The sequence below is a fragment of the Rhodococcus sp. DN22 genome, assembly GCF_036669995.1.
GTDB classification, from domain to species: Bacteria; Actinomycetota; Actinomycetes; order Mycobacteriales; family Mycobacteriaceae; genus Rhodococcus_F; species Rhodococcus_F erythropolis.
The window spans coordinates 6035973-6266658 of record NZ_CP133326.1 but is presented as its reverse complement, the minus strand read 5'-3'; the positions used below and the strand labels follow the sequence as shown (position 1 = coordinate 6266658).

Genomic DNA, 230686 nt, shown 5'->3' with positions numbered 1-230686 from the left:
CCTCGGACGGACGCGAGATCTGCCGCGCCGGGGACGCCGCGGAGCGCAAGCATCTGTCTGCCTGTCCCGCCGTCGATTCCACCGGTCGTCTGCGGACCGACACCGTCGAGGGCGGGTTGGGTCTGCACGAGTTCGACGGTCAATTCATCGCGGTGTCCGCGATTTCCGCCAATCACATCGACCACGGGCGTCTCGCGTTGTTCACCGGTGAGCGCGTGATGACGAGTTACGACCAGTACCTGGTCGAGCGAGCGGCGTCGGTGTGCGCGTTGGTCATCACCCGTGAGCAGGCCGTGGCGTCGGTGGAAGAACGCCATCGCGCCAACTTCGTTCACGACCTGCTCCTCGGCCGGGCCGGGGACCACGATCACGTTGTCTCCCACGCCAAGACGTTCGGTTGGGACTTCGATCGCCCGCTGGTGATCGTCTCGATCGAGCCTGACCCGATCGACGAACCGGCCTCGGCGGCGCCCGCTCGGCTGCCCGTCGTCGATCGCCAGGCGATGGCGTTCTCCGGGGCGATCGCCCACCGCGATCCCGGTGCGGCGGTGACCGCGCTGACGGGCGAGACGGTGATCGTCATGGGCGTCGGCACCGACACGATGGCATTGGTGCGGGACCTCGTCACGGTCGTTCGCGGTGAAGGTGGCGGCGGGAGAAGGCCGTTCAGTGTCGGGGTGTCCCGGCCGACAGCGGCGATCGACGCCGTCCCCGCGCTCTACAGTCAGGCGCGCACCGCACTGACCGTCGGGCGACGGATCTCCGGTCCGTGGACGGTGACTCAGTTCGACGATCTCGGTGTGTACAGACTGCTCAGTCTGGTCGAGGACGAAAACGAGCTGGAGACGTTCGCGCGGGAGACACTGCGGGAACTGACGGAGGAAACTGCCGAAGCGCAGGACATGCGCAAGACATTGGAAGTCTTGCTCGCGACCAACATCAACATCGCCGAGACAGCGCGCAAGCTCCACTTCCATTACAACACACTGCGTTACAGGGTCGTTAAGCTGGAGAAAATGCTGGGACCCTTCACGGCGCAACCCGAGCTACGGCTGGATCTGTCTCTAGCACTGAAGATAACCGCGATGCGCGGCATCAATCACTAATATTGCCAATCCGAGTCCGTGGGTTCTGGCAGATTGTCATCACGTCGATACCCCTGCGCTGTAATAGCGTTTCACTCCAGTCACGGTGTTTTGTGAGCTGGAGCACACTCAGCGTTCGGACACCTTCCTCTGCACGAAAGGTCCCATCATGCCGATTTGGACGTTGCACGGAGATGGAAAGAACATCAAACCGGGTGAAGTGGTCGCTCCCGGCGAGCGGCTCAGCTGGGGAAGAACCATCGGGCTGGGTAGCCAGCACGTGGTGTCGATGTTCGGCGCGACGTTCGTGTTCCCGATCATCATGGGCCTCAATCCTCAACTTGCCGTGATGATGTCGGGTTTCTGTACGCTCTTCTTCCTGTTGGTGGTCAAGGGACGCATTCCCAGCTACCTCGGTACGTCGGCGGCTTTTGTCGGTGGTATCGCCGCCATTCGCGCCCAGGGCGGAACGTCCGCAGAGGTGACCGGCGCGATCCTGGTGTCCGGACTGGTCCTGGCGGCCATCGGTATCGCGATCCACTTCCTCGGCGGCCGGGTCGTGTTCAAGGTTCTTCCGCCAGTGGTGACCGGCGCGGTGGTGATGTTGATCGGATTCAACCTGGCACCCGTCGTCGCGGGGCTGTACTGGCCGCAGGACCAGTGGGTGGCTCTGATCGTCATGGTGGCCCTGATCGTCATGAGTATCGCGCTACGCGGCTTCATGGCGCGCATCGCCATCTTCCTGGCGCTGATCTTCGGTTACGTCCTCTCCTGGATCCTCGACCGGGTCTCGGGGACGATCACCTCCTACGACGCAGGCACCGGTCAGATCACCGAGCACTTCCGCGTCAACTGGGATTCGGTGCAGTCGGCGTCGTGGTTCGGCCTTCCCCCGTTCTCGGACGAGGCCAACGGAATCGTCGGCATCCACGCTCCGTCGTTCAGCCTCACGTTCATCATCCTGGTCCTTCCGGGTGTCATCGCGTTGATCGCGGAGAACGCGGGCCACGTCAAGGCCGTGGCCGAGATGACCGGGGACGACCTCGACCCGTACATGGGACGTGCGCTCGCCGGTGACGGTTTCGCCACCGCTATCGCCAGCAGCGTCGGCGGTTCGCCCACCACGACGTACGCCGAGAACATTGGTGTCATGGCAGCGACCCGTGTGTACTCCACCGCCGCCTACGCGGTTGCCGGCATCGTCGCCATGATGCTCGGCTTCTCCCCCAAGTTCGGTGCCGTCATCTCGGCGACGCCCGGCGGTGTTCTCGGCGGAATCACCGTGGTGCTCTACGGCATGATCGGTCTGCTCGGCGCGAAGATCTGGAAGGAGAACGGCGTCGACTTCGGCAATCCGCTCAACCTCATGCCGATCGCGGCCGGCCTCATCATCGGTATCGGCGACACGGCTCTGAAGTTCAGTGACACGTTCTCGCTCAGCGGGATCGCGCTCGGCACCATCGTCGTGATCGGGATGTACCACCTGTGCCAGTTCATCGGTTCGAAGAACCCGGAACTGAATGCGAAGAATCCGGAACCGAACAAGCCGGATTCGAAGACTCCCGGCGGCGATCGGGAGGAACCCGCCAAGCAACTCACGTGACGCTTGGCTGAGTGTGCTCGATCGACGAAGGCCGGACATCCTCCGCGGAGGATGTCCGGCCTTTCCGGTGTTCTGGGTACTGATCGATCAGACGGAGGTACTGGCTTCGACCAGGCCGATACGGTCGATGCGTTCGGTGCGGGTGTTGAGCCGTTCAGTCGCATCGGTAGTACTGAGCACGCTCAGCTCGTAGTGCAGTACCGCTCCGACGCGAGTGCAGAAGGCGGCGGATTCGTCCGCGGCATCGGGAAATTCGGGGATGACCCGATCGACGATGCCGCCCGCGAGCAGATCGAAGGACCTGATCCCTTGACTGGCTGCCATGTCCGGCGCGTGCGTGACGTCGTGGAACATGATCGCGCTCGCACCTTCGGGAGGTAAGGGCGAGAGCCAACCGTGGCGGGCCGCCAGCACTCGATCGGCCGGAATCAGTGCCAGGGCGCCGCCGCCCGTGCCCTGCCCGAGCAGGAGGGAAATGGTGGGGACCTCGAGTGAAATCATGTCGGCTATGCACCGAGCGATCTCGCCCGCCAGTCCGCCTTCTTCGGCCTCCTTCGACAGTGCCGCGCCCGCTGTGTCGATGATCGTCACCAGCGGCAGGTCGAGTTCTGCGGCCAACCGCATACCTCGCCGAGCCTCCCGCAGAGCGCCGGGGCCGAGTGGGGAGTGAGCAGTCTGTCCGCGCCGGTCCTGTCCGAGAAGGACGCAGGGCATGTCGCCGAAGCGAACGAGCGCGAGCATGATGCCGGGATCGTTCTCGCCTTGGCCGGTTCCGTTGAGCGGGAGCATGTCCGAGGCGGAATTGAGCAACACTTCCCGTATCCCCGGTCGGTCTTCGCGCCGGGATGCGACGACGGATTCCCACGCCGACGTATCGGGTGGGCAATCGTACGAGCACGGGTCACTGGGCAATAAGTACCCACGATGCGCCCCGGTGATGATGCGCAATGCGCGTTCGACGATTTCGGCGAGCTGGTCTGGCGGCCTCACTGCATCGATGAGTCCGTGCTCGTGAAGGTTCTCCGCTGTCTGGACACCGGCGGGGAAAGGTGAGTTGTACAAGGCCTCGAACACTCGAGGGCCGAGGAATCCGACGAGGGCCCCCGGTTCCGCGATCGTCACGTGACCGAGTGATCCCCAGGACGCGAATACGCCTCCGGTGGTGGGGTTTCGGAGATAGACGATGTAGGGCAGGTGCGCTTCTTTGTGCTTGATGAGCGCCGCGGTGATCTTGACCATCTGCAAAAACGCCGTCGTCCCCTCCTGCATACGCGTTCCCCCGGACGTGGGAAGCGCAAGAAGGGGCAGCTGCTCTTGCGTGGCTCGACGGATGGCGACGACGAGGCGTTCTCCCGCCGCCACGCCGATCGAACCACCGAGAAAACCGAACTCGCAGACGATGATTGCCACACGGCGGCCTCGGACGGAGGCGCTTCCGGTCAGGACGGACTCGTCGAGCCCGGTCTTCTCCTGGGCCCGCAGAAGTGCTTCGGCGTAGTCGGAGTCGGTCGCGACGGGAATCGGAGGGGTATCCCACGATTCCCAGGTGCCGGCATCGATCACCAGGTCGAGCAAGTCGCGAGCCGTCAGGCGGTTCATCGGGTGAATCCTTGTAGCCACGACATGATTTCGTCAGTGTCTTCACCGAGAACCGGAGGTGCAGTGTGGCGGGTCTCCGTCACCTCGGTTCCGTCCGGATCGAAAAATCGTAGCGGTGGACCGGGCAGTGTGATGTTTCCGAGCGTGCTGTGGTCGACGTCGACGAGCAATCCCTGTGATCGGGTCTGCTCCCATTCGTACACTTCGGAGATCGTCCGAACCCGTCCTGCCGGTACTCCGATGCGGTCGAGTTCGGTCAGAAGCTCGTCACGCGAGTACGGCTTGAAGGTACGTTCGATCAATTCGACGACCTGGAAATGATTTTCGACGCGTTCGGCGTTTGTTGCCATACCCGGGGCGTCAGGGTCGAGGTCGAATCCTTCGCAGAATCTTCTCCACAGGCTTTCGCTGCCGACCGAGATCTGCACTGCGCCATCGCCGGTACGAAAGAGTCCGTACGGTGCGATGGAGGGATGGTGGTTGCCCTGCGCTGTGCCTACCTCGCCGGCGACGGTCCACTTCGTTCCTTGAAACGCGTGAACACCGACCACGCTGGCCAAGAGCGACGTTCGGACAACGCGGCCTCTCCCCGTCTGCTCGCGTTCCTTCAAAGCCGCGACGACACCGAACGCCCCGTACATTCCGGCGAGAAGATCGGCGATCGGAACTCCGACTCGTTGAACGTCGTCCGGACTCGAGCCGGTCAGCGACATGAGTCCGGCTTCCCCCTGGGCGATCTGGTCGTAGCCGGCGCGACCGCCTTCCGGGCCGTCGTGGCCGAAACCGCTGATGGACAGAACGATCAGTCGAGGATTGAGTTCGGCCAGCCGCTCGGTCGAGAATCCGAGTCGATCGAGAACTCCGGTGCGGAAGTTCTCCATGAGAACATCGGCGCGGCAGACGAGATCTTCGAGGGTCGCGCGCCCACTGTCGGATTTCAGATCGAGCGTGATCGACTTCTTGTTCCGGTTCGTGGACAGAAAATACGTCGATTCCCGTTGCGTGTTCGGTGGTTCCAACGTGGGCTCCACAAAAGGCGGCCCCCACCCACGGGTGTCGTCGCCGCCGTGAGGTGATTCGACCTTGATCACGTCGGCACCCAGATCGCCGAGCATCATTGCCGCGTGAGGACCCGCGAGTGCGCGCGTGAGGTCGACGACTATCACGTCGTGTAACGGACCACTACGAGCACTTGTGTTGTGAGGCTTCGAAGTCGAGTTCATGTCGCACCGCCGTGTTCTGGTGTAATTGGCTGAGCCAGTTGGTGGTTGAGGCCTCCGTAGTTCGGTCGACTCCGGTCCGCTGGACCGAGAAACCGGCCAGGGCCACTGAAGGAGGTATGTGCGGCCCGTCTTTCGAACCGTAAGCGGGCACCGGTGAACGGCACATGGGTAACCTTGCCGACGACGGGTGTCAGTGGTGGGTAAGAAGTGACGAACGCTCACCGGGCGGCGCGATTGCGGTTGTATCGAACCGTTATCGGGACGTTCTGTCAGCTCATATCGTGCGAAGTCATGACATTTCGTGCATCTTCATGACCTGCAGGGCGAGTGAGACGTTCAATCGAAGGACGGGGTCGTCGGTGAACGATCCGACGACGCTCTCCAGCTTTCCGATTCTGTATCGCAAAGTGTTGTAGTGCATGTGCAGCGCCCGGGAGGCCTCGGCGACATTGCAATTGCAGTCGAGCAGGGTCTGGAGTGTCAGACGCAGGTCAGCGGCTTCGGCGTTGTCCGCCGACAAGGACTTCAGAACGTCATCGGTGAACGAACGCAGTTCGCTCTTGTCCGTCTGGAGCGAGAGGAGTCGGTGTACACCGAGTTCGTCGAAGTGTGCGATCTGCCCCGGCCCGTTGATACGTCGGCCGACGACCACGGCTGTACAGGCTTGGTCGTAGGCCGCGGGTAGATCGGCCAGGGAGTAGATCACCCGGCTCACTCCCGTGCTGAAGGATCGGCGGCCGCTGGTGCGATCGCCGGCAACCTTGCGCACCAACCCTTCGATGTCCCGAACCGCACGGTCGGTGCTGGTCGGGAAAAGCGTGACCACCTCGTGTCGAAACCCGACGGACGGCGCCGTCCGCTCGTGTGTTCGTACCACTTGTTGCCAGCCGTCGCTGAGTCGATCTTGGTCCGTGCGAGTGGAATTCGCGTGCTGGGATTCCGGGTGATCGACGTCGAGTTCTGCAACCACAACGGCAAGTGGACGAGTGACATCCCACCCCAACTGGGTGAAGTGCGCGCTCACTTCCGCAGGCGAGCCGGCTTCGCCTATCAGTGCGTCGCGGAGGAAGTCGCCGCGGAACTTGGATTCCACTGCCGCAACTGCCAGCTGTTTGGTGACGGCCAGCGCGGCAACGGTGGCCGCTCGCTCCAGCGCTTGAACGACAACTGCGCCGAGTTCGTGGGTGCCGGCGTACGCCACCATCCGGCCGTGGTCGGTGCCGCCGGCCACCACTCGGGTGAGCGCCAACTGGCCGGGAAATCCCTTGGGCGCGTTCTGTAAACCGACGGCGACCCGCTCGGTCAGGAACCGACCGGTGCTTTCGAACAACGGAAGCGCATTCAGCGCGGCTGAATCCCCGGCCTCGGTCAATACCCTTCCGTCCGGCGAGCAGATCAGAACGCTGACGTCGAAAAGCGCGGCGAATTCTGCGGCAATCTGAGGTAGATCGCCACCTTCCAAGACGATCGACGTCAACGAGCGGTGAAGTCGATCGGCAATGTCGAGTGCCGCGGACTGCTTCGCCACCAACTTGGTGAAGACCTCCGAGATCACCTCGTCGAATCCCGCGGTGACGGGAAGAACCAACAGCGGAATCCCTCGCTGCTCTGCCATGTGCAGCATCGCCTCGGGCAGCTCGTCGAGATAACGGCCCGTTTTCACGGCAAGTGCCGCGACTCCTCGACGTGCAAGACCGTCGACGAGGTCACTGAGATCTGTGTCGTCGAGAAGCTCGCCGGTTCGCCCGTAGCGCAGCGGGAACCCGGTTGTCACCAACAACTCGTTCGGCTTCACCCAAGCGAGGATGTCCGGTACTTCCATCACGTTCACCGATTGAACGAGGTGGCGTAAGCCCCCGTGCCCGGCAAGGACTTCGGCTCCACGCAGACTGGGCAGCTCGAGGACATCCCGAACTGTGAGTCTGTAGTCGCCACCTTCTGGCAAATGTTGAAGCTCTTCGCTCGAATATTTGGCAGATCTATCCATGTCGCGAGACTACGCTCGATCACGCGACGAACATTGTCAACAGTTGACGAAAATAGCCTCTCGGAATGAGCGGTTCTCCGTATGTCTGCCAACTACCGCGGCCCGAATTGGCGATCGCCCGCGTCTCCGAGTCCAGGTATCAGGAAAGCATTTTCGTTCAGGCCGTCGTCGATGCTCGCTGTGAGGAGCCGGACCGGATGTCCGGAGTTCTTCAGTGCTTCGATCCCTTCCGGAGCCACGACGACACATATTGCAGTCACATCGGTGGCTCCGCGTGCAATGAGCAGATCGATTGTGCGGACGATGGATCCACCGGTCGCCAACATCGGATCGAGGACGTAGACGGGGGTGCTCGACAGATCAGCTGGCAGGGACTCCAGATACGGAACCGGCTGGTGTGTCTTCTCGTCTCGTGCCATTCCCACGAAACCGACGCCTGCCTGCGGAATAAGGGCACTCGCCTGTTCGACCATGCCGAGGCCCGCTCGCAAGACCGGGACCAGGAGCGGTGGATTCGCCAGCCGCACCCCCAGCGTCGGAGCAACTGGCGTCTCGATGTCGAACTGTTCCAGTTCTGCGCCGCGCATGGCCTCGTAGACCAACATATGGGTCAGTCTGCGCAAGGCGGACCGGAACGTTGCGTTGTCGCTGCGAGCGTCGCGCATGGTCGTGAGCAGCGATGCCGCCAGCGGATGGTCGACAACAGTGGTGTCCATGGTCGAATCGTAAGTGAGAACCGATGGGGCGGCGCACAACCGGTGAATCGGAGTCGAAATAACCAATCGCGGTTTTCGTTTGGGCAAGTATTGACGATGCCGATGGGTTCGAGTCGTCATAGCGTGGTCGACACGGCAGTTCCGAACCGCTCGGCTGGACTGAGCGCCCGGAGCTGTCAAGGCTCAATTTTGCCTCCACGATTCCCTATACAAGGAGATGCCAATGCCCGAAGCAATCGAGGTCCGTAAGGTTCCGCTACACAGCGTCTCCGACGCCAGTGAGCTCGCCAAGCTGATCGACGACGGTGTCCTCGAGGCCGACCGCGTCATTGCAGTCATCGGCAAAACCGAGGGTAACGGCGGCGTCAACGACTACACGCGCATCATCGCGGACCGAGCGTTCCGAGAGGTTCTCTCCGCCAAGGGTAATCGCAGCCCCGAAGAAGTGGCGGAGGTGCCGATCGTCTGGTCCGGCGGCACGGACGGCGTGATCAGCCCGCACGCGACGATCTTCGCGACCGTGCCGGCAGACAAGGTCACCAAGACCGACGAGCCGCGACTGACCGTGGGTGTCGCCATGAGTGAGCAACTGCTGCCCGAGGACATCGGCCGTACGGCCATGATCACCAAAGTTGCTGCGGCAGTGAAAGACGCGATGGCCAATGCCGGCATCACCGATCCCGCCGACGTGCACTACGTACAGACCAAGACTCCGTTGCTGACAATTCACACCATCCGTGACGCCAAGAGCCGCGGCAAGACTGTGTGGACCGAACAGACTCATGAGTCGATGGACCTGTCCAACGGCGGAACGGCTCTGGGGATCGCGGTTGCGCTCGGCGAAATCGACATGCCGACCGACGAGGATGTCATGCACAGCCGCGAACTCTTCTCCTCTGTCGCATCCTGCTCGTCCGGCGTCGAGTTGGACCGCGCGCAGATCGTCGTCGTCGGTAACGCACGCGGCGTCGGCGGACGCTACCGGATCGGCCACAGCGTGATGAAGGATCCGCTCGACCAGGACGGCATCTGGGCGGCGATCCGTGACGCCGGACTCGAACTTCCGGAGCGGCCGCACTCGAGCGACCTGGACGGTCAACTCGTCAACGTGTTCTTGAAGTGCGAGGCCAGTCAAGACGGAACGGTCCGTGGCCGTCGTAATGCGATGCTCGACGACTCCGACGTGCACTGGCACCGCCAGATCAAGTCGTGTGTCGGCGGAGTCACGGCAGCTGTCACCGGCGATCCGGCAGTGTTCGTCTCGGTATCGGCAGCGCACCAGGGTCCCGAGGGCGGCGGCCCAGTCGCTGCCATCGTCGATCTCGGTCAGTAGTAGGCAAGAACCTCGCTGGAAACCTCGACAGTCGCGCCGCCACCGGCAATTCGTCCTCGAATCAGTTGCCGGTGTCGGCGAGTCCGCCGCGGCGTACCCCACTTCACTGCTTGAAAGGATTCACGATGGTTCATGCTGCTGACCCTGTCGACGAGAGCGTTTCCGGTGCGCCCGAGAATCGCGAACTCGTCATGGCCGATGCGGTCACGCTCAGTGGTCTGATACGCAGGCGTGAAGTGTCGTGTGTCGAGGTGATGGACAGCTTCCTCGATCAGATCGAATTACATAACCCGGCGGTGAACGCGATCGTCGCATTGCGGGATCGGGAAGCGTTGACGGCGGAGGCGCGCGAGCGTGATTCGCAGTTGGCGAGTGGGGAGTATCTCGGTTGGATGCACGGGTTTCCGCATGCGGTGAAGGATCTTTCGGCAGCCAAGGGTCTGCCGTTCACGTCCGGGTCGCCGATGTTCGCGGATCGAATCGCCGAAGATGACGAACTGTTCGTCAAGCGGATCAGGTCTGCCGGTGCCATCGTGATCGGCAAGACGAACACACCGGAGTTCGGGCTCGGATCCCAGACGTACAACCCGGTGTGGGGTACGACGGTGTCGCCGTACGACAATTCGCGCACTGCCGGCGGTAGCAGCGGTGGCGCCGCAGCGTCGTTGGCGCTCCGCATGTTGCCGGTGGCTGATGGAAGCGATTACATGGGTTCGCTCCGAAACCCGTCGGCATTCAACAACGTTGTTGGGTTTCGACCATCCTGGGGTCGGATACCGGAGACGGGATTCATCGCTCAGGGCGCCGTTGTGGGCCCGATGGGCCGAACCGTCACCGACGTGGCTCACCTGCTTTCCACGATGGCGGGGCCGGATGCTTATGCACCGTTGGGGATTCGTGAGGATCCCGCGGTATTCACCGAAAGCCTCGCACGTGATCTGAAGGGCTCTCGGATCGCATGGGTCGGTGACTGGAACGGTTACCTGGCAACCGAACCTGGAGTTCTCGAGTTGTGCGAATCCTCGTTCGAGGTCTTCGAACAGTTGGGGTGCCGCGTCGAGGCGGCGCTTCCCGACTTCAAACCCGAGGACATCTGGCAACTGTTCTTGCGGTGGCGTTGGTGGGCACAGCTCGGCTTGATCGATCAGTACAACGATCCGAGCTTGCGCGAGTTGATGAAGCCCGAACTGTTGTGGGAACTCGAGCACGCGGTCACACTGTCGGCTCTCGACGTGACCAAGGCCGCGGAGGCCCGCAACGGCTGGCTGTCGGCCATTACCAAGATGTTCGAAACCTACGACTACATTCTTGCGCCCAGTGCCCAGGTGTTTCCTTTCGACAAGAACACTCACTGGCCCGAGACCGTCGACGGCCGGTCGATGGACACGTATCACCGGTGGATGGAGACGGTTGTTCCCTGGACGATGGCCGGGGTTCCGGTTGCGGGGATGCCGGTCGGCTTCGACGATCGTTCGCTTCCCATGGGTATCCAGATCATCGGTCGGCACGGAGCCGACTTGGACGTACTCCAACTCGCCTACGCATTCGAGCAGGCAACCCAGTGGGTCGAGCGGGTTCTTCCGCCCGCACTCCGCGTGAACTGACCGATCTATTTCGAACGTATCCAGTTGGGAGAGAAAGACGATGGCTTCGGCATTGTGGCACGGGTTCGCGGACATGGGCGCTGTGGAGAAGAACGGCGCGTTTGTCGTCTCTCGCGGTGAGGGCGCGTACATCTGGGACCGCGAGGGCACTCGGTATCTGGATGCGACGGCGGGTCTGTGGTTCACCAATGTCGGGCACGGGCGCACGGAGATCGCGGATGCGGTGGCGGCTCAGTTGTCGAAGATCGCTCATTTCTCGAATTTCGGTGATTTTGTTCCCGAGACCACGCAGGTGTTGGCGGAGCGGTTGGCGGCCATTGCGCCGGTTGCCGGGAGCAAGATCTTCTTCACTTCGGGTGGTTCGGATTCGGTGGACACTGCGGCGAAGCTTGCTCGTCGGTACTGGCACGAGGTGGGGCAGCCGGAGAAGGCGATTATCGTCGGTCGTCAGAAGGCGTATCACGGAATGCACGTTGCCGGAACGGCTCTCGCTGGTATTCCGGTGAACCGTGAGGGGTACGGCGAGCTGATGGCGGATGCGGCGACGGTCGGCTGGGATGATGCGAAGAGTCTGCTCGAGTTGATCGAGAGGGTCGGTGCGAACAAGATCGCTGCGTTCTTCGCGGAGCCGATCATCGGTGCGGGTGGGGTGTATCTGCCGCCGGAGGGGTATCTGGCGGAGGTGCGTGACATCTGCCGCGAGCACGACATTCTGTTTGTCGTCGACGAGGTGGTGACCGGTTTCGGCCGGATCGGTGGTGAGTGGTTCGCGTCTACTCGTTTCGATTTGCAGCCGGACATGATGACCACGGCAAAGGGTTTGACGTCGGGTTATGTTCCGATGGGTGCGGTGTTCATCGCGCCGCGGGTGGCGGAGCCGTTCTATGCGGGTTCGTGGTGGCGTCATGGGTACACGTACGGCGGGCATGCCGGTGCTGCTGCTGCGGCGATGGCGAACCTCGACATTCTCGAGCGTGAGAATCTGCTCGCGGAGTCGAAGCGTTTGGAGGCGTCGTTGCATACGCATCTGCAGCCGTTGGCGGAGCATCCGCGGGTGGCGGAGGTTCGTAGTGGGCTCGGTGCGGTTGCTGCTGTGCAGTTGGCTGATCCGGCGGAGGCGTTGCCGTTCGTGAAGACGCTTCGCGAGCACGGTATTTCGGGTCGCGCGGCGGGTCAGGGTGCGATGCAGATTTCGCCGACGTTTGTGATGACCGATGATCAGGTCGCGGAGATGGCAGCGGGAATCCTCGCAGCCCTCGGCTAGGACTGTCGTTTTCCGTTGACAGACATCGTGTTACGGAATCATTAAGCCGAAGAAAATGTTTGGGCCCTTCGTGGCGTGGTCCTCATTTCGGTCGAAACTGCCTCCAACACTGACGATGACCCCTGCCCGCATCATCTGCCACCATTGTTGCCAATCTCGGTGAGTGGGTTCTGGCAGATTGTCATCACGTCCAAATCTCGGTCCTGCATTAGCGTTTCACTCCAGACACGGTGTTTGTGAGCTGGGGCACAAAGCATTTCGAACACCTTCCTCCTTTGCGAAAGGTCTCGTCATGCCGATCTGGACGTTGCACGGAGACGGAAAGAACATCGGAGCCGGCGAAGTGGTCGCTCCCGGCGAGCGACTCAGTTGGGCGAGAACCATCGGGTTGGGCGGCCAGCATGTCGTGTCGATGTTCGGCGCGACGTTCGTCTTCCCGATCATCATGGGCCTCAATCCTCAACTTGCCGTGATGATGTCAGGCTTTTGTACGCTCTTCTTCCTGCTGGTGGTCAAGGGGCACGTCCCCAGCTACCTCGGAACATCCGCAGCTTTTGTCGGTGGCGTTGCCGCCATTCGTGCCCAAGGTGGAACGACGGCCGAAGTGACCGGTGCGATTCTGGTGTCGGGGTTGGTTCTGGGATTCGTCGGCATCGCCATCCACTTTCTCGGCGGTGGCGTCATCAGTAAAGCGCTACCGCCGGTGGTCACCGGCGCTGTGGTGATGTTGATCGGCTTCAACCTGGCGCCTGTGGTCGCGGGGTTGTACTGGCCGCAGGATCAGTGGGTGGCACTGATCGTGATGGTTGCACTGATCGTGATGAGCGTTGCGCTACGCGGCTTCCTGGGACGTATCGCCATTCTCGTCGCGCTGGTTTTCGGCTACATCTTCTCGTGGGTCCTCGACCGGCTCTCCGGTCCGATCACGTCCGCCAGTGGTAGCGGCGCACCCACCGAGCACTTTCGTGTCAACTGGGATTCGGTGCACTCGGCGTCCTGGTTCGGGTTGCCGCCGTTCTCGGACGAAGCCAACGGGATCGTCGGTATCCACGCTCCCTCGTTCAGCCTCACGTTCATCGTTCTGGTGCTTCCCGGTGTCATCGCACTGGTCGCGGAAAACGCCGGACACGTCAAGGCGGTCGCCGAAATCACGGGCGACGATCTCGACCCGTACATCGGACGCGCCATTGCCGGTGACGGTTTTGCCACCGCCATCGCCAGCGCAGTAGGCGGCTCCCCTACGACGACTCATGCCGAGAACATCGGTGTCATGGCTGCCACGCGGGTGTACTCGACCGCCGCGTACGTGATTGCGGGTTTCATCGCGATCCTGCTCGGCTTCTCGCCTAAGTTCGGAGCAGTCATGGCGGCGACGCCCGGCGGCGTCCTGGGCGGAATTCTTGTGGTTCTGTTCGGCATGATCGGTCTGCTCGGCGCCAAGATCTGGAAAGAGAACGGCGTCGACTTCGGGAACCCGCTGAATCTGATGCCGATTGCCGCCGGTCTGATCATCGGTATCGGCGACACGGCGCTGAAGTTCAGTGACACGTTCTCGCTCGGAGGTATCGCGCTCGGCACCATCGTCTTGATCGTGATGTACCACCTCTGCCGGCTCGTAGGGTCCTGGAACCCTGAACTGAACAGGCCGAAGTCCGGCAGGCGGCCGGGCGCAACGCCGGGGGCGAATGCGTCAGATGACGAACGCGAAGAGCCCGTGGCGCAGCTCACGTGATGCCAAGTTGAATGTATGCCAGGTATGACCCGTGACCGTTGTCACATCTGCACAAAACGTGAAGTGACTCATAGAGGCAGGATTGAGTAATGAAACCGTCGCCGCTGACTTATCACCGACCGTCCTCGGTCGAGGACGCGTGCCGAATCCTCTCCGAGGTCTCTCACGAGGGGAAGGTGCTCGCCGGTGGGCAATCGCTTGTGCCGCTGCTGTCCATGCGCCTCGCCGCGCCCGCCCACATCGTCGACATCGGATCGATCCCGAACCTCGCCTCGGTGACCTCGTCCGAAGACGAAGGAGTGCGGTTCCAGGCCCTGGCCACGCACTCGGTGCTGGCGGCCGACGAAGGTGCTCGTCGAGTCCAGCCTCTGCTGAACCGTGCTCTGCAGTTGGTAGCGCACCCCACGATCCGTAACCGCGGGACGAGCGTCGGCTCCATCGTCCATGCCGATCCGTCGGCGGAGATGCCGGCAGTCCTGACGCTGCTCGGGGGCAGCGTGACCGTCCAGTCGGTGCGTGGCACCCGCGAGATCGCGTCGACGGATCTCTTCGCCGGCCCTCTCGAGTCGAGCCTGGAATCAGACGAGATCGCGGTGTCGGTGTCGGTGCCCGCCGCCGAACCCGGCGTGGGAACCGCCATCGACGAGATCGCGCGTCGTCACGGTGACTATGCACTGGTCGGCGTCGTCGCCCGGATTCGCGTGGTCGACGGTCTGGTGACCGAAGCGCACATGACGTACGTGTCCGCCGGAGAGCTGGGGCAGGTCGTGGACTACACGGACGTACTGGCGGGGGCGTCCGCGACGGATCAGCGGGACCCGCGGTGGCGCACCCTCGGGGAATGCGCCCGCGCGCAGATAGATACCGAGGCAGACATTCACGGGACGGCGGCGTACCGCTCGCAGTTGGTGTCCGCGCTCACGGCGCGGGTCGGCTTCGCGGCGGCAACGGATGCTCTCAGTGAGAACGCAGTACTGGCAGGAAAGTGGTGACAATGTCCAAAAACGATCGCTCCATCGATGATCAACTTGCCGAGCTGGCAGCAGATACCGGTGAGCACCATGTAGCTGTCACGTTCACGCTCAACGAGGTGACGAACACCGTCGTTCTTCCCTCCCGCACTCTGGCTTCGGATGCCATTCGTCACCACCTCCGTAAGACGGGCACGCACGTGGGTTGTGAACACGGCGTGTGTGGTGCGTGCACCGTGCTGCTCGACGGAAAGCCTGTTCGATCCTGCCTTGTCCTCGCGGCCAGCCTCGAAGGTCGATCGATCACCACCGTCGAAGGCCTCGTCGAGCCGGACGGCACTTTGCATCCGGTTCAGCAGGCGTTCAAGGATTGTCACGGTCTGCAGTGCGGATTCTGCACTCCGGGATTCGTGACGACCATCGCGGCATTTCTCGAGGAGAACCCCAACCCCACGCGGGAGGAAGCTACCGACGCGATAGCGGGAAACCTCTGCCGTTGTACGGGGTACCAGAACATCAGGGCGTCGGTTCTGCGCGCAGCCGAGATCAAGCGTGAACGGGCCGGGCAGTTCCCGCTCGGAATCGACGACGCGTCCACTCGGGAGGCGTTGGATCGCAAGGTGCGGGGAACAACGAATCCTGTCGGAGGACGGGCGGGTAAGGCATGAGTACTCCGGTCAAACCAGCAAAGCGCAACGGGGCGAAGCACCCCGCTTCCGATCATTCGACGGCCGATCATTCGGTTGCCGACGACGGCAAGTTCTTCGGTAAACCGATTCCGCGCGAAGAAGATACGCGTCTGCTCAGCGGGCAGGGGCGATACCTCGACGATCTGGGCCACAACGCGCTGATCGCGGCATTCGTCAGGTCGCCGCACGCCCATGCGCGAATCATCGACATCGACATCGACCAGGCGCTGGAAGTGCCTGGCGTACATGCCATCTACACCTACGAAGATCTCCTCGCGGACACGCCGGAAATGGCGGAGAACCTGCCACTGCTCATTCCTCATCCGGGAATCATCGCTCCGCGCAACGGGTATCCCCTCGCGAAGGACGAGGTGAAGCATGTCGGAGAAGCCATCGCCATGGTGGTCGCCGACAACCGGTACATCGCCGAGGACGCTTGCGCGAAGATCGACGTCACCTACGAGGCGCTGAAGCCTGTAGTGGGGATCGACGTCGCTCGCACCGCCGCGAACGCCGTCCACGCCGACGTTCCGGACAACGTCGCCGCTCACCTGCAGCACGGGTTCGGAGATCTGGATGCCGAACTGGCCGCCGCGCCGCACCGACTGACGCTGGATCTCGAAATCGAGCGTTCGGCTTCCATGCCGATGGAGGGCAAGGGCGTCTACGCACGTTGGGACGGTGACGAGAACACCCTCACGTTCTGGACCTCCACCCAGACGTCCACGTCCGCCCGCGCCGCAATCGCCGCGCGATTGGGGATGGCGCTGAACAAGGTTCACTGCATCGCTCCTGACGTCGGCGGCGGATTCGGCGTCAAGATCGTTCACCCGTGGCCCGAAGAAGTCATGATCACGTGGGCCGCTCGACGCCTCGGCCAGGCCGGTATCTCCTGCGAGGTGAAGTGGGTCGAGGATCGCCGTGAGCACTTCATCTCGAGCGCACACGAGCGCGGGCAGATCCAGAAGGTCGACATCGGATTCGACGACGAGGGTCGTCTGTTGGCGTTCGACTTCACGTTCTGGCACGACAACGGTGCCTACCTGCCGTACGGGATCATCGTCATGATCAACACCGCGACGCAGGTTCTCGGGCCGTACAAGCCGAAGTCGTTCCGGGTCAACGCCTATTCGCTGTACACCAACACCGTGATCGTGACCCCGTACCGCGGCGCCGGACGTCCGCAGGCCGTGTTCGCGATGGAGCGATCCATGGACGCCATCGCCAAGTACCTGAACAAGGACAAGATCGCGGTGCGGGAGGCGAACTTCATTCGCCCCGAGGACATGCCGTACGACTTCGGCCTGATGTTCCAGGACGGACGCCCGTTGATCTACGACACGGGCGACTATCAGGCAGGCATCGAAAAGCTCAAGAAGCTCATCGACTGGGACGGATTTCCCGAGTACCAGAGGAAGGCTCGCGCCGAAGGTCGGTCGGTCGGAATCGGTATCGGTGCGTACGTCGAGGGAACCGGACCCGGACCCTACGAGGGTGCGCACGTCGTGGTCGAGACGTCCGGAAAGGTCAAGGCCGCAACAGGCCTGACGACGCAGGGTCAGGGCCACCAGACCGCGTTCGCCCAGATCGTTGCGGACGACCTCGGAGTCAAGGTCTCCGACGTCGAGATCGTCACGGGTGATACCCGCCGGTTCGGTTATGCCGTCGGCACTTTCGCCTCGCGTGGTGCGGTCATGTCAGGTTCGGCCTTCCACGTCGCAGCGCAGATGGTCGCGGAGAAGGCGAAGAAGATCGCGTCCGGAATCCTGGATCTGCCGGAAACCGAACTGGAACTCCGGGAAGGCCACGTGTGCAAGATCGGCACCGAAGCCGGCGTGGAAGGTACGTCCGTACCGCTGAGTGTTGTTGCCGTGCTGTCAAACCCGCTACGATATGCGTTCGACCGTGAGTCGAAGCTGGCCACCGGTTTCGCCAAGACCGACACGGACATGTCGAAGCCGCCGATTCCCGAGGGCGAGCAGCCCGGTCTGGAAGCAACCGGCTACTACTCGCCGCCCAGTTCCACCTTCGCTTCGGGAGTGCACGCGGCGATCGTCGAAACCGATCCCGTGACAGCGGAAATAACGGTGCGTCGTTACGTTGTCATCCACGACTGCGGAAACGTGATCAACCCCCGCATCGTCGAAGGTCAGGTCATGGGCGCCGTTGCGCAAGGTATCGGCGGCGCACTCTACGAGCGGATCGTCTACGACGAGCACGGGCAGATGCTCAACGCGTCGTACATGGACTTCTTGATGCCGTTCGTCACCGAGATGCCGGATTCGCTCGAGATGGATCACACCGTCACGCCGTCGGGACTCAACCCACTCGGAATGAAGGGTGCCGGTGAGGCGGGTGTGATCCCCACCAGCGCCGTCATCGCGGCTGCCATCGAGGACGCCGAAGGAATCTCGATCACGTCCATGCCCATTTCACCGTCCGAACTGTTCGAACTTCGACTCGCACACGCGGGTTCGTCATCAGAGGAGAATGCATGAGAATCGCCGGCACCGCGCAGCTGACGGCACCTCGCGAAGAGGTCTACGACAAGCTCCAGGACGGTCGTGTACTGGCCGCGACCATTCCCGGTGTGCAGTCGCTCGAGCAGCTCACGGACAATCACTACAAGCTCTCCATCATGGCGGGAGTTGCGTCGATCAAGGGCGTCTACGACGGCGAGGTTGTTCTGTCGCAACAGAATCGGCCCAATTCGTTTGTCATGACGGCATCGGGGGCGGGTGCTCCCGGCACGGTGAAGGCGGACGTCACGGTCACCTTGACGGAGAACGAGGGTGGCACGCTGCTTTCGTATGACGCCGACGCCGTGGTCGGCGGGATGGTCGGCGGCGTCGGGCAGCGCATGATCACCGGTGTAGCCAAGAAGATGGCCGGGGTGTTCTTCAAGAGCATCGACGGCGTCATTGCCAACGGCATTCCCGAGAAGGTCACTGCCGCCGTGGCGGCGGCGGTACCGGCAGTGGCGGTCGAAGGCGCGCCGGTAGTTTCCGGAGCTGTCGCGGCACCGGCGGTTCTTCCGGCCGCTGCACCGACAGCGGGCGGCACAGATGCTCGCACGGTGATGGTCAGCGCCGTCGTCGGCGCAGCCATTGCTTTGTCAGGTGTTGCTATAGGCGGATTCCTGGCGCGTTCTGGTTGTCGCGAGTAGTTCGCGTAGGTGTCAACAGCTGATTCACGATGAGGTAAACGCCCCGAACCGACCAGGTTCGGGGCGTTTTTCACGTCCGCGTAACCCACTGGGGCGCCGGCGAAGATCCGCTCGTGATCGTGCGCCGAACCTTGGTCCCCCGATTCGGCGAATTGTGACAAAGAATCCGCTCTTCCGAACCTGTGGAATAGCTCTACACGTCAGGTACGAGCCACTTACCGGCTAGGCCGCAACCGTCGATCGGTACCAGACGAGACGAGCCAAAGATCTCAGGAGGAAGCGTGGAACCTAGGAAGATTCGGGTCGGTATCGATACCGGCGGAACGTTCACCGACATCGTGGCAGTGGACGACGAAACCGGCGCCATCGTCACCACCAAGACCCCGTCCACCCCGGCGGACCCCGCCGAGGGCTTTCTCGCCGGTATCGAGAAAGTGCTCGCCAAGCTCGGTGAGAGTGGCGACTCGATCGGTGCGGTCAGCCACGGCACGACCGTAGCGACGAACAAGCTGCTCGAAGGCAAGGTCGAGAACCTCGGCTTCATCACCACTGAGGGCTACGAGCACGTTCTCGAAATCGCTCGTCAGTCGGTGCCGGACGGTTACGGCAACTCGTACTTCTGGGTCAAGCCCGAACGCATCGTCCCCGCCGATCGTGTACGCACCGTCGGTGGACGCCTTTCCTTCGACGGCAGCGAGATTCGTCCGCTCGACGAAGAGAGCGTTCGCAGCGCAGCGCAGTTCTTCAAGGACCGCGGGATCCGGACCATCGGCGTCTGCCTCATGCACTCGTACGCCGATCCGACGCACGAGGAGCGCGTACGCGACATCCTCTTCGAAGTTTTCCCCGATGCGACGGTGAGCATCTCGAGCCAGGTGCTGCGTGAGTACCGCGAATACGAGCGGTCCATCACCACACTCGTGGACGCCGCGGTCAAGCCGAATATCCGCAACTACGTGAACAACATCGCGAATCGTCTGCGTGAGTTCTCGACCACCGACGGTGAACCCCGCGACATCCCGTTCTACGTCATGAAGTCCAACGGCGGTGTCCTGTCGGCCAAAGAGGTTGTTCACCAGCCTATTACGACAGTCCTGTCGGGACCGGCCGCCGGAGCCCTCGGTGCTGCGCTGATCGCCGACGCCGCCGGCGTCGAGCAGGTGTTGACCTGTGACGGCGGCGGAACGTCGACGGATGTCACCGTCGTGGTTCGCGGCGAGCCCGCGCTGACCACCGAAGGGCGAGTAGGCAACTACCCGTCGAAGATCCCGATGATCGACGTCGTGACCGTCGGCGCCGGTGGTGGGTCGATCGCGTGGATGACGCCGGAACACACCCTCCGAGTCGGCCCTCAGTCGGCCGGCGCCGATCCCGGACCGTTGTGCTACGGCAAGGGCGGCAGCGAACCGACCATCACCGACGCGCACGTCCTGCTCGGTCGCATCCCACCCCACCTACTCGGTGGCGAGATTCCTCTCGACACGGAATTGGCACGCAAGGGCCTCGAAGAGCTTGCAACACAGCTCAGTCTGGGCTTCGAAGAGTGCGCGGTCGGCGTCCTCGAGGTCTCGGCATGGAACCAGGCCAACGCCCTGCGTCAGATCACCGTCAAGCGTGGCCTCGACGTTCGCGACTTCACCCTCGTGACGTTCGGCGGCTCCGGCTCCCTGCTCGCCTGCCGTCTCGTCGACATCCTGGGTCTGAAAGACGTTCTCGTCCCGCTCAATCCGGGTAACGTCTCCGCGTTCGGTCTGCTGACGGTCGATGTCCGCAACGACTACGTCCAGACGCACGTCAGTCGTCACGACCGGTTGAAGGCTGAAGACCTGCAGAGCCAGTTCGACGCGCTGGCCGGCGAAGCCGAGATCGCGCTTGCCGAAGAGGGTTTCGACGAGACGCAGCGCAAGTACTCTCGCACTGCGGATCTGCGTTACCTCGGTCAGGCCTTCGAGGTACGCGTCCCGGTGGCGGAAGGTACCGTCACGACGCAGATCATGGACGACGCGGCCGAGGCGTTCCACCAGGCGCACCGCGAGCTGTACGGCTACGACTTCCGGGGAGACCCGTCGCAGCACGTGGAATGGGTCAACCTGCGCGTGAGTGGCATCGGCCCGATCAAGCGTCCGACGCTCAAGGAGATCCCGGCCGGCACCGGCGCCGACACCGCTCGAACCGGTTCGCGTCAATCGTATTTCGACAGCTGGGTCGAAACGGCCACCTACGATCGCACACTGCTCGGTGCGGGTGACGTCATCGAAGGACCGGCCGTGATCGAGGAGTTCAGCTCGACTGTCCCGATCCATCCCGGATTCTCGGCACGTATCGACACCTTCGGGAACATTCGTATCTCGAAGTCTTCCGACTCGAACGGAGTGAAGTGATGACCGCCATTCTCGATGCTGCTGCTGCCACCGCGGCCAAGCCGTACCGACTCACCGCTACCGACGGCGCGTCACCTGATCCGATTTTGGTCGAGATCGTCGCCGGTTACCTCGCCAGCGTGGAAATGGAGGTCGAGACCTCCATTTCGCGCACCTCGCGCTCACCGATGATCCGTGACGCTCACGATTTCCGCGCCGGTATTCACGACCGGAACCTCCGCAAGCTCACGGGCCGTTCGTATTCCGCGCTGGTGCATCCGATCGCCCGGGACTTCCCACTCGAGACGATGAAGCCGGGAGACGTGTACTTCCACAACGACGTCTACCTGTCCGAAGGTGGCATCGGCCATCTCCCCGACCTCTGCGTCACGGTGCCTGTCTTCGCCCGCGTCACTCCCGATGCCGAGCCGAAGGTTGTTGCGTTCGTTCAGGCATTCGGTCACCACGACGACATCGGCGGTTGCTGCCCCGGCTCCATGCCGTCCGGCGCCACCACGGTGTACGAAGAGGGACTGATGGTTCCGCCGATCAAACTGTGGGACCAGGGAGTTCCCAACGAGGCGGCACTGCGCATCATGACGCGTAACTCCCGTATGCCGGATGCGTTGGCAGCTGACCTCGACGCCGAGTGCTCGGCGTGCCTGATGGGTGCGCGTCGACTCACCGAATTGTTCGAGCGCTACGGCGTCGACACCGTCGAGTCGTGCTTCGACGCGATGATGGACGCGACCACCGAGACGTACCGTCGCGAGATCCTCAGCAAGATCCCGGTCGGTGAGTACACGTGGGAGGACTACGCCGAGCACGACGGCGTCGACGAGCCGATGCTCCACATCCAGCGCATCACGCTCACGAAGACGCGGCCGGAGGACGAGGGCGGCGAGCGACTCATCCTGGACTTCAACGGAACCGGACCGCAGGCAAAGGGTCCGATCAACCACTGCGGTGACTACGCGGACGGAAACTTCCTCATCAAGTGGTTGGCCCCGATTCTGCGTAACCTCGCGGACACCCCGGAGCGCATGGCCGAACTGGATGTCAACGAGGGCGTCGTACCGCTGATCGAGATGAAGTTCCCCGAGAAGGGAACACTGATCACCCCGATCTTCCCCGCTCCCACCAACGCGCGCACGTTTGTCATCCTCCGTCTGCTCGGAGTGCTGGCCGGCGTCGTGGCCAAGGCTGTGGACGGCAACATGCCCGCCGATCAGGAGACCATCAGGTACACCGGTGTTTACGGTGAGGACTTCGAGGGTCACTCGTACCTCATGCGTGAGGTGCTCGGCGGAGGTTCCGGCGGACGCTACTACGCCGACGGCGAGGACACGATTCACGTCGTTCCCGATTCACGGAACCTGCCGACCGAATTCACCGAGAGCCGTTTCCCCTTCATCGTCGAAAAGCTCGGTCTGGCCATGGATTCGGGCGGAGCCGGACGCTACCGCGGCGGTCTGGGATACGAGAAGCACATCCGCATGCTCAAGGATGCTCACTTCATGTCCATCGCGGACCGTTCGATCCTCGCCTGCTGGGGAGTCAAGGGCGGCAAGGCCGGTCGGCCGTTCTCCGTCGTCCTGGATCCGGGTGGACCGAACGAGCGTGAGTTCGACGCGCTGACCGATGCCGAGCCGATCAAGGCCGGCGAGGTCGTACGGATTCGCACCACCGGTGGTGGCGGTTGGGGAGATCCACTGGAGCGCCCGACCGAAGAGGTCTTGCGAGACATTCAGTGGCGCAAGGTTTCCGTAGAGGGTGCACGCGACGACTACGGCGTTGTCGTCGTGATCGAGGGTGACGAGCCGACCGTCGACGAGGCTGCTACCACGGAGCTACGGGATCAGTTGCGCTCGGAACGCGGTGAGAACGAACCCTTCTTCGATCGGGGTCCGGGCTACGCGCAGCTTTCCGGTGGCGCCACCTCAGCGGTCTACGACTACGTCTAGGACGGAAAACTCTCATGGAGAACGGAATTGCTCGCGGCGCCGACATCGCGGTGATCGGCGCCGCGGGTAAGACCGGTGAGGCAGTCGTCGCTGCACTGCCGCCGAGCGTGACAGTTCGGCGACTGGTGCGAAAGGCGCGTGTCGACGGGGACTTCGAGGTAGAACTGGAAACCGGAAGCGGACTGCGCAAGGCGCTCGCCGGGTGCCGAGGCGTGTACTTCATTGCCCCGAACGTCCATCCCGACGAGCCCGCACTGCTTCGCAATGCGCTGACGGCAGCGGCATCGGCGGGAGTGGAGCACTTTGTCTATCACTCCGTCGCGTGGCCGTTCAGCCCGTCCATGCCGCATCACCTGGACAAAGCCAGGTGTGAGGACGAGCTGCATCGTTCACCCTTGAAATGGACTGTGCTGCAACCGTGTGCGTACGCGCAGAATTTCGAGGCGGTACTCACTGGTCGGTCTGACACCATCGTCCTGCCGTACAGCGCGGAAACGAAGTTCTCGTTCGTGAGTTTGGCGGACGTGGCGGCTGTTGCCGCGGTCGTACTGAGCGAGGGCTCGGGTGAACATCACGGAGCGACGTACGAGGTGGGCGGCCCGCAAGCTCTGAGCGTCATGGAGGTGGCACAGATGGTGGAAAAGCAGACGTCACGGACCGTCGCGATAGATCAGATCAGCGTGGATCAATGGCGCGAACAGATCGGCAGCAGCCTTGACGTCAACGCCAGCTCGCGTCTGGCGGCGATGTTCGAGTTCTACAACCACCATGATTTTCTTGCCGGCAGCGCGGCCGTCGAACTGCTTCTGGGTCGCCGACCGATGGGCGTCGAGAGCCTGATTCGCTGAATCCGGCTACGAAATGCCTCCTGCCGCCCAGACCACCAGTGGGGGCAGGGCGGCCAGGATCAGGCAGACCGTTCCGTTGAGCCACTTGTGCTCCACCGTGACGGCGGCGAACTCGCGCAGAATGGCGCTCGGCAGGTAGTACCGGGCGGTGTGGGAACCGATGACTTCCGCATCCAGATCGAGGCTTCGGGCAAACGTCGCGGTTCGGAGGATGTGGAAGTTGCTGGTGACCAGCACCATTCGAGGCTTCGTGGTGTTGGCACGGAGAAGGTCCCTGGTGTACTCGAGGTTCTCGAGCGTGGTGGTCGAGCGGTCCTCGAGAATCACGCTCTCGCGCGGTATCCCGTGATCGACGAGGTAGACGCACATTGCCTCCGCCTCGCTGACCACCTCGTCCGAACCCTTCCCGCCGCTCACGACCAACAGTGGTGAACGTCCTTCGCGGACCTCGGCGCGAAAGACGTCGGCCGCCTTGTCCAGACGGCTGGCAAGCAGGGGCGTCACGTCGGCGCCCGAAAGCCCGGCGCCGTGAACCACTATCGCGTCCATCCCGGGCTGGTACTTCTGGCGTCCGTAGACGTAGGAGTAGAGCAGAAAGCTCGTGAACAGAAACCCCAGGTACGACGCGACCAGGCTGAACGAACCGAGAACGACTGCGAGCCAATATCTCTGCGTCAGCAGCGCTGATGCGAGCAACAAGTAGGGAACGAGCAGGCCGAGTCCGGCGACGAGTGAGAGCAGATTCGCGACGCTGAATCCCTCGCGCCGCAGCATCGTGATTCCGTTGACGATCAGGAATCCTGCAAGCAGGAGCACCAGCAACGGCGAGAGCAGAGCGATCGTCGCGATGACGAACGACGGGACCTCGGTGCCTGGCGCACCCGACTGCAACATCCACAGACCGGTGAAGATCAGTCCGAGAAGTAGATAGACGCCGTTGCTCAGCCTCCGTCGATCCTGCCTGAACCGGTAGCCGCAGAATCCGAGCAGCGCGAGGCCGATGAGGAGAAGGATCACGGAGCCAGCCTAGGCGAGGCGCTTACGACACGGGCGCCACCACCTTCGACTGCTGGATCGCGGACAGGACCCTGGTACGGCACTCGATGAACAGTGGGTCTGCCTTGGTGGTCAGTTGATCTCGAGCTCCGGTCAACGGGACGTCGACGATGTCCTGCATCAATGCCGGAGTTCCGCCGAGGACGACCACTCGATCGGACAGGTACACCGATTCGTCGACGTCGTGGGTGACGAGGAGGACGGTGATGCCAAGATCACGCTGAAGCGTCAGCAGCAGGTCTTCGAGTTCCGCGCGGGTCTGCGCATCGACCGACGCGAAGGGTTCGTCCATGAGGAGTACCTGCGGCCGATAGGCGAGAGCGCGAGCTATCGCCACTCTCTGCTGCATTCCGCCGGACAACTGCCAGGGGTAGGAACGCGCAGCACCGCCTAGACCGACAACGGCAAGTGCATCGCTAACCCTCTCGTTCTGAACCTTCCGCGCCAGACCGTTGCCCCGTAGCGGCAGGCGAACGTTCTCGCCCACTCGAAGCCACGGCATCAGTGTGCGTCCGTAGTCCTGTGACACGAGAGCCAGCGTGGCCGGCGGTGCATCGATCGCGATCCCGGCGATGCGGACCTCACCGGTGGTCGGCTTCTGCAGACCGGCGATGCAACGAATCAGCGTGCTCTTGCCGATGCCGGAATGGCCGACGATGCAGACGATTTCTCCGGGTGCAACGGACAGATCGATGCCGCGGAGCACTTCGCGGCCGGTGGGACCGCCGTAGGTCACCCCGAGGCCGCTCAGTTCGACTGCGGGTTTCGATGCCGCAGATTCTGTGGATGACATCAGTTTCCTTTCACTGCGAGAGCGTCGTGGGTCCGCGGCTGCCATCTGAGCAACCATCGTTCGATCACGCCGTATCCGAGGTTGAGCACGTATCCGATGATTCCCAGCAGGAGAATTCCGGACCACATGTCGGCGATCGCGAAGGTCTGTTGCGCGACGATCACGAAGTGACCGATTCCTGCAGTGGAGACGTACATTTCGCTTCCGACCATGATGACGACACCGATCGCGAGACTGGTGCGGATACCGACTGTTATCTGCGGCATCGCTCCGGGGAGGAGTACCTGCGTCACCAGGAGGGGTGTACGGATCCGGTAGCTGCGCGCCACCAATCGGATACTCGGGTCGATGGAGCGAATGCCGTCGAGGGTGTTGAGGAGTATCGGCCAGACCGCGCCGAAGGCGATGGCGGCAACGTTACCCGTCGAACCGGTTCCGAAAACGATGAAAAGAGCGGGTAATACGGCCAGCGCCGGAATAGCGCGGAAGAACTGGAGAAACGGATCGGCAATGTCGGCAGCCAGCGGGAACAGTGCCAGCAGGAGACCGGCGCCGACGCCGACCACCAGTGCCACGGCGAGACCGAAGGCAAGGTTGGTCAAGCTCGGTACGACATCGTGGGCGAATCCCGGACCGAACCAGTTGTCCACAAACGCTTTCCAGATACGCGACAGCGGCGGGAAGTAAGGCGACTTGCTCGACTCCGAACCGAAGTACCATACGACGACGATCAAGATCGGCAGCCACAACTCCCACGCGAGGAGTCGAAGTCCTGACATCATCTTCACGTCGTCATCCTCCTCGGGATGTAATGCCAGGCAAGTAAACGATTCTCGATCGCCATCACGGCGAAGGCGAGCAGCATTCCGAGTAGTCCGGCGACGATGATCAGTGCGAACATTCGATCGGGGACGGATTGGCTCAGCAGGATCTCCTTACCGAGTCCCGGCACGCCGGCGATCAATTCTGCACCGATGGTCAGCAGCAAGCTCAGTGTTGCCGAGATGCGAATCCCGGTGAAGATGTAGGGCATCGATGCCGGTGCGACGACGAGAGCGAGCCTGCGCCACAGTGGAAGTCGGAAGGATCGTGCGGTGGCCAGCAGTTCCGGGTCGACGTTGCGCACACCGTGAATCGTCTGGAGCAGAATCGGCCACACACTTACTGCCACGATCAGTGCCACCGCCATCCGTTGCGTCGGGCCCATGATCAGCAGAAAGAGCGGAATGATTGCGAGCGGCGGAACGGTTCGGCAGAAGTCGATGACGAAGCGGGAGGAGACCGTCAGGAACGGGTGCGCGGCGAGCAGCAGCCCTGCCGGGATTCCGATCACCAGGCACAGTGCCAATCCGATCGCCGTGGTGGTCACCGTTTGTCCCAGTGATGTCCACAACGAGGACGTGCCGAGTTCGTTCACAAAGGCCACTGCCACGTCGCTGAACTTCGGAATACCTTTGACGTCCTCGTCGCCGAGCATTCCGAAGATCTGCCAGGCGGCTGCCAACGCGAAGAGCGTCAGCAGCCGACCGAGCAGAACCTGCCTGCGGCGAGTCTGCAGGGTTGTCAAGGCGGACAACTCAGTTGGCCGGGGTCAGCAGGGATTCGGCCTCGACCGAATCCGTCAGTACCCCGTACTTGACCAGCAGTTCGATCTCCGTGCCGAGAGCACCCGGTTCCACTACTGCGACGAACTGAGGATTCTTGCTGTTGGCCAGCATTTCTAGCGGAATCTTGGCTTGTGTCGAGAGTGCAGCCTTGACCGCGCCCGGATTCTGATTGGCGTAGTCAACTGATTTGGCAAGCGCGGTAAGGAATTTCGCGAGTGAGTCAGGGTTCGCATTGACAAACGATTCCGAAGCGACCAGCGAGGTCCCTGGCACACCGGGTGCGGCCAAGGGGAAGGGGTGGCCGAGGATCTTCAGCCCCGAGTCGGTTGCTTTACTCAGGAACGGATCGATGAGGAATGCCGCGTCGGCCCCGCCGGTGGAAACCAGGTCGCCGAGGTTGGGCATGGGCGCCTGAATGAACGAGATCTTGTCCGCTGCGCCACCGGACTTCTCCACCGCGGCAGAGATGACTGCTTCGCTGACGGACTTCAAACCGCTGATCGCGACGGTCTTGCCTTCGAGGTCACGGAAGCCGCTGATGGAACTGTCCTTGGCGACCACGAGACCGGACTGGTCGACGCTGTCATTTGCGGCAAAATTCGTGAGCCCGCCGACAATGGTGACGGGCATGTTCTGGCTCCGTGCCTGAATTGCGGCAGCGGCAGTCGTGGCTGCCATATCTGCATTTCCGCTGAGCAACAACGGAATTTGAGCCGAGGAACTAGCGCCGCCCTCCACGAGTTGGATGTCGAGTCCCTCATCGGTGAAGTACCCCTGCTCCATGCCGAGCCAAATCGGTGTGAAGTCCGCGATCGGCTGAGGTGCGATTCGAATCGTGGTGGTCTGGGTGCCCCCGTCGTCGGAGGCCGTGGCGTCGCTCGAACAGCCTGTCAGTGCCAATGCCGCGGTCGCGACCGCGGCTAGGGCAACAACTCTGAACCGTGGTGTCGACCGAAGGGTAAGTCCAACCGTCATGTCCGAAAACCTCTCGCTGGGAAAGATATGACTTCCTTGCCGGTAATCCGGTGGGAAGGTGAAGACGCTCAAAGAATTCCGTACGCCGGAACGATTGTTGTGACTATAGTAATTTCCTAGGCGAATGCCAAGGGTTTTCCAAGAACACGAGATTTCGGATCGCCGGGTACATCCACGGCACCGGGAGGGGATCGGATGACGAAGGGTTCTGCGTCCGCCGTCGACAAAGCGCTGGATCTACTCGAGGCCATCGCGCGCTCGACTACGCCGATGAAGCTCAGCGAACTGGCAGAAGAAGTCGGGATGCTCCGCCCGACTGCGCACCGAGTGCTCGGAGAACTCGCGAACCGTGGTTGGGTCTTCCGCTACGACGGTCGCTATCTCCCCGGCCCGGCTGCACTGCAGGTTTCCCACGAAGCGGCAGCGCATTCGTTGGCGGCCTTGTGCGATCCGACCATGCGGGTGCTGTCCGAGAGCACGGACATGATGGTGAATCTGCAGGTTCTCGAGAGCGGCGGGACGCGGATCATCGCGGCGCTGCGTCCCGAGCGACTCAAGATGATCACTCGGATGCTCGGGGATCTGCTTCCGCCGCACCGGTTCGCGGGTCCGCTCGCGTTGGTGGCGGCACTCGAGGACAACACCCGGGCGCCCTACCTGGCGATGGTGGAGAAGAGTGGCTATCCGCTGGAAGGACCCACCGGCTTTCTCGCCGACATCGCCGAGACGCAGAAAACCGGATTCGCCGTTGTCCACAAACGATCTCAGGACATCATCGGTTCGGTCTCGCGTGCAGTGTCTTCCCGTAAGGGGGCTCCGCTCTGTGCGTTGACGGTGATCGGTTTCGATACCGACTTCGATGCGAAAACGACGCGAATGGTCGAAGAACACCTGCTGCGGGCCACCGATGAAGTGCAGCAACTCCTCACTGACCACACTTCGGGCAAGCGCCCGTCCGACACAGGAGAACAAGGATGATTTCACGGACCGAGGGCTTCATCACCGTCGCAGACGGCGAACGGGTCTGGTACGAGACTGCCGGCGAGGGCCCGGATCTGATTCTCACGCACGGTCTCGGCGGAAATGCGGCCGTCTGGTACCAACAGGTACCGTACTTCGCTCAGCACTATCGGGTGATCAGCTGGGATCAGCGAGGATTCGGCCGCTCTACCAACGAGAACGGCAACCACGGCCCGGTAGCGGCAGTCTCTGATCTGATCGAAATCATGGACCTGTTGGCGGTTGATCGAGCGCACGTGGTCGGCCAGTCGATGGGCGGTTGGGCCGCATTGGGGGCCGCGATCGCTGCTCCGGACAGGGTGGAGTCGGTAGTCCTGGCCTGCACGACCGCCGGCATTCCCGTCGGCTTCGGTCCGGACAGCGCACCGCCCCTCACCGCGGCGCCCGTCACGGCGCGGCCCCTGGGGGAACATCCCGCTGTGGGCGGACGGTTGCCGAGCTTGGATATGGCGAGGGCATACCTGTACCAAGCTCTCGGCACCTTCGGCCATCGCCCACCTGACACCGAGTTCTTCCGAATTCTCAAGGCCCACAACTATTCGGTGGCCGAACTCGCGGCGGTGGCGGCGCCGGTTCTGCTGATCGCGGGTGAGCTGGACGATTTGATGACACCCGAGCGGATTCGCAGCGCCGCCGAGTTCCTGCCCCACGCCGAAGTGGTCGAACTTGCCGACCGCGGCCACTCCCCCTATTTCGAGGACCCACACGCGTGGAACGAGTTGGTGGCGCACTTCCTGGCCGATGTTCGTGCGCGCCCAGTGCGCTGAAACGCCAACTCGTCACGCATATTCCAACTCCGAGGAGATCTAATGGATTCATCTCAGACCGTCGAGTTCATACCACCCGCTTTCGATACGCCGTTCTCCACCGGAGTGCGCGTCGGAGACGTTCTGTATCTGTCGGGTCAGATCGGCATGCTTCCCGACGGGACCTTGGCAGACGGCTTCGAAGCGCAGGCTCGCCAGACGATGGAGAATATCGTGGCTTCGCTGATCGCCTACGGTTCCGGTGTCGAAGCGATCTTCAAATGTACTGTCATGCTTGACGACATGTCACGTTGGCAGGAGTTCAACAAGGTCTACCTCGAGTACTTCCCGGCGTCGAGACTGCCGGCCCGCAGTGCGTTCGGAACAGACGGACTGGCGCTGGGTGCGCACATGGAAGTCGAATGCATGGCCTACACCCCGCGGGTCTGACTGCTCGCGGGCACTAACCGTCCCAATCCACACGTTCAGCCAGGCGCAGCAATGTGCGTCGGCGTGTAGTGCTGGTTTCGCCGATGTGCGCGATCCGGCCGTAGATGTGGGCGCGGAAGTTCTCCACGCCATCCCGATTCTGTTCCTGCGCAGAAGTACTGGCGGCGTTGTGCAGCAGGGCACGCAAGCGATCGTAGTCGTCGCGCGGATACGAGGGTTGGTCGTTGATCACCAACCCGGTGAGGTGTTGGCGTCGATGAGGGCGCATTACCTTGGTCTTTCGTGGATGGATGGCAAACCCTTCGTCCCCGGCGATCTGCTCGACCGTCCAGAGGAGGGTGCCGACGTCGGCTACTTCGATTCCAGAGAACGCGAGGTCGTCGGCGTATCGGGTGTAGGTGAGCCAGTTCGCTTGTGCGAGTCCACTCAAGTGGATGTCGAGTTTGCGTGCGACGAGATTCGCCAGTGCAGGCGAAGTTGGCGCGCCTTGCGGAAGATGCGCGGTGCGTAGCTGTGATGCCTGTGCATACGGAAGGCCGCGCAGGGTATCGGCAGGTGTTGCAACAGTGCACAATCCGGTGAGAACACCTGCCACTGCGGGTGGATAGCCGAGGGCTGTGAAGACGGCGTGAACGCGGCTGCCGCTGATCGAGGGGAAGAACTGCGCGAGGTCGACGCCGATCACGATTTCCGACTGTGCGTGCGGCGCTGCAAAAGTCAGAGGGCTTCGACCACGGACAAATCCGTGTGCCGCGTCGTGCGGGGGCACCAGGTCGAGGATGCGGCGCAGGATCTTCCGCTGAATTTCGCGCAATCGGGGTTTCGGTACCTCGAGGAGGCGAGCGCCGGCCTTCTTGCTGATCTGCATCGGCCGGTAGTGGCGTAGCGGTCGGGGTTTCGTGCGGAGCCATTCCCCTCGGTCGGCGAACCACTCGAGTTCGGAGATCGTCAGATCCAGTGAACGAGCCAGGTCCACACTGGTGTTGTAGCGGGGAACGTCGAACCGCCACAACGAGGTTTCATTGGTGTCCAGTGAGAGAGGAACAGGCCGCAGGCGAGGTAGTTCGCGAAGCAATCGATACAGAGTCTGCGGTTCGAACGGTGGAGCGGGCATGAGGTCGAGAACGCGCACGGCCAGGAGCGTCGGGGAAACGCCGAAGACGGTTCCGAATGCCTCCTCGAGGCCGCTGAGGGTCCACGGAGCGTCAGCGGCCGCAACGGCCAGACGACGCGCCAACTCGGGATCGAGCTCGAAGTCACGCATGATTCGACTCCGGGATGCGACGGGGCGGGGTGACCAAATCCTTTGTCCGGTGCGGCGGCAAGCACGCGGAGCGTGCCGAACGCCGGTGGACGCAGTATCCAATTCTTCTGGCCGACCCAGGGGTTACCCCTGAGACTGGTCGCGTGGACCAACTCTCACCCACGCGCCGCCGCATTCCTTCACAATGGCAGACCGTTCGGTATCTGTCACGTGTGAAGCGGATCTGTCAGGAGTGGGTCCTCAGATCGACGAACGATCCGAACCGACGAACTCGCTGATCCACGGCACGACTGCTTCGCGGACGGTGACCGCCTTCGGTAGTAGTCCGTTGCTCAGCAGGAGATCGGCCGCGCGCTGCTGCTCGTCCAGGAACTCGTCGGTGACAGGGTTGACACCGAAAGGACGTCCGCGCAGTGCAGCTTCCCAGGCATCGAGGCTCGCGGACCCGCCACGCTTCTCGACGTCGTCGACGAAGACCTGGGCGGCTTCGCGGGGGTTGGCTTCGATCCAGGCGTCGGATTCCTGCAGGGCCTCGATGATCGCCTGGAGGGCCTCCGGGTTGGTATCCGCGAAATCGCGCCGGGTGAACCACAGTGAGGGGTGGCTGAAGAGTCCGTCGGTGGCGATCAGCGTGCGCAGTTCGTGGTTCGCTTCGATGTCCGTCAGCCCCGGGTACGCGCCAACCCAGGCATCGATGGTGCCGTCGACGAGGTCCGCTCCACCACCGCGTACGTCGGTGTCGACGGGGACGATGTCGGACCAGGTCAGCCCCGCCTGATCCAAGGCGAACAACAAAAGTGTGGTCTGCCACGATCCGTGCGCGATGCCGACGCGCTTGCCGCGCAGGTCCTCAACCGTGTTGATCTCGGACTCTGCCTTGACTACCAGGCGCCCGTTCTCCACACGTGGGCCGGAGATTCCGATGTAGACGAGATCGCGGCCCTGAGCCAATCCGGTGACGGGCGGCGTGAATCCGGTTCCGATCACGTCGTATCCGCCCTCCTCGAACAGCCAGTCCGAGTGCAGGGTCGGCAAGGCGTTTTCCGGGTTCACTGCAGGCTTGGCGGGAAGCTCACGCAGGTCCACCCACTCGACATCGGGGAGACGGCGTTCGAGGATTCCGGTGTGGCGCAGTACGAACAGCGAATTGTTGTGTGGGAAGTATCCGACGCGAACGGTCATGAGATCTACGGTTTCCTGTTCTGAATCAGTGATGGGGGTGGCTAGATGAGGCCGCGTCGACGCGCCTCGTCGGCGAGTCCGCTACGGCCCCACTGCACGGCGAGGTTGGACGGATCGAATTCGACCGAACCGCCGAGGGATTCGGCGATCGCCTGGAACTGGGCGCCCTCCTCGAGGAGGACGACGAACTTCGCGAGGTCGAGCAACCCGCTGCGGCCGATGACGTTGACCCCGCCGTTGGCTTCGAAGATCGCCACCAGATCGGGATCGTGTTCGAGACGCTCGAGAATGAAATCGCCTGCAGAACGGGACCGATCGATGTGCGGCGGAATCTCTCGGGAGAGCGTCAGCCTCTGCGAAGCCGCATAGCGGATGGGTAGCGTCCGATGTGTCTGTGCCCAACCGCCGAGCCACGGTGTGTGGATGTGGACAACGCTGGTGATTTCCGGATGCTGACGGAAGACCGATGCGTAGCCGGTGACAAATCCGGCCGATCCGTTGCCGGACAGCACCTCTCCATCGAAGGTGGCGACAACCGGTGACACCGACGGATCGTTCGCCCACGGTCCCGGATCGTTCAGGGCGACCGCGATTTCGGTGCCGGGTACTCGTTCGACGAAGTTGACGGTCCCGTTGGCTGCAACGGTTCCGGTCTTGCGGAAGACGTCGAATGCTTTGTCTGCTGCTTTGCGAGCTTCTTCGACGAATGCTGCGGTATCGGTATCGGTGTCGAGTCGAGTTTCGGTGGTGGTCATCGAGTCTCCAGTCCAGAAGGTGTGATCGGGGTGCGCTGCAGGAGGGGAAGAACTTCTTCGCCGACGCGGTATGCCTCTTCGAGATGCGGGTTACCGGCGAGGATGAAGGCGTCGACGCCCAGTTCGCGCAGCTCGTCGAGTCTTTCGGCGACCTGCTCGTAACTGCCGACCAGTCCGAACGCCGGTCCGCCGCGGATGAGGCTGAAGCCGCACCACACGTTGGGTTGCACTTCCAGATCTCGGTAGCCGGTGATGTGTTCGGGTACCCAGCCTTTGATGCGGGCGGCGCCCACCGAGTCACCCTGGGCTGCACGGTCGGCGGCCCCCTTGTCGACGAAGGCCCAGCCTTTCTCGATCTCGGCCCACGCGGCTTCTTCGGTGTGCCGGGCTACGACGTCGATGCGTACGGCGAATTTCGGCGTGCGTCCCAGTTTGGCCGAGTTCTCCCGCACTCCGTCGATCTTGGCTCTGAGATCGGCGTACGGCTCCAGCCAGGAAAGGTAGTAATCGGAGTGCAGTCCGGCGGCGGCGACGGCTGCGGCCGAAGATCCGGAGAAGTACACCTCGGGAAACGGTTGGCCGGCAAGCCCGGGTGGCAGTGCGGCGCCGTGGGTTTGGAAGAAGCGACCGTCGAAGTCGAAAGGTTCGCCGTCCCACACACCCTTGAGGACATCGAGGAACTCGGACGTTCTGGTGTAGCGATCGTCGTGGTCGACTTTGTCGCCCCACCACAGCTGAGGCGCTCCGCCTCCACCACTGATGATGTTGTAAACCAGACGTCCGCCGGTTGCTCGCTGCAGACTGGCCGACATCCGCGCTGCCTGTACCGGGTGAAGGAACCCCGGTTGGAACGCAACCATGAAACGGTAGGTGGTGGTCTCGGCGGCCAACGCTGCTGCGGTCGCCCACGGATCCTCGGTCATCGGGAAAGACGGCAGAAGTCCACCGAGGAACCCTGCGGACTCGGAAGCCTTTGCCACCGCTGCCATGTGGTCGATGTAGCTGTATCCGTCCAATTCGCCGCCGCGGATCGCGGGAGCAATGTTGCCCGGCCCGTATCCACCGGCATCGCCGCGGTTGTAGCGACGCGGAGTACGCAGCGACGCGTGGTCGCCTTCCATCCCGATCCGCCAATAGAAATCGATGCTCATGCGGTGGCCTTCTCTTCTGTGGTGGCCTTCTCTTCCTTGCGAATCCGACCCTCGGGATCGACCAGGTGCAGGAGATGCTCGCCCGCCCGGTGCAGCTCTTCGATGTGTGGCCGACCGGACAAGACGAAACCGTCCACGCCGATATCGCGATACGACGACAATCGCTGCGCCACCTCCTCGTAGCTTCCGACGAGGCCGATACTGTGCTCGTAGCCGATGCGGTCGAATCCGGACCACAGGATGCCGCCCCGATCGATCTCGAGTGCAGCGGAATCGGCTTCTCTCAGTTGCCGTTCGACGCGAGCCCAGGCTTCGTCCGCTGTTTCCCTCGCGATGATCGGGATGCGCAGGACCTTCTCGACGGTCCTGCCGAGTTCGGATGCTCGGTCGTCGAGGGTGGTGATCCGTGTCGACAACTCGCCGCCGGCAAGGGTGAACTGATGGACATCGGCATGGTGGGCCGAGAGTTCCAGAGCTTCCGGTGAGTCCCCGGTCAGATGCACTCGGGGAAAGCGGAGTCCCGACAAGATGCCTCGGAATCCGCCGCCGAGTACGTCGTAGTACTCGCCGTCGAAGTCGTAACCCGTGCCGCCGAATCCGCCAGGGAGAATCTGCTCCTCGTTCCATACGCCACGGGCGACGGTCAGGAACTCCGCGGCGCGCGCGTAGCGGTCGGCTCCTCGAACCACGTCGCCGCGAGCAGCGGCGTCTTCGGGGTCCGTCTCTACCTTCACTCGCCATTCGAGACGACCTGCCGACAGGCGCTGAAGTGTCGCCGACATTTTGGCGGCGTAGACGGGGGTGCCGAAAGTGGGGTGAAACTCCACGACCACTCGCGAATGACGCGTCTGACGTAGGGCGGCGGCAGCAACGATCCAGGATTCTTCGCCATTCGGATCGTACGGTGCGACAACGCCGTCGACGCCCGACAGTTCGGCTGCGAGAACGATCTGTGCCAATTCGTCGAAGGGCCCGAAGTTTCCGGGACGAACATCGGTCGCAACGGTAGTCGGTCGCTGCGGCCCGAAGCCGCCGCGACTGTTCAGTGCGGCCACCGCCCGGCGTCCGTCACCGCGAGACGGTAGCTCCCAGTAGACGTCCGTCATTCTGCTGTGCCCTTCTGCGCAACAAGGTTGCGTGCCTGTTCCAGTGGTTCGTGCGCCACCCAGGACTGCAGGTCGAAGTCGGCGGCAAGGAAGCCGTGCGCATACAGGAATTGCTTCTGCACCCCGAGCAGGTCCACACGCTCGTCAGACAGGCTCAAATGCAGTCCGGTGTGGAAGTTCTCGCCGTACGCTGCCACCACACCTTCGGGCCCCGACTGTGTTTCGGTCTGCAGAACGGCTCGGACCTCGTCGATGTTGGCTGCGGCCCAGTCCGCCGCTCTCAGGCTCTCGGCGAGGAAACCCACGACGATGTCCGGGCGTTGTTCGAGTAGGTCGGCATGAACTGTGATCGGTCGTGGGGTGCCGTTGTTGACGCGATCACGTAGCGATGCAGTGGAATCGAGATCGACGGCCACGGCGAGGCCATGTTCGCGGGCAACTTCCTGGGCGCGGGCACCCTTGACGTAGATGGCGTCGACGTCGCCGCGTAGCAGGGATTCGACGCCCCACGTCGTGTTGCGGGTGGACGAGGCGGTGCGGACCTCGGGGGCTGCCGTCGTCGCAACCTCGACGAGAGTGACGTCGGCAAAACTCAACTCGCCGAGTCGAAGTGCGGAGGCGAAGCCGTGCAGGGCCATGGCACGGGGGAAGCTCCTGGCCTGATCTGCCGCCCAGGCCGGGATGCCGATCCGAGCGCCTGCCAGAAGACCGGCTTCTCGGATGTCGGAGTCTCCGCGCACCAGGATTGCCTGGGCCTCGTCGATCCAGGTGAGCCCGATGAGCCTCGTCGGAGAACCACTGGCACGCGCGGCCAGTGCGGGGACGTTGCCGCCTTCGCGAATGAGTCCGGAGAGGTGGTGATCGAAATGGCGCACTGCCAATTCCGGTCCGGCATCTTGCAGTACGCCGAAACGCACTCCGGATTCGTTTGCCGTCCGGTCGAGCCAACCGAGACTGTTGGCGAGGCCGCTGGCGGTGGGAACGGGGCAGCGGGTGTACCAGAGTGTGTCGATTGCGGAATCAGCGATCAATGTCATGACTGTCCTGTCCGTCGGGGAAGGTGCGACCGACGCCGAGTTCCTTCAGGAAACTCGCTCGGTAGCGCAGAGATTCGGGATCGTTCCGATCGCGGGGGCGTGGCAGGTCGATGTCGACGTCCACGGCAAACCCGCCCTTGTCGAGGATGAGCACACGGTCGGCAAGTCGTACGGCTTCGTCGACGTCGTGCGTGACGAGCAGTACTGCCGGACGGTGGCGGGCGACCAGATCGCCTACCAGGTCTTGCATTTGGAGCCGTGTCAGAGCGTCGAGGGCTGCGAACGGTTCGTCGAGTAGCAGCAGTTCAGGTTCACGGACGAGAGCGCGCGCCAATGCGACGCGTTGGGCCTCGCCGCCGGAGAGGGTGGCCGGCCAGGCGCGGTGCTTGTCCGCGAGGTTGACCTCGGCGAGTGCGTTGCGTGCATTGTCGGTCACCTGACGTGACCGTTTCTGTCCGACTGTGACATTGGCCAGAACTCGCTTCGACGGTATCAATCGCGGTTCCTGGTAGACGACCGTGCGGTCGCGTGGGACCAGCACATCACCGCTGTCCGGTGCTTCCAAACCGGAAAGCACTCGCAGCAGGGTCGTCTTGCCGGTACCGCTGGGGCCGAGGAGAACGACGAACTCGCCGCGCGTGATCTCGAGGTCGATACCACCTAGAACAGTCTTGTCACCGAACGACTTACGCACTCCGGTGAGCGAGACCGCTACCGGTGATCCGGCACGTCGCTCGGCCGCGGTGGTGCCGGTCCGCTCACGGGCTGCCAACGGCGGCAGAGGTGCTTCGGTGGATGGCAGCGAGCCGATGGTTGTATTCGTCATCGCGCCACCGACAATCTCCGCCACGGCATGGAGTACCGCTCGATCAGTCTGACGATTGCGTCGAAGATGAGTCCCAGTGCCGCGTACATGACGATGCACAGAACCATGTAGTCGGTGCGGTTGTACTCCTGCGCCAGGGTGACCAGATATCCGATGCCCTCACGTGTGCCGACCTGCTCGGCGGCGATCAATCCGGTGATGCTGAGCGACAGGCAGATTCGAAGCCCCATCAGAACACCGGGGAGGGCGGTCGGAAGAATTGCTCCGAACACCAGTCGCCAACCCGTCAGGCCGAAACCTTGTGCCGCTTCCACCATCTTGCGATCGACTCCGCGCACTCCCAGGTAGGTGTACGCGTACATGGGGGCGACGGTCGCGACGGCGATCAGGACTACCTTGAAGGTTTCGTCGATACCGAACCAGGCGATGAACAACGGAACGAGCGCGAGGAACGGAACCGCGCGGTTGATCTGCATGGTCGAGTCGATCAGTTCTTCGCCGAGCGAGGAGAGACCGGACAGAACCCCGAGCACCAATCCGACGATCACACCGACCGAAACACCGAGTGCGGCACGTTGAAGCGACGCGAGACCGAAGTCGACCAACTGACCCGACTGGTACAGCTCGGCGAATGCCGTCCACACCGCCGGAGGTCCGGCCAGGATCTCTTCGCGGATCAGTCCGGTAGCGGATCCGATCCACCATCCGGCAACCAGCAGCGCGGGCACGAGGAAGCGGAGTGGGATCGAGACCCACTTGGGCCTGCTGCGATTGCGGCGGTAGCGGGGCGTTTCGAGTTGCGGATGCTCCACTGACGGCGACGCAGTTCGTGCGGGCCGGGTCAGCGTCACCATCGGGTCACTTCCCCTCGGTGGTGGGTGCTGCCGCTGCCGAACCTGCCACAGCACCCTGGAGGTCGAAGATCACGTCACTGCCCTTGATCGGCTGCTGGATCACCTTGTTGTCGGCGAACAACGTGGAGATCGATTCGAGGTCGGTAGCGTCGGCTGCAGTCGGGTAGCGGAAGTTGGTGATCTGGCCGCCTAGGGTGATCGCGTCGTCGAGTCGCTGTCCGGAGAGTGCGCGCGGACCGGTCTGTTCGAAGACGTTCTCGAATGCTGCCGGGTCGGCCTGCTGCTTCGCGGTGAGTTCCTGGGTGACCTCGAGGAACTTCTGGACCACTTCGGGATGCTCTTCGAGTACTACGGTGCGGCCGGCGATGATGGTGCTGTCCACGGAGTCGATGCTCGCCTCGGTTGCGATCTCGATCGCGCCCTTGGCCTTGGCCTCCTGATACGGAATCAGGAACGATGCCCACGCGTCGACCTGCCCGGTGGAGAACGCCGACGCCGCGTCAGCCTGTTGCAGCGGAACACGTTCGACGGAATCGATCGGCACTCCGGCCTGCGTCAGAGCCTTGAGCGTGATGTACTCGCCCTTGCCTGCAGGGTTGACGGCAATGCGCTTGCCGGCCAGATCTGCGACGGTCTTGATGCCGGACTCCGGAGTGGCGATGATGCCGGCCTGGTCCTTGTTGTACGGGTCGGACGTGGCGAAGATGCGGACACCCACGTCCTTGGACAGTGCGCCGACGACGGGACTGTATGCGCCGGTTTGGATGTCGAGTTCACCGCTGTTGAAGAGTTTGAGGTTGGAGCTGAATCCCGGTGTGGTCTTGACCCATTCGATCTTTGCGCCCAGCGGTGCCAGCGCCTCGTCGTAGGTTCCGTCACGCTTGCCGACGGCGATGGCACCGGAGTTTCCGGGATCGAAGACCTTGAGCGTGAAGTCTGCGCTGGAATTGCCTGCGGCGCTGTCGGAATCGGAAGACCCACACGCCACCGCCAACCCGGCCAGCGGGATCATGGCGAGCGCAGCGGCAGCTCGTGGCAGTCGGCGGAAGCGGGACATGTATGTGGCTCCTTCAGGCGTTGAATCGTCAGAACTGACGACGATGACGCTATTGGGTGCCTGTCCGTTTTACCCCCGTTTGTTTTCTGGAGATTGGAAATCTTGACAACATCGGAAGTCTGTTCATCTGGGCTTTTGTAGGTCCACGTTCGGTTCCTTTCCATCTGATGGAAAGGATGGCCGGACTGCTGGGTCCGTGTTAGCGTCCGATTCTCAGGTCGATCAGGCCACAGCGAAAGGATCGTTCGTGACGGACGCACGCGGCGCGGGAGTTCAGACGGTAACCCGTGCCCTGACCATGCTCACATGTTTTCGCAGTGGCGAAGAACTGGGAGTCTCGGAAGTTGCGCGGCGACAAGAGCTTGCGGTCAGCACCACGCATCGATTGCTGCAGTCGCTCGTCGACGCGGGATTTCTCGAGAAGGACGACGCAACCAGTCGGTATCGCATCGGCGCGGCGCTGGCGGCTTACGGACAGGTCTCCTACCGGCAGCATCGGATCTATCTGTCCGAGCCCTATTTGGAGCAATTGGCCGCGACGACAGGAGCATCCGCTTCCCTGGCAGTGCGAAGCGGAAGTGAGGTGGTGTTGCTCGGATTCAGTCGGTGGCGCGAGGCCGACGGGCACGTGCTGCAGGGTGTCCGCCTTCCCTTGCATGCGAGCGCACTGGGTAAAGCCTTTCTGGCTTGGTCCGATGTCGACGATTCCGAGCTGGCTGCGCTGCCACGTGAAGCGACCACTCAGCGTGCGATCACCGATGTCGCCGGTATCCGCCGGGAACTGGAACTGACTCGTGAGCGAGGATACGGATTCAACGACGAGGAGTTGACCCCGGATTTCCGAACGATCGGAATTCCGATCATCGATGGATCCGGCACTGTGCGTTACGCTCTCGGGCTTCGTGGTCCGGTCGAGCTGATGATCGACGAACGGATTCCGTTTCTCGCCGACCTTGCCAAGGTGACTGCACGACAGATCGGTGAGGTCCTTCTCTGACGTGATGTGAAAGCGCTTGTGGCAGATCCGGCCGAGCGTGATTACCGTTGAAGTCGAGGGCGCGATCGCACAATGGCTACGCGACGTGACCGCGTCCTCGCGAGCGTGGAGACGAGTGATGACGACGATCGGTGTCGTTGCCCTGTTGCTGGGCGTCCTGTTGATCGTGGTCGAGGCGCATGCCCCAACCGCGGGGGTGCTCGGTGCGCTTGGAGCACTCATGATCGGTGCCGGCGTCTGGATGCTCTTCACATCCGACGGTATCGGCCAATTGATCGCGATCCCGGTGACGGCGGGGGTCGCGGTAGTCGGCCTGGGCGTGGTGGCGGTAGCGAGTCGAAAAGCGCTTACCGCGCGCCGCGCTCCCGTGCGTACGGGGACGGAATCTCTTGTCGGCTCGGACGCGACCGTTCGCAGTTGGACCGGTGCGCAGGGTCAGGTCGAGCTCGACGGCGGATTATGGCGTGCTCGAATGGAATTCGGGTACGACGATTCTGTGCCTGCCGTGGGCGAATCCGTCGTCGTAGAGCAGGTTCGAGGCCTGACTCTGAAAGTGCGCCGTCGTGAACCGTGGGAGCTGCCGCTATGACCACCGTGCTTGTCGTGTTGTCCGTGGTTGTCGTGCTGATTGCAGTCCTTGTGGGCATGTCGGTGAGAGTTCTGCGCGAGTACGAGCGCGCGGTGGTGTTCCGCCTCGGTCGACTGATCACCTTGAAGGGTCCTGGTCTGGTGATTTTGGTGCCGGCGATCGATCGCATGGAGCGGGTCAGTCTGCGAACCGTCACGCTGAAGATACCGGTCCAAGAAGTGATCACTCGCGACAACGTCCCCGTGAAGGTCACCGCCGTCACGTACTTTCGGGTCGTCGACGCTGACCGTTCGATAGTCGAGGTCGAGGATTTTCTGGCCGCCACCTCACAGATCGCCCAGACCACACTGCGCTCCATTCTCGGTAAAGCTGAGTTGGACTCGCTGCTCTCCGAACGTGAACGGCTCAACGAGGACTTGCAGAAGGTAATCGATCAGCAGACCGAGCCGTGGGGAGTCAAGGTCACGACCGTCGAGATCAAGGACGTCGAGATTCCGGCCAACATGCAGCGCGCCATCGCCAGGCAAGCAGAGGCCGAACGAGAGCGGCGAGCCAAGATCATCAACGCCGACGCCGAGTTTCAGGCTTCGGCCAAGCTCGCCGAGGCGGCCGAGGTGATCAGCCGCAATCCGACCACCCTGCAGTTGCGTTATCTACAGACGCTTCACGAGATCGGTAGTGAGAACAACTCCACCGTTGTCTTCCCCTTGCCGCTGGATCTTGTCCGGCCCTTTATCGGTGGCGGAGTTGCGGCAACTCCCGCGACCCAAGAACCTGCCCGTTTCGTCTGGAATGCGAAAGTTGTTGATTAGCATCTAGTTTCGGTTACCATCCCTTGTATTCGAAACTTTGTTCGATTAAACTTTGAGCATGGACAGTCGGGATGCGTGGCAACTGGATGGTGAGGGCCTCAAGGGGGAGGTTCTGGATCTGGTGCGTGTCCGGCACGAGTTGCAGTCGCGGATGGTGTTGCTGATCGTGGAGATGTTTTCCCGGGAGGTTCTCGGTGGGAAGGGTTTTCGGGCGATCGCGCAGTGGTTGCATGGTTCGACGAATCTGGAGATCGGTGAGTGCAGTCTGCTGGTCGGGTTGGCGCGGTTGTTGATGCTCGAACCCGTTGTGGGCGATGCGTTTCATCGCGGTGACGTGGATGCGTTGAAAGCCCGTCAGGTGGCGTCGTTTTGTCAGCATCCGCCCAAGAACATGACCCTGGCGGATGTGGACAAGGCCCGCGGGATCTTGCTTGGCCTGGCGTCGAAGAACATCGCGGATTGTGATGCGGTGCGGGCGGCGATCCGGCGGATCGAGAAGCAGTACGGAAAACGCGAGGACGGCGTTCCGGTTGGTGAGGATTCGGAGCGTAACGAGTTCTACGCCTCGAAAGGCTTGTTCGGGCGAGTGTCGGTGAAGGGTGATTTGGATGCGATCAACGGGGCCCGTCTGATCACGTTGCTGTCGAGTCTGTCTGCGCCGACGCCGGAGAAGGACGGCGTCAAGGACACTCGCACGCCGGCGCTACGGCGCGCGGACGGGTTTTGCGAACTACTGCGGCGGTACGAGCGGGCGGGGTTGGGTCCGATCGAGGGCGGAGTGAAACCACACATCACCGTTACCGCGTCGGCGAAAGACATGACAGACCTCAAGGCGTTGAAGGACCTCTTGCCGTCGACTCAGGAACTGGGGTTCGCGTGGGCGGATTGGGTGGGCCCGATCAGTATCGATACTGCCCGGATGCTGGCGTGCGACTGCACCGTCACCCGGATCCTCCTGGACGAGAACGGTGTTCCGCTCGACTGCGGCAAAGAAGCAAGGACCGCGACGGTACCCCAGCGGCGGGCGTTGGCGGTTCGTGATGGTGGGTGTGCGTTTCCGGGATGCGGGACACCATCGGGGTGGTGCGATGCCCATCATATTGTTCACTGGAACGATGGTGGCCCAACAGATCTCGACAACCTGATCTTGTTGTGCGGTCATCACCACCGGACGCTGCACCACACGGAGTGGCGGGTGGAGATCGGCCCGGATCGCAAATCGGTGTTCTACCCACCGATGTCGATCGATCCGTATCAACAGCCGATCGGCGGGAACAGCCCACCTACAGCAGCCTGAACGGGCGCAACTGAATACGTACACACCGGGGCATAGCCATGCCCCGGTGTGTACGGCGTGTGCGGTCAGAGCATCGTCGAGATATGGTCCGGAAGCGCGACACCTGAGTCGAGATCCTCGGACGGGATCGGTTCACCGAAGTGCGTAGCTGCGGGAACTACTCCAGCCCAAACGGTTTCGACACCGATGTCGGCGGCATCGTCGCCGGGGCCGCCGGTGCGAGCCTTGACGGAAGCCTCGTACAACGGCAGTGCAAGAACGATGGTTGCCGCCATTTCCTTGCGCGTGTGATCCCGAAGGTGTTGGGAACGTCCGGGAACCACCTGGTCGACGATCAGATTCAAAGCCTTCACGCGCTCGTCGCCGTCGGTCACGACTCGAGGTGATCCGATGATGACGCCGCTGCGGTAGTTCATCGAGTGGTGGAAGCCCGACCGAGCCAACACGAGCCCGTCGAGGATCGTGATGGTGATGCAGATTTCGCTGTCGGGAGCCAAACTCCGTGAAGCGACTGAACCGTGAACATAAATAGATCCGCCGCGGTCGGGGCCGTCGAGGTCGAACCCGTAGGCGGTGGGAAACACCATGGGAACTCCGCCGACGGTCACACCCATGTGGCACAGCTTCGCGGACTGCAAGACGTCGACGAGTGCCGCGCGTTCTGCGACGCCGTGGTGGCGGGCGCGCTTGTGCGTCGTACGTGCTGTCGGGGACAGCGGAATAGGTGCAGTGGGGGCAGGAGCAGGGGCAGCAAAGACAACGGAATCTGTCATGCAGACAATGCTGGTGGCAAAGTGGCTTCAAGTCATGGTCCAATCAGTGGAGACTTCGATAGGCCACTTCGATTTGCCACTTCCGGGAGGGTTCTGAATGTTTCTGCCTTCGGCGGTAGCCGTCGTCCTCGACCGGACAGATCGGCGGGCGCTCCCGGTCCAGATTGCCGACCACCTCAGAGCTGATATCCGCAGTGGTAAGGCGGCAGTGGGTCTGAGGTTACCCAGTTCCCGGAAGCTGGCGGCGGAGCTCGAGGTGGCGCGGGGCGTCGTGGAACGGGCGTATGAGCAGTTGATCGCCGAGGGTTGGCTTGTCGCTGTGCACGGCTCAGGCACCTTCGTTGCCGAGGCGCCCTCCCCCATGGTCACTCCCACGACTACACCGAAGAAGGCCGCCGACAAGATGTCACCCAGGGTGCAGCTCCGGCCGGGCGTGCCGTGGACGCCACCGCGTGCATCGGCAGCGTGGCGGCGGGCGTGGCGTGACGTCGGGTCCAAACCACCACCTTTCGAGGATCCCGATCCTGCGGGTGACTACGAATTGCGTTCGGCACTATCGGAATTACTGGCAAGAGCCCGCGGAATGTCGGTTGAACCCGAGAGAATCCTGATCACCTCAGGTGCCACGCATGGTCTCGGCCTCGCCCTGTCGGCTCTGCGTACCCGTGGTGCTGTTCTGGCGATGGAAGATCCCGGATACCGGTATGCGTCCTCGGCCGCTACAGCCTGTGGATGGTCGCTGCTCGACGTGCCCGTCGACGCTCATGGTCTCTGTGTCGACCAACTCGAAACTGCGTCGGAGAGCGTCCGTGGCGTGTATGTGACACCGTCCCATCAGTATCCGACGGGTGGGCTGCTTCCGGTAGGTCGGCGCAACCAGTTGATCGAGTTCGCCCGCGTCCGCGACGTCGTCCTGTTCGAGGACGACTACGACTCCGAATTCCGTTACGACGTAGCGCCTTTGCCTGCGCTTGCCCAGTTGGCTCCTGATCGGGTGGTGTATCTCGGAACAGTTGCAAAGACGCTCGGCGCCGGAATTCGATTGGGCTGGTTGGTAGCTCCCCTCGACCTGGTCGACCGCATAGCAGTACACCGCCAGCGAATCGGCGACTTCCCGTCGGTTCCGCTGCAGCAAGCACTCCTGTCCCTGCTCCGTGACGGCGAATGGGATCGAGCGGTGCGTACCGCCCGGCGCAGATACCGGGAGCGTGATCGGGCGGTCGAGGAAGCGCTGTCATCGTTCGGTGAACTGCGGGGTCTCGGCGCCGGCATGCACACGACGCTCATGCTCGACGCGGATCTGGCAGCGACCGTCGCTCGCGAGGCGCTCCTGCACGGCGTCGAAGTGCCCACCCTGGTCGAGTCCACCCGAACGCACGGAGACCCCGGCGGATTGGTCATCGGCTACGGGCGAGTGGAATCCGCGGACCTCGAATATGCGCTCGAGGTGATAGCCGAGTGCCTCGCACGTCACAGCGCGTGAAGTCTCGTTGATCGGGAGTGCGGCAACGGATGGGCGTGGTCCAGTTCTAGCGTCTGCTCGTGACGATCCGAAGCCAGACCTTTCCGCACCTGCTCGCACCAGGCACCATCGGCCCGATGACCGTGCCCAATCGCGTGGTTCTCCCTGCGATGGACATGAACCTGTGTGAAGACGGGGAAATCGAAAAGGGCGACATCGACCACTTCGTGGCGCGTGCAGCTGGTGGAACGGGTCTGATCATCACCGGTTGCTGCGCTGTTGCGTATCCGCTGGGCTGCACCAGCCGCAAGGAACCGGGGCTTTCGGAAGACCGGTTCATCCCCGGTCTCAAGGCGTTGGCCGACGCAGTCCACGACGCAGGCAGCAAGCTCTGTGTGCAGATGACACACCACGGCAAGGTGGCGCGCATCGATACCCTCGACGGCCGACCGCAGTTGGTCCCGTCCACGCCGAAGCCGCCGGGTGACATGAGCGCGATGGCCGATTGCACGCCAGAAGAACTGGGCAAGATGGCTGCCATCAACGAGGGCAAGAGGGCTACGTACCACGAGGCAACCAAGGAAGATCTTGATTGGCTGGTTCGCATGTTCGCCGAGGCTGCCGGACGGGTGAAGGCGGCGGGCGGCGACGCCGTCGAGATTCACTGTGCCCACAACTACGTCCTCGGAGCGTTCCTGAGTCGGTACACGAATCAGCGCAGCGACGAGTACGGAGGTTCCATGGAGAACCGTGCTCGCCTCGCTTGTGAGGTCATTCGGGCGGTCAAGGAGGAGGTCGGTGGTGCGCTTGCCGTCATCGTGCGTCTGGCCGGTCAAGAGTACGGCGAAACCGACGGGCTGACGGTCGACGAGGCTGCTGCGGCCGCGAAGATGTTCGAAGAGGCCGGAGCTGACGCCATTCATGTCACCGGTACCGCGCTGAATGCTTTTGCCAACTTCACCGACGGACCACTGCCCGACAAGGTCGGCTACTACACCGACAATGCAACGCGAATCAAGCAGGCGATATCGATCCCCGTGATCACCGTCGGACGTATGCTCCCCGAGGTCGGCGAGAAGATGATCGCGGAAGGTCGCACGGACTTCGCCGCAATGGGCCGCCAGCTCCTGGCCGATCCACAGTTGGTGAACAAACTCAAAGACGGTGTACCCGAGCGGGTTCGGCCTTGCATCAATTGCTACGTCTGCGTGCAGGAGAACTTCTGGGACGAGACCCCGCTGTGCGCTGTCAATCCCGCGCTCGGCAACGAAGCGCTTCTCCCCTTCGTTCGGACCAGCACTCCGAAACACGTTGTTGTGGTCGGAGCGGGCCCCGGTGGTCTCGAGACGGCCCGCGTGGCCGCTGAACGTGGGCACCGAGTCACGGTGTTGGACAAGTCCGATCGCCTCGGTGGCACCCTGTGGTTCTCGAGCCTCACTACCCCGGACAACGGGCGTCTGCTCAGCTGGTTGAAAGTGGAAATCGAGCGTCTCGGTGTCGATGTTCGACTGAAGACCGAAGCCTCGGTTGCTTCGATCCGGGCACTGAACCCCGACGCCGTAGTCGTGGCCACCGGTGCAGTCCGTGAGCGGCCTAGCGTTCCGGGCGGCGACTTGCCGCACGTGCACACCGGTGATTCGTTGCGCGCGTTGATGACCGGAGCGGGAGACGTCTCACAGGTACCGCCGTTCCTGCGGACGATGGCCAAGTTGGGCAAGCTGTCCGGTATCACCAAGAGCCCCGCGGCGATCCGAGCTGTGACCCGCAAGTTCCTGCCCATGGGTAAAGACGTTGTCGTGATCGGTGGTTCGCTTGTCGGACTCGAGCTTGCGGAGTTCCTGGCCGAGCGAGGTCGCAATGTGACGCTGATCGAAGAAGGCCAGCAGTTGGGTATTCCGATGGCGATGCCGCGCCGCTGGACGGCGGTGCGCCACGCCAAGCATGTCGGTGTGGACATTCACCGCAATTCAACGGTGCAGCGAATCACCAAGGAGCACGTCGAATTCCGTTCCGGTGACAAGACACGGACCGCTCCAGCCGACATGGTTGTCGTCGCGTCGGGAGTGTCGGCGCAGGCGCCACTGGCCGATTCTCTGATCGGTGTCGTGTCCGACGTACATGTGGTCGGTGACGCGGTGAACGTCGACTACATCGAGGGCGCGATGCACACGGCGTGGAAAGTCGCGATGGATCTGTAGTTCAGCATCAGGTAGCGCTTTGTGCCGCAACGATGTCCGGCCACCAGCGGGCCGCGACATCGGGGTGCGCACGTAGTCGACTCTTGAGGGCATTCGCCCCGTAGGAATCGTGGATCGGGTTGTTCGCGTCCACGGTGACGCCGGTGGCGCGCGCCGCCAGCTCGGGAGGTAGGTCGAACTCCGGGATCTGCGCTGCGTAGTTCGGGTTGAAGAAGAACGGCACCGAGATACGTTCACCGTCGCCCTCGGGTGAAACTACCCGGTGCACAGTCGCTTTCAAGTAGCCGCCGGTAGCGACCTCGAGCAGTTCGCCGATGTTGACCACCAGCGCCCCGTCGATCGGCGGCGCGTCGATCCAGTCGCCGTCGTGCTCGACCTGCAGACCGCCTTTGCCCGGTTCGACATAGAGCAGAGTCAGCACACCCGCGTCCTTGTGTCCGCCGACGCCCTGGGAGCCGGCACCTTTCGGGCGGCCCGGGTAACGCACCACCTTGATGAGGATCGACGGATCGTGAGCGAACGCGTCGTCGAAGATGTTCGCATCCTGGCCCAGGGCTACCGCCCATTCGCGTAAGAGGCTCAATGCGATCGAGGTGAGTGTGTCGTTCCACTCGGTGATGACGTCGCGAAGTTCGGGAAGGGCGTCTGGCCACTGGTTGGGGCCCTGCAGAATCTCCCAGGCCGGTGAGGTGTCGGTGCGCTCGGCCGCGGGCTGTTCGGCGCCGATGTCGATCTGCTCGCGCCAGTCCTGCTTGCCTTCGGTCAGTTCGCCGCCGAGCCGGGTGTACCCACGGAAGTGCGGGCTGCGGACGTTCTCGATCGCGAGCTTCTCGGCAGTCGGCAGCGCGAAGAACTCGCGGGCGACGGCGAGGAGGCGGCGCTGCAGTTCGTCGGGAATTCCGTGGCCGACCAGGTAGAAGAATCCGACCTCGTGGGTGGCCTCGCGGAGCTGAGTGCGGAACTGCTCGGCGGTGTCGGGGTTCTGCGCAAGCGATAGATCGAGCACTGGCAGCGACGTAATCGACATGGGGTCCTCGATCCGTGTGATGGTTCTGATGTCCATCATTCCACGCTGAGCGGCACCCGGACCCGCACGGCAATTCGGCAGCCGCAGGCGTGATTACCCGCGCGGATGCGGAAACACCCTGCGGATAACAGAATCGGGGCCTTGCGCCATTGGCGCAAGACCCCGAATCAGTGTGAGTCGAATTAAGCTTCGTCAGCGCCGATGATGAACGCTTCGAGCTCGATGCGAGCCTTGTCGTCGGCCATCTGGACCGGCGGGGACTTCATCAGGTAAGCGGAAGCCGGGTAAACCGGTCCACCGATGCCGCGGTCCTTGGCGATCTTGGCTGCGCGGACGGCGTCGATGATGATGCCGGCAGAGTTGGGCGAATCCCAGACCTCGAGCTTGTACTCCAGGTTCAGGGGAGCGTCACCGAAGGCGCGGCCTTCGAGGCGGACGTATGCCCACTTGCGGTCGTCGAGCCACTCCACGTAGTCCGAGGGACCGATGTGGACGTTGCGGTCGTGAACCTTGCCGGCAAGTGCGCCGGTCAGGTTGGACGTCACGGCCTGGGTCTTGGAAACCTTCTTGGACTCCAGGCGATCACGCTCGAGCATGTTCTTGAAGTCCATGTTTCCACCGACGTTGAGCTGGTAGGTGCGGTCCAGCACGACGCCGCGGTCTTCGAACAGCTTCGCCATCACGCGGTGTGTGATGGTGGCGCCGACCTGGCTCTTGATGTCGTCGCCGACGATCGGGACGCCGGCGTCCTTGAACTTGGCAGCCCACTCCGGGTCGGAAGCGATGAAGACGGGCAGAGCGTTGACGAATGCAACGCCTGCGTCGATCGCGCACTGTGCGTAGAACTTGTCAGCGTCGTCGGAACCGACGGGCAGGTAGGAGACGAGGACGTCGACCTGAGCGTCCTTGAGTGCCTTGACGACGTCGACGGGCTCGGCGTCGGACAGCTCGATGGTCTCGGCGTAGTACTTGCCGATGCCGTCGAGGGTCGGGCCACGCTGAACGGGAACGTCCAGGGGCGGGACGTCGGCGATCTTGATGGTGTTGTTCTCGCTCGCGAGGATCGCCTCGGAGAGGTCGAAGCCGACCTTCTTGGCGTCGACGTCGAACGCAGCGACGAACTGCACGTCGCGGACGTGGTACTTACCGAACTTGACGTGCATGAGGCCGGGGACCGTCTGGGTCTCGTCGGCATCCTTGTAGTAGTGGACGCCCTGAACCAGGGACGAGGCGCAGTTACCCACGCCCACAATGGCTACGCGCACCGCGGTGCTGTTCTCACCCATGGTCGGGTTCTCCTTCTTTCCGGGATGTTCCTGTTGTCGATTGCTCGGCTGCGATCAATTCGTTGAGCCAACGCACTTCGCGTTCACTCGATTCGAGTCCGAGCTGATGGAGCTGACGGGTATAGCGGTCCAGCGATCCGCTGGCCCGACCGACGGCCTCGCGGAGCCCCTCACGGCGCTCCTCGACCTGGCGTCGCCTGCCTTCGAGGATCCGCATCCGCGCTTCTGCGGGGGTGCGGCTGAAGAAGGCGAGGTGAACGCCGAAACCGTCGTCGGTGTAGTTCTGCGGCCCGGTGTCGGCGACCAGTTCGGTGAACCGTTGCCGACCTTCCGGAGTGAGCTGGTAGACGCGACGCGCCCGACGCTTGAGCGTGCCGGTGGCAGTGTCGACGTCTTCCGAGATCAATCCGTCGGCTTGCATGCGCCGCAGTGCCGGGTACAGCGATCCGTACGAGAACGCGCGGAATGCGCCGAGCAGACCAGTGAGCCGCTTACGCAGCTCGTATCCGTGCATCGGTGACTCGAGGAGCAGCCCGAGGATTGCGAGTTCGAGCAACTGACAAACCTCCCGAGTCGTTGAACCTAACCGCTTGATGCGATAACCAACTATATCGCGCCGATATATAAAACCACACTGCGGCCCGATACGTGTACCAAGGTGTCACGGCTAGATCAGGGGGTGAACGGGTAGATCGACATGATTTCCCCGTCGAGGCCAGCGGTCAGGTACCCGCTTTCGTCGAGGTCGTTGCCGACGTGGATCTCGATGGTCGGCACGGTTTCGGTGCTTCCGACAGAGACGTACCGAGTGGTCGGATTTTGCACCGACGTTGTGGTTCCGGCGCCGTCGAGCAGGGCGATCACGATGCGAGGATCGAGCTGTGTGACGTCGATCTGTGTCACGTCGGGTTCGCGCGATCCTCCCGAAGTCGTGTCCTCGAGGTCGCCTCGGTAGTAACTGTCGAGGCTCTTGCGCTGCGCAGCAGGATCGGCGCGCGTTACGCGTGCATAAGTGGGATAGATGGTCATCTCGTCGACCAGTCCGCTGCCGTACTCCGTTTCGATGGCATGGAACATCGCCCCCAGGCCGTCGACGGTGTGTAACTGTGGCTCGGGGCTCGAGAAGATCGTGACGTCGGACGCGGCGTATTTGATTCCGAAACCGACAGCCGAGACCAGTGACAGCGCGATGATCACAACGGCAATCCAACGCGTGTCGAGCGAAGGTTCTTTCCGAAGAATGGGTAGGGACGCCTCAGTCTGCAGATCGAACGTCAAATCTTCGAGATCGCCGAGAGTGACTGCCACCGCGGCGAGTTCGGTCAATTCGTCGTGCTCGGTCGCCGTGAGTTGTCCGTCGGCGAAGGCGGAGTCCAGCACTGCGCAGGTAGCCTCGCGATCGGCATTGCGAGCGCGGGTGGTCCTGGTTAGATCGTTCGGCATGTCCGGGGCCTATCGAGGAGTGAAGGGAGACAAGCGGATCGGGCGTCCGTCAGGCGTCAGATCCATCCACCCGCTCGCGCCGAGGTTGTTGCTGGCGTAGATGGAGACGCGTGGATCGTCGCTCGACGAACTCATGCTGATGTGTGTGATCTCGGCGTCGGGGACGTTGAGATTTGCGGACACTCCTGCCAGATATCCGGCGAGTTTGTCGATGTCGACGGCAGCGAGGTCGAAGGTGACGGTGCTGGCTGCTCGAGTCGACGTGCTGTCGCGTGGTGTGAAACCGCCTCGAAAGTCGATGTCTTCCTCCAGGTTCGGCGAGACAGCGGCGGCGCGAGTGACGCTTGCATAGCCGTCGTAGAAGTTGGCGGAATCGATTATCGTCGTGCCGTACTTGGCGCTGTATCTGGTGATGAATTCCCCGATCCCGCTTGCGGTGACCGTGTTCAACGTCGAACTCACAATGGGGGCAAGCGGTTCGACGTTTTCGGCTGCCGCCGGTGGAGGCGGTGGGGGTGAATCGTCGGCGGACAAGGTGAGGTACCCGATCAGGCCGGCGAAGATAGTCGATGCGGCTGCGAGGTACCAGATCTTGTCGATACGGCGAACTTTGGCGACGGCGTTGCGCAGCGTTGCTTTCTGCAGATCGCGGACCAGCAGATCGAGCTGTCCGAGCGTGGTCGCGGTCATGGCCGCAGCCGTCCGGTTCGCGTGCTCGTCGACCGTGATCTGGCCGTCGGACAGAGCCGTATCGAGAACGGCGCAGGTATCGGAACGGTCGACGTCGCGCGCACGGGTGCGCGTAGAGGTAGTAGTCGGGGACCCACTCACCGGCTCACCCTAGCTCCCGTACGGGTAGGAACGAGAGATCTCGCCCCACGGCGTGACCTCGATGCGTCCTTGGTGGCCGAGTCCGTTCTCTGCATAGATCGCGATCTCCGGGACGCCGTAGTTCGCGTCCACGATCAAGTGGGTGATCGCGGCGTCCGAAACATTGACATAGTCGCCGATGTTCACCATGTACGGCGCGAGCTTGTCGATCTGGATGGAACCGAGGTCGAAGGGCGTCTGGCCAGTTCGCCGCGGAGTGGACGTCACTTCCCTCTCGAAGCCGTCGCGAAAACTGATGGACTCGGTGAGAGCGGGAGCATCGGGGACGGCCCGGCTCACTGCGGAGTAGTCGCCGTGGAAGCTGGCGTCGTCTACGAACATGTCGCCGTACTCGTCGCGATACCTCTCGATGAATGCGCCGATTCCTTCCGGCGTCAACGTGTCGATGTGTGCGATCAGGATCGGTTCGACGGTCGGCTCCGGCACCGGGGTGGTGGTCGGCAACGGCGGAGCGAGGGAAGTAGTGCTGGCATAACTGGCTGTGATGTCTTCCGAGGGCGTCAACGGTGACCGACTCCACGCCACTGCGGCGATCGCGCCGACGACGATCAGAGCAGCAGCACCGACGAACACGGCCTTTCGTGCCGTCGACGTCCGAGGCACCGTTTTGGTCTCGATCTTCGGCACCTGCAGATCGTTGACCAGGCGTGCGAGTGCGAGCAGGGTCTTCGCGGACTTCGCCTTCTCGGTCCGGTCGAAGTAGTCCTCCGCGCTCAACTGCCCTTCGGCGTACGCGGCGTCCAACACATTGCACGTTTCGACGCGATCAAGATCACGAGCACGCGTCATCGGAGAACGAGAAGACTTCACAGGAAGTGATCGTAATGGCTGGTCGCCATGCCCCCAGCCCCCGAAATGTGTTCATCGTGACCCTCCCGAACCGTCCGTCGCGGCACGGACGCACGTACGCTGGTCAGGTGCGGATACAGCGGCAAGTTGTGGACTACGCGCTCGCGCGTCGGTCTGTGCTGGCCGAAGTGTCTGCGGGTCGGACCGACGTCAAGCAGGTGTGTGACGCCGATCCGTACCTACTCAGAGCCGCGAAGTTCCACGGCCGGGGCAGCGACGTCGTCTGCCCCATTTGCCGCAAGGAACAGTTGACGCTCGTGTCCTGGGTGTTCGGCGACAAGCTCGGTCAGGTTTCGGGATCGGCCCGAACCTCGGACGAGCTCGCTCGGCTTGCGGAAACAGCAGAGGAGTTCACGGTGCACGTTGTAGAGGTGTGCCGTACCTGCAGTTGGAACCACTTGGTGCAGTCCTATGTGCTCGGCGCAGTACCTGCGCCGCCGCGACCGCGGCGAGCACGCCCACCAAGCCGGCGCACCGCCAGCGAGTAACGCCACACCCGAAGAAGGGCCCGATCGAAGTCTGCACGTGATCGGTCCGTGACCACTGGAGATTTGATTCGTGAGTTCCCCCAGCAACAACAACCCGGGCGGCAACAACCCGGGTGGCCGTCCCGTCGGTCCCAACCGTCCCGCCGGACCTCCTCAGGGTCGTCCGCCGCAGGGACGTCCCATGGGCCCACCACCGCAGGGACGCCCTCCGATGGGTCCGCCCCCTCAGGGTCGTCCGCCGCAAGGTCGTCCGATGGGACCCCCGCCCCAGGGTCGCCCGCCGCAAGCCCGACCTTCGGGCCCGCCTCCTCAGGGCCGCCCCGCCGGTCCCCCTCCTCAGGGTCGTCCGCCGCAAGGCCGACCTGCCGGCCCGCCGCCTCGAGATCGCGCCGTAGGCGCTCAGGCGAACGAACCGACCCAGCGCGTCGCGGCAGCAGCAGCGACCACCCGTAGCAACGCGGGCACCCGCCCGCCGGTCGGACCTCCGCCGACGAAGCCGCCGACAGGTGGCTCCGGTGGCGGTGGCAACGACGGACAACCCCCGAAGGGAAGAAAGAGCACCGTGAAGAAGAAGTCCAAGTGGCGCACAGTTCGCCGCTCGGCCTACGTCTTGGTGGCGCTCGGTCTTGTTCTGCCCGTCCTTGCCTTCATGGCCGCGTACATCGTGCAGGACGTCCCCAAACCCGGTGACCTCAAGACCAATCAGGTGGCGACGGTCTTTGCCGCCGACGGCACCACGGTGATCAGCACTGTCGTCCCGCCAGATGGCAACCGCGTCGAGGTCTCGCTCGATCAGGTACCGCCGCACGTTCGCAACGCTGTTCTGGCCGCAGAGGACCGCGATTTCTACTCGAATCCGGGCTTCTCGATCTCCGGTTTCGCACGCGCAGCCCGTGACAACGTCCTCGGTCGCGACAGCGCCGGTGGTGGCTCGACCATCACGCAGCAGTACGTCAAGAAGGCGCTTGTCGGCTCGGAGCGTTCGCTGACGCGAAAGATGAAGGAACTCGTCATCTCCTCGAAGATGGCCAACGAGTGGTCCAAGGACGACATCCTCGCCGCGTATCTGAACACCATTTACTTCGGTCGCGGTGCGTACGGCATCGGCGCAGCATCCAAGGCTTACTTCGGTAAGCCCGTTGACCAGCTGTCCATCGAAGAAGGCGCCGTCCTGGCGTCGTCGATCCAGCTTCCGTCGCTCCTCGATCCCGAGACCAACCCGACAGGCGCGAAGTCCCGCTGGGATTACGTGCTCGACGGCATGGTGTCTGCAGGCACGCTGGATCAGGCCGCGCGCACGCCGATGCAGTACCCCGCTTACATCCCGCTCGCCCAGGTCGACAACAGCAGCCAGGGCTCGACCGGCCCCGAGGGCCTGATCAAGCGTCAGGTGCTCAAGGAGATCGGCGACGCTGGAATCAGCGAGCAGTTGCTCAACACCGAGGGCTTGCAGATCACCACGACCATCGACCCGCAGGCTCAAGCCGCAGCGGTCGAAGCAGCCCGTTCCAATATGGAGGGCGAGCCGGAGAATCTGCGTACCGCAGTTGTCTCGGTCGATCCGAAGACCGGAGCCGTCAAGGCGTACTACGGCGGTGAGGACGGCGCGGGATACGACTTCGCGAATGCCGGACTTCAGACCGGTTCCTCGTTCAAGGTGTTCGGCCTCGCAGCCGCCCTGGATCAGGGAATCCCGCTCTCGCAGATGTACGACAGCTCACCGCTGACCGTCAACGGCATCTCCATCGGCAACGTCGAAGGTGAAAGCTGCGGCACCTGCACCATCGCAGAGGCGCTCAAGCGTTCGCTGAACACCAGCTTCTACCGCCAGATGCTCAGCCTCGACGGCAACGGCCCGCAGGAAATCGCGGACATCGCTCACAAGGCAGGCATCCCGAAGGACATCCCGGGCGTCGGCCCGTCGCTCACCGAGGCCGACGGTTCCGGCCCCAACAACGGCATCGTGCTCGGCCAGTACCAGGCCCGCGTGCTCGACATGGCGTCGTCGTACGCGACACTCGCCGCGTCCGGTACGTATCACGCACCGCACTTCGTGCAGAAGGTCGTCGCGGCCGACGGCACCGTGCTGCTGGACCGCGGCGCGCCCGCCGGTGAAGACCGCATCGACGCTGCCGTGGCGGACAACGTGACGGCTGCGATGCAGCCGATCGCGGCGTACTCGCGCGGTCACAACCTGGCCGGCGGACGTCTGTCGGCGTCGAAGACAGGTACCGCGCAGCTCGGTGACACCGGAGCCAACAAGGACGCGTGGATGGTCGGCTACACGCCGTCGCTTTCGACCGCGGTCTGGGTCGGAACTCCCGACGGTGAAGCGATCACCAATTCCGGTGGCGCGATGATCTACGGCTCAGGTCTGCCTTCGGACATCTGGAAGGACACGATGGACGGCGCCCTCGAGGGCACCGACAACGAGAAGTTCCCGACGCCGGGCAAGATCAACGGTCAAGCCGGTGGTGTTCCGGAGTACACGGCTCCCGCACCGCCCAAGACGTCGGCGCCGCCGACCACCGCACCGACGACGACGGAAACCACTCCGCCGCCCGTGGTGACAACGACGCAGGTCGAGGTTCTGCCGGGCATCACGATCCCGATTCCGGGCATCTCCCGGCCGACGACAACCACGCCACAGGTACCAGGGGCAGGCGAGACCACCGAGGAAGAACCGGCAGGTGTGAGCCCCGGCCAGTAGTTGGAGGGTGGTCGGTTCGAAAGACGGTAACCTCGCGGAGTGGCCGCGAATGCTGATGATGCCGAACCGACCTCCCCCGCTCCGCTGGCCGAAGATCTTCGTTCGGCGGATTGGCGGGACGTTCCCAGTCGCAACGACGCGATGGTGTCTGCGCTGTCGGGAACCGTCGGCGGTCCGGTAGGTCGTCACGCACTGATCGGGCGCACTCGCTTCTTCACACCGATGCGAGTGATCCTTCTGCTCGCCGTGGTGTTCTTGGCTTTCGGCTGGTTCGCCAAGGCGGGCTGTATTCAGCAGGCGCCGGTCGGCGAGAGCGGGCAGGTCGGCCTCGACTGGAGTGGCAGCCGTCAGTACGTGGCGATGTGTTACTCCGATACCGTTCCGCTGTACGGAGCCGAGCGCCTCGATCAGGGAGCATTCCCGTACAAGACGTCGTGGGAAGAAGTACGCGGCGACGGTTCGATCCAGATGCGGTACATGGAGTATCCGGTCATCTCGGGGCTCTACCAGTACGGCGCAATGAAAGTCGCGAAGGCGTGGGATTCGATCACCTGGCTGCCGGGCGCGATTCAGGTGGCGCTCTATTTCAACGTCGTGGCGTTCGGGTTGGCGTTGGCGTGGCTGGTCACCGTGTGGGCGAGCACCCTGCTGGCCGGACGACGAGTGTGGGACGGCGCTCTGATCGCGTGCTCCCCTTTGGTGATCGTGCACGTGTTCACGAACTTCGATCCTCTGGCGACGGCGTTCGCGGCGGGTGGGTTGTTGGCGTGGGCACGCAAGCGGCCCGTGCTCGCGGGAATCCTGCTCGGCCTGGGCGGCGCCGCAAAGCTCTACCCGCTGCTCCTACTGGGACCGCTCTTGGTCCTGTGTCTGCGCGCGGGCAAGACGAGGGACTGGCTGGTGACCGCTCTCAGCGCGGTCGCGGCATGGCTTGCGGTGAACCTGCCCATTGCCGCGCTGTACCCCCATGGTTGGTACGAGTTCTTCCGGCTCAACTCCGAACGCGGGGCCGATCCGGATTCGCTCTACAACGTGATCGCGTCGTTCACGTCGTGGAAGGGCCTCGACGGTCCTCTCGCACAGGGTGAGTCGCCGTCGAATCTCAACGCCGTCTCTCTGCTTTTGTTCGTGGCCGTCTGCATCGGTGTCGGATACGTCGCCCTGACGGCGCAGCGTCGTCCGCGAGTTGCGCAGCTGTGCTTCCTGTTGGTGGCGGGCTTCCTGCTCACGAACAAGGTGTGGAGCCCGCAGTATTCTCTGTGGCTGGTGCCGCTGGCCGTGTTGGCCTTGCCGCACCGCAGACTCCTGCTCGCGTGGATGACCATCGACGCCCTGGTCTGGGTTCCACGAATGATGTATTACCTCGGGGTGTCCAACAAGGGGCTGCCCGAGCAGTGGTTCACCGGAACGGTCGTGATCCGGGACATCGCGGTACTCGTTCTGTGCGCGCTGGTGCTCCGGCAGATCTACCGGCCGTCGGAGGATCTCGTGCGGTACGGGTTCATCGACGATCCGGCGGGCGGTGTTCTCGATCAAGCACCGGACAAACAACCTGCCTGGCTACCCGGTTGGCTGAAGCCGTCCAAGGCGAAGGAACCGGAACCCGTCACGGTCTGAGGTCACCACTCGTCGAGGGTGGTGTACCCGTCCTGGACCGCGCGGGCAAACAATGCTGCCTTCGTGGGAGCCGGCCGCCCGACGTCGCTGTACTTCGTGCGGATCCGAGTGATGTGTGTGTTGACGGTGCAGACGCGTAGGCCGAGTGTCTCGGCGACCTCGGACTTGGAATCCGAACGTAGCCAGGCAAGAAGTACTTCGATCTCACGGACGCTCAGCTTCGGCTTGTGCTTGCCGTGCTTGGGGTTGCCGACTCGGGACACGTTTGCCTCGATCTTCGGAGAAATGCCGATTGAAGACATGCGAGTAGCGCCTTTCGACGGAGGGGATGGGCGTCGACTGCCGTATTTGCAGAAGGGCTGCTGGCTCAGGGTGCGACTGAGACGAGTATTTCGATCGAGGTGTCTCAGTGGAACGGGTGCAACTCTCTCGATACAGAGTCCATACAACGGACAAATCCCCTACCTGCTCCGATAGAGTGCGTCGCTATGAACTCGAAGGCGGAAGCCGGTACGCACAATCAGGTCGATCCCGCCCGGATCGAGTCGCGTGGGCAGTTTGCTGAGACGCTCACTGCACTGCGGAACGCAGCCGGACTGACGGTCCGCGAAGCCGTCGAGCGTTCGGGTGGTTTGCACGGAACCGTCAGCGGATGGTTTGCCGGCCAACACCTGCCGACGCCGGCGAGTACCCCGATGTTTTTCGCGCTCCTCGAGGCCTGCGGCGTCGATTCCGAGGATGAGCGGCAGCGCTGGATCAGTGCGGTGCAACGAGTGAGACAGCTGACGGCCAGACGACGCGGCGACGCCACCGTTCCGTATCGAGGTCTCGAGTCGTTCCGGCAAGAGGACGCCGAGTGGTTCTTCGGTCGAGACGAACTCACTGCCAACTTGGTTGAGCGGGTGGCGTCGGCGATACGAGGTGTCGGTCGCCGTCAGTTCATGGTGATCGGTGCCTCCGGATCGGGTAAGTCGTCGTTGCTGCGGGCCGGGCTCGCCCCCAAGATCGCCGGGGACGATCCACGGTTCGACGGTTGGCGGGTGGAAACCCTGCAGCCGGGTACGGGAGGAATTCCGTCGTCGATCTCCGACGAACCAACCGTCTTGATCCTCGACCAGTTCGAGGAACTGTGGACGCAGTGCGACGGTGATCGGCGCGAGGAAATACTGCGGACCCTCGCGGAACTCGGTGAGAACACGATCGCAATCATCGGAATGCGCGCCGACTTCTACGGGCTCGCGGCGGAGGAACCACTTTTGGTGCCGCTGCTCGACGATTCGCCGATGGTGGTCGGGCCGCTGACCGACGAACAATTGCGCGAGGTGATCGTCGAGCCGGCGGTCAAGGCCGGGATGACCGTGCAGAGCGAATTGGTTCAGGTTCTGGTCTCCGAGCTGACACCACGCGGCTCGCGCACGGCGAGCGACCCCGGAGCTTTGCCCTTGCTGTCACACGCACTGTTGGGGACCTGGCAACGGTCGACGCGTAAAACTCTGACCGTCTCGGATTACTACGCCACCGACGGGATCGCCGGAGCTGTCCAGCAAAGCGCGGAGGAAGTGTACGGCGAGCTCACAGAGAGGCAGCAGCAGTTGGCGCGCAGGATCTTCCTGCGATTGGTCAACGTCGACGAAGTGACGCAGACGCGTCGGCGGGCACCGCGCACCGAACTTTTCCTCGGTGACGACGTCGACGACGTGAATACCGTCATCGACCGGTTCGCCTTACGCCGCCTTCTCACCGTCGACGAGGAGACCGTCGAGGTTTCGCACGAGGTCTTACTGTCAGCGTGGAGTCGGCTTCGCGATTGGATCGACTCGGACCGCGCCGGCCTGGCGGTTCATCGCCGGTTCACGTACGCGGCGCAGGTGTGGGAAGACAGTGGACGCGACCCCGGCGCGCTGCTCGGACCCGCACGTCTTCACCTGACGGAAGAATGGCTGAACTCGGGTGAACTCGGTCTCCCACTGGAACCGAGTCGGACCCGCGCCGCCGACCTCAACGCCACCGAGCGGGAGTACCTCGCCGCGAGTATCGAGCATCGTGATCAGCAGGAATTTGCCGATCGCCGACGTACACGCGTGCTACGACGGCTCGTGACTGCGCTGGCAGCCGCGTCGGTGATCGCTCTGGTGTTGGCGGTGGTTGCCACCGTCGCCGGTATCGGCGCCAATCGTCAACGTGTCCAAGCAGATACTGCGCGCGACGAGGCGATGTCGCGTCAGGTGGCCACCGAGTCGATCAGGATGCGTGAGCGGGATCCGTCGCTGGCGTCGCAGCTTGCTCTGGCGGCATTTGCGGTCAACGAAACGACCGAAGCCCGCTCGGCATTGCTGGATGCGTCGGGCGTTCATTCGGCTACTCGCATCATCGGACCGCCCGGCGCGATGAAGGCCCGGATCAACCCAGCTGGAACTGTTGTGGCGGTGGGTGGTTCGGACGGGAAGGTCAGGCTTTATCCGATGGTGGACGGTGTTGCCTCAGCCGTTCCGCAGGCGGAGTTCCTCGGAGTCTCGGAGGGCACGGCCCTCTTTGCCGTCGCCTACAGCCCGGACGGACGGCTCCTTGCGACCGGTGGTGCCGGCGGCGCTGCACTCTGGGATGTGTCGGACCCGAAGAATCCGGTCCGTGGAACACTTCCCGTCGACGGTGAACGCGTAGTGCAGGACATGGAGTTCAGCCCAGACGGAACCAAGCTGGTCGCCGGTACCTCGACGCCCGACGTCCTGCGATGGAACATCGACACCTCCACGAATGCCGTTGCTTTGCCTGCTCTTCCGCATCCAGCTGACGGCATTGTCACCGCGACGTTCAGCCCCGACGGACGTTTCCTCGTGACGGGCGGGCGTCAAGCGACTCTGCGCGTGTGGGACGTCGCGAAGTGGGGTGAGGAATCGGCGCCGATCTTCGCGACCGAGCCCAACGGCACCACCGTCCACTACCTCGGCGTCGCCTTCAGCCCGGACGGACGTGAGCTCGCGGCGGGAACGACTGGCAGGGAGGTGGTTCGGTGGGACATGAGCGATCCGGCGCGCCCTGCTCCCCTCCCGGCGCTGACGGGATTCTCCAGTTACGTCAACGAACTCAACTACGGTAAAGATGGAACACGCCTTGCTGCAGGGAGTTCCGACAACTCCGTGCGCGTGTGGGACCCCCGAACCGGGGCATTGATCGAGACACTTCCGGACAGTGGGGCGGTGACCACAGTCGACTACAGCGATGACGGCCGCAATCTGGTCACCGGGGGACTCAACGGTGTGACTCGCGTGTGGGCTCTTCCGGGTCCGGTCTGGGCGGGAGCTCGGGACACGATCTTCACCAGTCCCTTTGCCGCGGACGGCTCGCGTCTGGTGGCCGGCGTCGGTGCCAGGGGTGGCGCGATGTTGGCGTGGAACACCGAGGATCTCGATCGCCCCGCGGTGATGCCGGAGTTGAAACCGCAAGGGGACGACTCTTTCAGCGGTGCGTCGGCGGTGTCGGCAGACGGGAACCTGGCTGTGAGCGGCACCGGCGGCGGCGGTGCATATCTTTGGGACCTGAGTGATCCGGCGTCGCCACGTATCTACGGCGAGCCTGCGGTATATGTGAAGGGCATCGTGGCGGTTGTCGCGCTGAATCCCGCCGGAGATCTGCTGGCGGTGTCCTCGCAGGACGACAACAGTATTGCGTTGGTCGACGTTTCCGACCCGTCGGCTCCGAAACTGTTGTCGTCGACCGATGTCGGCTCCTACCCGCAGATGATGGCCTTTCAGCCAGGTACCGACATCTTGGCGATCGCGAACGCCAAGAACGAAGTGGATCTGTGGGACGTGTCGAACGCAGCGTCGCCCCGGGTGGCGGCGACGGTGGGTGGATTCGAAAGCTACGCATTAGCAGTGTCTTTCAGCGCCGACGGAACGCTGTTGGCCGCTGGAAGTGCGGATCACGGTGTCGCCGTGTGGGACGTACGCACACCGTCGGCACCCGAGGAACTCGCTCGTCTCGTCGGCCCCGAGGGCGCAATCTATTCGATCTCGTTCAACCGCGCCGGTGATCGGCTCGCTGCCGGTGTCGGCGACGGAACCGTCTGGCTCTGGGACATCGAGACTCCCTCGCAGGCAACACGATTTGCGACGCTGTCCGCCTACCCGGGTCGCGTCAACGACGCTCAGTTCGCCGGCGAGAGTGACATGATCGCGGGTAGCGGGTCGGACAAGACCGTTCGCTTGTGGGGAATCGACCCCGACGGCGTCGTTGATCGATTGTGCCGCACCGCAGGATCTCCCATCACGGAAGCCGAATGGGAGCGGTACCTGCCCGGTGTTCCCTATCAGGATCCGTGTGCCGGCTGACGTGGGTCAGTTCATCCAGAACTCGAGCGCCGGTTCCCGACCCAGCTCGCCTCCGCTGCCGGTGATCACCAGTCCGGCGGAGGTGAGCTTGTACGTCACGTCCTTGTTGGTGACGGTGAATCCGTTGCCGGTGGGCGTCGGATCGTCGAGTTCGATGGTGGCGCCGTCGCTCAGCCGTTGACCCTTGTAGTAGTAACGCCCGACTCCGGTTTCGCAGATGACGATTCGTGATCCGGTCGTGACGGCGATGGCGACGGCAGGATTGGTGGAGTTGCAACTGGGGCCGCCGGAGATGAAGCCCTGACGGTTGGTGCCCGAGACGGTCGGCGCTGGTCCGATCGAGGTTGTGACGCGTGGGGGCGTCGTCGTTTTCGGCGCTGTGGTGGGTGCACTCGGCGCCCGAGTCGTGGTCGTGGAGTACGAGTACGGCGTCGTATAGGTGAGACTCCGCGAACTCGCTTCATTGGCGGCGTTGCCGAAAGCGGCGGCGAGCAGCCCGAAGAACGCGATCCACACGATCACGGCCAGGATGCCGAGTGCGGTGAAGATGTAGCCGATGATCAGTCCGGCAAGGGCGAGTCCGTCGCCTTCTTCGCCGGTCCGTTTGATCTGGCCGCGAGCGATGTGCCCGAAGACGATCCCCAACGGCGCGATGAGGAACGCGAAGACGAGGGCGAGTACCGCGAGTGTGTTCGTCGGCCGCCTGCCGTACGGATCGGGCTGCCCGTACGGAGCCGGTTGCCAATTCTGATTGCCCTGGTACCCGTACCCACCCTGATCGCTCATGAGGTGAATCTTGGCATGGACTTCGTCGAAGAGTGCAGGTGATGGCTAGTTTCGGGTACGTGTCTCGAGCTGAGGTGCGATGGTCGGCCAATCGTCGTCGGTCATCGCGAACAGCGCTGTTGTACGCCAACTGCCGTCGACACGGCGTCGGTGCTTGCGCAGCAGGCCCTCGAACTGAGCGCCGAGCTTTGCGATCGCGGCCCTGGATTGATCGTTGAACTCGTCCGTGTGCCACTCGACGCGTACGGCTTCGAGCTGGTCGAAGGCGTGACGAAGCAGGAGCAGCTTCGATTCGGGATTGATCCCGGTTCCCTGAACCGATCGCGACAACCACGTGTATCCGATTGCAAGACTGCGGTTTACCGGGTCGATCTGGTACATGGACGTGGTGCCGACCACGGCGTTCGTCACGATGTTCACCTGCGCAAAGGCGATCCGATTAGGGTCGTCGGTTGCTGCAGCGATGTACTTCTGTGCCTGTTCCCGATCGGTGATGGGCGATGCGGTCCAACGAAAGATCGCCGGGTCGTCGGCAGCAGCGAGCAGAGCGTCGGTGTGCGCGACGCCCAGGGGTTCGAGTCGGACACGATCACCGGTCAGCGTCGGTGATTCGAACCATGATGCAGTCATCAGGCGTGCTCCCGTGAGTGAGTCGGAAGGTTGTTGTCGGAGTTGGCAATCTGATCGGTCCCACCGGCAAGCGGATACCGCAACGGGACTCGCAGGAACAAGAAGAAGAACACGGCGAGCAGGATGACGTGGCCCCACACGCTCGCCTGGACGACGGCCTCGTACTTGCTCGGATCGAGATTCATGTCCAGTTGGTAGAAGTACCGGAAGATGCCGATACCCAACGCTGCGTCGGCGATCAGATAGGCGACGATCCAGAACCACCGGATCTTGAACAGTACGAGGAAAGGCAGGATCCACAGTGTGTACTGCGGTGAATTGACCTTGTGCAGCAACACGAATCCGCACAGCATCGCGGCACTGACTGCAATCCACGGAAAGTAGCCGTCGCGGACGTAGCGGCGCCAACCCAGATACATCGCGAGCGCGAACGACAACAGGATCATCACCGGAGACAGGATGCTCACCAGTGCGTCGTAGTCGGCGTTGAGTTCGCGAACTCCGAAACCGTAGAAGGGGCGCAAACCCCAGAACCACACCGAGTTGGTGGTGATGTCCGCGCTTCGCTTCTCCTGGAAGCTGAACGACGCGCGCCAGCCTTCGTAGGAAATGAGGGCGAACGGCAGGTTGACGAGGACGACGGTGACGATCGCCGCGCCCGCCGTCATCAGCGCTCCACGAACGTCGTAGCGCTTGCCTTCGGTGCCGCGTAGAAGCACGTAGGCCATGAGCGGCAGCACGAACATTCCCGGGTACAGCTTCAAACAGAAACCGATCGCCAGGATGACGGCCGCCAGAACCGCGCGAGTTCGCAGCGGGATCCGCTCGAACGTCATCAGGAAGATCGCGCCGACGCTGGTGGCCACCACCGGGAGCTCCCAGTTGTGGAATGCGTACAGAACCAGGGGCGGAGTCGCCGACCACACGAGCGCGTACGCGCCGCTCATCTTGCCGAGCATCCACGCCGTGAGCAGTCCGAAAGGAGCCAGGATCAGGGCCGAGTGCAGAAGGAAATCGGTGTCGGTGTGTGAGCCGATACCGCCCAGCCACATCAGAATTCCGCTGAGCACCGGGTATTCGACGGTTCCGCCGGTCAGGAATCCTTCGGGCGTTATCCCTCCGGTGACGAAGGGGAACAGATGCTGATCGATACCTCGTCCGAGCCAGAGCAACTGAATGTCGGAGTAGCAGACGTCGATGTTCTTGTTGACGTCGAAGTTCAGGCTTCGTCCGTCGGGCGCGAACGGTGCACCGCCGCATCTGGCCTTGTTGAAATAGCCCAGCGCCATCGTCAGCCCGCACAATCCGACGACCAACGCCAGGATCGACGCCGGGGTCTTGCGGTCTGTTCGCATGATTCTCACCCTAAGGGGGCGCAGTGGCTCGCGGGGTGATGCGTCTGCGCCACGCGTCGCGCATCGACCTGGCGGTCTTCCCGGAGGGCCGGGACGATTTCCCTGGTCAAGGCCCCTCGTGTAACCTACGAGGGTTGCTGACGCAACGACCCTCCTGCCACGGATAGTCCGTGGCCGTTTTCACTTAGTCCACAGGAGGTGATGAGGTCTTATGCGTCATTACGAATTGATGGTCATCCTTGACCCCAGCCTGGACGAGCGCACTGTCGCTCCTTCACTGGATACGTTCCTCAATGTTGTGCGCCAGCACGGCGGCACGATCGACAAGGTCGATGTCTGGGGTAAGCGTCGTCTCGCCTACGAGATCCTGAAGCATGCTGAAGGTATCTACGCGGTGATCGACATCAACGCCACTCCCGCCACCGTCGCTGAGCTCGATCGTCAGCTCGGTCTGAACGAGTCGGTTCTGCGCACGAAGGTTCTGCGCCACAACAAGTAATTACTGTCGGTAGCGAGCTCTACTCTCGCGCCCAACGGTCTTACATCAATGCAGGAGGAACCACATGGCTGGCGACACCATCATCACCGTCATCGGAAACCTGACGGCTGATCCTGAACTTCGTTTCACCCCGGCGGGTGCCGCGGTTGCAAACTTCACGGTTGCTTCCACGCCCCGCACCTTCGACCGTAATTCCAATGAATGGAAAGACGGCGATGCGCTGTTCATGCGTTGCAACATCTGGCGCGAAGCAGCCGAGAACGTCGCGGAGAGCTTGACCCGTGGTTCACGAGTAATCGTGAGCGGCCGGCTCAAGCAGCGTTCGTACGAAACTCGCGAGGGCGAAAAGCGAACTGTCGTCGAGCTCGAAGTCGATGAAATCGGTCCTTCACTGAAGTACGCCACGGCAAAGGTCAACAAGGCCAACCGTGGTGGCGGCGGTGGAGGCGGCAACTTCGGCGGTTCCTCCGGCGGATCGGGTGGCGGACGTCCGAGCGCTGCACCTTCGGGTGGAGACGATCCTTGGGGCAGTGCGCCTCAGGCTTCGGGCTCCTTCGGTGGTGCGGGCAGCGACGAACCGCCCTTCTGATCCGTACCTGATCAGGAACATCCAGAAAAGAGCAAAGACATGCCGAAGCCGCCCTTGCGCGACAAGGTTATGAAGAAGAAGGTCTGCACCTTCTGCAAAGAGAAGAACACGCAGATCAACTACAAGGACACGACGTTGCTTCGTAAGTACGTCAGCGATCGCGGAAAGATCCGTGCTCGCCGTGTCACCGGCAATTGCGTCCAGCACCAGCGCGACGTTGCCATTGCCGTCAAGAACTCACGTGAGGTAGCACTGCTGCCTTACGCCACCGTGGCTCGCTAAGGAAAGGGAGGAAAGAACATGAAGCTCATCCTCACCGCTGACGTGGACAACCTCGGTGCGCCTGGCGACACCGTGGAGGTCAAGGACGGCTACGGCCGTAACTACCTGCTCCCCCGCGGACTGGCAATCGTCGCCACCCGTGGCGCCGAGAAGCAGGTCGAGGGCATCCGTCGTGCACAGGAAGCGCGCGCTGTGCGCGGCCTGGATCACGCCAAGGAGCTCAAGGCAGCTATCGAGGGCCTCGAGTCCGTAACGCTGACGGTCAAGACCGCCGGTGGCTCGGGCAAGCTCTTCGGTTCGGTTACCGTCGCTGACGTCGCTGCTGCGATCAAGGCTGCCGGTGGACCGGTTGTCGACAAGCGCTCCATCGTGTTGCCGAAGGCTCACATCAAGAACACGGGCAAGCACGCCGTGGTCGTGAACCTGCACCCCGATGTGGTTGCCAAGTTCAACCTGAACGTAGTCGGCGCATAGTCGACTGTTCGTCTCGCCGGGCCCCGCACACTTCGGTGTGCGGGGCCCGACGTTTTGTTTCGGGGTGCGGTGTGCCGCCTGACAGCGTCCCGAATCGGACCTGGGGATAACTCTCACACTGTGATGTTCGACTTGGTGATCAGTGACGAATCGGGCGAGGCAACACGCCCGACACGCCGACGCGCCGACTGTGGAAAAACTATTTTCATCAACAGGCCTGTGAAATTGTGGATAGTCATCTACCTGGTCTTTTGTGGTTGCTAGGCAAAGTAGTCCCCAAATGCTCCACAGGCGGTGCACACCGTGGGGCGGGAGTTTCCACAAAGCATCCACAGGTTTATCCACAGTCCGGTTTGTATGCGGACCTACTAGTCCCTAACGTCATCTCGGCGTCTATCTACAGCCCGGCCGAATGCGGCTAGGGGATGTCGGTGGGGGCAGGTACAAATGATGAGGGCGCTGCGGTTTCTGGCAGTGTCGTCGAGTGTTTTACGGGAAGGTCTCGCGTGTGGCTGTTGTAGATGATCGAGGACCTTCCGACTTCTCGGGGCCGGACTACCCGGGCCCTCCCGAGGCCGAGCCCGACCAGGAGTTCGGACGCCAGCCACCTCAGGACATGACTGCCGAGCAGTCGGTGCTCGGCGGCATGCTGCTGAGCAAGGACGCCATCGCTGACGTCCTCGAGGTACTGCGTCCGGGTGACTTCTACCGGCCCGCTCACCAGTCCGTCTACGACGTGATCCTGGACCTCTACAGCCGTGGCGAGCCCGCCGACCCGGTGACGGTCTCCGCCGAGCTCGACCGTCGAGGTGAGCTCCGCCGTATCGGTGGTGCTGCCTACCTGGTGACGCTGACCCAGACAGTGCCCACAGCCGCCAACGCCGCCTTCTATGCCGAGATCGTGGCCGAGAAGTCCGTGCTGCGTCGTCTGGTCGACGCCGGTACTCGCATCGTCCAGTACGGCTACGCCGGCACCGAGGGTCAGGACGTGGCCGAGGTTGTCGACCGCGCGCAGGCCGAGATCTTCGAGGTCACCGAGCGTCGAACCACCGAGGACTTCGTACCCCTCACCGAGCTCCTCCAGCCCACGATGGACGAGATCGACTCCATCGCCAGCCGCGGTGGAATTTCCCTCGGTGTGCCCACCGGATTCAAGGATCTCGACGAGATCACCAACGGTCTTCACGCTGGTCAGATGATTATCGTCGCGGCTAGACCTGGTGTGGGCAAGGCTCTTGCCCTCGACACTCCCCTCGCGACCCCCAGTGGCTGGACCACGATGGGTGACGTTGCTGTCGGCGATCTGTTGATCGACAACCACGGCAAGCCGACGCGGGTTGTTGCCGCTACCGACGTGATGGTTGACCGTCCTTGCTACGAGGTCGAGTTTTCCGATGGAACAGTGTTGGTGGCCGACGAGCAGCATCAGTGGTTGACGGAGACGCGTGCTTCGCGCCGTTCAGCGCAGAACGCCAAGACAGGTTACAACCGCTATAAGAATCAAAAGACATTCGCCGAGGTCCGAACCACGGCGGAGATCGCATCGACGGTGCGATGCGCAACGGCGGATGGCCGCGTTAATCACTCTGTCGTGAATGCCAAGCCGCTCGACCTACCAACGCAGGATCTCCTTGTCCCGCCCTACACACTTGGCGCTTGGCTAGGTGACGGTTCTACTGCCTGCGCACAATTCACCACTGCTGATCCCGAGATCATCATGTTGATCGAGGCCGAAGGCCTGGTTGCAGTTCCGTCCAAGTCGGCGCATTTGCGCTACAGCCTTAAATTAGCCCCGGAAGATCCCGTCGCTCCGCGCGATTGCGTTGTGTGCGGAAAGAGCTTCGTGCCGTTCACCAGTCAGGTGCGAACATGCGGTCAATCATGCGGCGGCAAAGCACGTTTCATGTCTGACCCTGTACCTGCGCCAACCTGTTCACACTGTGGTGGACCTTCGATCGGGCTGCGACTGTGCCAGAAGTGCCGCAATGAGTACGGCACGGTTCAAGGACGCCTACGTACGATCGGTGTTCTGGGCAACAAGCACATCCCTGTCCAGTATCTCCGTGGGTCCGAGGCGCAGCGTCGTGCGGTTCTTGCGGGGCTTCTCGACACTGATGGAACTGTGACTGCCGGTGGCTCCGTTCAGTTTTCGGTAACCAACGAGCGCCTCGTCCGCGATGCCCAGGAATTAGTGGTCAGTCTTGGCTATCGCTGCCAAATGAGCACAAAGCGAGTCAACGGTCGCACCGAGGCTTCGTCGACTGCATTCACCTTGACCTTCTCGACTGATGACGAAGTGTTCGGTCTTACGCGGAAAGCGATGCTGCACAAGGAGCGTCGAGCGAGTAAAAGCACTGCGAGCAGCGGATCGCGCTACATTGTCGATGTTCGACCAATTGCGAGTGTTCCGGTTCGCTGCGTCGAGGTCGACAACGCCGACCACATGTACCTGGCCGGTCATTCGATGGTCCCGACGCACAATTCCACGCTCGGAATGGATTTCCTGCGTTCCTGCTCCATCACGCACGGCATGGCCAGCGTCATGTTCTCGTTGGAAATGAGCAAAACCGAGATCGTCATGCGTCTGCTGTCCGCAGAGGCAAAGATCAAGCTCGGCGACATGCGCTCCGGAAAGATGACCGACGACGACTGGACCAAGCTCGCGCGTCGCATGAGTGAGATCAGTGAGGCGCCGCTATTCATCGATGACTCCCCCAACCTCACCATGATGGAAATCCGCGCAAAAGCGCGGCGGCTCAAGCAGAAACACGACATTCGCCTGATCGTCATCGACTACCTCCAGCTGATGAGCTCGGGTAAAAAGGTCGAGTCCCGTCAGCAGGAAGTCTCCGAATTCTCCCGTAGCCTAAAGCTTTTGGCGAAGGAGCTCGAAGTTCCGGTTGTCGCGATCTGTCAGCTCAACCGTGGTCCCGAGCAGCGAACCGACAAGCGTCCCCAGGTCGCCGACCTTCGTGAGTCCGGTTCACTCGAGCAGGACGCCGACATGGTGATTCTGCTGTACCGCCCCGACGCGACCGAGCGAGACGATCCCCGTGGCGGTGAAGCCGACCTGATTCTGGGTAAGCACCGTAACGGCCCGACCGCGACAATCACTGTGGCGCACCAACTTCACCTCTCGAAATTCGTCGATATGGCGCGGGGATAGTGGCTGCCGCCATCGCCTGAAGGTGGGACGGATTTCAGATCTTGTGAGATCCTGCTACAAGCACCAATTCGATTCCACTAGTGCAAAATTCGGTTTTTCTACAGGTGGGGTAGTGCTGCAGTGAGGAAGACGGCGCCGAAGGCGATTCCGGCAATGCCGGTGAGGATCCCGACCACGCCGGCGGTGTTGTCGCCCAGATCGCGTCCGGGGGTGTCGGGTCGGCGCGCTGCCAGGGCGGTTCCGATGGCGGCGGCACCGAGGAGGATTCCGAGGCCGAACATCCAGAACGTCAGTATCGAGAGTGCACCGAGCATCAACGCCATGTCGCTGTATTCATCGCTGGTGATCGGACGGTGGTGATCCCACCAATCGGGTGGAGTTTGCGCGCGGGATTCGGTGTTGTCGGTGTTGTCGGATTGTTCGTGCGGGGGGATAGTGGATGCAGTCATGGCAGCTAAAGGGTTCTCGCGCTGATTCTTTCGTGTGGTGGATGTACCGGTATGCGCCACGGGTGTGCAGTGGGAGATCGAAACGATGGTGGGTGAGGCCCGAGAACCCATCGCGTGTCCTCGGGAGTCACCCCACCATCAAGCGGTGTTCGGGCCAGGCGGATCAGGCTTCGATCTGCACCTGTGTTGTCGATCCGGCGTTATCGGTTCGGGAGGGTGGTCCGGAGGAGACCTCGATCCGCCGCGGTTTCGCCTTCTCTGCGATCGGCAACGTCACCGTCAACACGCCGTTGTCGTACGAGGCCTCGATCTGTTCGGCGTCGATGTCGTCGCTGATGGACAGCTGCCGTTTGTATGTTCCAGCGAAACGCTCACTCGCCAGCCAGCTCACACCCTCTTCGGAGAGGGCCGTGCGATGCGCGGTCAACGTCAGAGTCGAGCCGTCGATGTGAACGTCCACCGAGCCGGGATCGACGCCGGGAAGATCGGCGTGCAGGACGTACTGGTCCTCGACCTTGTAGAGGTCCATCGGCATGAACCGTGGACTGCGTCCGTTGCCGGTTCCCGCGGCGAGGACGGACTTGGTGATCGCATCGATGTCGGTGAAAGGATCGAAACGAAGCACAGCAACACACCTCCCATGTCGTGAAAAGAAAGGTCACCGCCACTGTGGCGGTTGACCGAACTTACTGTGCGAGAACATGATAACCACACGAATTAGCACTCTGCAACCGAGAGTGCCAGAAGCTTTGGGGAAGTGTTCCGGTCCCTGAAGATCGCTGCTTTGCCTGGTCCCGACAAAAGCGGTGGCCGCCTTCGGCCTCGATTCGAAGCGGGCGGCGCGGTACGGCACTTCGTCAGTAGCGGCGGTGCGGCAACGGATCCGCCGGAGCCCCGACTCTGCGTGTGCGAGTCGGGGCGTATGACCGACGTCGGCATTGAGCACACAACACCGATGACCCACTATCCGTGCGAAGTGGACGTTCATGTCGTCCGCACATCTTCAACCATAAACAGTGCGATCGGTATAAATCATGTTCAGTCGCCTTCGATGCCAAGAAGTGACATGGCCGTTTGCATGGCAAGGTGAACATCTTGGTCGTCACGCTAGCGGCGCAGTAGCCGCGGTGCCTGGAAAGGTGGCCCGTAACTGGTATTTGGTTTGCAGACGTCTGTTCCGAATGCTTTTGCAAAATAGGTCTTTTCCCGATGTTTGCGGGTGGATCGGGCATCGAACATCGCGGGTGCTCGTTCGTCGGAGTCGCTGCGAACGATGTCGGTGTTCGTGCACACACCGAACCGGCTGTAAGGGAGAACACTTCGGCTACCGTCAAAGCTTGCTCATCACAATGGAACTGGGACTTTCGACCCTGTCGTCTACAAGCAGTGCGCAATAACCTTCGTCGGGTCGGGGGCACCCGTTCCGTTCGAGGGGGCAAACAATCGGGCGGGTGTTCGTCAAGGCAAGGCCATACCACCCTCACTGGTCTCCTTGCCGGGCCTTGAGCTGTGCGCGCCCAGAAGTGCTCAGGGCCCGCCCGATGCGGGGATCGAGAAAGTGAAGACGAAAGGTTCTCAGATGAGCCGAAGGAGTGATCGGCGATCGACAAGTTCTGCTCGCCGCCTGGCCACGCGGACTACCGGTGTCAGAGGTTCGGCGTGTAAGCCGAACTCGCTCACGGCAGAAGATCTGAGGGCTGTAATCGAGTCCCTCACTGGAGTTCTCGCTGCTCGAGAATCGAGCGCGGAAACCGCACCTCTCGCCGGAAATCCTCCGTCGTCGACGCCAACTGACAGGCAGTTCTGAATCGCACCGGTATTTTCGCAGCCGGACAGCATATTCGAACTCCGACGCGCTGTCAGCCGGGACGGGTGGTAATCACAGAAGTAGGTGGAAGATGTCGAAGGCGACTGTCCATTGGGCTGTGCCGGGGTTCTTGCGGTCCGGTTCGACCGTGGCGAAGGTTTGCGCCAGCGCTACGCTCAACCCTCCTGCGATCAGCGGCAGTCGTTGCTCTGTCTCCTCTGAGAGGGCCACGTCCAAGGGCGGGCGGGCCGTGAGCTGATCGAGCAGCGGTTGAAGTTCGATCTCCTCGTCGAGTTTTTCGAACCGGTGGATGCTCTCCTGTAATCCCTTGGTGATCGGCAGGTCCCACGGTTCGATCACGTCGCGCAAGTTTGCTTTCGCGGAGGCTTTCCCGATCAGGATCACGTCGTAGATCTTGTCGTCGATGAAATCGGTATAGCGCTTGAGATCGTTCCGGTCGACCTGCAGTCCGGCCGCTGCCCTGAAGAACCGCTGGAATTTCACGGTGCCCATTACTGGCATGTCGTCAGCTCCTTTCGAAGTATTCATGGATTTGGCGTACGGCCATCGCTCCTTCACCGACGGCGGATGCGACTCGTTTCACCGAACCGCGGCGGATGTCGCCCGCCGCGAACAGGCCGGGCAGGCTGGTTTCGAGCGTCCTGGACAGGCCGCCGTTGATTGGCAGGCTGCCGTCCGCTCGCGCGTGGATCGCGTCCACACCGGTGAGGACGAAGCCGTGGTCGTCGAGTGCGATCGCGTCGGCAAGCCACCCGGTGTGCGGTACCGCCCCGATGAAGACGAACAGGGCGCGCACCCGAATCGTGTCCTGGTCGCCGGTGCGATTGTCCTCGACCGCAATTGCTTCGAGGTATTTCTCGCCGTGGACCGCACGAATCTCGGTGTGCCGGTGCACGGTGACCCGCGGATGGTGTTCGATCTGGTCGACCAGGTATCGGGACATGCTCTTCCCGAGGTCATCGCCGCGGATGAGCAGGTGCACCTGTGAGACGTGCTCGGCGAGGAAGACGGCGGCCTGGCCGGCGGAGTTGCCGCCACCGACGATGGCTATCGGGTCGGTGCCGCATATCCGTGCTTCCTGATGCGTTGCGGCGTAGTACACGCTTGTTCCTTCCAGCGCCTCGATCCCCTGAACGGCCAACTTGCGGTACCGCGCCCCGGCGGCGAGCACAACGGCCCGGGCGTGCACCGACCCGCCGTCCGCCAGTCGGAGCACATGGTTCCCGGCCTCGGATCCCAAACCGGTCACTTCTGCCGACACCAGGATGCGGGCGCCGAACTTCCCGGCCTGGAGCACGGCTCGCTCGGCCAATTCGGAGCCGGAGACCCCGGCGGGGAATCCCAGATAATTCTCGATCCGGGATGAGGTACTGGCTTGGCCGCCCGCAGCGATCCGCTCCAACGTCACCGTGTTCAACCCGTCCGAGGCGCCGTACACCGATGCGGCCAGGCCGGCCGGTCCGGCACCCACGACGACGAGGTTGTAGACGTCCTTGGCTGCGTCCGCGACGGGTGCCGGGACAGGAAGCCCGACGACGCGTGCGAGTTCCGCATTCGTCGGATTGCGCAGCACCTTCTCGCCGTGCCAGATCACGACGGGTGTGTCCTCGGGTGCGACGTTCAGGCTGCGTAGCAGCTGCTCCACTCGTTCGTCCTGTTCCAAGTCGAACCACTTGTGGGGCAGACGGTTTCGCCTCGCGAACTCACGAAGTCGCAACGTATCCGGGGAGAAGCAGGAGCCGATGATCCGGAATCCGGAGCCGAGCCCGATCAGCAAGTGCCGACGCACAAGGTAGGCGCGCAGGATCAAATCGCTGAGCACGGGATCGTGGGCAATCAGCTCGCGTACCTGCTCGGCCGGGACGACGAGTATCTCGCCGTCCTCGATCGCTTCGGCGGTGAAGAACGCCACCTGACCTTCCAGGAGTCCGAGCTCGCCCAGGAAACGCCCAGGACCGTGCACGCGCAGTATCCGGCGCTCGCCGTCCGCGTCGCCTTCGTCGACGACTACGATCTTTCCGGAAAGGACGACGACGAAATCGTTGTCAGGCGCGCCTTCTCGGATCAGCACCTCGCCGGCGTGAACCGGTCGACGCGAGCCACCGACCTCGAGCTTCGCGACCTGGTCGTCCGTCAGCCGCGGGAAGGCGCCCTCCTCGTCCGGGGTCTCGTCGTCGACCGGCGGGCTGTACCCGATGGGTGAGGCGCCCTCAGACGAAGTTCTGGTCGACATAACACCACCGCCAATCCTCGCCGGGCTCCATCGACTGGACGATCGGATGCCCGATGGCGTGAGCGTGAGCACTCGCGTGCCTGCCCGGCGAAGAGTCGCAGCAACCGACGTGTCCGCACGTCAGGCACAGCCTCAGATGCACCCACGGGGTGCCGAGGCGAAGACATTCCTCGCAGCCCTGCGGGGTACGGGGCACCACGGCCCGGATCGCGGTTACATGTGGGTCCGCATGGACAGGACTCATGACTTCGCCTCCTCGCCGGCATTTTCCGAGAGCGCCTGATCGAGCCACGTGCGCAGCTGGGGGACCGGAGCTGCGCCCGACTGGCGAGCGAGAACCTCACCCCGGTCCATCACCAGCAGAGTCGGCACGGCGCGGACGGTGAATCGTTCAGCCGTCCGGGGTGCAGCATCGACGTCGACCTTGACCAGCTTGATCTGGCCGGCGTGTTCTCTGGCGAGCTGCTCGAGCGCGGGGCTGACCATGCGACACGGGCCGCACCACGTCGCCCACAGATCCACGAGCACAGGCACCGAGGATTTTTCGACGATCTCCGCGAAGTCACCGTCTCCCGCCGCGGCGATCCAGGGCAGCGGCTCGTGGCAGTTGCCGCAGCGAGGTTTTCCTTCCCCTGCTGCCGGGATGTTGTTGGTCTTGCCGCAGTGCGGGCACTTCACCTTGTCGGATCCCATGACGACACCTCTTCTCAGGCCGCCGCGACGGCGGGTTCGGCATACGCGACGGCAAGCTCGCCGCCGTCCACCGTGACGCTGATGGTGCCGTCCGGTTTGATCTCGCCGCGCAACAGTGCACGGCCGATCTTGGTTTCGACCTCGTGTGCGATGTATCGGCGCAGCGGCCGCGCACCGTAGACAGGGTCGAACCCGTGTTCGGCGATCAGTCGGCGTGCCTCCGGCGTGATTTCCAGGTGTATCTGGCGCTCCGACAACCTGTTTCGAAGGTCGGTGAGTTGCAGTTCCACTATGTACTCGATCTGGGGCAGGGTGAGTGGGGAGAACAGCACGATGTCGTCGACCCGGTTGAGGAATTCGGGGCGGAAATGCCCGCGCAGTTCTGCCATCACCCGTTCCCTGGCGTCCGGCTTGATTTCGCCGTCGGCTGTGACCCCGTCGAGGAGATGCTGGGATCCGATGTTGGAGGTCATGATGATCACCGTGTTCCGGAAATCGACTTGCCTGCCTTGAGAATCGGTGATCCGGCCGTCGTCGAGCACCTGCAGCAGGGTATTGAAGACGTCGGCGTGGGCCTTCTCGATCTCGTCGAAGAGCACCACGGAGTACGGCTTACGCCGCACCGCCTCGGTGAGCTGGCCACCTTCGTCGTACCCGACGTATCCGGGAGGTGCACCGATGAGCCGACTCACCGTGTGCCGTTCCTGGTACTCGCTCATATCGAGGCGCACCATGTTGTCTTCACTGTCGAATAGGGCGCTGGCCAATGTCTTTGCAAGCTCGGTCTTTCCGACGCCCGTCGGGCCCAGGAAAATGAACGAACCGATCGGTCGACGAGGATCACGGATACCGGACCTCGCCCGGATCACAGCGTCCGCGACCAGTTGCACCGCCTCGTCCTGACCGACGACCCGCTCGTGCAGGATCTCGTCGAGCTTCAACAACTTCTCCCGCTCACCTTCTTGCAGCCGGGCGACCGGGATACCCGTCCATGCGGCCACGATCTCTGCGATCTCGTCTTCGGTGACCACTTCACGCAGCAACGGATTTCGGCCTTGTCTGGTGGCCAGTTGCTCCTCCGCCGCCTCGAGCCGGCGTTCGAGCTCGGTGATCTCGCCGTATCGCAACTCGGCTGCCCGATTGAGGTCGTAGTTGCGTTCGGCGGCCTCGGCCTCGACGCGCAACCGTTCCAAATCTCCTCGCAGTTCTTGCACCCGCCGGATCGCCTGCCGCTCCGCCTCCCATTGAGCGTGCCGGGCGTCTGCCTCGGCCCGCAGGTCGGCCAGCTCCTTGCGCAATTCTTCGAGGCGCGCTTTGCTGGCCGCGTCCGTTTCCTTGGACAGTGCGGCCTCTTCGATCTCCAGACGGGTCACCTTCCGGGTGAGCTCGTCGAGTTCGGCAGGCATCGAATCGATTTCGGTGCGGAGCCGAGCGCATGCCTCGTCTACGAGATCGATCGCCTTGTCCGGAAGGAAGCGGTCGGTGATGTACCGGTGCGAGAGGGTCACGGCGGCCACCAATGCACCGTCTTGAATTTTCACGCCATGGAACACCTCGAGGCGTTCTCGAAGTCCGCGCAGAATCGAGATCGCATCCTCGGCACTGGGCTCGTCGACGAGAACGGTCTGGAATCGACGCTCCAGTGCCGCATCGGATTCGATGTGCTTGCGATACTCGTCGAGAGTGGTGGCACCGATCATGTGCAGTTCGCCGCGTGCGAGCATCGGTTTGAGCATGTTGCCGGCATCGAGAGACCCCTCGCCGCCGACCGAGCCTGCTCCGACCACGGTATGCAACTCGTCGACGAACAACAGGATGCGCCCCTCGGCAGCCTTCACCTCGGACAGCACGGCCTGCAGTCGCTCCTCGAACTCGCCGCGGTACTTCGCACCGGCCACCAGAGAACCCATGTCGAGCGAGAAGATCGTCTTGTCGCGTAGGCCCTCGGGCACGTCGCCGCGGACGATCCGCTGGGCGAGGCCCTCGACGATCGCGGTCTTACCGACGCCGGGGTCGCCGATCAGCACCGGGTTGTTCTTCGTTTTCCGGCTCAAGATCTGAGTTACCCTGCGTATCTCGGCATCTCGGCCGATGACCGGATCGAGTTTGCCTGCCCGCCCCTCGGAGACGAGGTCGCGTCCGTACTTCTCCAATGCCTCGTACGCCCCCTCCGGGGTGGCCGAGGTGACGCGCTGATTGCCGCGCACCTTCGTCAGCGCTGTGAGGAAGGCGTCCCGTGTGACCCCGTGACTGGCGAGGACCCGCCCGGCCGCGCTGGCCGATCCTTCCTCGGAGAGGGCCATCACAAGATGCTCCACCGACACGTAGGAATCCTTGAGTCTCTTCGCCTCCCGCTCTGCGGCGTCGAGCAGCTTGGCCAGACGCTGGGTGATCGTCACCTGACCGGGTGTCGCGCCGGGGCCGCTGACCTTCGGCCTACGCGACAGTTCACGTTCCAGATCGGATCGAAGTGCTTCGACATTCGCGCCGGCCTGTTCGAGCAGTCGGGGCACCAACCCTTCCTGCTGATCGACCAATGCGAGCAGCAGGTGCTCTCCGTCGACTTCGGTGTGGCCCATTCTGGTCGCGACGTTCTGGGCTTCCTGCAGGGCTTCTCGTGACTTTTCAGTCAGGCTGCCGGTGTCCATGGGGGTGTCCTCCTTCTGCGGGAAGCTGCTTCGAGTTTCTCGATTCGATCCAGCAGATCGAGCACGAGCCCGATTGCCGAGTAGTTCAGGCCCAGGCCGGTCCGCAGCCGTTGGATGCGGGCGGCGTGGGTCACTTCGGATGGTTCGAACGACATCTCGCCGCCGGCGTCGCGGTGGGCGTCGAGCAGGCCGAGAGCCACAAGCTTTCGTGCCAGGTCGGGGTGCAGCCCGGTACGTTCGGCGAAGGCATCCGGCGACAATCCGGCACGGCGAACCAATACGTACTGAGTGATCGGCGTTGAGGTGCTCATGTCTCTTTCCTCGGATCGAAGTTCGATTCGGCGCCCAACTGCTCGAACAGTTCGCGTTCACGTGCTGTCGGTTTCGGCGGCACCATCACCTTGATTTCGGCGTAGAGGTTGCCGTTGGCGCCCCGCGGATTCGGCATTCCTTCTCCGCGCAGGCGCAGCTTCCTACCAGTCGAAGAGCCAGGCACCACTTTGACTTTCGCCTCTCCGCCCGGTGTGGGAACGACGACTGTCGACCCGAGAACCGCCTCCCATGGCGATACGGGCAGATCGACGTAGATGTCCCGACCCTGCACGCGGAACCGTGAATGCGGTTTGATCCGCACCACGAGGTACAGATCCCCAGGCGGCGCGTCACCGTTGCCTCGGCCTCCTTGCCCGGCCAACCGGATTCGCTGGCCGTCCAGGACGCCGGCTGGAATGTCGACGTCATACTGCCGTCCGTCCAGTCTGAGAGTGCGTTTTCCGCCCTGATAGGCCTCTTCCAGAGCCAGTTCCAGTTCGGCCTCCTGATCGGCGCCGGGAATCGGTCCGAACCCACCGCCTCCGCCGAACATCTGCCCGAAGAGGTCTTCGAAGTCGACGGCACCCTCACCACCGACACCGTGACCGAAGTGCACCCGTCTCCCGCCACCGCCGTACCCGGCGGCGTTTGCCCGCACCCGTTCGTCGTAATCCTCGGGTACATGCCGGAAGTCGTCACCGAATCGGTCATAGCGTTTCCGGGTGTCCGGGTCGGACAACACCTGATAGGCCTCGTTGACCTCCTTGAACCTGTCCTCCGCAGTGGGATCCTTGTTCACATCGGGGTGGTACTTGCGGGCCAGCTTGCGGTACGCCTGCTGAATTTCGTCGGTGCCGGCGCCCTTCGGTACGCCGAGTACTTCGTAGTAGTCACGGGCCATCGGTGCTCACCCCTCTGGGCGGCTGACGACCACCGCGGCGGGCCGCAACTGTCGCCCGTCCTCTCCATAACCCGGGCGCAAGACCTCGACCACGGTCCCGGACGGAAGGTCGGGTCGGGTTACCACACTGACCACTTCGTGGAGTTCCGGGGAGAACGGCACACCGGCCTCGTCGTGGCGCTCGAAGCCGAGTCGTGAGAGCACCTGTACCGCCTGGTCCCGGATCGCCTTCACACCTTCGACGACGGCCTGCGGATCGCTGCCTGCGTGTGCAAGCGCAAGCTCCAAGTTGTCCAGTATCGGCAGCCACGCCGCCGAAACCTTCGCTACTTCCGCGGCGCGTTCACGGTCCAGATCTTTGGCGTATCGCTTGCGCAGGTTGTCCAGATCTGCGACGGCCCTGCGCCAACGGTCCTCGAGTTGAGACAGCTCGTCTGCCGTCTCGGCGCGATCGGACTCGGTCTTGCTTTGATCCGTGTCGGCGCTGTTGGTAGTCGGCTCAGTCGTCGAATGATCTGCAGACATTTCCATCGTGCGCCTCAGCTTCGATCGAATTCGGCGTCGATCACGTCGCCGTCATCCGACGACGCAGCATCAGCGCCGCCTGCTTGGCCGTCGTCCGACTGGTCCGGCACAAGTCCGTAGAGCAGCTGTTGCAGCTCCGAGGTGAGTGGCTGAACCTCCGCGGATGAAGCGCCGTCCTGCACGGCCTTTCGGGCGTCGGCAACCAGCATCTCGGCCCGCGCCTTCTCATGCGGCGGGGCACTGTCACCGAGTTCGGCGAGTCGCCGCTCCACTTGATACGCAACCGAATCGAGCCCGTTGCGCGCGTCGACCGCCTTGCGCAGCGCCTCGTCCTCACCCCGGTTCCGTTCGGCCTCCGCCAACATGCGCTCGACCTCACCCTGATCAAGGTTGCCCTGTTCACTGATCGTGATGCTCTGTTCCTTGCCGGTATCCTTGTCGCGAGCGGTGACGTTCAGGATGCCGTTGGCGTCGATGTCGAAAATGACTTCCACCTGGGCCTCGCCACGTGGCGCGGGGCGGATGTCTTCCAGCCGGAACCGGCCCAGCACCCGGTTGTCGGCCGCACGTTCGCGTTCGCCCTGCAACACCACGACGTCCACGGCGGACTGATTGTCTTCCGCCGTGGAGAACACTTCGCTGCGCCGTGCCGGGATCGTCGTGTTCCGCTCGATGATCTTCGTCATCACCCCGCCCTGCGTCTCGACGCCGAGGGACAGTGGGGTGACATCGAGTAACAACACATCGGAAACCTCGCCTTTGAGCACGCCTGCCTGGACTGCGGCTCCGAGGGCAACGACCTCGTCCGGGTTGACGCCCATGTGGGGGTCCTTGCCGCCGGTCAGCCGGCGAACCAGCGCCTGTACAGCCGGGATACGTGTCGAACCGCCGACCAGTATCACTTCGTCGATGTCGTTGGCGGCGACCTTGGCGTCACTCATGGCCTGCTTCACCGGGCCGAGGCACCGTTCCACCAGATCGGCAGTCAAATCATCGAACTTCGATCGCATGATCGTAGTGGTGAGATGTTTGGGACCATTCGCGTCAGCGGTAACGAAAGGCAGGTTTACCTGGGCCTGGGTCACCGAGGACAGCTCAACCTTTGCCTTCTCCGCGGCTTCGAACAGTCGTTGCAACGCCTGCGCATCCTTACGCAGATCGATGTTCTCCGCGCGCTGGAATTCGTCGGCGAGGTAGTCCACCACGCGTCGATCGAAGTCGTCGCCGCCCAAGTGGGAGTCGCCGGCCGTGGAACGAACCTCGACTACCCCCTCTCCGACGTCCAGCAGGCTCACATCGAAGGTTCCGCCGCCGAGGTCGAAGACCAGTACGGTTTCGTGGGTCTGTTTGTCCATGCCGTACGCGAGTGCCGCAGCGGTCGGTTCGTTGATAATCCGCAAAACCTCGAGGCCTGCGATACGGCCGGCGTCCTTGGTGGCGTTTCGTTGCGCGTCGTTGAAGTAGGCAGGAACAGTGATGACCGCTTCCTTCACCTTCTCACCGAGGAACTTGCTCGCGTCGTCGACGAGCTTGCGCAGCACGAGAGCGCTGATCTCCTCTGGTGCGTATTTCTTGCCGCGCACGTCGAAGCGGGCCTCACCGTTGTCACCCGCTACGACGTCGAAGCTGACCGCTTTGGCTTCCTCGGAGATCTCGTCGTAGTGACGTCCGATGAAGCGTTTCGCCGAGTAGATCGTGCCCTTCGGATTCAAGATCGCCTGCCGTCGGGCAAGCTGGCCCACCAGACGCTCACCGTTCTCGGTGAACGCCACCACCGAAGGCGTCGTCCGTGCTCCCTCCACATTGGAGATCACCACCGGCTCGCCGCCTTGCCAGCTTGCGATGACCGAGTTGGTTGTGCCCAAGTCGATGCCTACAGCAGTTGTCATGACTCAATTCCTTTCGATCGGCCCGGCCGTTGAGCAAGTGCGATTCCGCCCGCAACTTCGCTCGATGTCGGCAAGGACTTCGTAGTTCCCTGGTTTTGGCGAGTGGATTGGGTGAAGTCACGGAGACCGAGCAGGGCGCCGATAACGGCGCCCGACACCAATCCGTGGATGGCGGGCGTGAGGCTCGAGAGCGGCCGAGGGTAAGGGTTTCCGCCACTGTGCTTTGACATCACGCCCCTCAGCGTTGATGTTGTGGGGTTCGCCGGGCCTGTGTGTACTGACAGGGCCCGACCGCCGGTCAACCGGTTGAGCTCACGAACCACCCAGCCATGATGAGTCTTTTCGTCCACCTAAAGGGCGTCAACAACATTCGCCTGATGGGCGGGGCGCAACGGGGCAGTGGCGACCACACCTGCCCTTGATCGAAGATGCCCGCCGGAACCCGATCGAAGCGGCCATCGCATGAAACTCCGAGTATCGGCTTCGACACGAAAACTCGAGTGTCGGCCGCTACTGCGGTACGTCCACACTACCGCGGCGCATGCAAAAGGAGAACTCCCTTTGCGAAAGATCGTCACAGTCAGTGAACAGCAGCTCCGTTGAACCCGGACGAGATTCATTGTAGTTCTATCGAATCGCCTTGTGACAGAAAGGTAATGAGCCACTACTGGCCGGTTCCAATTGGTTGCGAGTAGGTGGCGAACACCCGCGTGCTGCACGGTTCAACGTCCCGTTCTGTGGCTGGTCAACAGACCGCTCAGGCGGGAGCTATTGCAATTCAAGATGTTTCGGCCACCGTCACTACGGGACTTACGTGGTTCTCGTCTATTCCTGTGCTACATCCTTTGGCAGGATTTCGATCGAGGGGTCGGTTTGCTCTCGCCCCCGTGGTGGCGCAGGTGTGCTAGGTCTGGCCGTGGTTGTGTTCGTCTCGGCTCGGAGCCGCCTCAGGGATGCAGTACGACTTTGGTCCAACCGTCGTCGTGAGCGTCGAAATGCTGGTCGCCGGATTCGGTTTCGCCGAGCGGGCTTGGCCGGCGTCAATTCACCTGACGCGCGGATGAAACAGAGCTCACAGCGCCGCCACGGCCGCCTCGGCGACGGTCTTGTCCTGCTCCCCGGTGCCGCCGCTGACGCCGACAGCGCCCACGACCTGGCCGTTGTGCCGCAGAGGCACACCGCCTGTGAAGATCATGATGTGTCCGCCGTTGGAGGCGTGTATCCCGTAGAACTGCTCGCCCGGGCCCGCGTTGGCCGCGAGGTCCTCGGTCGAGACGTCTAATGCCCGCGCGGTGAACGCCTTGTTGATCGAGATGTCGATGCTGGCGATCCAGGCACCGTCCATTCGCACGTGAGCCACGAGGTTGCCGCCGGCATCGACCACCGCAATGTTCGACGGCGACTCGATCTCGGTGGCTTTGGCCTGTCCTGCGGCGATGACCCGCTGCGCATCGTCGAGGGACACCGAGGTCTGGTTCACGGTCATGACGCACCTGCCCCGAGCTTCGCGAACTGCTCGACGATGGCCTGACGGAACGCAGGAAGGTCGTCGGGCGAGCGGCTCGAGATCAGGTTCCCGTCGATCGCGACCTGTTCGTCTACGACTTCTACTCCTCCGGCCCCGTCGGCAGTCGGTATCGCTATCTGCTTGCCCTGCAGTGGCATTGGCATCGTTGTGCTCCTCTCGGTTCTGGCCGTGTCAGGGATGCAGGACGACTTTGGTCCAGCCGTCGTCGCGAGCGTCGAAGTGCTGGTAGCCGGATTCGGCTTCGGCGAGCGGGAGTTCGTGGGAGATGATCCAGGAGGGCTTTGCCCGGTCTTCGTGGATGAGGTCGCGCAGTTGCCGGTTGTAGTGTTTGACGTTCGCTTGTCCGGTGCCGATCTTCTGGCCCTTGAACCAGAATTTGCCCATGTCGAAGGCGATCTTGCCGTTGCGCTCGAGTTCGTCGGGGCCGTTCTGGTCCTGGGGAAGGAAGATGCCGACCACCCCGATGTGGCCGGTGAAGCGCACCGAATCCACGAGCCGGTTCATCGTCATGGCGGCGTCCTCGTGGCCTTGCGGGTCGTGTGCCTGATAGCCGACGCACTCGCACCCCTTGTCTGCGCCTTTCCCGTTGGTTTGCTCGAGGACCTGCTCGACGGGGTCGCCCTTCGAGTCGTCGATGGGGACGACGCCGATCTCTTCGGCCAGGCGTAGTCGGTCGGGGTGGCGGTCGACGATCATCACCTTGCTCGCTCCCTGGATCATCGCCGAATACGCGGCCATCAAACCGACTGGGCCAGCGCCGTAGACCACCATCGAATCGCCGGGTTGCATGTCGGCCAGGCGGGTGCAATGCCATCCGGTGGGAAAGATGTCCGACAGCATCACGTAGTCGGTTTCCTTGTCCTGGGCATCCTCGGGCAGTCGCAGACAGTTGAAGTCGCCGAACGGCACTCGCAGATATTCCGCCTGTCCGCCCCAGAACGGGCCCATCCCCGCGAAACCGAATGCAGCGCCGGCCATCGTCGGATCGGGGTGCACCGTCAGGCAGAATGCAGTCAACCCTTCCTCGCAGTTTCGGCAGAAGCCGCAGCCGATGTTGAACGGCAAGCACACTCGATCCCCTGGCGATACTTTGACCACTGCATTGCCGACTTCGGCGACGATGCCCAAGTTTTCGTGACCGAGGACCATTCCGGGCTCCAGATCGGTGCGGCCTTCGTACATGTGTAGATCCGACCCGCAGATGTTGGTGCTCGTGATCTTCACCAGCACATCTGTCGGATTCTCGATCCGCGCATCGGGCACGTCCTTGACGTGGACCTCTCGAGGCCCGTCGTATACAAGCGCTTTCATCGCGGCACTCCCTTGTCTTGTAGCTGCGGCTTTCCGGTTGATCTCGTCGGCCGCAGGCGTCCACGCGTGAGCGACCGACCGAATGAATCGTGCTGTTCGGGGAAGGTCCACGGGGCGCAGAAGTGAAGACCGCACCAAAATGTCGGCGCACCAACATTTTTCCTGCCATCGACGCAACTGCGGCTGCATCCAGGCATCGCATTCCCTCACCATGGAGTCTCCTCCTTCGGCTCCACGATCGCTAGGGGGTTGGGATCGGTTTCCTCGAACGGTGGGTTTGGGTACCTTCCATTAACCGATGGATGGTGTGATGCTTGACAGTGTTCACCACCTCGAAGAGGAGATCCGATATGGCCACCAAGGCGCTGCTGGTCCGACTTGAAGCGAAGCCCGGCAAGGAAGAAGCGGTCGAGGAATTCCTCCGATCGGCACTGCCGCTCGTCGAGCAGGAGCCCGGCACGAAACCCTGGTTCGCGGTGCGGTTCGGGCCCTCGTCGTTCGGCATCATCGACGCATTCCCGGACCAAGCTGCCCGCGAGACACATCTCAATGGTCCGGTCGGCAAGGCCCTCGGCGAACGCGCCGACGAACTCTTCGCTGCGCCGCCCGAAATCAGCTACCTCGACGTTCTCGCTGAAAAAGTCTGAACAACCGACTGGAAAATGTCTTGTCGATGGCGGTCACATTCGGTTGTGAATACAGTTGTGCCACAGCCATACCCGAATCACGGTAGCTTTGCCGGCGTGCGCGGCTGTGGCGTACTGTCCGTCGCTCGCTTCCGCCCAGGTATCGGTAGATCACGAGCAGGGCACTCAGTCGAGCCAACTCGCTACCCGTGTAGGAAGAGCATTTCAAACTCGTTTCATTGCAAAGTGTTTCGAGTTTGAGGTGACCTGCCTGGAGTGAAGTAGGACTCCTTGTTCTTGGAGGAGGGCTTAGTGGAGCACCACGGATCATCGAGCAAGGACGATTGGTGCTAGTCCTGTTGGAAAGATGGTCATAGACGATGGCAAAGGTGAGGTCGGATGGATTCACCATCACCGTGCGCCGGTCACCGACCTGGGGTAGCACGTTACCTTTGGGTGCCTCGCAGTCAGCGTCGAACGTGTCCAAACCCGGGCCGCTGATACGGACGGTCAGTTCGGCGGTGTCTTGGCCCTCGTTGAGGTCCCGGATGCGGTTGACGGCGAAAATTTCTGCAGTCGCTGCAATACCGACGGCCCGGAATCGCTTTCCTCCCAGCGCCATCCATAGGTACTGACTGCAAGCCCGATTCCGATCGGGAAGGTGAAGACTCCCCACTACACGGCCGGTCGATCGAGTACGTCATCATCCCGGCGGCGAAACCGATGAGTTCGACCTGCCGCGGTTTGTCCGTGTTCTTGTTGGACAAACCGACACCCTAAGTGAGGGGGTGGTTTTCGGGTGGCTGTTTCAGGATTGAAAAGCGGTGATGCCGCGTCCCCGTGTGGTTGGCGTCGGAGCGGTGTGAGCCCGGATTGCCGTGGACTGAATATTGTTGCAGTCGTTAGCTGTTCGCCGTTTGATGCGATCTCGTTGTGTGCGGTTTTGTTGGTTGCCGACCATATCATGTTGCCGTTGTTGCAAAGCGCCAGTAGGTGTTTGTTGGCATCAACGACGGCTGAGGTTGGAAACGACATGGACGATCTCCGCTGGCAAATTATGTAAGGGGTGGTGGGTGCCCCTTGGAGCGCTCGGAATGCTCGTGGGAAGTCGCGGCCACACCTGTTGCCACAGAACCATGGCGATAGGTCACCTGTCGGGTCGGGGCCTGGTGCTGGAAAGGTTCGAACCTAGTCAACAGTTTCCGTCGGCAGTCACTCCCGGTCCTCGACACACTGGTGAATCCTGACACCCCGTGCCTCGTTCGTAGCTCCGTTGCTAACGGTTTCATCCCGTCGAGTCCAGGGAGAGGGGCAGTGTTGACCGACTGCTGGTGGATTGTTCTCAGCTGTCGAAAAGGCCATCTTTGCCCGGAATTTGAGCGCCAACTGTCGCGTAGTTTTTCGAAAGTCGCAGGTTGATCTGACAAATAGATCGGAATCTACAGCCGCCATCGCCTGAAGGTTGGACAAGAATCGGTCGTGGTGGGATTCGGGGCGAGCACCAGCGATTATGTCGATGTTGGGCGGCCGCCGAGCGGTTACGGTGTTCGTCGAATCAGTCTCGGAGCCCGACGATCATCCGGCCACGACAAGTGCGACCGTAGCGAGAATCGCAACAGAAGGGATGGGTACGCGGCGACTGTCACGCTGGACTCCGTTTCCTCGGTTTCGCGAAAATCGCCAGGACAACCGGCTCTCAGAATTCACTCTGAGCCACGAGATGCCTGTTTTCGATACCCTCCGCCAGAGAGTGAGCCCGGGAACGCGCGTTGGTGAGCAGCGCTCTGCGGGGCGGCAAACTGAAGGAGCGGCAGCACCAGCTCACCCGAGAAGACGTACATCCCTTGCGATTTTAGAGACCGGCCAGCCATAAACCGAAGTTTCATCAGGTCGATCATCACGAGTAACGATCAGTACCAGCATCTTTCGAACGCACCCAGCTCAACGATTCCGGTGTCACTGCAAAGCCGAGAGAACCGTGTCGACCCGCCCACGGAGTGGGCCGTCAAGCTCGACAACTACCAGGGAGTCACACACCTGCATCGGATCGGCGTACACCAAATCCAGCAACGCGTCGTTCACCGCGCGCTGCAGCTCCGGCATCCCCACCGCAGGCAACTTCTGCACTGTTTCGACGGTAATCGGCACCACAACCAGCACGTCGAGAGTACACAGCGCGGACCTCACAATCGCCGCCTCGACTTCTGCCTCCGGATCGACACCACACGCCGACAAGTACGCCAGGAAGTCGAGCGGCGTGCGATCGAATACAACACCAGAAGAAGGTGTAGTCAGCAATCGCAGTGAACGACGAAGCTGCGCACGGTAATCATCAGCCGAGGGTGGAAACTCGAACTCGCGCCCCTCCTCTTCGAGCACGAAATACGGTTCATCGACCCGAATGTGCCCCGCGAGGCGGCCACACAACTCGTCGACCAGCGTGCTCTTGCCGGTCCCGTGCGGGCCGGATACTCCAATACGCATTAGTGGGGCCCTCTCGAAGAAAGTTGCGGAACTACTTGTCAGTTGAGCACCCGTCGACCGTCGGCTCGATACCGGCCCCTGGATGCCCTGACCCGTCGACAATTCTCGTTGCACCTCGGTCGAGTCGTACTGAGGGTATCGAGGTGAGATCGGATCACCGTGGTGATCTGCTCGGAGTCGGTGGGCATCTTCGACGACTGCCTGCCCTCGGTAGTGGGATCTGCTGAACTTATCGTGCATCCCGAGAGCAGCAGTGCTGCAAGGGCTCCGCCGAAGAGGATCGATTCCACCGATCGCCGGCGGTAGTGGTTTATGGGTGGATTCACCGAAACTCCATTATTCGTGAACATGTTGCGCCCGGAAAGTCATCCAGCCGGCGGCCAGAAGACAAACGCGGCGGACAGCAGAGCAAGGCTGAGGACCGCGGTGGCATTGGCGGCGCGAACAAAGACGTACTGCTCCGCATCCTCGGCGCCGAGACACAGCGGGGTCAGCTGCAAGGCCAGCGACAACATCCCGGTACCGAGCGCGCCGAGGGCGAACAATTGTCGAGCATCCATCAGCGGTATCCAATCCCGTTGCAGTCCAAAGGAACAACGAGCTGGTCACATGCGCGAACGTAGACTCGGCGAGAGTTCTCCGCACCAGCGGCCGAACTCCTGAACCGAGGATGCAGTCGAGAAGCTGCAGGGGGAGATTTCAGCATCTGGTGAGGACTCCCCGGCAAAATGCGACACAAAACGTCGCTACTTCAGGTGGTTGGGCCGAATCGCAATCCGCGGAGCAGTCGGCGGTAGGAGAAGCGGTCGTCCCAAATGCGAAGCAGGCCGTTTGCGAATGTGTAGTGGCCGTCTACGTCGAGGTGCATGGCAAACCATCCGATGCGGATGATCTCTCGTCGCCGGGAGGACACGGTGTTGTGGTCGGTGGTCATCGTGAGCACTTCCACGACCTCGTACCTGGTGATCAGGCGAGAGACGATCGTGAGCGCCAGTTCGACGCGTTTGCTTCCACGCACGCTGGGCAGGCCGGTATTGCGCCATTCGATGTCGGGATCGACGAGTGCGCGCACGGCATCGGCGTCCATTTCTTCCAGTGCGATCAGCAGGTCCACCACCCGCGATGTCAGTTGATCGTCGTTCAACAGGTACTCCGGTTGTCTGGAATTGTGTTTTCTCATCGGTGGATTCATGTGGTGACCGTCAGGCAGGGACTGTTGCTCCGCGAAACGCACAGGAGCATCTTGCCGGCGGCGCGCTCGGCTGGGCTCAACGAATTGTCACGATGATCGACGTCGCCGTCGCTGACGTGGACCATGCAGGTGCCGCAGAAGCCCTGACGACATGAATAGGGGGCTTTCGGGTTCACACGCAGCACCGCGTCCAGTGCGGTCTGGTCGGCGGCGACATCGATGACCTGACCGGTGCGAGTCAGTTGGATGCGGAAGGGTCGTCCATCGACGACCGGTGCGGCGGAGAAGCGTTCGGCGTGCACTTCCACACCGGGCTCGTTGCGCACACTAGCTGTGATCACGTCCATCATCGGGACGGGACCGCAACAGTAGATCGCGTCGCCGCTGCGGACATTCGGCGGGAGAAGATCGTTCGCTGCGGGTAGGCCGTATTCGTCGTCGGTGCGGATGGTGACCCGATCACCAAACGGCGACAATTCCTCGAGGAACGGTAGTGTGCGGCGCTCGCGACCGACGTACATCAGCGACCAATCCAGGCCCATGCGCTCCGCCTCGCGGACCATCGGCAGTATCGGTGTGATGCCGATGCCACCCGCCACGAAGTGAACGCGCTTCGCGCGCTCGATTCGCCCGGGTTCGACGAACCCGAATGCGTTGCGTGGACCGCGAACGCCGACGACGGTACCGACTGGCAACTCGTCGTGCACCTCGTTCGATCCGCCGCCACCATCAGGAATCCGGCGTACCGCGATCCGGTAGCAGCGTCGATCGGCGGGATCGCCGCACAGCGAGTACTGACGTATCCGTCCCGAGGGCAGGTACAGGTCGAGGTGTGCCCCGGGATACCACCGTTCGAGGTCGCTGCCGTCAGGTGCTCGCAGTTCGAGACTGACCACGTCGTTGTCGGTGGCCACCGTCGTGCGCTCCGACACCGTGAGCGTTGTCTTGTACTCGTCGATCCGGTTTTCCGGTGGCTCGTCGCGATGAATCAAGACCGCCAACTTGACCTGCGTGGAGACCAGGACGTCCAGAATGCGCAGAATCGAGTCGCGGCGCTTGCCGCGACGTAGGTCGACCGGGATCTCGCGGGGGGCCGGCCACCGCTGTGTGAGTTCGGGCGCGTTGGGTGTCATGTGTTGACCCGCTTGGCCGCTGGCGATTGCGCGACGTAGGCGAGGGCCTGGGCGGTGGACCCCACACTGTCGGGGTGAAATCCCGGCACGAACGTCGACACACCGCTCCAGAACCATTTCGATACACCAGGCACCAGTCCGCGGCGTCCGGCGCGGACGAATTCCAGTAGCAATCGTGGATAACCGATGTTCGGCGTGTTGGGGTCGTTGCGACTCAGATACATCGCAGCACGGAGCAACCACCCCAAAAAGATTGGCCACGTGATGATCATGGAGATACAGCGGCGAAAGTAGCCGACTCCGAAGTACGTGGCGACCTCGTGTGCCACGGCACGATGCTCGACTTCTTCGGCCCCATGCCACCGATAGAGGTCAAGCATCTGCGGATCCGCGCCGAATTTCTCCAAGTCCGCGTTCAACGCCCAGTCGCCCACGAACGCGAACATATGCTCCGAAGACGCGCAAATCCCGAGACGCTCGATCAGACGCTGCCGGATGGCCCGCGGATCGGGGTCGTCACCGACGCCCAAAGTTCTACGGAAGAAATACTGCATCTGGCGGTTGAACGGGGCCGGGTCGATCCCGTGCCGTGTGAACACCTGATTCATGACCTCGTCATGCGCCTCTGCGTGCAGCAGTTCTTGACCCATGAAACCGAGCATGTCCTCGCGAAGCTTCTCGTCGTGCACGTCCGGGAGGGCCTGCTCGAAGGCCTGGATCATCATCCGTTCGCCCTCCGGGATGACGAGGTTCATCGAGCTGAGGAGGTATGAGGCGATCGGCTCGTTCGGCAACCACACCAAAGGCGCTTTCTCCCAGTCGAAATCGACTCGCCGCGGACGGATCGCTACCCGGCCGGGCGGTGCGATCGGACTCTGTGTCAGTCCACTCGTAATTCGCATGACCACTCCTCGTTCATAAGTACGTAGCAGTACTTATGAATGAGCATGGCGATCTACCCTTGGCTTGTCAACACCGGACTACGAAGGGTTGGACGAGAGATCCAGTACCCGTTCAAGGAAGGACATGATCGGCGCATGAAGATTCATGTACGAATTCGACCCGTCAACCACCTGGCGGTAGAACAACTCGTTGCAACCGCCGATCGCCGCGAGAAACACTTCACGCCCCGGGGCTTCTGAAGACTTGGACGAGTAGCCGACGAGCAATGCATCGGCGAGCAGTTCCACGTACTCGTTGCGCTTCGCCACCCCGGCCGGGCCGGCCACAGGTAGGTCCACCACCCAGGCTCGCACGAACTCCGGTTCGGACGAACACGTCTCGAGATACTTCTCGATGACAGCCGAAAGCTGTTCGTGTAGAGATAAATTGGCGGTCGAGCTTTGTGTCGAGGTGATGTTGGAGACGATCACCTCGATGCCGGCGTCGATCGCCGCGATCAAGCACGCTTCTTTGCTCTCGAACTGCTTGTAGAAAGCTTGACGAGACACCCTGGCACGCCCGACGACATCGGCGATCGTGGTCGAGGCGATCCCCTTCTCCGCCGTCGACGAGATCACCGCACGCAGAATGCGATCGCGTTGCGCGTCTTGGACCTCGTCCACAGCCAGTCGGCCGCGGCCACGCGGCAACCCGGGGAGGTCACGATCGAACGATCCAGCCAGCCTGCGCATACCGAAATCGTAGCCCGCCTGGCGCCATCGGTTCTCTCGCTCACCACGTCTGTGGACCAACAGCCATGCGAGTGGACCGATGTCGAGTGGAATTGCCCCCGAGGTGCTCTGAGGCAATCTCCCATCGCGACACGGTTGCGTCCAGTTCGTCGTTTCTCCGTGGTGGGGCTGCTCCCTGTGACGAGTCCAGCCGTGGTGCGGCGGAGGGCATCGAAAAGCCTCCTGCATCGACGAAGGCCGTCCGCTGTATTGCATGGTCGTGGAGTGTTGCCTCGTGGAGTGTGAGCACGGGTGTGACACAAGCGTTCAGGCCGTCGAAGACCTCGACCCAGGCGTCGCGATCGTGTGTGGCGAAGGTTCTGCCGAAGCGTTCGGACAAGTCGTCCCAGGTCGATTGGTCCCAGCGATTCGGCAATGAGGCGGGATCCAATCCGAGTCCGAACACGAAGCGGTCGTAGTACACGTCTTCGAGGGCCCCTACCGCCATGTACCTGTGGTCTGCGCACTCGTACGCGCGGTAGAACGGGGCAGATCCGTCGAGGAGGTTGGTTCCACGACGGGCTGACCAGCGGCCGGCATGCTGCCACGATCGGACGAGCGCAGTCAACGAACTGGCGCCGTCGACCATCGCTGTATCCACCACCTGGCCTCGGCCAGTGCGTTCTCTTTCGTGCAGCGCGGCAAGTACTCCTACGAGCAGGAACATCGATCCGCCGCCGAAGTTCCCGACGTAGTTCAGCGGCGGTGACGGCGGCCCGGAAGCCGGTCCGAGCTGTTCGAGCGCGCCCGAAAGCGCAAGGTAGTTCAGGTCGTGCCCGGCTTCTCGGGCCATCGGTCCCTTCTGGCCCCAGCCACTCATTCGGCCGTAGATCAGCCCCGGATTGTCCTGCAGGCAGATCTCGGAGCCCAGGCCGAGCTTCTCCATCGTGCCGGGCCGAGAGCCCTCCATCAGGACGTCCGCTCGGCCGATCAGCCTGCGCACCTTGGCGAGATCTTCGGTCTTGGTCAGATCTGCAGTGAGTTCGGTCCGCCCTCGGAGCATCCCCGCATTCGCATCGTCGATTCCGTCATCTGCTCCCATCGAGATGGGGCGCACGATGCGCACGACATCGGCGCCAAGATCTGCCAACATCAGACCGGCGTGCAGTAGCGGCCCTATGGCCTCCATTTCAATGACCCGGATACCCGACAGCGGCCCGCCGTGCACTCCGCCGGTGGCTTCGTCCTGCATGATCACCCTCGCGCGGTCGGAGTCGGGACCGACTCGGAGCGTGCCGGCTCGGTACGAAAATCTGCCGGGTCGACTCGGTAGGTCATGGCCCAGTAGTCGTTGATCCGCCATGGAAGGACCGACACGACGCGACCGTCCGGGTTTCGGTACCAGTTCTCCATTGCCGGATGGGTCCAGACCATCTGTGCGTGCTGTCGGTCGACGGCCTCGTTGTATCGATCGTTGACCTCGGCCCGGCACTCCATCGCGCCGAGGTTTTCCGATTGCATCAACTTCAAGGCATCCATGATGTAGCGGACCTGACATTCCAGGATCGTGATGAAGCTCCCCCCATGTCCCAGGCCGGTGTTCGGTCCGGTCATGACGAAGAAATTGGGGAAGTCAGGAACTGTGATTCCCAGGTAGGCACGCGCGTCGTGCTCGCCCCAGATTTCTCCGGTGGACCGGCCGGATCGACCGACGATGTCCATCGGGTAAAGAACGCGCACACTGTGGAAACCCGTCGCCATGACAATGACGTCCAGCTGGTGCTCGACGCCGTTCGTGTCGACGAGTCCAGAAGGTGTCAGGGCGTCGACTCCGTGGGGCACCAGTGTGACGTCGGGCTTACGAAGCATCGTGAACCAGCCATTGTCCAGCAGCATTCGCTTACCAAAGGGCGGGTAGTCCGGAAGAGATGCCTCGATCAGATCTGTTCGATCACCCAGCTGATCGCGGAGATAGCGTTCGTAGAACTTGCGATGACCATGGTTGGTCGCATTGATCGAGGCGCTCGGCTCTGGCCAGTCGGGGTCGACCTGGAGGGACGAGTACACCTTGTCGTTGAAGATCCACGACAGACGCGCCCGGTACCACTCGCGATAGCCGGGGATGTTGTCCATCAGCCAGTGGACGCCGTCGTCGATGGTCGTGAAGTAGTCGTCGTTCGGTGCGATCCACTGTGGTGAGCGCTGGAAGATCGTCAGCGATCCGACACGATCCGCGATGGCCGGGCCGATCTGCATAGCACTGGCTCCGGTACCGACGATGCCCACTCGCTTTCCGCGGAGCGACTCGGGATCGTCGAGCTCGTTCGGCCACTCGGCGGAGTGGAAGAGGCGACCACGGAAGGTCTCGATTCCCGGTAGATGCGGGATCTTGGGACGATTGAGCAGACCGACCGCGCTGATCAGGATGGGAGCCTCGAGGGTCTCCGGCGCCTCACCTGGTCGCTGGACGGACACACGCCAACTCTGTTTCGACTCCTCGAACTCGGCGCGCGTCACCTCATGGCGGAAGCGGACATTGCGCCGGATGTCGTTGGCCTCCGCAAAGTCCTCGAGATATCCCTGAACCTCGTCGCGCTTGCCGAAGTGGGTCGACCAGTTACGAGGGAACGACGAGATCGAGTAAAGGTGGCTCGGTGTATCAACTCCGGCGCCCGGATAGCGGTTCTCCCACCATGATCCGCCGACGTCGTCGTTCTTCTCCAGGATCACGTGAGGGATTCCAGCGCGGGTGAGCTCGACGGAGGCCAGCATCCCCGCGATGCCGGCTCCGATCACGATGGCGTGGAGTCGCTCGTCGCACTTGGTGGTGGCAGGCTTGATCTGCGGACCATTGACTATCTCCGCCATCATCGGCGCGAAGTCCGGCGGCACGGTCTCGCTGCAGGTGAAGTTGAGGATTCGCTCGACTTCCGAGCTGTCCAGTGTCCGCCGGGACGGCTCGTCCAGCGTCCACCAGCGTTCCACTGCGTCGATCAACGCGCTCCGGATTTCGGACTGAACTTCCTCCGGAAGTCCTCCCGTGGAGTTGTCATCCATGCCCCGACTGCGCGTGGGTTGATAGCGGGGTGCCACCCACCGCTCATCGGCGGTCAGCTCCAGCAACACGGCGAGCATGGTCGGAACGTTGCCCCGTAACACCGCCGAACGCAGGTGGTCACGGTCCAGGTCAGTGACGATAGTCATGTCATGCAGGCTAACAGTCGTTAGCGACACAACCAAGTGTGATTTCGATATTCCCATTGTTGCTTGGAAACTCTGCTTGACCCGCGTGGATGCCGATGACAGTATGAGCCACATCATACTAACCGCGGTAAGCATTCAGGAAGTTGAGGAACCATGGATCTGTCGACAAGTGTCGAATCGGATGCCACTGATGTGCGACGGAGTTCAGGTCCGCTTGTCCGATCCCTCACAGCGACCCAGTCGTCACCGCTAGGGCGAGCGACGTTGGGCGACCAGCTACGCCGCCACTCGCAGAGTCGATACTCGAAGCCGGCGATCGTGTCGTATGCCCCAGGTGGTCGACGCACCGTGACCACCTACGGTGCGCTCAATCAGGATGCCAACCGGGCATCCCATATGTTCCTCGGACTCGGTGTTTCCCGCGGTGACCGGGTCGCCGTGATGGCCCGCAATCGCGTGGAGTCAATCGTCGCCTACTACGGTGCTCTCAAAGTAGGGGCGGTGTACTCCGGCATCAATGTCCTTTTCGGACCGAACGAAGTGGCTCAACAGATCGGGCACCTCGAGCCCGCGGTTGTGGTCGTGGCCGCGGAATTCCTGCCGGTACTGGAAGAAGCGCTGGCGGGACTCGGTACCCGCCCCGAAATCATTGTTCTCGACAGCACGGACGAGTTCGGCGGCCACTGCTTCGATCAACTCCTCGAGTCCTCGTCGCCGACAGAGCCGGATTGCGATGTCGACGAGCACGATCTCGCAATGATCGTGTACACCAGTGGAACCGAGGCGGCTCCGAAGGGCGTCATGCTGCCGCATCGCAACTACCTGGTCTCCACCGCACCTGCGTACACATGGGGACTGCGATGCCTGGACGATGACGTCTGGCTCTACGTCATGCCATTCCACACTATTGCCGGAATCGGCTCCCTGACCTCGCTCCTGCTATTGGGAGCGACGCTCGTGCTCCCGGCCAGCCTCGCGCCTGCCGACGCTTTGCACATGATCAAAGCGGAGCAGATCACCGTCCTGGCTCAAACCCCGACGTTCTTCATCTCGCTCGCAGATCATCCTGACTTCGGTCCTGAGACTGTCGGGACCATCCAGCGCTGCCTGACCTATGGAGGTCAGGTCTCGCCGCGAACGGTGGACGCATGGCACCACGCGGCGCCCGCATCGGTGTGGGGCACCTACTGGGGTCAGTCCGAGTTGACGCAGTTGGGCTCCGTCGGCTGGTTCAAGCGACTCGAGGACATTCCCGATCAGGATCCGACCTGGATCGGCAAGCCTGTAGGCCATCTCGAGGTCAAGGTGGTCGATGCCGACGGAAATGAAGCAGAGCGAGGTGAACTCCTCTGTCGCACGCCGTCGGTGATGCTGGGTTACTACAAGGATCCCGAGAAGACCGCCGCTGTCCTCGACGGTGGTTGGGTCCACACCGGCGACATCGTACGTCGCGATTCGGAGGGCAACATGTTCTTCCTCGATCGCAGCAAGGACATGATCAAGACGGGCGGCTACAACGTGTCCTCGCAGGAGGTCGAGCGCGTACTACAAGCCCACCCCGAGGTGTCGCGCGCCGCCGTCGTGGGACTTCCGGACGAATACTGGTCCGAGGCGGTCACAGGCTTCGTCATCGTCATAGACGGCAGCGACCTCACCGGCCAGGAGTTGCGAGACCACTGCAAGACCGTGCTCGCAGGCTATAAGGTTCCAAAGGCGATCAAGATTGTGGATGAGCTGCCCACGGACCCTCAGGGGAAGCTGCTCAAGAGAGAACTACGCCGCCTGTATGCAAAGGACTGAAACGCTGAACATCGATCCTGCCAGCAGCGCGACACCCGGATCCGGTCGACCACGGCTTGAAGGGCTTCCAAGCAGACGTGACGACATACTGGCCGCGGCGGCCGAATACTTCGCTGATCAGGGCTACCACTCGGCAGGCATGCGTGGCATCGCAGATTCGGTGGGAATCAAGGGCGCGAGCCTCTACAACCACTTCACCTCGAAAGAGGAGATCCTCTACGCGATCGCGCTCAAGATGACTCGGGACCCGGTCGAGGAGCATCTACTTGTCCTCGACGAGACTGGAACTCCGGTCGAGCGACTCACCTCGCTGATCGATGTTCATCTGCGGTATTTGGCGATGAACAGGGTCGAGCATCTGGTAAGCCTACGAGAGATCTCGGCGCTTACCGACGAACACCGTATGAGGGTGCTCGAGTACCGCAAGTACTACCAGAGGCGTGTGCGCGATGTGATTGCTGCCGGGGTCCGCGCCGGAGAGTTCGAGATCGCCGACCCACAGCGTGCGGCTGTTGCGGTGCTCGACCTCATGAATGGCGTGAGCTGGTGGCTTCGAGACGACCACGATATCGAGGCGCTGGTGGCAACCTACGTGGATTACATCGTCGTCGGAATTCTCCGTCACCGTCCCGGAACGCAGAGTGGTAACGGCGGTACGCCCAGCTGACGGTTACGCCCGTTCAGCCCGAAAACAAGTGATCCCCCTCCACCCGACGTGGAGGGGGATCACTTGTTTTCGAGCTCGATCAGAGTGCCCGCCGCAACAAAGGAACCAAAGCATCCGGATTCGCGATGGGGTTCGGATTGGTCCCGCACCAGATGTCCTTGAACGTGTACGTAGCCAGACTGGGGAGGTCGTTTTCGGTCAGCCCGACTTCTCCCAGCGATCTCGGCATGCCGAGCCGCCGGATGAGCGAGTCCGCCAACTCGTGTGCGGGCGTTTGCGGCGCACCCAAGGACGCACTGATCAGCGCCTGGCGATGCTCGTTGACTTCGCGGTTGTACTCGAGCGCGAAGGGCGCCATGACGCAGGAGGTGTACCCGTGTGGGACGTTGAACGAACCGCCGAGTGCATGCCCGACGGCATGGCTGACGCCCATGTCGAGGCCTGCGACGATCGCGACCATTGACGACCACGCACCGACCTGGCACATCAGCCGCGCATCCACGTCGTCGGTGTTCTCCTTCACTCGGACGAGTCCTTCGGAGAGCAGTCGTATGGCATTCATCGCCATCCCGTCGTAGTACCCGTTCGATTCGAGTGAGCCCAGGGTCTCGAAGGCGTGGTCCAGTGCGCGAACCCCGGTCGACAGCCACAGCCACTCCGGAGTGTGCAGCGTGAGTGCAGGATCGAGGATGACAGCCTTCGGGGTCATCGCCGGATGCAAGTAACCCTCTTTGACGTTGCTCGTCTCATCCGTCGACCCGGCCAACGCGTTGAACTCACCTCCCGCCAGGGTCGTGGGCGCCACCACTACCGGGATCTTCGGGGCGGAGAAGGTGGGGGCGGTCACCGATGTGTCGGGATTGACCTGCAGGTGGTAGGCGTCCATTTGCGACGCCTCGCGAACTCCGTGCTCCAGAGTGATTGCAAGGATCTTCGCCAGGTCCGTCGCCGATCCGCCGCCCACGCACAACAGCATGTCCGGATCGGCGTCGGCAGCAACTCGGGTGGCAGCAATGACGTCTTCGCGCGGTACATGAGGTCGAACCGCATCGAACAGTCCCACGAATCGATCACCCAATGCCTCGATCACCCGAGCGATCTCGTCGGTCTGCGAGTTGAGCGTCCCGCTACATACGACGAAGACTCGGTTCGCCCCGAGCAACTCTGCTTCCTGGGCCGCGGCCTCCGCGACCGGAGCGCCAATGCGGACTCTCTCCATGGACGGCAGAGAGACAAGTGATGACTGCACGGCAATACCATCTTTCTTTCTTGATCCTCAATCCACCACGACGTCGTCAAGAGCGCTCAGCTCTCGCTCGGTCTGTTCAGGAGTGGGATAGAGCGTGGATCCGGCGCTGGGAAATGTCTCGCACCCCGTCGCAGGCTAACAGTGGTTACCCTATAGGAGATTTGTGGCGCACGCCACAATCGTTTGTCTTTTTGCCAGTGGAACCAGAGGGCGAGGTTAGTCCGTGGGCGTCAATACTGACTTGATCTGCAGTTTTTCAGAAATCCTCATGGCTCTCGGCGGCGCGCCGTTGCATCTCCAGTGGAGGGCGAGAATCGGTTACGGTGGATTCGATCCCCAAAAGGTCGAATTACCTAACCGCCGATTGCCTAATTTCGGGAACAGCTGCGTGATGACGCCTGGGTTGAGTACTGGGGCTGTAGCCATCACTGGCACTCTGGTGACGGACGCCGAATCCAGTGCGCACCCTTCCCGGCACTCAGGTGAATGGTGTCGGCGGCGCGACATGCATCGACTTCGCCGTGGAGAAGCGCCTCGAACTTTCCTTGGTCGGAACAGCGGCACTGAGGTGAACAATTATCGCGAGGTATGCCGCGGGTTGATCCAGCTGGTTCGTGGTGGCAGCAGATTGACCGTTGCTTGGTCGACGTGCCGCGCGCCAAACAGGCGAACTATCTTCTGGTGCTGCTGAGTTCGCTCGCGGTGTGGTTGATTGTGCTGCGAGGCAGATCTCGGTTTGCGGCATTTCACCAGACGCCTCGCCGTCGGGTCACGAAACATGGCTACCGTGCCGACACGGTGTTCAGGTGGGCACAGAACCTGCACCAGAGAACCGGTCTCAGTCGGATGCCGACGCGATTCGTGGCCATACGACGAACACATTTCAACCCACCAACCAGTAGTGACAAGGGCTGTGAGGACCGTGGGATACCAAGTGCTCCCGGGCTTCCAATCTGAAGGCCGGGACCTCACCGCATCCACTACGCCTGTTCAGTTGCTGAAAACGCCATCATCGCCAGGAAATTCGGTGGTGAATGGCGCGGAGGTTGTCGAAAAGTACAGGCCGATCGGGCTAAGTAGATCCGGAACCTACGGCCTTCTGTCGTTGACGTAATCCTGCGAGCGGAAGCACGACTACACGGTCATAGGTCTTGGCACCGGCATTTGTGCGAATTCGGCTCCATTAGTCCTGGTAGGCATTGGTCCGTGGCGGAAAATCGACGACGGGTCGGTCTAAGGCGCCTCGGTTACGTCGATCGGGTCGCACGAATCTCCGGCGGGAAGGCTATGCCTCGCAAATAGGCGGCGAGGATGGATTCAGGGGATGTGTTCTCTTGGATGATCGTTCGGTGAAAGACCAGCGCATCCGTGAGGGTGATCAACTCGTCGACTCGTTCGTCGGAACTCGGCAGACCTGCTCTGTCGAAAAGTATCGCTGTCACTTCTCGGCTTATGGAGTGAACCTCGGACTGTGTTGTCAGCTTTCTTCGAAGCAGTGGTTCGTCACCGAGTTCGAGAACAAGGGCGTAGCGCGCCTTCATGTCGTCGCGGCGGTCCGAAAGTGTCTCGACAAGTTCGGTGATCACGCCTGCCAGATCAGAAATGCTCAGTTGGTGCTCACCTTGTGCCGTTGCATTGAGAAAGGCTGCAGCTTGTTTGGCGTCAGCTATCGCGCGTTCGGCAAGGGTGTTGACGATGAGTTCGAGGAGCGCGAGTCGAGTTCTTGCATGGTGCGAGGTCGCGCCCTGGGGGATTCCGGCTTCTATATCGACCACTCGGTGAGTGAGCGCGCGAACTCCGTCACGGGCAATGACACGAATGGCGCTGTTGGCGATCAGCTCTCGACGGTCATGGCTGCCAGCCGCTTGTGTAGACACGATTCGATGCTACAGGTGTAGCGTAGCAAACATGCTGCTGCTACAGGTGTAGCGAGAATGTCGTGCGTGATATTCGAATACGCGCTGGGTCTATTGCGCGACATGGGGAGATAGGTCGGACAAGGAGGCACCACGTGATGATCGATTTCGTTCCAGACAAGACTGTGTACCCGTTCGAGTCGCGCTGGTTCGACTCGTCTGCCGGTCGAGTTCACTACATCGACGAGGGGACGGGTCCGCCGATTGTGTTCTGCCACGGCTCCCCTACATGGAGTTTCCTCTATCGGAAAGTCGTGGCGGGGCTGCGCGACCGGTACCGGTGCATTGCGGTGGACTACCTGGGTTTCGGGTTGTCCGAGCGGCCGCACAATTTCGGATACAGAATTTCACAGCACACGACGATTTTAGGTGAACTGATCGACCATCTTCAATTGGACGGCTTTGTCTTGATGGGGCAGGACTGGGGTGGACCTATCGGGCTGGGCACGGCAACTGAGCGGGCAGATCGAGTCAGAGGGATCGTGCTTGGCAACACGGTGTTCTGGCCGATCGAGCCACTGGCCAATCAAGCATTCAGCGTGATCATGAGTAGCCGACCCATGCAACGCCGGATACTCGAGCAGAATCTCCTTGTGGAGCGTTTCTTGCTCGGGGAACTTGGCCGCACGTTAACCGAGGAGGAGGCTGACCACTATCGCAATGTGCAACCTACAGAGGAATCGCGGCGTGGACTCGCGGTCATGCCCAAGGAAATCCGTGCCGCACGAACACAGTTGGCCCAACTCGCCCAGGACGTGCCCGCGCTGCTGGGGGACAAACCGGCTCTTGCAGTGTGGGGGATGCGGGATAGGGTGTTCCGTCCGAAAGCGTGTATCCCGCGGATACGCGAGACGTTCACCGACCTTGACGTCGTCGAACTACCTCATGCACGGCATTTCATCCAGGAGCACGCGCCCGATGAAATCATCGTGGCCATTGCGAATCGATTTCCGTGATTGTCGGGTCATCCACGGCTGCTGTTGAACTCAGAGTTCAGCTCGTGGTCAGCGAACCAAAGACCCTACGCCGGCCACGATCGGGCTGCACGCGAGTGAGGGGACCGCTTCGGTCGACGGCATGAGCGGGGTCAGGTAAGTGTCAGGCCCACCCCGGTTTGACATCGCGACGCCTGGGGAGGCCGTCCCATTCGACGAGCGGAGCGGATTGCCACCACCAATCGGGATCGGAGTGAACGCCGTCGATGGAGAATCGGCCGGCGATGGCCAGCAGTAACTCGGGCGCCCTGCCCAAAGTCAGATCGATCCAGGGAAAAACCCGCGACACTGTTCTCGCACAAACATTTTCGGGAAGAATCAGCCCGACACCCACGGCACGTGCTGCGTCGGTGCCGTGAACCAGTATTTCGGTGACAGCCATGCCAGCCCACCCTGGCGCGTCAGCTGCTCCGCTGGGGTGGAACGCACGTTCCTCCGCGAGGTCGCGGAGCAGAGCGGCGAGTACATGTGCGGACGAAAGGACGTTGTCGAGATGCTCGGATACGGGGGCATCGCGACCGTCGCGCAGGACCTGTAGTTTGGCGTCGGCCCGTCTCGCTACCTGTCCGCTGTAGAAGAGCAGCGCGTCGCTGATGTGCTCGATCGTGTGCGTCGCAGTCCATTGAGTCGGTTCTGCCGTGTTCGACCACCGCGGTGAGTGGTCCGGTATCGCGGTGAGCGCGTGCAGCGCTTTTGCGGCCGACACCACGTCGTCAGGTGTCGGTTCGGCCGATGCGGTCATGGTGTTCGGATCTGTGGTCGTGTCGGGTTAGGGGCAGCGTAGCGCGTCGACGAGCATTCCGTCATCCGGGCCCGACTGGTGCGATTCGCATGGGTTCCACGGCTCTGCTTCCCTGAAGTAGCCGAGAACCGTTGTCCGCCTTCATCTGATACCCAACTCGGGCCTTCGATGACGACGAATAGCTGCACAGTCGTGTGGATGCCTACCTATCAAGGTGTTTGGCCATGCACCACGCGACATGAGTCTTAGCTCTCCATCGTCCGTCGACCGTGGGTCCGGGAATGGAGGTACTACGTTATTTGCATGCGCAAGGTGTCATCGAGGAGCAGATCACGGTGATGCTGTTCGACGCTCCCTGCCACCGTCCTCGAGAACCGACTGGATACCGCATGGTCCTCAAGGACGGTGGCGCGATTGTCAGTCTCGTGGCTCCTTCCGATGCGTTCCTCGTCCCGACGTCAATGATCGTCTGGATGCACCCGAAACGATCGAGTGGCGATAAGAAGCCGCGAGGCGATCCGGAAGGGCTTGTCGTCACCGCACGACGCATCGAGGACGAGGTGTAGGCGGCATGCGGGTCGGCGAGCGTGACGGCAGGGGCATTCGCGAAGAACTGGCCGACGGTAGCGCCCAGTGGGTTCGGACAGCGTCAAGCGCTGACAGGGTCCAGGAGATCGGCAAGCCGACCCGCAATCAGTGCTTCGGCCTCTGTGACAATTCGTTCCACCAATTCACCCACTGTGGGGATGTCGTGAATCAATCCTTGCACAGTGCCAGCCGTCCAGATGCCAGCCTCCTGGTCGCCGCTGTCGAACACCGCTCGGCCCCGCGCACCGGCCACAAGATGTCGAACGTCTTCGAATTTGCCACCACTGGAGAGGATTTCGACAACTTCTTGGCTGATGCTGTTGCGTGCTACCCGTGCGGTATTGCGTAGTGACCTGAAAATCAGTTCCGTGTCGACCTCCGAGGCAGCGACTATCGCCTGCTTGATGTTGTGGTGAATCGGGGACTCCTCGGTACACATGAACCGAGTGCCCATGTTGATGCCGTCGGCGCCAAGCGCCAGGGCGGCCACCAATCCTCGCGCGTCGGCAAATCCACCGGACGCGATCATGGGAATGCTGATCCGCTCTGCTGCTGCAGCGATGAGGACGAGACCCGGTACGTCGTCTTCCCCTGGATGCCCGGCACATTCGAACCCGTCGATGCTGATGCCGTCGACACCGAGGGCCTGGGCTTTGACCGCGTGGCGGACGCTGGTGCACTTGTGGAGAACCTTGATGCCTGCGCCGTGAAAGTGCGGCAGATGGGGCGCGGGAGACGATCCAGCTGTCTCGACGACTTTCACTCCGCAGTCGATGATCACGTTGCGATACTCATCGTAGGGCGGAGGTGTGATCGTCGGGAGAATTGTGAGGTTGACCCCGAAAGATTGATCGGTGAGCTCGCGCGTTCGGGATATTTCTCGGGCAAGATCGTCAGGTGTCGGCTGTGTCAGGGCAGTGAGCATGCCGAGCGCGCCGGCGTTTGCAACTGCCGCTACGAGTTCTGCTCTCCCCACCCATTGCATGCCGCCCTGCACGATTGGGTGGCGAACTCCGAATGTCTCGGTAAATGCGGTGGTCAGCACTGGACATCTCCTCGATGGTGCATGGCTATCTGTTTGTCAGTTGCGTTGGTGCAAAGTCAATTTCGACCCGAACGGCGCATTCAGCGCGTCGATGTTGTCCACTCGTTCAAGGCCGGAACCTGTGAAAGTTCAGTTCGTGCCATCGGAGGTTCGGCGCGATAGGGCATGGCAGGCGTCAAATACTGTTCGCCATGTTCGTTGGTGCCGGGGATGAAGGTACGGTTCGCAATCACATCGTCGGCGCAAATTACCTGGTCGTAGTCACGCACAACTGCGGCAACCACTCCGGCCGCAGTGAGATGCTCTACCGCTTCCGCGGCGCTACGGTGGCACAGCTGCTTCTCGATCGTGGCGACGAGGTCAACACGGTTTTCCACGCGCAGCGCGTTGGTGGTGAACCGCGGGTCGTCGGCCAACTCCGGCAGGTCGATTGCCTTGCACAGTTCAATCCAGGCTTGCGGTTGGTATCCGCTGATCACCAGCTCGCCGTCGACGGCACGAAAGACGTCTGCCGCCGGTGCGACGCTCGGTTGTCCGTTCCCTTTGCGACTCATGGGCTTTCCGGATACCTGCCACTCGATCCAGTTGGCGGTTTGCAAGTGGATTGCGACGTCCAGCAGGGAAACTCGGACGGAGGAGCCCCTGCCGGTGCGTTCGCGCCGCAGTAGCGCTGCCAGTACCGCTTGAGCGACAACGTAGCTCGTTGCATGATCTATGACCGGTGCGCCCACACGTTGTGGTGGGCTATCCGCCTCACCCGTCACCGACATCAGTCCGCTCTCTGCTTGCGCAGCGATGTCGAGCCCCGCGCGGGTGGCGGACGGGCCTTCCGCCCCGTACCCGCTCACCGAGACGGCGATGATTTCCGGTCGCAGGCGTTGGAGTTCGGTAGAGGAGAATCCCAATCGATCGAGGGTTCCCGGGCGAAGATTGTGCAGCAAGATGTCGCTCGATGCGATCAGATCCCGAGCTCGCTGCAGATCGGCGGAGTCTTTGAGGTCGAGGCAGATTGAACGCTTTCCACGGTTGTACCCGTAGAAGATGCCGCGCGCGTAGTCGGCGTCGATTTGTCGGGCCGGTTCACCGCCGGGGGGCTCGAGCTTGATGACCTCCGCACCGAGGTCGGACAACTGCTGCCCGGCGCTGGGTATTGCGATCAGCTGACCGATCTCCACTACTCGGACACCTGCCAACGGCAGGTCTACTTCGTCGGTCATCGAATGATCTCCACATGAGGCGAAGTGACATCCTCAGCGGGCTCCAGGCAGCGCGCCAACAGAATTCCTTCGGTGTGGTTGCAGGGGTTCAGTCGGTTTCTGTCACCTTCTGCTCCCCCGATTCGGATCGTCACCGTTCCATCGTCATTGCGTTCGAAGTGTGCGTCGTTGAGGTTGACGGTGTGGTCGCGGTACTCGAAGGACTCGAACCAGTGGTTGTACAGCATCACTCCGAAGTAGGTGCAGTCCGGGAGAGTGAATGTAATATCCACGGCAGTAGCGTCTTTCAGTGACCACCAGCCGGCAACGTATTGGTTGGAGCTGGTGCCGTAGAAGTCTCCCCACCCTCGCTGCTCCGAGGTCACGCGAATCTCGTTGGGAGACTGACTGAGTGTTTCGATGAGCTGAAGACTGCGTCGAAGGCTCACGTCCATGCCACGAGCAAGTTTCGTGAGGCGCTGGGTCAGCCACGCCGTGTCGAGATCGGGGCGTGCACCAGGCGGCGGACCGAGGCGCTCGATGTGGAGAACAGGATCGATCTCCGTGTTACGCGTCTTGTGATACACACGCACTACTACGTCGAAGCAGCGCTCATCCAGCCGAATGCCGCTGCGCCCCTCCAGCTCTTGTGCGACGAAGATCTCGAAGTTGCCGTCCGCGTCACACACCTTGTCGTCGATGACGATGTTGTCGGCGACCCTGTCGGTCCCAGACGCGCCGACGCGATTGGCGAGGACGGCGACGTACGGCACTGTGCCACGGTTACCGTGAATACGGTATGTCTCGTTGGGGTCGATCATCGCAGTCCAGTAGTCGACGTCGATGCCGTCTCCCCAGAACTTTCGCATCGGTGACATCAGGGTGAAGAGTTCAGGCCGGAGCACGTCTTGGCGCTCGATGTTCATCTCGGCGAGGTATCCGAACAGACGAAGTGCGTGCCGTACACCTTCGGCGCTGTCCAGCGGCGATCCGGTAGCGGCAGCGGTCGAACCGAATGTCGCAAGGCTGTCGGTGACTGCAGACCAAGCCTCGGTGAGCTGCCGGCGATCGTGCTGGGATTCGGATTGTGTTGACTGGTCAGCGAGTTGTGTCATCTTTTCTTCTCTCTCGTGGTAGACGAACTGGATTGTGTATGGGAGGCGTTGGTCAGCAGAGGGGGTCGAAAGGGACGTCTGCGTCGGACTTGCCCGAGGTCTGGTTGTTCACCCATGCGACGTTCTGGGTCCATCGGTCGGCTGAAATCTCGACCGGCCAGAGGGTCTTCTGCGAAGCCCACACCTGGTTGGCTTTGTCAGCAGGAACATTCATTCGCTCGGTGAGAAGTTGAGCTCCTGCTTGCTCGTTCGCGGGATCGGCTATCCACCCTGCTGCGGCCTCGAGCGCAGCACACACGGGGGCAGCAGCATCGGATTCAGCGAATGTGGCTGTCGTGACGAGCACCGTGCCCAGGCCGTATGAACTCACGCCGTCAGAGCCCACCGGGTCTACTTCTGTAATCGCCGTCATCGGAATTCCTTGAGCATCGAATACGGCCTGGCTGGCAGCGGTGAGAACGGCGGCATCTATGTCGCCCTTTCGTGCGAGTGGTATCTGACTCGCGGTGGGTGCCGCTGCGATGAATTGAACCGTGGAGGCGTCGATGTTTCTCTCTGCGAGAAGCTGATTGACGAATTGCTCGGCCGCGCCGCCACGTGACGGTATGGCGATCCGCTTGCCGGGCAAATCCTCGATGGTGGTGATGCCGCTGTCTTTCGTCACGGCGATCGCAAGATCGATCGACCCGTAGGGGGACAGTGGCCGCAGACTCTGCCCTTGCTCTATGGCCGGCACGACGGTTCCGGGTGCACCGACCGCGAGATCGGTTGTACCGCCGATGAGACCGCTGATGAGTTCGGGCCCGTTCTTTCCGTCGATGAGCTCGACGTGGAGGCCTTCCTTGTCGAACATTCCTTGTTGGACAGCGACGTAGACAGGCAGGGACAAAGCACTCGCAGGGTAGACCCCGATGGCGACGCTACCGTCGTTCGGACGCCCTCCCCCTCCACACGCGGAAAGCAGTAGGGCCGCTGCAATGACTGTGCCGACAAAAGGTCGAAGTTTCATGGGATTCCTGTTCCTTGATGGTTGGGCGCATCAGAAATCAAGCTGAGTTGGCTGGGCACATCAGTGGTCGAGCTGACCACGCAGCCGGTTGAAGATTTCGATGTATCGAGGTTCGGCGGTGAGGGTTTCGAGTTCGCGGGGGCGTTCGATGTCAATGCTGACGTCGTCGATCACCCGGCCGGCCCCGAGCAGCAGAACGCGGTCGGAGAGACAGATGGCTTCGCCGAGGTCGTGGGTTACGAAGATGACCGTCCGGCCTACCTGGGATTGCCAAAGCTCGAGGAATTCTCGCTGTACTTCGACTCGGGTTTGCGCATCGAGGGCGGCAAAGGGTTCGTCCATCAACAAGATGTCCGGATCCAGTGCCCACGTTCGGGCCAACGCGACACGCTGGCGCATCCCTTGGGAGAGTTGCCAAGTCCACAGCCGTGACGCCTCGGACATTTGAACGGCCGCAAGCCAGCGCGCTGATTGAGTTCGTCTCTCCGCCTTGGGTACTCCCCTCAATTCGAGACCGTACTCCACGTTCTTCTGCGCTGTTCGCCACGGGAACAGCGCATCTCGGGCCATCATGAAGCCCATCCGAGAACGAGCGTCGAATGGTGTTGTGCCGAGGACCTCAGTCTTCCCTTCTGTTGCGTCCACCAATCCAGCGAGCGCGTTGAGCAGAGTGGTCTTTCCGCAACCGCTCCTGCCGACCAAGCTCACGAACTGTCCGCGAGGGATGGTGAGGTCGAGATTGTCGACCACAGTTTTCGTCGACCCGTCGGGTGAGGGGAAGGATATCGTCAGTCCGTCGAGTTGTACGGCGGGTGTAATCACGTTGGTATCCATGATGATTCCTGTCATCGTCGAGCCGGCGGCTGCCACCGAAGGAGGTAGCGCTCGGCGAAGTTCATGACCTGGTTGAGGACGACTGCGACGATTGCGAGAAGTATGAGGATCGCGTAGACCGCTTCCATCCGGAACTGGGCCGAGTAGATCGACACAAGCTGGCCCAGCCCGTCCCGTGACGAGATCAGTTCCGAACCGACAACGCCAAGTAGCGAATAGATCAGCCCCAACCGAAGACCGGCAAAAATGCCAGGTGTTGCGACGGGGAGGAGGATGTGCCAGAACACCTGTGTCTTACTGGCATTCAGGACAGTGGATAGTCGGAGCCATTCGTCGTCCACCGACTTCACACCGGCTCGTGCACTCGAGCAGACGATGAAGAAGACGAGTGTGAACGCGAGAGCGACCTTCGCCGTCATCGTGATCCCGAAGATGACGATAAGCAGAGGCGCCAGCGCAAGACGTGGCATGGCATTCGCCGCATCCAGGAACGGACTCATGATGCGTTCGAGGGTCGGAAGCAGTCCGAGAGAGAGTCCGACCGCCACCCCGACTGCGCTAGCGAGGATCCACGCGATCACGACGGCAGTCATCGTGGCACGCAAGTTCGACGAAATCTCGCCCGACTGCACCGCTGCGGTGAAGTAGGCCCAGGCCTCGCCTGGCGTTTTGGCCAGAACTGGCTCGATCCAACCGTGCGATGCGACGAGCTGCCACGCTCCGAGTAGGACCAGAAGCAGCGCGACCTGGGCCAGTCGTACCCCGATGGTGAGTCGCGTACCGGATCGACGCTGTCGAGCGGGCTTCGGCTCAGAGCGCGCCCGCCTCACGGAACGGGGTGACGTAGCACCGGATGGCGAACTTGCGGTGATGGTTTCGGTCATTTCGGCGCCTCCTCCGTAGTGCTCGCAGGCGGCGATAGGTGCTCGACAAAAGCAGACGGGTGCCTCTGGTCGAAGCTCCCCGGGTTGTTGCTCACTGCGTTCATATGTGAAGCAGATCACGGGATTCTTCTTCCCGTCTACGCCACATTCGAGAGGTATGCCATAGGGTTTCCCTATGTCTGACGGGCGCAAAATCGGGTGCGCGCGAGGACTGCCAGGAGAAGGGAACCCCGAATGGACCGGCGTCATCTGGAATACTTTCTCGCCCTTGCTGATCGGGGCAGCATTTCCGCTGCGGCTCGCGGACTGGGGGTCAGCCAGCCGACGATCTCGGAGGCTCTGGCCAGGATGGAGAAAGAGTGCGGCCTGACGCTCGTCCGCCGTGGCTCGCGGGGAGTCACCCTGACCGACGCTGGACGCGATCTCACAGGTCCGGCGGCCCAAGTACTTCGGGCATACCGGGATTTGGATCACGCTTTGCATCCATTGAACGTCGTGCAGCGGGGTCGGCTGACGGTCGTGTGTCCGCGAACACTGGCGCGTGATCCAGCGGCCACGGCCCTGGGTGCGTTCAAAAGCAAGTTTCCGAACGTTGCGGTGACGATGCTCAGCAACGACACCGACGGAATCGGAACGGTGGTCGCCTCGGGTCAGGCTGATATCGGCCTCGGGGTGGACGAGGTGTTCGACGAGGGTGTTGAACGTATCCTTCTCGGCAGGCAACAAATCGTTGCGCTGGTGCCCGCCGCACGAAGTGAAGGCGAGGGGGTAGCGACGTTGACGGATCTGTTGCGAATCGGATTGATCACCAGCCCGCGTGACGATGTCACTCGGCGACTGTTGGCGGAACGCCTGGGCGAAGGCACTGTGGACGAGGCGGTGGTTGCGGAGACTATCTCTGTGGCCTCGATGATCCCACTGGTACGCGCGGGAGTCGGCGTCGCCTTCCTTCCCGAATCTGTCGCCGATACAGTCGGAGAAGGTGTGGTGCTGTGTCGTACTCGGCCCCCACTCACTCGTGATATTTGGATGTTCCACGGTTCGACGCCATCGCCTGCGGCACAAGCGTTTATCGAGACGACCAGCCGATTACGTGACGAAGGTGGGATGGGGAACGCTGGATGAGCAACTTCGGAGAGTCCGCAACCCCGCGAATCGATCCGCGGCAGCTACAAGACTTCCTTGCCGTCGTCGAACACGGCAGTATCACGGCGGCAGCGGCAAATCAGTTCACGGGAACATCGAGCGTCTCTCAATCAATTGCGCGGCTCGAAAGACGCGTCGGAGGACGGCTTTTCAATCGAGGCCGGACCGGCGCGACGCTGACGGCGCGCGGACGGAATCTCATCGATCCAGCACGCGAAGCGCTGGCCGCGCTCGACCGATTAGTGGTCGACAGCGAGTCCTTACTGCCAGCAGTCCCCCGCCTCAGTGTTGCCACGACAGCGAGCCTTGCGGACGATCCCGCAGCGGTACTGCTCGGAGCGCTGCGCACGGAGGTGCCGAACCTGAGGATCACTATCTCGGATCCGCCTGGGTCATCCGTGGCCGATGCGATTCACCCGGTCATGGCAGGCACCGCTGACGTGGCAATAATGGAGTCGCCGCCCACCGGTGTTCCCGGGACGCGCACGGTGCGCCTTCCGGACCACAAGTTGCGGCTCGTCTGCCCGCCCGGTACCCCGTCACCGGTGGACGGGGTATTCATCGGCGAAGATCTCATGCGCATCGGCTTGGTTGTCGCACCACGGTTCGAAACTTCCGATGTCTATCGCCATCTGCGGTCGATCGAACCGCGAATCGACCACGCATTCATGATGAGGTCACAGCACCGCGATGCCTTCGCGGATTTCGCGTACGAAGGGATCGGTGCTGTCATCCTCGAACTCTCCAGTGCCGAGCGAGCATCCGAACGCGGGTGCACTGTGGGCGAGATATTCGAACTGCCCCCACGGAAGATCGCAGCCGTGGCAAGGGACGGCCAGAACACGCAGATCGTCGAACATTTCCTACGGCTGTGTGCCGAGCAATCCGCGCGGAAGCCGTAGGCCGAGGCGATCTCGACCTTGCGCTCTGGGTATTCGCGTCGCCCGGGCATCCACCGAGAACGATGATTTTGTCCACAGACACAACACTTCTGGGATAGTCCGTTTCCTGAAACAAAGCCGACGGGTTGCCTTCCCGTGAATATGTAATACACGTCACTCCGGATCAACTTCGAAAGGTTGACTTTCATGCGAAAGTCTCTGAAACATTTCGTGAATGCTGCAGCGGCGGTTGCGTTGTGCGCGACGCTAGGACTCACGGGCGCAACCGGAACAGCGGCTGCCGATGCGCCCGGCATCCCGAGCGTCGGGCACGATTGGGCGAGTGCAGGGCCGTACACGCCGAACGTCTCGATCGGGCTGGTGCACACTCTGTACTACCCGCGCCAGCTCGGCGCGCGCGGCGAGAAGCACCCTGTTGTGATCTGGGGGAACGGGACCGGTGTGCTCCCCGGTGCGTACACCTCCTTGCTGCGCCACTACGCCAGCCACGGATTCATCGTGGTCGCCGCCAATACACCGGCAAGCAACTTCGCCATCACCATGCGGTCGGGAATCGACCTCATCGCGGACAAAGCGGCCAACCCGTCGAGTGTCTTCTACGGCAAAGTCGACCTGGAACACATTGGTGCGGTGGGGCACTCGCAGGGCGGGTCTGCGGCGATCAACGCGGCGATCGACGACCGCGTCGACACTGCCGTCGCGATCCAACCAGGCCCGCTCAATGATGTCGATCTCATCGACGAGCCGGTTCTCTATCTGGCCGGCCAGGCCGACGCAATCGTTTGGCCGGCGATCGTGCGGGCGATGTACGAGGACGCAGACCACGTGCCTGCCGAGTATCTGGAACTGCGCGGCGCCACGCACTTCGGTACGGCGATCAACGGCGGCGATATGCGCGGGCCGAGCACGGCGTGGCTGCGGTACTGGCTACTCGACGATCCGAACGCTCGCACCGAGTTCTTCGGAGCGAGCTGTGGATACTGCACTGACACCCAGCAGTTCTCCGACTTCGACCGCAACGATCTGGCCCGGCAGATCCCGGGCTGACGGTAAGTCGGGAGTCGAAGACGAACGACCTGTCTGTTCAGATCGGCGGAGTTGCGAAGCTCAAATGACGACGTAGCCGTACATTCGTTCGCCCTGAGCCACAGCTCTGGTCGCTAGTTCGACGAAGGCGGTCAGGAACGGCACTGAGTCCTCCGACGGTTCACTGGTCTCGTCGATCGCCCAGGCGGCCGCAGCGGCCGCGACGCCTTCTGCGTTCAATTCCGCTAGTGCATCACGCAATTCGTCGGTAACCGTGAGCACGAGGGTGTCGCCGTCGTCGCTCATCGCGACGAGTTTCCCGCAGCGTGGACCTTTTGCAACTTCGTCGTAGGGGCGAGCGGTGAGGGCTGCTTCCAGTCGGCCGAGCGCGACAACTGGATCGACGCCTTTCGCCTGCAGAACTGGAGTCCCACTCGCAGCCAACTGGATCCGCGGGCGAGAAGCTGCGTTCGCCTCCATCACCTCTGGTTCCAAGTCGACGAGTCCCTCGAGGGCAGAGGTGGCATGTTCATCCGTGCGCGCGGTGAAGTAGTCGGTGATCGCAGACATGGCGCGATCATCTCACACACGATGCATCTCAACGCCCCGGACTCCTTCCGCGACTTACTGATCGACGTCAGGAGGGACAGGTGTGTGCTTCCTCGATTGCTTTCGCGAAAGCGCGAAGTCGTGGGCTTTCGAGATCGGTACGCCACACGAGACCCAAAGCAGATTCGGGTAATCCGTTGATCGGTACGAATGTGATGTCCGAGCGCTGGCTGTATGCAGCGGTTGCAGCGCAGAGGATGAGGCCGACCTGACTGAATGCGACCTGCGATAGGCCTTCCTGAACGGTGCTCGCCCCACCCTGCGTGGGAATCGTGGCTCCGCCCGGCGTCGTGCTCGGGGAATTCACACGCTGCCAATAGTCGGGGGCGGGGCCGGTGATGGGTACCAGGCAGATCTGCGCCAACTGCTCGGCGTCGATCACGCCCAGTTCGCTGAACGGGTGATGGACTGAGACGGCGAGGGTCTGGGGCTGTCGAGAAAAGACGAGCCCGGTTGTCAGTTCCGGCTCATCTACGGGGAGAAGGACCACTGCCGCATCGATTCGCCCGGCGAGTACATCACTGAACGGATCACCCAGGGGTAATTCTTTGATGGTCACGCATGTTTGCGGATGTTGTATTTCGAAACGAGAGACAGCAGCCGCGATCGAATCGTAAATTGCTCCTTGGAAACCCACCCGAAGCGGCGCCGGCATGTTCCGTGCTCTTGACTGAGCGTCCTCGATTACTCCGACAAGCGCACGATGCGCGGGAGCCAACGACGCAAGAAAATCGGCACCGAATTCAGTCAGGTGCACGCGGCGACTGGTCCGCGCCACCAGGCTGGTGCCGATACGACGCTCCAACGCGCTGATCAGCTGACTCACTCGGCTCTGGGAGATGAACAGCCGCTCGCCGGTGCGACCGAAGTGCAGTTCTTCAGCGAGAACGAGGAAGCACTCGATCTCACGTATCGGGGGCTCCGACATTTTCACTCCGACCCTGGACTCATTCGACCACTCCATCATGGCTCATCGATGAATTGAGCTAATGGTTGGATGAGCGATTCGCCGTTGATCCATCGGCGTGCAGGAGCTTCTCTGGTTACATGCCCCACTCCGCATCTGCACAGAACAGCCCTGCGTCCACGTCCTCAACCCACGCACACACCATTGAGAACCACTGGGCTGCGGTCGCGCTGATCGCAGCGTCCACCTTCATCGTTGTCGCGGCAGAGATGATGCCGGTCGGGCTACTCACCCCGATCGGTGCTGCTCTGGTGGAAAGTGAAGGGACCATCGGGCTCTCACTGGCCATTACCGGATTGGTGGCAGCGGCCACTGCCCCGTTTGTGCCCATCGTGACCCGGCGCTTCGATCGTCGGTCGACGCTTATCGTTCTGATGCTTGTAGTCGCCGCGGCGAACGCCCTCACGGCCCTTGCTCCGAGCTTCGTTTTCCTCGCTGTGGCTCGCGTCCTTCTAGGCGTGAGCATGGGTGGAGTCTGGGCACTCGCAGCTAGTCTGGCACCCAAATTGGTGGGTTCCAGATCCGTCGGGTTGGCGACCACGATCATCTTCAGCGGAATCGCTGTTGCCTCAGTTCTTGGTGTCCCTGCGGGGACGTATATCGGGGCAGTCGCCGGATGGAGCGTGGCGTTCTGGACTCTCAGCTGCGCGGCGACGCTGATCGCGATCGCCATGATCGCTGTCCTACCCACGATGCCAGCTGATCGGGCCTTGTCGATCGGGAGTCTCGTGGCGGCCTTTCGGAACCCAGGAGTCCGGGTCGGATTCGCGATTACCGCGCTCATCGTCACCGCTCATTTCGCGGCGTACACCTATGTGCGTCCGGGGCTGGAGTTCTTCGCGGGGTTGAACGCTTCGCAGGTCGGCACAATGCTCCTGATCTACGGTGCATTCGGTGTCGTCGGCAACTTCATCGCCGGGCCGTCCGCTGCAAAGTCCCCGAAGGCGGTGGTCGTCAGCCTCAGCGTGGGAATAGCGGTCACACTCGCCCTGTTTCCGATCTCGGCTACCACCTTGATCGCAGCTGCTCTGCTCATGGCGGCTTGGGGCCTCTTCTACGGTGGTGCATCGGTGAGTACTCAAACATGGATTGCACAAGCAGCTCCCGTTCACCGCGAGGCCGCTTCTGCTCTGTGGGTTGCAGTCTTCAATGCAAGCATCGCGCTCGGTGCGTTCGCGGGCGGACGCATTCACGACCACTCCGGTTCCGAAACGGTCTTCTGGACAGCCGCGGGAATCGCAACTCTGGCAATGCTGCTCGCGACATTCCGCAGTCCCGTCGTGGCAAAGCGCGAACTGACAACCTAATCGCCTACACAAACCTTCATAGAGGCAGGACAACAGATATGCACCAGACACCCGCTTCGGCATTCATGGATGTGGCCGAGATGCTCGAACGCTACCGGGACAAATCGCTTTCTCCGGTGGAAGTGCTCGAGTCCACCATCGAACGTATCGAGGCGCTCAACCCAACCTTGAACGCAGTGGGACACACTTTCTTCGCTACTGCACGAGCACAAGCGAAGTCAGCGGAACGCCACTACGCCCGCGGCTCGGATGTCAGCCTTCCGCTCGCCGGTGTTCCCGTTGTGGTGAAAGAGGATGAACCGGTGCAAGGACAACCTTGGACTCAAGGGTCCAAGGTCTATGAGGATGTGATCGCCACTCACACTTCCACTTTCGTGCAGCGAATCATCGACGCCGGTGCCATCGTCCACGCGCGATCGACGGCACCCGAATTCTCCTCGTCCGCGTTCACACAGTCCGAGTTGTGGGGCGTCACTCGCAATCCGTGGAACACGAAATACTCCTCCGGCGGGTCTTCCGGTGGATCGGCAGTCGCACTTGCCACCGGTATGACGCACTTGGCTACCGGTTCCGATGTTGCAGGTTCGATCCGAACTCCGTCGTCTCTCAACGGAATTGTCGGGTTCAAGCCACCGCACGGCCGTGTCCCCGTCGATCCGCCATTCAATCTCGATCGCTACTGCCACTGCGGTCCGATGGCTCGCACCGTAAGTGATTGCCTCACACTGCAGTCGGTCATCGCGGGACCGACCTCCACTGACATTGCCTCGCATGTACCGGCATCGCCGCTGTCCGGCCTCGCAACGCATTCGTTGACAGGAATGCGTATCGCCGTGATCCCCGCGTTGGGTGACTGGCCGGTTGATCCGGACGTTGCCGCCAACACCGCCAAGTTGGTGGACACCCTCACTGCGCTGGGCGCACGCGCGGAGATCATCGAAGTCGACTTGTCACGCGCTGCAATCATGCGTGCGGCCGCCATTCACTACGATCACGTGTTCGGTGCATCGATCTCCGCCGAAGCGTCCGCGCACCCCGACAAAGTCACGGAGTACGCGAAGGAATTCGCGCGATGGGCACGCCGCACCCGTGGTGACGCGACTTTCCTCGACGGACTCGCGATCGAAGCCGAACTGTATTCGTCGATCGGATCCCTGTTCGACACCTATGACGCGTTGATCACTCCGGCAGTGGCGACGGAGGGCTTTCTTGCCGGCGACGACTACGTGGGGCACGGAATCAATGTGGCTGGAACAGAATTGGAGTTCTACCTCGAGGCTGTACCGGCAATCACCTTCAACATCCTGAGCAGCTGCCCGGTGCTGACAATCCCCACCGGTTTCGCTCGGAACGGAATCCCCACGGGCACACAGATAGTTACGCGACCGTACGACGACCAAACGGCCTTTGCGATTGGTCTCGCTCTCGAGAAGGTCCTGCCCTATCCCGGCAATCACCCGGACTGCCATGCGGCCCCGTAGGAATTGTTCGGCGTTGACACGCGCTCTGGTGGAGGGTTGACCAGAATGTAGTTAGGTGCCATATTAGTTGCATGGCAGTGGACGGAACCGATCACGACTCACCCACTTTGGATCAGGCGCGGCGGCAGTTGGAGCATTACGGCCTCGGGTCCGATCCGCAGGCGGTGCTGGTTGCGGTGCGGCTGATCTCGGCGGGCGCGCGGCTCGGTCGAGCGACTGAGGTTCACTTCGCGAGGTATGGGCTGTCGACCGGCCGTTACCGACTGCTTGCGGATCTGGAAGACCACGACGGGGAGAAATCTCCCTCACGTCTGGCGGCTGATCTCGGCGTCTCGCGAGCCACGGTCACCGGCTTGGTCGATGGGCTCGAGCAGGAGGGTTTGGTCGCTCGACGTCCGTCCGCGGAGGACGGGCGTGGTGCGGTGGTCGTCCTGACTGCTCGCGGCGCTCAGCGTTTACGTGACATGGCGCCCGAACACTTTGCTCGTCTCGAGGAAATGGTCGACGAGCTCACTGTCGACGAGCGAGCGGTTTTTTTGGATCTGCTCTCGCGGGTCGTTCGCGGTATCGGTGCGCTGACTGCGGAGTAGTCGGCTGGGATTCCAAGTATTCGCGTAGCGATTCGAATCGTCGTCAATTCTCGACAGAGATTTCTCTTTTCATGCCCAAATAGTTAGCCACCTAATTATAATCGGAAAGTTGGTCTCCTTCATGTCCGGACTCACCCCACCGATCCGTCGCGAAAACAAAAGGGAGATAACCGATTCCAATCGACTCGACCCGGTTGCCGATCGTCGCGGCGCACGACCTTTCATCCTGTGGAGAGAGGTGCTGGTCGCCTACCTTGCCCCTGCGCTGATGGCGGGTGCGGGCGGAGTCGCATCCGGCCAATCGGGCCTCACGATGGCGGCATTTACGTCCATCGCGGGCACGTCGGCAGTGGTGGCGTTGCTGATCGGCTCCTGGCTGCTGCGTCGCGGGAGGTCACGGCCGTGGACCACGGCCCTGCCTCGCATCATGGTGGCGGCAATTCTTGCCGTCGGAGCCGCTGTGATTGCTGGTCTCGTCGGGTGGTTCGCCTCCCGTTGGCTACCAGCACACACGAGCGTGGTCGACACTGCTTGGCTTGCTCGCCTGCAACTCGATCTACCGATATCTGCCGCTGTCGCTGCCGTCATCGTCAGCTGGCGATGGCGCCGTCAGAATCCCTGACAGACAACACATGTCAACGATCCCCGGCTTCCCGGGGAAGACCGAAAGGAACACGATGATCGTCATCATGGGAGCGTCCGGAACCACAGGCGGCGCGTTGCTACACAGTCTCGCATCCTCGGGTGTGCCGAGCCGAGCGCTGTCCCGCGACCCGGACAGGCTGAGCGCCCACCTCGGCGACTTGGCCGACGGTTTGGTCGAAGTAGTGCCGGCCGATGCCGCAGACCCAACTTCGCTACGGACGGCTTTCAAAGGGGCCGAACAGCTTTTCCTCGCCATGGCCAACGGACTCGAACAGGTCGAGCTCGAAACGCGTGTGATCGACATAGCCGCCGAGAGCGGCGTCGAACACATCGTCAAGATCTCCGACCCCGCCGCCGCGGCCGACTCCCCCATCGCTCTCTCCCGCGGCCACCACGCTGTCGGTGAACACCTGCGCGCATCCGGGATCCGCCACACTCTGCTCCGCCCCTATGCGTTCATGCAGAATCTGTTGCTCCTGGCTCCGGCGGTGGCTGCGCAAGGGGTGATTCTGGGCGCGATGCGGGACGCGCCGTGCAACTGGATCGACTGCCGAGATATCGGTGACGTCGCCGCGGCCGTGCTCACACGCGCCGACCTCGCCGGCGGTACCTACGTCCTGACGGGCAGCGAGGCAGTCGGCTACGGCGGCATCGCCGATTCTCTGACCCGCATGCTCGATCGCCCCGTCCAATATATCGACCTGCCACCGCACGAACTGCGGCAAAACCTCGTCGATCATGCCCACATGCCTCCGTGGCTGGCCGAGCACATTCTGGAGATCCAGCAACTTGCCGTCTCGCGCCCGGAGTCACCCACCGACACGGTGGCACGTGTCCTGGGGCGTGAGCCACGAAGCCTGGATGCGTTCCTGCGTGAGCATCTGGACCGTTTCCGCTGATTCACGCTGCGAGAGCAGCGCCGCCAGAAGTCACGCGGTTGATCAACGAGCCCACCGAATCCTGATCGGACCTCGTACGGATTCCGGGTCGACGACTTCGCCGCCTTGGGTGATCTGCACTTCGCCGTGGGCCACCATGTGGCGGGCAGCCTCTCGGACGGGTTCCATCAGCGGACGCCAATTGTCGGGTGCTGCTGCGCGGGCCACGTCGGAGGGGCAGATGCTCGACTCGGCCGATCGGGCATTGAGTAGTTCGCGGATCTTCGCCGCCAGTTCTTTCTCTTCCACCATATGACCTCAGTTTCCGGACGTGACCGTAGGCCTTCAACAGAGTATGAACCTTCGGTTCGGCGAGTTGTGGCGAAGGAATGGTGCACATCGATAATCATTGACGGCGTGGAGAATTCGAGTGCAACGCGCCGCGACGTAGTCCGAGAGTCGTATTCGGCCAGATCCCAGGAGTACACGGATCTCTTCGGCTCGATGGATTCGACGCACGTATCTGATCGGGCCCTGGTGACCAGCTGGGCTGCCACTTTGACCGGCCCCGTGCTCGACGCCGGGTGCGGGCCGGGGCAGTGGACAGACTTCCTGGCCCAGAGCGGGCTGGCTGTGAGCGGAATCGATCTCGTGCCCGAGTTCGTCGAACGAGCCCGCACCCGATACCCGGATCTCTCCTTCGAGGTCGGGGGCTTCGAGGCATTGGACGCGAAAACGAACTCACTGGGCGGCGTGCTGTCCTGGTACTCGCTCATTCACCATCACCCGCAAGATATCGAGGCAGCGCTCGCTGAATTCGCGCGCGTGATCCGCCCAGGTGGTGGGTTGCTGGTGGGCTTCTTCGAAGGCGCAACGGTAGAGCCTTTTGATCACGCCGCGACGACTGGTTATCGATGGCCGGTGACCGAACTTGCCGAGGTGCTGGTCACAGCGGGTTTCGACGTGATCGAGACCCATACCCGGACGGGGAGCGGTTACAGGCCGCACGGCGCAATCACTGCCAGCCGGCGCGGCGTCGAATAGCGGATCGAGACAGCGGATCGAGACAGGGCGAGCAATTCTCTTTCATTCATTTCGTGTGAGTGGTGTGCTGGATGAGTCACTCCCCGGCTTTTTCAGCACCGGATCATCCACAGTTGAAAGAAGGCGCCATGACCACGATCCATCTTCACAAGACGACCACTGCGACGCCCGAACAGGTCCTTGCCGGCCTGACCGACTTCGGCCCGGGCCGTGAGGAAATCTTCGGCCGCAGTGCGGACAGCTACCTGAAAGTGCACCAACAAGGACCCCACGATGCTGATGTCACCGAGGGCTCCAGTGGTATCTGGGAGCGTCTGCACTACGACTGGACCGACCCGCACCGCGTCGTGATGACAACCACCGACTCCAACCTGTGGGGCGGGGCGTCGAGCCATACCTACACGCTGACCCGGCAGCCGACGGGCCTGACCGATGTCGACGCCGTCGTGGTCCGGGACGGCAAGAACCTCAAGGGAAAGCTCCTGGCGTCGGTACTCGGACTCGTCGGCACCCAAGTGCTGGGAAAGTCGTTCACGAAGTCCATCGATGCCATCGAAGCTCGCAACGGTGGCGCGAGCGGCGGCAACCCATAGTGACAAGAACCTGACGGACTTGTCAGAGAGCTTCGAGGGCGTCCGTCATCTTCTTCACCGTCTCCGGTGCCACTTTGGCTTCGAATCCCGCCTTCAGGAGAGGCGACGCAATCTTGGCGGCACCGTTGAACTCGACGTTCGCGTGATACTCGATCTCGGTCGAGTTCGGACCCACCGAAGTCAAGGTGATGTCGTCGGTACTGGTGGCAGTCTTGTTCTTTCCTTCGAGAACAACGTGATTCAGCTCGTCGGTCACCAGCGTGTACGTCAGTTCCGTGGTGACGCCGAACAGCTTCGACACGTTGTGCCATTGGGTTCCGACGCCGACAGGACCGTCGGAGATCTGCGTGCAACTCTCGGTGCCCGGATCCCACGTCGGCGCATTGGCGAAGTCGCGGAGAAACGCCGCAGCCTTCTCGATCGGTACCTCGGCGGTGAATTTGCGGGTGACGTCAACCATGCGGTGGGCCTTTCGGTTCATTTTTCGGCGGTAGTGCCGCGGTGAGAGTTCGTTCCGACGCCCGGGCTACCCAAACTCGACAAACGGTAACCGTCTTCAGAGGACTGCGCGGTCCAGTGGACGCGGAAGCGGATCGAGTGCGCCGGTCTCGCGCAGGCGCTCGTAAGCCAAAACGACCCCATCGCCGGCCCCGATCTGTAGCAACACGCCGCCCGGTAACGCGGCAACGCCTGCTGCGAGGTCACCCGGGATCGCGTCAGCACGAGCGGACGAGAGGTAGCCGACTCGGCCGATCACGGGATCACCGACGCGATAGTCGGACTCGTCTTCGAGAGCGTCGAGGATGTTGTCGTCGGTGACGTCTCCGAAATCCGGTTCCCATACAGCGGCGAGCATCCGAAGTAGTTCTGTCTCAGGAACTTCGGCGGTGTCCGGAGCAATGACAGCAAGAACCATCGACTGAAGAATAATCTCCGGTTCGCCACCGGCTAATCCAGATAGCTCAAGTCCCCAATCGGGATCGCTACCGGATACGAGCCCCAATCCAATTCCCAGACGATCCGACCAGTCTTCGGCAGCCTGCGCGTTCTCTAGCAGCTGTGCCAACTGGTCGACGGTTACGGAAGTGGCAGGTCCGGAGGAATGGACCTGTTGCCACGATCCGTCGACCGACTCGGGCAACAGGAACACGACTTGTTCCAAGGTTTGGCGCCACCGGGAGGCCACGGCCGGCACCGATTCCGGCCGTCGTCCCCAGAAAACTCGAATAGCGCGCCGTGTCATCGAGTCCTCCGGTAAGGATCGTCCATGGGTAGCCATATCCCGTCTTCGTGGATTCCGAGATCAGTGGCACCGCCGGTGAGAGCGTCGACGGCCGCGAGAACGGCAGGGCGCGTTTCGTTCTCACGACACAGGAGTGACCACGTCCAGATTGCCGCCGGGTCGATCATCGGGCGTGCCGTGAGATCGCTCGGCAGCGTGATGGTCTGCCCTTTGGGCGAGTTGACGACCGGACGGCCGACGGCACGGACGTGATCGAAGAATGCCGGACCGGTGATACCACCGTCGTTGATGCGCAGGATCTGTGCGCCGGTATCGCGAGCGAATTCTTCGGCGTAGACGTTCCACGAATACCAGGAGGTGGTGTCGTCGTCGACGAGTACGACGACGTCGCGTGCCCGCACCGGTGTGGTGTCCTCTCCGGTGGAGACCGCGTACAGCCGATCCGCACCGAGCAGTCTTGCGCTCAGAGCATGTTGGGCGACATCGGTTTTCCGCACCCAGGCGATCGCCAGGTCGAGGCTGCCGTCCGCTACCCGCGCGGCCTGCGCGTGCGAAGGCACCACCCAGGCGTCGACGTGCAGTTGCGCGACCCCTGAAGTGCGCGCGATCAGATCCGTGGGGAGCCAATTGACGTAGCCGATCCGGACGGGCTCCGCTCCGGACAGACGCTCCGCGCGGCGTCGCAGATTCTCGGCACTCTCGAGTAGCGCACGGACATCGGGGAGCAGCGCCGCGCCGGCTGGCGTCAGAGCGACGGAACGGCGGTCGCGGACGAACAGCTTGACGCCGAGATCGCGCTCGAGTGCCATGATCTGCTGCGACAATGACGGCCCGGCTATCAGTAGTCGTGCCGCGGCTCGGCCGAAGTGCAGTTCCTCGGCGACGACCTCGAAGTATCTCAGCTGACGCAGCTCCACGATCCTTCATGCTACGTGCGGTGGGAGGTTGCGCCTATCAGTCAGGAGCAAAGCGGTCGTGGCGGTCCGGCGCGGCCGGGGCACACGATAAGACCATGAGCACAGTCCACAACGGCGTCTCCCCACGAGCGCACGCTGTCCAAGCTGCCGCTGCGCTGGCGGCGAGCATGGGAATCGGTCGATTCGTGTACACACCGATTCTGCCGTTGATGCACACGCAGGCCGGTCTGTCCGCCTCGCTCGGCGCAACCTTGGCGACAGCGAACTACCTCGGGTACCTCATCGGCGCGCTCGCGGGAATCCTCATTCCCGGCGCGGTGCGCTCGGCAGCGGTGATGCGCACGTCGTTGGTGGTCCTCATCGCGACTTTGGCGCTCATGCCCACTACCCACGACGGATCCATCTGGTTCGCCCTGCGGCTCATCGCAGGCATTGCCAGTGCCCTCGTCTTCATGATCGCCGTCAGCGCTTTGCACGCGCACCTTCGGGGGCAGTCCCAATTCCTGGCCGGATGGGGATTCGGCGGAGTTGGGCTGGGTATCGCCCTGTCCGGGGTCCTCGTGTTCGTCGTCCGCTTCATCGGTTCCTGGGGTACTGCCTGGCTGGCGTCTGCGGGCCTTGCAGTGGTGTGTGCGGTCGCCGCCTGGGGATTGACGCCGGAACCGCGTCCGATCATCACGCCGGACGCGCCGGGAACTCCCAGTTCCCATCGCTGGTTCACCGCCCTGGTCATCAGTTATTTCCTGGAAGGCATCGGCTACATCATCGCGGGCACGTTCCTTGTTGCCGCAATCGATCTCGCCGCTCTGCAATGGGTGGGCAGCGGCGCTTGGATAGTGGTCGGTCTGGCCGCATTTCCCTCGTGCGCCCTGTGGGCTTGGCTCAGCCTGCGTTGGTCGAGGCCGACTCTGCTTCTCGTTGCCCTGTTGATTCAGGCGGTGGGCATAGCGCTTCCTGCTGTGATCGGAGGCGTCGGCCCCGCACTGATTTCAGCTTTCCTGTTCGGTGTCACCTTCCTCGGTATCGGGTCAATTGTGTTGGCAATCGGCGCGCACCTGCAGTTCCCACGCGCCGTGGCGTTGCTGACCGCTGGATACAGCGTCGGTCAGATTCTCGGCCCACTCGTTGTCACTCCGTTGCTGCGAGACGGGTATCGCGACGCTCTGCTGTTGGGTGCGGCCGTCGTCCTGGGCGCGGCAGTGGCCGCCGCGGTTTTGCGGTTCCGATTCCCTTCCGATCTCGATGCGGACCCTCGGACGGCCACCTCGACTGAGGAGGTAGTTTTTGATGTCAGATGACGAAACCGCCGGAGCACTACCCGACGTAGGACTGGAGATGTTCGAATGAGCGCACTCACAACCGATCTCGACCTGAAGGTCCCTGTCATCGCAGCCCCCATGGCCGGCGGCGCTTCCACACCGGCACTAGTTGCTGCTGCCTCTCGCGCAGGCGGTCTCGGCTTCCTCGCCGCCGGGTACAAGACGCCTCAGGCTCTGTCCGACCAGATCGACGCCGTGCGCGCCGAGGGAGTGTCCTTCGGTGTCAACGTCTTTGCGCCCAACCCGGTGCCTGTCGATGTCGATGCCTACCGTGCCTATGCCAGGGCGATCCAGGTCGAGGCGGATCGCTACGGCATCACACTGGCTGACGGTGAGCCGGTCGAAGACGACGACTACTTCGAGGACAAGATCGATCTGCTCCTGGCCAGCCCGGTTCCGGTGGTCAGCTTCACCTTCGGCTTTCCCGCACCCGGCGTCATCAAGGCGCTGCGCGCTGCCGGTTCACTTGTCGTCCTCACAGTGACTTCGGAGGCAGAGGCGGTCCTTGCCGTCGACGCCGGTGCCGATCTGCTTGTCGTGCAATCGTCGGCTGCCGGCGGCCACTCCGGAACGCTCACCCCCCTGCAAGTTCCGGCAGAAACACCGATCACCGAACTGATCGCACAAATCCGTCACCGCACGTCGGTTCCGCTATTGGCGGCCGGTGGACTGGCGACCTCCGCCGACGTCGCTGCTGCCTTACGTGCCCGAGCGGACGCGGCAGTGGTCGGTACTGTGCTGCTGCGCACCGAGGAGAGTGGTGCCTCGGCTCCGCACAAGGCAGCTCTGGCCGACACGTCCCGCGGGAACACGGTCGTCACAAGAGCTTTCACGGGACGTCCTGCACGGGCGCTTCGGAACGAGTTCATCGATCGCTACGACGCACAAGCGCCCATCGGGTATCCGGCCATCCATCACCTGACCAACCCGATGCGCAAAGCCGCTGTTGCGCAGGCAGATCCCGAGCGAATGCACCTGTGGGCCGGTACTGGCTATCGCCACGCGACGGAGGAACCAGCCGGGGTAGTGCTTTCGCGATTGGCTAACCTGTGACGGCGCGGACACCGAACATCACATTGCCCGAGGTAGTGACATACGACGGGTTGCCCGGGTCCGCCGGTGGTGCACACTCGCTTCGAGTCAAGCGTCCCGATGTTGCATTTCAGCGGCTGCAGACATTCCTGGAATCCTGCACCGAACCAGTGTCGTTGCCGTCGTGGACGTTCGAGATCTACCAGAGGGGGCCATCCGAGCCGACCGCGCAGTTGTCATCGTTCGCTACCGAGCTCTTCGGTGGGCCCCGCTACAAAGCGCAAACCCATACCGAATGGAACGTCCCACCTGGTTCTGTCAACGAAGCGCTCGATGCCCTCGTTGGTTCCGATGCGGTCACAACCCACGGACGTTCTTTGGCGGCACTGACCTGCAGCACGCCTATACGCCTGATCGACCCCAACACGCGCGCGCCGTACCCTGACATCACCCCCGACGCGTTCGGCCGTTTTGCCGTGGATGGATACGGCCGGACTCTGGGTGACTCAGGCATACGCGCAACCCTTGGCAACGCGGCATCCTCACTGTCCCTGTGGCTCAACCTGCCTGCAGACGAACGGTTGTCGTCCGGTGCTCGTCACCTACAAGACCATCTCCCGTTCCGGTTGTCCGCGAAACACTGGCGTCTCTGGCGGCCGAACCGGAGCGCAGACTCTTACCGTTCCAACAAGATTCCGTCGCCGGTTCACGACCACGTTTGAATCACGCAGCAAGCATTCCGAGTTGCGCACCACCCATACCGCGCGTGGCACGTTGTCAGAATGCGTCTTCCTCGAGTTCCATGATCTCGTTGTCGAGGGAACCCAGGATTTCTTTGGTCGACGCGAGGATAGGCAGGATGTTCTTGGCGAAGTACGACGCGATGACCACCTTGCCCCGGAAGAACGACCGGTCCTTTGCAGGCGCTTCACGGTCCAAGGCTGCCAACGCGACTTCCGCTTGCACCAACAGGCGCCATCCGATGAGCAGGTCGCCTACCGCGTACAGAAAGCGCACCGAGCCGAGGCCTATCTTGTACAACTCGGAGGGTTGGTCCTGGGAAGCCATCAGATACCCGGTGAGCGTCCCGGCCATCTCCTGCACGTCGGTCAAGGCGGTCTCGAGTAGGACTCGCTCGGCCTTGAGTCGACCGTTCCCGGCCTCACTGTCGATGAACTCTCGTATGCGACCGGCTACGTGAGCGAGTGCAACGCCGCGGTCGCGTGCGATCTTCCGAAAGAAGAAGTCCTGCGCCTGGATTGCCGTGGTGCCCTCGTACAGGGTGTCGATCTTGGCATCGCGGATGTACTGCTCGATGGGGTAGTCCTGAAGATAACCGGAGCCGCCCAGGGTCTGCAGGCTCTCGGTGAGCAGTTCGTAGGCCTTTTCGGAACCGACGCCCTTGACGATCGGCAGCAGCAGATCGTTGACCCGCGCCGCCAATTCGGCATCCGCCCCCGAAACCAACTCGGCGACATCAGCATTCTGGTGTGCAGCGGTGTAGAGGTAGACCGCTCGGAGGCCTTCGGCGTAGGCCTTCTGCATCGCCAGGCTGCGTCGGACGTCGGGGTGATGCGTAATGGCCACACGGGGTGCGGTCTTGTTTGTCAGCTCGGTAAGGTCTGCACCTTGAATTCGTTCTTTCGCATACTCGAGGGCGTTGAGATAGCCGGTGGACAGTGTTCCGGTAGCCTTGGTGCCCACCATCATTCGAGCGTTCTCGATGACCTGGAACATCTGGGCGATACCGTTGTGGACATCACCCACGAGCCAGCCGACGGCAGGAACATCCGTCGCTCCGAAGGTGAGCTCACAAGTTGGGGAAGACTTGAGACCCATCTTGTGCTCGACGCCGGTGACGTACACGCCGTTGCGCTCTCCCAGTTCAAGTGTGTCCGAGTTGAAATGGGACTTCGGAACGTAGAACAGGCTCAAACCTTTGGTTCCTGGACCGGCGCCCTCGGGCCGGGCAAGCACCAAGTGGAAGAGGTTCTCGGCCGTGTCTCCGACGTCGCCACCGGAGATGAACCGCTTGACGCCCTCGATGTGCCAGGTGCCGTCGTCCTGCGCGATTGCCTTTGTTCGGCCTGCGCCTACATCGGATCCGGCGTCTGGTTCGGTGAGCACCATCGTTCCGGCCCATCCGCGCTCGAATCCTTCTTTGGCCCAGTGTTTTTGCTGTTCGTTTCCGATGGTGTAGAGCACGCTCGCCATCAGTGGACCCATGTTGAAAAAGCTTGCGGATCCGTTTGCCGCGACCAACATTTCGCCGATCGCCCAGACCAACGGTGCAGGAGCAGGAACACCACCCATGCCTTCTGGTAGGCCGAGTCGCGACCAGCCGGCCTCGTTCACCGCCTCGACCGTCTTGCGCAGAGGTTCCGGGACCACAACTGCGTGATTGGGTGCGTCGAATTCGACAGGGTTCCGATCCGCGTCGGCGAAGGACGCGGCGACCGGGCCTTCTGCCAGTCTCGCTACTTCCGCAAGAATGTTGCGCACAGTGTCGGTGTCGAGGTCCCCGTAAGCGCCGACATCCAACAGTTCGCCGATCCCGAGTACCTCGAACAGATTGAACTCGATATCACGCACGTTGCTTTTGTAGTGACCCATTGTTCTCCGACCTTGGTTCGTCAGCAATACGATTCGTCAGCAGATACGGCTCGTCAGCAGTACACAAGAAAGCCTGCCCCACAAGGAATTCAGTACGCAACCGTAGGTAGAGACGAGTGCCGTTGCTACAAAGTAGCGCCGAGTCGCTCTCAATGAAACATTCACTCGTACAATCGGTTTCCGCTGGTGGGGGCGCATATCAGTCGCGTAGCATCCTCTACGATCAAAGCAGCTGCGCACCAATTGAAGTGCCCGTCCTCACCTTCGGCATCATACGCATTCGGTGTGATCAGTGAACATGCTGATCGGTAGACCAAGAGCGCCTCTCGTTGGTAGCCGAGACGTTCCTCGACCGGCGTGTAGAGCCAGTTCTGTTTCGTGAGCCTTTGGTATCGGTCAGAGGGTGAGTAGCACTTTGGTGGCGCGCCGCTCGTCCATCGCCCGGTAGCCTGCGGCGGCGTCCTCCAACGGGAGAGTGAGGTCGAAGACGATGCCTGGGTCGATCTGGTCGGTCATGATGAGCTCGATCAGTTCGGGTAGGAATCGCCTGACCGGCGCGGGACCGCCGAGCAGGCTCACCGTCGCGAAGAACAGGTTCATGCCGTCGAGTTCGACGCCGTGGGATACCCCGACGTAGCCGACATGTCCGCCGGGGCGGGTAGCTCCGATAGCCTGCATCATCGATTCTTGGGTACCTACGGCTTCGACGGTCGAGTGGGCGCCGTAGCCGCCGGTGAGTTCCTTGATCTTCGCGATGCCCGCGTCGCCCCGCTCTTCGACGATGTCGGTGGCGCCGAATTGTGTGGCGAGTGCCTGCCGGTCGGCGTGACGTGACATGGCAATGATCCGCTCGGCGCCGAGTTGTCTGGCAGCGAGGATCGCCAAAAGTCCGACTGCGCCGTCGCCGACGACGGCGACCGTTTTGCCAGGTCCGGCTTCCGCAGCTACGGCGGCGAACCAACCGGTGCCGAGTACGTCGGAGGCTGCAAGGAGGCTGCGGGCCTGCCGCTCGGTCGGCTCTCCGTGGACAGGGACGAGGGTGCCGTCCGCGAGCGGGATGCGAGCGTATTCGGATTGGGTGCCGACCGAGCCCATCATGACCTGGTGGATACAGCGAGACTGAAAGCCGGCCTCGCAGATTTCGCAGGTGTTGTCCGACGCGACGAACGAGCCCACGACGAAGTCCCCAACTTCGATGTCGTTGACGTCGGGGCCGACCTGTTCGACGACGCCCACGTATTCGTGTCCCATCGGCGTCGGGCCATTCAGCTCTTCGATGCCGCGGTACGGCCAGAGGTCGGAACCGCAGACGCAGGTGGCTGTAACGCGAATGATCGCGTCGGTCGGTTCGACGATCACCGGCGCTTCGATCTCTTCGACCCGGACGTCGCCGGGGGCATGCATGACGACAGCGCGCATGACGTGGCTCCTCACCATCGGTTTTCTCGTGTCACTTCAACCTGATCACGATTTGGCGGCGTGCGGGAGTCCCGCGCGATAGTGGTACTGCGAGGGACTCCCTCGCTACCGGTCACTGACTTACGCTCGATGGCATGGACGATCGAGCGCAAGTACGCGAATTCCTGACCTCGCGGCGCGCCCGAGTCACGCCCGAACAAGTTGGACTTCCGGCCGGATCGAACCGCCGCGTGGACGGTCTACGTCGAAGTGAAGTGGCAACCCTCGCCGGCGTGAGCGTCGAGTACTACACGAGGCTCGAGCGCGGAGCGATCAGCGGCGCATCGCCGGGTGTACTCGACAGTATCGCGAAGGCCTTACGACTCGACGACGCCGAGCGCGCCCACCTTTTTGATCTCGCGCACGCGGCAAGCCCGGTAGCCAGACCCCCGCGTCGGCGAAATGCGAAGGGCTGGAAGCCCCATCAGAGCCTGCAGTGGGCGCTTGATGCAGTCACCGCGGGACCCGCTTTCGTGCGGAACGGTCGCATGGATCTTCTTGCTGTCAACCCACTCGCGCGTGCGTTCTACAAGGACCTCTACGACATGCCGGGGCAGCCCCCGAACATCGCGCGCTTCACGTTCCTCGACGAAAGGGCTTTCGAGTTTTATCCGGACTGGAACGAGTTTGCCGAGGTGACCGTCTCGATTCTGCGAACCGAGGCCGGGCGAGATCCTCACAACAAGGAATTGCACGATCTGATCGGTGAACTCAGCACTCGGAGTGAGGAATTCCGGCGTCGGTGGGGCGCGCACGACGTCCGCCATCACGGCACCGGATTCAAGACATTTCACCACTCCGCCGTGGGGGAGCTGACGCTTGCCTTCGAAGGTTTGGAGATGGCCGCCGAGCCGGGGTTGACGCTCACGATCTACACCGCAGAGCCGGGATCGCCGTCCGCGGAACGGATGCAGTTACTCGCCTCGTTGGCAGCCAGTGAGAATGCGGACTCTTCGCCTCACGTGTCGGAGCGGTCGCTGACGGACGGCTGACGAACTGCGCGACGGTTGATCGGGTCGTCAGTTGACGACTTCGACGGCGGTGCGCTTCGTGCGTTCCTTGCGCAACAGGATCATCAGCGGCAGAAAGTAGAGAGCGGCAACGCCGGTGCCTACCAACACCGGCCCAGTGGCACCGAGACTCGAGGCGAACGCAAACCCGGCGATCCAGGAGCCGACCGCCGTGCCCAGATTGAACGACGAGGTGCTGAGAGCAGAAGCCATCGTCGGCGCCTGATCGGCATAACGCACAGCCATCCCGATCAGGATGGGATTGGTCGACATGCCGAATAGTCCCAGCATTACTACGAGAATCACTGTCACGATCACGTTGTGCGAGAAGAGGCAGAGCGCCCCGAGCACGAGAAACGTCATCGCTGCCGAGACGAACAAGACCCCGTACTGATGCTTCGCACCGAGTCGACCGCCGAGATTGGAGCCGACGAACGCACCGAGTCCGTAGCCGACAAGCACTAGCGGCACTGCCGACGCAGCAAGTCCCGTGTTCTCGGTCAACAGCGGAGAGATGAAGCTGTACGCCGCCAGCGACGACCCGCACACGACGGCGCAACCGGACAGAACGAGCCAGATGCGTCCGTCCCGTAGGCTCGCGATCTCCGCTCGCCAGGACGGCACCGCACCGGAGTCGGTGTCGGCGGGTACCAATCGGTGGACGACGGCCGCGGCGACGAGTGCGAGGGCGGCGAGGGCCCAGAAAGGACCACGCCACCCGATGCTCTGACCGGCCAGAGCGCCGAGCGGAACACCGATGACGTTCGCGAGCATGCCTCCACCCAAGACGATGCCGAGCGCGCGCGAGGAAGACGCCGGGCCTGCCGCTTTTGCTCCGACCACTGCAGCGACTGCCCAGAATGCGCCCGTCGCCACGGCTGTGAGGAAGCGGGCGCCGAGAATGAGTCCGAAGTTGGACGAGAGCGCGACGATGACGTGTCCGATCGCGAAAACAATCAGGGCCGAGCTCAAGGTCACGCGTCGGGGAACCCTGAGTGTCAAGATCGCCATCGCCGGCGTGCCGACAATCATTCCGATCGCGAAGACGGTGATCATCAGGCCGACGTTCGCGATCGACGTCCCGAGGTCACCCGCAATCTCGGGAAGAATGCCGGCGACGACGAATTCGGTTGTGCCCATCAAGAAAACTCCGACGGCCAGCACGTAGATCACGAGCGGCAGGCGGCCGGTTTCTTCGACGGTCGGGGCGGAAATCATGAGGTGGTCAGTTCTCTTTCTGTTGACGACGCGCATGTCGTGGCGCACCCGTCCAGGGCATCACGCCTGTCGCCTGCGAGGGAGTCCCGGTCGTTGGGGGTACTCGAAGGGACTCCCGGTGTGGCCGATTGCGCGCTACCGTCGGCGCAAAGACTGCCTGAACCCGGGAGGCGCGCCCATGACACGACGACAGATCCGAGGGCTCGGCGCCGCAGTGCTCCTTTCGGCCTTCCTGACTGCCTGCGGTAGCGAGGATCCTGAAGGGCCCGGTCCGCAGGCAAGCACGACAACACGATCGGCGCCCGCCGCGGCCTTCGGTGAACCCGAGACCGTCGCCGACGGCTTGGACGCGCCCTGGTCGATCGCATTCCACGGCGATACACCACTTGTCAGTGAGCGCGACAGCGCGCGAATCCTCGAACTCGACGCCGGCGGAAACAGCCGCGAGGTGGGAGTCGTCGACGGCGTCAGCCCCAGAGGTGAGGGTGGTTTACTAGGGATCGCAGTACGTGAAAACCGCCTGTACGCGTACTTCACCGCGAACGGGGAGAACAGGATCGAACGCTTCGACATCATCGGTGCTCCGGGGGAATTCGCGCTCGGGCCGGCCGAGACGATTCTCGACGGGCTCGCTTCGGCCAACTACCACAACGGTGGTCGCATCGCGTTCGGCCCGGACGGGATGCTGTACGTGACCGTCGGTGATGCCGGTAGTCGAGTCAGAGCTCAGGACCTCGACTCGATGTCCGGGAAAATCCTTCGAATGACTCCGGATGGCGATGTGCCGCTAGATAATCCATTTCCGAACTCGTTTGTCTACAGCTACGGCCACCGCAACTCCCAGGGCATTGCCTGGACCGAGGACGGCACGATGTACGCCAGCGAGTTCGGGCAGGACACCTGGGACGAGCTCAACAAGATCGAAGCAGGCGGAAACTACGGGTGGCCCGAGGTCGAAGGGATTGCGGGTGAAGACGGATTCATCGACCCGCTCCAACAATGGTCACCGGATGATGCCAGTCCCAGCGGAATCGCCATCCACGACGGCACGATCTACATCGCCAATCTTCGTGGTGAGCGACTCCGCACGGTGCCCTTGACCGATCCCGCGACCGCCGACGAGCAATTCGTCGACGAATACGGGCGCCTCCGTGATGTTGTAGTCGCACCGGACGGGTCGCTGTGGATACTGACGAACAACACCGACGGTCGTGGCGACCCCAACCCCGGTGATGACCGCATCCTTCGCGTGCCGTTGCGCTGATGTCGATTTCCGGCGAACGCAGTACTTCCAGCCCGAGGGTCCTGGCCGAAGCCTGTGATTCACTAATATCTTTACGACAGGTGCGCCGGGTACGGATCGGAGAGACAGCATGGGGACTTGGGGTTCAGGACCTTTCGACAACGACGTAGCGGGCGACCTGCTCAGCGCAGTACAGGCGGGTGACTACGACATCGACGATTACGCTAGCCACCCCGATGGCGGTTATCTCGATGCCGATGATGCTCAAACAGCAATCGCCGTCGCCGAGATTCTTGCGGTTGCGCACGGCGTTGCGCCGAAGCCTGTGCAGCTGGATGGAATTGACGCCGCCGGGTACGTCAGCACCTTGAGCCCGGAGCAGAAGAGTTGGGTCCTCTCCGCACTCGAGCGTGCAGTTTCCGACAGCGACACTTCGGAGTTGTACGAGTTGTGGGAAGAGAACGGTCCGGAAGACCTCGCAGCTTGGCGGGCACCGATCCTGAGCAGATTGGCCAGCCTCAAAACGGTGGGGTAAGCGTCACTCGTCTGCAGTCCCTTGCTTACTCGGAGTTCGACGAGGACAGACTCCCCTTGACGTACCGGGTGGTGTCGTCAGCGAGGATCTCGGCGAGCCCGCTTTCGATACCGTCCAGTGCTTGCGCGGCGACGTCGGCAGGATCGATCTTCTGTTCGGCGGGTACGCCAGCGGCCATGTCGGTATCCATGTATGCGACATGCAGTGCCGATACGGAGATTTTGCGCGGCGCAAGTTCTTCTCGAACGGCGTCGGTCATCGCCCAGGCCGCTGCCTTCGACGACGCGTAAGACCCGAGCGCGGCTGGATGGAACCAGGACAGCACCGACAGAACGTTGAGTATTGTTCCGCCGTCGTTGTTTTCGATGACAGGAGCAAACGCCCGGGTCACGGCGAGCGGGCCGTAGAAGTTGACGTCCATCTCTCGTCGAATGTCATCGATGTCGCCCCCGATCAAGGGCGCCGAGGTAGAGATACCTGCGTTGTTGACCAGCAAGGTCACATCCGATGCGATTTGCGCGGCGGCGGTTATCGATTCGGCGTCCGTCACGTCCAACCTCAGGGGGATGACGCCGGGTAGATCGACAGTTTCCGGATTGCGCGCAGCCGCGTACACCTTTGCGCCGCGCTCGACGAGTCCCGCAGCCAGATGGCGTCCGAGCCCGCGATTGGCTCCTGTGACGACCGCAACCGTCTTGTTCAGGTCCATGATTCTCCCAGAGTTGTGATTGCTCGTGACGTTTAGATTATGAATCAAATCTAAGTGTCGGCTAGGATAGATGTCAAGTGAAATCCAAACTGGAAGGCGTTGTGATGGGCCGCGTATCGCAGCAACAAGCGGAAGAGAACCGTCGGCGCGTCGTGGAAACCGCAGCCCGACTGTTCCGAGAGAAGGGCACTCACCTCAGCGTCGCCGACCTGATGAAGGCGTCGGGGCTGACCCACGGTGGCTTCTACAAGCAGTTCGCGTCCAAGGACGCTCTCATCGACGAAGCGACCACCCACGCCTTCAAGGAACTGGCTCAGCTGCATTCTGCGGGACTCGAAGAGCATGCAGGGCAACGTGACTCCGCCCGAAAAGCTTTGATCGATACCTATCTCTCGGTGGCGCATCGCGACAACCCGGCAGACGGATGCCCCGCTGCTGCGCTCGCCGCCGACATGGCGCGCGAGCCTGCAGACAGCGAGGCCCGTCGGGTTTACACGGAGGGAGTGGGGGATTTTGCCGCAGCTCTTGCCGACGACGAAGCTGTCGGTCTCCTCCGGCTCTCCACCATGCTCGGTGCACTGGTTCTTTCGCGAGCTACCAAGGGTTCCCCGCTCTCCGAGGAAATTCTCGATTCCGCGCGCGTCGAACTGATCAGAGGGCTTCGAGAGCCGCTGTCATCTTCTTGACGGTCTCGGGTGCCCCTGGCCGCGAATCCCGCTTTCACGAGGTCCAGTGCTCGCGGTTCCGAGAGTCGGACTCTCGATATGTCGATTGAACGCTCTAGTTGATTCCGACGACTTCCTGGGCGATCGCTGCGAGTCTTGCCTGGGCAGCGGATACGACGCCGTGTCGGTTCTTGTGCGCTTCCTCGTACGCAACGATGTCCCGCACCTGTGCGGCGTCGGTCAGTTCCTTCACGGCGGAGACGGCTTGGGTGACGTTGAGTTCGTCGAAGTCTTCGATGGGAAGTTCAGTGGGGTCGAGTAGCCCACTCGACTTCCGTACCGAACGGAAGACGTCGGCGGCACCGTCAGCACCTTCTCGGCGAGTGACCTTCTCAGCCGTGGCGATGGCCGCATCCCTACTGGCCGAGAGTGTTTTCACAGTCACGTCACCGGCATATGCGCCCCAGCTGATCAGCTCACCCAGTACCGGCGGTGAGGTGCGAACAGCGTCGATGGCACGGTCGAGACTGCGGGTGGACCAGGAGACCGGAACGTTGACCAGCCGTATCGCCGCGCCGGTGGCAGCTTGCATCGGTGTGCGGCGCAAAGCTGCCGGTCCACCGAGTGCCTCTTCGGCCAAGACAGTCGTGAGCCAGTCCACGGTCGCGGAGTGTGCAGCGATGAGGCGGTCGGCCAACGCCGCGACGGTCTGATCGCCGCCGGCAGTGGCCAGGGCCTTGAGGTAGCGGGAGCGGTCGAGGAGTTGATGTTCGAGCGCAAGGTCTCCCAATACCGCTTCGTCGAAGGGCTGAGCCTGTTCGACCATCGCTTTCACTCCGGCTGTCGCGCGTCCGATGAACGGACCGACCAATTCCGGCACGCCCCCCAGATCGCGAACAGTGGACTCTATGGAACTCGCCCTTTCACGGCCGTTCTCTGCGTTTTCCGTCAATTCGCGTCGAACAGCCTCGGTTCTGGCCTGTGCGACGCGCGTTTCGGCGACCTGGATCTCGGTGTGCGTCAGACCGAGGAGGATGCGTAACTGGGTGATCAAGGCGGACGTGGTTTCGGAGTTGCTCATATCGGGGTCGTCCCTTCGTCGGTGCGTGCTTTACGTGATGTTCAGCTTCTGCTCGACGAGTGCTCCGCGGGTCGCGGAGCCACCGCCGCTACGCGGGCTACCCCGACCTACCGCGTAGTAACCACAACGAACAAGTGGGGTCGACGCACCGAGATCGTCGGCGCCAGGACGAGTGAGATCCCGGCCACCCCGAGGTTTCGATTTCTATTCGGCGGGAAGGAGGCATGTGCAGTGCATCCATCCAGAAGCCCACGAGAAACTGCGTCACCTGAGGAGTATCGATATGCCGGACCAGTACGCAATGCAGGACCCGACCACGCGGTTCCCCGCTCCTGTGCGTGAGCGGCAGGCGGAGATCGCACATCCCGGTCTCACCGCAGACATGATTTCTCCTCCCGACCACGGTGAAAACACCTATCGAGGAAGCGGTCGACTCGAAGGAAGGCGTGCGATTGTCACCGGAGCGGATTCGGGCATCGGACGTGCGGTCGCGATTGCATTTGCCAGAGAAGGCGCGGACGTTGTCCTGAGTTATCTCGACGAGGAAGAACAGGACGCTCGGGAAACCGCTCGCTGGGTCGAGGAGGCAGGTCGCAAAGCCGTCTCGGTGCCGGGAGATCTCCGAAGCGAGGAACACTGTTCTGCTTTGGTCGAAACCGCGGTGCGTGAACTCGGCGGACTCGACATCTTGGTGAACAACGCCGCGTTTCAGATGGTGCAGATGGGCGGCATCGCCGATATCACCACCGAACAATTCGACCGTGTGATGAAAACCAACCTCTACGCACTATTTTGGCTCTCCAAAGCAGCGATCGCGCAGATGGAGCCCGGATCGACGATCGTGAATACCTCGTCCATCCAAGGTGCGTCCCCGTCGCCCGAGCTGCTCGATTACGCCACGACAAAGGCGGGCATCATCGACTTCACCAAGGGACTGGCCGCCGATGTCGCACGAAAGGGAATCAGGGTCAATGCCGTTGCACCTGGACCGATTTGGACGCCACTGATTCCGGCTACGATGCCCAAGGAGAAGTTCGAGACGTTCGGGGACGACGTTCCGCTCGGGCGGGCAGGTCAGCCGGCCGAGCTTGCTCCCGCCTATGTATTTCTCGCCTCTGGCGAATCCAGTTACACCACTGGGGAAGTCATCGGCGTGACGGGTGGAAAACCGCTCACCTGAATGTGCGACTAGACAAGGCGTACGACGACGGCGTAACGGTCAACCGTTGTCGAGGCCCGCGGCGACCATCGCTGCGGCGGTCTCTCGTTCGGAGAATGAGCCCTTCTCCAGACCCCGGATGACGCCGGAGCGATCAGCGGGGGAACGGTTTTGATTCAACTTCGCTTTTCCGTAGACACGGGCCACGTGCAGTTCGATCCCCACAATCCCTCGCAGCTGCGCATCGACGAACTGCGGCGGCGCGTCGGTGACCTTCCATTCGTTCTCACGGCCGGATTCATGTCGAGCTGTCAGTGCGGTGACGTGCGCACGCAGCCACTGCTCGTCGTCGTGCGCAACCAGTTGGCCGTAGACGTAGAGAACTTCGTAGTTCCACGTCGGGACGACCTTCCCGTGGACGCTCTTGCTCGGGTAGAACTCGGGGCTCACGTAGGCGTCGGCGCCGGGGAGGATCACCAGAGACTCCGATGTCCCGGTGTATCGCCAATGCGGATTCGTCCGGGCGAGATGCCCCTCCAACACGTTTCCTTCGGCGTTGTACAGCAGTGGCATCGACGTGACTTCGAGGGTCTCGGGGCCCGGTGTGACCAGGTGTCCGAATCCACCGGCGTGGAGAGAGTCGGCGACCGCGTCGTCGGAGAGGCGGAATTGTCCGGGCAGAATCATGTGTCTCCTCACAGATTTTTTGTCATGTGACAATGTGTCACAGCGTGGAGGTTTTGTCATGTGCTAATAGAGTGAGCCTGTGACCAGCACTGTGGCGGACCAGGTGAGGCTCTATGTCGTCCGCGGGACAGCGGGCGAGATTTCCGAGGGCATCCGCAATCTCATCAGTGCTGGGGTACTGGCTCCAGGGGATGCGTTGCCGCCCATACGGGCCTTGGCCGACGATCTCGAGGTTCACCGGAACACAGTTGCCGGAGCCTATCGCTTGCTCGTGGCGGCGGGAGTTGTGGAGACACAGGGCCGGCGCGGCAGCTTCGTGCGAGCCATACCGTTCCTGGAAGGAGAAGGCGGTATCGCTCTTCCTGGCAGCGTGGATCTCGCCAGCGGAAATCCTGATCCGGCATTGCTGCCTGATCTCAGAGCCTCGTTGGACCGGACCACTTACACGCCCCGGTTGTACGGCGCCGCAGCCACCGAGCCTCTACTCGATTCCTGGGCACGTTCCTCGATCGAGGACGAGGTTCTAAGGCCGTGCTCGATCACCATCACCAACGGTGCCGTTGACGCGGTCGAGCGACTGTTGACCGCTCATTTGACCCGAGGTGACGCCGTCGCGATCGAGGATCCGTGCTTCCTGGCGAGCATCGGAACGCTCAAAGCCAACAGCTTCCGAGCGGTACCGATGGACATCGACACTTCGGGTATTACCCCGCAAGGGCTGCTGCGTGCTCTCGAAAGTGGTGTGCGCGCGATTATTTGCACCCCTCGTGCGCACAACCCCACCGGGGTCAGCATGAGCGCCGACCGAGCGGCGATTCTCGGAAGCATCCTGGCCGAGTTCCCTCACGTTCTGGTAATCGAGGACGATCACTTCTCTGCCGTGTCCAGCAATCGGTACTGTCGGCTCGCTCCGATGAGCACGACGCGGTGGGCGCTTGTTCGTTCCGTGTCGAAATTTCTCGGGCCCGACCTGCGCGTGGCAGTGGTCGCCTCGGACCTCGACACCGGCATTCGGCTGAGCACTCATCTCCGGTCGGGCGCCAACTGGGTCAGTCACCTGCAGCAGCGCTTGAGTGCTGAACTGCTGAGTGATCCGACGGTGATCGACGGCCTCGCCAATGCTCGCGCTGTCTACGAGCGCCGCCGAACCCTTCTGAAATCTGCACTGTCAGAACATGATATCGAGGTTCCTGACACTTTCGACGGACTCAATGTCTGGGTTCCGCTGGATCGGGATTCCGAACCGATTGTCGAGCGACTCGCCGAGTCTGGCTGGCTCGTGCGGGACGGAAGTCAGTTCTCGGCGACGCCGGGTCAGTGCCACCGGGCACTTCGTGTGACCGCCTCCACCATCACCTCTGACCAAGCACGCGAGTTCGCCAGTGCCCTGGCTGAAATATTGGCGAGCCCGTAGTTGTCCAGCTGCACTACGGTGCGAATCTGAGTCTCTCGCTTCTCGACGAAACTACCGGCGACGGCTGGATCGATAGGATCGGTTCGAGCGACGACGAAGGGTGTAATTGTGGCGAGGGCGGTTGTTGTCGGTGCGAGCCGAGGTCTCGGTCGTGCTTTGATCGAGGGACTGAGGAGCGACGGCCACGAAGTTCTCGGCATCTCTCGGCGGCGCCCTGACGGGTTCGACGTCTCCGAGTGGATCGAAGTAGACCTGACCGACCCTGTTACGGCGGCGAACTCGATCGATCAGGAGCTTGTCGGAGGTGTAGACACCCTGATTTGCAACGTCGGGATTTGGGAAGGGGACGCCTTCACCACTGACTATGCATTCGCAGAACAATCGGACATGGAAATGCTCGAAATGATCAACGCCAACATCACGGCCACAATTCTCCTGCTCAAGCGCCTGATCCCGAGAATGATCGGCCGTCCTCGACCTCGGATCATCTTGACCGGGTCCACCTCGGGACTCCCGCGAAGCGGTAGGCCGGAGGTTGCGTTCGGTGCATCGAAGTTCGCGATCAACGGCATTGCCGACGCGTTGAGAGAGGGCTACCGGAAGGACAGACTCGCCGTGACTGTCCTTCATCTCGGATATCTCAATACAGAAGACGGACTCGACGTGCCCCGAGACGTCGCTGCCGCCAGGGGAGAGGGATCTCTGGTCCCGGTACATGACGTTGTGGATACGGTGCGCTCGATCTCGAGTTTGTCGTCTTCGACGTCAGTGCGGGAAGTAGTCCTCACTGCGATCGACGATCCGCGATTCTGATTTGCGGCTGTCGACTCAATCTGGTTGCTGAACAGACGTATTCAGAGAATCTAAACCCCGATCAAGAAGTGAGCTCCGGTCAGATACGTCAGGGTGAGGCCCGCCAAGGCCCACGCCATGTACGGCCGGATGTAGAGGCGCCGCAGGCGGTGCAATCGCAGGGAGGCTCGCAAGAACGCGCCCACGGTCCCGAGCAGCAACATCAGGCTCGGGACGAAGACCGCCAGTCGGCGATCCTTCTGTGAGCACAGCAAGGTGTCGGTACCGAAGCATTCGCCCCGCCGGGAGCCCAACCACACGATCGCGATAACCAAAACCGCGGTAGCCAGAACGACTGACACGCCGTACGTCAGGGTTCGCCTGTTGATCTTTCGCTCTCGACGCTGAATTACATCTGACGCGTCAGAACTGTCGGTCATCACACCGGCTCCTGTACATCGCACCTCACTTCGTGGATCGGCGGTGGGAGAGGGCGTACAGCACTACTCCGACGGCCAAGAGTAATGATGCGCGTAACCACGTCGCAGCGCTCTGCTGGGTGAGCAACGCAACGCACGTACCGAGAGCGAGGATCGGGAAGATGATCGGCGTTCGGAAGTGTTTGTGTTGCACTGCGTCACGGCGCAGAACCAGGACGGCGATGTTGGTGCTGATGAATACGAAAAGCAGCAGGAGTACCACCGTCTCCGCCAGGGCTGACAGCGATCCGGTGACGCAGAGAGCCATGGCGACGGCGGTGGTCGCGATAATCGCCACCCAGGGGGTCCGTCGCTGCGGCAGTACCCGAGCGAAGACGCTCGGGAGCAAGCCTTCCGATGCCATCCCGTATGTCAGCCTGCTCGCCATGATCATTGTCAGCAGTGCGCCGTTGGCGACGGCGACCAACGCGATCAGGCTGAACAGGCGAGGCGGAACGCCGACGTCGGCAGCTGACACAACTTCCAGCAGTGGCCCGGAGGATGCGGCAAGTTCGTCGGCGGGCAGGACCACCGAGACAGCCAGGCCGACAAGGACATAGGCGGCGCCGGCTGTCAGCAATGCTCCGAACAGTGCGCGTGGGTAGACCTTGCTCACGTTCTTCACTTCTTCGGCGACGTTCGCGGACGTTTCGAAGCCGACAAAAGAGTAGTACGCGAGGAGTGCCGCAGCCAGCACCGCGAGTGCAGGCGATCGGCTGTCGTCGAACTCCACGACGCGGCTCAGGGTTCCGTCGCCGCGCCCGAGAACTATGCAAGCGAGGACGACAACGAGGACGAGCCCGGTGACCTCCACGACTGTCATGACGACGTTGGCGCGCATCGACTCCTTGATGCCTCTGGCATTGAGAAGTCCCACCAGGAGCAGGAATACGAGCGCCGCTGGAACGGTTGGGACGTCGATGAAGGCTTTGAGATAGTCGCCCGAGAATGCGAGGGCGAGTCCCGCCGCACTGGTTACGCCGGCCGCCAGCATCGAGAAGCCGACAAGGAACGAGATCAGTGGTTTCCGATACGCCCGTTGGGCGAAGACGGCTGCGCCGCCCGCTCGCGGATATTTGGTGACCAGTTCGGCATACGACGTTGCTGTCAGCAATGCCATGACGAGCGCTACGAGCAGTGGTACCCAGACGGCTCCACCAACTTCACCGGCGATGACGCCCACCAACGCGTAGATACCGGCGCCCAGAACATCTCCGAGGATGAACACGAAAAGGAGTGGGCCGGTTATCGCCCGGGTCAGAGTGTTCGTACCGCCGCCTTCGTCGCGGCGTGCGGTTTCGTCCACGTTCTCGGCCCTCGCGGCGCGTCGCATGTGCAAGGTTCATCCTGTCTTCATGGTGACGTGCCGCCACCTCAGGAGCAGTCATGTACCCATTGGCCGAGGTTTCAAACGTAGGTCGCCCGCCTTCCCGTGCTTTGCTTGTAGGGGAATCGCAGAAGTAGTGACTGGAGGACGAAGTGGCCGAAACGACGGTTGCCGCGGTGATGGACGAGTTGGCTGCTCTCGAAGATCCGAAGGCGCGTGCGGTGAACGAGAAGCACGGTGACGATCACGGTGTGAACCTCACAAAACTGCGCGCTGTTGCGAAGCGATTGAAGACTCAGCAGGAACTCGCACAACAGCTTTGGGCGACGGGCGATACCGCGGCGCGATTGTTGGCCCTTTTGATCTGCCGCCCGAAGGCGTTCGAGCGTGACGAGTTGGATGTCATGTTGCGAGAGGCCCGCACTCCGAAGGTGCAGGACTGGCTCGTCAATTACGTGGTGAAGAAGAACCCGCATGCCGAGGAGTTGCGGGTGGCCTGGACCGCTGACCCTGATCCTGTGGTCGCTAGCGCCGGGTGGGCTCTGACCACCGAACGTGTCGCGAAGAAGCCCGAGGGACTTGACCTTTCAGGGCTACTCGACGTCATCGAGGCGGAGATGAAGGATGCTCCTGACCGCCTGCAATGGGCGATGAATCACTGCCTGGCTCAGATCGGGATCGAACATGCCGAGTACCGCGCCCGGGCAATCGAGATCGGTGAGCGACTGCGGGTGCTCGAGGATTACCCGACTCCACCGAACTGCACCTCGCCGTTTGCGCCCATCTGGATCGCGGAGATGGTGCGACGACAGAGGGCAAAGTAGAGCGCACGACAACTGAGGATAGGGTTACCTTCGTGCTACGTTAGGCGCCGTCACCCGCTCGGGGTGTCTGAGCAGGTCGATCGACCGGGAGGTCCTGGCGTGGCGAGAATTTTGGGACGAGGGCTGTCAGAGCGACGAAGTGGTGGCAGCCGTGTCCGCCGGATGGTAGCCGTCGTGGCGGCGTGCGGGCTGGCGGCCGGAATGGCGGCCTGCAGCAGCAACGGCGACAAAGACAGCACCCGGACTTCATCCGCAGTCGACGCCGCGTTCCCGGTGACGATCACGTCGGCCCTCGGCACGGCCGAGATCAAGGAGGAGCCCAGGCGGGTCGCAACCTGGGGATGGTCCAATCAGGACGCCCTCCTGGCGCTCGGTGTCGTCCCGGTCGCGATGCCCACTTTCTCCGGACCTCAGTACGGGGCCGACGCGCAGGGCATTCTGAAGTGGGACGCCGAGGCACTCGACAAGCTCGGTGGCGAGCAGCCGATCTTGTTGTCGGGTGACGGAACGGGCGAAGCACCTGTCGAGCAGTTCGCCAAGGCTGAACCAGATCTCATCTTCGCCCCGTACTCCGGGCTCACTCAGCAGGAATTCGACGCACTGTCGAAGATCGCGCCGGTGGTTTCCTTCCAGGACGAGCCGTGGACCGCGTCGTGGCAGGACCAGGTGACCATCGCTGGTCAGGCGCTGGGTAAACAGGCCGAGGCCGGCACGCTCATCGACAAGACCAACGCCGCGATCAGCGCGACGGCTGCGAAGAACCCTGCGTTGCAAGGTAAGACCGTCACCATCGGACTCCCGAACAGTCCGAGCACCTTCGCGGTGAGTAAGAACGCCGACGTGCGTGTCGAGTTCCTCGAGCAGCTGGGTCTGAAGAACGAGCCGACGATCCAGCAGGCCGATCCCGCCAAGGATCCCGAGGCCGTGTACTTCGAGCTGAGCACCGAGCAGGCGCCGCTGATTGCGTCTGACGTGCTGTTCGTGGTGGCCTACGACAAGGACTCTCTGAACGCGTTCCTCGCCGAGCCACTGGTGGCAGCTCAGCCGGTGATCGTCGATGGGCGTACGGCATCCACCAAGGACTTCAGCGTCGACAAGAACTTCGCGTTCGGCGGACTGACGGTCCTGACCATCCCGTACATCCTCGACGACGTCGCCACAGTTCTGAACACCGCTGCCGGCAACGTCAAGGGCTGACCGGCCCGCTAGCGGGAAGTTCGAAACTGCGTCCGGTATCGCTGTGGACTGGTACCGACCAGGTCTCGGAAGCGTTCGCGGAACGTCGTGACAGCATTGAATCCGACCTGTCCCGCAACACGTTCGATCGAGTGGTCGGTAGTCTCGAGCAGAAATTGCGCTTGGCGGAGCCGCGCGTGATGGAGCCACTGCAACGGCGTCGTACCGATTTGTTCCTGGAATCGGCGGTTGAGCGTGCGAGTGCTCATCGTTGCCTTGGCCGCGATTGTCGTGATGTCGAGTTGCTCCCCGAGGTTCTCTTCCATCCAGTTCAGTAGTGGTCGAAGGGTTGTCCCGCTGGGTACGGGAGGCTCGTGAACGATGAATTGTGCTTGCCCTCCGGCACGTTCGAGCGGCATCACGCTCAGACGTGCCGTGTCGGCGGCGACGGCAGACCCGTAGTCCTGACGGACCATGTACAGACACAGGTCGAGTGCGGCCGCGGCGCCGGCGGAAGTCAGGACGTGCCCGTTGTCTACGTAGAGAACGGCGGCGTCGACGTCGACAGCCGGGTGCCGGCGGGCCAACTCCGACGCAGCCGCCCAGTGCGTCGTCGCGCGAAGTCCGTCGAGCAGGCCTGTGTCGGCGAGGGTGAATGCGCCGACGCACAGTGATGCGATGCGTGTGCCGCGATCTGCGGCTGATCTGAGGGCGTCGATGATCTCGGCGTCGACCGGCACGTCGAGATCGGCGGTACCGGGGACGATGATCGTGCTGGCCTGGGCGAGACGTGACAGTCCGTGCGGTACTCGCATCGTGAACGTTCCGGTCTCCACCTCCTCGGTGAGCGCGCACACGGCGGTCCGGTACGCCGGTGCGCCTGAGGGAAGCCTGCATCGTCCGAAGACTTCGAGGGGTGCTGCCAGGTCCATCGGCACCACTCCGGGCAACGCGAGAACTGCAACGTCATGCATGTCTGAAACGTAGCGTATGTGGCGCGAGATTCTGCGATCTCGTGTCGTGAAATATCCTCTCAACTGGTATTTCGCAGAATATGTGAGGTTGGCTGAAAGCCGTCGAAGGTTGGCTTTCAGCCGTCGCCGCAGGGGTCAACTTCCTCCTACTGTCGTAGGAACAGCGACGCGCACAGGAGCGCGTCGCACAAAATCGGAGGTTGCAGTGCACGCGCAGATCGTGTTGTTCGACGGATTCGATCCCATGGATGTCGTGGGTCCGTACGAGGTGCTCTACGCCGGGGGTCTCGCCAGCGGTGGGGCGTTGAGTGTCGAACTCGTCAGCGCGGAGGGGCCTCGGACCGTCCTGAGTGGAAGTGGTGAACTCGCTATGACCACCACTGCAACCCTCGATGTCGAACACGCGGATCTGATCATCGTTCCCGGAGCATCGGGTCTCTTCGAACCCGATGCGGACCAGCCGGGCACCAGTTTGCCGGAAAGACTCGCGGCCACAACGGAAACCGAACTGCCTGTCATGATGCGGCGTGCACTCGACGATCCTGGTGTTCTTGTTGCGACCGTCTGTGGAGGATCTTTGGCGCTGGCGATGGCAGGGCTTCTCGAAGGGCGCCGCGCCGTGACGCACCATCTTGCCGTGGACGCACTGGCGGCCGGCGGCGTTATTCCGATCCAGGCGCGAATCGTCGACGACGGTGACCTGATCACCGCCGGCGGTGTGACATCCGGTCTCGACCTTGGCCTGTACCTGTTGGAACGATGCCTCGGGCCCCGGATAAGTCTCGAGGTCGAAGCGCTCTTCGACTACGAGCGTCGTGGAACGGTGTGGTCGGCCAAGGGCGCCGAGCCCGTAATCACCTTCGCCCCGGACGCTGCGTGAATACGCTTGTGCGTACCGAAACGCGAGAAATCCCATGACCGGAATCCTGCTGTCCCTCCACGTGATTGCGGCCATTCTTGCCATCGGCCCCGTCGCTGTGGCGGCGAGTATGTTCCCGGTGGCGAGTCGCGCCGCGCTCGCCGATCCGGACAGCGCCAGTGTTGCGACGACGGGCATGCTGCATCGCATCGTTCGGGTGTATGCCACGATCGGCGTTGTCGTTCCGATGCTCGGTGTCGCCACCGCCGTCAATCTCGGAGTGCTCGGTGACCTGTGGATCCTCACCTCGATCGCACTCACCGTCGTTGCCGCCGTAATACTCACCGCGGTCGTGCTTCCCGCCCAACGGCTGACAATGGCGGCGATCGAAGGAACCGGGTCCGTTGTGGATGTCGCAACGCGGCTCACCCGTCGACTGGGCACAGCGACGGGGATCTTCAATCTGCTCTGGGTCGTTGTCGTCGTGCTGATGATCTTTCGGCCAGGATCGACAACCGGCGTGTGATCCGAGGCGATATTTCCCGTGTCGGAGACAGCGACGCTTGACCTTGACACAGTGACAAGGACTCCAATGGTCGACGAAGGAGGTGGTTGTCGTGAACACAACCAACCATGGTGGGCGGAATGCTCACCTCGTCGACGCATTGGCCGCGGCTGATCCCTCGGTTCGGCTGCGTGCCGCGCTCGCTGTCGGCACGCGCCCGGACCCTGAGCTGACGGATGCCCTGATCGATCGGTGCGCCGTCGAGCCGGACTTCTTCGTCCGCGACATGCTGACCTGGGCATTGTGCCGCTTGCCGGCCGAAATTACGGTGCCGAGGCTGATCCGTGAGCTCGGGGCCGATTGTTCGCAAGCCCGCAGTCAGGCGCTCCACACCTTGTCCAAGATCGGCGATCCGATCGCGTGGCCCGCGGTCTCTGCGCTGGTGCACGACCAGGACGACGAGGTCGCGCGCAGTGCGTGGCGCGCCGCAGTGGCACTCGTGCCGGCAGGAGTCGAGGGTGCACTCGCTGCGGATCTGGCGACCGAACTCGGGCGGGGTGAACTGCAGATGCAGCTCAGTCTGAGCCGTGCTTTGACCGGACTCGGCGAGGCTGTACTCCCGGTGCTCGACGCGGCCGGTATGAGCCCGAATCCGCGTGTCCGGGCGCATGCTGATGCTACAAAGCAACTCTGGCACGACCCCGACGGTGGGTTCGCACTCTCTCACGAGTTGGCGAAGCGCGTCGCGGCAATCGGCCCGGACGCGTAGGAAGGGGAGACGGATGTTGATCGGCGAGGTCTCGCGGCGTTGTGGTGTCAGCACACGGATGCTGCGTCACTACGACACCTTGGGACTGGTGAAGCCGACGGGCCGCACGTCCGGCGGTTACCGGGAGTACTCCGCCGACGACATCCGTCGACTCTTCCACGTCGAGAGCTTGAGGACGTTGGGGCTCTCGTTGAACGAGGCCAAGCGTGCACTGGACGAACCCGACTTCGCGCCGGCCGATTTGGTGGGTGAACTCATGCAACACACTCGGCAACGGATCGCGGCGGAGGAGGAATTGCTGACCAAACTCGAAAGGGTCGACGCATCCGCCCCTTCGGAGTGGGATGACGTCCTGCGCATGGTCTCGCTGTTGCGTGCACTCGAATCCGAGTTCGCTGCCCACCGTCAGCAAGCGATCCTGTCGCAGGATGCGAATGCGGCATTGCCTGTCGACGCACTCGTCGAGGCCATCCTGTCGGAGAAGGATGCCAACGTGGCCGGCGCGTTGCAATGGGCGTTGGCGAGAACCGAAGGTGCGGGCCTTGCAGGTCTCGCGAAGGGGCTCGAATCGGAGGACGTCGAGGTGCGGCGCCGCGCGATGTCCGCCATCTCCGGGATCCACACCGAGGAGGCAACGCGGTCTCTGAAGCGAGCTCTCGATGATTCGGACGCGATAGTCCGCGCCGACGCTGCTCTCACCCTCGGATCTCGCGGAGAGACCGTTTCGATGCCCGCTCTCCTCGAGATGGTCGCCGACGGGCGACGCGACGTCGAGGCCGGAGAGGTGCTCGGTCTTCTCGCGGAGCACTCACCGACAAGCGGTGAGGTCGTCGATGCCGTGCAGGCAAGGCTCGACGGCACTGACGACGCCCCGACGAGGTTGCGAATCACGCAGGCACTCGCTGAGATTCCCGGCGCGGCGGCCCGGGAAGCGCTCGCCCGGCTGACACGCGACGACGACAAGACGGTCGCGTCCACGGCAGCGGCGATCCTCGCGATGCGGGACCGTGGACCACGCCGACGCGAACGACCGCGTATCGGGAACTGAAATCGGAGAACTAGGGCACCTCTGAAAAATGCGGGCCCGGGTGGTCAGCGCCGCAACGATTTTGCCGCGGCGTTGCCCTTCAACGCTGCACAGAGCAGGACAAGGAGCACCGCTAGAAACACGACTGTTGAGGCGACAGCCGACACCACAGATCCGAAACCTGTCACGACACCGATGGTGACCTGCATGCACAGTCCCACTACGGCTGTCCACACCGTCCGGCGTAGAAGGGGCCACGCAATCCGATGGGCCAATTGCCACGCCTCGGGGCTCGAGATCGTTGCCTTCGTTCGTATGCCGACAACGGGATTCGGTTCATCACCGACCAGTCGCGGCATGAGCCCAGCAACGAAGGCGAGGATAAGCGTCGACGACGACAGTGAGGCCGTCAGACCCAGTAAGTCAGGCGATCCCACCCGTCCAGCCCCCCTGTCGGCAGATTTGACACAGCGGACATTCCAGTCTGGGGTGCCGCTGGGACACATCCGACTGTATGCGAACGAATGTATGTACTGCTGATCGGGTGACGCACTTTCAGGCTTTGTCGGATGAGCAGTGGACTCGATCTCGGACTAGTTTTCAGACAAGCCCTAGTGTGGATTGCCTAGGCAGAAAAGGTTTCCCGCCGGATCCGCCAACACGTGCCGGATGATCCGCCCGAATCAAGTCGAGGTGAACCGTATTCCTTTGGCTGTGAGCCTGATCGATCTCAGGCAAAGCCTCGAAGCTGCTGCGCACCCGCTGCGCGGTGATCAACGGATATGGTCTCTCACGTGGTGGATCAACGGCGAATGAGTTTGCGACGCAGGTACCTGAGCCTCGGTCTTGGCGAACTGGCCGCCGCGGGAGTGTTTGCCGCCGTGGCTGTCAGCGTCGTGATGCCTCGGCTCGAAGGTCCGAAAGACTCCGCGGCGCTGTGGTCGGCGCTGGCCCCAATGCTCGTGGTTCTCGTGCAAGCGGGTGTCTATTGGCTGCTTGCCCGAGGCTGGGTCGAGCAGGCGCCGATGCCTGCCCGCCTCGCGGCGCTCTACCGTGTGTTTCGGGTCCTCGACATTGTCGTCTTGGCGGTCGGTCTCCTCGGCGTGCTCATTTGGCTACCAGATCATTTCGTCACTGCGGCGGCCATCATGGTGGTGTGGGCTTTCGGCGTCGTCGAATACGTCAATTACTTCGTGGCCCGTCTCGCTTATCCGCTGCGGCGGTGGCCGTTCGAGGTCGGCAAGTGGCGGACGCCTCAACTTGTGCGCGACCTGCATTCGGCGCGGTGATACCGGCAATTAAGCGGGCCTTTGCCGCAACGGCAAAATTTGATGCGGGATCGGCGTGAGTTCGGAAGGATCGGTACTGCCTATCCAGGAATGAAGCCTCTTCGTCGTTCTTCACCGAGGAAGGAGATCCACCATGGCAACGTCGCGTCGGAGCCGCCGTGATGTCCCACCGCCCCGGACAGGGATTAGCGAGACCGATACGCTGCGCGCGTTTCTCGACTACCTGCGTGATTCGATCGCTGCCGAGGTTGAAGGTGCTCCGGAACCTCAGGTGCGCACCACAATTGTTCGGTCGGGAACAACCTTGCTCGGGCTGGTCAATCATTTGACCTTTGTCGAACGATCGATGTTTCTCGCCGAAAACGTGACGGATTGGAAAGCGACGTTTCAGCGAAGAGACCGGGCGCCATGCCGGGCACGCTGACATCCTCCGCGAACTTATCGACGGTTCGACCGGTCGGTGACATCGCAACATCGATCACAACAGTGGTTCGAAGTCGTCCGTCTCGCCGACAGCTTCCGCGCTTCATTGAGGCGAATGTCCACTACCGAAATCGGGGCCCACAGGTATCGGGTCGGTCGCTCCGTCGGGAGTTGTTACTTCCCAGTGCAGTTCGGATGCAGTCGGGGGAACGAGCGCGCCGACCCACTCGGCAACGACACCGACGATAACTTTCTCGAGTTCCGTGCGTGACCACTCTCGCGGACGAGTGGGAACCGGTGGCTCCCAGCCTTCCTCACCCCAGATCACGCTGAAAAGCTCCCGCTCGTCGCCGATCTGCTGATTCAAACTGAACGCATCCGGATCGTCGAATCGCGCCCAGACGCCGAAAGTGCCCTCGCCGTCCTGGTCCACGGAGACGTCGATGACAATGCCTTCGGCATGTGCTGTCGCCGCGGCGCGCATCGCCGCCAGCCGGCTTTCGGCTACCGACGATGTGGTGTCGAGGACGGACCTCAGCGAGTCACGGTATTCGGTAGCTTCCACGGACTCAGAATATAGAACTCGTGGCTTCGAGCATGGTGGTATCGGGTCTTGGCCGAAATGTGGAGCGATGACGAGACCTGGGGGACTCGCAGTGCATCTTCGTGTCAAAGGATAACCATTCGCCTGCAAGCATTTTCGGAAATCGATAGGGTTTGGCTTGTATTGATGTGGGGAGACTCGCAGCGTTGAGTGCGGAATCTGCGCACGACGGTTTCGCTCCTCGAGATCAGAGCGGTGAAGGTGGCATATGTCCGTTATCTTTTAAGCGGTGGTCCCATCTCCGGCCGCCACGCACTTGCGAGTGCGGACTGCAAGTGGAAGGCGGCCCTCGTGCAACAGGTATCGAGCCGAGTCTTGTGACGGCCCTGCGAGTGGTCATCGCCGACGACGACGTGCTCCTACGGGAGGGGGTGGCCAGCCTGCTCACTCGGGCAGGCCTGGAAATCGTCGGACAGGCAGGGGATGCGGACGAACTGCTGACACTGGTCGACGGGCAAAATCCGCAACTGGCCATCATCGACATCCGGATGCCACCGTCACACACTTCGGAAGGGCTCGACGCAGCGCTGCGTATAAGAAGAGAGTTCCCCTCCGTTGCAATGCTTTTACTGTCAGCACATGTCGAGGTCGATCATGCGTTGGAGCTTCTCGACGGAGGGAAGGGGATCGGGTACCTCCTCAAGAGTCGAGTGACCGACGTAGACGATTTCGTCGCGACGCTCGACAGGATCGCAGCTGGCGCCTCGGTCATCGATCCCGCTCTGGTCTACGAATTGGTGGCGGCCAGGCGACGTGACGACCCGTTGGCGGCACTTAGCGTCCGCGAGCGAGAAGTGCTGACGCTGATGGCAGAAGGCCTGTCGAACGTGGGGATAGGGCGTCGGCTGTGGATCACCGAGGGCACCGTCGAAAAGCACGTGCGGAGCATCCTCACCAAGCTCGATCTGGAGAGTACCGCCGACGACCATCGCCGCGTGCGCGCAGTCATCATGTATCTCGATGCCGTCAGCTGACGGGTGTCTGCGTTTGAATCGGCACACTCATCCTTGCGAAAGAATCCGCGCAATCGAGTCTGCGGACAGTTCGAACTTCGAGAGGAATCCGATGGCTGAACTCGATTCGACAAGATCGGCGAAGTCTTCTTCGTCGTGTGTCGACACAAGGATGATGGCCGGCGTCGGCGCCAAACCGGCGGCGTGGAGAATCTCCACCACGTCGAATCCGCTTTCGAAACCGAGGTCGATGTCCACCAGGACCAGGTCGGGGTGGGTAGCTTCGGCCACTGTGATGGCCGTGCCGAGGCTGGATGCGGTTCCGACAACCGTCATACCCGCGGCCTCGAGCACTCGTCGTGCAGCGGTGCAGAATGCATCGCTGTCGTCGACGATGAGGCAGCTCCGGTCGGAAGACTTCACCCTGTCAAGGCTGTCAGACGTCGGCGCACCCGGCATTACCGCTACCCGTAATTTCTCGGGGAACCCGGGCGTCCGATGACTTCGTCAGTTCCGTTGCGCGGCCGTCTCGTCACGTCCGTGCTGCGTCCGAGCGCTCCTCCCCTCGGTTGGGGCATCGCCCTGGCTACGGGATTGATTGTCGTGGAGATTCTTCTCGTTCTGATGTTGAAGCGGATTGCACCCGAGAATGCGTTCGGCGCGGTTTTTCTTTTCGGTGTCCTCGTCGTTTCGGCAGGCTGGGGATTTCGGCTGTCAATTGCGACGGCGGTTGCCAGCACTGCCGCGTACGCCTACATCCACGTCGTCGAAAGCCGTGAAAGCCTTGTACCGGCAGTGGTGGTTTTTCTCGTCCTGGCCTTGCTGACCAACGTTCTCGTCGGTCAGTCACGTCTTCGCGCCATGGAATCGGATCAGCGTCGTCGTGAGGCGGATCTGTTGGCTGCGCTGGCTCGGACGATGCTTCGGACGTCGAATGTAGTGGAGATGCTTGACGACGCGAGCGTGCGATTGTCCGCCGTGCTCGACCTGCCCGCGCCGTATGCGAAGTTAGGGCCCGCGGATGCCCCGGTGGGGCGCGGGCAGAGGCGGATCGTTCTACGGGATGGAGCCTGTGTCGCGGGTTCGCTACTTGTACCGGCAGAGTTGACCCAGGCCGATGCTCGCCGCGTTCAACGAATCGTACCGTCGCTCGAGGCCCTGCTTGCAGCTGTGCGAGATCGCGGGGTACTTCTCGAACAGACTCTCGCGTTGGCGCGTCAGCAGGCTTCACTGCGACGCGTAGCGACACTTGTTGCCTCGAGAGCCGAACCCGACGATGTCCATCATGCTGTCGCCGCGGAGTTGGCCGACGGACTGGACATCGAACACGTGTCGGTCGTGCGTTACGACGACGACGACTACTTCACAATTCTCGCTGCGCGGGACGATACTACAACCGGAGAACGATTGATCCCGGGTGAACGCTTCCCTGTCGGTGGATACAACGTCTGCACGATCGTCGAGACTTCGGGTGCGCCGATTGCCATCGACTTCACCACTGCGACAGGGGCGATCGCGGGGAGGCTGCGCGGACGCGGGTTGCGTACGGGAATCGGGGTACCGATCAACGTCGACGGTCGGACGTGGGGAGCTGTAATCATCGGCGGTACGGGACGTGTTCTCGCGAGTGACGTCGAGGACCGGTTGACCGACTTCGCAGACCTGCTCGCAACCGCGGTCTACAACGGTGAAACCAGGCGCGAGCTCACACGGTCCAGGGCGCGCGTCGTGGCTGCAGCCGACAAAGCCCGCCGAACCATCGAACGTGACCTGCACGACGGGGCGCAACAGCGGATCGTCACTCTCGGGATGGAGTTACGCGGCGCTCAGGCCGCAGTTCCCGACGGATTCGATGAGCTGCGAATCAGCTTGGCCCGCACCGTTGAGACACTGGCTCAAGTCAATACCGATCTTCGTGAACTCTCGCGAGGGATTCACCCGGCGATCCTGTCCCGCGGGGGTCTCGCGCCGGCGCTGAAGACTTTGGCTCGCCGCAGTCCGATCCCGGTCGCGCTCACAGCCGAGATCGTCACTCGACTAACCGATTCTGTGGAAGTCGCGGCGTACTACGTTGTCGCTGAAGCGCTCACCAACACCGCGAAATATGCCGACGCGTCCGTGGTTACGATCGCGGCCGTCTCGCAAGAGGGTCGTCTGGACCTCACCATCAGTGACGATGGCAAGGGGGGAGCAGACGCCGAAAGCGGTTCGGGTCTGATCGGGCTGCAGGACCGCGTTGCCGCGGTTGGAGGAACTCTGACGATCTCGAGCCCGGTCGGTGGTGGCACCACCATCACCGTTCGCATCGATCCCTCTACCAGTTAGCCGGTAGTGGGTTCCCCGGGTAGCGCTCCCCCACAATGAAAGCCAGCAGCGACGACATCGCTCCTGAAGTGGACGAATGTTCTTGTTACCCAACGAGAACCTTTCGCCCAGGAGGACATCATGCCGTACATCACCACTTCCGACGGAACCGAGATCTACTACACCGAACAGGGCGCCGGGAGGCCTGTGCTGCTCAGCCACGGTTGGCCCCTCTCCTCGGACGCCTGGCAGTTGGAACTCAAGGTGCTCGCCGACGCCGGTTACCGTGCCATCGCACACGACCGTCGCGGCCACGGCCGGTCCTCGAAGACCTATCAGGGCAACGACATGGATACCTATGCCCGTGATCTGGCTGAACTCGTCGAAGCGCTCGACCTCCACGATCTGACGCTCGTCGGTCACTCGACCGGAGGCGGCGAGGTCGTTCGGTACGCAGCGCAACACGGCGCAGGGCGTGTTGCCAAGGTGATCACCGCCGGCGCCGTTCCGCCGATCATGGTGAAGTCGGAGAACAACCCGGAGGGCACACCGATCGAAGCGTTCGACGACATCCGGTCCGGAGTTCTCACCGACCGTTCGCAGTTCTATCGCGACATCGCCGAGCCGTTCTTCGGCGCAAATCGCGAGGGGTCGAACGTGTCCCAGGGGGCGAAGGACGATTTCTGGCGCCAGGGAATGCTGGTCAATCTGGCAGCTGCCTACGACTGTGTCAAGGCGTTCTCGGAGACGGACTTCAGCGAGGACTTGAAGGCGTTGACCGTTCCCGTCTTCATTGCGCAGGGTGACGACGACCAGATCGTTCCCATTGGCGCAGCCGCCCTCAAGGCAATCGAATTGGTCAATGACGGCACATTGAAGATCTACAAGGGTGCGCCGCACGGAATCTACGGCGACTACCAGAAGGCTTTGGACGCAGACATTCTCGACTTCATCGCCAAGTAAGCCATTCAGCCCAGGCCGGTGGTGACCGTATGGTCACCACCGGCCTTTACGTGACAGAGTCCCGCCCTCGTCCGGAGACGGGACTCGGGTATCAGAGAACTCGGCAGCGCGTCAGACGGCTTCCTTGCTCGCCTGCGCCGCAAGGGTGAGCGCGATGTCGACGATCATGTCCTCCTGACCACCCACCAGACGGCGGCGTCCAGCTTCGAGCAGCAGTGTGCGAACGTCGATTCCGTAGCGCTCCGACGCAGCTTCGGCGTGGCGCAGGAAGCTCGAGTACACGCCGGCGTAGCCGAGAGTGAGGGTTTCGCGATCGACGCGGACCGGCCGGTCCTGCAGCGGTCGGACGATGTCGTCGGCGGCATCCTGCAGGGCGAACAGGTCGCAGCCGTGCTCCCACTCTTCGATGTTGGCGACGGCGATGAAGGCCTCGAGGGGGCAGTTGCCGGCACCGGCGCCGTGACCGGCAAGCGAAGCATCGACGCGGGTGACGCCGTTCTGCACGGCCACAACAGAATTGGCAACCGAGAGTGAGAGATTCTCATGGGCGTGGATACCGATTTCGGTGCCCTCGTCGAGGATGTCGCGGTATGCACGAACACGATCCGCGACGTCGTTCATCACCAGACGTCCACCCGAGTCGGTGACGTAGACGCAGTGCGCGCCATACGATTCCATCAACTTGGCCTGCTTCGCCAGTTCCTCGGCAGGCGCCATGTGGCTCATCATCAGGAAGCCCGAGACGTCCATGCCGATCTCGCGGGCGGTTTCGATGTGCTGCGCGGAGACGTCGGCCTCGGTGCAGTGCGTGGCAACGCGAACCGAGCGCACACCGAGGTCGTAGGCATGCTTGAGTTCACTGATCGTGCCGACACCCGGAAGTAGCAGCGTGGTGAGACGAGCGTGCTCGAGTACCTCGGCCGCTGCTTCGATCCATTCCCAGTCGGTGTTCGAGCCGGGGCCGTAGTTGAGCGAGCCGCCGGCGAGGCCGTCACCGTGTGCTACTTCGATCGCGTCGACGCCGGCAGCGTCGAGAGCTGTGACGATCCGCTTGACGTCGGTGGGCGAAATGCGGTGGCGGACAGCGTGCATGCCGTCGCGAAGGGTGACGTCCTGGACGAAGATCTTGCGGTTGCTCACTTGGTTGCTTCCTTCTGCTGGGCGATGCGCTCCGCGATCTGCATTCCGGCGGACGTCATGATGTCGAGATTGCCGGCGTACGCAGGCAGGTAGTGTGCAGCACCCTCGACCTCGAGGAACACCGACACCTGATGGGTGGGGCGATTGCCGTCGACGAGCAACGTCTCGACGGGCTGGTCGGCCGGGATCTCGGTGATCTGGACTTCCTGCTTGAGCCGGTAGCCGGGGACATACGCGGACACGTCGCCGACCATCTTCTCGATCGACTGACGGATCTCGTCGTGAACAGCCGGGTCCGGTGCGTCGACGAGGCAGAAGACCGTGTCGCGCATGATGAGCGGCGGCTCAGCGGGGTTGAGGATGATGATGGCCTTGCCGCGACGAGCGCCGCCGACTGCCACGATCGCCTCGGACGTGGTCTCGGTGAACTCGTCGATGTTGGCGCGCGTTCCGGGGCCGGCCGACTTGGAGGCGATGGACGCGACGATCTCCGCATACGCCACCGGGACGACCCGAGAAACAGCGGCAACCATCGGGATGGTGGCCTGGCCGCCACACGTCACCATGTTGACGTTGGGTGCGTCCAAGTGCTCGTCCGCGTTGACAGCCGGTACGACGTACGGTCCGATCGCGGCAGGCGTCAGGTCGATCATGCGCTTGCCGAGGGGAGCCAGCCGCGCGTTGTTGGCCACGTGAGCCTTTGCCGAGGTGGCGTCGAAGACGATCTCGATCTCGTCGAAGTTCGGCAGACCGACAAGGCCTTCGACGCCTTCTGCCGTGATCGGCACGTTCAGACGCGCCGCGCGAGCGAGGCCGTCCGACGCGGGGTCGATACCGACCATCGCGCCCATCTCCAGGTAGTCGGAGTTGCGCAGCACCTTGATCATCAGATCCGTGCCGATGTTGCCCGATCCGATGATCGCGACCTTGACCTTGCTCATGCGTTGTCCTCTTCGCTGGAGAAACTGGTGGTGACGGAACCGAGCCCGGAGACGGTCACGGTGACTACGTTGCCTGCGGTGACCGGTGCCATGGGGCCGAGAGCGCCGGACAGGATCACCTGCCCTGCGGTCAGCGGCTGCCCCAACTCACGTGCAGTGCGGGCGAGCCAGACGACGGCTTCGATCGGATCGCCCAGGCAGGCGGTTCCGACGCCGGTGGACACCTCGGTGCCGTCGACGGACATCGACATGACGACGCCGGCGGGTTCCACCTCGTCGAGGGTGCGTCGTTCGGTTCCCAGGACGTACACGCCCGAGGACGCATTGTCAGCGACGGTGTCACCGAACTTGATGTCCCACGACTCGATGCGGCTGTCGCAGATCTCGATCGCGGCGACGGCGTAGTCGATCGCACCGCGCACCTGCGCACTGTCCAGCGGTCCGTCCACGAGGTCGGCACCGAGCACGAAGGCAACTTCCGCTTCGACCTTGGGCTGGATCAAACGGCTCATGGGGATGGCGCCGCCGGCGGGGAACTCCATGTCGGCGTACAGCACGCCGAGGTCGGGCTGGTCGACACCGAGCTGCTGCTGGACTGCCACCGAGGTCAGGCCGATCTTGCGGCCTACGACCACGGCCCCCGCCTGCCGACGGATTTCGTCGACGCGGCGCTGGACGGCATAGGCGGCGACGAGGTCGTCGGCGCCGATCAGATCGCGCACGGGCGCGCAGGGAGTGCCGCTCGCGATGGCGGCTGCGAGGCGGTCCGCAGCAGCTGCGATGTCGGTCTCGCTAGCTGTACTGGTATTCGTGGGCTGGCTCATGGCCACTACTTTCGCCGCGGCACCGAGATTGCGCCAGGGAACTGTCTCACTCAGCGATACGCTGGGGAGGTGACTGGCAGCGCAAACCTCGACACCGTGCTCGGCAAGGCGGTGACGATCCTGCGCGCCTTCCGGGCCGACGACCACGTGTTGCCTCTGGCCACCCTGGTCCAGCGGACGGGCCTGCACAAGGCGACGGTGCACCGCCTGGCCAACGAACTGGTCGCGAACCGGCTACTCGACCGTATCGACGGTGGCTACCGGCTCAGCGGCGGCCTCTTCGAACTCGGCATGCTCGCCTCTCTCGAACGTAGCCTCCTGGAGATGGCGATGCCGTTCCTCCAGGACCTGTACGAGCGGACCCACGAGACAGTCCACCTGGGGGTCCGTGACGGCCACGACGTCGTATACGTCGCGAAGATCGGCGGACACCGGCAAGCCAACTCGCCGTCCCGGACCGGTGGCCGGATACCGCTGTATTGCACCGCAATCGGCAAGGCGCTCCTGGCATTCTCCGACAACGAGTTTCGCCGCGAGGTGCTGTCGGAGCCGATGACGCGCCGAACCCCGCACACAATTGTTGCGCCCGGCATTCTCAACACCCAATTGAACCGAGTGGTCGAGACCGGTATTGCGTTCGAGCGCGAGGAATCAGCGCCGGGTCTCGCATGCGTTGCGGCGCCGGTATTCGGAACCAATGACAAACCCGTCGCGGCCATCAGTGTCACCGGTCCCACCAGTCGCTTCGTCCCCGAGAGCCAGGTGTCCTACGTGCGCGCTGCTGCCGAAGGCCTACACAGCACGATCGCTCGCCGCGAACGATTGCGGTGATCTGGCCGTCCCGACCCGGACGAGCCCGGTCAATGCGTGCGGCAATGGCCCCTCGTGTAGGACGCCGAGACGTTGGGTCGCGCGGGTGAGGGCGACATAGAGTTCAGACGCACCGCGTGGGCCGTCGGCGATGATTCGCTCCGGTTCCACGACGAGCACGGCATCGAACTCGAGGCCCTTCGTTTCCGAAACCGGCACAGCGCCGGGCACACTCGTAGGTCCGATGACGACGCTCGTACCCTCGCGTCCGGCCTCGTCCTGATTGAATTCGTCGATGGCGGAGGCTAGTTCGTCGGCGGAGATTCGCTTGGACCACGGTTGGACCCCGCAGGCGCGGACGGACTCGGGTGGCTGGACGTCTGGCGCGAACTCGGCGAGCAAGGCGGCGGCGACGCTCATGATCTCGGCGGGGGTGCGATAGTTCACCGACAGGGATCGGTAGATCCAGCGGCCGGGGACGTACGGCTCCATCATCGTCGCCCACGAGCGAGCACCTGCGGGTGAACGTCGTTGCGCGAGATCACCTACTACCGTGAAAGACCGGTCCGGGCAGCGGCGCATCAGGACTCGCCAGTCCATCTCGGACAGCTCTTGTGCCTCGTCGACCACGATATGCCTGTACGTCCAGTCTCGGTCAGCAGCAGCGCGTTCGGCGAGCTCCCGGGTATCGCGTTCGACGAAACGATCCGCCAGGTCCTCGGCGTACAGCATGTCCTGGGCGAGGAGATGATCCTCGTCGTCCATCAAGTCTTCGCGACTGATCATCATGTCCAGCACGCCCGCTGCATATGCAGCCTCGTCGCGGCGTTCACGTTCGGCACTCTGGTCGACGGGCTTGTCCCGGCCGAGCATGTCCACCAATTCGTCGAGAAGCGGAACGTCGGACACCGTCCAGGCATCGCCCTCTCGGCGCAACAGTGTCTCGTCTACGCCTGCCTTGCGTAGGCGTTCCGGCGAAGTAAACAGCTGTGTCAGTAGCTCTTTCGGTGTCAGGATCGGCCAGAGTGCGTCGAGTGCGGCGGCAAACGCGTCATTCTCCGCCAACTCTGCGGTCAGATCTGCGCGCACTTGTTCCCAGGCTTCACGGTCACTGCGTGTCAACCATCCCTTGCCGATCCGCGCTATCGCCCGCTCGGTCAGTGCCCAGGTGACGATTTCGGTGAACACAGTGCGAGCGTCGTTGTGGGGGAGTCCGCTCGAACGAGCTTCTTCTCGGGCCCACTCCGCCGTTTCGGCGTCGATTCGCACTGTGACGTCCGCCAATTCGATCAACAACGGGTTCTCGGGCAATCGCTGATGATCGGCAATCGCTGCGCCGAGAACGTCCAGGATCTTCAGCGAGCCTTTGAGCCCAGCGGCCTCAGGAGCGTCCTCGGCGGTGACGCGTAAACCCGGAACGAGATCACCGGTGGTCATGAACACCACGTCGGACTCGCCCAGCGAGGGCAGTACGCGGCCGATGTGGTTCAGGAACGCCGGGTTCGGCCCGACCACGAGAACGCCGTGACGTTCCATTCGCTCTCGCTGCGTGTAGAGCAGGTAGGCGACGCGGTGCAAGGCGACGACGGTTTTCCCGGTACCGGGGCCACCTTCGATCACCAGCACCCCGGGGTGTTCGAGTCGGACGATGTCGTCCTGCTCGGCCTGGATCGTGGCCACGATGTCGCGCATGCCCTCACCTCGCGGTGCGTTAACCGCAGCGAGCAAGGCGGAATCGCTGTGGGTGTCGTGTTCTGCGCCGTCAGGGCGCCCGAGTACCTCGTCGGTGAAATCGACCACGTGTCGACTGCGTGTGTGGAACTGACGGCGTCGACGCATGTTCTCCGGGTTTGCAGCGGTGGCAACGTAGAACGGGCGAGATGCCGGCGCCCGCCAATCGAGCAGCACCGGTTCGTAGTCGTTGTCCGCATCGAGAAGGCCGATTCGGCCGATGTACGAAGTCTCACCCGACAGCGAGTCCAACCGGCCGAAGCACAGGCCGTTGTCGGCTACGTCCAGCCTCTTCACCTCTTTGGCGAGCGCGCGCACCTCTGCATCGCGTTCCATGAGTGCTTCGCCGTTTCCGCGCAGAGCGGTGCTGTACCTGCCCTTGACTCGGGCGCGCTCCGCATCGAGGCGTGCGTAGAACGCCTCCACATAGTTCCGCTCGGATCGCAGTTCTTCTTCGTATCCCTGGGTTGGCACGTGCCCTCACTTCCGCTGGCTGTTCCGATCCCGTAGTGGGTCGTGCGGGATCGGAAGAGCCATTCTGCGGCACTACCCGGGCCTTGCCGCAAGGCCCCCGGTGCGATATACATTGATAGTGGAAGGGAGTGTCGATCCTCCCTCGGCTTTTTCCCACAGATCCTCTCGCGACCCCCCAGCCTGATGCACGGCTCCCAGCCTGGTCGATGTTTGGACCCCGAGTGTCACGGGTACAAATCCAGTGACCGGTGTTCCAAAAACGGTTCCCCTCATGAACTTACGTGGATCGAGGGATTGTGAAGGCGATACTGGCAACGGCCGCGAGCATCCTTCTGGTGGTTGCCTTGGCCGTCGCCGTCTTGCTTCTCCTTTCCGGATCACCGCGCGAAGGTACTTCGCACGAGCTCGCCGATACGGTTCACACGATCGGTGGGAAGCCGACAACCTGCACCGAGTTGTTCGGTGAAACATGCAGCTTTGCTCTGCAGTCGGACTACAACCAGTGGGGACAAAACCTCGAGGGTTTTGTCAATGCCGGGACCCTCGGACCTTTCGCCCGCAGTATCGGCTTCGTGGCGGAGGCGAAACTGAGCTTGCAGGCATGCGAGGTCAGCGCAACCGCCGGGCGGACGATTCTCGATTTCTACACTCTCGCCGAGATCGACCACCCCACGGCCACCACCACTGACCTCTTCCCCTTCTGGAACGAGTCCCGCCAATTCCTGTGCCCGGTAAACAGTTTCTGAGAATGCTGTTTGCTATTTGAGATGTTCGAGACGCGTCGCTCGCTCGGAGCCAGGTCGGGCGCAAGCGCGCGAATCGTGGACAGCGTTCCGCCCACGGGGGGATCGGTCTGTAACTGGCTCATGAGCACTGAATAACACACGAGAGTGAACGGCACTCCCCTCGGTGGCCGCTTCTTGTACGCGTTGCGGCGTGTCGGTGCACGGATGTTTATGCGAATTTCGACGGGGTAGGGCCTTCTGTGTGGGAGTCCTACCTGTGTGGGATCCCCGAGCGAGAATCCGAAACGTATTGGAGGGTCAACGTGCCAGATGACAAGAGCGGTCCCAGCGAGGGAATCAAAGGCGTCGTAGAGGACGTCAAGGGTAAGGCCAAGGAAGCCGTGGGTGCGGTTTCCGGAAACGACAGTTTGACCCGAGAGGGCCGCGCCCAGCAGGACAAGGCCGAAAGCCAGCGAGAAGTCGCGAAGAAAGAGGCAGAAGCCGAGAAGGCTCGCGCAGAAGCGGCCGCGGACGAAGCGCGACAGAAGTCCGAGCAATAGCCCTGACACACTCGTCACCCTCGGCCTGGGATTGATCCCAGCCGGGGGTGAGTCGTGGCTCCGCGTTCAGTTTGAAATCTCTACTTACATAAGGCGTAACAAGATTCTTGCGCCCAGCATGACGATCAAGAGGAGCTGTTCGATGCCTTCATCTCAGTCCGTCCCAGGTGCACCGGCCCCGAAAGCGCCGGACCTGAAAGAGCCGGTCAAGCCTCGACAGCCGTTGCCGCCCAAGGATGACCAGCGGCAGCCGGAGGTGCGTACCGTCGCGGGTGCCGAGGAGAAGGTGAAGGGAAATGGTCGCGGCCAGCGGGGGGAGTACCTCACCACCGCAACCGGTACACGTCTCTACGAGACCGACCACTCACTCACTGCCGGCGAGCGTGGCCCGACTCTTCTTCAAGACCACCACCTGCGTGAGAAGATCACACACTTCGATCACGAGCGAATTCCGGAGCGCGTCGTCCACGCCCGCGGGGCGGCCGCACACGGAACGTTCCTGGCGAATGGCGCGGCCGGAAACATCTGTAAAGCATCGGTGTTCGCTTCCGGTGCTCGAACCCCGGTGTTCGTGCGGTTCTCGACGGTGCTGGGTTCACGAGGTTCGGCGGACACCGTACGCGACACACGCGGTTTCGCCACCAAGTTCTACACCGACGAAGGTGTCTTCGACCTGGTGGGCAACAACATCCCGGTGTTCTTCATCCAGGACGGCATCAAATTCCCGGACATCATCCATGCCGCGAAGCCCCACCCGGACCGCGAGATCCCGCAGGCACAGAGCGCACACGATACTTTCTGGGATTTCGTGTCGCTGCACACCGAGGCCACGGCGCACACATTGTGGAACATGTCCGATCGCGGCATCCCGCGCTCCTATCGCATGATGGAGGGCTTCGGTATTCACACGTTCAGGCTCGTGAATGCCGACGGCGAGACGAATCTGGTGAAATTCCACTGGAAGCCGGCCGCCGGAGTGCATTCACTCGTGTGGGAGGAAGCGCAGATCGCCGGCGGTGTGGATCCGGATTTCCATCGACGCGATCTTGCCGACGCCATCGAGGCGGGCGCATATCCGTCCTGGGATCTGGGCGTGCAGGTGTTCCCTGATACCGAAGACGAAATGTTCGAAGGCATAGATCTATTGGATCCCACCAAGATCGTGCCCGAAGAACTCGCGCCGGTTCAGGTCATCGGAACGATGACACTCGACGCCAATCCGACGAACTTCTTCGCCGAGACCGAGCAGGTTGCATTCCATCCGGGTCACTTGGTTCCGGGTGTCGACATCACCAACGATCGTCTCCTGCAGGCACGTTTGTTCTCGTACCTCGACACCCAGATCACGCGACTCGGTGGCCCCAATTTCGATCAGATCCCGATCAACCGGCCTCACGCGCCTGTCAACGACATGCTTCGCGACGGCTTTCATCAGGACGGTGTACATACCGGAGTTGCGCCGTACCATCCCAATTCGTTGGACGGTGGGTGCCCGTTCTTGGCCTCGGCGGAGAGCGCGGCCTATATCGAGGTGCCCGAAGAAGTTTCAGGGCGAAAGGTGAGGCAGGCGCCGGCATCGTTCGACGATCACTTCTCGCAAGCTCGACTCTTCTATCGCAGTCTCTCCCCTGTCGAGCAGGAGCACGTCGCGCAGGCGTATACCTTCGAATTGGGTAAGTGCTACGAGGAGAACATCAAGACCCGGAATCTGGGCATCTTGGCGAATATCGACGCGGGTCTCGTGTCGATCGTCGCAGGGGGGCTTGGCCTTCCGGTTCCCGAACCGACCGAGCCGTTGAGTGATCCGGAGCTCAGCCCTGCACTGTCCCAGATTGGTGCGGAATGGCCGGTAGACGGAAGGATCATCGCACTACTGGTCGATGAGAACTCCGATCTCGAAACGGTTGTCGCCGTTCGAGACAAGATCTTCGACGCCGGCATGGTGCCGCTGATCCTCGGCCCGCACGGCGGAACCATCGGGGACGGTGACGACGCGGTGACGGTGCAGCGAACGTACCTCACAGCTCGTTCGATCGAATTCGATGCAATCCTGCTGAGCGGCGACGTTTCTCGGATCGGCGAGGGCAAGTTGGATCCACGGGTGGAGACTCTGCTGAACGAAATGTATCGTCACAGCAAGGCAATTGGTGGTTGGGGAGAGAGCATGAGTGCGCTGGCTGCGGCCGGTATCGACGAGTCTGCATTGGGAGTCGTCGTCGATGCAGACGCGGAAGGAGCGCTCGCCTCGCTGGCTCAGCTTCTGAAGACGCACCGCGTGTGGGGGCGTTTCGAGGTGCCGCCTACATCCTGAGTGCCGACGTACGTTCGAACCTGCGGTGTGGCCGAATTGCCAGTTCGGCCACACCGTCGGAGTGAAGACGAGTGAAGGGACGAAACAGTGGCTCGCAAGGACTCACAACCTCAACTCAAGGATCAAGAACTCTACGAAGAGCTACGCGAGAAGGGCGATTCCAAGGAGAAGGCGGCCCGAATCTCCAATGCGGCCGCCAATCGAGGGCGGTCGAATGTCGCCAAGTCCGGCGGACAATCCTCGCCGTACGAGGAGTGGACAGTCGACGAGCTGAAGAAACGTGCCAAGGAACTCGATCTGCACGGCTATTCGAAGCTGAACAAGGGTGAGCTGATCGAGCAACTCCGCACTCACTGAGCTGTGTTCTGCTCGAGTCGTATTCTGCTTGTGCAGAATACGACTCGAGCGGTCGGTTCAGTGCCCTTCTTGATCGAAGAGTTCCTGACCTTCCAGTCGTTTGACCCGTCGGTGTTCCATCAAGATGGCCAGTGTTCCGACGATGAAGGACACCACACACACGACGCCGGCAATGACTGCCCAACCACGAAATCCGTAACCTGCTGCCACCAAGGTCAATCCGAGTGTTGCCAGGCCCAGCCCGATCAGCAGGTATCCGGGATAGTTGCGACCGTCGCTGATTGCCTCCCCTACGTGCGATCGATTTGTGTGTTCGTCATCTACCGGTGAACTTTCGCTCGCGTTTGTCACGGCACACTCCATCCTGAGCTCATGAAGACTTGCGATTCTTCGCTCGTCGTCGGTTCACAGGGCAACTACCCGATCGGCCACTGGATGAAACGGTTGGAGTAGTGCCGAAAGGGGTAGAAGGTCGTACGCTCGAAGTATCGGATGTGGATGAAAACCGGTGCGAGGAAGCCCTATGAACGCGAAGCCGACTCCCGACATATTCTCGGTAGGTACACCGACTCTCGGTGTCGAAGAGGAGTTCTTGCTCTGCGATCCGCAGACTGGACATCCCACTCTGCGCAACTCCGAGGTTGCTGCCGCCGGGCGGGAACTCGGTATCTCGCTGCAACTCGAACTCACGCGCTGTCAGGTGGAGACGTCTACGTCGATCGGAAACCATATTCGTGATCTTCGTGATCAACTCTGTGAGTCGCGTGCCGTCACCGCCGACGCCGCTGCCCGTGTGGGTTGTCAACTCATCGCAGTCGGGACGCCGTTCTACGATCCGCCGGTGGACGAGATCACTCAAACGTCGCGATACCAGCGAATGGCCGGTCAATTCAGAGCGATCACCGAAGGTGTGATGTGTGGTTGCCACATTCATGTCGGTGTGGAAGATCGAGAACGATCGGTCCAGATCATCAACCATCTGCGCCCATGGTTACCGACCTTGTTGGCACTGACGGCGAACTCTCCGATCAGCGCCGGTCGCGATACCGGTTATGCGAGTTGGCGTTACGTTCTGTTCGGCCGATGGCCCAGTTCGGGTCCGCCGCCCTACTTCGAGTCCGTGGCGCACTACGAAGATGCTGTTGCAGCAATGCTGGAGACAGGGGTCATTCTCGATCCACACATGGTCTATTGGGATGTGCGCATGTCGGATCACCTTCCCACCGTGGAGATTCGGATCAGCGACGTGCCCGCCACCGTGGAGGAGACGATGACTCTGGCCACACTGGTGCAGGCACTCGTCGGTACCGCATCCGCCGCGATCACGAAAGGTGAAGCAGCGCCTGCTGTCGATCACGAGCTACTCCGCGCGGCTTGCTGGCGGGCGGCGCGTGACGGACTCGACGGGAGGTCGCTGGACGTGGAATCCGTGCGCTTGCTGACTGCACACCAGGCGGTTCGGCAATTGGTGGATCACGTCGAACCTGCGTTGACTGCATTCGGAGAATTCGAGCAGGTCACGGCCTCCTTGGACAAGGTGTTCAGCAACGGAAACGGGGCGATCGTGCAGCGCCGTCAACTCACGCGTCGGTCACGTGTAGCTGATGTGATCGACGAGTGCGCTCGACGCACTTTCGAAGGGTGCAGTTCGCAAGGGGGCAGTGAGCTGTAAGGCACGGTTGGAATGGGCATTCGAGAACTTTCAGTGTCTTGTCGAAGTCACCGATCGGACTGCAGGAGGAGGAACATATGAATGGCGATCCACGACCCGAGCTTCCGTCGGACAAGGATCTCGACGATATGTGCAGGCAATTGGCTGCGGCAGTAGAGGAACACGGTCTGTCGGTGGCGACGGCGGAATCGTTGACTGCCGGGAACATCGCCGCACATCTGGGAAAGGCGCCGGACGCCGGATCGTGGTTTTGTGGTGGGATCGTCGCGTACACCCGCGAGGTGAAACATTCCGTACTTCATGTTCCGGACGGGCCAGTGGTCTGCGAAGAGGCAGCCAGGGTCATGGCGCACAGCACCGCCACACTGATGGGTGCGTCGCTGGCGCTGGCCGTCACCGGTGAAGCCGGTCCTGATACCCAGGAGAACGTTCGACCCGGAACTGTGTGGTTCGGAGTCGTCGACCATGGGACCGCCGAAACGGAGAAGCAGGTTTTCTCGGGCGACCCCGAAGCTGTCCTCGGTGCAACTGTCGAGCACGCGATCCAACTACTTCTGCGTCACGCATCCGATCGCCACACTCCGAGTTCGCGAGTTGTGTACTAGTCGAGTTTTCAACTCTTCGAACGGTTCTTCTTGTGACGACCTGTGTGTTTCGCAGGCGCCTGCGCGGTTGGAACCAGATGACCGTCGGCCGTGTATTTTTCGACTACGAGGTTCTTGCTGACTCCTCGGTTCGCATCCACTGCGCAAGTGATTGCTTCCTTGTCGGAGTTGAAAGGTTCCTCGGTCGAAGAGCCGTCGGGCATCGTGATTTTGTACCGATCCATACATCGACTATTGCGGGTTGATCCGTCTCCGACAACCCGAGCTCACGGAAATATCGGTCTGGAATCAGGCGGATCAGCGGGTCCAATACTCCTCGGGACGTTGACCCGGACGGAATCCGTAGTGCGCGAGCATCGCGGTCGCTTCCGGAAAATTGGCTGCCAGAGCTTCGGGCACATGTGCATCGCTGCCGAATGTCACCGCTTTACCTCCCTCTTCGCTCCACCATTGGGGTATCCAGGGCAACAGCCGACGGGTGTTCATCTCGAGGATCCGGTCGCTGTCGGCGATGGCGCGCATCGCATTTCGGAATCCCTCTTCGAATCGACGGGGATCGAAAGGTCCGGCGCTTTCGATCGGCCATGCACGCACCGCGTAGTCGATATGGGTGAACACCTCGAAGGTCCGAGAGCCAGCCACCATACGCGGGATCTCATCGAGGTATGCCCACATGACTTCGTCGGCACTCCACTTTCGAAACAGAGTGTTCGGTTCACTCCGATCGTCGCCGACTTCGAGCGTGTGCAAGGAACCCAATACCCGGTCGATGACACCGAGATCAAGGAGGTGCGACGCCTGCGCTTCGTGCAGGTGCGGTTGTCCGAACTCGACGCCGGTGAGTATCCGCAATTCAGGAAAACGGTGTCGGCATCGTTCGATGCTGTCGAGATAGCCGTCGACGTCGAGGATCGGTGCGCGGACATAGCCGTCGGTGCTCAGCAGGTGATGTTGATGGGGCATCAGATCTGCGGCGGTTGTGCGCCACCGAGCATCGAAGTCGAGATGCTCGGTGAACACCAACGCCGGCAATCCGATTGCTTCGGCACGCGCGCAAGTCTGTTGCATTCGTCCGGATGCGTGCGACAGCGGTCCGCCGGTGTCCCACGACCACTCGCTGTGAACATGACTGTCCGCGGGTAGTTGCATGTTCAGTTCGTACCAGAGCCGGGAGTTTCGAGGGGCGGTTAAAGCTCGGACTGTCGCGCGAATTCGCTCTGTGCAGTGGTTCCCCAGATCTCGGAGGACTGAGTCTCGGGCTCGCTGTCCAGCTTTCGGACGTCGTGAATGAACTCCACACCGTGCAGTTCGTCGGACGGAACCGACAGAAGCTTGCACGTGGTGCTGACGAAGAATCGCTGGACATCTTCCAACTCGAGACGCCCACCGGGCCGGTACCAATGCGCGACCCCGGTACACATCTCGAGTATCGCGAGTCGGCTCAATGCCAGATCTTCGATGTCGAAGGCGCCCACGCGTTGTCCGCGTTCGAGGATCTGTCCGAAAAGTTGCTCGTACTCGTCGCGCAGGGTCTGCAACTCGATGCGGTTGTCTCCGGTCAACCCGCGCATCTCGTACTCGGCGACGCGGGCAGTCAGTTGGTTGACGGCGGTAATGCCGACGTGTGACGACACCAGGCCGGCGAGCTGGACTACGGGATCGGCGCTTCGGCGCATTGCCCGCTCTCCCGACTGCGTCAGCTCGTCGAGGCAGGACCGAATGATCGAGGCCAACAGTGACTCTTTGCTGCCGACGTAGTGGTAGAGCGTTGCCGAGTTGATGCCGGCTTCGGCTCCGAGCTCACGAATGCCGGTGGCGGCGAATCCTTTCGTCGCGAACAGCGTGACTGCCGCCCGTTGAACGCGCCCCAGGTCCATGATCCTCATTTCGGTTGGTTGCCCAATCATGCTAGCATCGCCGCCGAAATCGACCGGCTGTCAATCAGTCGATTGATAGCTGTTTGTGAACTGGCAAATTGCATCTCAACTAATCAATCGATCGATTGAAATACGCTTGACTGTGCCCTGGGTCACTGCATAGTCTCCTTGTCGAGCCTCCCTCTCGGTGCGAGAGCTAACAGGGCACTCCATACAAGGAGCAATGACATGAACGACGCGAATCCCCCATCTCCCGCAACTGTCGACAGGCCTGCCCTGCGGCGTGTGGCCGGATCGGTTCTGGTCGGCACCACGATCGAGTGGTACGACTTTCAGATCTACGGCGCCTCCGCCGCGTTGGTCTTTGCGCCGCTGTTCTTTTCGGGCGCAGACCCCGCGCTGGCGACAATTCTTTCCTTCGCCACCTTCGCTGTCGGCTTCCTGGCGCGGCCACTCGGCGGTGTTGTGATGGGCCACTTCGGCGACCGCATCGGACGCAAGAAGGTCTTGGTGCTCGCACTTCTCTTGATGGGAGCAGCGACGTTCCTGGTCGGCGTCCTTCCGACCTCCGCCCAGATCGGTGTGTGGGCCCCGATTCTTCTCGTATTGCTGAGACTGATTCAGGGCTTCGGCGTCGGGGGTGAGTGGGGCGGTGCAGTTCTGACTGCTGTGGAATACGCACCCAAGAACCGCCGCGGTTTCTACGGCAGTATGCCGCAGGTCGGTGTGCCTGCTGGCCTTCTGCTGGCGACGGCCGTCATGTTCGGCACCAAGACGCTCACCGGGGACCAATTCCTGGTGTGGGGGTGGAGAATTCCCTTCCTGCTGAGTATCGCGTTGGTCGCCGTCGGGCTTTACATTCGCACCGCGTTGGAAGAGACTCCCGCATTCGCTCGCGTGAAGCAGCAGAACACTGCGGTCAAGATTCCGATGGTCGACGCGTTCAAGAACTACCCTCGTCAAATCATTCTTGCCGCAGGTTCGATGATCAGCACGGGCGCTTACTTCTACATCCTCAACACCTACAGCCTGACCTACGCCGATCAGTTCGATGTGCTGTCCGGAAACCTCATGCTCGGAGCGGTCATGGTGTCCGCGCTCGTTGCAGTCATCTTCATTCCGATCTTCGGTCAACTGTCCGAAAAATTCGGCCGACGCCGGATCCTGATGGTCGGCATCACCGGCATGGGAGTGTGGGTCTTCGTTGCATTCGCCGCGATAGATACCGGCAACTTCTGGATCACCACCGGCGCATTGGCAGTCGGCGCATTCATGCTCAGCATCTCGTACGGGCCGCAGGCGACGTTCATCGCGGAACTGTTCGACGCACGGGTGCGGTACAGCGCAGCGTCCATCGCTTTTCAGATCGGGGTGCTCTTGGGTGGTGCAATCGCGCCGATGGTTGCCGCCATGTTGGTTCGCGCAACCGGTGGATCGCTTGCGGTCGCTGTGTATATCGCTGCCCTGTCTGTTATTTCGCTGATCAGCGTCTACTTCGTCCGTGACACCGACCTCGACGAAGGAAGTCGCGACATGTACATCGATGACAACGGGGCGTATCTGCCGCCGGTCGATCAACGCTCCACGGTTGTCAACTAATAGAGGAAACTTCAATGATCACAAAGAGTTTCGAAGAGATCTCTGTCGGAGACATTGCGGTGACGGACCCGCGGGTCGTCACCGAAGACTATGTGCGAAGTTTCGCCGACCTCACCTGGGACCGCCATCCCCTTCACCTCGACCCCGACTACGCGCAGCAGACGCGCTTCGGTCGCCAGATCGCCCACGGTGCCCTCATGTTGTCCACCTTGCTCGGTCTGGTGGAGTTGGACCCCCGTTACCTGCAGTGCTTCTACGGGCTCGATCAGGTCAGATTCCACCGGCCGACTTACCTCGGCGACTCGGTGCATGCGGTGTCGGAAGTGCTGTCGGTGCGCCCTCGCTCGGACGGTGAGACCGCGATCGTGACGTCGAAAGGCTCACTCGTCAACCAAGACGGAGACCTTGTCTTCTCCGGCGAATTCTCATTCCTGGTAGGCGAGACCCATTCCCTCGACCTCGAAGTGGGTGCTCGGTGAGTTCTCGGCGGCATATGTCATGGTGGCAGGACCTCGAAGCAGAACACTTCGAATGGGCTGTGCCAGAGCACTTCAACATTGCGCACGCATGTGTCGATGTACAGAATCCCGATGATCTGGCCCTCGTCGTAGACACCGGTGGGCACTGGGCGCGGTACACATTCGGTGAAGTCGCCACGATGAGCCGAAAGTTCGCGACCGTGCTCGCGGATCTCGGCCTGGTCTCAGGCGATCGCGTCGGTGTGATGGTCCCACAGGGAATCGAGGTTCTGGCGACACATCTGGGCGCCTTCCGATCCGGAATGGTCACCGTTCCACTTTCGGTCAAGTTCGGATCGGATGCGTTAGTACATCGGATGCGTGACTCCGGCGCGAAAGTTCTTGTGGTCGAGAAGGACTGCTATGAAAGAGTTGCCGACGGAATCGGTGAGATACCGGGTCTCGAAGCCGTAATCGTGGTCGGAAGGCTCGATCGGCTCTCCGATTCGACGCCCGTGCAAATCCTCGATTTCCACAGCCTCGTCGACGATGCCGCAGAAAGTAGTGAACCGGTAGCCACGGGCCCCGATTCACATGCCATCATCATCTACACCTCAGGGACGACCGGGAATCCGAAAGGCGCGCTCCACGGGCACCGAATTCTTTTGGCGCACATGCCCGGTATGCGGACGGCGTTCGACAATGCTCCGCAGCTGGGAGACGTCTTCTGGACGCCGGCAGACTGGGCCTGGATCGGTGGTTTGTTCGACGTACTGTTCCCCGCACTTGCGTTGGGGTGCCCCGTAGTTGCGACGCCCGACAAATTCACGCCTTCGCGTGCGGTCGAGATTCTGAGCCGTCACAAGGTGACGGGCGCCTTCATTCCGCCCACTGCCCTCAAGCAGATGCGAAGCATCGGCATCGACAAGACTGCTGCACGTGGTATTCAGTTGCGGGCATTGGGAACTGGTGGTGAGGCGCTCGGTGACGCCCTGCAAGCCTGGGTTGCGAGCACGCTCGGTGTAGATGTCAACGAGTTCTACGGGCAGACGGAAATGAATCTGACCATCGGCACGTCGCGGTCGAAGTGGAGTCCCGCCAGCGGCTCGATGGGCCGCGCCTTCCCCGGCTTCGAAGTCACCCTCCTCGATCCACTCGGCGAGCCGGTCGAGATTGGTGAGGTAGGCGAGATCTGTGTGAAGGCAGGCAATCCCGGACAGTTCCTCGGATATTGGAACCAGCAGTCGAAGACCGATGAAAAGGTGTACGACGGTTGGATTCACACCGGTGATCTGGGTCGGACTGATGACGCCGGGAACTTCTGGTACCAGGGACGTGCCGATGACGTCATTTCGTCCGCGGGGTACCGAATCGGCCCCGGAGAGATCGAAGAGTGCCTGCTCTCGCACGACGAGGTAGCCATGGCAGGTGTCATCGGTGTTCCGGATCCGTTGCGCGGCGAAGCGGTTCACGCTTTTGTCGTACTGTCCGAGGGGTCGAACTCCTCGGAGGACCTCCGTCAGGAGTTGCAGACCCACGTGAAAAGTCGCCTTGCTTTCTACCAGTACCCGAGGGAGATCACGTTCATCGACAGCTTGCCGCTCACCACTACCGGCAAGATCCTCCGACGTGAACTCCGAGCGCTGGCCACCTCCGCGAACGGACTCGGCTAGCAGAGGGCTACATGTTGGGTAGGACCACCACGAAGAACCAGCCGCTCAGTGCCAGACCGATGAATCCGGTGAAGAGGCCGACTATTGCATCCCATGGCAGCTGGCGGGCATTCGAGAGCAGATGCCCGCCAGACTTCTTCGGGTGACGTCGGAGCGCGAAGATTCCTGTTGTGATCGCGCCGACGCCCAGCAGGATGCCGAAGCCGAAAGCCCAGAACAGGAGTACCGACAGCGCGCCGAGCATCTCAGACCGCTCACTCCAGCGTGCGATGCGCTGTGTTTCGGTGGGCGGAGGCCACTTGTGTGAAGGCGAGAGAGCTGCTCCGAAACGGCGGGTGTGGTGACGAATTGACTGGTCGCTGAGAAACATTGTCCACCACGCCTGGAGTTGAGTCGATGTGCCGCTGGTATCTACTCGTCTACCCCGTCTTCGCGGATATATGCCGCCGATTTCGAGGCTAGGTGCTTGCCGCTTCTTCCCAGGAGTTTCCGTTCCACACGATGGAGATGGGGTATTCGTTGTTGACCCCGTTTTCCCAGTAGTCGATGACGCCGTGGCGCTCCGATTCGAGTTCGATCCAGCCGATGCTGAATCCCCCTCGAAGTACGCATTGAGCCCGGCGGTCGATCTTGTCCAGGGAACTGCAGAGTCCTCGCACGCGGGAGTCGATCCAGCCCGCAGAGGCATCAAGAACGGTGATCTCGACGATGCTCGCGTCGCTCAGCGGAATCTCGATGAGAAGCTCGCCGGAATCTCGTACCTCTCGAGTCGATCGATTCTCGTAGGCGTGCAACAGCTCTCGCGGTTCGAACACCGAAGGGTCGCCGTCGGACCGTCGAGACCAACCGAAACGCTGCACGGACACATTGTCTCCCACGAATTGCAGGAATGTCATTCGATGTGAATGAGGCCGTCCAGGGCGTCCAGTACCCGGTCCAGCCCGAACTCCCAGGCCGCCTCGGGGCTGTACGGGGAGTTCTTGGCCTCGCCGGCCGCCCCTCCGACTCGCTGCGCCAGCGGGAAGTCGTCGCCGAGATAAGCAGCCAGACGCTGGTTCCAGGACGACCACACCTCGGCCATGTCGGCTGCTCGGGGGTCAGGGCGCCGCGCTTGCGCCGAGGATCGGGCGAAGTCGGCGACAAATGTCAGGGCGGAGTCCCGGTCGATGTCGCTCAGTCCCGTGCCGTCGAAGGCGTGAAGTTCGTGGTCGTACTTCGCGATAGTTCCCGGACCCAACGCGGAGCGCTGATCGGAGATGTCCAGGAGCCACCAATGCTCCGTATAGAGGGCAAGTTCTTCCTCGGCGACCCGACGCACACGTTGGCGCCAGGTCATGTTCCCGTACGGCAGGAGTGGGCTGTGTCCGTGTACGGCGTCGACCATGAGCACCAGCAGATCGTCGCGGGATCCGACGTGGGTGTACACCGCCATGCCCGAGATTCCGAGTTCGGCGGCCAATCGGCGGACCGTCACGGCGTCGAGGCCGTCGGTATTCGCGACGGAGATCGCGACGTCGACCGCCTGTGAGGTGGTGACCTTCGCTCGCGGGCCGCGGGTGCCACCCTTCGGCGCGAGGGGGTGATCGCGCCAGAGCAGGTCGATCAGTTCGCGTGCCATCAGTCGTCTCCAGAAATCGGGAATACCTCAACGGTGGTATACCTTATACGGTGCATACTGTATGCACTGCATAAGGTTTATCGATCATGGGAGGCCCACGATGAAAATCACCAGCACTGCTCTGTCCTTGAACGTCGCCGACACCGACGCATCGGCAGACTTCGCGAAAACCCATTTCGGTTTCACCGAGGCCATGGCCGATGACGGCTTCGTTTCCCTGAATCATCCGGATGCCGGGGTCAACGTGGTCTTCCTGCGCACCGGGCTCGGGACGTTCAAGCCCGACTTCGTCGCAGGTCCGGCCGGTCAAGGCTTGCTCATTGCATTCGTGGTCGACGATGTCGACGCCGAGTTCGCCCGCATCGCTGCTGAAGGTGCCTCCGTCGTCACCGAACCGGAGACGGAACCGTGGGGTGAGCGTTACTGCCAGTTCGTCGACGCCAACGGAATCGTGTGGCAACTCGTTCAGTGGGTGTGAAGAACCCGAGCGCTCGGCTCCGCGGCGCGCGGCACAGAACGTAACCAGAGGGCGCGTTCGACGGACTGGGCTTGGAAGCGCTGCGGTGAGATCCCGTGCGCAGTGCGAAACGCTCGGCTGAATGCGGGCAGGTGCGCGTAACCCAGGTTCCTCGACACCGTGCCGGGTGCAACCCCGAGTTGGAGTTGGGTGCGTGCCTGGGTCATCCGTGAAAGCGATCGCCACTGCGGATACGTGGTGCCGGTTTCGATACGGAACTCCCGGCGCAGCCTGGCCGCGTCGGTACCGAACTCTTGCGCCCACTCGTCCAGAGTGCGAGGGTCGGCCGGGCGGGCGGCGATCGTCGCTGCCAGTCGTGTGGCAATCGAATCGGCGGGCGAGGTGTTCGAAACCGGTTGTGCAAGAGGGCCGGTGGCGATGATGTCGAATGCCGTGGCGCTGTCGTGGCCGCGCGGGCGCAAGGGCGTGTATGCGGCGACGAAAGTGTGCAGCAATGCCAACTCGTCAGCGGGGGAGAACTGCACGGTCTCGAGGGCGTCGGCAGATACGGTCGACCCGTTCGAGGAACGGAAGCCGAGCGGCAGAAGCAGTGAACCAGTCGGAACCGTGACGGTATTGAGGACGCCTGCAGGAAGAATCATGGCCTCTCCGGTGCGCAGTTCCCAGCTGCGGTCCGCGACGTCCACCCGGGCTTGGCCTCGGTAGACCCACACGGCGACGTGGGCGCCGTTGACGCGCGGCCACGTCGCATTGGCCGGTATCGGCGGCGCTGTTTCCCCGGGCTGCCTGGGCTCTGCGAGCATGCGGACCAATGCTTGATCGTTGTCGGTGTCCACGCTGCGATCGGTTGGACCGGAGAGGGCCCGGCGGCGATAGTCACTCGGGCTCTCTCCCATCTGGGCCCGGAACGCACGCGTGAATCCGCTGCCCGTTTCGAAGCCGACTTCGTTTGCAATCCAACCGATCTCGCGGTCCTGCTTCAGGTACTCCAATGATGCGGCGATCCGAGCTCGTAGCCGCCAGCGCGTGAAGGTGAGGCCGGTTTCTTCCACGAAGTACCGCTGGAGCGTTCGAATGCTGATCCCGGCACGCTTCGCGAATTGTGCCTCGGTGTCGTCGGTGCCAGGTGTTCGCAACAGGGCGTGCGCGATCTCGAACGCTTCCCGTGATTGCGGCAATTGCGGCAGCGAGGTGGCCCCGTCGTCGGCCCGGGTAATCATTTCGAACAAGGACGACGGGTGTGCAGCGTCGCCGCGCAGATAGCCCAGGTTGTGAACGAACTCGTGGATCAGTCTGTCTTCCCATCCGGGCGGAACGCGCAGACGCGTCACGGTAGCCGGCCCGGCGCTGACGCCGTTCGAGGGCGGAAGCAGGATGGGAAACGCGACGGAATCCGAGTCCGTCTCCATCGAATATCGCACGCCCGCCGGGATCCACAACAACTCGCCCGCCGGCACCTCGTAGACGGTCGATCCGGTCCTGACGCGTCCACTACCTGCGAGAACCCAGAACAACAGCGGTGAGCGGCCGATGCTTGGCTCGGTGCGGCAGGCGCGGATCGGCCCCAAGTCGATTGCGTCCGACCTTCCCGATAGTGGTAACACGTTGGCGCTCCTGGACAACCCTTGCGACTTAAGTATGGCTAACTTTACCTCTGCCGACTGTGTTCGCAGCGGCGCACTCTCGTATCTTCAGAAAGCCACATACTCATGCGCAGATCTCTACGCCCGGCGGCGGCAGTACTCGCCGCGGTCGTCGCCCTCGCTCTTGCCGGCTGCTCGAATTCGTCAGGTAGTGACACCGGAACCGAGGGCACCCAGGAAACCTCCGGGGCCACCGAGGGCTGGCCGCGCACCGTCGATCACGGCGGCCGTAGTACCGAGATCACTGCAAAGCCGACTCGGATCGTGTCCACCTCGCCGTCGTTGACCGGCACGCTGCTTGCGATCGGAGCGCCGGTGGTCGCGAGTGCGGCGACAACGCCGTCGGGAATGACCGATGACCAGGGGTTTTTCTCCCAGTGGTCGGGCGTGGCGGCTGATCGTGGCGTCGCGGTGCTCTACCGAAATCTCGAGCTGGACCTCGACGCGATCGAGACCTTCGAGCCCGATCTGATCATCGGCTCCGCTAACGGCGGCGACTCGACACTCGATGCCTACTCACAGCTGAGCGACATCGCACCCACTGTTCTTCTCGACTACGGCGCCAGCTCCTGGGAGGAGCTCGCTGATCAGCTCGGGACTGTCACCGGACTCGAGAGCGAGGCCGCCAAAACCGTCGACGAATACGACAGCTGGGTCACCACCCAAGCCGCGAAGATCAAACTTCCCGAGCAGCCGGTGACGGCACTGGTCTACATGGGTGCCGACGGTGTCTGGACGTTCCGAGCCGACAGCCCGCAGGGCAATCTGCTGGCCTCGCTCGGCTTCACCTATGCCGAGCCCGCTGAGCAGTTTGTCGCTCCGGACAAGCGGGGTGCCTCCGGCGTCGCGATCGTCAGCTCCGAAAACATGTCTGCCGCACTAGACGGGGCGCAGACGCTGTTTGCCGTCTCGATGGGGCCCAAGGACGTGGAGAAGCAACTCGCGGCCGACCCGCTCCTTGCGAATCAACCTGCGGTCAAGGGTGATCGGGTATACGCGATGGGAACGGCAGCTTTCCGTCTCGATTACTTCAGTGCAAAGCAGACGGTCGAGTCGCTGGTGTCCACGTTCGGTGGATGACCGCGTGGGCGTTTCTGCGCAGTCCCGGACCGAAGCGCCACCGCGGTCCGGGACGGCCGCGCGTGCGGGGTTGTTGGTCCTCGTCTCCATCGTTGTAATCGTGCTGGCATCCGTCGGCGGACTCGTCATCGGCTCACACAACATCCCCGTCTCCACTGTCCTCGATGCAGTTCTTTCCTACGACGCCGGTAACAACGAGCACCTGATTGTGATCGAATCACGTTTGCCTCGAACAATTCTCGGGCTTGTGGTCGGGGCCGCGCTCGGACTGGCCGGCGCGCTGATGCAGTCGATCACCCGCAACCCTCTGGCCGATCCGGGACTACTCGGTGTGAACGCCGGAGCATCAGCAGCAGTCGTGATTGCGATTGCCTATCTGGGGGTGACTTCGGTCGGCGGCTATCTGTGGTTCGCGCTTGCCGGCGCGGCCGTTGCCTCGGTAGGTGTGTACATGTTGGGGTCGGCGCATCGCAGCGCCGCGACCCCAGCGCGCATGGCGCTTGCCGGTGCCGCTGTTGCGACGGCGATCACGGCTCTCACCAGCATGGTTCTCATCAGTAACGAGGCCGCATTCAATCAGTTCCGATTTTGGGCAGTGGGTTCGTTGCAAGGCCGCAGCGGAGACGTGATCGTCACTGTTCTGCCCTTCGTCATCGTCGGTATCGTGTTGTCGTTGTTGCTGATTCGTCCACTCAACGCAATCGCGCTCGGCGAGGATGTCGCCAAAGGGCTCGGTGCCAGCACCGGACCCGCACGGGTCGGATCCGCTGTCGCAGTCATCCTGCTGGCAGGGGCCGCCACTGCGGCGGCTGGACCGCTCGGATTCGTGGGCCTGGCTGCGCCGCACATCGTGCGCGGTGTCGTCGGGCCGGATCTGCGATTTCTTCTGCCGTGCGTGCTCGTTGTCGCCCCGGCATTTCTGCTCTTGGCCGACGTTCTCGGTCGCGTTGCCACAGCGCCGGGAGATCTGCAGACGGGGATCGCCGTGGCGGTGCTCGGTGGCCCCTTGTTTGTTGCGCTCGTGCGCTCGCGGCGGGTGGCGTCGCTGTGAACGCGATTGCAGCACAGCCGGTTCCACCGCTGTTCCGCGGTTGGGTGGTTCGAATCGGGTCGTACTCGTGGCGGATAGTTCCGCGAGTGCTGTTCGTAACCGTGACAATCAGTGCGGCATTGGCGGCGCTCTCGTTTGCCACGCTGATGTATGGAACCCTGGATCTGTCCTTGGGCGAAGTATGGCGTGCCCTGCACGGCGAAGGCGCCCCAGCGGCGGTTCGGTCCGTCCAGAATCGCAGGCTGCCGCGGCTGATCACGGCGATCGGCGTGGGCGGAAGCCTCGGTGTGGCCGGCGCGGTTTTCCAGACGCTTTCGCGCAATGTTCTCGGATCGCCGGACATCATCGGTTTCACCACCGGCGCTGCGACTGCAGCCGTGGTTCAGATCGTCTTCTTCGGAGGCGGGGTACTGCAGACCGCGGGCGCCGCTGTTCTCGGCGGCATGCTGACGGCGCTTCTGGTGTACGCGCTGGCACGCAAAGACGGCGTCAGCGGCGGTCTTCGACTTGTCCTGGTCGGTATCGGCGTGGGCGCGATGCTGAGCGCCGTGATGTCGTTCCTGGTGGTGCGTGCGGATATCGACGACGCCACCGTTGTGCAGCAGTGGACGGCCGGCTCGCTGACCGGGCGCGGTTGGCCACACGCGGTCAGTGTTGCGATCGCCGCCGGTGTTCTCGTTCCTGCTCTCGTCGTGGTGTCCCGGCGCGTCACCATGATGGAGATGGGCGACGACGCAGCGTCCTCGCTCGGGATCTCCGTGGAGCGATACCGATTTGCCGGCATTCTGCTTGCGGTCGCGCTCACCGGCGCGGCGACCGCGGCCACCGGCCCCATCGCATTTGTGGCGCTCGCCGCTCCCCAGATCGCACGACGGTTGGCACGGCGCAGCGGTGTTCTTGTCGCGCCTTCCTTCCTCCTCGGCGCAGTTCTGCTGGCGGGCGCCGACTTGATCGCGCAAGCGGTCGAGGTCGGTCTCCGCACTCCGGTCGGTCTCGTCACCAGTCTGCTCGGTGGTGCCTATCTGATCTGGCTGCTCGCTCGCCAGGCCTGAAAAAAACTCGCTACGAAAGAGATTCATGACTACTGCCACCCCAACATCGCGGCTGCGCGCCGAGAAGATCGAATTACGGTACGCCGATCGAACCATCGTGGACGAGTTGAGTCTCGAGATCCCCGATGGAGGGTTCACCGTCGTCGTCGGACCGAACGGGTGTGGCAAGTCGACATTGTTGCGTGCGCTCGGCAGAATGCTGACACCTCGATCGGGTCGTGTTGTGCTCGACGGTAACGATATTCGGTCCTATCGAACCAAAGAAGTCGCCCGGCGAATCGCCCTGTTGCCACAGTCCCCGCTCTCGCCTGGAGCGATCAGTGTCGCAGACCTCGTATCCCGCGGCCGATATCCGTATCAGAGCATGCTGCGCCAGTGGTCACCCGAAGACGAGCACGTTGTCTCCGAGGCCCTGAATGAAGTCGGAATGCGATATGCAGCAGACCAATTGGTGGACGAGCTGAGTGGGGGACAACGTCAGCGGGTATGGATCGCCATGACGCTTGCGCAGCGCACCCCAGTGTTGTTGCTCGACGAACCGACCACCTTTCTCGACATCGCACACCAGATCGAGGTTCTCGACCTCTGTTCCCAACTCCACCAGTCCGGTCGAACATTGGTCGCGGTCCTGCACGACCTGAACCTCGCGGCCAGATATGCCACGCACGTAGTTGCCATGCGGTCCGGAAAAATTGTCATGCAAGGCAGTGCCTCGGACGTCTTCACCCCTGAGTTACTGCGCGAAGTCTTCGACCTCGAGGCGCTGGTTCTCGAAGACCCGGAAACCGGACGGCCACTTGTTGTTCCGCGTGATCGAAGACCTGTCAGGCAGCTACCCGTCCACAACTGAACCACCGATCAGGAGATATCAATGACTACCGCATCTCGACCTGAAGAAACTGAAACGTCTGCGTCGGCAAAGGCGCCACGCGGAGAAGACCACGACCGCGGTCTCAACGACGTGGTTGCCGTCGTCGAACGCGTCGAACGGCCGACCGAGAGCATCTTGCGCATCGCCGTCCAGTTGACTTCGTCGGCGGACGACCCGAATTGGTTGCGGCCCAACGTCGCATTTCGCATCCAGCTCGGTCCGCAGTACGGCGACGTCTCTCGCGTCTACACGGTGCGCACCTGCAACGCGCCGAGCAGTTCGATGACCTTCGACGTAGTGCTGCACGGCCACACCAGCCCGATGATGAGGTGGGCCGCCGACCTGCGTGTGGGTGACACGTTCTCACTCACCGGTCCTCGCCCGCACTTCCTCGTTCCCGAGATCGCTGGTCGCCGCGTCGCACTGTTCGCCGACGACACCGCGATACCTGCCCTCTATTCGATTCTGCTTCAGTGGCCCGAGGGACTGACCGGCGTCGGCTGGGTCGCCACCGGTGACGCCGAGGCCTTCGCGGAACTGCCCGTGATCCCCGGCCTCGAGCTGCACCATGTCGAAGGTGGCCTCGCCGAGTACGCCGTCGAACTCGAAAACCCAGGAGACTACGCGGTGTGGGGTGCCGGGGAACGGGACGAGATGCGAGCCATTCGAGCGCATTTCCGCAAGACAGTCGGCCTGGCGAAGGACGATGTAGTTGTCTTCGGGTACTGGAAGCGAGGGGTCAGCACTACCGAGATAGATCAGAACCGACTTCGGAACTACACGAGCATCCTCGAAAACGGCGGCACGCTCGCAGACATCGACGATCTGGCAATCGGTATCTGATGCGACTGTTGGATTTGTCAGCCCGCCGCGTGTTCTTCCGGCGCCAGGGAATTGCCCGGTGCGATGTTCGAGCAGTTGTTCGGCAACTGACTTCCGTTGAAACGGTCGTTGAGCCAGGTGATGGCGCCGGGGAGCCACAGCGCGCCACCCGGAACGTGACTGATGGTGTCGTACTGGTCGTACTGGATGGACAAACCTGCGTCGCAATAGCGAGTGGCGAGTGAGCGGACGTCCCCGGCAACCATGACTCCGTCGCCAGGGCCGACGCCCGGTCCACCTGGCTGGGTGCCCTCGAGGGCTCCGTTTGCGGCTTGAGCGATGAACATCGGGATGGTGGGTATCGGCGCGTTGCCCATGTTGATCTTGTTGGCGACGTCGACGTACTCGGGCACCGAGTTGGGGTTCGCATACTCTGGTTTGGCAAGGTCCTGCCAGGTCACCCCCGGGTACTGCAGGATGACGTTCCCGATCGAGGCATCCTCGATCCGAGGTAGGAGTTCGCGTCCGCGATCGCCGAGATACGGATCGAAATCTATGTCGTAGGCACGGGCAAGTCCGACGACTGCCATCCCGACAACGCCTGCCCAACCGATGCTTCCGTTTGCGTACCGGAGGTTGTTTGCCGGGTTGACCAACAGACCACCCTGGGCGGCGCCGATCAGGTCCTCGTTGATGTCCGGGGCGTAGTCCGGAGCGAGGATGGACGCCCAGTTGGTGGCGATTGCTCCACCCGAGTATCCCATCAGACCGATCTCGGCTGAGTCGGAAATACCTGTCTCGGGAGTGTTGCGAGCGGCACGGAGGGAGTCGAGAGTCATCATTCCGTATTCGGGTCCCGCCGCGAAGTCCGCGTTCGGGCCCTCGGTGTCGGGAATGACGACGGTGTAGCCCAGCGCCAGTAGAGGACCGAACATGACGGCTTCGCCGGAAGCGAGAGTCCCGCCGAAGGCGACATTGCGCCCGCTGGCGGTAAGGCTGCCGATCGGGGTGTCCCCCGCGATTGCTCGTGACGGCCCGTCTTCCGGGTTCAGTGAATCGTAGGCCGACTGGAACGAGACAACTTTGTCCGGCTGGGCATTGGGTGGTCGAAGAATCGATGTGACATTCGCAGACGGCCGGCCGAGAGCGTCGGTCGACCGGTACAACACCTGTACGGCTTGCAACGGGGTAGGAATGTTGACGACGTGATAGGGCAAGGTTCTCGTTTTGAGCACGGCCCCAGGCTGATACGACGACAGCGGTGCCGAACCGTCGTACTGATAGAAGGAATCCGCCGACGGTTGCGCGGCGACAGTAGGTGCTGTGATGCCTGTGAGTGCAATGGCTGTCAGCGCCACCGCTCCCTGAAAGAGAATCTTTGATGCCACGATCGACCCTTCGGTTTCGTATGTCTCTCGGTACTTGACGGGCTGGTGTGATGACGACCACACGCTATCTTACTTTTGAGTAATAAACGAGAGGCTTGCGCTAGTTGTTTGAATCATGCATGAACGCAATGTGATTGAGATCTTTGAAGCGGCCTTGATAATTCTGCTCAGGATGCCATGTGTACGATACGACTAGTAGCTGTCGCGACGAGCTGCTGCCTTGGGCTGTTCCGGGTCGTCCGATTCCGGGAAATGTTCTGTGCTGCACGGTCTTGAAGGACGAAGGAGTGGACATGGGTAAGCGCGCTCCCGATGACGGCGTGTTTCGAGACTCGGCCGGCGCCCAGGCTGGACTGCTCACTCCTCCGAGCGGTGCACGTAGCGAGGCGGCCCACGAGAAGGCCCTTCGGTCAGCGGAAGCGCTTCTGAAATCCGGGGGAATGAAGGCGGCGACCATCGATGCGATCTCCGAGCAATCGGGCGTCAGCAAAGTAACGCTGTATCGGCACTGGCCGTCGCGGCAGGCGATCGCCGCTGAAGCGTTCGGTGTGCTCATGGCCCGGCACTTGACGTTTCCGGAGACCAACAGTGCGCAAGACGATTTGAACGATTACCTCGAGGACATCGGAAGGTTCTACCGAGGTCCACTCGGGTCGATCTTTGCCGAACTTGTCGGCGCGTGTGCCAACGACCCGACGACGGCTGCATATTTCCGTACCTTCTTCCTCGACGAACGTCGTCGCGGCTTCGCCGAACTGATTCGACGATGTGTTGAGTCCGGATACTTCCGCGACGACATCGAGATCGAGGAAGCGATCGATCTCTTCTTCGGTCCCTTGATCTACCGGATGTTGGTGGGGCACGCGAGTATCGACGACAACACGGTGCGCTCGATCATCGATCATGCAGTTCGTGGACTCCGGAACGGTGTCTAAACGGGATATTCGCTGAAATCCTTTGCGCTGGAGAGGGTACTGCCCTCTCCAGCGTTGCGCGATGTGTGTCAACTCGGCACTGTCAGCTGAGCATTTTCAGCACGCTCTGGTACTCACCGTTGATCTCGGCATGACGAAGTGGCTTGGCCGCTTCGACCACAATCTCTGTGGCGTTGTCGTCAGCTTTCAGTAGAGCAATGGTTTCTTCGATGTAATCATCAAGGGGTAGAGCCGATTCAGAGTTCTCCTGGTTCATCAGTGTGGTGCGGACGCCCGGTGGGATGAGTTCGATGCACTGGATCGAAGTATCGGCGAGTTGAACGCGCATGCTCTCGGTGAAGAGATGAACGGCAGCTTTCGTGGCGTTGTACGTGGGCGTGATGGGAAGTGGGACGAAGCCGACGGCGGATGACACGGTGGCGATGGTGGCGGTCGGCTTCGTCAACAGATGCGGAATGAACTGGCCGACCAGTCGAATAGTCCCGAGTAGGTTCGTCGTGATCGTTCGTTCGGCGACGTCGAGGAAGTCCGGGTTCTTCAGGTCCTCCGGGTACATGATTCCCGACATCGTCACAAGGACGTTCAGATCGGGAAAGTCCTCCGTTACGGATTCATACGCCGTTCGAATGGATTTCGGGTCGTCTACGTCGATGACGACGGTACTGATCTTCGGATGCTTGCTCGAGATCTCTTGCAGCAGAGTGGATCGCCGTCCACCGATGATTACCTTGTTCCCCTCGTTCTGCAATGCCAGTGCAAGTTCGAGGCCGATTCCGGAGGTTCCGCCGGCAATGAAGATGGTATTTCCCGTGATGTTCAACTTGTGATTCCTTGCTTTGACGGGGGAGTCGACGTGACTACAGTGATTGATTTGAGTTGGGTGTATTCGTTGAGCGTTTCGAGGCAGAACTCTCGCCCGAGACCGCTTTCCTTGAACCCTCCGAAGGGAACGCCGCCTCCCAGGTTGAAATACTGATTGATCCAGATGCAGCCCGCCGCAAGACGATTGGCGGTTTCCATCGCGTTCTTCAAGTTCGACGTATAGATCCCAGCAGCGAGCCCGTATGGAGTGTCGTTCGCTTCTGTGATCACTTGCTCGTAATTGTTCCATTTGAGGACGCACAAAACAGGTCCGAAGATTTCGTCCTGCGCAATTCGCATCGAGTTCGTGACCTCCAGAATTGTCGGTTCGACGAAGTTTCCGGCTTCGAATCCCGGCACTACCGTTCGTTTGCCGCCGGTAAGTAGTTGTGCGCCTTCTTCGATTCCGGAATCGATCATCGAGATCACACGATCGGCATGTTCTTGGTGAATCAGGCCACTCAGTTCGGTGTCTTCACTCAGAGGTCGCCCGACTCGCAACGATCGGAATGCGGCGACGAGTTTTTCCACGAAGGTGTCGTAGATATCCTCGTGGATGAACAGACGTGTTCCGGCTAAGCAGGATTGACCGTTGCACATCAGGACGCCGGAGGTCGCGTCTGCGACTACCGCATCGACGTCGTCGATGTCAGGAAAGACGATGCTCGGACTCTTGCCGCCGAGTTCGAGAGTGGTCGAGATCAGTCGGGATGCTGCGGCGTGTGCCACCAGCCGGCCGACTTCGGTGCTCCCGGTGAAAGCGAGTTTGCTGACTTTCGGATGACCGATCAGGGCTGCGCCGGCCTCTTCGCCGAGGCCGGGTACAACATTGAGAACGCCTTTCGGGAACACTTCGGCGGCGATCCTCGCCAGTTCCATGACTGAAACACAGGCATTTTCATCAGGTTTGAGTACGACGGTGTTTCCGGCAGCGAGAGCGGGAGCAATCTTGAATGCCGTCATCACAACGGGATCGTTCCAGGGAATGATCTGTCCGCACACGCCCAATGGTACCCGTTTCGCAACCAGATACCCCGAGGCCAATTCGCGGCCGAAACCGTGGTGCGCCAACGAAACTGACGCAAAGTATCGTAGGTGCGACACTGCGGCCCGATAGTCTTCTCGCATCTCCCTGATGTGTCGCCCGGTGTCCATGCACTCGAGTTGGGCAAGCTCTTCAGTTCGTTCCTCCACCAGTGCGGCAAACTGCAAGATTTGTGCGGACCGTTCTTCGGTCGTCAGGCCTGCCCACGCCGGAAATGCCCGTCCGGCGGCTTCGACCGCATCATTGATTTCTTCTGCCCCGCATCGGGACAGTGTGGCGAGCAGAGCGCCGGAAGCGGCGTCACGCGCCTCGAAGGTGGATGTGCCGATGGCTCGGAACGCTCCATCGATGTACGCACCGTATTCACGAACTGCTTGACCTTCCATGGATCCTCCTAGATCGGTCAATCGGTGAAGTTCGAAGTGTACTGTACGTTTCGTACACTTGTCGATGGTTGCCTTGCCGCGCATGGATGGCGTTAGCAGAAAGAACAGCTAGAACAGTGTTCTGGTCACATCGTCAAGGCGTGGCTCCAGCAATTTCAGCCGCCTGCTTCATAGCCTGTGAGACGTACCCCGTGCCGATTCTGACGCCGCCCAGCCACTCGGTGAGGCGCGCCGCCTCGGCATCGAGAGAACGTCGCGCAGACGCTGACACGGTCTCGAGCAATCGAACGTGCACCACACCGGTTTCGTCTTGGATCCAGCACCCAACGACGCGACCGTCGACCCAAGCGGTGGTGCCGGCATTACCGCGGGTGTCGAAGAGTTGGTTGCGGTGCGGGCCGAGGTAGAAGTCACGGTTCTTCCACCCCATGATCGTCGGGTCGAGCACCGGTAGGAGTGCCACCCAAGGACCTGGATCAGGCACCGTGGCGACGTCATCCGGTAGCAACCAGCCGGTGTCGCCTCCGTCGAGTGAGACTGCAACGGCGTCGAGTTCGGCGAGGGCGGCCCGGACGACCGTCTTCGTCGAGCCCAGCCACCAGACGATGTCGTCTTCCGTGCCCGGTCCGAAGGTGTAGAGCCAACGGCGGACTATTTCTCGATAGCCGTCTGCAGATTCGAGATCGACGGGGGCGTCGTCGAGCCAGTGTCGAGTGAGAGTCCACAGTGGGCGTGAGACGGGGAAGCGGGCGGTGTTGGTGCCGCGCATGATGTCTGCGGTCGCCCCGAGATGCGTGAGAACCCTGGGTGCCGACCAGATTTCACCTGCCGAACCCTCGACCTTGACGTCTATCATCGGCACGGCCTGACGAATCTCTACCGCTGAAAGCCCTTCAGGCCTATCGGTGAGCAACTTCAGCACTTCCGTCCGTGCGCGATCGAGCCAGTCGTTGCCGTCGACGGCGAGTCCGGCTTTGACGACATCCTTGGCCATTCGTGCCCGCTCGGTGTTCGCGACGCGGGCGGACGCACTCGACCACGCGGCCGGCAGCAAGTCGCGGGGAAAGGTGAAGAGTGTGCGGCGCATTGCCAATTGCTTCACGAGACTGCGTTGGTCGTACAGGGCGCGGTCGACGTCGGCGGCGTCCACGGACCGAACCCTCGCCCAGCAAGACAGATAGACCGTCGCTGACTCGGTGGCGTGCAGTACCGTCATCGCCCGCGTGGCAGCTTCCGGCGAATCGACGTGAAACATTGGCTCCAGCGCATGACGTACTCCTATGCGAGCACGGCGTTCGTCGTCGGAGACATGGCGCATCAGGCCATCGTGCCACAGTCCAGGTGCGTCGTATCAGCTAGTTGCACGAGGGTTCGGTTGCGCCAGTAGTCGTCGTGTCGGAGATGTGTGATTGCACCCGGGGTGGTCGCGAAGGTCGCAAATCCTGCGGCGTCGACGGGAATCTGTAGCCAGGCGGAGACGACGAATGTGTGTGCAAAGCCGTGGGTTACGACGATGTGATCGTGATCGAGATCGTCCATCAGTTCGCGCATGCATTCGTGAACCCTTGCTGCGATGTCGCGGCGGGTCTCGGCACCGGCAACGGGGCCACGGTGATCGAGGCGGTTGTTGTCAGGGGCCGGGACCTGCCGCTGGGCCAGCCACGAGTTCGGGCGTCCTTCGGCTTCGCCGAAGCTGATTTCGCGCAATCGAGTGTCTGTTGTCGCCGGAGCATCGAGTGTCCGGGCGATGATCGTGGATGTCTCGGTGCACCGTTCGAGGTCGGACGAGGTGATGCGGACCGCGCGCGAAGTTCCGGTGCGTCGTCGTTTCAGTGCTTCGGCGATCAAACCTGCATCGCGTCGACCAGCGGGGGTGAGAACCGAATTGTGCCAACCGCCGACTACGTCCTGCGCTGTGTGTTCGGCATGAGGATGAGTGACGACGTAAAGATCCTGCATGAGACCCCTCTTGCTTACCCGACTTTTTCCGGCAACAGTATTCCAGGGTTGAGGATTCCACGGGGATCCCAGGAGGATTTGATCAACTGCATTGCGGCGATGTCGGTTTCAGTGCGCCCCAGCGATATCCACGGCGACTTCGCGCGGCCTATCCCGTGCTCGGCGCTGATGCTTCCATGGTGGGCGGCGACGAGTCGGAACACCATATCGGTCAGTTCGTGTGCGACCCTCGGCTCGGCGTCCAGAAGGTTCACATGAATGTTTCCGTCGGCGAAGTGCCCGAACAGGATTGGCCGCACGAGGGGGAATCGTTGTGCCAGGCTTTCTCGGAGGTTGTCGATGAACATTCCCATCACGGACAAGGGGACGGAGATGTCGAGTTTGACTACCGGCGTCGTCGACGACGCGCTGATGCTTTCGGTATGGCTTTCCCGCAGAGTCCACAGTTTTCGAGCCGGCCCAGGCTCGACCGTCGCGTCCTCGATGAGGTCGGCAGAGTCGGAGAGTACTTCGAGGAGCGACTCTTCCGTTTCACGCGGTGATGACACCTCGATGAGTGTGTACATCGGTGAAGGGGTTCCGAACGGGCGACGGGCATCGGTGTGTGCGCAGACGAGGGAGATGCCGTCGTCGGTCATGATCTCGGCGGCTTCGACGGTCAATCCGCTCTGACGCACGCGATTACACAAATGAAGCGCTTGATCGACGTCGCGTACACCCGCGAGCACGACCTGGGTGTCGGTCGCCGGGGTGACCAGCTTCATCAGGACCTTGGTGATGACTGCGAGCGTTCCCTCACTGCCGGCGAGAAGTCCTGGAATGTCGTATCCGACATTGTCTTTGACGAGTGGAGTCCATCTACTCAGTACCGAACCGTCCGCGAGCACGGCTTCGATACCGAGTATCTGTGCGCGTGTATTTCCGTATCGGACCATGCGCGTCCCACCGGCGTTGGTTGCGACGATGCCGCCGAGTGTTGCGGATTCCTTTGATGCCAAATCGATTCCGAAGCGGAGACCGTGTGCCGATGCGGCCAGGTCTGCGCGAGCAACGGTCACGCCGGCGCCGGCTGCGATTGTCCGACCGATGGGGTCGACGGCTTCGATCGTCTCCAGACGTCTGGTACTCAGCACCACGGACCCAGTCGAGGCGATTCCACCACCGACCAGTCCGGTGTTGCCGCCTTGCGGTGTGACGGGAACCCCCGCGTCGAAGCATGCTCGAAGAACCGCAGACACTTCGGAAGTGTTGCCGGGGCGGATGACCGCGATCGCGTCGCCGATCCAACGTCCCGTCCAGTCACGTGTGTAGCCCTCGATCAGTTCGGGATCGGTAAGGACATGCGTGTGGCCGACGATCTCAGCTAGGGCGTCGAGAAGCCTCGCGTCTGTTGCAGGTTCAGTGAGTGTTCGGGGGTTCATGTGCAACCTTGTGATCGTTCGGGTGACAATTTTCGGGAGACAGACGGTGGATCAACGTGAACTCGATCCTCCGACCTCAGGTGATGCCGTGTCCAAGACCAAGTAGTGACACCACCATCTGTTTTTCTTATAATCGCCGTATGAACCTGCAGCGTGCCCGTTATCTGATCGCTCTGTCGGATCATGGGAGCTTCACTCGAGCCGCTGCGAACGTCCACGTCGCGCAATCGGCCCTCAGTCAGCAGATCAAGGTTCTCGAGCGCGAACTCGGAGTTCCGCTGGTGGATCGTCGGGGTCCGCAGTTCACCTTCACGGAAGCCGGCAAGGTGGCGGTACGAGAGGCGCGCTTTTTGATCGGGTGTGCGGACCGGGCGGTCGAACGAATTCGGTTGGCCGCGCGCGGTGTGGACGGAGAACTGCGCATCGCGTACACCCGTTCGTGGGCGGGCGGCGCAGTCGCGGATCTGGTCAGCACCTATCGAAGGCTCTACCCGGGCGTCGAAGTTGTCGTTCATCGTGGCACTTCGGCGCAGACTGTCGACCTCGTCCGAACCGGAGCCGTCGACATCGCGGTTGTTCGCCCGCCGCTCGATGAAGACGATCGAGAACTTCCCCTGATCGTCCTCGATACCGAACCTATCCTGGTCGCTGTTCCCGTGGATCATCCGTTCGGTGGTCGAGCGACGCTCGAACTCGGAGATCTGGTGGACGTCCCCGTTGTGTTCTGGCCGGAGGCCAACGCCCCGGGGATGTATTTGCGTACGCTCGACCAACTTTGGCCAAACGGGGCGCCCAGCATCGTTCGATTCGAGGCCGACGACGAGCAGGTGCTGCATGCCGTCTCGGACGGGGTGGGTATTGCGCCGATCCCCCAGGGCAGAGCGCGGATGCTCCGCATCCCGGGTGTCCATCTATGTGAGATCGCCGGTGAGCAAACAACTCTCGACGTGGCAGTGACCTACCGGCCGGATAATCCGAATCCGGCGCTTGCGCCGTTTGTTGCGCTCGCTGAACGCGAAAGATCGTCAACCACTGTGTAGTACCTGTGATGCGCGGTGGGTCCTATCCGCCATCGAGGACCAGCATCATGGCCGTTGCGCGTGCTCGGTTCTCGATGGAATCGACGTGGAATCCGACGTGCTGGGACAGTTTCGCCAATCGGTGCGCGACGCTGCTGTGGTGAAGATGCATGGAATCTGCTGCGGCCCTCAAGGTTCCGGACTGCAGGTATGACCTCAAGGTTTCGAGTAGTTCTAACCCCTGTTTGGTATCGCCGATCTCTTCGGCACGAACCAGATCCGGTATTCGCGAGTGATCGATGTGTGGTCCCGGCGCCAAGAGGTTGAGGGCGCCGAGATTGTCGGCGTTCACGATCGGTGTTGTTGCCGACGCCTGTGTACGAGCGAATCGTGCAGTGCTCAGTATTGTGCTCACTTCGGAAGCGGGAGCAGTCAAAGATATTCCGGCGCGAATGAATGACGACAGCGCGGCCTCGGACAGCTCGGGTGTCGCCGCGAACGAACCCGTCACGAGATTCAGATACTCGCCGTCAGCGTCTATCCCAGTGGCTTTGCCAGGTTTGTAATCTGGCGAAATGACAAGGTGTGCAGCACCTTCGGCCGTGCCTGAGACTGCCTTGGTTGCCATTACACGGACTGGGGTATGGGGTTCGACACCGAGACCGGCGCAGGAGGTGAGCACCGCGAGTTCATCCATCGGGAACAACAGATTTCGAGTGTGCTCGGCTTCGGTAGGCAGGCGTCGCGGTTGCAGAATTATCGCTGCGGTCAGGGCCATCCGGTCGACGAGCATTTCGTCGAGTGGCAAGCTGGCCCCGGGTCGTTCGATCCATACCGTTCCGAGAACCTCGTCGTCTACGGCAATGTTTCTGGTCATGCTCGGTGGGAGCTGAGGATCGGGTGACCATCGGCCGCGCGGATCGCAACGGCGCAAATTCTTCTTGCTTCTGCCGCGCTCGACGATCTCGATACCCACGACGCAGTCCGCCAACTGCGCGCTCGCACGAAGCAAAGACGCGGTGTCGGAGCCGTGCCGCACGAGGGCGTCGAAGTAATCGATGACACGTACCAGGCCTGCCGAGTCTGCATCGAGCTCGGCAAGCCGGTACATCAGTCCTTGCATCTCGCAACGCTACGAGACCGGCGAGAGCGAACGCAACCCTCTCCTGAGCGCAGTGAGGGCTTCGGCGGCACCTCTTTCGCTGACCGCGGCGGTCGCGACCAGTGCCGACCCGTGAAAGGTTCCGGGGAAGGAGTGCAATTCGACGCTGACTCCCGCTTGCAGCAGCCGAAGGGCGTATTCGATTCCTTCGTCGCGGAGCGGGTCGAGTTCCATGGTGGACAGGTAGGTCGGCGGCAGACCGGTGAGGTCGGTAGCCCGGGACGGCGCAGCGTAAATGGACACGTCAGGATCTTCGGGACCGGAATACGACCCGCCGAGATAGTACTTCCACGACAGGATGGCGTTAGGGCGGTGCCACAAGGGGGTGTCGACGAAGTTCGTCATCGAGACCGTCGCCAGGCGGTCGTCGAGTTCAGGGATTTCGAGGAATTGGAAGGCCACGGGCACAACGCCCTCGTCACGGGCTTTGAGGACAGTGCCTGCGGCCAGTCCACCGCCTGCGCTCTGCCCTCCCACTGCGATGCGGCGTGGATCGACCCCCAGCTCCTCGGCATGGGCGTGGATGTAGAGGAGTGCGGCGTAGCAGTCGTCGACGGGGCCGGGGAAGGGGGTTTCGGGGGCGAGGCGGTACTCCACGTTCGCAACGGCGAATCCGAGTTCCCGCGCCACCTCGACGCAAAATGGATCGCTGGATTCTGCGGTGCCGATTGCGAATCCGCCGCCATGGATCCAGAGCAGAACGGGGACAGGGCCGGCAGTGTTGTCCGGGGTGAAGAAACGAATCGTGACCTCCGGATCGCCGTCCAGGCCGGGTGCCGACAGTTCACGAAGCGTGACTCCGTCGAATGACAGGTCGGCCAACATGGTGCCGACCAGAGCGTCGTAGGTGGCCCGTGCGTTGGGGAGGTCAGCGAAGTCCACCTTCGGGAGCATGGTGAGTGCCGCGGCAAGTTCGGGGTCGAGAGTCGGGAATGTTGTCATGCACCCATCATCGAGCCTGATTGTGGCCTACGTCACCAGCGGATTGTAGGAAATCGGAGAGTCTCCCTCCGACACCCGTCGGATCTCCCTAGGATGACGCCGGTGGACAGGGTACATCTCGGGGTGGGTTCGAGCGATTCGAATAGTGGGGCACGGATTGGTGGACGACCTCCGCAGGTTTTCGCTGGTCAGGCGATTCTGCGGTCGCACGAGTACCTTCTGACGCTCGAGGCACACACGGCGCCGTGGCTCGGCGTGCGAGAGCTTTCGATCTTCATCCGTCGAGGTTTCTCCATCGGCGACGACGACCTCGAATACCCGGACATCGGGGTTAGGGCAGTCCTGCACTTGCCGTCGTCACGAAGTGCGGAATCGGCGGGCAGCCATGCGGGCCTTGGCAGCGCGGCGTTGATCAGGATTCCATCGGACGACGAGGTGATGCCGTTGGTGTTGATAGCTCCGCAACCGGTGCTCATTCAGAACGAACCGTCCTACGCCGATGCCGTTGAGGCGGATGGACACAGCTTCCTGTTCCAGATCAACGAAGAGGGGTGGCCGGTGGTTGCCGAGTCCCACCCCGATTTCGTAGAGGAGTACCTATTCGGTTACGGGTCGGTGTATTTCTACGGGAGCTCTGACGCGACCGGGCTCGTTCGCGAAGTTGTACCGGGATTTCTCGACTTCTGACCGGCCAGACGGCCCGTCCGCCGATACCGTGGGCAGCGTATCGCGACCGGCGGTTATGTACTCGGAAAAATTGTTGCGGAAGTTTGTCGATCGGTGAGTGCGCCGTTCGACGTGTAAGCAGAGGGACCGAACAGAGCGGTCCACGAACGAAGGAGATTCTCATGAAGTACATGCTGATCATGCGTTCCACCGATGAGGCTATCGAAGCATCCAAGGACATGGACTTCGACGAGATCATCGCGGCGATGGGGCAGTACAACGAGTCCCTGATCAAGGCAGGTGTCTTGCTGGCCGGTGAGGGACTGGCGATGGAGGAGGGATTCATCGTCGATTTCGAGTCCGATCCTCCGCTGGTCTCCGACGGCCCGTACGGGGAGACGAAGGAGTTGTTCTCGGGATTCTGGATCATTCAGACGTCGACCAAAGACGAAGCCTTGGAATGGGCGAAGCGCTGCCCGCTCGGGCCGGGAAGCAAGCTCGAGGTACGCCGCGTGAGCGAGATGTCGGACTTCGATCAGGACAACGAGTACATCCAGAAAGAGGCAGGCTGGCGTGAAGAGCTCGGTACCGATCGTCCGGTCGCAGGCTGACCATGACCGACGAGGCGGTGCGAGAAGAAACGAGAAAGGCTGTCGACGCGGTCTGGCGTATCGAATCCGCGAAGATTGTCGCCACGTTGACTCGCACCGTCGGAGATCTTGATCTCGCCGAGGATCTGGCCGCGCAGGCTCTGCTCGAAGCCGTCGAGCAGTGGCCCGCGACGGGGGTTCCGAGAAACCCCGCTGCCTGGCTGACATCTGTGGCGACACGACGAGCGATCGACGGGTGGCGACGACGTGAGAGGTTGGACGAGCGCTACGCCCACTTTGCGCGTGAACTCGAGAACGACGCTTCACATTTCGACGACGTCAGCTGGGATCCGGACCGCATCGACGACGATGTCCTTCGCCTGATGTTCATCGCCTGCCATCCCGTGTTGAATCGAAAAGCGCAGGTGGCGTTGACGCTTCGGGTGGTGGGCGGTTTGACCACGGAAGAGATTGCGAAAGCGTTCCTCACGCCGACGGCGACGGTGCAGCAGCGGATAGTCCGCGCGAAGAAGGCGCTGACTGCCTCGAAAGCGGTTTTCGAAGTTCCAGGGCGAGAAGAGTTTTCGCGCAGATTGAGCGCCGTCCTCGGAGTGCTGTACCTGGTGTTCAACGAAGGCTATGCAGCCAGTTCCGGGGACGAGTGGATGCGGGCGGAGCTCAGTGCTGAGGCTCTGCGGCTCGCGCGAATACTCGCCGAATTGGTCCCCAGGGAGTCCGAGGTACACGGCCTTGTCGCATTGATGGAGCTGACAGCCTCGAGATTCGGCGCTCGGACAACCTCGACCGGTGAGCCCATCCTGCTGGCGGACCAGGACCGGACGAGGTGGGACCGTCTACAGATCTCGCGTGGGCTTGCGGCGCTGGAACGAGCTGACGCCGTCGGGCGTGGACGAGGCCCGTACGGCCTGCAGGCGGCGATTGCCGAATGTCATGCGCGAGCAGCAACTTTCGAAGACACCGATTGGAAGAAAATAGTCATCCTCTACGAGGCTCTGGCGCAACTGGCGCCATCGCCCGTGGTCGACCTCAATCATGCGGCGGCGGTATCCATGGCATACGGTCCTGGCCCTGCGCTCGAATTCGTCGACAAGCTTGTCGCTTCAGGTGAACTGGCCGACTACCACCTGCTTCCCAGCGTTCGGGGGGAGTTGCTCAGTCAGCTCGGCCGATCCGAGGAGGCTAGAACCGAACTCCTCGAAGCGGCTCGTCTGGCCGGGAACGAGCGTGAGCGCGCTGTGCTGGTCGCGAAAGCAGATGCGCTGCTGCCGGATCGGTAGTGACGCGATTGTTAGTCGCGCGATTGATAGTCAGGGCTGAGTCGGATCATCATTCGGCACCATGGGCGGCATCCCGACTCCGTAGGGATCGAGCATGTCCGATACACGTCGACCCCACCGTTCATGCGCGGACTGACGGGTCATTCCGGCAGCGCGGCCGATGGTTGACCATGTTGCGCCGAATCTACGCAGGCTCATGACGCTTGCCGTCGAATCGATACCCGCGGCGAGCTGAATCCGGAAACAGGCCAACTGCCACGCCATCTGACGCTGCGCCGGGATGTCGGTGTCCTGTTCTGCCTCCCACTCAGGGCTACCAGGTAAAGGATCTGTTCCGACAATCTTGTCTGCCTGAGTGCCGGCCTCGGTGATCGCGGCGTTGACCGTGGTGATCGCGGCGGTCTCGATCTTCGCAGTCAGGGCGCGTTCGATCAGGTCTTCCATGAGAAGTTCTCCTTTCGTCAGGACCAGCCTGACAGGCGCTCTTGAATTCTGTCAAGAGTTCCCTGACGGACTTTGAGTTTAATTAATGCACGATTTATTTGTGTACTATCTAAATAGTCTCCGGTTCTGTTGACCGTCGTCGAAGGGGTTGCTGGTGAAAATCGTGGTTTTGTCGTTCCTGGTGGCGTTGACTTTGATGACGGTCGGGATCATCGCCGCGCGCAACCGCAGCACTCGACCTGCCGTGACCGGGGCAGTTACTGCGGCGTCAACGGTTCTCGCTGCCGCCTGGACACTTTTTGCCGTGGCCTTCGTATTGGCCTGATCGTGCTGCAGTGCCGGTGCGCCGGTAGTGGTGGTGAAGGAACTTTGCAGCAGGTCAGATGCGTTTTGTGTGCGGCGCGATGCCGCATACTCTGGCAGACGTGGCAATTGCTGAAACAGACAGAAACTACGGCGGAAGGTCGGTCGCGGCTCGCAAGGCCGAACGCCGTTCTCTCTTTTTGAATGCTGCTCTCAGCGTGTTTGCGGACCAGGGGTATGCCGGAAGTTCGGTGGCGGATATCTGCGCGTCCGCGAGTCTGGCCAGAAGGCAGTTCTACGACGAGTTCGGTAGTCGCGAGGATCTACTCCTCGCGCTGTATGACCAGATTCAACTCGACGCCAGAATTGCAATGGTCGACGCACTCGATGCAGAGCCTTCGGTCAATCTCCGTGACAAGGCAGCGACGGCCATGGCCGCCTTCGTCGAGTCGGTCGGAAGTGACCCACGACGCGCACACGTTGCCTTCATCGACGTCGTAGGTGTCAGTCCCCGGGTGGAAAAGCATCGTGTGGACCAACGTTCGGTCTGGGCAACATTTTTCGAGTCGATCATCAAAGGGATCGTGGGCGAAGATTACGAACCGCCGGGTGGTTACCGGTGGGCGTCCACCGCCTTCATCGGCGCGCTTACCGCGCTGGTGCACCAGTGGAGCACTGCAGAGCCTCGTCCTCCCGTGTCGGTACTGGTCGATCTGATGACGGTGCTCTTGAATGCGTTGATCGACGACGCGCCCCTTCGCACCGACGAATAGGTCACGAACACCAGGGGATTGTAATCCGGCCCACAACGCTCTACTCTCGTCCTCAATGTGTTAGACACTCGCATCTAACTTGTGTGCTCGTGATGAGAACTGCGGCAACACAAGGCAATCTGTGCTTTTCCGGGGAGGAATTGGTATGGGACGACGCTGGACAACTGACCGACAATGCGGGGGCCTCGCAATTGCCGTGATTGCAGTAATCGGGCAGATCGGACTTTCGGCACCTGCCTCAGCGGCACCGGACGAAGGTGTTCCCGCCCAAATTCAGGTCCAGCCTGCCCTGCCGCCTGCGGTTGCACCGCCTTTGCCTGAACTGGACCAGGCCTTCTATGAACCGCCTGTCGAGGTCGTCGAATCCAAGCAACCGGGTGAGATCATCGCCGCTCGTGCGGTGAATCTCGGTACTCTCAACCTGATTCCGACCAACGTGGATGCGTGGCAGATCTCGTATCGATCCAATAATGCTGCGGGCGAGGCAATTCCTGCTGTCACCACAGTGATCAAGCCGCGTGGCGACACTCGCGATGGAGGCCCGCGCCCGCTGCTGTCCTTTCAGATGGCAGAGGATTCACTCGGAAACTACTGCGCACCTTCGTATGTCATGCAGCAAGGCGCGTTGCCGTGGCTGGTGACGGGCGCTGCGACCGGTGGGGCTCAATTCCTCGAAGTCCAGGCGGCACTGGCGCAGGGTTGGGCATTGTCGGTGCCCGATCATCAGGGACCCAATTCTTCCTTCGCCTCCGGCCCCGTCGCGGCCCGGATCACGCTCGACGGTATTCGTGCTGCTGAGAACTTCGAACCCATGGAGCTGCAAGGGCGGTCAACTCGCGTAGGGCTGCTCGGCTACTCGGGTGGATCGATTCCTACCGGTCACGCAGCTGAAATACGGCAGGCGTACGCGCCGGAACTGAATATCGTCGGAGTCGCCGAAGGTGGTGTTGCCGCGGATCTCGGCGCTTTGCTCGACAATGCCAACAACGCTCTCGGGGCCGGGATCGTCGCTGCCGGTGTAATCGGAGTGAGCCGAGAAGATCCTGAACTTGCAGGTTTCATCGATCAGCACATAAACCCTGCCGGTCGAGCGCTTTTCGCTGCCAAGGACAACCTGTGCATGCTCTGGACGTCGGCTGCAGTGCCCTTCCTCAACATCAAGGGCTTCCTCGATGTCCCGGGAGATCCGGTCCAACACCCCACGGTGAGAGCTGCGCTCTCCCGAGCTGCCATGGGTAAGTCTGTTCCTGACGTGCCGATGTACATCTATCAGTCGAATCCCGACTGGTTGGTGCCTGTTGGGCCGGTGAACAAACTTGTCGATACCTATTGCCAAGATCCTTCTGCGAGTGTCGTTTACACCAGAGACCACTTCAGTGAGCATGTCAGCATGGAAGTCGTCGCTTTGCCGAGTGCTCTACTGTGGCTTCGCGATCGGTTCGCTGGTGTGCCTGCTCGGCAGGGATGCAGCACCTTCGACGCTGGATCCATGGCGCTTGATCAGAGGACCTGGCCAGTCTGGGTGGATGCGGTCGGTGAACTCGTCGCAGGCCTGTTCGGCAAGCCGATCGGGACCTGACGGGTGACGTGATTCTGCGGTGGTGAGGAATTCTCACAAGGGCAGCGTGTTGCACTGACTGGACGTTATTTCATTGATCGGGCCTTGAAGATGGTGTCTTGTCACCAATGGGTTCCTTTTACCGACGAAAGGTTGCGCGATGACAAAGCTGTTGTTTGCGGTGACTTCTGCAGATCACTGGACGCTGAAGGACGGAACACCCCACCCGACCGGGTACTGGGCGGAAGAACTGGTCGAGGCGCATCGCGTTTTCGTCGACGCCGGCTACGAGATCGTGATCGCGACGCCTGGCGGTAAAGCTCCCGTTGTGGACGAGGGAAGCCTGGCGCCCGAGGTGAACGGCGGGCAAGAAGGCGCCGACCGTATGCGCAAGTACATCGCCGATCTGCAGCCGGTGCTCGATTCGCCGGAGATTTTGGAGAACGCCGATGCTGCCGATTACGACGTGGTCTTTGTACCGGGTGGACATGGACCGATGGAGGATCTTGCGGTGTCGGCATCCTTCGGTGAGCTTCTCGTGAACTTCTTGGACGCGGACAAGGTGGTCTCGGCGGTCTGTCACGCGCCGGCGGCACTCCTGCCGGCCCAGAGACCCGATGGAAGCTGGCTGTTCGACGGCTATCAGCTGACCGCGTTCACCAACGAAGAGGAGACGCAGGCTGGTCTGGCGGACAAGGCTCCGTGGCTGCTCGAAACTCGCCTACGCGAATTGGGCGGCAAATTCTCGAAGGCTGAGGCGTGGTCGCCTTATGTCGTGGTGGACCGCAAGCTCTACACCGGTCAGAATCCGGCGTCGTCACGGCCTCTCGCCGAGCGGATTGTCGCCGACTTGGGCTGAGCATGTCTTTTGGCGCCGCATCGAGGTCTCCTCGATGCGGCGCTGGTCCGTGTTCTGTTGTCGCCAAAGAGGTTTGACCTCTCAGGTTTTGAAGGTGGTGTTCGCCGGTCGCGGGTGCTGCTGCGGGTCGATCGAGGGTGGCGGGATGAACCAGGGTTTGTTGTCGACTCCGATCCGAATCGCCCACTTCCCGACGAACCCGGATTTGCGGTGCATCAGCCGGTGATGTGAACGGCACAGCAGGACCAGGTTGTTCATCACCGTCGGGCCGCCGTTCGCCCAGTGCCGGATATGGTGCGCATCCGTCCAGGCAGGCACACATGAACACCCCGGGAACGCGCAGCCTCTGTCTCGGGCAATCAACGCCACTCGCTGTTCGGCGGTGACCAACCTCTTCCCTGGTTTCGCATCGAGCGGCGCGCCGTGATCGTCGAGCAGGACGGTGGAGAGGAAACAATCACACCCGAGAAGCCTGGTCTGCGACACCGAGAGTGGTCCGAGCCAGGGCATGTGCCCGACATCAAGATCCGACACAGCCATTCCACCACCATCGGGCGAGGGTGTGGCGGCGCAGTCTCGGTGCTCAGCGAGATCACGGGCGTTGATGTGCACGTTCACGTGCGGGCGCTGACCACCGTCGGTGCCGGTTTTGGCGCAGTCGAGGTACCGGCGGATCAGTTCGGTGAACCCGTCGGCCGTCCGCTTGGCCGCCGACCGAGAATCCGGGGTTCCGTCCGGTGCCGGGGTCGGCATCGTCAAATTCGACAACGCCGACAACAACATTTCACCGGTGAGGGCATCGAAATCACCACGCACCACCACCCGACCGTTCAACGTCGACGCGATCCGCAACTCATTGAGATCGACATCCTCGGCGGGCGGGATCTCATCGGATTCGAACAACCGCTCCAAGGTCGCGATCACGTTCCGCACCTTCGTCGTCGTCGCCTCCACACCCGACGCAGCCGCAAGCAGTAGGTCGATACAACGAGGGAGCGCCTCCTCCGGCATCCCCTTCGGTGGTGATTCACAGAACGCCACGATCAACACGGCATGCTCGAAGGAGCAGTCCCCACAACCGAACCGAGCAGCCACACCCGGAAGCGGCCGCAAAGCCGCACCCAACGCGGCGATCTTCTTCCCGTCCCGAACCTGCAGCATCGTGTTCGCCGCCAACCAGGACCCCACACCGCGGCTCGCAATCACCTGATCATCCGGACGCATCGACAGTTCGTCCACCACCGCCACTCGAACGGCTTCCAGGCGCAGAATCTCCGCACTCGCCTCGACAGCAGCAGCACGCAACTCAGCAGCAGACAACTGCCACAACCGTCCGCGTAACCCCACCGCAGAACCCGACACCACGTCCGACAACAAGACACTCATTGAATCCCCCGATCCCCTCCCCAAAGGGTACTCGAACATGCGTTCGAGTCAAGAGGGAATTAGGCGAGGGCGCGAAGGAGTGGAGTGGGGTCGGCGACGACGAACAGATGGCCGCCTCCGTTGATCTCTTCGAAGCGAGAGTCGGGAATCAACGAGTGTGCCCAGCGGGCTACTTCGATGGGTACGTTTCCGTCGTCGGTTCCGTGTAGGAAAACCGTTGGTACCGAGATCGATTGGAAGAGTCCAGGCACCTCGAGGCGATACCGAGCCAAGTCGACAACCCCTGCGGATCCACCCTGTGCGATCCCTTCGGATGAATCCAACTGGAGGGCGGGGCGATGTACCTCGTCGGTCATGACTGCCTGATCGGCGGCCGGCCAGATCGAGACTGAGTCGCTGCGTAGCTTGGAGAACACTCCGGTTCCTGCGAGCATTGCGCCGGCCACACGGGGAGCCCAGGTGGCGGCAAAGTACAACGCAGATACCAGTTTTATTCTGCGTCGCAAAGTATCTCGCGGTGCCCCGGGGATCATGGCGCACGCCAGCACCAGTTTCGAGACTCGTTCGGGAACGGCTGCAGCGACTGCGAGCGCGTAACCGCCGCCTCCGGAGAATCCCATCAGTGTGGCCGAGCCCAACTCGAGGTGATCGACCAGGGTGACGAAGTCGTCGTCCCAGGAATGAAATCCCTTGTCCGTGTAGGGATCCGTGCGTCCGAAGCCGGGTCGATCGGGGACTATCAGCCGTATGCCTGCCGTCGAAGACGCGTTGTGGAGTGAGAGCCCTTCGTATCGGCTGCCAGGTGATCCGTGGGCCACGACTACCGGGTGGCCAGTCGGATCGCCGTACTCGCAGAATGCGATACGACGCCCCGACGCGTCGCGAATTTCGGTTGTGGTCACGCTGCTCGTCATGGTGTGGTTCCTTGCTGCGCGATCGACGCCACACCGTCCAGGATGAGGGCGACTCCGAACTCGAACCTTCGGGTGGGATCGTGATGAAGTGCGAACACCGATGCCTCGCGTCGATCGGCAGGTGCGCTGTCGAAAGCGCCGCGTCCCAATTGAATTGCGACGTGTCCGGTGACGAAATCATGCAGCGCGCCGTATGCGTACGTGGCCTGCTCGTCCTCGAGGCCTGCCAAGGAAAGGGCGCTCACGACTCGGTGGGCGGTATCGTCGGCCCCGGGTGCTTCCAGTGATGCCTGCCGATGGGCTTCCAGGACCAGGGGATGGCGCATCAGGAGGTCGTGGAGGCCGTAGGCGAACGTGCGGGCAACCCCGCGCCAGTCGGTCGGCCAGTCGATCGACGAGACGGCTTCGCCTACGAGAGTCGAGATCAGATCTCGCCTCAAGGCGTCGATGCCGCCGGTTGTGCGGTGGACGGACATCGGCGATATGCCGAGTCGTTCGGCGAGCACTCGAAATGACACCGCATCCAGGCCGTCCGTATCGGCGATCTCTGCCGCGGCATCAAGAATCTGTCTGTGACTCAATGCTTTTGGTCGACCAGCCCTTGCAGAGCTGGTGGATTCGGATACCATGCTGACAACAATAGCGATACGCGTATCGAAATTACAAGTGTCCATCGACCTCCAAGGAGCGCTGCCCGATGACCGATCTCCATCAACTGTCCGCCGTCGAACTTGCCGGTGTTATCGCCGCCAAACAGATCTCGATTCCCGAAGTCACCAGGTACTTCGTCGACCGTGCGACCACTTCCGATGACGTCGGCGCCTTCACGACGATCGCCGGGGAGCACGCAGTCGCCCTCGCCGAACAAGCGCAGCGCAGGTTGGACGAGCGGGACGCCGGGCCCCTTCCGCGTCTGTTCGGCGTTCCGACGGCAATCAAAGACCTCGACGCAACGCGCGGCATTCGCACGACCTTCGGATCGGCGCTCTTTCGCGACTTCGTGCCGGACGCTGACGACGAGATCGTCGAGGCGATCCGAGAAGGTGGGTTGATCGACATCGGGAAGACGACGGTGCCCGAGTTCGGGGCAGCCTGTTACACCGAGCCGGAAGTCGCTCCGCCTGCTCGCAGTCCGTTCGATCGCACGCGGAGTGCCGCCGGCAGCAGTGGCGGCGCTGCTGCCGCCGTCGGCGCTGGTCTGGTGCCGTTTGCACAGGGAAGTGACACCGCCGGTTCGTTGCGTTCGCCGGCAAGTACGTGCGGAGTCGTCGGCCTCAAGCCGAGCCGCGGTTTGATCACGATGGGCGTGGCGGGGCATGACAACTTCGGATTTGCGAGCAAGGGGCCGATCGCCCGGACAGTTCGCGATACCGCTGCGCTGCTGGACGTTCTGGCGACGCGACCCGGCGCCGGAACTATCCACCCGCCTCGGCCGAAGTCGTTCGAAGAGTTCGTCGTACAGGCTGGGGGAGTTCGGGCTCGCCCCTTGACCGTCGCTCTTGCTCACGGATCGGTCTCCGGCGGAGCCGTGGATGCGCAGCTCTCGGCTGCTGTATCGAAGGTTGGGTCTGTGTTGGAGGGTCTGGGTCACAACGTGTTCGAGCGACCGCAGGCTCGCGATGACATTTTCATCGATGCTTTCGTCAAGATGTTCTCGTCTTTGGCGGGAACCAAGCCGATCCCGGAGGAGTACGAACACCTTCTGCGTCCGATAGTGCAGCACTTGCGAGTTCAAGCAAACGAGGTGTCTTCGGGTGAGCTGGCCGCGGCAATCGGTATTGTTCAGGCCTGGGCGCGGCGATGGAGTCTCGACTACGCCGACGCCGACCTTGTCGTCACTCCGACTGTGACGAGGCCGCCGCTTGCGATCGGGGAGTTGCGCAACGACGAAGATCCCGCGACCGAACTGATCGACATGGTCGCTTTCACCGGAAACACCGTCGTCGCCAATGCAACCGGTTTCCCGTCGATCAGTCTGCCACTCGGTTGGACGGAAGACGGCGTTCCACTCGGCGTGATGATCTCGGCGAAATGGGGTTGCGACGCGGAATTACTCTCTGCCGCTGCAATGCTCGAGGCCGAGATGCCGTGGAAGGATCGGTACCGATTCGACCGCGCAACCGTGCTCTAGTTCGGGAGCGGTACCCGGTCGCTCGCCGATGCGAACCCCAACCACGTGTGGCGGTTACCCCACCAGCACCACCCGACTTTCGGGGCGTTGCGGTTGTCTTTGCCGTCGCGACCGGTTCCGTTGCTGATCCACACGGCGGGAGTTCTGGTGTCGAAGGATCCGTCAGGTTTGCGCAGTCGGGAGCCGATGGTCATGAAACACTTTCCGCGTTCGAGAAAGTCGGGGCGCTGCAACAGCCAGTGGATGCCTTCGGTAAGCGTCAGCGGCGTACGGTCTGCGTCGACGATTGCGGGCAATGCTTCGTCCGGGCTCCAGTTGGCTAGGTGATCCCCGCGGTCGACTCCACTGAGCAGATGTAATGGGCTTTCGGGCAGCGTTGACTGCTCGGTGGGGGTGAACAGATCGACGTCCGCCATGTCGACGACTATGAATCCGCGCTTGTTCTCGAGCTCGAGCAGCGGAGTCAGAACTGAAGCCGGAGCCAGTTTTTCGTGCACGGTGAGTAGTCCGACATCACCGTGCCCGGTTGCGGCCTCCCTGACATCGCCGGCAGAAAGTCCGGCCATCTCGTGAACACCGAGTTCGATCAATCGCTCGGCTTGCTGATCGATGGGCGGGAGGTCGAAATGCATATCTGCGATCCTACCGATCGTGAGCAGAGCGATCGGAGGGTTCGGCCGCGAGGGAAGTCGGCCACGCAACGCCCAACGCGCGCATGATGAACGGGACGGTGGTCGCTACGACGGCGTCCACTCGGTCGCCGGCCATGAGCATCGGGCGTCGGCTTTCCACGCAGGCGAGGATGAGTTGCGCGGATGCGGCAGCATCGGAATCGACAAAGACACCGGCGTCGACACCTTCCTGGACGAGCTGTTCGACCAGAACCGACAGCGGGACAATATGTTCGAGGAAACTTTCGCGATCCTGCGCTGACAACAATTCGACCAACGCGATTCCTGTGAATCGTTGCAGTGAGAACTCGACGAGTGTCAGTTTGACGAGGATTTCGAGTCGGTCCACAGGATTCTCGCGGTCCGCGAGTTCACGCTCGGCCAGGAGTAGGAATCTATCCATCTCGCGGGTGGACCAGGCGAGCAGCAACGCGGATCTGTCGGGGAAGTAGTTGTACACCGCTGTCCGCGAGACGCCGGCCGCCTGGGCCACGGTCTGCAGCTTCACGTTTTGCCAGCCCTGCTCGTGAAGTTCGCGAATGAATGCGTCCAACATGGCTTCTCGGGTGGCGATTTTGTGCTCTGCGGTTGTCGCGCCACCGGTCAACTTCGGCATGGTCGATCCTCCTGGGTCTGATTCACGGTCACGGGGAGGTCGAACAGGTCCGCAACAAGGCGCGGATCACCTTGCCACATCGAGACGGGTGCGAGCATCATCTGCTGCGCGATCGAGCGTACGGATCGGCAGACCTCTTGTTCTTCGGCGAGTGTGAGCGTCGTGCGTTTGCGCAATCGCTCCATCTCCGCGGTAGTGAGATCAGTGATCCATTCCTCAGCTGCAAGCGAGAGGGGTGAATCCGGTGTCACGACCGATCCAACTCGGCACTGGAGAACCGCGAAGTCATCACGGACAGCGTGATGACGGCGACGACCGAGACGGCGTGTGCCGCCGCCAGCCAGAGCGACGCGGGTGCATGTTTGTGAAGGGTGGGCGCCATCAGCATGGCCATAAGGAGGGCGAGACTCGACAACATCGCGGGACCGTTGGGGCGGCCGACAAGCAGGCTGACCAGAAGAACGAGCGCGACGACGCTGCACGCCACATCTACAGGCGGGTACGTGGCCGGAACGATTCCGCTGACAGTGTCGGTGAAGTTCAGCCCGATCGACACCAATTGTGCGAGACCTGTCGCGCCGGCCAACCAGGCCGTCCAACGTAGTCCGTGGAGTCCGGCTTTCCGAATGCCGGTCAGGGTTCCTTCGGCGGATTCCCACGCTTCGGACGTCGGTGTTGTCACGGCTACTCCTTTTTATGACGAGGTGTCGTCATAAAGTAGCAGTGCGCGATCGCGAGATTCTTGCCGGTAGGTGACTGGCCTGCTTCGAAGGGATAGCGTCGAAGTACCGGCCGAAATGACAATCGCGGGGAGGTGGCTCGATGACGACCTCTGCCCACACGGATCGGCCCTCGTCGAAACAGAGTTGGTTGGCGCGCGCAGCCTTTGCGGCCCTGGTTCTTGCAGTCGCGGTGCTCCTGATCTTCGCCGGACTGAAAACCTTGACCATGCTGATCCTGGGGATCGGTGGGGTGGTCGTGTGCGTCGTGGCCGTGTACTGGTTTCTGACGACCCGCGGATTCCTCCGCTGGCTCTCGTTGGCCGTGGCGGTTCTGACGCCGATCGTGGTGCTCACGTTCCTGGTCCGAGAACGCCTCCTGTGGGTGGTGCTCCTCGCGATCGGATTGTTCGTCGTAGCCGGTATCTTCGCTCGCACCGCTTTGGAGGGGGAGGAGAAGGAATTGCCGGTTGTCGAGCGACCGGCACCGCCGCCCGTCAAACCGTTCTTCGTGATGAACCCGAACTCCGGCGGTGGCAAGGTCGAGAAGTTCGACTTGAAACGCAAGGCCGAGGAACGGGGGGCCACGGTCGCACTGCTCGAGGGGCCCGAGAAGATCGACGTGACGGCCTTGGCCAGGCAGGCGGTCGCGGACGGCGCCGACCTACTCGGTGTTGCCGGTGGCGACGGAACGCAGGCACTGGTTGCTGCTGTCGCGGCCGAACACGACCTGCCCTTCCTCGTCGTCAGCGCGGGAACGCGCAACCACTTCGCCGCGGATCTGGGGCTCGATCTCGAGGATCCATCTCGGTGCCTCGACGCGCTCGTCGACGGCGTCGAGGTCACGGTGGATCTGGGAAATGTCGGCGGTCGAACTTTCGTCAACAACGCATCGTTCGGGGCGTATGCCGAGGTAGTCCAGAGTCCGGAGTACCGCGACGCCAAGACCAGCACCTTCTTGCAGATGCTCCCGGATCTCCTCGCCGGACGTGCCGGAGCGGTGCTGACCGCGCGCTCCCCGAGCGTGTCCGCGGTGGGTCCACAGGCTGTGCTGGTCAGCAACGGCCCGTACGAGATGAACGACCTGGCGGGGCTCGGCCATCGGCCGCGATTGGACCGGGGCACTCTCGGAATCGTCGCGATCTCCGTCAGCAGTGCCCGTCAGGCCATCGGGTTGCTCCATCGGGCGCATCAACACGGTCTGGCTCAGGGCACCGGATTCGAGGTGATCGTCGACGCCGACACCGACGAGATTCCGGTCGGCGTCGACGGCGAGGCGCTGGTGATGCCAACTCCGGTCAGATGCACGGTCAGTCCGCAGGCGCTGAGGGTCAGAGTCCCCCGAGATCGACCGGGCATCCGTCGCCCCCGGCACGCCTGGGATCTGGTCCGGTTGCGAGAGTTGGCGAAGTTCAGGCGATCCGGCGCATGACCTGACCGACGGCCAGGACTCCCTGCGGATCATGCGTGTCCGCCAAAGCGCTCAGCCAGTGAGCGGTGTCCTCGTCGTAGGTGCGGGCGATCTTCTCCGGGTCGACGCTCGGCGCGAAGTTGGGCAGTGCATGCCCGTTCGTCCATGGCGCCATCGTTCGTCCGAGAGTCTCGGCGTGCGGGACTACCGCGTCGACCATCGGTGGGGCAAGAACTCCGACGGTGAACAGCGAGAAGGCAGCGTCACGATGGCAGAAGGCGCTGCGGTGCTCAGGTTCCCGTGCGAGGGCGCCCCCGAGGAGACGTAATTCGACGACGGTTTGGGGTGAACCGGATCCGGGGCCGGCAGCGGCCAGCAATGCGTCGACGGCCTCGTGTGACAGCTCGTTGGTCAATGCCGTGGATTCGTGCGTCGGCATCGGGTCGACGGGATCGGCGTGCACTGCCCCGAGGGCGGCATAAGGCAGCACACCGACTGCGTCGATCAAGGGTGTTGCGATTGAACGGATTCGGTCGATCAGTGACTTGGCATCGGATTCCTCGGCAAGACTTGCGAATCTGACCGCGACGGTGAGCCTGCCGGCCAGCGGTGGCGGAACCTGTGGAAGGGGTGGAAGTTGCAGAAAGGCAAGAGAGGTCGAGCTGTGCTCAGGCAGGTCGGCGCCCCAGTCCAGCCAGGCGTGCGCGACCGCGCTTGCATCTGCGCCGTCGAAATAGAGTGCACCGCCGTAGAAGTGGGTGACCGGTAGTAGGTCGATCTCGATGGCTGTGACAATGCCCAGTGTGGCCTTGCCGCCGCGTAGCCCCCAGAACAATTCGGCATGTTCGTCGGGGGTGACATGAATGAGTTCGCCACTGCCGGTGACGATGTCGAACGAACGAACGTGATCCGACGAGAGCCCGTACGTGCGCACCATCGGGCCGATGCCGGCGCCGGTGAGGAAGCCGGCGACTCCGACCGTGGGTGAAGAACCTGCCAGTGGCGCCAAGCCGTGGGGTGCGGCAGCGTCGATGACGTCCTGCCAGATCAAGCCCGCGCCGATTCGGGCAGTGCGGTTTTCGGGGTCGACGACGCATTCCGTGAGCCTGCCGGTGTGGACGAGGAGAACGTCACTGCCGAGAGGGACCGCGCCGTGGCCGGTGCGCTGAACACCGACGCGCAGACCCAACTTCGCCGCAAATCGCACCGTTGCGACAATGTCTTGCGCGCTCTCGACTGCCACCACAGCGCCAGGCGCGACGGGAACCGCTGCATTCCACGGAATCGCCAACTCGTATCCCGTTTCGCCAGGCAGGGAAACGGAGCCGGTCACCTCTGCGCGCAGTGATTCGACCGCGGCGTCGAGCGTGGGGGTCTGAAGGTTCATGGTCTTCCTTTCCTCATCCGTCTTTCGGTCAAGGGAAGGATGTCCGAACAGGCTTGGGTGGTTCTTGACGTATGTATCCCGAGCGGATCCAAGTTTTATCCAAGCGCATTCTCGCAGTTCAGGGCCATGTCGATCGCGCTCGTTCAGCTACGCCTCGCATGCCGAGTGTCTCCGATTCGGCCGCCACTTCCGTCAGCTCCCGTTCACGTTCGGCGGACGGCTCTCGGAGCTGCGCCCGAAGCAGTCGACAGCGCAGCAGTGTTGGTGCTCCGCCGGAGCCAGTTGCGATCTTCTCGGCCTGATCCAGGAGAGTCGATGCCTGCTCGACGTGACCGAGAAGCGCGTGCAGACGCGCGGAGGCTTCGGCAACCGAGCCCAGTTCACCGACATGGCCTACCGTTGCGATGCAGCCGGTGTGTGGCGAGAGAAGGCCGATGAAGGTGTCGGCGTATTCGACCAGTTCCAGATCTGCCACGACGCGTGCAAGTAGTGTCTGGTGTCCCAATGTCGTCCACGTCTGTGGCCCGCGATTGATCAGCCACTTCTTGATGCCTTCGGAAGTGGCGTCGCGCTCGCCTCGGGCGGCGTCGATGGCGATGTTCCACGAATCAGGTTCCACGACACCGGGATCAGATTCTGCCAACGCACCTCGCTCCCACTCCAGAGTGTTGAACGCCAGATCTGCGCTGCCAGCCGTGTACAACTCCGTTTGCAGATGGATCTGCCTGGCCGTCTCGTACTGCCGGCGGGCTTGCGCGAAGTCTCCGTACCATTCGGCGAGAGTTGCTTCCATCCAGCGTAATTGGACCCGAACCACCGGGAGTCTCAGTAGCTCGCAGCCGATGATCCCCTGCCTGACGTGTTTGACGGCAGCATCGACATTGGCCAGATTCATCTCCGTCATGCTCGCGACGGCGTGTGCGACGACGCTGTCGACACGCGATTGTTGGTGCGGCAGTTCGAAAAGCTCGCGCAGTAGGCGCATGGACTCCGCGCTGTGCACCGCGACTCCGGAGAAAAGCAGAATCCGTCCGAGCAGCGCGTCCGCGATCACATCCGGATCGTCGAGTTCGCGGGCGATGTCGAGAGCACGGGCGCTCCATCGATTCGGGATCTCGGCTTCGGGGTGGTAGCAACTTCCCACCGCCAGCGCAGCAAGAACCCGTGCGTGAGCTGACCTGTCGTTCTCGACCAAGGGCTCGACCGCCGCGAGCCGTTCGAGCAGTGGTCCCGGATCGGTACCGTAGGAAACCCACGGCCACGCACCGGCGGCCCGAAGTAATGCGCCTGCCAATCGTCCGACGGCGGAGGTTCGCCCCTCCCGAACAGCCTCGAGGAGACCAGCATTGACGACGTCGAGAACTGTCTGCCCTCGACCTGCGCGGGCGAGGGCCTCGACTCTGGCCACCAGCAGGTCGTCCCGATCGTCAGCGGATTGCTGGGACACCGGAAGTAAGTCGAACGCGCGGACAGCTGCCTCCCACCACTCGGCCGCGGTCTCCGAACTCCACCGATCGGTCGCATCCTGAGCTGCAGCCGTGCATGCCTCCAGAACGACGAGTGGATCGACCAGGGGAAGTGCCGACATCAGATGTTGCGCGCGGCGGCTCAGCCGGTCCGGATCGGAGGAATTTTCGAGCACTTCGGCAACTCGGGCATGTATCCGCTGGCGACGAAGCGTGGGTATCGCTTCGAGGACTTCGTCTCGGAGAAGGCCGTGAGCAAAGACGTAACCGCCGTTTGCCGAGTCCGCGACGATGATTCGTTCATCAGCAGCCGCGTCGAGATGGTCGGCGAGAGTGTCGACATCGAGACGGGTGGCTGCGGCCAGTGTGTACACCTCGATGGCGTCGCCGATAACTGCGGCAACCCGAAGATCTTGCAACACTGCCGGTTCGACTGCGGCAAGGCGTCGACCGAGGACAGATCGAACGGCGACGGGGATGCCGTCGCCCAGTCGCTCGTTCCGGGGAAGCCTGGCGTACTCCGAGACGAACAGCGGGTTGCCGCCGGTTCGTTCCGCCAGGGTTCGCGCCTCCGCGTCGTCGAGCGTGTCCCCGGAGACGCACCTTGCGAGTGTTGCAACCTCGCCCTGCGCGAGCGCCGGCACAATCATGGTTCGGTTTCCTTCGCCGTGGAGTACGGCTTCTTCGAACTTGCGCACTGCCGGCCCGACTTCCAAGTCTCGGAGCGTCGACACGAACCAGACTCTGGCACTGGTCATTGCGCCGACCAGGTAGGTCAGGCAACGAAGGGACGTGGGATCGGCCCATTGAATGTCGTCGATGACGACGGTCAACAGTGCATCTTTCGCCGCAGCTTCGATGGTGGTGCGAACCCGTTCGTAGACGGCAAATCTCGCTTCGTCCGGATCGATGTCCGTCGGCGGCGTCAGTACGAAATCGGCGTCGGCTCCGAGTTCCCGAACCAGTCGGCGGATCGGCCACCACGGCGGCGTTCCGTCGTCCTCCGGGCAACGTGCCCAGACGGTGGCTCCTCGAATGGACGTTGTTCTCGACGAACACTCCTCGGCGAATCGTGTCTTGCCGATGCCGGCGGGGCCGGTCAAGATCAACCAGCGAGGTGAGCCACGGCGAACGTCGTCGAGCATCTTGTCGGCGACAATCGTCTGAGCGTCGCGCCCGACGAACAAGCGTGAGGAATCCGTCTCGGGCATCGCTGCTACGGCTGGGGGAGAAGCCGGGACCGAAACTTGTTCGGCCCCCGTCCATCCCGGAGTGCGCGGCCAGGCGGCCAGGCCGGGTTCGTGGCGCAGGATCGCGCCTTGCAATGCTGTCAGCTCCCCGCCGGGCTCCAGTCCCAGCTCGGCGTCGAGCCGAGACGCGTGTAATCGAAACTGTTCCAAGGCTTCCGGTGACCTGCCCGCCCGATGCAGGGCAACCATTCGCAGCCAGCAGGTCCGGTCGCGGAACGGGTACTCGCCACAGAGTTGAGCAGCTTCGACCAGCGCGGGTGCCAGGCGCCCCAGAGCCAGAAGCGCCGTTATCCGGGTCTCCCGGCACTCGGTCCGCACTTCCTCGAAGGCTGCGGCTTCCACCTCCACCCAGTGCGCGTCGTTCAGGTCGTCCAGAAGCTGCCCCCGGACCGAGGCGAGGGCACGGTCAGCGGTCGTCAAAGCCTCCTGCCACCGTTCGTTCTCAGCGTGTTGTCGCGCCGTTTCGGCGTCGTCGAGAAACACCGACAGATCGACGTCTGCCGGAGCGACCTCGAGGACATAGCCAGGCGATTGACGCACTATCGGTGACGCCGTACCGGTTTCGACGCGTAGCGCTCGGCGCAGGTTGGAGATATACGCCTGGATGCTTGCCATCGCACTCGCCGGTGCGTCGTCGTGCCAGAGAGCATCGATCAGCCGGTCGGTGGAGACGACGCGACCACGGTTGAGCAGTAGAACGGCAAGGACCGTTCGTTGTTTTCGAGGGCCCAGATCGATCACGTCGCTCGTCGCCGGACCCCGTGCGACCTCCAACGGCCCGAGCAGTCGATAGATCATCCGTTTCCCCTCGTACCTGCGGACGCAGGACGGTTCGATTCTAAGGAGCGAAATTCATACACGCAGGACAAAACGGTCAACTAGTTCTCGTCAACATCTGCTCGGATTCCTCGGAAAGAGTCTGGTTGACGCTGGTAGTGCGCAGCGTCGCCGCACAGACCAACGCACCGAGAGCTGCGATGAAGGCTGCGACAAACAGAGCCAACCGAAGTCCACCGACAAAGTCGTCCGGTGGTCCGCCGGGCAGCATCGACTGCGCCGGAAGGAAGGCGCCGAGCACGGCAACCCCGACTGCGATGCCGGTCTGCCGGAACGCGTCGTTGATCCCTGCGGCCAATCCGGAATGGTTCGAAGTGCTTTCGCCCAGAACCAACCCACTCATGACGGGGTTGAACACCCCGGCCCCCACGCACGCGACAACAAATCCGGGAAGTATCGCGTACGGCGAACTGGTCACGTCGACGACGGTCATCATGACCAGCCCCACCGAGACGAGTAGAAGCGAGCACGTCAACGAGACCGAGACGGGGATGCGCCCGTCCAATTTCGCGGTGGCGCCCGCGACGACGAACATCGCTATCGTCGCCGGTAGATACACCAGGCCGGCGTCCACGGGAGACAGATGCAGCACGTTCTGCAGGTAGATGGTCGTGTAGACGAACACCGCGAACAGGGAGGCGGAGATCGAGAACGCTGCGATCTGCGCTCCGGCGAAGGCCCGATTGGCGAGCAGATGCGGGGGCAGCATGGGCTCGGTGGTACGAAGCTCGTGCAGGGAGAAACCGATCATGGCGGCCGCGGCGATCACCGCGGCGATCATCGGCTGCGGCTCGAACCACCCATCCTCGTTACCGCGTAACAAACCGAACACCAGAGCTGCCAGGCCGGTGGACACCAGAATCTGCCCGGGCACGTCCGCGCCGCGAGGTCGAGGATCGCGTGACTCGGGAACCCACCGCACCGTCATCGCCAGTGTGATCAACCCGATCGGAACGTTGATCAAAAAGATTGCGCGCCAATCCAACAACTCGGTGAGCAACCCGCCCACCAGTGGGCCGACGGCAAACGCGGCCCCGATCGTGGCGCCGTATGCAGCCAGAGCAGTCGCGCGCTGGGGACCCTTCTCGAACACGTCCGCCAGCAAGGCAAGTGAGCAGGCGAAGAGTACGGCACCGCCGATACCCTGAGCGGCCCGCGCGAGGTCGAGCACCCAGATGTTCGGCGCCAGAGCGCAGAACAGAGATGCCGTGGTGAACCACAGGATGCCGATGATGAAAACATGGCGTCGACCCCGTCGGTCTGCCCACGATCCGGCGCTGAGAACCACCGTCGCCAATGCCAGCGTGTACGCGTCGATCACCCATTGCAGGGCGCTGACTCCGGTATCGAGATCGGATGCGATCGACGGCAGGGCGGTGTTGACGACGGCGATGTCGAGCATGAGCATTGCGGTGCTCACGCATACTGCCAGCAAAGTGGCTCGTCGTACTGCGGTGTTCTTCGGGGTGATCGGTGCGGTCATGGCCCGTCCTGATGGTCGAAGGGGTGTGTACTCGGAACACCCTGCGCTCCGACGCTTGGGACATATCGGGCGAAATGCTTGGAACCCGCATGGTTGATAACTGCCGTGTTACTCGGAATCCGTCACCACCTGCTCGGTCGAATACGCACTCTCCCAACGGTTAATCTCTGGTCATGGAGACCAGCCAGTGGGTGCGACGGGTGTTGGTGGTGGAAGACCAACCACTGATGCGTGCGCTCGTCGGTGACACGCTCACACACGCCGGGTTCGTGGTCCATACGGCCGGATCGGCGGTCGAAGCGCTCACGGAGTTCGACGGATTCGATCCTGACCTCTTGGTCACGGACATCGACCTTGGCGTGCGGCCGAACGGCGTCGATCTCGCGAACATCGTCACCGTGAAGGCTCCGCATTGCGCGATCGTGTTCCTGACGAACTACCCCAACGCATCGACAGCGCCAGGTTCTGCGGGTGTGCCGCCGAAATCGCTGTTCGTGGACAAGGCGGCTGTCCAGTCGGCGGATCAGTTGATCGGCGTAGTGGAGGCCGCGTTGACGGAAACCGAGCCACCGACGCTCGGGAGTGATCCGGACTCCGCCTTGTCGAGCCTCACCAGATCACAGCTCGATCTTCTGCGTTACATCTCGCTCGGGTGGTCGAACAGCGCAATCGCAGCGCATCGTGGGTCCTCGATCCGAGGTGTGGAGAAGCTCATCGCGCGCACTCTCGAGAGCCTGGGATTGACGCACGATTCGTCCACCAATCCGCGAGTGCTTGCTGCGAGTATCTTCATCCGCCATTTCGGTGTGCCCGAAGTGACCGACTCGGTGTGAACCCGCGCGAGTGGTGGCTTCGTCTCGGTGATCGGAACATCGTCACCAAGTGGTCCTGGATTCTGACGCTGCCGTTCGCGGTGACCGTGATGGCCAACTACTACCTGTGTACCGGGGTGCGCGAAGTAGGCGTGATGGCAGTCGGCGCCTTCGCGACCCACTGCGTTGTCGGGGTGATGCTGCTGATGGCGAGGGCTGTTCTTGCAGCACACCGATCGCAGCTCGCAGCCCTGGCCCTGTTCGCAATGATCGGCGCGATCCGCCCGTTCGTCCTCGACGCGATCACCCGCTCGCTCGAACTCCCCGTCGACCCCAGACCGATGCTCGTCCGTGTGGCACTCAACGTCGTGTGCAGCGTTGTCTTCTTGTCGTTGACCGCCGTACTGGTAAGCGCTCTCCGTGACCGCCTCGCGCTGCAACGGAGTTTGAAGGTTGCCGGGGCCGCCGTCCAACTCCAACAGACCCGGGATCGATTCCGCCTCGGCCAAACCCGTGCGCAGTGTCGGCGAGAGCTCGAGCGCAGTATCGAGACGGTCATGCACGCGGTTGCTGAAACGGAACTCGAGGGAGTGCGAGGAGCAGCGCTCTTGAAGCGAATCTCGGACGACGTGGTTCGCCCGATGAGTCATCGACTGTTCCGGGAGATTCCCCCGATCGAATCACCGACGCCGACTGTGCGGCTGACGGCGAGAGATCGACTGATCGGCGTCGTACGCAGTGTTGAACCGGCGCCACTGTACGTACCGGTGTTCGCGTACACGGCACTGGTGACCGTCTACCTGCTCACGACTTACGGCGTGACGTTCACGGCGGTCCAGCTCGGCGTCGGTTTCTGGCTCTTCGTCGGTGGCAATGCGTGCGCTCGCCGAGTTGTCAGCAGCGGAGACGGCCCTCTGAGACGGATCGCGACTCTTTCTGCGGTGTACTGCTCGAGTGCGTTGATCAGCAGTACCGCGACGTGGCTGCTCCTGACGGTGTTCGGCCGTACCCCGACTTTCTATCTCTCGTCGATGGCCGTCTACCCGTTGGTTGCGCTGTCCGTCTGTCTGATCAGGGCTGCGGATACGCAGCGTCAGGACGAGGAGCGTCAACTCCGCAGCGCCCTGAGCCGGCAAGCGCTCGATGCAGCTCGTATCCATGCCGAGCTCATGCACACCCGACGCGGACTGGCCAGGTTGTTGCACTCGTCGGTGCAGGGCGAACTCGTAGCGGCCGCATGGTCTTCGGGCGCCGTTGCCGGTCGCCCAGTCGATGTTGCGGCAACCATTGCCCACATTCTCGACGGCTTGGAAAGCGACCTGTCTGCGTCATCCGATCAGCCGGCTGACTCCGATGCCCGAAAGCGTATCGATGATCTTGTCACGGTGTGGCGCTACGCAATTCCGGTCGTCAGTCACGTCGACGACGAAGTCTGGGCGGTGATCGGTTCCGGCTCCGCTCGGCTCGACAGCGTGGTGGAGATCCTGTCGGAGGGACTGACCAACGCCGTGAAACACGGTGCAGGAGGGCCCGTCTTCCTCGAGGTGACACTCGCCGATGCTCGGGCGGTAGTAGTGCGGATCAGTTCGCCGGGTCGGATGCCGGTGGCACGGGACTCAGGGATCGGGCTTGAATCGCTCGCCGGTACGGTAACGTCCCTCGAACTTGTCGAAGAGGAAGACCGGGTGGTCCTCACAGCCGTGCTTCTGTGACACCGTGAGTGGCGATGTCGTGGAGGCCGAACGTTTCGCCAATGGCCGGATTGGCCGCTTGTACGGTCGCAGAAATGGAATCGATTACTGCGCAGCTCATCCCACTCGCCACCGGCGTCGTCATCAGCCCGATTCCTCTGGTTGCGATCATCGCGATCCTGCTGTCCACTCGGGCGAAGGCAAATGCATTCGCGTACACCGCGAGCATCGTGCTGGCCGCGACAGCGATCACAGCAGCGACGGCACTCTCGACCACCGAAGTGGAATCGAAGTCCAGCGGCAGCGCGCATACCGTCCAGACGGTGTTCGCCGTCGTGTTCACTGTCGGTTTTCTGGCGCTCGCGTACTCGAGTTGGCGTGGCCGTCCGAAAGACGATGCCGAGCCGGCGATGCCGTCGTGGCTGGCACAGATCGACTCGATGCAACCGGCCAAAGCTGCGGTTCTGGGACTGTTGTTGACCGTACCCAACGCGAAGAACCTGCCGCTCGAACTCAAGGCAGGTTCGATCATCGGTGGCGGGCACCTCGGCTGGGTATCAGTGGTCGCGTACTCCGTTCTGTTCGCGGTAGCGGCGTCCATCGCTTTGATCGTGCTGTCAGCATTGGCTGCCGTGCCCTCGGCGAAGGTGACCGATGCACTGAGCGCCACCAAAAGCACTCTGATCCGCCACAATGCAGCAATCATGACCGTTTTGTTCCTGATGCTGGCAGCATTGGAACTCTCGCACGTTGTCGAAGCCCTGTCGAAGTAGCAACTTGTTTTCGAGGAGAAATCGAATGACGATCACACCCAGCGAAGCGCCGGTAGTCGAGACAACGTACGGGCCGGTTCGAGGATCGACGGAAGGCTCGGTGTCGAGTTGGAAGGGGATTCGTTACGCGGCACCTCCGGTCGGTCCGCTGCGATTTCGCGCGCCGGTTCCGCCGAAGCCATGGACCGAGGTCCAGGACGCAACAGAATTCGGGCCGTGTGAGCCGCAAAGTCGACTCGCGATGATCCCGCTCGGTGAGAACGTTCCGATGGACGAAGACTGCCTGTTCCTCAACGTGTGGGCACCGGGCCCCGTCGGTTCTGATGCGCCGGGTAAACCGGTGATGGTCTGGATTCACGGCGGAGCGTATTTCCGCGGAGCGTCCAGCCAACCACTTTTCGACGCAACCACATTGGCTGAGAACGGCGACGTTGTCGTCGTCTCGATCAACTACCGCATCGGTGTGTTCGGCTTCGTCGATTTCTCGTCCTTCAATTCGAGTGAACATACCTTCGAGCCCAATGTCGCTCTCCGCGACATGATTGCAGCGCTGCAATGGGTTCAAGGCAACATCGCGGCTTTCGGTGGCGATCCCGACAAAGTGACGTTGTTCGGCGAGTCGGCAGGTGGCGGCGCGGTGACGACGCTGATGACCGTCCCGTCCGCTCGCGGCCTGTTTCATCGCGCTATTGCCGAAAGTTCGCCCGCCACTTCGGTGTACGGTAGTGAACGTGGTGAGATCGTCGCGAAGCTGTTTCTCGAGATCTTCAGCGGCGGAAGCGATCTGGGTCTGTTGCGGTCCACGTCTGCCGAAGACTTGATCGGGCCGTCAGACGAACTGTTTGCTCGCGTCCCCCAGGAGACGCCTGGCACTTTGGCGTTCGCGCCGATCGTCGACGGTGATCTGCTCCCTGACTACCCGGTGCGCGCGTTCCGTCACGGCAATGCACACCCGATTCCGCTGATCATCGGAACCAACAAGGACGAATCTTCGCTCTTCCGGATGATGAAGTCGCCGTTGATGCCGATCGATCCCGTCGTGATCACGTCGATGTTCGCGGAGATCGCCGACGAGCATCCAGGACTCGAGCTACCGGATCATTCTCAAATCGAAGGCGCGTATTCGGGACTGTCCAAGTTGGGCGCCGGTCTCGGTTTGACCCGTGATTTCGGATTCCGGCTGCCTACGTTGTGGATCGCCGAGGCGCACAGCAAGGTTGCGCCGACGTGGTTGTATCGCTTCGACTACGCGCCGCCGATGCTCAAGGCGCTGAAGATCGGTGCGACCCACGGCACCGAACTTGCCTACGTCTTCGGCAACATCAACCACGGGGCACGAGACATTACCTACAAGTTGGGTGGCTTGAGCGCGGCGCGTCATGTCTCTGAGCGCATGCAGGCGAGGTGGTTGGACTTTGCCAGAGCTGCAGGCGATTACGACGCCGGGGACGATCGCGAACTGGGTGCGGACCCGGGGTGGCCCACTTACGACACCGACACACGCTCGACACTGTTGATCGACAAACGCGATGCCGTCGTCGCTGATCTCGACCGCGAGATCCGGGAGGCGTGGGGTGAGACGGTGATTGCATTCACCTGACGGTTCAGCCCTGCTCCAATTCGGCCAGGTAGTGCGAGACGGGTCCCACGGTGAGCATTCCGCTTCCGGCGCCGGCTATTTCGGCGGCGGCAGGTAGGAGCGCCGCTCGCGCACGCTCCTTGACTCGACGGTCGCCGACTGCAGTCGCCGCTGCGGCAGTCAAGCACCACAGTGCCTCGGAGAGTAGGTCTTCGGGCGGGTCCGGCAATGCCTCGACGGCCTTCGCTGCTTCGTTCGTCTGCCCCTGTGCGATGAGCAGGTGTGGCCGGGCCCAGGGTTCGTACGGGCCCCACTGCGTGGTCGGGTCGAAAATCGCCGGCAGTCCCCGCCATACGCGGAGGGCGAGAATTGCGAGAGGGAGTATGCCGTCCGCGAGACCCGGCATGCCGGCATCGGAAAGATTGACCGCCGCAGCTTCGTACAGCTTCTCGCAGTGCGCGGCCGCCGCGCCGGCAGCGGCAGTACGCATAGCGCGAAACCAGGTGGTGAACACCGCTGCCAACGGGCGTTCGTGACGTCCGGCCAATCGATCAACCGTCTCGGAATGTAGCTCGGCTGCATCGAATTGCCCAAGGGCGCTGAGGGCTTGCATGCGGATCAGATGGCCGAGGATCTCGAAGGTAGCCAGGCCGTGTCGAATGGCGAGGTCGACCAGTTCACGGCCGATGTCGTCGCGCTCGGAGGCCAGACCGGTAGTCCAGAACGTCTGCATGAACAATCCGTTCAGAGCGAAGGCCAGGAGCCCTGGATCGTCGAGAGCGCGACCGATCTGTACTGCGGCACGGGCACATTCGAGACCGTGATGACCGGGCAGTCCGCGCGATTCGAGTGCGATTGTCGCCAACAGTCTCGCCCGAGCGGGTTCGTTGCCGGCCGGAAGTCGATCGAGAGTGCGCTGAGCGGCCTCGACGATCTGCGTAGCCTGCCGATGATCGTCGGATCGCGTCCAGATCCCGGGCACGTCGTAATTGCCGATGATCCGCGCGGTGAGTTCGACATCGTCCAATTGTTCAGCGGCGCCGATGATTGTCAGTCGTTGGTTTCGGGCAGTCTCGAGTCCGCTTCCGCCCGCAACTGCCAAACTTCGGAGGAGGCCGACGGTTGACTCCAATCTCGATTTCGATCCTGCCGCTACGGTCCGGTCGTACGCTGCCGAAACCTGACTGAAGATCTGTTCTGCCCCTACAGGATCCAGGCGGGTTTCCCGGCGGAGAATGTCGGACTCGAGGTCGTTCAGTCGTGGACCAGGGTCGATGCCCAACTCTTCGGCGAGTAACTTCCGTGCGCGACGTAGGACTGCCAGAGCATCGCCTTGACGATCGGACCGGTACAGCGCCAGAGCGAGTAGTCGCCAACCCTCCTCACGCCAAGGGTGTTCCGTCACGTGGGCATCCAGATCGGGAATCGCTTCGGCAGCTCGCCCGAGATCGAGCTGCGCGGATGCCAAGCGTTCGACGGCAGTCAGACGCAGTTCCTCCAAGCGTGATCGCTCCGTTCGGGCCCAAGGCTCGTCGGCGAACTCCGCGTAGGCCGGCCCTCTCCACAGCTGCAGCGCGGTTCGGAGCAGTTCGAGTGATTGCGCCGGCGTCGAATCTGCGGCTTCTCGCACCAGTCTTTCGAATTCCCAAGCGTCGACCGCGTCGGGTGCTGCATGAAAGGCGTAACCGGGCCCTTCGGTGACAATGACTTTCGGCTTCTTTCGCGGCGCGCGATCCGGTTCGAGCGCACGCCTCAATGCGGAAACGAACGTACGTATTGCGCTGGTAGCGCCGGACGGAGGATCGACCCAGAGGTCGTCGACAATCACGTCCACGGGAACAACACGTCCGCGGGCGACGACGAGACGAGCGAGGACCGCTCGGTGTCGTGGACCCTTCAGATCGATCTGGTGTGAAGACTCGTTCCACGCGACCACGGGTCCGAGCACTCCGAAAGCCGGGGCTTCAAATGTGTGGTCTCGCATTTCCCCACGCTATCGCGCTCATCGAACGCTCATCGACTGCGGCGAAGCTGATTGCCATCACCCCGACCTGCCATCACCCCGACCTGCCATCACCCCGACTAACGAGAGCGATCGATGACTATCACCATTCCAGGCTTCGACTACCAGCAGATTTCCACAGCAGACGGAGTGCGGCTCAACGTCGCGGTCGGCGGAAGCGGAACACCACTCGTCCTTCTGCACGGCTTCCCTCAGACTCACCTCATGTGGCGTCACGTAGCCACTGCCTTGGCGTCGGATCACACCGTCATCTGCCCGGATCTACGCGGATACGGAGCCAGCGACAAACCGGTCGAGGAAAACCCGGACACCTACTCCAAACGAACAATGGCTGCCGACATCGTCGAGGTGGCCAGGAAATTGGGACACGAGAAGTTTGCCCTCGTCGGCCACGATCGTGGCGCACTGGTTGCCGTCAGAGCGGGGCTGGATCATCCGGATGTGATCACGCAACTCGGCTCGCTGGACGTGCTCCCCACCCTGGATATGTGGGACATCCTGCATGGATCGAATGCTGCTGTGGCGTTCCATCTCTATCTCATGGCTCAGCCACCTGGTCTTCCCGAGCAGATGATCAGCGCCAGCGCCGATGCGTTCTTCGAGTACTTTCTCGACGTGTGGACGCAGAACCGCGAAGCGATTCCGGTAGACGTGCGGGCGGAATACCTGCGCGCCTCACGGGAGGCGGTGCCGTCGATCGTTGCCGATTACCGGGCGTCGGCAGGCATCGACATCGAACACGATCAGTCCGATCGGGAGGCGGGCAACCAACTGCACATGCCGGTCACGGTCATTCAGCAGGACTGGGGCTCGATGCTCGGCTACGACGCCGAGGCCCTGTGGAAAGCGTGGGCGCCCGATCTCGAGCACCGCACGCTGTCCGCAGGTCACTTCATGGCAGAAGAGGCGCCTGCCGAAGTGGTCGAGGCGATCCGGACCCTACTCGAGAGGTAGTTTTGACGCTTCTCGGCTGTCGAGGTACTGGCGAGCGCATCACGTGCGTCGCGAATGGACGAGGGGGATCGATGGGTTTCTCGCTGCACTTCATGCGGGTGACGAAGGACGTGCAACTCGATGTTGATCGGGCGGCGGTCGCCGCTTTCCTCGATCAGCACGGGCTGCGCGTGGTCGAGAGCCCGTACGGAGGCGAGATCGTCGACCGTGACGACAGGGCATTGACGATCGACGGGGCCTTCTCCGACCTTCATCTCGACTCGCTCGAGCAGAGCGATCCACTCAGTGGTGGAATCTTCCACGCGACGCTGTCGCCTGCCGAGTGCGCGTTCGTCTACGACCTCTGCGCGGCGGCTGGGTTCCTGATCGTCAACCCTCAGGGTGACCCGACGTTTCTCGTTCCCCAGCGCAATCACGAGCCCGACGACGTTTCCGAGTTGGAGGACGTCGTCTGGGTTGAAAGCGCCGAGGAACTGGCGCGGGCGCTCACCGGTGGTTTCCAAGCGTTCCGCGAGTTTCGGGACCGCGTGACAGGACGAGCCGCCGGTGCCGAATGATCGGGGCCCATCGGGTTGACGAAGGTCGGGTTCTACCGCTTGACCCCGGCCGCCAAGTCGTCGACGAGAACCTTGGCGGTCAAGGCGTATCCCGCGGCCTTGTAGTAGTCGAAGGGAATCACTCGACCAGCCTGCGCAGCGGGCAGACGCTGCCACGTCGGCGAGGTGTACACGCTGCCGGAGGCGCTGCGATCCAAGGCGAAGATGACGTCGGCTTCTTCGAGACGGTTGAACTGCTCCGATCCGAGCATCACGCGAAGGTCGGGGCCTTCACGGAGCACCTCGAATCCCAGGTCCTCGGCGACGGCGGTGCGGAAATCGTTCTGGAACCACGCGATCTGATCCTCCGCGGCGGCGACGAAGGCAACCTTCTTGCCGGCCATCAGCGGTTCGACGGTCGGGCGGACCTGAGCTACATGGGCGTCGTACTCGGCGAGTACTTCTTCGGCGCGATCGCTGCGCCCGATGCCGGTGAGGAAGTCCGACATGACCTTCCGCCACTCCGGGGTGAAGTCCTTGCCGACGGGCAGGACCGGTGCGATCTGCTGCATCCGGTCGTTGCCGTACGACCCGGTGTCCCACCAGCCGGCGCTGAGGACGAGAAGGTCGGCGCCGAGAGTCGAGATGTATTCGAAGTTGGGATCGGAAGCACCTTCGGCGAAGATCTCGACACCCGTGGCATCCGGGACCTCACGGCGTAGGTGATCGGCGGCGCCGGTCGGGTAGGCGGTCACCGGGTATCCGGCGAGGATCGACAATTCGAGGCCGTCCCGCGGGTCGAGGGCAACGACGTTCTGTGGGTCCGTCGGAATGATCAGCTTCTCGTCGCCGCGCGTGAACTCGAAGGTCTCCGCGTTCTCGGGCGTCGAACTTTCCGTGCTGCCGCAGGCGGCGAGAAACGCGGCCGCAGCGACGCCCGCGCCGACGCCGAAGAAACCGCGTCGCGTCAGGTTGTCCACGATCGCCCAGTAGTCGCGATCGGTCGTGGAGGGAGAAAGGAGTCGAGTCATGCTTGTTAGGTTAGCCTTAGGGGCTGTCTTCGGGAATGCTGAAACAGCTCCCGCGAACGCCAAGAAATACGGCGAACACGCCAGCACAGAGAGTGTTGTCCGCGTCACCGGCAGGTCTGATTCACAACCCACTTTCGACCTCTGACGTGCATGACGTCACAACCGGCCGCCTCCTCGATCGCGATTTGGCCCTGATCGCGCCGACTATGCTGAGTTGACCAGCAGTACGATTTCGGAGGTTGCAATGCAGATCACCAGCGTCGGCCACGCAGGATTTCACATCCAGACCGAGGCCGGATCCATCCTGTGTGATCCATGGGTGACCCCGACGTATTTTGCGTCCTGGGTGCCGTTCCCCGACAACACAGAGTTGGACTGGGACGCGCTGGGCAATTGCGACTACCTCTACGTCTCGCACCTGCACAAGGACCACTTCGATCCGAAGAATCTGATCGCGCACGTCAACAAGGACGCCACAGTCCTGCTCCCCGATTACCCGGTGCCGGACCTCAAGCGTGAACTCGAGAAGCTCGGCTTCCACAAGTTCTTCGAGACGGAAGACTCCGTCAAGCACACCGTCAGCGGTCCCAAGGGCGATCTCGACATCATGATCATCGCTCTGCGCGCTCCCGCGGACGGTCCGATCGGTGACTCGGGCCTCGTCGTCTCGGACGGGGAAACCACCTGTTTCAACATGAACGACGCCAGGCCCGTCGACCTGGACCCGCTGACCGACGCCTTCGGGAAGGTCGACATCCATCTGCTGCAGTACTCGGGCGCGATCTGGTACCCGATGGTCTACGACATCCCGAAGGGCACCAAGCGCAACTTCGGCAAGCAGAAGCGTCAGCGCGGCATGGACCGCTGCCGCAACTACATCTCCCAGGTCGACGCTGCCTGGGTTGTCCCGTCGGCCGGCCCGCCGGTCTTCCTCGACGACGACCTGCGTTACCTCAACGACGATCACGGCGACGAGGGAAACATCTTCCCCGACCAGATCACGTTCCTCGAGCAGATGCGCATCAACGGCAACGATCGTGGTCTGCTGATGATCCCCGGCTCGGCCGTCGAACTTCGCGGAAGCGAGAAGGTCGCGCTGACGCATCCCATCCCGGACGCAGACGTCGACAAGATCTTCTCCAACAAGGCCGAGTACATCGAGAAGATGGCGCAGAAGATGGCACCGGTCATCGCCGCGCAGAAGGCCACGTGGGCTCCGGCCGAAGGCGAGCCGCTGCTCGACGGTCTCAAGGCCAAGTTCGAGCCGATCATGGCTCAGTCCGATCTGATCTGCGACGGAATCGGCTACCCCGTCGGACTCGTGATGGGAGAGGAGACGGTCGTCCTCGACTTCCCGAAGCGGATCGTTCGTGAGCCCATCGACGGAGAAGGCAAGTACCGCTACGGCTTCCGCATCGCTCCCGAACTGGTTCGCACCGTTCTGCGCGACGACGAGCCCGACTGGGTCAACACCATCTTCCTGTCGACACGCTTCACGGCGTGGCGCATCGGTGGGTACAACGAATTCCTCTACACGTTCTTCAAGTGCCTCACCGACGAGCGCATCGCGTACGCCGACGGCTGGTTCGCCGAGGCCCACGACGACAGCGCGTCTATCGAGTTGGGCGGGTACGAGATTCAGCGTCGTTGCCCCCACCTCAAGGCGGACCTGTCGAAGTTCGGTGTCGTCGACGGCACCAACCTCACCTGCGATCTGCACGGCTGGCAGTGGGATCTCGAGACCGGCCGCTGCAAGACGTCCAAGGGCCACGAGCTGCGCACCAGCAAGCTGAGCTGAACCGAGCTCGTCGGGTGACGGGATACAGCAGGTCGCTGATCGGCCTGGCGACAGCGCTCGCCGGGTTGGCCGGTTACGTCGACGCGCTCGGATTCATCACGCTCGGTGGGCCTTTCGTTTCGTTCATGAGCGGCAACATGACGCAGGCGAGCGTCGCATTTGCCGACGGGGTGTGGTCGACCGCGAGAGTTGCCGGCGGAATCATCGTGCTCTTCCTCCTGGGAATCGCGCTGGGAACCGTCGTCACCCACTTCACGGAGCGCTATTCGGTCCGGGCTCGCAAGGTCACGGTGCTCGCGGTTGTAGCCGGGCTGCTGTCCATCGGTTCGGTGATGAGCAGCCTCGACGTCACCCCCGGCGCGATCTCGGCGATGGCCTTGGCGATGGGAGCCGTCAACTCGGTGTTCCAGCGCGACGGCGAGGTGACGATCGGTGTCACGTACATGACCGGTGCGCTGGTCAAGATGGGCCAGCGTCTGACCGGTGCCTTTCTGGGTGGCCCGAAGTGGGCGTGGCTGCAGCACTTCGGGATGTGTGCCGGGTTGATCGCGGGCGCGGTGGTCGGTGCGTTGGTTCATCGGTGGATCGGTCTTCACGCTCTGTGGCCCGCATCGGCGTTCACGGTTGTTCTGATCGCCGTTGCCTGGCAGGTCTCGCCCCCGTCTCCGGCAAAGGTGTAGAAAGAGCCAGACACAAATCCGGGGGTACAGGGGGAAGCAGTGGATGCTCTGATCATCGTGGTGCTCGGACTGCTCGGAATCGTCGCGGCCTCGACGCTCGGAGCGCGGATCGGAGTCGCAGCACCGTTGATTCTGGTGATGGCCGGGATCGTTGTCAGCCTCTTACCATTTGTCCCAGCAGTGGACATCGACCCGGAATGGATTCTGGCAGGCGTGCTTCCGCCACTGCTGTACTCCGCCTCGGTCTCGATGCCGTCGATGGAGTTTCGGCGTGAGTTCGGTGCCATCGGTGGGCTTTCCGTTCTGCTCGTGGTCGTGAGTGCGCTTGTTCTCGGTGTGTTCTTCTCCTGGGTGATACCAGGACTCGGTATCTGGTGGGGCATTGCACTCGGTGCGATCGTGAGCCCGACGGATGCCGTCGCGACGTCCATCGTCAAGAAACTCCCGGTCTCGCCGCGGGTGGTGTCGATCCTCGAAGGCGAAAGCCTGCTCAACGACGCCACCGCTCTGGTTCTGTTGCGTACTGCCATCGCCGGGGCCGCCGCATCGGTGTCGCTGTGGAGTGTGTTGGGCAAGTTCGCTTTTGCCGTCGTCGTGGCCGCGGTCATCGGAGTTGTCGTCGGCAAGGTCAACCTGATGGTTCGCGCCCGTGTCACCGATTCGACGGTCAACACGGTCATCTCGTTCACGGTGCCGTTTCTGGCGGCGATCCCCGCCGAAGAGTTGGGTGCGTCAGGGTTGGTTGCTGCAGTCGTGGCCGGGCTCGTCACCGGCTACGACGCTCCTCGGAAGCTGTCACCGCGACACCGGTTGTCCGACTCCCAGAACTGGCGCACAGTCGAATTGGTCCTCGAAGGTGCGATCTTCCTGGTGATGGGCCTCGAACTCTCGTCGATAGTCGACGATGTCCGGGTCGACCACGAGGGCATATCCACGGCGGTCTTCGTGGCGGCGGGTGCACTGTTCCTCACGATCTTGGTGCGGGCTCTGTACGTGGCCCCGCTCCTGCGAGCGCTCCAAGCGCGGGCGAATTTTCGTGAACGCATGAAACCCAGACTCTCCGACATCGCGAATCGCCTCGACAACCCCGAGGATTACCCGCCAGACGAACGACGCAGCAGGCGCCGGGCACCTTCGGCGAATCAGATGGAAAGGTTCAAGGTTCGGGTTCGGCGGACGGTTGCCGATATCGACTACTACCTTGCTGCGCCGTTGGGATGGCGTGAAGGCACGATCGTCATCTGGGCCGGCATGCGCGGGGCGGTCACTCTGGCTGCAGCGCAGACTCTGCCGGAAGACACCCCGAGTCGATCGCTCCTGATCTTGGTTGCGTTCCTGGTGGCAGCAGGCTCGTTGATCCTTCAGGGAGGAACGTTGAAGCGCGTCGTAGTGGCGACCGGTCCGGCAGCGCAGGACCTCACCGAATCCGAACTAGACGGGCATCGCAGGTTGCTCGACCTCCTCGAAGATGCTGCTGCGAGTGTCGTTCCGCCAGAGGGTCGGTCGAAGAAGAGGATCCGCCTCGACGTGATCGACGCGCAGCGTCAGGCACTGCTCGACGCACGTGACGATGGCGTGTTCGACGCACGGATGCTCGGATCGGCACTTGCCGCGCTGGATGCCGATCAGATCAGCCTCGAACTCAAGGGCGGTCCGGACGGTTGATCACGTGCACAGTCTCTTTCGAGCGGACGTCATCATTGCCCGCGTGATCACGCCGTGCAGTACCTGAACGGGTGCGAAGTAGATTCGGCCCGCGCGGTTCTTCAGCTCCACGGCGGTGACGACGTGCAGGAGGCCGGCGTCGTTGTCGGCCTGAACCGAGGCGACGAATCGTAGGTGTTTCTCGTCCGCTTCGATGAGGGCCTCGCCGTCGGCGATCTTGTCGACGGCAAAGGTGTCGGGGCGTCCCTTGGCGATGCCGAGCAGTCCGACTATCCGCTCCCTGAGCCAGAACATCGCGAGGACGGGTGCGGGGACATTCCTGACGTCGAAGACTGCCTGCGCCCACTCCTCGGATGTATGGGTCGGAACAGACGGGATGGTGATCGTGGTGGCTTCTGCCCAGTCCGGTGCAGGCATTGCCTTGAAAGCGAGTGTCATTTCGTCCTCCGTACGGTGCCGTATGGAACTTACCCATACGGTACCGTACGGAGGTGACGAATGCCCGCGCCCGACTCTCTCGCGACCAGTGGATCGATGCAGCTTTCCAGGCTCTGACAAGCCATGGGCCTGATGCAGTTGCAGTGGAAAAGGTGGCGCGCACGCTCGGATCGACCAAGGGTTCCTTTTATTGGCACTTCGCCAACCGCGACGAATTGCTGCAAGCTGCGCTCGGCCGGTGGGAAGTTTTGGCAACCGAGAGACTGATCTCCTCCGTCGAGTCCTCTGGTGAACCGGCGGAGGTGAGGTTGCGTCGTCTGGTGGATTCGGTCACGACCGGATTGGCCGGTCGCCGTGCGGAGTTGGAACTGCTTGCCGGGATCGGCCATCCTTTGGTTTCGGCGGCGGTTCGACGTGTCACCGAGCGTCGAGTTACCTACATCGTGACGTTGTTGGTCGATCTGGGGATGGGCAGGCAGAAAGCGGAACATCGTGGCGTACTTGCCTATTCGATGTACCTGGGGCAGATGCAATTGGTACACAGTGCGCCCGATGTGGTTCCTGGCAGCGGTGCGGACGCTCAGGCGCTCGCCGACGAGTTCGTGAACATGGTTCTGGCCAGGTAAGTCCGCCGTCGAACGCAGCGTGATCTGCGCATCACCCTGCGCTTTCAGGTGAGGGACCACACATTGCGCGTAACCCATAGTTACAGATACTTTGAGGTCAGCTGAAGTGGGGTGCCGGATATGTCGACATTTCCCGGAGGCGCAAAACCGTTTCACGACAGGAAGAAAGGTGACTCACCATGAGCGTTGTGCTTATTTCGTTGCTGGTCGCCGCTGGACTCACCGTGCTGGCCACCAGTGACGGTGCCGGTCTGGACTTCGGGAGTCGGCAGCTGAACCGCCAGTTGAAGACCCGCACGCACCGGTAACCCCGGAAATCGGCCGGCTCCACGCGATACTTCGCGGAGCCGGCCGATTGCGTTGCTCCGGTCAGTTCACTCCGAGATCTACCAGCCAGGCCCGGGTGCTGCGGGCGACGATGCCCAAGGCAACGGCAGAACCCGTCGCGGAGTCGAACGCGACGCTGTCGGCAGATTCGAGTCCCGTGTAGAGCTGGGAAACCCCGGCTGCTGCGCCCCCTCCGATGATCGGCGCAATCGACGCACCGAAGGCATCGGGCGTCACGGCTTCGAAAGTTACCGTGCGCGAGAAGTGTTCGGCGAATGCCTCGGCGAGTTCGATGCCGGTGATCGCCGGAATCTGTCCGATGTCGACCGCGTCCGGTGCTACGTCGAGAGTCAGGGCCGCAACGGCTGCATCAGCGACGTCGAGATGTGAACTCCATGCGACCGCGAGATCGGCACGTAGTGGGTAACGCAGGACCCCTTCGTCTTTCACCCCCGACAGCACGGTGGGCAGAAGAAGATTCTCGAGGAACAAACGCGGGGTCAGGACGGTCACCGCGATACCTTCGGCGCGGAGTCCGTCGACGAGCTCGGAGAGAACGGGTGTGTTGGGACCGGCAAGCGGCGAAGTAGCGTCGCCGGTCACCGTGCCGCTGGTAGAGATCACGAACCGCGAAGGACGTGTCACTCTTGCTGCTGCCAGAACGTTGTGGGCGTAACCGGCTAGCGTCTCGGTGTCACCGGCGAGTGGCAGGTGGAAGAACACCCCGTCTACCCCGCGATAAGCGTCGGCGAGAGAGTCGACTGACGCATTATCCGCGACGACGGTGTTCGCACCCTCGAACGTCTGGTCGGGGTTGCGGGTGATTGCTCGGACTTCGGCACCTGTCGATCCGGCGAGAGCCGCGACCAATCCCGCGAGAACGGGAGAACCCTGTGCGCCGGTGGCGCCATGCACTGTGTAAGTCATGACGCCTATAGTTCAGATTGGGAACCAGTTACTTCAAGTGAACTAATGGGGAATCGATGAGTGAATCAGGTCACGTGCTTCCGGAGTGCGGCGTCGCGCGCTTTCTGCTGGTTCTGGACGGACCGTGGGCAACGCTGATCGTTCGTGAGCTCACGCACGGCCCGATGCGCTTCACGGAACTACGACGCGCATTGCCCGGCATCAGTCCCAGGACACTGTCCGCCAGGCTCAAGCGATTCGAGGAGTTCGATCTGGTGACCCGGACTGCCTACGCCGAGGTGCCGCCGCGAGTGGAGTACGAACTCACCGCGACGGGGATGGAACTGCGCTCCGTGCTCGAAGCGATGGTCGAGTGGGCGGATCTGGCACTCCCCGTTTCGTGACCCTGCCCTCAGTGCGGGCCCGAAAGTCCAACCCGCAGAGCGCCGCAGGCCTCGAACATCGCATCTTGACCGGTATGGCCGACACCGGTGGTGTTGACGAAGGCATGGATCAATCCATTGTGACGCCTGAGTGCAACCGGGACTCCGGCCTCTCGCAGCCGGTTCGCGTATTCCTCACCCTCGTCGCGTAGTGGGTCGAAACCGGCGACGGCAACGTACGCCGGCGGTAGGCCGGCCAGGTCCGGAGTGAGCAGCGGGGAGACTCGCGGGTCGAGGGCCGAAGCGCCGCCCGACAGGTAATGGGCCGCATACCAGTCGAGTTGGGCGTCGGTGAGAAAGAAGTCGGTGCCGAACATCTTGTGCGAAGGGCGCTTCGACGAAAGGTCCACCCAGGGGAAGAAGAGCAGTTGGAATACTGGTTTGACGTCGTCTTCGGTCGTGGACTGCGCGACGACGGCAGCCAAGTTCCCACCCGCGCTGTCTCCGCCTACCGCAATGGATTTCGGATCTGCACCCAGCTCTGTGGCATGCTCGACGCAGTACCGGAATGCGGCGACGGCGTCATCGACCCCGGCGGGGAACGGGAACTCCGGTGCTAACCGGTAGTCCACCGACAACACACTGACCTCGCCGTGGCGGGCCAGGAAGCGGCACACACTGTCGCCGCTCTCGAGGCTGCCGAGGACGAACCCGCCGCCGTGGAAGTACACCAAAAGTGGAGCGGGCGTTGAGACTCCGGCCGGGCGATACAGCCGAGCCGGAATCGCGTGATCCCCGGCCGGGATCTCGAGGTCACGTACCGTCTCGATGTCGATGGGCGTACCGCCGAACAGTCGCGATTCGGCGTCGATCTGAGCCCGTCCCTCTTCGACCGGAAGATGCTCGAAGCTCGTACCTTCGACCGCTGAGAGCAATCTCAGCGCAAGCTGGATCTCGGGGTGCAGAGTCTGCCCGTCGATCTCCTTCGGCTTGCCACCGAGAATGCGCTGCGCGCCGGTCGGTAAGGCGCCGACGACATCGAGCACCACCCGCGCAACACGATCTTGGACAGACATCTTCTCCGTGGACATACTCGCCTTCCGTCGGCTGATCACCCGTCGCTTGTACGTTACGAAAGAACCGGACAAATATCCAGGAATCTCGGCGCTCGCGGTCAGCTTGCCGGTGTCACCGTGACTGTGACGGGGCCCGCGTCGTCCGCGGTTTCCACTGTGAGAAGCCGGCTTTGGGGGTTCCAGTTAACGATGTCGGCGCCCGCGACGTCGACGCCGCCGGGAAAGCCGCTCTCGGGTAGATAGATCTCGGTCGGTGCCGTTACCGCGGGGTTCGGGGTGAACGTCAGCTGAAGGCGGTCAACGGTCGAGGACCATTCGGTGGGTGTGCCCGCGACGGCTCGCGGATATGGCTTGTTCAGGGTGTCGACGAGGAGTGTCTGCGATCCGTCCGGCAGGTACGGGCCCCAAGGACCTGGATCACTGGACCAGTAGGAGACACCCGCACCGAGTTCTCGGGCGGTCGTGTAGACGCGGTCGATGTAGTCGGTTGCGCCGGGCAGTGTTGTGTCGAGCCCGAATTCGCCGAGAATGATCGGAACGCCGCCGAGTACGTTGCCTGCGATGTGTTCGACGCTGTCGCGCCAGGTGTCGATGGTCGCGTCGGTGAGTGTGCGTGAGAGGCCGGAGTATCCGTCACCGAGGTCGAGGGGCAGCGGGTACAGGTGTGGGCAGTAGGCGATTCGCTGTTCGCCGGCTCGTGGGTCGTTGATCTTCGTGAGCCCGCTGGGGACACCTTGGTTGACGCCGACGGCCTGCGGGGCCACACACACCCAGCTGTCCTGATCAACTTCCCTGATGGCGTTGGTGGTTCGCTGATACAGGGCAGCGAGGGGCCCACCTTCGAAGGCGGGGCCTTGGAGGGAACCGCCCCACGGCTCGTTCATCAGGTCGTATGCCACGACGGTGTCATTGCCTGCAAAACGTTCGGCCACCGCCTGCCAGGCGTTCGCGTAGTGCTCGACCAGTTCGGGATGTTGGCCGGTGGTGTTCCACAAGTTGTCGAATGCACGCATCACACCGGGTTGGACGTAGTACAGCTCCCAGCGGTCTTGAGGGGTGACCGGAAGGCCGTCCATGTAGGTCGCCCAGGCCGGCGCGCCGTTGCCGATGTTGCCGGCGCCGTTGCCGCTGTTGCCCTCTGGTGTGATCGCGCCGGAGTAGACGTCCTGATGCATGTCGAGCATGACCTTGTAG

Annotated in this window: 218 protein-coding genes and 2 pseudogenes (2 of these 220 only partly in view); 106 read left to right on the top strand and 114 right to left on the bottom strand. The window is 62.2% G+C overall.

What is annotated here, in order from left to right; translation table 11 throughout:
- Both RA302_RS28930 and RA302_RS28925 read left to right on the top strand, forming a co-directional pair.
- Positions 1-1106: the 3' portion of a PucR family transcriptional regulator gene (locus RA302_RS28930; RefSeq protein ID WP_007735212.1), read on the top strand. The gene continues 538 nt to the left of window position 1, outside the view; the window shows 1106 of its 1644 coding nt (coding positions 539-1644); its start codon lies off the left edge, out of view; it ends in the stop codon at positions 1104-1106.
- Between the two features lie 148 nt (positions 1107-1254).
- The gene (locus tag RA302_RS28925) at positions 1255-2688 is read left to right on the top strand and encodes a solute carrier family 23 protein (RefSeq protein ID WP_003946008.1); all 1434 of its coding nucleotides are present in this window, start codon (positions 1255-1257) and stop codon (positions 2686-2688) included.
- Positions 2689-2775: 87 nt separating this feature from the next.
- Here the strand turns inward: RA302_RS28925 and RA302_RS28920 are convergent, their stop codons facing one another.
- The 4 genes from RA302_RS28920 to upp form a co-directional block, all read right to left on the bottom strand.
- Positions 2776-4287, bottom strand: coding sequence for a carboxyl transferase domain-containing protein (locus RA302_RS28920; RefSeq protein ID WP_030537717.1), 1512 nt, complete (start codon positions 4285-4287; stop codon positions 2776-2778).
- Positions 4284-5510, bottom strand: a complete 1227-nt coding sequence (locus RA302_RS28915) for a CoA transferase (RefSeq protein WP_030537716.1) — start codon at positions 5508-5510, stop codon at positions 4284-4286. The genes RA302_RS28920 and RA302_RS28915 overlap by 4 nt, the downstream gene beginning before the upstream one ends.
- Before the next feature lie 289 nt (positions 5511-5799).
- Positions 5800-7497: a PucR family transcriptional regulator gene (locus tag RA302_RS28910; protein ID WP_030537715.1), complete on the bottom strand. Its 1698-nt coding sequence runs from the start codon at positions 7495-7497 to the stop codon at positions 5800-5802.
- A gap of 92 nt (positions 7498-7589) precedes the next feature.
- Positions 7590-8213 (bottom strand): uracil phosphoribosyltransferase, encoded by a 624-nt coding sequence (gene upp / locus RA302_RS28905; RefSeq protein ID WP_007735207.1) that lies wholly within the window; start codon positions 8211-8213, stop codon positions 7590-7592.
- A gap of 223 nt (positions 8214-8436) precedes the next feature.
- Here upp and RA302_RS28900 point away from each other — a divergent pair, with 223 nt between their 5' ends.
- The 11 genes from RA302_RS28900 to RA302_RS28850 all read left to right on the top strand — a co-directional run bounded on the left by RA302_RS28900 (position 8437) and on the right by RA302_RS28850 (position 24144).
- Entirely contained in the window at positions 8437-9546 is a 1110-nt protein-coding gene (locus tag RA302_RS28900) for a ring-opening amidohydrolase (protein WP_007735206.1), read from the top strand.
- 125 nt (positions 9547-9671) lie between these two features.
- Complete coding sequence (locus tag RA302_RS28895; RefSeq protein ID WP_007735205.1) at positions 9672-11150, top strand: amidase; 1479 nt, start codon at positions 9672-9674, stop codon at positions 11148-11150.
- A 40-nt stretch (positions 11151-11190) separates the two neighbouring features.
- Positions 11191-12414, top strand: a complete 1224-nt coding sequence (locus RA302_RS28890; RefSeq protein ID WP_063315392.1) for an aminotransferase class III-fold pyridoxal phosphate-dependent enzyme — start codon at positions 11191-11193, stop codon at positions 12412-12414.
- A gap of 292 nt (positions 12415-12706) precedes the next feature.
- Positions 12707-14146, top strand: a complete 1440-nt coding sequence (locus RA302_RS28885) for a solute carrier family 23 protein (RefSeq protein WP_003945984.1) — start codon at positions 12707-12709, stop codon at positions 14144-14146.
- A gap of 89 nt (positions 14147-14235) precedes the next feature.
- Complete coding sequence (locus RA302_RS28880; RefSeq protein ID WP_030537955.1) at positions 14236-15138, top strand: FAD binding domain-containing protein; 903 nt, start codon at positions 14236-14238, stop codon at positions 15136-15138.
- A 2-nt stretch (positions 15139-15140) separates the two neighbouring features.
- The gene (locus RA302_RS28875) at positions 15141-15785 is read left to right on the top strand and encodes a (2Fe-2S)-binding protein (protein WP_003946048.1); all 645 of its coding nucleotides are present in this window, start codon (positions 15141-15143) and stop codon (positions 15783-15785) included.
- Complete coding sequence (gene cutA / locus RA302_RS28870) at positions 15782-18304, top strand: aerobic carbon-monoxide dehydrogenase large subunit (protein ID WP_030537954.1); 2523 nt, start codon at positions 15782-15784, stop codon at positions 18302-18304. Before RA302_RS28875 ends, cutA begins: the two co-directional genes overlap by 4 nt.
- The gene (locus RA302_RS28865; protein WP_007735490.1) at positions 18301-18972 is read left to right on the top strand and encodes a carbon monoxide dehydrogenase subunit G; all 672 of its coding nucleotides are present in this window, start codon (positions 18301-18303) and stop codon (positions 18970-18972) included. The genes cutA and RA302_RS28865 overlap by 4 nt, the downstream gene beginning before the upstream one ends.
- A gap of 281 nt (positions 18973-19253) precedes the next feature.
- Positions 19254-21353, top strand: a complete 2100-nt coding sequence (locus tag RA302_RS28860; protein ID WP_007735491.1) for a hydantoinase/oxoprolinase family protein — start codon at positions 19254-19256, stop codon at positions 21351-21353.
- Complete coding sequence (locus RA302_RS28855; RefSeq protein ID WP_007735492.1) at positions 21353-23296, top strand: hydantoinase B/oxoprolinase family protein; 1944 nt, start codon at positions 21353-21355, stop codon at positions 23294-23296. The genes RA302_RS28860 and RA302_RS28855 overlap by 1 nt, the downstream gene beginning before the upstream one ends.
- A gap of 14 nt (positions 23297-23310) precedes the next feature.
- A complete protein-coding gene (locus RA302_RS28850; RefSeq protein ID WP_030537953.1) occupies positions 23311-24144 on the top strand; it encodes an NmrA family NAD(P)-binding protein in 834 nt (277 codons plus the stop codon).
- Positions 24145-24150: 6 nt separating this feature from the next.
- Here RA302_RS28850 and RA302_RS28845 read toward each other — a convergent pair whose 3' ends face one another.
- From RA302_RS28845 to RA302_RS28825, 5 genes are read right to left on the bottom strand one after another with little or no spacing between them, the layout of a single operon-like run.
- On the bottom strand, positions 24151-25161 hold the full coding sequence (locus tag RA302_RS28845; protein ID WP_030537952.1) for a YdcF family protein: 1011 nt from the start codon (positions 25159-25161) through the stop codon (positions 24151-24153).
- Between the two features lie 22 nt (positions 25162-25183).
- Positions 25184-25993 (bottom strand): ABC transporter ATP-binding protein, encoded by an 810-nt coding sequence (locus tag RA302_RS28840; protein WP_030537951.1) that lies wholly within the window; start codon positions 25991-25993, stop codon positions 25184-25186.
- Positions 25993-26775, bottom strand: a complete 783-nt coding sequence (locus RA302_RS28835) for an ABC transporter permease (RefSeq protein ID WP_218959922.1) — start codon at positions 26773-26775, stop codon at positions 25993-25995. The genes RA302_RS28840 and RA302_RS28835 overlap by 1 nt, the downstream gene beginning before the upstream one ends.
- Before the next feature lie 2 nt (positions 26776-26777).
- The gene (locus RA302_RS28830) at positions 26778-27560 is read right to left on the bottom strand and encodes an ABC transporter permease (RefSeq protein WP_007735497.1); all 783 of its coding nucleotides are present in this window, start codon (positions 27558-27560) and stop codon (positions 26778-26780) included.
- 10 nt (positions 27561-27570) lie between these two features.
- Positions 27571-28575: an ABC transporter substrate-binding protein gene (locus RA302_RS28825; protein WP_030537949.1), complete on the bottom strand. Its 1005-nt coding sequence runs from the start codon at positions 28573-28575 to the stop codon at positions 27571-27573.
- A 195-nt stretch (positions 28576-28770) separates the two neighbouring features.
- Between RA302_RS28825 and RA302_RS28820 the strand changes: the two genes are divergently transcribed.
- From RA302_RS28820 to RA302_RS28810, 3 genes are read left to right on the top strand one after another with little or no spacing between them, the layout of a single operon-like run.
- Complete coding sequence (locus tag RA302_RS28820) at positions 28771-29553, top strand: helix-turn-helix domain-containing protein (protein WP_030537948.1); 783 nt, start codon at positions 28771-28773, stop codon at positions 29551-29553.
- Complete coding sequence (locus RA302_RS28815; RefSeq protein WP_030537947.1) at positions 29550-30362, top strand: alpha/beta hydrolase; 813 nt, start codon at positions 29550-29552, stop codon at positions 30360-30362. Before RA302_RS28820 ends, RA302_RS28815 begins: the two co-directional genes overlap by 4 nt.
- Positions 30363-30404: 42 nt before the next feature.
- Complete coding sequence (locus RA302_RS28810) at positions 30405-30791, top strand: RidA family protein (RefSeq protein WP_003946047.1); 387 nt, start codon at positions 30405-30407, stop codon at positions 30789-30791.
- Between the two features lie 13 nt (positions 30792-30804).
- On the opposite strand, the gene RA302_RS28805 is transcribed toward RA302_RS28810, so the two are convergent.
- The 9 genes from RA302_RS28805 to RA302_RS28765 form a co-directional block, all read right to left on the bottom strand.
- A complete protein-coding gene (locus RA302_RS28805) occupies positions 30805-32055 on the bottom strand; it encodes a reverse transcriptase family protein (RefSeq protein WP_030537946.1) in 1251 nt (416 codons plus the stop codon).
- A gap of 240 nt (positions 32056-32295) precedes the next feature.
- Positions 32296-33237, bottom strand: a complete 942-nt coding sequence (locus RA302_RS28800) for an ABC transporter substrate-binding protein (RefSeq protein WP_003946000.1) — start codon at positions 33235-33237, stop codon at positions 32296-32298.
- A gap of 41 nt (positions 33238-33278) precedes the next feature.
- Positions 33279-33992, bottom strand: a complete 714-nt coding sequence (locus RA302_RS28795) for a class II aldolase/adducin family protein (protein WP_030537945.1) — start codon at positions 33990-33992, stop codon at positions 33279-33281.
- The gene (locus RA302_RS28790; RefSeq protein ID WP_003946051.1) at positions 33989-35143 is read right to left on the bottom strand and encodes an LLM class flavin-dependent oxidoreductase; all 1155 of its coding nucleotides are present in this window, start codon (positions 35141-35143) and stop codon (positions 33989-33991) included. Before RA302_RS28790 ends, RA302_RS28795 begins: the two co-directional genes overlap by 4 nt.
- A complete protein-coding gene (locus tag RA302_RS28785; protein ID WP_030537944.1) occupies positions 35140-36249 on the bottom strand; it encodes an LLM class flavin-dependent oxidoreductase in 1110 nt (369 codons plus the stop codon). Before RA302_RS28785 ends, RA302_RS28790 begins: the two co-directional genes overlap by 4 nt.
- Complete coding sequence (locus tag RA302_RS28780) at positions 36246-37286, bottom strand: ABC transporter substrate-binding protein (RefSeq protein WP_007735503.1); 1041 nt, start codon at positions 37284-37286, stop codon at positions 36246-36248. Before RA302_RS28780 ends, RA302_RS28785 begins: the two co-directional genes overlap by 4 nt.
- Positions 37270-38112 (bottom strand): ABC transporter ATP-binding protein, encoded by an 843-nt coding sequence (locus tag RA302_RS28775; protein ID WP_030537943.1) that lies wholly within the window; start codon positions 38110-38112, stop codon positions 37270-37272. The genes RA302_RS28780 and RA302_RS28775 overlap by 17 nt, the downstream gene beginning before the upstream one ends.
- Complete coding sequence (locus RA302_RS28770) at positions 38109-38966, bottom strand: ABC transporter permease (RefSeq protein WP_003946011.1); 858 nt, start codon at positions 38964-38966, stop codon at positions 38109-38111. The genes RA302_RS28775 and RA302_RS28770 overlap by 4 nt, the downstream gene beginning before the upstream one ends.
- A gap of 4 nt (positions 38967-38970) precedes the next feature.
- Positions 38971-40023: an NrtA/SsuA/CpmA family ABC transporter substrate-binding protein gene (locus tag RA302_RS28765; protein WP_070160929.1), complete on the bottom strand. Its 1053-nt coding sequence runs from the start codon at positions 40021-40023 to the stop codon at positions 38971-38973.
- A 247-nt stretch (positions 40024-40270) separates the two neighbouring features.
- On the opposite strand from RA302_RS28765, the gene RA302_RS28760 reads away from it, so the two are divergent.
- The 4 genes from RA302_RS28760 to RA302_RS28745 all read left to right on the top strand — a co-directional run bounded on the left by RA302_RS28760 (position 40271) and on the right by RA302_RS28745 (position 43718).
- Complete coding sequence (locus RA302_RS28760) at positions 40271-41020, top strand: IclR family transcriptional regulator (RefSeq protein ID WP_030537941.1); 750 nt, start codon at positions 40271-40273, stop codon at positions 41018-41020.
- A 118-nt stretch (positions 41021-41138) separates the two neighbouring features.
- A complete protein-coding gene (locus RA302_RS28755) occupies positions 41139-41609 on the top strand; it encodes an NfeD family protein (protein WP_007735511.1) in 471 nt (156 codons plus the stop codon).
- Complete coding sequence (locus RA302_RS28750) at positions 41606-42421, top strand: slipin family protein (RefSeq protein WP_030537940.1); 816 nt, start codon at positions 41606-41608, stop codon at positions 42419-42421. The genes RA302_RS28755 and RA302_RS28750 overlap by 4 nt, the downstream gene beginning before the upstream one ends.
- Before the next feature lie 58 nt (positions 42422-42479).
- Positions 42480-43718: an HNH endonuclease signature motif containing protein gene (locus tag RA302_RS28745; RefSeq protein WP_070160927.1), complete on the top strand. Its 1239-nt coding sequence runs from the start codon at positions 42480-42482 to the stop codon at positions 43716-43718.
- 65 nt (positions 43719-43783) lie between these two features.
- Here the strand turns inward: RA302_RS28745 and RA302_RS28740 are convergent, their stop codons facing one another.
- Positions 43784-44491 (bottom strand): pyridoxamine 5'-phosphate oxidase family protein, encoded by a 708-nt coding sequence (locus RA302_RS28740; RefSeq protein ID WP_019746065.1) that lies wholly within the window; start codon positions 44489-44491, stop codon positions 43784-43786.
- 97 nt (positions 44492-44588) lie between these two features.
- Here RA302_RS28740 and RA302_RS28735 point away from each other — a divergent pair, with 97 nt between their 5' ends.
- The gene (locus RA302_RS28735) at positions 44589-45974 is read left to right on the top strand and encodes a PLP-dependent aminotransferase family protein (RefSeq protein WP_030537118.1); all 1386 of its coding nucleotides are present in this window, start codon (positions 44589-44591) and stop codon (positions 45972-45974) included.
- A 59-nt stretch (positions 45975-46033) separates the two neighbouring features.
- Positions 46034-48151, top strand: coding sequence for an FAD-dependent oxidoreductase (locus RA302_RS28730; protein ID WP_030537119.1), 2118 nt, complete (start codon positions 46034-46036; stop codon positions 48149-48151).
- Positions 48152-48158: 7 nt separating this feature from the next.
- Here the strand turns inward: RA302_RS28730 and RA302_RS28725 are convergent, their stop codons facing one another.
- From RA302_RS28725 to RA302_RS28700, 6 genes are all read right to left on the bottom strand, one after another.
- On the bottom strand, positions 48159-49214 hold the full coding sequence (locus RA302_RS28725) for a 2-oxoglutarate and iron-dependent oxygenase domain-containing protein (RefSeq protein WP_007735517.1): 1056 nt from the start codon (positions 49212-49214) through the stop codon (positions 48159-48161).
- A 146-nt stretch (positions 49215-49360) separates the two neighbouring features.
- Positions 49361-50464 carry an inositol-3-phosphate synthase gene (locus RA302_RS28720; protein WP_003945979.1) on the bottom strand — a complete coding sequence of 368 codons (1104 nt, stop codon included), beginning with the start codon at positions 50462-50464 and terminating at the stop codon, positions 49361-49363.
- Positions 50457-51020, bottom strand: coding sequence for a PadR family transcriptional regulator (locus RA302_RS28715; protein ID WP_003946014.1), 564 nt, complete (start codon positions 51018-51020; stop codon positions 50457-50459). Before RA302_RS28715 ends, RA302_RS28720 begins: the two co-directional genes overlap by 8 nt.
- Before the next feature lie 116 nt (positions 51021-51136).
- Positions 51137-51907: a DUF1707 domain-containing protein gene (locus tag RA302_RS28710; protein ID WP_030537120.1), complete on the bottom strand. Its 771-nt coding sequence runs from the start codon at positions 51905-51907 to the stop codon at positions 51137-51139.
- Between the two features lie 9 nt (positions 51908-51916).
- Positions 51917-52738: a DUF1707 domain-containing protein gene (locus RA302_RS28705; protein ID WP_030537121.1), complete on the bottom strand. Its 822-nt coding sequence runs from the start codon at positions 52736-52738 to the stop codon at positions 51917-51919.
- Positions 52739-52747: 9 nt separating this feature from the next.
- On the bottom strand, positions 52748-53587 hold the full coding sequence (locus RA302_RS28700) for a DUF1707 domain-containing protein (protein ID WP_051720890.1): 840 nt from the start codon (positions 53585-53587) through the stop codon (positions 52748-52750).
- Between the two features lie 128 nt (positions 53588-53715).
- Here RA302_RS28700 and RA302_RS28695 point away from each other — a divergent pair, with 128 nt between their 5' ends.
- The 3 genes from RA302_RS28695 (at position 53716) to RA302_RS28685 (ending at position 58462) form a co-directional block, all read left to right on the top strand.
- Positions 53716-54135 (top strand): DUF5318 family protein, encoded by a 420-nt coding sequence (locus RA302_RS28695; protein ID WP_042448217.1) that lies wholly within the window; start codon positions 53716-53718, stop codon positions 54133-54135.
- A 562-nt stretch (positions 54136-54697) separates the two neighbouring features.
- Positions 54698-56845, top strand: coding sequence for a transglycosylase domain-containing protein (locus tag RA302_RS28690; RefSeq protein ID WP_007735524.1), 2148 nt, complete (start codon positions 54698-54700; stop codon positions 56843-56845).
- 39 nt (positions 56846-56884) lie between these two features.
- Positions 56885-58462, top strand: coding sequence for a glycosyltransferase 87 family protein (locus tag RA302_RS28685; protein ID WP_030537124.1), 1578 nt, complete (start codon positions 56885-56887; stop codon positions 58460-58462).
- 2 nt (positions 58463-58464) lie between these two features.
- Here the strand turns inward: RA302_RS28685 and RA302_RS28680 are convergent, their stop codons facing one another.
- The gene (locus RA302_RS28680; RefSeq protein ID WP_003941253.1) at positions 58465-58764 is read right to left on the bottom strand and encodes a LuxR C-terminal-related transcriptional regulator; all 300 of its coding nucleotides are present in this window, start codon (positions 58762-58764) and stop codon (positions 58465-58467) included.
- A 186-nt stretch (positions 58765-58950) separates the two neighbouring features.
- Here RA302_RS28680 and RA302_RS28675 point away from each other — a divergent pair, with 186 nt between their 5' ends.
- Positions 58951-62793 carry a helix-turn-helix domain-containing protein gene (locus RA302_RS28675; RefSeq protein ID WP_030537126.1) on the top strand — a complete coding sequence of 1281 codons (3843 nt, stop codon included), beginning with the start codon at positions 58951-58953 and terminating at the stop codon, positions 62791-62793.
- 6 nt (positions 62794-62799) lie between these two features.
- On the opposite strand, the gene RA302_RS28670 is transcribed toward RA302_RS28675, so the two are convergent.
- The 3 genes from RA302_RS28670 to RA302_RS28660 are packed head-to-tail and all read right to left on the bottom strand — an operon-like array spanning position 62800 to position 65564.
- Positions 62800-63579, bottom strand: coding sequence for a DUF4190 domain-containing protein (locus RA302_RS28670; RefSeq protein ID WP_030537127.1), 780 nt, complete (start codon positions 63577-63579; stop codon positions 62800-62802).
- 45 nt (positions 63580-63624) lie between these two features.
- The gene (locus RA302_RS28665; RefSeq protein ID WP_030537128.1) at positions 63625-64209 is read right to left on the bottom strand and encodes a GNAT family protein; all 585 of its coding nucleotides are present in this window, start codon (positions 64207-64209) and stop codon (positions 63625-63627) included.
- On the bottom strand, positions 64209-65564 hold the full coding sequence (locus RA302_RS28660; RefSeq protein WP_007735530.1) for a hypothetical protein: 1356 nt from the start codon (positions 65562-65564) through the stop codon (positions 64209-64211). Before RA302_RS28660 ends, RA302_RS28665 begins: the two co-directional genes overlap by 1 nt.
- Positions 65565-65775: 211 nt before the next feature.
- On the opposite strand from RA302_RS28660, the gene rpsF reads away from it, so the two are divergent.
- From rpsF to dnaB, 5 genes are all read left to right on the top strand, one after another.
- Positions 65776-66063: a 30S ribosomal protein S6 gene (gene rpsF / locus RA302_RS28655; protein ID WP_003941237.1), complete on the top strand. Its 288-nt coding sequence runs from the start codon at positions 65776-65778 to the stop codon at positions 66061-66063.
- Between the two features lie 64 nt (positions 66064-66127).
- A complete protein-coding gene (locus RA302_RS28650; protein ID WP_003941248.1) occupies positions 66128-66652 on the top strand; it encodes a single-stranded DNA-binding protein in 525 nt (174 codons plus the stop codon).
- A gap of 39 nt (positions 66653-66691) precedes the next feature.
- Complete coding sequence (gene rpsR / locus RA302_RS28645) at positions 66692-66934, top strand: 30S ribosomal protein S18 (RefSeq protein ID WP_003941245.1); 243 nt, start codon at positions 66692-66694, stop codon at positions 66932-66934.
- Between the two features lie 18 nt (positions 66935-66952).
- Positions 66953-67408: a 50S ribosomal protein L9 gene (gene rplI / locus RA302_RS28640; protein WP_007735531.1), complete on the top strand. Its 456-nt coding sequence runs from the start codon at positions 66953-66955 to the stop codon at positions 67406-67408.
- Positions 67409-67916: 508 nt separating this feature from the next.
- On the top strand, positions 67917-70574 hold the full coding sequence (gene dnaB, locus RA302_RS28635) for a replicative DNA helicase (RefSeq protein ID WP_030537129.1): 2658 nt from the start codon (positions 67917-67919) through the stop codon (positions 70572-70574).
- 98 nt (positions 70575-70672) lie between these two features.
- On the opposite strand, the gene RA302_RS28630 is transcribed toward dnaB, so the two are convergent.
- From RA302_RS28630 to RA302_RS28565, 14 genes and pseudogenes are all read right to left on the bottom strand, one after another.
- Entirely contained in the window at positions 70673-71023 is a 351-nt protein-coding gene (locus RA302_RS28630) for a hypothetical protein (RefSeq protein ID WP_230587619.1), read from the bottom strand.
- Between the two features lie 163 nt (positions 71024-71186).
- Entirely contained in the window at positions 71187-71648 is a 462-nt protein-coding gene (locus RA302_RS28625; protein ID WP_030537131.1) for an Hsp20/alpha crystallin family protein, read from the bottom strand.
- 1254 nt (positions 71649-72902) lie between these two features.
- Positions 72903-73343, bottom strand: coding sequence for a DUF1931 family protein (locus tag RA302_RS28620; protein ID WP_024487875.1), 441 nt, complete (start codon positions 73341-73343; stop codon positions 72903-72905).
- A 13-nt stretch (positions 73344-73356) separates the two neighbouring features.
- Positions 73357-75084, bottom strand: a complete 1728-nt coding sequence (locus RA302_RS28615) for an FAD-dependent oxidoreductase (RefSeq protein ID WP_030537132.1) — start codon at positions 75082-75084, stop codon at positions 73357-73359.
- Positions 75062-75328 (bottom strand): UBP-type zinc finger domain-containing protein, encoded by a 267-nt coding sequence (locus RA302_RS28610; protein WP_007735548.1) that lies wholly within the window; start codon positions 75326-75328, stop codon positions 75062-75064. Before RA302_RS28610 ends, RA302_RS28615 begins: the two co-directional genes overlap by 23 nt.
- Positions 75325-75777: a thioredoxin gene (trxA, locus tag RA302_RS28605; protein ID WP_030537133.1), complete on the bottom strand. Its 453-nt coding sequence runs from the start codon at positions 75775-75777 to the stop codon at positions 75325-75327. The genes RA302_RS28610 and trxA overlap by 4 nt, the downstream gene beginning before the upstream one ends.
- 14 nt (positions 75778-75791) lie before the next feature.
- The gene (gene clpB / locus RA302_RS28600) at positions 75792-78425 is read right to left on the bottom strand and encodes an ATP-dependent chaperone ClpB (RefSeq protein WP_030537134.1); all 2634 of its coding nucleotides are present in this window, start codon (positions 78423-78425) and stop codon (positions 75792-75794) included.
- The gene (locus tag RA302_RS28595; RefSeq protein WP_030537135.1) at positions 78407-78736 is read right to left on the bottom strand and encodes a chaperone modulator CbpM; all 330 of its coding nucleotides are present in this window, start codon (positions 78734-78736) and stop codon (positions 78407-78409) included. The genes clpB and RA302_RS28595 overlap by 19 nt, the downstream gene beginning before the upstream one ends.
- Positions 78733-79638, bottom strand: a complete 906-nt coding sequence (locus RA302_RS28590; protein ID WP_030537136.1) for a DnaJ C-terminal domain-containing protein — start codon at positions 79636-79638, stop codon at positions 78733-78735. The genes RA302_RS28595 and RA302_RS28590 overlap by 4 nt, the downstream gene beginning before the upstream one ends.
- A 6-nt stretch (positions 79639-79644) precedes the next feature.
- Entirely contained in the window at positions 79645-80169 is a 525-nt protein-coding gene (locus RA302_RS28585) for a nucleotide exchange factor GrpE (RefSeq protein ID WP_007735553.1), read from the bottom strand.
- A gap of 8 nt (positions 80170-80177) precedes the next feature.
- Positions 80178-82052 carry a molecular chaperone DnaK gene (gene dnaK, locus RA302_RS28580; RefSeq protein WP_030537137.1) on the bottom strand — a complete coding sequence of 625 codons (1875 nt, stop codon included), beginning with the start codon at positions 82050-82052 and terminating at the stop codon, positions 80178-80180.
- 1072 nt (positions 82053-83124) lie between these two features.
- Complete coding sequence (locus tag RA302_RS28575; RefSeq protein ID WP_007735555.1) at positions 83125-83538, bottom strand: heme-binding protein; 414 nt, start codon at positions 83536-83538, stop codon at positions 83125-83127.
- A pseudogene (locus tag RA302_RS28570) lies at positions 83535-83666 on the bottom strand (DJ-1/PfpI family protein); the annotation flags it as partial. The gene RA302_RS28575 and the pseudogene RA302_RS28570, both read right to left, overlap by 4 nt.
- Before the next feature lie 85 nt (positions 83667-83751).
- Positions 83752-84891, bottom strand: coding sequence for a glutathione-independent formaldehyde dehydrogenase (locus RA302_RS28565; protein WP_030537139.1), 1140 nt, complete (start codon positions 84889-84891; stop codon positions 83752-83754).
- A gap of 350 nt (positions 84892-85241) precedes the next feature.
- On the opposite strand from RA302_RS28565, the gene RA302_RS28560 reads away from it, so the two are divergent.
- Positions 85242-85538 (top strand): hypothetical protein, encoded by a 297-nt coding sequence (locus RA302_RS28560; RefSeq protein WP_020971354.1) that lies wholly within the window; start codon positions 85242-85244, stop codon positions 85536-85538.
- Positions 85539-87473: 1935 nt separating this feature from the next.
- Here the strand turns inward: RA302_RS28560 and RA302_RS28555 are convergent.
- From RA302_RS28555 to RA302_RS28520, 8 genes are all read right to left on the bottom strand, one after another.
- Positions 87474-88001 (bottom strand): AAA family ATPase, encoded by a 528-nt coding sequence (locus RA302_RS28555; protein WP_007735561.1) that lies wholly within the window; start codon positions 87999-88001, stop codon positions 87474-87476.
- Positions 88002-88366: 365 nt separating this feature from the next.
- Positions 88367-88561, bottom strand: coding sequence for a hypothetical protein (locus RA302_RS28550; RefSeq protein WP_030537141.1), 195 nt, complete (start codon positions 88559-88561; stop codon positions 88367-88369).
- Positions 88562-88752: 191 nt separating this feature from the next.
- Positions 88753-89181: a limonene-1,2-epoxide hydrolase family protein gene (locus RA302_RS28545; protein WP_007735566.1), complete on the bottom strand. Its 429-nt coding sequence runs from the start codon at positions 89179-89181 to the stop codon at positions 88753-88755.
- 8 nt (positions 89182-89189) lie between these two features.
- Positions 89190-90326: a PDR/VanB family oxidoreductase gene (locus tag RA302_RS28540; RefSeq protein ID WP_030537142.1), complete on the bottom strand. Its 1137-nt coding sequence runs from the start codon at positions 90324-90326 to the stop codon at positions 89190-89192.
- Positions 90323-91228, bottom strand: coding sequence for a metal-dependent hydrolase (locus RA302_RS28535; protein ID WP_030537143.1), 906 nt, complete (start codon positions 91226-91228; stop codon positions 90323-90325). Before RA302_RS28535 ends, RA302_RS28540 begins: the two co-directional genes overlap by 4 nt.
- 78 nt (positions 91229-91306) lie before the next feature.
- On the bottom strand, positions 91307-91960 hold the full coding sequence (locus tag RA302_RS28530) for a TetR/AcrR family transcriptional regulator (protein WP_020971347.1): 654 nt from the start codon (positions 91958-91960) through the stop codon (positions 91307-91309).
- Between the two features lie 40 nt (positions 91961-92000).
- Positions 92001-93191: a CaiB/BaiF CoA-transferase family protein gene (locus RA302_RS28525; RefSeq protein ID WP_030537144.1), complete on the bottom strand. Its 1191-nt coding sequence runs from the start codon at positions 93189-93191 to the stop codon at positions 92001-92003.
- A gap of 2 nt (positions 93192-93193) precedes the next feature.
- On the bottom strand, positions 93194-95143 hold the full coding sequence (locus RA302_RS28520) for an NAD(P)/FAD-dependent oxidoreductase (protein ID WP_030537145.1): 1950 nt from the start codon (positions 95141-95143) through the stop codon (positions 93194-93196).
- A gap of 153 nt (positions 95144-95296) precedes the next feature.
- On the opposite strand from RA302_RS28520, the gene RA302_RS28515 reads away from it, so the two are divergent.
- Positions 95297-96943 (top strand): class I adenylate-forming enzyme family protein, encoded by a 1647-nt coding sequence (locus RA302_RS28515; RefSeq protein WP_230587621.1) that lies wholly within the window; start codon positions 95297-95299, stop codon positions 96941-96943.
- Complete coding sequence (locus tag RA302_RS28510; protein WP_007735574.1) at positions 96930-97610, top strand: TetR/AcrR family transcriptional regulator; 681 nt, start codon at positions 96930-96932, stop codon at positions 97608-97610. Before RA302_RS28515 ends, RA302_RS28510 begins: the two co-directional genes overlap by 14 nt.
- Before the next feature lie 79 nt (positions 97611-97689).
- Here RA302_RS28510 and RA302_RS28505 read toward each other — a convergent pair whose 3' ends face one another.
- Complete coding sequence (locus RA302_RS28505; protein ID WP_024487884.1) at positions 97690-98859, bottom strand: iron-containing alcohol dehydrogenase; 1170 nt, start codon at positions 98857-98859, stop codon at positions 97690-97692.
- A gap of 1247 nt (positions 98860-100106) precedes the next feature.
- The gene (locus RA302_RS28500) at positions 100107-100736 is read right to left on the bottom strand and encodes a TetR/AcrR family transcriptional regulator (protein ID WP_051720892.1); all 630 of its coding nucleotides are present in this window, start codon (positions 100734-100736) and stop codon (positions 100107-100109) included.
- Between the two features lie 134 nt (positions 100737-100870).
- Here RA302_RS28500 and RA302_RS28495 point away from each other — a divergent pair, with 134 nt between their 5' ends.
- Positions 100871-101731: a haloalkane dehalogenase gene (locus RA302_RS28495; protein ID WP_030537148.1), complete on the top strand. Its 861-nt coding sequence runs from the start codon at positions 100871-100873 to the stop codon at positions 101729-101731.
- A 142-nt stretch (positions 101732-101873) separates the two neighbouring features.
- On the opposite strand, the gene RA302_RS28490 is transcribed toward RA302_RS28495, so the two are convergent.
- Entirely contained in the window at positions 101874-102512 is a 639-nt protein-coding gene (locus RA302_RS28490) for a hypothetical protein (RefSeq protein ID WP_051720894.1), read from the bottom strand.
- Positions 102513-102793: 281 nt separating this feature from the next.
- On the opposite strand from RA302_RS28490, the gene RA302_RS28485 reads away from it, so the two are divergent.
- Entirely contained in the window at positions 102794-103078 is a 285-nt protein-coding gene (locus RA302_RS28485; protein ID WP_030537150.1) for a hypothetical protein, read from the top strand.
- 83 nt (positions 103079-103161) lie between these two features.
- Here the strand turns inward: RA302_RS28485 and RA302_RS28480 are convergent, their stop codons facing one another.
- The 6 genes from RA302_RS28480 to RA302_RS28455 form a co-directional block, all read right to left on the bottom strand.
- Positions 103162-104145: a nitronate monooxygenase family protein gene (locus RA302_RS28480; RefSeq protein ID WP_030537151.1), complete on the bottom strand. Its 984-nt coding sequence runs from the start codon at positions 104143-104145 to the stop codon at positions 103162-103164.
- Positions 104146-104225: 80 nt separating this feature from the next.
- Positions 104226-105362: a CoA transferase gene (locus RA302_RS28475; RefSeq protein WP_030537152.1), complete on the bottom strand. Its 1137-nt coding sequence runs from the start codon at positions 105360-105362 to the stop codon at positions 104226-104228.
- A complete protein-coding gene (locus RA302_RS28470) occupies positions 105359-106456 on the bottom strand; it encodes a hypothetical protein (RefSeq protein WP_030537153.1) in 1098 nt (365 codons plus the stop codon). The genes RA302_RS28475 and RA302_RS28470 overlap by 4 nt, the downstream gene beginning before the upstream one ends.
- A 52-nt stretch (positions 106457-106508) precedes the next feature.
- Complete coding sequence (locus RA302_RS28465; protein WP_030537154.1) at positions 106509-107465, bottom strand: ABC transporter substrate-binding protein; 957 nt, start codon at positions 107463-107465, stop codon at positions 106509-106511.
- A 60-nt stretch (positions 107466-107525) separates the two neighbouring features.
- Positions 107526-108299: an ABC transporter ATP-binding protein gene (locus tag RA302_RS28460; protein WP_037126877.1), complete on the bottom strand. Its 774-nt coding sequence runs from the start codon at positions 108297-108299 to the stop codon at positions 107526-107528.
- Between the two features lie 11 nt (positions 108300-108310).
- Complete coding sequence (locus RA302_RS28455) at positions 108311-109183, bottom strand: ABC transporter permease (RefSeq protein ID WP_030537155.1); 873 nt, start codon at positions 109181-109183, stop codon at positions 108311-108313.
- Between the two features lie 234 nt (positions 109184-109417).
- On the opposite strand from RA302_RS28455, the gene RA302_RS28450 reads away from it, so the two are divergent.
- From RA302_RS28450 to RA302_RS28440, 3 genes are all read left to right on the top strand, one after another.
- Entirely contained in the window at positions 109418-110308 is an 891-nt protein-coding gene (locus tag RA302_RS28450) for a LysR family transcriptional regulator (protein WP_030537156.1), read from the top strand.
- Positions 110305-111231 (top strand): LysR family transcriptional regulator, encoded by a 927-nt coding sequence (locus RA302_RS28445; protein ID WP_030537157.1) that lies wholly within the window; start codon positions 110305-110307, stop codon positions 111229-111231. The genes RA302_RS28450 and RA302_RS28445 overlap by 4 nt, the downstream gene beginning before the upstream one ends.
- A 186-nt stretch (positions 111232-111417) precedes the next feature.
- On the top strand, positions 111418-112278 hold the full coding sequence (locus RA302_RS28440; RefSeq protein ID WP_030537158.1) for an acetylxylan esterase: 861 nt from the start codon (positions 111418-111420) through the stop codon (positions 112276-112278).
- 60 nt (positions 112279-112338) lie between these two features.
- On the opposite strand, the gene RA302_RS28435 is transcribed toward RA302_RS28440, so the two are convergent.
- Positions 112339-112827, bottom strand: coding sequence for a hypothetical protein (locus RA302_RS28435; RefSeq protein ID WP_030537159.1), 489 nt, complete (start codon positions 112825-112827; stop codon positions 112339-112341).
- 67 nt (positions 112828-112894) lie between these two features.
- Entirely contained in the window at positions 112895-113794 is a 900-nt protein-coding gene (locus tag RA302_RS28430) for a LysR family transcriptional regulator (protein ID WP_030537160.1), read from the bottom strand.
- A 119-nt stretch (positions 113795-113913) separates the two neighbouring features.
- Between RA302_RS28430 and RA302_RS28425 the strand changes: the two genes are divergently transcribed.
- The 5 genes from RA302_RS28425 to RA302_RS28405 all read left to right on the top strand — a co-directional run bounded on the left by RA302_RS28425 (position 113914) and on the right by RA302_RS28405 (position 118755).
- Positions 113914-115140, top strand: a complete 1227-nt coding sequence (locus RA302_RS28425) for an MFS transporter (RefSeq protein WP_338478715.1) — start codon at positions 113914-113916, stop codon at positions 115138-115140.
- A gap of 38 nt (positions 115141-115178) precedes the next feature.
- On the top strand, positions 115179-116621 hold the full coding sequence (locus RA302_RS28420; RefSeq protein ID WP_030537162.1) for an amidase: 1443 nt from the start codon (positions 115179-115181) through the stop codon (positions 116619-116621).
- 71 nt (positions 116622-116692) lie between these two features.
- Entirely contained in the window at positions 116693-117211 is a 519-nt protein-coding gene (locus RA302_RS28415) for a MarR family transcriptional regulator (RefSeq protein WP_003943230.1), read from the top strand.
- 121 nt (positions 117212-117332) lie between these two features.
- Positions 117333-117833, top strand: coding sequence for a hypothetical protein (locus RA302_RS28410; protein WP_007735596.1), 501 nt, complete (start codon positions 117333-117335; stop codon positions 117831-117833).
- A 10-nt stretch (positions 117834-117843) separates the two neighbouring features.
- Positions 117844-118755, top strand: a complete 912-nt coding sequence (locus tag RA302_RS28405; protein ID WP_230587623.1) for an NmrA family NAD(P)-binding protein — start codon at positions 117844-117846, stop codon at positions 118753-118755.
- A 42-nt stretch (positions 118756-118797) separates the two neighbouring features.
- Here the strand turns inward: RA302_RS28405 and RA302_RS28400 are convergent, their stop codons facing one another.
- Positions 118798-119046, bottom strand: coding sequence for a DUF3253 domain-containing protein (locus RA302_RS28400; protein ID WP_030537164.1), 249 nt, complete (start codon positions 119044-119046; stop codon positions 118798-118800).
- 105 nt (positions 119047-119151) lie between these two features.
- Between RA302_RS28400 and RA302_RS28395 the strand changes: the two genes are divergently transcribed.
- Entirely contained in the window at positions 119152-119778 is a 627-nt protein-coding gene (locus tag RA302_RS28395) for a class I SAM-dependent methyltransferase (RefSeq protein ID WP_030537165.1), read from the top strand.
- Between the two features lie 128 nt (positions 119779-119906).
- Positions 119907-120371: a hypothetical protein gene (locus RA302_RS28390; RefSeq protein ID WP_030537166.1), complete on the top strand. Its 465-nt coding sequence runs from the start codon at positions 119907-119909 to the stop codon at positions 120369-120371.
- Positions 120372-120393: 22 nt separating this feature from the next.
- Here RA302_RS28390 and RA302_RS28385 read toward each other — a convergent pair whose 3' ends face one another.
- From RA302_RS28385 to RA302_RS28375, 3 genes are all read right to left on the bottom strand, one after another.
- The gene (locus RA302_RS28385; protein ID WP_030537167.1) at positions 120394-120831 is read right to left on the bottom strand and encodes an SRPBCC family protein; all 438 of its coding nucleotides are present in this window, start codon (positions 120829-120831) and stop codon (positions 120394-120396) included.
- Positions 120832-120927: 96 nt separating this feature from the next.
- A complete protein-coding gene (locus RA302_RS28380; RefSeq protein WP_030537168.1) occupies positions 120928-121614 on the bottom strand; it encodes a hypothetical protein in 687 nt (228 codons plus the stop codon).
- Positions 121611-122531: a LysR family transcriptional regulator gene (locus RA302_RS28375; protein WP_030537169.1), complete on the bottom strand. Its 921-nt coding sequence runs from the start codon at positions 122529-122531 to the stop codon at positions 121611-121613. The genes RA302_RS28380 and RA302_RS28375 overlap by 4 nt, the downstream gene beginning before the upstream one ends.
- 95 nt (positions 122532-122626) lie before the next feature.
- Between RA302_RS28375 and RA302_RS28370 the strand changes: the two genes are divergently transcribed.
- Genes RA302_RS28370 through RA302_RS28360 form a run of 3 tightly spaced genes read left to right on the top strand, consistent with a single transcriptional unit; the run spans position 122627 to position 125604 of the window.
- A complete protein-coding gene (locus RA302_RS28370) occupies positions 122627-123829 on the top strand; it encodes a YbfB/YjiJ family MFS transporter (protein ID WP_030537170.1) in 1203 nt (400 codons plus the stop codon).
- A 45-nt stretch (positions 123830-123874) separates the two neighbouring features.
- Positions 123875-124903 carry a nitronate monooxygenase gene (locus RA302_RS28365; RefSeq protein WP_007735606.1) on the top strand — a complete coding sequence of 343 codons (1029 nt, stop codon included), beginning with the start codon at positions 123875-123877 and terminating at the stop codon, positions 124901-124903.
- Positions 124900-125604, top strand: a complete 705-nt coding sequence (locus tag RA302_RS28360; RefSeq protein ID WP_030537171.1) for a hypothetical protein — start codon at positions 124900-124902, stop codon at positions 125602-125604. The genes RA302_RS28365 and RA302_RS28360 overlap by 4 nt, the downstream gene beginning before the upstream one ends.
- Before the next feature lie 55 nt (positions 125605-125659).
- On the opposite strand, the gene RA302_RS28355 is transcribed toward RA302_RS28360, so the two are convergent.
- Positions 125660-127495 (bottom strand): acyl-CoA dehydrogenase, encoded by a 1836-nt coding sequence (locus tag RA302_RS28355; RefSeq protein ID WP_030537172.1) that lies wholly within the window; start codon positions 127493-127495, stop codon positions 125660-125662.
- A 396-nt stretch (positions 127496-127891) separates the two neighbouring features.
- The gene (locus tag RA302_RS28350; protein WP_030537173.1) at positions 127892-128914 is read right to left on the bottom strand and encodes a zinc-dependent alcohol dehydrogenase family protein; all 1023 of its coding nucleotides are present in this window, start codon (positions 128912-128914) and stop codon (positions 127892-127894) included.
- 134 nt (positions 128915-129048) lie between these two features.
- Here RA302_RS28350 and RA302_RS28345 point away from each other — a divergent pair, with 134 nt between their 5' ends.
- Positions 129049-129945: a helix-turn-helix transcriptional regulator gene (locus tag RA302_RS28345; protein WP_030537174.1), complete on the top strand. Its 897-nt coding sequence runs from the start codon at positions 129049-129051 to the stop codon at positions 129943-129945.
- Between the two features lie 27 nt (positions 129946-129972).
- On the opposite strand, the gene RA302_RS28340 is transcribed toward RA302_RS28345, so the two are convergent.
- A complete protein-coding gene (locus RA302_RS28340; protein ID WP_070162356.1) occupies positions 129973-131181 on the bottom strand; it encodes an MFS transporter in 1209 nt (402 codons plus the stop codon).
- A gap of 178 nt (positions 131182-131359) precedes the next feature.
- On the opposite strand from RA302_RS28340, the gene RA302_RS28335 reads away from it, so the two are divergent.
- Positions 131360-132445: a PQQ-dependent sugar dehydrogenase gene (locus RA302_RS28335; protein ID WP_007735615.1), complete on the top strand. Its 1086-nt coding sequence runs from the start codon at positions 131360-131362 to the stop codon at positions 132443-132445.
- Between the two features lie 109 nt (positions 132446-132554).
- Complete coding sequence (locus RA302_RS28330; RefSeq protein WP_003942974.1) at positions 132555-132959, top strand: DUF4259 domain-containing protein; 405 nt, start codon at positions 132555-132557, stop codon at positions 132957-132959.
- Between the two features lie 25 nt (positions 132960-132984).
- Here the strand turns inward: RA302_RS28330 and RA302_RS28325 are convergent, their stop codons facing one another.
- Positions 132985-133668, bottom strand: a complete 684-nt coding sequence (locus tag RA302_RS28325; RefSeq protein ID WP_007735616.1) for an SDR family oxidoreductase — start codon at positions 133666-133668, stop codon at positions 132985-132987.
- Between the two features lie 77 nt (positions 133669-133745).
- Here RA302_RS28325 and RA302_RS28320 point away from each other — a divergent pair, with 77 nt between their 5' ends.
- A complete protein-coding gene (locus RA302_RS28320) occupies positions 133746-134354 on the top strand; it encodes a TetR/AcrR family transcriptional regulator (RefSeq protein ID WP_007735618.1) in 609 nt (202 codons plus the stop codon).
- 94 nt (positions 134355-134448) lie between these two features.
- On the opposite strand, the gene RA302_RS28315 is transcribed toward RA302_RS28320, so the two are convergent.
- Positions 134449-135414, bottom strand: a complete 966-nt coding sequence (locus RA302_RS28315; RefSeq protein ID WP_030537448.1) for a hypothetical protein — start codon at positions 135412-135414, stop codon at positions 134449-134451.
- A 283-nt stretch (positions 135415-135697) separates the two neighbouring features.
- Here RA302_RS28315 and RA302_RS28310 point away from each other — a divergent pair, with 283 nt between their 5' ends.
- Positions 135698-136594 (top strand): SDR family oxidoreductase, encoded by an 897-nt coding sequence (locus RA302_RS28310; protein WP_007735622.1) that lies wholly within the window; start codon positions 135698-135700, stop codon positions 136592-136594.
- 39 nt (positions 136595-136633) lie between these two features.
- Here RA302_RS28310 and RA302_RS28305 read toward each other — a convergent pair whose 3' ends face one another.
- Positions 136634-137260 (bottom strand): FMN-binding negative transcriptional regulator, encoded by a 627-nt coding sequence (locus RA302_RS28305; protein WP_030537447.1) that lies wholly within the window; start codon positions 137258-137260, stop codon positions 136634-136636.
- Positions 137261-137339: 79 nt separating this feature from the next.
- On the opposite strand from RA302_RS28305, the gene RA302_RS28300 reads away from it, so the two are divergent.
- Positions 137340-138674 carry an aminotransferase class I/II-fold pyridoxal phosphate-dependent enzyme gene (locus RA302_RS28300; protein ID WP_225320193.1) on the top strand — a complete coding sequence of 445 codons (1335 nt, stop codon included), beginning with the start codon at positions 137340-137342 and terminating at the stop codon, positions 138672-138674.
- Positions 138675-138782: 108 nt separating this feature from the next.
- Positions 138783-139487: an SDR family oxidoreductase gene (locus RA302_RS28295; protein ID WP_003943023.1), complete on the top strand. Its 705-nt coding sequence runs from the start codon at positions 138783-138785 to the stop codon at positions 139485-139487.
- 50 nt (positions 139488-139537) lie between these two features.
- On the opposite strand, the gene RA302_RS28290 is transcribed toward RA302_RS28295, so the two are convergent.
- Positions 139538-139906 (bottom strand): hypothetical protein, encoded by a 369-nt coding sequence (locus tag RA302_RS28290; RefSeq protein WP_030537445.1) that lies wholly within the window; start codon positions 139904-139906, stop codon positions 139538-139540.
- Positions 139907-139931: 25 nt separating this feature from the next.
- A complete protein-coding gene (locus RA302_RS28285; protein ID WP_007735660.1) occupies positions 139932-141278 on the bottom strand; it encodes an APC family permease in 1347 nt (448 codons plus the stop codon).
- A 146-nt stretch (positions 141279-141424) separates the two neighbouring features.
- Here RA302_RS28285 and RA302_RS28280 point away from each other — a divergent pair, with 146 nt between their 5' ends.
- On the top strand, positions 141425-142096 hold the full coding sequence (locus tag RA302_RS28280) for a DNA alkylation repair protein (protein WP_030537444.1): 672 nt from the start codon (positions 141425-141427) through the stop codon (positions 142094-142096).
- A gap of 162 nt (positions 142097-142258) precedes the next feature.
- Complete coding sequence (locus RA302_RS28275; RefSeq protein WP_030537443.1) at positions 142259-143293, top strand: ABC transporter substrate-binding protein; 1035 nt, start codon at positions 142259-142261, stop codon at positions 143291-143293.
- A gap of 8 nt (positions 143294-143301) precedes the next feature.
- Here RA302_RS28275 and RA302_RS28270 read toward each other — a convergent pair whose 3' ends face one another.
- Positions 143302-144246, bottom strand: coding sequence for a helix-turn-helix domain-containing protein (locus RA302_RS28270; RefSeq protein WP_030537442.1), 945 nt, complete (start codon positions 144244-144246; stop codon positions 143302-143304).
- Between the two features lie 205 nt (positions 144247-144451).
- Here RA302_RS28270 and RA302_RS28265 point away from each other — a divergent pair, with 205 nt between their 5' ends.
- The 4 genes from RA302_RS28265 (at position 144452) to RA302_RS28250 (ending at position 147427) form a co-directional block, all read left to right on the top strand.
- The gene (locus RA302_RS28265) at positions 144452-145126 is read left to right on the top strand and encodes a DJ-1/PfpI family protein (RefSeq protein ID WP_030537441.1); all 675 of its coding nucleotides are present in this window, start codon (positions 144452-144454) and stop codon (positions 145124-145126) included.
- Positions 145127-145160: 34 nt separating this feature from the next.
- Complete coding sequence (locus tag RA302_RS28260) at positions 145161-145631, top strand: DUF2269 family protein (protein WP_003943264.1); 471 nt, start codon at positions 145161-145163, stop codon at positions 145629-145631.
- An 82-nt stretch (positions 145632-145713) separates the two neighbouring features.
- A complete protein-coding gene (locus tag RA302_RS28255; RefSeq protein WP_030537440.1) occupies positions 145714-146379 on the top strand; it encodes a HEAT repeat domain-containing protein in 666 nt (221 codons plus the stop codon).
- Between the two features lie 13 nt (positions 146380-146392).
- Positions 146393-147427, top strand: coding sequence for a MerR family transcriptional regulator (locus tag RA302_RS28250; protein ID WP_030537439.1), 1035 nt, complete (start codon positions 146393-146395; stop codon positions 147425-147427).
- Between the two features lie 44 nt (positions 147428-147471).
- On the opposite strand, the gene RA302_RS28245 is transcribed toward RA302_RS28250, so the two are convergent.
- Entirely contained in the window at positions 147472-147843 is a 372-nt protein-coding gene (locus RA302_RS28245) for an SdpI family protein (RefSeq protein WP_158656626.1), read from the bottom strand.
- A 375-nt stretch (positions 147844-148218) separates the two neighbouring features.
- Between RA302_RS28245 and RA302_RS28240 the strand changes: the two genes are divergently transcribed.
- Positions 148219-148695: a hypothetical protein gene (locus tag RA302_RS28240; RefSeq protein WP_030537437.1), complete on the top strand. Its 477-nt coding sequence runs from the start codon at positions 148219-148221 to the stop codon at positions 148693-148695.
- A gap of 133 nt (positions 148696-148828) precedes the next feature.
- Positions 148829-149119 (top strand): annotated as a pseudogene (locus RA302_RS28235) (DUF664 domain-containing protein); the annotation flags it as partial.
- Positions 149120-149221: 102 nt separating this feature from the next.
- Here RA302_RS28235 and RA302_RS28230 read toward each other — a convergent pair.
- Positions 149222-149683 carry a DUF6389 family protein gene (locus tag RA302_RS28230; RefSeq protein ID WP_030537436.1) on the bottom strand — a complete coding sequence of 154 codons (462 nt, stop codon included), beginning with the start codon at positions 149681-149683 and terminating at the stop codon, positions 149222-149224.
- A 356-nt stretch (positions 149684-150039) separates the two neighbouring features.
- Between RA302_RS28230 and RA302_RS28225 the strand changes: the two genes are divergently transcribed.
- Entirely contained in the window at positions 150040-150696 is a 657-nt protein-coding gene (locus RA302_RS28225) for a response regulator transcription factor (RefSeq protein WP_030537435.1), read from the top strand.
- Positions 150697-150723: 27 nt separating this feature from the next.
- On the opposite strand, the gene RA302_RS28220 is transcribed toward RA302_RS28225, so the two are convergent.
- Positions 150724-151098 carry a response regulator transcription factor gene (locus tag RA302_RS28220; protein WP_030537434.1) on the bottom strand — a complete coding sequence of 125 codons (375 nt, stop codon included), beginning with the start codon at positions 151096-151098 and terminating at the stop codon, positions 150724-150726.
- Positions 151099-151173: 75 nt separating this feature from the next.
- Here RA302_RS28220 and RA302_RS28215 point away from each other — a divergent pair, with 75 nt between their 5' ends.
- Complete coding sequence (locus RA302_RS28215; protein WP_030537433.1) at positions 151174-153000, top strand: ATP-binding protein; 1827 nt, start codon at positions 151174-151176, stop codon at positions 152998-153000.
- A 120-nt stretch (positions 153001-153120) separates the two neighbouring features.
- Positions 153121-153942, top strand: a complete 822-nt coding sequence (locus RA302_RS28210; RefSeq protein WP_030537432.1) for an alpha/beta hydrolase — start codon at positions 153121-153123, stop codon at positions 153940-153942.
- A 111-nt stretch (positions 153943-154053) separates the two neighbouring features.
- Here RA302_RS28210 and dmpG read toward each other — a convergent pair whose 3' ends face one another.
- Genes dmpG through RA302_RS28195 form a run of 3 tightly spaced genes read right to left on the bottom strand, consistent with a single transcriptional unit; the run spans position 154054 to position 156847 of the window.
- The gene (dmpG, locus tag RA302_RS28205; protein ID WP_030537431.1) at positions 154054-155082 is read right to left on the bottom strand and encodes a 4-hydroxy-2-oxovalerate aldolase; all 1029 of its coding nucleotides are present in this window, start codon (positions 155080-155082) and stop codon (positions 154054-154056) included.
- Positions 155079-156023, bottom strand: a complete 945-nt coding sequence (locus RA302_RS28200) for an acetaldehyde dehydrogenase (acetylating) (RefSeq protein ID WP_003943168.1) — start codon at positions 156021-156023, stop codon at positions 155079-155081. Before RA302_RS28200 ends, dmpG begins: the two co-directional genes overlap by 4 nt.
- Positions 156020-156847, bottom strand: a complete 828-nt coding sequence (locus RA302_RS28195) for a fumarylacetoacetate hydrolase family protein (protein ID WP_007735684.1) — start codon at positions 156845-156847, stop codon at positions 156020-156022. The genes RA302_RS28200 and RA302_RS28195 overlap by 4 nt, the downstream gene beginning before the upstream one ends.
- Positions 156848-156916: 69 nt before the next feature.
- Between RA302_RS28195 and RA302_RS28190 the strand changes: the two genes are divergently transcribed.
- The gene (locus RA302_RS28190; RefSeq protein WP_003942865.1) at positions 156917-157678 is read left to right on the top strand and encodes an IclR family transcriptional regulator; all 762 of its coding nucleotides are present in this window, start codon (positions 156917-156919) and stop codon (positions 157676-157678) included.
- Here RA302_RS28190 and helR read toward each other — a convergent pair.
- Complete coding sequence (gene helR, locus RA302_RS28185) at positions 157640-159862, bottom strand: RNA polymerase recycling motor ATPase HelR (RefSeq protein ID WP_030537430.1); 2223 nt, start codon at positions 159860-159862, stop codon at positions 157640-157642. The genes RA302_RS28190 and helR overlap by 39 nt on opposite strands.
- A 281-nt stretch (positions 159863-160143) precedes the next feature.
- Here helR and RA302_RS28180 point away from each other — a divergent pair, with 281 nt between their 5' ends.
- From RA302_RS28180 to RA302_RS28165, 4 genes are all read left to right on the top strand, one after another.
- Entirely contained in the window at positions 160144-160608 is a 465-nt protein-coding gene (locus RA302_RS28180) for a hypothetical protein (RefSeq protein WP_225320190.1), read from the top strand.
- A 302-nt stretch (positions 160609-160910) separates the two neighbouring features.
- Positions 160911-161147 carry a CsbD family protein gene (locus tag RA302_RS28175; RefSeq protein ID WP_003943084.1) on the top strand — a complete coding sequence of 79 codons (237 nt, stop codon included), beginning with the start codon at positions 160911-160913 and terminating at the stop codon, positions 161145-161147.
- A gap of 142 nt (positions 161148-161289) precedes the next feature.
- Positions 161290-163458 (top strand): catalase, encoded by a 2169-nt coding sequence (locus RA302_RS28170; RefSeq protein WP_030537429.1) that lies wholly within the window; start codon positions 161290-161292, stop codon positions 163456-163458.
- Between the two features lie 87 nt (positions 163459-163545).
- Positions 163546-163815: a Rho termination factor N-terminal domain-containing protein gene (locus RA302_RS28165; RefSeq protein ID WP_003943161.1), complete on the top strand. Its 270-nt coding sequence runs from the start codon at positions 163546-163548 to the stop codon at positions 163813-163815.
- Between the two features lie 57 nt (positions 163816-163872).
- Here RA302_RS28165 and RA302_RS28160 read toward each other — a convergent pair whose 3' ends face one another.
- A complete protein-coding gene (locus RA302_RS28160) occupies positions 163873-164178 on the bottom strand; it encodes a hypothetical protein (protein WP_007735689.1) in 306 nt (101 codons plus the stop codon).
- A gap of 160 nt (positions 164179-164338) precedes the next feature.
- On the opposite strand from RA302_RS28160, the gene RA302_RS28155 reads away from it, so the two are divergent.
- The gene (locus RA302_RS28155; protein ID WP_007735690.1) at positions 164339-165487 is read left to right on the top strand and encodes a glutamate--cysteine ligase; all 1149 of its coding nucleotides are present in this window, start codon (positions 164339-164341) and stop codon (positions 165485-165487) included.
- Positions 165488-165564: 77 nt separating this feature from the next.
- Positions 165565-166092 (top strand): CinA family protein, encoded by a 528-nt coding sequence (locus tag RA302_RS28150; protein WP_030537428.1) that lies wholly within the window; start codon positions 165565-165567, stop codon positions 166090-166092.
- Positions 166093-166389: 297 nt separating this feature from the next.
- Here RA302_RS28150 and RA302_RS28145 read toward each other — a convergent pair whose 3' ends face one another.
- Both RA302_RS28145 and RA302_RS28140 read right to left on the bottom strand, forming a co-directional pair.
- Entirely contained in the window at positions 166390-167241 is an 852-nt protein-coding gene (locus RA302_RS28145) for a PHP domain-containing protein (protein WP_030537427.1), read from the bottom strand.
- Between the two features lie 38 nt (positions 167242-167279).
- Positions 167280-167978, bottom strand: coding sequence for a TetR/AcrR family transcriptional regulator (locus RA302_RS28140; RefSeq protein WP_225320187.1), 699 nt, complete (start codon positions 167976-167978; stop codon positions 167280-167282).
- A 219-nt stretch (positions 167979-168197) separates the two neighbouring features.
- On the opposite strand from RA302_RS28140, the gene RA302_RS28135 reads away from it, so the two are divergent.
- From RA302_RS28135 to RA302_RS28125, 3 genes are read left to right on the top strand one after another with little or no spacing between them, the layout of a single operon-like run.
- A complete protein-coding gene (locus RA302_RS28135; protein WP_030537425.1) occupies positions 168198-169568 on the top strand; it encodes an MFS transporter in 1371 nt (456 codons plus the stop codon).
- Positions 169569-169582: 14 nt separating this feature from the next.
- Complete coding sequence (locus RA302_RS28130) at positions 169583-170047, top strand: MaoC/PaaZ C-terminal domain-containing protein (RefSeq protein WP_003943225.1); 465 nt, start codon at positions 169583-169585, stop codon at positions 170045-170047.
- Entirely contained in the window at positions 170044-171699 is a 1656-nt protein-coding gene (locus tag RA302_RS28125; protein WP_230587645.1) for an AMP-binding protein, read from the top strand. The genes RA302_RS28130 and RA302_RS28125 overlap by 4 nt, the downstream gene beginning before the upstream one ends.
- A gap of 7 nt (positions 171700-171706) precedes the next feature.
- Here the strand turns inward: RA302_RS28125 and RA302_RS28120 are convergent, their stop codons facing one another.
- The 3 genes from RA302_RS28120 to RA302_RS28110 form a co-directional block, all read right to left on the bottom strand.
- Positions 171707-172069 (bottom strand): hypothetical protein, encoded by a 363-nt coding sequence (locus tag RA302_RS28120; protein WP_225320185.1) that lies wholly within the window; start codon positions 172067-172069, stop codon positions 171707-171709.
- An 88-nt stretch (positions 172070-172157) separates the two neighbouring features.
- Positions 172158-172595 carry a hypothetical protein gene (locus RA302_RS28115; RefSeq protein ID WP_030537423.1) on the bottom strand — a complete coding sequence of 146 codons (438 nt, stop codon included), beginning with the start codon at positions 172593-172595 and terminating at the stop codon, positions 172158-172160.
- Entirely contained in the window at positions 172592-173317 is a 726-nt protein-coding gene (locus RA302_RS28110) for a TetR/AcrR family transcriptional regulator (RefSeq protein WP_007735703.1), read from the bottom strand. The genes RA302_RS28115 and RA302_RS28110 overlap by 4 nt, the downstream gene beginning before the upstream one ends.
- A gap of 100 nt (positions 173318-173417) precedes the next feature.
- Between RA302_RS28110 and RA302_RS28105 the strand changes: the two genes are divergently transcribed.
- Positions 173418-173795: a VOC family protein gene (locus tag RA302_RS28105; protein ID WP_030537422.1), complete on the top strand. Its 378-nt coding sequence runs from the start codon at positions 173418-173420 to the stop codon at positions 173793-173795.
- Here the strand turns inward: RA302_RS28105 and RA302_RS28100 are convergent.
- Positions 173783-175399, bottom strand: coding sequence for an AraC family transcriptional regulator (locus RA302_RS28100; RefSeq protein WP_003943232.1), 1617 nt, complete (start codon positions 175397-175399; stop codon positions 173783-173785). The two genes, RA302_RS28105 and RA302_RS28100, sit on opposite strands and share 13 nt — an antisense overlap.
- A 105-nt stretch (positions 175400-175504) precedes the next feature.
- Here RA302_RS28100 and fepB point away from each other — a divergent pair, with 105 nt between their 5' ends.
- The 5 genes from fepB to RA302_RS28075 are packed head-to-tail and all read left to right on the top strand — an operon-like array spanning position 175505 to position 180335.
- Positions 175505-176518, top strand: coding sequence for a Fe2+-enterobactin ABC transporter substrate-binding protein (gene fepB, locus RA302_RS28095; protein WP_030537421.1), 1014 nt, complete (start codon positions 175505-175507; stop codon positions 176516-176518).
- 4 nt (positions 176519-176522) lie between these two features.
- Positions 176523-177569 carry an iron chelate uptake ABC transporter family permease subunit gene (locus tag RA302_RS28090; protein ID WP_238054095.1) on the top strand — a complete coding sequence of 349 codons (1047 nt, stop codon included), beginning with the start codon at positions 176523-176525 and terminating at the stop codon, positions 177567-177569.
- On the top strand, positions 177566-178621 hold the full coding sequence (locus tag RA302_RS28085; protein WP_030537419.1) for an iron chelate uptake ABC transporter family permease subunit: 1056 nt from the start codon (positions 177566-177568) through the stop codon (positions 178619-178621). Before RA302_RS28090 ends, RA302_RS28085 begins: the two co-directional genes overlap by 4 nt.
- A 25-nt stretch (positions 178622-178646) precedes the next feature.
- A complete protein-coding gene (locus tag RA302_RS28080; RefSeq protein ID WP_030537418.1) occupies positions 178647-179471 on the top strand; it encodes an ABC transporter ATP-binding protein in 825 nt (274 codons plus the stop codon).
- A gap of 21 nt (positions 179472-179492) precedes the next feature.
- Entirely contained in the window at positions 179493-180335 is an 843-nt protein-coding gene (locus tag RA302_RS28075; protein ID WP_030537417.1) for a siderophore-interacting protein, read from the top strand.
- A 17-nt stretch (positions 180336-180352) separates the two neighbouring features.
- On the opposite strand, the gene RA302_RS28070 is transcribed toward RA302_RS28075, so the two are convergent.
- On the bottom strand, positions 180353-181702 hold the full coding sequence (locus tag RA302_RS28070; RefSeq protein ID WP_030537416.1) for a lipase family protein: 1350 nt from the start codon (positions 181700-181702) through the stop codon (positions 180353-180355).
- 293 nt (positions 181703-181995) lie between these two features.
- Here RA302_RS28070 and RA302_RS28065 point away from each other — a divergent pair, with 293 nt between their 5' ends.
- Positions 181996-182637, top strand: coding sequence for a TetR/AcrR family transcriptional regulator (locus tag RA302_RS28065; protein ID WP_058226797.1), 642 nt, complete (start codon positions 181996-181998; stop codon positions 182635-182637).
- A gap of 82 nt (positions 182638-182719) precedes the next feature.
- Here RA302_RS28065 and RA302_RS28060 read toward each other — a convergent pair whose 3' ends face one another.
- The 5 genes from RA302_RS28060 to RA302_RS28040 all read right to left on the bottom strand — a co-directional run bounded on the left by RA302_RS28060 (position 182720) and on the right by RA302_RS28040 (position 188309).
- Positions 182720-183457, bottom strand: a complete 738-nt coding sequence (locus tag RA302_RS28060) for an SDR family NAD(P)-dependent oxidoreductase (protein ID WP_030537414.1) — start codon at positions 183455-183457, stop codon at positions 182720-182722.
- Positions 183454-184929, bottom strand: a complete 1476-nt coding sequence (locus RA302_RS28055) for an aldehyde dehydrogenase family protein (RefSeq protein WP_030537413.1) — start codon at positions 184927-184929, stop codon at positions 183454-183456. Before RA302_RS28055 ends, RA302_RS28060 begins: the two co-directional genes overlap by 4 nt.
- A 133-nt stretch (positions 184930-185062) precedes the next feature.
- Positions 185063-186184, bottom strand: a complete 1122-nt coding sequence (locus RA302_RS28050; protein WP_230587641.1) for a winged helix DNA-binding domain-containing protein — start codon at positions 186182-186184, stop codon at positions 185063-185065.
- 62 nt (positions 186185-186246) lie between these two features.
- Entirely contained in the window at positions 186247-186888 is a 642-nt protein-coding gene (locus tag RA302_RS28045) for a histidine phosphatase family protein (protein ID WP_030537411.1), read from the bottom strand.
- 14 nt (positions 186889-186902) lie between these two features.
- A complete protein-coding gene (locus tag RA302_RS28040; RefSeq protein ID WP_030537410.1) occupies positions 186903-188309 on the bottom strand; it encodes an FAD-binding oxidoreductase in 1407 nt (468 codons plus the stop codon).
- Between the two features lie 140 nt (positions 188310-188449).
- Here RA302_RS28040 and RA302_RS28035 point away from each other — a divergent pair, with 140 nt between their 5' ends.
- Positions 188450-189349, top strand: coding sequence for a LysR family transcriptional regulator (locus RA302_RS28035; protein WP_030537409.1), 900 nt, complete (start codon positions 188450-188452; stop codon positions 189347-189349).
- A 22-nt stretch (positions 189350-189371) separates the two neighbouring features.
- Here the strand turns inward: RA302_RS28035 and RA302_RS28030 are convergent, their stop codons facing one another.
- Both RA302_RS28030 and RA302_RS28025 read right to left on the bottom strand, forming a co-directional pair.
- Positions 189372-190451, bottom strand: a complete 1080-nt coding sequence (locus RA302_RS28030) for a helix-turn-helix domain-containing protein (protein WP_228401475.1) — start codon at positions 190449-190451, stop codon at positions 189372-189374.
- 9 nt (positions 190452-190460) lie between these two features.
- Positions 190461-191432: an alpha/beta hydrolase gene (locus RA302_RS28025; RefSeq protein WP_030537407.1), complete on the bottom strand. Its 972-nt coding sequence runs from the start codon at positions 191430-191432 to the stop codon at positions 190461-190463.
- 93 nt (positions 191433-191525) lie between these two features.
- Here RA302_RS28025 and RA302_RS28020 point away from each other — a divergent pair, with 93 nt between their 5' ends.
- The 3 genes from RA302_RS28020 to RA302_RS28010 all read left to right on the top strand — a co-directional run bounded on the left by RA302_RS28020 (position 191526) and on the right by RA302_RS28010 (position 193986).
- Complete coding sequence (locus RA302_RS28020; RefSeq protein WP_030537406.1) at positions 191526-192119, top strand: hypothetical protein; 594 nt, start codon at positions 191526-191528, stop codon at positions 192117-192119.
- 161 nt (positions 192120-192280) lie between these two features.
- Complete coding sequence (locus RA302_RS28015) at positions 192281-192709, top strand: YciI family protein (protein WP_007735729.1); 429 nt, start codon at positions 192281-192283, stop codon at positions 192707-192709.
- Between the two features lie 2 nt (positions 192710-192711).
- Positions 192712-193986, top strand: a complete 1275-nt coding sequence (locus tag RA302_RS28010; RefSeq protein ID WP_070162343.1) for an RNA polymerase sigma factor — start codon at positions 192712-192714, stop codon at positions 193984-193986.
- A 30-nt stretch (positions 193987-194016) separates the two neighbouring features.
- Here RA302_RS28010 and RA302_RS28005 read toward each other — a convergent pair whose 3' ends face one another.
- Positions 194017-194430, bottom strand: a complete 414-nt coding sequence (locus RA302_RS28005; protein ID WP_003942828.1) for a hypothetical protein — start codon at positions 194428-194430, stop codon at positions 194017-194019.
- Between the two features lie 154 nt (positions 194431-194584).
- Here RA302_RS28005 and RA302_RS28000 point away from each other — a divergent pair, with 154 nt between their 5' ends.
- The 4 genes from RA302_RS28000 to RA302_RS27985 all read left to right on the top strand — a co-directional run bounded on the left by RA302_RS28000 (position 194585) and on the right by RA302_RS27985 (position 197923).
- Complete coding sequence (locus RA302_RS28000) at positions 194585-194755, top strand: hypothetical protein (RefSeq protein ID WP_007735738.1); 171 nt, start codon at positions 194585-194587, stop codon at positions 194753-194755.
- 58 nt (positions 194756-194813) lie between these two features.
- A complete protein-coding gene (locus RA302_RS27995; protein WP_080712795.1) occupies positions 194814-195506 on the top strand; it encodes a TetR/AcrR family transcriptional regulator in 693 nt (230 codons plus the stop codon).
- A gap of 145 nt (positions 195507-195651) precedes the next feature.
- Entirely contained in the window at positions 195652-197085 is a 1434-nt protein-coding gene (locus RA302_RS27990) for a lipase family protein (RefSeq protein WP_141751481.1), read from the top strand.
- A gap of 139 nt (positions 197086-197224) precedes the next feature.
- Positions 197225-197923, top strand: coding sequence for a type 1 glutamine amidotransferase domain-containing protein (locus RA302_RS27985; RefSeq protein WP_030537402.1), 699 nt, complete (start codon positions 197225-197227; stop codon positions 197921-197923).
- Positions 197924-198004: 81 nt separating this feature from the next.
- Here the strand turns inward: RA302_RS27985 and RA302_RS27980 are convergent, their stop codons facing one another.
- Genes RA302_RS27980 through RA302_RS27970 form a run of 3 tightly spaced genes read right to left on the bottom strand, consistent with a single transcriptional unit; the run spans position 198005 to position 200804 of the window.
- The gene (locus RA302_RS27980) at positions 198005-199309 is read right to left on the bottom strand and encodes an HNH endonuclease signature motif containing protein (protein WP_238054094.1); all 1305 of its coding nucleotides are present in this window, start codon (positions 199307-199309) and stop codon (positions 198005-198007) included.
- A gap of 59 nt (positions 199310-199368) precedes the next feature.
- Entirely contained in the window at positions 199369-200223 is an 855-nt protein-coding gene (locus RA302_RS27975) for an alpha/beta hydrolase (protein WP_030536213.1), read from the bottom strand.
- The gene (locus tag RA302_RS27970; protein WP_230587537.1) at positions 200220-200804 is read right to left on the bottom strand and encodes a TetR/AcrR family transcriptional regulator C-terminal domain-containing protein; all 585 of its coding nucleotides are present in this window, start codon (positions 200802-200804) and stop codon (positions 200220-200222) included. Before RA302_RS27970 ends, RA302_RS27975 begins: the two co-directional genes overlap by 4 nt.
- Before the next feature lie 116 nt (positions 200805-200920).
- Between RA302_RS27970 and RA302_RS27965 the strand changes: the two genes are divergently transcribed.
- The gene (locus RA302_RS27965) at positions 200921-202354 is read left to right on the top strand and encodes an amidase (RefSeq protein ID WP_030536211.1); all 1434 of its coding nucleotides are present in this window, start codon (positions 200921-200923) and stop codon (positions 202352-202354) included.
- Here the strand turns inward: RA302_RS27965 and RA302_RS27960 are convergent.
- From RA302_RS27960 to RA302_RS27945, 4 genes are read right to left on the bottom strand one after another with little or no spacing between them, the layout of a single operon-like run.
- Positions 202351-202986 carry a DUF5701 family protein gene (locus tag RA302_RS27960; protein ID WP_030536210.1) on the bottom strand — a complete coding sequence of 212 codons (636 nt, stop codon included), beginning with the start codon at positions 202984-202986 and terminating at the stop codon, positions 202351-202353. The genes RA302_RS27965 and RA302_RS27960 overlap by 4 nt on opposite strands.
- Positions 202987-202996: 10 nt before the next feature.
- Complete coding sequence (locus RA302_RS27955) at positions 202997-203641, bottom strand: TetR/AcrR family transcriptional regulator (protein WP_030536209.1); 645 nt, start codon at positions 203639-203641, stop codon at positions 202997-202999.
- Positions 203629-203892 carry a hypothetical protein gene (locus RA302_RS27950; protein WP_007730221.1) on the bottom strand — a complete coding sequence of 88 codons (264 nt, stop codon included), beginning with the start codon at positions 203890-203892 and terminating at the stop codon, positions 203629-203631. The genes RA302_RS27955 and RA302_RS27950 overlap by 13 nt, the downstream gene beginning before the upstream one ends.
- On the bottom strand, positions 203889-204323 hold the full coding sequence (locus RA302_RS27945; RefSeq protein ID WP_030536208.1) for a hypothetical protein: 435 nt from the start codon (positions 204321-204323) through the stop codon (positions 203889-203891). Before RA302_RS27945 ends, RA302_RS27950 begins: the two co-directional genes overlap by 4 nt.
- 140 nt (positions 204324-204463) lie before the next feature.
- Between RA302_RS27945 and RA302_RS27940 the strand changes: the two genes are divergently transcribed.
- Positions 204464-205792, top strand: a complete 1329-nt coding sequence (locus RA302_RS27940) for a diacylglycerol kinase family protein (RefSeq protein ID WP_030536207.1) — start codon at positions 204464-204466, stop codon at positions 205790-205792.
- On the opposite strand, the gene RA302_RS27935 is transcribed toward RA302_RS27940, so the two are convergent.
- The 3 genes from RA302_RS27935 to RA302_RS27925 all read right to left on the bottom strand — a co-directional run bounded on the left by RA302_RS27935 (position 205773) and on the right by RA302_RS27925 (position 212194).
- Positions 205773-207158 carry an FAD-binding oxidoreductase gene (locus tag RA302_RS27935; RefSeq protein WP_030536206.1) on the bottom strand — a complete coding sequence of 462 codons (1386 nt, stop codon included), beginning with the start codon at positions 207156-207158 and terminating at the stop codon, positions 205773-205775. The genes RA302_RS27940 and RA302_RS27935 overlap by 20 nt on opposite strands.
- A gap of 118 nt (positions 207159-207276) precedes the next feature.
- Entirely contained in the window at positions 207277-210672 is a 3396-nt protein-coding gene (locus RA302_RS27930; RefSeq protein WP_030536205.1) for a BTAD domain-containing putative transcriptional regulator, read from the bottom strand.
- A 76-nt stretch (positions 210673-210748) separates the two neighbouring features.
- The gene (locus RA302_RS27925; protein WP_030536204.1) at positions 210749-212194 is read right to left on the bottom strand and encodes an MFS transporter; all 1446 of its coding nucleotides are present in this window, start codon (positions 212192-212194) and stop codon (positions 210749-210751) included.
- A 173-nt stretch (positions 212195-212367) separates the two neighbouring features.
- Between RA302_RS27925 and RA302_RS27920 the strand changes: the two genes are divergently transcribed.
- From RA302_RS27920 to RA302_RS27905, 4 genes are all read left to right on the top strand, one after another.
- Positions 212368-213027, top strand: a complete 660-nt coding sequence (locus RA302_RS27920; protein WP_050654977.1) for a response regulator — start codon at positions 212368-212370, stop codon at positions 213025-213027.
- A complete protein-coding gene (locus RA302_RS27915; RefSeq protein WP_030536202.1) occupies positions 213024-214718 on the top strand; it encodes a two-component system sensor protein in 1695 nt (564 codons plus the stop codon). Before RA302_RS27920 ends, RA302_RS27915 begins: the two co-directional genes overlap by 4 nt.
- Positions 214719-214792: 74 nt before the next feature.
- A complete protein-coding gene (locus RA302_RS27910) occupies positions 214793-215470 on the top strand; it encodes a GAP family protein (RefSeq protein WP_030536201.1) in 678 nt (225 codons plus the stop codon).
- A gap of 25 nt (positions 215471-215495) precedes the next feature.
- Complete coding sequence (locus tag RA302_RS27905) at positions 215496-217070, top strand: carboxylesterase/lipase family protein (RefSeq protein ID WP_030536200.1); 1575 nt, start codon at positions 215496-215498, stop codon at positions 217068-217070.
- 4 nt (positions 217071-217074) lie between these two features.
- Here RA302_RS27905 and RA302_RS27900 read toward each other — a convergent pair whose 3' ends face one another.
- Positions 217075-219033 (bottom strand): BTAD domain-containing putative transcriptional regulator, encoded by a 1959-nt coding sequence (locus RA302_RS27900; protein WP_030536199.1) that lies wholly within the window; start codon positions 219031-219033, stop codon positions 217075-217077.
- Between the two features lie 114 nt (positions 219034-219147).
- Here RA302_RS27900 and RA302_RS27895 point away from each other — a divergent pair, with 114 nt between their 5' ends.
- Both RA302_RS27895 and RA302_RS27890 read left to right on the top strand, forming a co-directional pair.
- Positions 219148-220026 carry an alpha/beta hydrolase gene (locus tag RA302_RS27895; RefSeq protein WP_003942926.1) on the top strand — a complete coding sequence of 293 codons (879 nt, stop codon included), beginning with the start codon at positions 219148-219150 and terminating at the stop codon, positions 220024-220026.
- Positions 220027-220097: 71 nt separating this feature from the next.
- Entirely contained in the window at positions 220098-220583 is a 486-nt protein-coding gene (locus RA302_RS27890) for a hypothetical protein (protein ID WP_003943095.1), read from the top strand.
- 32 nt (positions 220584-220615) lie between these two features.
- Here RA302_RS27890 and RA302_RS27885 read toward each other — a convergent pair whose 3' ends face one another.
- Positions 220616-221593 (bottom strand): ABC transporter substrate-binding protein, encoded by a 978-nt coding sequence (locus RA302_RS27885; RefSeq protein WP_030536198.1) that lies wholly within the window; start codon positions 221591-221593, stop codon positions 220616-220618.
- Between the two features lie 244 nt (positions 221594-221837).
- On the opposite strand from RA302_RS27885, the gene RA302_RS27880 reads away from it, so the two are divergent.
- From RA302_RS27880 to RA302_RS27870, 3 genes are read left to right on the top strand one after another with little or no spacing between them, the layout of a single operon-like run.
- Positions 221838-223391: an MBL fold metallo-hydrolase gene (locus RA302_RS27880; RefSeq protein WP_003942885.1), complete on the top strand. Its 1554-nt coding sequence runs from the start codon at positions 221838-221840 to the stop codon at positions 223389-223391.
- A gap of 14 nt (positions 223392-223405) precedes the next feature.
- Positions 223406-224071, top strand: coding sequence for a YoaK family protein (locus tag RA302_RS27875; protein WP_003943143.1), 666 nt, complete (start codon positions 223406-223408; stop codon positions 224069-224071).
- A 39-nt stretch (positions 224072-224110) separates the two neighbouring features.
- Entirely contained in the window at positions 224111-225736 is a 1626-nt protein-coding gene (locus RA302_RS27870; protein ID WP_030536197.1) for a cation:proton antiporter, read from the top strand.
- On the opposite strand, the gene RA302_RS27865 is transcribed toward RA302_RS27870, so the two are convergent.
- Positions 225737-226174: a DUF2867 domain-containing protein gene (locus RA302_RS27865; protein ID WP_007730272.1), complete on the bottom strand. Its 438-nt coding sequence runs from the start codon at positions 226172-226174 to the stop codon at positions 225737-225739.
- 53 nt (positions 226175-226227) lie between these two features.
- Here RA302_RS27865 and RA302_RS27860 point away from each other — a divergent pair, with 53 nt between their 5' ends.
- Both RA302_RS27860 and RA302_RS27855 read left to right on the top strand, forming a co-directional pair.
- Entirely contained in the window at positions 226228-226800 is a 573-nt protein-coding gene (locus tag RA302_RS27860) for a TetR/AcrR family transcriptional regulator (protein WP_030536196.1), read from the top strand.
- A 179-nt stretch (positions 226801-226979) separates the two neighbouring features.
- Complete coding sequence (locus RA302_RS27855) at positions 226980-227108, top strand: hypothetical protein (protein ID WP_003943237.1); 129 nt, start codon at positions 226980-226982, stop codon at positions 227106-227108.
- A 61-nt stretch (positions 227109-227169) separates the two neighbouring features.
- Here RA302_RS27855 and RA302_RS27850 read toward each other — a convergent pair whose 3' ends face one another.
- Positions 227170-228054: an NAD(P)H-binding protein gene (locus tag RA302_RS27850; RefSeq protein WP_030536195.1), complete on the bottom strand. Its 885-nt coding sequence runs from the start codon at positions 228052-228054 to the stop codon at positions 227170-227172.
- A 56-nt stretch (positions 228055-228110) separates the two neighbouring features.
- Here RA302_RS27850 and RA302_RS27845 point away from each other — a divergent pair, with 56 nt between their 5' ends.
- Positions 228111-228437, top strand: coding sequence for a helix-turn-helix domain-containing protein (locus RA302_RS27845; protein WP_019745900.1), 327 nt, complete (start codon positions 228111-228113; stop codon positions 228435-228437).
- Between the two features lie 8 nt (positions 228438-228445).
- Here RA302_RS27845 and RA302_RS27840 read toward each other — a convergent pair whose 3' ends face one another.
- Positions 228446-229507, bottom strand: coding sequence for an alpha/beta hydrolase (locus RA302_RS27840; protein WP_030536194.1), 1062 nt, complete (start codon positions 229505-229507; stop codon positions 228446-228448).
- Positions 229508-229590: 83 nt separating this feature from the next.
- On the bottom strand, positions 229591-230686 hold the 3' portion of the coding sequence (locus tag RA302_RS27835) for a cellulase family glycosylhydrolase (protein ID WP_230587535.1). The gene runs 260 nt beyond the window's last position; the window shows 1096 of its 1356 coding nt (coding positions 261-1356); its start codon lies beyond the right edge, outside the window; its stop codon occupies positions 229591-229593.

What these genes read in the sequence shown, in the direction of transcription:
- RA302_RS28925 (WP_003946008.1), top strand. Translation starts at nt 1,255, where the DNA reads ATGCCGATTTGGACGTTGCACGGAGATGGAAAGAACATCAAACCGGGT.
- RA302_RS28920 (WP_030537717.1), bottom strand. Translation starts at nt 4,287, where the DNA reads ATGAACCGCCTGACGGCTCGCGACTTGCTCGACCTGGTGATCGATGCC.
- RA302_RS28915 (WP_030537716.1), bottom strand. Translation starts at nt 5,510, where the DNA reads ATGAACTCGACTTCGAAGCCTCACAACACAAGTGCTCGTAGTGGTCCG.
- RA302_RS28910 (WP_030537715.1), bottom strand. Translation starts at nt 7,497, where the DNA reads ATGGATAGATCTGCCAAATATTCGAGCGAAGAGCTTCAACATTTGCCA.
- upp (WP_007735207.1), bottom strand. Translation starts at nt 8,213, where the DNA reads ATGGACACCACTGTTGTCGACCATCCGCTGGCGGCATCGCTGCTCACG.
- RA302_RS28900 (WP_007735206.1), top strand. Translation starts at nt 8,437, where the DNA reads ATGCCCGAAGCAATCGAGGTCCGTAAGGTTCCGCTACACAGCGTCTCC.
- RA302_RS28895 (WP_007735205.1), top strand. Translation starts at nt 9,672, where the DNA reads ATGGTTCATGCTGCTGACCCTGTCGACGAGAGCGTTTCCGGTGCGCCC.
- RA302_RS28890 (WP_063315392.1), top strand. Translation starts at nt 11,191, where the DNA reads ATGGCTTCGGCATTGTGGCACGGGTTCGCGGACATGGGCGCTGTGGAG.
- RA302_RS28885 (WP_003945984.1), top strand. Translation starts at nt 12,707, where the DNA reads ATGCCGATCTGGACGTTGCACGGAGACGGAAAGAACATCGGAGCCGGC.
- RA302_RS28880 (WP_030537955.1), top strand. Translation starts at nt 14,236, where the DNA reads ATGAAACCGTCGCCGCTGACTTATCACCGACCGTCCTCGGTCGAGGAC.
- RA302_RS28875 (WP_003946048.1), top strand. Translation starts at nt 15,141, where the DNA reads ATGTCCAAAAACGATCGCTCCATCGATGATCAACTTGCCGAGCTGGCA.
- cutA (WP_030537954.1), top strand. Translation starts at nt 15,782, where the DNA reads ATGAGTACTCCGGTCAAACCAGCAAAGCGCAACGGGGCGAAGCACCCC.
- RA302_RS28865 (WP_007735490.1), top strand. Translation starts at nt 18,301, where the DNA reads ATGAGAATCGCCGGCACCGCGCAGCTGACGGCACCTCGCGAAGAGGTC.
- RA302_RS28855 (WP_007735492.1), top strand. Translation starts at nt 21,353, where the DNA reads ATGACCGCCATTCTCGATGCTGCTGCTGCCACCGCGGCCAAGCCGTAC.
- RA302_RS28850 (WP_030537953.1), top strand. Translation starts at nt 23,311, where the DNA reads ATGGAGAACGGAATTGCTCGCGGCGCCGACATCGCGGTGATCGGCGCC.
- RA302_RS28840 (WP_030537951.1), bottom strand. Translation starts at nt 25,993, where the DNA reads ATGTCATCCACAGAATCTGCGGCATCGAAACCCGCAGTCGAACTGAGC.
- RA302_RS28835 (WP_218959922.1), bottom strand. Translation starts at nt 26,775, where the DNA reads ATGATGTCAGGACTTCGACTCCTCGCGTGGGAGTTGTGGCTGCCGATC.
- RA302_RS28825 (WP_030537949.1), bottom strand. Translation starts at nt 28,575, where the DNA reads ATGACGGTTGGACTTACCCTTCGGTCGACACCACGGTTCAGAGTTGTT.
- RA302_RS28820 (WP_030537948.1), top strand. Translation starts at nt 28,771, where the DNA reads ATGACGAAGGGTTCTGCGTCCGCCGTCGACAAAGCGCTGGATCTACTC.
- RA302_RS28815 (WP_030537947.1), top strand. Translation starts at nt 29,550, where the DNA reads ATGATTTCACGGACCGAGGGCTTCATCACCGTCGCAGACGGCGAACGG.
- RA302_RS28810 (WP_003946047.1), top strand. Translation starts at nt 30,405, where the DNA reads ATGGATTCATCTCAGACCGTCGAGTTCATACCACCCGCTTTCGATACG.
- RA302_RS28805 (WP_030537946.1), bottom strand. Translation starts at nt 32,055, where the DNA reads ATGCGTGACTTCGAGCTCGATCCCGAGTTGGCGCGTCGTCTGGCCGTT.
- RA302_RS28800 (WP_003946000.1), bottom strand. Translation starts at nt 33,237, where the DNA reads ATGACCGTTCGCGTCGGATACTTCCCACACAACAATTCGCTGTTCGTA.
- RA302_RS28795 (WP_030537945.1), bottom strand. Translation starts at nt 33,992, where the DNA reads ATGACCACCACCGAAACTCGACTCGACACCGATACCGATACCGCAGCA.
- RA302_RS28790 (WP_003946051.1), bottom strand. Translation starts at nt 35,143, where the DNA reads ATGAGCATCGATTTCTATTGGCGGATCGGGATGGAAGGCGACCACGCG.
- RA302_RS28785 (WP_030537944.1), bottom strand. Translation starts at nt 36,249, where the DNA reads ATGACGGACGTCTACTGGGAGCTACCGTCTCGCGGTGACGGACGCCGG.
- RA302_RS28780 (WP_007735503.1), bottom strand. Translation starts at nt 37,286, where the DNA reads ATGACATTGATCGCTGATTCCGCAATCGACACACTCTGGTACACCCGC.
- RA302_RS28775 (WP_030537943.1), bottom strand. Translation starts at nt 38,112, where the DNA reads ATGACGAATACAACCATCGGCTCGCTGCCATCCACCGAAGCACCTCTG.
- RA302_RS28770 (WP_003946011.1), bottom strand. Translation starts at nt 38,966, where the DNA reads ATGGTGACGCTGACCCGGCCCGCACGAACTGCGTCGCCGTCAGTGGAG.
- RA302_RS28765 (WP_070160929.1), bottom strand. Translation starts at nt 40,023, where the DNA reads ATGTCCCGCTTCCGCCGACTGCCACGAGCTGCCGCTGCGCTCGCCATG.
- RA302_RS28755 (WP_007735511.1), top strand. Translation starts at nt 41,139, where the DNA reads ATGACGACGATCGGTGTCGTTGCCCTGTTGCTGGGCGTCCTGTTGATC.
- RA302_RS28750 (WP_030537940.1), top strand. Translation starts at nt 41,606, where the DNA reads ATGACCACCGTGCTTGTCGTGTTGTCCGTGGTTGTCGTGCTGATTGCA.
- RA302_RS28745 (WP_070160927.1), top strand. Translation starts at nt 42,480, where the DNA reads ATGGACAGTCGGGATGCGTGGCAACTGGATGGTGAGGGCCTCAAGGGG.
- RA302_RS28740 (WP_019746065.1), bottom strand. Translation starts at nt 44,491, where the DNA reads ATGACAGATTCCGTTGTCTTTGCTGCCCCTGCTCCTGCCCCCACTGCA.
- RA302_RS28735 (WP_030537118.1), top strand. Translation starts at nt 44,589, where the DNA reads ATGTTTCTGCCTTCGGCGGTAGCCGTCGTCCTCGACCGGACAGATCGG.
- RA302_RS28725 (WP_007735517.1), bottom strand. Translation starts at nt 49,214, where the DNA reads ATGGACATCAGAACCATCACACGGATCGAGGACCCCATGTCGATTACG.
- RA302_RS28720 (WP_003945979.1), bottom strand. Translation starts at nt 50,464, where the DNA reads ATGGGTGAGAACAGCACCGCGGTGCGCGTAGCCATTGTGGGCGTGGGT.
- RA302_RS28710 (WP_030537120.1), bottom strand. Translation starts at nt 51,907, where the DNA reads ATGCCGAACGATCTAACCAGGACCACCCGCGCTCGCAATGCCGATCGC.
- RA302_RS28700 (WP_051720890.1), bottom strand. Translation starts at nt 53,587, where the DNA reads ATGACGCGTGCTCGTGATCTTGATCGCGTCGAAACGTGCAATGTGTTG.
- RA302_RS28680 (WP_003941253.1), bottom strand. Translation starts at nt 58,764, where the DNA reads ATGTCTTCAATCGGCATTTCTCCGAAGATCGAGGCAAACGTGTCCCGA.
- RA302_RS28675 (WP_030537126.1), top strand. Translation starts at nt 58,951, where the DNA reads ATGAACTCGAAGGCGGAAGCCGGTACGCACAATCAGGTCGATCCCGCC.
- RA302_RS28670 (WP_030537127.1), bottom strand. Translation starts at nt 63,579, where the DNA reads ATGAGCGATCAGGGTGGGTACGGGTACCAGGGCAATCAGAATTGGCAA.
- RA302_RS28665 (WP_030537128.1), bottom strand. Translation starts at nt 64,209, where the DNA reads ATGACTGCATCATGGTTCGAATCACCGACGCTGACCGGTGATCGTGTC.
- RA302_RS28660 (WP_007735530.1), bottom strand. Translation starts at nt 65,564, where the DNA reads ATGCGAACAGACCGCAAGACCCCGGCGTCGATCCTGGCGTTGGTCGTC.
- rpsF (WP_003941237.1), top strand. Translation starts at nt 65,776, where the DNA reads ATGCGTCATTACGAATTGATGGTCATCCTTGACCCCAGCCTGGACGAG.
- RA302_RS28650 (WP_003941248.1), top strand. Translation starts at nt 66,128, where the DNA reads ATGGCTGGCGACACCATCATCACCGTCATCGGAAACCTGACGGCTGAT.
- rpsR (WP_003941245.1), top strand. Translation starts at nt 66,692, where the DNA reads ATGCCGAAGCCGCCCTTGCGCGACAAGGTTATGAAGAAGAAGGTCTGC.
- rplI (WP_007735531.1), top strand. Translation starts at nt 66,953, where the DNA reads ATGAAGCTCATCCTCACCGCTGACGTGGACAACCTCGGTGCGCCTGGC.
- RA302_RS28630 (WP_230587619.1), bottom strand. Translation starts at nt 71,023, where the DNA reads ATGACTGCATCCACTATCCCCCCGCACGAACAATCCGACAACACCGAC.
- RA302_RS28620 (WP_024487875.1), bottom strand. Translation starts at nt 73,343, where the DNA reads ATGGGCACCGTGAAATTCCAGCGGTTCTTCAGGGCAGCGGCCGGACTG.
- RA302_RS28615 (WP_030537132.1), bottom strand. Translation starts at nt 75,084, where the DNA reads ATGTCGACCAGAACTTCGTCTGAGGGCGCCTCACCCATCGGGTACAGC.
- RA302_RS28610 (WP_007735548.1), bottom strand. Translation starts at nt 75,328, where the DNA reads ATGAGTCCTGTCCATGCGGACCCACATGTAACCGCGATCCGGGCCGTG.
- trxA (WP_030537133.1), bottom strand. Translation starts at nt 75,777, where the DNA reads ATGGGATCCGACAAGGTGAAGTGCCCGCACTGCGGCAAGACCAACAAC.
- clpB (WP_030537134.1), bottom strand. Translation starts at nt 78,425, where the DNA reads ATGGACACCGGCAGCCTGACTGAAAAGTCACGAGAAGCCCTGCAGGAA.
- RA302_RS28595 (WP_030537135.1), bottom strand. Translation starts at nt 78,736, where the DNA reads ATGAGCACCTCAACGCCGATCACTCAGTACGTATTGGTTCGCCGTGCC.
- RA302_RS28590 (WP_030537136.1), bottom strand. Translation starts at nt 79,638, where the DNA reads ATGGCCCGTGACTACTACGAAGTACTCGGCGTACCGAAGGGCGCCGGC.
- RA302_RS28585 (WP_007735553.1), bottom strand. Translation starts at nt 80,169, where the DNA reads ATGGAAATGTCTGCAGATCATTCGACGACTGAGCCGACTACCAACAGC.
- dnaK (WP_030537137.1), bottom strand. Translation starts at nt 82,052, where the DNA reads ATGACAACTGCTGTAGGCATCGACTTGGGCACAACCAACTCGGTCATC.
- RA302_RS28575 (WP_007735555.1), bottom strand. Translation starts at nt 83,538, where the DNA reads ATGACCGTGAACCAGACCTCGGTGTCCCTCGACGATGCGCAGCGGGTC.
- RA302_RS28565 (WP_030537139.1), bottom strand. Translation starts at nt 84,891, where the DNA reads ATGAAAGCGCTTGTATACGACGGGCCTCGAGAGGTCCACGTCAAGGAC.
- RA302_RS28560 (WP_020971354.1), top strand. Translation starts at nt 85,242, where the DNA reads ATGGCCACCAAGGCGCTGCTGGTCCGACTTGAAGCGAAGCCCGGCAAG.
- RA302_RS28555 (WP_007735561.1), bottom strand. Translation starts at nt 88,001, where the DNA reads ATGCGTATTGGAGTATCCGGCCCGCACGGGACCGGCAAGAGCACGCTG.
- RA302_RS28550 (WP_030537141.1), bottom strand. Translation starts at nt 88,561, where the DNA reads ATGGATGCTCGACAATTGTTCGCCCTCGGCGCGCTCGGTACCGGGATG.
- RA302_RS28545 (WP_007735566.1), bottom strand. Translation starts at nt 89,181, where the DNA reads ATGAGAAAACACAATTCCAGACAACCGGAGTACCTGTTGAACGACGAT.
- RA302_RS28540 (WP_030537142.1), bottom strand. Translation starts at nt 90,326, where the DNA reads ATGACACCCAACGCGCCCGAACTCACACAGCGGTGGCCGGCCCCCCGC.
- RA302_RS28535 (WP_030537143.1), bottom strand. Translation starts at nt 91,228, where the DNA reads ATGCGAATTACGAGTGGACTGACACAGAGTCCGATCGCACCGCCCGGC.
- RA302_RS28530 (WP_020971347.1), bottom strand. Translation starts at nt 91,960, where the DNA reads ATGCGCAGGCTGGCTGGATCGTTCGATCGTGACCTCCCCGGGTTGCCG.
- RA302_RS28525 (WP_030537144.1), bottom strand. Translation starts at nt 93,191, where the DNA reads ATGCAGGACGAAGCCACCGGCGGAGTGCACGGCGGGCCGCTGTCGGGT.
- RA302_RS28520 (WP_030537145.1), bottom strand. Translation starts at nt 95,143, where the DNA reads ATGACTATCGTCACTGACCTGGACCGTGACCACCTGCGTTCGGCGGTG.
- RA302_RS28515 (WP_230587621.1), top strand. Translation starts at nt 95,297, where the DNA reads ATGGATCTGTCGACAAGTGTCGAATCGGATGCCACTGATGTGCGACGG.
- RA302_RS28510 (WP_007735574.1), top strand. Translation starts at nt 96,930, where the DNA reads ATGCAAAGGACTGAAACGCTGAACATCGATCCTGCCAGCAGCGCGACA.
- RA302_RS28490 (WP_051720894.1), bottom strand. Translation starts at nt 102,512, where the DNA reads ATGACCGCATCGGCCGAACCGACACCTGACGACGTGGTGTCGGCCGCA.
- RA302_RS28485 (WP_030537150.1), top strand. Translation starts at nt 102,794, where the DNA reads ATGGAGGTACTACGTTATTTGCATGCGCAAGGTGTCATCGAGGAGCAG.
- RA302_RS28475 (WP_030537152.1), bottom strand. Translation starts at nt 105,362, where the DNA reads ATGACCGACGAAGTAGACCTGCCGTTGGCAGGTGTCCGAGTAGTGGAG.
- RA302_RS28470 (WP_030537153.1), bottom strand. Translation starts at nt 106,456, where the DNA reads ATGACACAACTCGCTGACCAGTCAACACAATCCGAATCCCAGCACGAT.
- RA302_RS28465 (WP_030537154.1), bottom strand. Translation starts at nt 107,465, where the DNA reads ATGAAACTTCGACCTTTTGTCGGCACAGTCATTGCAGCGGCCCTACTG.
- RA302_RS28460 (WP_037126877.1), bottom strand. Translation starts at nt 108,299, where the DNA reads ATGGATACCAACGTGATTACACCCGCCGTACAACTCGACGGACTGACG.
- RA302_RS28455 (WP_030537155.1), bottom strand. Translation starts at nt 109,183, where the DNA reads ATGACCGAAACCATCACCGCAAGTTCGCCATCCGGTGCTACGTCACCC.
- RA302_RS28450 (WP_030537156.1), top strand. Translation starts at nt 109,418, where the DNA reads ATGGACCGGCGTCATCTGGAATACTTTCTCGCCCTTGCTGATCGGGGC.
- RA302_RS28445 (WP_030537157.1), top strand. Translation starts at nt 110,305, where the DNA reads ATGAGCAACTTCGGAGAGTCCGCAACCCCGCGAATCGATCCGCGGCAG.
- RA302_RS28440 (WP_030537158.1), top strand. Translation starts at nt 111,418, where the DNA reads ATGCGAAAGTCTCTGAAACATTTCGTGAATGCTGCAGCGGCGGTTGCG.
- RA302_RS28435 (WP_030537159.1), bottom strand. Translation starts at nt 112,827, where the DNA reads ATGTCTGCGATCACCGACTACTTCACCGCGCGCACGGATGAACATGCC.
- RA302_RS28430 (WP_030537160.1), bottom strand. Translation starts at nt 113,794, where the DNA reads ATGTCGGAGCCCCCGATACGTGAGATCGAGTGCTTCCTCGTTCTCGCT.
- RA302_RS28425 (WP_338478715.1), top strand. Translation starts at nt 113,914, where the DNA reads ATGCCCCACTCCGCATCTGCACAGAACAGCCCTGCGTCCACGTCCTCA.
- RA302_RS28420 (WP_030537162.1), top strand. Translation starts at nt 115,179, where the DNA reads ATGCACCAGACACCCGCTTCGGCATTCATGGATGTGGCCGAGATGCTC.
- RA302_RS28415 (WP_003943230.1), top strand. Translation starts at nt 116,693, where the DNA reads ATGGCAGTGGACGGAACCGATCACGACTCACCCACTTTGGATCAGGCG.
- RA302_RS28410 (WP_007735596.1), top strand. Translation starts at nt 117,333, where the DNA reads ATGTCCGGACTCACCCCACCGATCCGTCGCGAAAACAAAAGGGAGATA.
- RA302_RS28405 (WP_230587623.1), top strand. Translation starts at nt 117,844, where the DNA reads ATGTCAACGATCCCCGGCTTCCCGGGGAAGACCGAAAGGAACACGATG.
- RA302_RS28400 (WP_030537164.1), bottom strand. Translation starts at nt 119,046, where the DNA reads ATGGTGGAAGAGAAAGAACTGGCGGCGAAGATCCGCGAACTACTCAAT.
- RA302_RS28390 (WP_030537166.1), top strand. Translation starts at nt 119,907, where the DNA reads ATGACCACGATCCATCTTCACAAGACGACCACTGCGACGCCCGAACAG.
- RA302_RS28385 (WP_030537167.1), bottom strand. Translation starts at nt 120,831, where the DNA reads ATGGTTGACGTCACCCGCAAATTCACCGCCGAGGTACCGATCGAGAAG.
- RA302_RS28380 (WP_030537168.1), bottom strand. Translation starts at nt 121,614, where the DNA reads ATGACACGGCGCGCTATTCGAGTTTTCTGGGGACGACGGCCGGAATCG.
- RA302_RS28370 (WP_030537170.1), top strand. Translation starts at nt 122,627, where the DNA reads ATGAGCACAGTCCACAACGGCGTCTCCCCACGAGCGCACGCTGTCCAA.
- RA302_RS28365 (WP_007735606.1), top strand. Translation starts at nt 123,875, where the DNA reads ATGAGCGCACTCACAACCGATCTCGACCTGAAGGTCCCTGTCATCGCA.
- RA302_RS28355 (WP_030537172.1), bottom strand. Translation starts at nt 127,495, where the DNA reads ATGGGTCACTACAAAAGCAACGTGCGTGATATCGAGTTCAATCTGTTC.
- RA302_RS28350 (WP_030537173.1), bottom strand. Translation starts at nt 128,914, where the DNA reads ATGCGCGCTGTCGTCATGCATGCCCCCGGCGACGTCCGGGTCGAAGAG.
- RA302_RS28345 (WP_030537174.1), top strand. Translation starts at nt 129,049, where the DNA reads ATGGACGATCGAGCGCAAGTACGCGAATTCCTGACCTCGCGGCGCGCC.
- RA302_RS28340 (WP_070162356.1), bottom strand. Translation starts at nt 131,181, where the DNA reads ATGATTTCCGCCCCGACCGTCGAAGAAACCGGCCGCCTGCCGCTCGTG.
- RA302_RS28335 (WP_007735615.1), top strand. Translation starts at nt 131,360, where the DNA reads ATGACACGACGACAGATCCGAGGGCTCGGCGCCGCAGTGCTCCTTTCG.
- RA302_RS28330 (WP_003942974.1), top strand. Translation starts at nt 132,555, where the DNA reads ATGGGGACTTGGGGTTCAGGACCTTTCGACAACGACGTAGCGGGCGAC.
- RA302_RS28325 (WP_007735616.1), bottom strand. Translation starts at nt 133,668, where the DNA reads ATGGACCTGAACAAGACGGTTGCGGTCGTCACAGGAGCCAATCGCGGG.
- RA302_RS28315 (WP_030537448.1), bottom strand. Translation starts at nt 135,414, where the DNA reads ATGAGCAACTCCGAAACCACGTCCGCCTTGATCACCCAGTTACGCATC.
- RA302_RS28310 (WP_007735622.1), top strand. Translation starts at nt 135,698, where the DNA reads ATGCCGGACCAGTACGCAATGCAGGACCCGACCACGCGGTTCCCCGCT.
- RA302_RS28305 (WP_030537447.1), bottom strand. Translation starts at nt 137,260, where the DNA reads ATGATTCTGCCCGGACAATTCCGCCTCTCCGACGACGCGGTCGCCGAC.
- RA302_RS28290 (WP_030537445.1), bottom strand. Translation starts at nt 139,906, where the DNA reads ATGACCGACAGTTCTGACGCGTCAGATGTAATTCAGCGTCGAGAGCGA.
- RA302_RS28285 (WP_007735660.1), bottom strand. Translation starts at nt 141,278, where the DNA reads ATGCGACGCGCCGCGAGGGCCGAGAACGTGGACGAAACCGCACGCCGC.
- RA302_RS28275 (WP_030537443.1), top strand. Translation starts at nt 142,259, where the DNA reads ATGGTAGCCGTCGTGGCGGCGTGCGGGCTGGCGGCCGGAATGGCGGCC.
- RA302_RS28270 (WP_030537442.1), bottom strand. Translation starts at nt 144,246, where the DNA reads ATGCATGACGTTGCAGTTCTCGCGTTGCCCGGAGTGGTGCCGATGGAC.
- RA302_RS28260 (WP_003943264.1), top strand. Translation starts at nt 145,161, where the DNA reads ATGACCGGAATCCTGCTGTCCCTCCACGTGATTGCGGCCATTCTTGCC.
- RA302_RS28250 (WP_030537439.1), top strand. Translation starts at nt 146,393, where the DNA reads ATGTTGATCGGCGAGGTCTCGCGGCGTTGTGGTGTCAGCACACGGATG.
- RA302_RS28240 (WP_030537437.1), top strand. Translation starts at nt 148,219, where the DNA reads ATGAGTTTGCGACGCAGGTACCTGAGCCTCGGTCTTGGCGAACTGGCC.
- RA302_RS28215 (WP_030537433.1), top strand. Translation starts at nt 151,174, where the DNA reads ATGACTTCGTCAGTTCCGTTGCGCGGCCGTCTCGTCACGTCCGTGCTG.
- RA302_RS28210 (WP_030537432.1), top strand. Translation starts at nt 153,121, where the DNA reads ATGCCGTACATCACCACTTCCGACGGAACCGAGATCTACTACACCGAA.
- RA302_RS28200 (WP_003943168.1), bottom strand. Translation starts at nt 156,023, where the DNA reads ATGAGCAAGGTCAAGGTCGCGATCATCGGATCGGGCAACATCGGCACG.
- RA302_RS28195 (WP_007735684.1), bottom strand. Translation starts at nt 156,847, where the DNA reads ATGAGCCAGCCCACGAATACCAGTACAGCTAGCGAGACCGACATCGCA.
- RA302_RS28170 (WP_030537429.1), top strand. Translation starts at nt 161,290, where the DNA reads ATGCCTTCATCTCAGTCCGTCCCAGGTGCACCGGCCCCGAAAGCGCCG.
- RA302_RS28160 (WP_007735689.1), bottom strand. Translation starts at nt 164,178, where the DNA reads ATGGAGTGTGCCGTGACAAACGCGAGCGAAAGTTCACCGGTAGATGAC.
- RA302_RS28155 (WP_007735690.1), top strand. Translation starts at nt 164,339, where the DNA reads ATGAACGCGAAGCCGACTCCCGACATATTCTCGGTAGGTACACCGACT.
- RA302_RS28150 (WP_030537428.1), top strand. Translation starts at nt 165,565, where the DNA reads ATGAATGGCGATCCACGACCCGAGCTTCCGTCGGACAAGGATCTCGAC.
- RA302_RS28145 (WP_030537427.1), bottom strand. Translation starts at nt 167,241, where the DNA reads ATGCAACTACCCGCGGACAGTCATGTTCACAGCGAGTGGTCGTGGGAC.
- RA302_RS28140 (WP_225320187.1), bottom strand. Translation starts at nt 167,978, where the DNA reads ATGAGGATCATGGACCTGGGGCGCGTTCAACGGGCGGCAGTCACGCTG.
- RA302_RS28135 (WP_030537425.1), top strand. Translation starts at nt 168,198, where the DNA reads ATGAACGACGCGAATCCCCCATCTCCCGCAACTGTCGACAGGCCTGCC.
- RA302_RS28130 (WP_003943225.1), top strand. Translation starts at nt 169,583, where the DNA reads ATGATCACAAAGAGTTTCGAAGAGATCTCTGTCGGAGACATTGCGGTG.
- RA302_RS28120 (WP_225320185.1), bottom strand. Translation starts at nt 172,069, where the DNA reads ATGTTTCTCAGCGACCAGTCAATTCGTCACCACACCCGCCGTTTCGGA.
- RA302_RS28115 (WP_030537423.1), bottom strand. Translation starts at nt 172,595, where the DNA reads ATGACATTCCTGCAATTCGTGGGAGACAATGTGTCCGTGCAGCGTTTC.
- RA302_RS28110 (WP_007735703.1), bottom strand. Translation starts at nt 173,317, where the DNA reads ATGGCACGCGAACTGATCGACCTGCTCTGGCGCGATCACCCCCTCGCG.
- RA302_RS28105 (WP_030537422.1), top strand. Translation starts at nt 173,418, where the DNA reads ATGAAAATCACCAGCACTGCTCTGTCCTTGAACGTCGCCGACACCGAC.
- fepB (WP_030537421.1), top strand. Translation starts at nt 175,505, where the DNA reads ATGCGCAGATCTCTACGCCCGGCGGCGGCAGTACTCGCCGCGGTCGTC.
- RA302_RS28080 (WP_030537418.1), top strand. Translation starts at nt 178,647, where the DNA reads ATGACTACTGCCACCCCAACATCGCGGCTGCGCGCCGAGAAGATCGAA.
- RA302_RS28075 (WP_030537417.1), top strand. Translation starts at nt 179,493, where the DNA reads ATGACTACCGCATCTCGACCTGAAGAAACTGAAACGTCTGCGTCGGCA.
- RA302_RS28065 (WP_058226797.1), top strand. Translation starts at nt 181,996, where the DNA reads ATGGGTAAGCGCGCTCCCGATGACGGCGTGTTTCGAGACTCGGCCGGC.
- RA302_RS28055 (WP_030537413.1), bottom strand. Translation starts at nt 184,929, where the DNA reads ATGGAAGGTCAAGCAGTTCGTGAATACGGTGCGTACATCGATGGAGCG.
- RA302_RS28050 (WP_230587641.1), bottom strand. Translation starts at nt 186,184, where the DNA reads ATGTTTCACGTCGATTCGCCGGAAGCTGCCACGCGGGCGATGACGGTA.
- RA302_RS28045 (WP_030537411.1), bottom strand. Translation starts at nt 186,888, where the DNA reads ATGCAGGATCTTTACGTCGTCACTCATCCTCATGCCGAACACACAGCG.
- RA302_RS28040 (WP_030537410.1), bottom strand. Translation starts at nt 188,309, where the DNA reads ATGAACCCCCGAACACTCACTGAACCTGCAACAGACGCGAGGCTTCTC.
- RA302_RS28035 (WP_030537409.1), top strand. Translation starts at nt 188,450, where the DNA reads ATGAACCTGCAGCGTGCCCGTTATCTGATCGCTCTGTCGGATCATGGG.
- RA302_RS28030 (WP_228401475.1), bottom strand. Translation starts at nt 190,451, where the DNA reads ATGCAAGGACTGATGTACCGGCTTGCCGAGCTCGATGCAGACTCGGCA.
- RA302_RS28025 (WP_030537407.1), bottom strand. Translation starts at nt 191,432, where the DNA reads ATGACAACATTCCCGACTCTCGACCCCGAACTTGCCGCGGCACTCACC.
- RA302_RS28020 (WP_030537406.1), top strand. Translation starts at nt 191,526, where the DNA reads ATGACGCCGGTGGACAGGGTACATCTCGGGGTGGGTTCGAGCGATTCG.
- RA302_RS28015 (WP_007735729.1), top strand. Translation starts at nt 192,281, where the DNA reads ATGAAGTACATGCTGATCATGCGTTCCACCGATGAGGCTATCGAAGCA.
- RA302_RS28010 (WP_070162343.1), top strand. Translation starts at nt 192,712, where the DNA reads ATGACCGACGAGGCGGTGCGAGAAGAAACGAGAAAGGCTGTCGACGCG.
- RA302_RS28005 (WP_003942828.1), bottom strand. Translation starts at nt 194,430, where the DNA reads ATGGAAGACCTGATCGAACGCGCCCTGACTGCGAAGATCGAGACCGCC.
- RA302_RS27995 (WP_080712795.1), top strand. Translation starts at nt 194,814, where the DNA reads ATGCGTTTTGTGTGCGGCGCGATGCCGCATACTCTGGCAGACGTGGCA.
- RA302_RS27990 (WP_141751481.1), top strand. Translation starts at nt 195,652, where the DNA reads ATGGGACGACGCTGGACAACTGACCGACAATGCGGGGGCCTCGCAATT.
- RA302_RS27985 (WP_030537402.1), top strand. Translation starts at nt 197,225, where the DNA reads ATGACAAAGCTGTTGTTTGCGGTGACTTCTGCAGATCACTGGACGCTG.
- RA302_RS27980 (WP_238054094.1), bottom strand. Translation starts at nt 199,309, where the DNA reads ATGAGTGTCTTGTTGTCGGACGTGGTGTCGGGTTCTGCGGTGGGGTTA.
- RA302_RS27975 (WP_030536213.1), bottom strand. Translation starts at nt 200,223, where the DNA reads ATGACGAGCAGCGTGACCACAACCGAAATTCGCGACGCGTCGGGGCGT.
- RA302_RS27965 (WP_030536211.1), top strand. Translation starts at nt 200,921, where the DNA reads ATGACCGATCTCCATCAACTGTCCGCCGTCGAACTTGCCGGTGTTATC.
- RA302_RS27960 (WP_030536210.1), bottom strand. Translation starts at nt 202,986, where the DNA reads ATGCATTTCGACCTCCCGCCCATCGATCAGCAAGCCGAGCGATTGATC.
- RA302_RS27955 (WP_030536209.1), bottom strand. Translation starts at nt 203,641, where the DNA reads ATGCCGAAGTTGACCGGTGGCGCGACAACCGCAGAGCACAAAATCGCC.
- RA302_RS27940 (WP_030536207.1), top strand. Translation starts at nt 204,464, where the DNA reads ATGACGACCTCTGCCCACACGGATCGGCCCTCGTCGAAACAGAGTTGG.
- RA302_RS27935 (WP_030536206.1), bottom strand. Translation starts at nt 207,158, where the DNA reads ATGAACCTTCAGACCCCCACGCTCGACGCCGCGGTCGAATCACTGCGC.
- RA302_RS27930 (WP_030536205.1), bottom strand. Translation starts at nt 210,672, where the DNA reads ATGATCTATCGACTGCTCGGGCCGTTGGAGGTCGCACGGGGTCCGGCG.
- RA302_RS27925 (WP_030536204.1), bottom strand. Translation starts at nt 212,194, where the DNA reads ATGACCGCACCGATCACCCCGAAGAACACCGCAGTACGACGAGCCACT.
- RA302_RS27920 (WP_050654977.1), top strand. Translation starts at nt 212,368, where the DNA reads ATGGAGACCAGCCAGTGGGTGCGACGGGTGTTGGTGGTGGAAGACCAA.
- RA302_RS27910 (WP_030536201.1), top strand. Translation starts at nt 214,793, where the DNA reads ATGGAATCGATTACTGCGCAGCTCATCCCACTCGCCACCGGCGTCGTC.
- RA302_RS27905 (WP_030536200.1), top strand. Translation starts at nt 215,496, where the DNA reads ATGACGATCACACCCAGCGAAGCGCCGGTAGTCGAGACAACGTACGGG.
- RA302_RS27900 (WP_030536199.1), bottom strand. Translation starts at nt 219,033, where the DNA reads ATGCGAGACCACACATTTGAAGCCCCGGCTTTCGGAGTGCTCGGACCC.
- RA302_RS27895 (WP_003942926.1), top strand. Translation starts at nt 219,148, where the DNA reads ATGACTATCACCATTCCAGGCTTCGACTACCAGCAGATTTCCACAGCA.
- RA302_RS27890 (WP_003943095.1), top strand. Translation starts at nt 220,098, where the DNA reads ATGGGTTTCTCGCTGCACTTCATGCGGGTGACGAAGGACGTGCAACTC.
- RA302_RS27885 (WP_030536198.1), bottom strand. Translation starts at nt 221,593, where the DNA reads ATGACTCGACTCCTTTCTCCCTCCACGACCGATCGCGACTACTGGGCG.
- RA302_RS27880 (WP_003942885.1), top strand. Translation starts at nt 221,838, where the DNA reads ATGCAGATCACCAGCGTCGGCCACGCAGGATTTCACATCCAGACCGAG.
- RA302_RS27865 (WP_007730272.1), bottom strand. Translation starts at nt 226,174, where the DNA reads ATGACACTCGCTTTCAAGGCAATGCCTGCACCGGACTGGGCAGAAGCC.
- RA302_RS27855 (WP_003943237.1), top strand. Translation starts at nt 226,980, where the DNA reads ATGAGCGTTGTGCTTATTTCGTTGCTGGTCGCCGCTGGACTCACCGTG.
- RA302_RS27850 (WP_030536195.1), bottom strand. Translation starts at nt 228,054, where the DNA reads ATGACTTACACAGTGCATGGCGCCACCGGCGCACAGGGTTCTCCCGTT.
- RA302_RS27845 (WP_019745900.1), top strand. Translation starts at nt 228,111, where the DNA reads ATGAGTGAATCAGGTCACGTGCTTCCGGAGTGCGGCGTCGCGCGCTTT.
- RA302_RS27840 (WP_030536194.1), bottom strand. Translation starts at nt 229,507, where the DNA reads ATGTCCACGGAGAAGATGTCTGTCCAAGATCGTGTTGCGCGGGTGGTG.